Genomic DNA, 173,404 nt, shown 5'->3' with positions numbered 1-173,404 from the left:
CTGAAAGGTGGTCGGGTAATGCGGCAGTCTTCGTACCAGACAACGAAGTTCACTTGAACCCTGATCGAAAAGTAGCAACTGATTAAAATTTAAGCGTGAAAACTATGTTGACAGATTCCGACATGCTGCCCGTACGCTTTTACAAGATGTTCGCCAAGCGGTAGTTGGGTATCAGGCCAGTGGCTTGCAGCATGAGTACAACATGGCCAAAGCAACTCTGCAATCGGCAGGCATTGCCGTACAGGCAAGCGCCGAGCCAGTCACACTCAGCGGTGAAGTTGAAAACACGCTTTGTCTGATACTGCGTGAAGCGGTCACTAATGTGATTCGCCACTCGCAGGCTACACAGGTTGACCTGAAAGGTGAGTATCAAGGCAATGCTTATCATATTAGTGTTTGCGACAATGGAGTAGGCATTGCTAATGCGCGACCGGGCAATGGAATGAACAATATTGAGCTGCGCGCCAAGCACATTTTTGCAACGGCCATCTACCAGAATCGCCAGCAAGGTTGCTGCTTGCACATAGAGGTAAACCTCAATGATTGATATCTTAATTGCCGAAGACCAGTCACTAATTGCCGGTGCGCTTGCCGCACTGCTCAACATGCACCCAAAATGTAATGTTGTTGCAACCTGCCACAATGGCATCGAAGCATTAGCCTTTGTTGAATCGCAACCAGTCGATATTGTGCTCACCGATATTGAAATGCCAGAGATGACTGGCATTGAACTTGCCGCACACCTGCACAAACATCACCCTAATGTACCGGTTGCGATACTAACGACCTTTGCGCGCAAGGGGTACTTACGCCGCGCCCTAGATGCTGGCGTAAAAGGCTACTTACTAAAAGATGCCAAGAGCGATGACCTCGCTGATGCAATTATTAAAATAATTGCCGGCGAGCTAGTTATTGATCCCGGCATGGCCTTGCAAGCTTGGCAGGTTGAAGACCCGCTTACCAACCGTGAACGACAAGTGCTTCGCCTCGCCGGCGAGGGGTTAAGCAATCAACAAATTAGTGAAAAAATTCACTTAAGTGAGGGCACGGTGCGCAATTACCTATCTGAAAGCATACAAAAACTCGGTGCACAGAACCGCGTCGATGCCGCGCGCATTGCCCGTGATCAAGGGTGGTTGTAACAAGTTTAAAGAGCTTCAAGAGCCTGTGTTTCAAACTGATCATCCACCTGAACCAAATGATAAGTCGCTACCGGAGTTGCCCCTAAGCGGCGCTTCTCAAAACTTGCACCAAAGCCCATATCAATTTGCTGTGCGTTTAATGCCTTGGCGTGGCTGTATATATGGTGCATGGCAACACGATAAACGCCAAATGGCTGAAGCTGATAGTCCATACCAATCACAATTGGTTGAATACCTTTTTTAATGCGCAACACCAATACTGCATAGGCTAGTTGGTCTTGATGATAACCAACCAGCCACTCGGCATTGGGCAGTTGATTCATCTGCGCAAACAGGGCTAAAGGCAAAGCAAAACAGGTGATCTCGCGAGCGCGACCTTGCACCTCTAAGTACTGTTGATAAAACTGGGTAAGTTGCAGTGATGATAGCTCGGTCAGCTCGTGCTGCTGAAATGCTGGTAAATTACTTCCGATACTTTTTTGCCAGTGCTGCCGATTTTTCTTCCCAAGTCGAGCAAAGTATTGCTCCGTCATATAGCTTTCTGGTTGCTCGAATACATGTCTATCATGCACCTGTACTGGCAAATAGCCTAACTGCGATAGCTTGCTAAATAATGTGTCTTGTTTTGAAAAATCACGTAGAACAATTGCCTCGCATCCAAGTGTTTCTTTAAGCGAAACCATGGTCTGACAAAACAGCTCTAAAACCGATTCGAATAAGCGATGATGGTCGTTGACCCAGATTGCTTCGCCTTCACTAATTGGCGTTCCAAGCATTAGCACGTTCTGGCTAAATGCATAAGGCGCCGACTGGCGTAGACGCTCAGCTTTTTCAGATATGTGCTTAGGCATAAACATATCTGTTTTGTTAAGCGACTTTGTTACCACAGCTTGTAGCAGCAACTGTTGACCAAAGTAGATACGAATATATCTCAGCTGCCAGAGGTTTTCTGGCTCTGGGCCTTTCATTGCAGCATGAATAGCGCCAAGCTTGCCGCTCTTGGTCATTTCATCACTGCAGTAGTCATCCCAATCATAGGGCATCTGAGCCAACACCTGTAGGCGCAGCTCGCTGTCGCTCTGCTGGGCTAACAACGGCGATTGCAGAGATTGCTTAAACGCTTGGCTTAATACCGACTCGGTGATCTTAAATTCATTGCTGGCTCGTTGATAACATTCCGCTAAGCAGGCCATCATATCTTTGATGTCATCTGGCGCTAGGTGGTTGTTAATGGTAATTCTGATGCCGGTGTGGTGAATAGACACCGCTGGAAACAACCCTAAGTTGAGATAAAAACCCGATGCCATCATGTTTTTGACAATAGCATAACCAGCTTCTAGGGAACTGATGGCGATAAAGAAAATTGGCGTATTGGCATGCGACAGATCAGGTAGCTGGTGATGCTCAATGAGCTTTTCGGTCAGCGCGATCTTATCAGCAAGCTCTGACTGCAACGCGGCAAACTCTGTTGTAAAGTGCAGCTCTGCACTAGCAATCGCCGCTCCTAACATGGGCGGTTGAATTGGCCCGGAAAACACCAAAGCATTGCCAACAGTGCGTACTCGCTGGTATTGCGCTTGATTGGCAAACACAAGCGCTCCGCCAGCACAGCCAAACGCTTTGTTCAACGATACCGCCAGAACCATCTGCTTATGGCGTTCAACTCGCCCACGAACTGTGCCCAACCCACGCTCACCATACCAACTAAAACCATGCGCATCATCGGCGTACAACATCAAGTGTGGGTACTGATCGGCGAGTTTATAAAGTGCTTCAATTGGTGCCCAATCACCATACATCGAATAAACACCGTCTAAGCAGTACCAAACGGTTTGTTGGCGATGCTTTACTAACAAACGCTCGAGCTGTTGCAAGTTATTGTGTCGAATCAGCTGGGTTTGCACACCAGCGCCCTTCATATATTGCGCCGCTGCATGCAAGGACGCATGCGCCTGTTGGTCTAATACAATCAGATCATGAGGCTCAATTAATGATTGGAATGCCGCAAGGTGGCCAAGTGACGTTGTAGGTGTGACTAACACAGGCTTAGCAAACAAATCAGATAATAAAGTTTCTAGGCGCCGGTACTGGCCAGAAGACATGTAAGCACGCGATGACGACAATTGCGTGCCATAGGCTTTAGCCGCTCGACAGCAAGCATCTACTAGTGTGGGGTGCTTCTCTAACCCTAAATAAGAACAGGAACCAAAGTTGAGCAACATAGCGCCATCTACGTCCACATGGCGGCCATTAAACTCATCGCCATCATGATAAAGATGTAAAACCCCTCTTTTTGCTCCATTCGAGAGGCTCTTTTCCGCTAAATCTAAAAACGATTCTTGTGGCATAGCTCAACTCCTTTCTGTTTCAAAGCTACTTTACACTAACGCATTGACGGCAGGTTACAGCATACTTGTAGTCTGTAAGCGAAAATTGCTGCAATAAGTCAGCGTTCCATTGGTAATTAACTGGTAGCATATAAACCTAGTGATCTTATACTTGCACCGGAGCCCATAAATGCTGCAAGCATTAGCCTTCTCGCTGTCTGTTACTAGCCCTATTTTGTTTATGTTGTTGCTCGGCTACTGGTTTCGCCAGCGTGCCATGCTTAGCGAGGATTTTATTCAGTCGGGCTCGAAACTGGTTTTTAACGTTACCCTGCCTTGTTTATTGTTCCTAAATGTTGCTACGTCCGACGTAATGGCGTTGGTGCAACCCAGCCTAATTATTAGCGCCACCTTGATTATTGGCGCGGCGGTTGCTTTGTTGTGGGGCTTTAGCCGGTCGCTAAAAGGCGCTCAGCGCGGCGTATTTGTGCAAGGTGCGTTTCGCTCAAATATGGGCATTGTTGGCTTGGCTTCGGTAGTGAATGCTTTTGGTGATGGCATTCTGGCCCCGGCTGGGGTTTACCTAGCGCTGATGACCATTGTTTACAATATACTTGCCGTAATCGTTCTAAGCGCCGCCCAGCGCCAGCCGAATCAAAACTTGTTGCTGCAAATGCTGAAGTCGATGGCAACTAATCCATTAATAATTGCCATTGCCATTGGTTTGCTACTGGCATTATTGGAACTAAGACTGCCACAATGGATGATGACCAGTGGCCGCTACCTAGCCGATATGACGCTACCGTTAGCACTGCTTTGCATTGGTGGCTCGCTAAACCTAGGCCGGCTCAAAGGCAATCGCAAGCTTCTCATCTGGGCGACAGTGAGCAAACTTGTGCTGGTACCCGCTTTTGCAGTGATTACCGGAATTTTGCTGGGTTTTCGCGGCGAGAGCCTAGGCATTATGTACCTAATGATTGCAGCGCCAACGGCTGCCGCTAGTTTTGTCATGGCGCATCAGATGCAGGGCGATGCCGACCTAGCAGCCGACATCATTGCCATGACCACCATCTTTACGGCCTTCTCAACCACCCTAGGTTTGCTCACCCTAAGAACATTAGGGTTTATATAGGCAGAGTAGGACGTGGCATTAGCTTTAAATCCAAGGGCCATAATACCAAGGTAGCTCTGGCCCTTTTGGTACGATTCCCGTAGCGTTGATCATGCGGTGACTAAAGTAATAGTGGCGCTTTATGTGGGCTAAGTCGGTGGTGCGAGCGATCGCCGGATTGGCATACATGCGCTCCACGAGGGCTTGCAGGTTTGGATAATCTGCAATGCGCTTTTTATTGCATTTAAAATGCCCTACATAGACCGCATCAAAACGAACCAAGGTGGTAAATAAGCGAATATCCGCTTCGGTCATTTGCTCACCAACCAACCACTGTTTGCCCTGCAAGCGCTGCTCAATTTTGTCGAGTGCTGCAAAGAGCGAATCAAATGCTTCATGATACGCCTCGGTTGTTGTGGCAAATCCGGTTTTGTACACGCCATTATTGATGTTGTGGTAAACAAACTCGTTGATCTCATCAATGTCGCCACGCAACACTTGCGGGTAATAGTCATCCGTATTGCCGGTTAGGTCGTTGAAGGCACAGTTAAACATGCGGATAATCTCGGCCGACTCATTTGATACTATGGTGTTTTTTTGTTTATCCCACACCACAGGTACGGTGACGCGACCGCTGTAATCAGGTTTTGCTCTGGTATACACCTCATGCATAAACTGGCTGCCATGAAGCTGGTCCCCAACCAATGCTGGCGAACCAATATCTGGGCCATGAAACTCCCAACCATTCTCGAGCATATCCGGGTGCACAACCGAAACATCGATATAGTCCGCTAACCCCTTCAGTTCGCGCATTATTAGGGTTCTGTGCGCCCAGGGGCAAGCTAGGCTGACATATAAATGATACCGCCCAGACTGAGCAGGGAACTCACTATCAGGATCAGCTTGCAACCAATGTCGAAACTGAGCGTCTTCGCGCACAAAGCGGCCATCCGACTTTTTCGTGTCGTACCATTTATCTTGCCACTGACCGTCCACTAAAAGTCCCATGCAAATCTGCCTTTTTTGGAGAATTTGCTTTAATGTAGCAATAACGTCGCGCGTTCACCGCGAAACAATTTGACTAACCCATTCAAATTAACTCAACAAGGACTGCTATGCGGGCATTGTTTCCAGATATCCAACCCAACCAAAGTGGCTACCTAGCGGTAGGCGATGGGCATGAAGTGTATTATGAAGAATCTGGCAATCCGCAGGGCATACCGGTATTGGTCGTGCATGGCGGCCCTGGTGGTGGTACTAGCCCACTTATGCGACGATTTTTTGATCCAAAATTGTATCGCATAGTATTGTTTGACCAGCGTGGCTGCGGTCAATCACGCCCGCACGCAGAAATTCAATGCAATACAACGCCACATTTAATTTCTGACATGGAACAGTTGCGTGATCATTTAAACATTGATCAGTGGCTGCTATTTGGTGGTTCTTGGGGGGTAACGCTGTCGTTGGCCTACGCGATTGCTCACCCCGAACATGTACTGGGCATGGTGTTGCGCGGTGTATTTTTAGCGCGCCCAGAAGATCTAGCTTGGCTGTACTCGGGTGGCATGGCGGCGATGAATCCAGATGGCTGGCAACGTTTTAGTGAGTTTGCCGATGGCAAAGCTGGACAACCCTTGTTACAGCATTATCTGAATGCTATGACCGGCAACGACGAACTTCTTGAAGCGCGTGCTGCGAAAGAATGGATGCGCTACGAAACCGCTGCTGCAACACTCCTACCTAACCCTAAGCTGTCTGAAACACTAAAAGAGCACAGCGAAAATTTACCGATGGCAAAGATATCGGCGCACTACATGGTCAATGGCTGTTTTCTTGATTCGCCTCTGCTAGAGCACCTTAGTGTTCTGCAAGATGTGCCTTGTATCATAGTGCAAGGCCGATACGACCTGGTCACGCCACCAGCACAAGCACAGTTGTTAGCCAACGCCTGGCCAGCGGCAGAACTTCGCTGGGTACCCGCAGCCGGGCATTCTAGCAGTGATGACAACATGCGCGACGCATTGCTGCATGCCACAGAAGATATTTTTAGATTCATCAACTAAACTTTCAGTGAGCATTAGCAAACGGTGTTTTTTATGAAGTCATTAGCCTTACTGGCACTGCTGCCACTGGGCGTTGCGGCACAAACGCTGACAGTAGCAACGGATGTATGGCCACCGTTTCGCATGGAAGTGGATGGAGAAATTGTTGGCTACGATATTGATGTGTTAGCAGAAGTTGCACAGCGAACCGGTATTGAATTCAGCGTTGAGCGTATGCCATGGGCACGTGCATTAAGGTCGATTGAATATGGCGAATCCGATCTGATGGTTGGCTTAGCTTATACACGCGAGCGTGACGAGTATACCGACTACCTTTACTATGTGTACAAAAGCTGCCGCCCAGGGTTTTATGGTGATGCAAGCATCACAGACACCATAAATACCTATGAAGACCTTTACCAGCACCGCATCGGTTATGTTCGCGACAGTGCTTACTTCCCACGATTTGACAACGATGAGCAGCTTTTTAAAGTAAGCACGGCCCGCGAAGAGCAGCTACTACAGATGGTCTCGCGCGGTAATATTGAGCTACTCATTGGCACCGATTGCCAAGTCGATTACGAGCTCATGCAGCGTCCGGACTTGGGGCTAGCCAAGGCACCTTGGCAGCCAGCAGAGCGCATCGACCTTTATTATGGTTTCACCGAACAGCGTCAACTAGTAGCAGAAAAAGACAAAATTGAAGCGGCACTACAAGCCATGACAAATGATGGTTTTTTTGATGCTTTGTACAAGGAGTATTTCGGCGACCCAAACTAGCAAACAGGTGCTAGCCATCAGGTCTCAATCAAAAACGTGACCGGCCCATCGTTAACTAATGCAACAGCCATATTGGCCCCAAACTCGCCGGTTTCAACTTTACAAGGGTGGCGGCAACAAGTTTCAACAAATAAGTTAAATAAACGCTCCCCTTCTGCTGGGGGAGCGGCCGTGCTGAAGCTAGGCCGGCGACCTTTGCGCGTATCACCGGCCAAGGTAAACTGCGACACCACGAGTAGCTCGCCTTGCACATCTAGCAGCGAGCAGTTCATTTTGTCATCAGCGTCGGCGAACACCCGATAGTTCAACACTTTCTCTACTGCCTTATTAACCTTGGCCTCGTCATCACCTTTTTCCACCCCAACCAGCAATAACAATCCTTGGTTAATACTACCCACTATACGCTCATCCACCGTGACACTAGCGCTGCTAACTCGCTGCAATAAAACTTTCATAACCAAATTTATCCTAAACTGTGCAATGCTTACTTATTGCTGATTAGTTTACGGGTTTTGCTAGCCTAGCCAAAGCAGTGCAAAATCTGTTTCTTCTGGGCCTTGCTTTGCTGCTTCCCATTTTCAAGATGAGTTATTAGATGTTTTTATTAAGCGATCTGTTTCATAGCCAGCCAAATAAAGTTGCCGCCTTGGATTTGGGCTCCAACAGCTTCCATATGATTATTGCTGAACGCGAGCACGATACCTGGAAAGTCATCGATCGGCTAAAAGAGCCTGTTCGCCTAGGCTTCGGTTTGCAAGATGATGGTTCACTGAGTGATGACGCCCAGCAGCGTGCTTTAGAATGCTTGGCCCGTTTTGGTGAGCGACTCACCGACTTTCGCCGTGGCTCAGTCAAGGCCGTTGGCACTAAAACCTTGCGTGAAGTAGTAGATAGCGAGCAATTCCTAGCTAGCGCCGAACAAGCACTTGGACACCCTATTGAAATCATTTCTGGTGGCGAAGAAGCGCGCTTGATTTATTTAGGGGTGGTACATGGGTTGGCAAGTGTAGAGGGCAAACGACTTGTTTGTGATATTGGCGGAGGCTCAACTGAACTAATTGTTGGCAACGAGCGTTCGGTTCGCTACAAAGAGTCGTTATCAATGGGATGCGTGATGCTAACAAGGCGCTACTTTGATGATGGCAAAATTGACAAAAAGCGCGTTAAGCGAGCACTAACTTACTGCGCTCAACAGATTGAACCTGTACTAAAGCCTTTGCAACGTCATGATTGGGAGTCTGCCCTAGGGGCTTCTGGCACCATTAAAGCCGTCGCCAAAGTATGTGCTGCAATGGGCTTTTCGGAAGAAGGGGTCATCAGCAAAGCGGGGCTCGATCAAATTGTGCAAGCTGGGATCGATTCAGGTGATATCCACAATCTTGGTTTAAAGGGCCTAAATAGCGACCGAGAGCCTGTTTTTTACGGTGGCGCCTTGGTGCTCAAATCGGTCTTTGATGCGTTGAATATTGAGCAAATGCAGCCGTCTCCTATGGCTTTACGTGAAGGGCTGCTTTATGAGTTTTTGGGCCGCTTTGACAATTTTGATGTGCGCGATAGCGCCGTCATGAGCTTAAGCAAGCGCTTTCATGTCGACCAAGACCATGCCCAGCGTGTCGGTGACAGTGCCATTGCTTTATGGCAGCAGGTAAAAGAAGATTGGCAGATAGACGACCCAAGTGCTAAAAAATGGCTACACTGGGCAGCACAGTTATTTGAGATTGGCTTGGATATTAATCATTCAGGGTTTCATAAGCATAGCGCCTACATCATCGCCAACTCTGACATCGCAGGCTTTAGCCAACAGGAGCAGCAAGTACTAGCTGCTATGGTCAATGCGGCGCGCAAGAAATTCTCGCTTAAGTCACTTCCAATCACACAACAAGCACCAGAAGGGCTTTGGCAGCTGACGCTATTATTTCGCCTAGCGCTCACCCTTAACCGAGCGCGCAAATCCGATGAGCTGCATTTGCCAGGAATTACTGGCGAAGCAAAGGCGTTCACGCTGAGCTTTAACCCAGGCGAGCTTGAACAGTATCCTCTGCTTGCGGCCGATTTAATAAGCGAAGCAGAGATATTAGCTAGCGCCGGGATCGACCTGACGCTGGCATAAAAAAGGCGAGTCGTTATGACTCGCCTAGTTTTTTTGTTAGTTCTTCTACTAGCCGCGCATCAGCGCTTCAATATCGTCGGCTTCTTTTGGCACCTGTGCAGTAAGGTTTTCAGGCTCGGCTTCGGTCAATACCAAATCATCTTCAATGCGAATACCAATGCCACGGAACCCTTCTGGGGCGCGCTCGTCATTGGCCTGGATATAGATACCTGGCTCTACTGTGGTAACCATGCCAGGCTGCCACATACGCCATTCGCCATCAAGCTTGTAGCGGCCAACGTCATGAACGTCTAGACCAATGTGGTGACCCGTGCCGTGCATAAAGTAACGCGTATGGGCGCCCGACTCGATCAAACCATCCACATCACCTTGCAGTAGACCAAGATCCACCATGCCTTGAGTAAGGATACGAGTGGACTTTTCATGGAAAGTTTTGCAGTGGTTACCAATTTTTAGCTCGTCAATCGACGCCTTCATGGCTTCGAGCACAATGTCGTACACAGCGCGCTGCTCGCCCGTAAAGCGACCATTAACCGGGAACGTACGGGTGATATCGCCAGCATAGCCATGCACTTCAGCGCCAGCATCAATCAGCACTAAGTCACCATCGTTGATCGCTTTATTGTTTTCGATGTAGTGCAGAATGCAAGCATTAGCACCACCACCAACAATACTATTGTAGGCTGGGAAGCGCGCGCCTTGGCGTACAAACGTATGTAAAATTTCCGCTTCTAGCTGATATTCATAACAGCCAGGTTTAGCGGCCATCATGGCAGCAATATGGCCTTCGGCAGAAATACGCCCCGCCTCGCGCATAATCGCCAGCTCTTCAGGTGTTTTAACCAAGCGCATCTCATGGATGTAATCAGCCAAATCCAGCGTTGCTTCTGGCGCCGCGCTGCCACGGCGAATGCCTTTTGCTAGGGTTTCCATCCAATCGAACACACGATTGGCGAATGCTTTATTTTCATTTAGCGGGTAAGCAACGAACTCGGCGCCATCCATTAACTTAGGCAGCTCAGCATCTATTTGATCAATAGTGAAAGCTCGGTCGAAGCCATAAGCTTGTGTGGCACCTTCAGTACCAGCACGAAAACCTGTCCAAATTTCTGCTGCTGGGTCTTTTGGGCGAACAAACAGAATGCTCTCGCTGCTGTTGCCTTGCTTGCGCAATACCATCAAGGCATCTGGTTCGTTAAAGCCCGTTAAATACAAAAAATTACTGTGCTGGCGAAATGGGTACTCAGCATCATTATTGCGAATCAACTCTGGATTAGCCGGTAATACTGCAATCGTGTTATCTGGTAATTGCTCTAGTAACTCGGCGCGGCGCTCGGCGTGCCAACGGGCTGTTAACATTCTGCTCTCCTAGTGTTTATGTGTAGGGCTAGCTTTAGCTGATTCGTTTGATGATTGACGAGTCTCCATTGATAGCTGCAGTGCGATCATTTTTAAATGCTCAGCAACAATCAACAGGTCCTCTTCGTCTTCACCAGTTTCCTCTAGCTCAGCAACATCAATGCTGGCGATACGTTCTAAATCTTGTAAGAACTCACGTGTTTCACTGGTTAATGACTGCTCGGTCACACTGATGCCAAAACCACTAATAAAATGGCTCGACCATAGGCTCAGTGCACGCATGCGCTTGACCATAGTCTCGTCATCACTTGGCAACAGCGGTTCGTAAGACAAATCTGCTTCAACTAACCCTTTTGTAATCGCGCTCAAAAAATGCTCAACATCATGAGGGCGAACATTTGCTAGTTCTTCTTTACCAAGAATCTGGGCCAAAATGCGATAGGCAAGTGGACCTTCGAGCACTGCGCCACCGGCAACTAATCCGGACAGATACCCCTGCACTGCGCTTGGGTGCTCATTTGTTTGCAGTTCAACAAAGAGGTGTGAAACGTCGTCAAAGCTTGCTGCGGAGAATGCTTGCGCCATGCTGTTACCCTGTCAGATTAATAAAAGGCGAGAATAGCAAAAAAGGCCACGAGGCGACATTGACCACTGAAGATAGACGCCTTACATTAGCGTAAAGGGAAGAATAATAAACTTGCTGAGCGTGGCGCTTATAAGCAAGCCCTCGTCCTCATTGATAATTGGGTAACCACTAATGTCTGATCGAGACCTAAGCAGTCTGCCGTCGCGTCTAGAATCGTTGATTCAGCAGTATCACCAGATTGAGCTTGAGAACAAACGGCTGCGAGCGGAACGGGCGACTTGGGAAGCTGAGCGAACGCGTTTGCTCGAACAACACAATCGTTTAAGCCAAAAGTTAGAGCGCTACGGTAAGGATCATTCATAATGTCACAGCAATCGATCACCATTCGTCTACTTGGGCGTGAATATCGAGTCAGCTGCCCACCTGGTCAGGAGTCGTCGCTGCGCCGAGCGGCAGAAGAAGTGGAGCGCCGGATGAAAGCCCTGCGCAACTCTACTAATATGCCCGGCAGTGAACGCTTAGCAGTATTGGTGGCACTAAATCTTGCCCACGAGTTACAGACTGTTTCTAATCAGCCAAGTGGCGAACTTGGCCAGCGCGTTGTTCAACAGTTACACGAGCGCCTCGACGAAGTGCTTGGTGACGGCGAATTAGATTTATAAACACTCTGCTCCTACACTGAAAAATCAGCGTATATGACACTTATGTAACATTACTGTTACATACTTAACATTTAATGGGGTTCATATTCGGCAAGGAGCAGACGCATGTCAGAAGTAGAGAATCCTGAATTGTATTTCAACCGCGAGCTATCGCTTCTAGAGTTTCACGATCGTGTGTTAAGCCAAGCATTTGATGAGTCGGTACCATTGCTTGAGCGCTTACGCTTCTTGTGTATTTCGTCCACTAACCTTGATGAATTTTTTGAGGTTCGGGTAGGCGGGTTAAAAGAGCGCTATGAAGCAGGCGTTAACACGGCTGGCCCTGATGGCTTAACGCCTCACACAGCACTTGAGCGGATTGCCGTACGGGCGCATGAAATTGTTGATCGCCAGTATCAATGCTTAAACGAAGTACTACTCCCTGAGCTGCTTGAGCGTGGCGTGCATATTATTAAACGCGGGGACTGGTCGAAAGAGCAGTTTGCATGGCTTAAAGAGTACTTCAACTCTGAAGTATTGCCATTATTAAGCCCTATTGGTTTGGATCCTGCGCATCCTTTTCCACGCATCCTTAACAAGTCTCTCAACTTTATTGTGCAGTTATCGGGAAAAGATGCCTTTGGGCGCAATAGTGGCTTAGCCATTGTTCAATGCCCAAGAGCCCTGCCAGATGTAGTGGCCATTCCAAGCGAGATTAGCAATCGCGACGGGCATCAATTTGTGTTTATGTCATCGATCATCCACCAGTTTATGGATGAGTTATTCTTTGGCATGAAAGTAGATTCTTGCTATCAATTCCGCGTGACTCGCAATTCAGACTTGTTTGTTGATGAAGAAGAGACTGGCGATTTGCGACGAGCCATTGAAGGCGAACTGGTGTATCGCCAATATGGCGATGAAGTGAGGCTTGAGTTAGCCCAAAACTGCCCTGACGAAATGGTCGAGTTTTTAAGCAATAAGTTTGAGGTAACCGAGCAAGATCTTTACCGTGTAGACGGCCCAGTTAATCTTAATCGTCTCACTCAAGTCATTGACTTGGTCAATGACGAATCAATGCTCTACCCACCATTTTCATTAAATGTACCAAAGCAGCTAAAGCGCTATCGCAATATTTTCCAAGCCATCAGCAAGCAAGATATTTTGCTACACCACCCTTACGACAGCTTTAAAGTGGTGGTTGAACTGATTCGACAAGCAGCAAAAGACTCCGATGTGGTGGCAATCAAACAAACGCTATATCGCACCGGGCCAGACTCAGTCATTGTTGATGCGCTTGTCGCTGCCGCAAAGGCTGGTAAAGAAGTTACGGTCGTTATTGAGTTACGTGCTCGCTTTGACGAAGAGGCTAACGTTGCCTTAGCTGAGAAGCTACAGGAAGTAGGGATTCACGTGGTATACGGTGTGGTTGGCTATAAAACACATGCAAAAATGCTGCTGGTTGCGCGCCGTGAAAAGAATAAGTTAAAGCACTATGTGCACCTTGGCACTGGCAACTATCACCCAAAAACAGCCAAGATTTACACCGACTATGGTTTGCTAACAGCAAACCGCGCCATGGGTGAAGATGTTTATCGAGTATTCCTGCAACTTACTAGCCTTGGCAAGGTGAGTAAGCTAGAAGCCTTGTACCAATCGCCGTTCACCTTGCACAAAAGCATGATGAACCTGATTGACCGAGAGATTCACAATGCCAAAGCGGGCAAACCAGCGTTTATTTTGGCCAAGATGAACTCGTTGTACGAAAAAGCGCTAGTCGATAAGCTTTATGAAGCGAGCCAAGCAGGCGTGCAGATCGATTTAATTGTACGCGGGGTGTGTCAAATTCGCCCTGGTATTGAAGGCTTGTCAGATAACATTCGTGTACGTTCTATTGTGGGCAGATTATTAGAGCACACCCGTGCATTTTGCTTTGGTAATGACAACAGTCCAGAAGTGATTTGCGCTAGCGCTGATTGGATGACGCGCAATATGTTCGATCGTGTGGAAACAGGGTTCCCAATATTGCTGAAAAAACACCGCGACCGAATCATCAACGAACTGCGCCTTTACATGGCTGACAACGTTAATGCCTATACGCTAAACAGTGACGGCACCTACAGCAAAGTAAGTGAACCGGACTTGGATCCAATCTGTGCCCAAGAGCTGTTGCTTGAAGGCAACAACCCGATTGTTAATTCGTAGATTCAATAGCGTATTGCTCGAGCACAGACAAGCTTATGTGCTCGAGCACTGTCGCATTAGTGGCCGCTAGTTTTACTGGCGGCGCCACCCCTGCATCATGCGCTTGCAACCAACGAAGCGCGCATAAACACCAATAGTCACCTGGCCTTAAGCCGGCAAACCCCATCTCTGGCCGAGGGGTAACCAAATCATTTCCGTTAGCAAAGCTGTAGGTTAAAAATGCCTCAGTCACCTGCGCACAAACTGTGTGCTGACCAATATCCGGCTGGCCAGTATTACAGCAGCCATCGCGAAAAAAACCTGTTAACGGTGAAAAGCTACAAACCGCAAGCGGCTCGCCTAATACATTAAGCGCCATCGTTCACTCCTCTGATGGAAACAAACCCATGAATGGTAAGAGTACTAACACGCATGTGATTTAGATCGCAAGATTACTTTTCATACAGGTTGCAAAAGTGGCCAAGTGTTAACGACTGCACATTACCAATCGGTTATCTAGCGGTAAGGTAGCAGCATCGAAAGAATAATAATTGGAGAACACTATGCGCAAACTAGGATTCGGCCTGCTGCCCATTGCTGCTGCCATGGCATTAACAACCGGCTGCCAAGTAAACTACGATGGCCAAAACATCATTGTGACCACGCCAACCACTACGCCAACTTCGTTGCCAACGGAAGTACCGACTGCTACGCCAACACAAGTGCCAACAGCGACGCCTACTGCTACCCCAACACAAGCACCAACGGCAACACCTACTGCTATCCCAACACAAGCACCAACGGCAACACCTACTGCTACGCCAACACAAGCACCAACGGCAACACCTACTGCTACGCCAACACAAGCACCAACGGCAACACCTACTGCTACCCCAACACAAGCACCAACGGCAACACCTACTGCGACACCAACACAAGCACCAACGGCAACGCCGACTGCTACCCCAACACAAGCACCAACGGCAACACCGACTGCCACACCAGTGCCGGATTGTGACTACCCAGAGTGGAAGCAAGCGGACTTCCGTAACTATTCTGTTGGCAGCATAGTGACCCACAATGGTCAGCAATATCGCCTAACTGATATCAGCAATGCCCACGTTGCACCAGACCACCCGTCTGCTAACGGCTGGGAAGTAGTAAGCGTTTGTGATGCACCTACAAATCCAGGTGTCACACCAGGTGTAACAAGCACGCCTACGGTAACGCCAACTGCACCAATTAGCACAGGCATTCCGAACGCTAAGCTGCCTAAACGCACGCTAGTCGGCTACTGGCACAACTTCGAAAACGGCTCGGGTTACATTCCATTGGCAGATGTTAGCCGTGACTGGGACATCATTAATATCTCGTTTGCTATCGACAAACGTGGCGGCGCCTTAGGCGAAGTGGATTTTGAGCTGTGTCCAAAACTTGAGTGTGCGAACGTTGAATCGGATGCTGAGTTCCGCGCCGCAGTAAAACAGCTGCAGAGTGAAGGCAAAATTGTATTGCTATCGCTTGGTGGCGCCAATGTGCACTTGTCATTGGATACACCTGAAGCGCGAGACCACTTCATTCGCACCATGGGCGACATTATCGCTGATTATGGCTTTAATGGTATGGACATCGACCTTGAAGGTGGCTCACTTAATATGACCGCCGGCGACACCATTGCCGAAGCCAAAACACCAAACATTGTTCACTTAATTGAAGCAACCAAAGCACTAGAAACACGCTTTGGTTCTGACAACTTTATCCTAACCATGGCGCCAGAAACGGCCTACGTGCAGGGTGGTTATGCTAACTTTGGTGGTATTTGGGGCGCTTATTTACCGTTGATTCACGGCCTACGTGAAGAGCTCGATTTATTGCATGTTCAGCACTACAACACTGGCACCCTAACCGGTACAGATGGCAATATTTACTCGCCTGGTTCAGTTGATTTCCACGTTGCACTAACCGATATGATGATTACCGGTTTTGATGCGGGGATGAATGCCAATAACCACTTCCCTGGCTTGCGCCCTGACCAAATGGCCTTTGGCTTGCCATCAGGCAACCGCTCAGCGTCAAGTGGCTTTACCTCAACACAGGTGGCTCAAGATGCGGTTAGCTGCTTGGTGAATGGCACTAAATGTGGCAATTATAAACCAGCGCAAACCTACCCTGAGTTTAGAGGCTTGATGACTTGGTCAATTAACTGGGATCGTCATGATGGTTATAACTTTAGTAAACCACACCGCCAGTTCCTAGACTCATTAAACTAATCTAGTGAGCCAATCTAGAACCATTAAAAAGCCCTCAATTTTGAGGGCTTTCTTGTTCCGACATACCGATCGCAAACCTTATGGTTCGTACCAGCCATCTAACCCTTCTTGCAAGCGAGCTGCGCCAGCTTCGGGTGAAATCTCACCATTAATCACACCAGCACTAACCGCCCAAAGTTCACGCTCTAGGTTTGGCTCGCCACGCGATAAAATTTGATAGCTGTTACGAATGGTTGAGCCACACTCCACGCGCCAGTTAATCATAGTATTCGCTACTGGGTCGTCGACTTTGATGACATGGCTAGATAATGAGAAAAAGCCTGGCAATGCGTTTGAATATAACTCGGCAAATTCTTTGCCAGACATCCAGTTCAGGAAGGTTTGTGCTTCTTCACTATTCGCCGAATTAGCATTGATCCCCATACCAATATCAGTGTGATCACTGATATAACAGCGGTCACCATCGTTCTCTACCGGGGGCGCAAAAGCTGAAAAATTCACCTTGCCATTAAACGTAGCAATATCCCATGAACCCGCTGGATAGATTGCCGCTTCACCGTTGGCGAACATTGCTTGGGCATCGCCATAACCACGGCTAGCAAAACCTTCACCAAGATAATCACCCCACCCTGCTAATCTTTGTAGCGTTTTGACGTATGCTTCATCGGTGAACTTGTCGTCACCATCTAGCAGTGCAAACCGGCCGTCTTCACCCTTCCAATAATTCGGACCGATATTTTGGAAGCCCATTGTAGCGGCCTCCCATTGATCAGCAGTCCCCATCGCCATTGGCGTAATGCCAGCATCTTTTACCGCTGCCAACACAGCATCAAACTCAGCCTGCGTAGTAGGTGGCGTTAACCCTAACTGATTAAAAATATCTTGGTTGTAAAAGAAGCCGTGCACAACCGACGCCATTGGCAGGCAAAACGTGGTAAAACCATCATCTGTTTGCCAAGCGCTGCGAGCAAAACCTTGGAAGTTTACAATGCCATTGAGCGCGGTTAAATCTTGCAGGTGACCATCGTTGTATAAACCCAACGACACATCAAATGGGCGGCAAGTGATTAGGTCACCGGCGCTGCCATTTTCAAGCCTCGTGCGCAACTCAGAATCATAATCTGCTGGCGCGACCGGATCGAAGGTGACTTCTATATCAGGATACTGGGCGTTGAACGCCGGAATCAGAACATCTTGCCAAATAGCGGCATCGTCCGTGCGCCAGCTTTCAATCTTAAGCTGGCCGGCGATAACTGGTGACGCTGCGAGTAAAATGCTAGCAGCAAGTGTGAGTTGTTTCATACGAACCTCGAATTTGGTTGGCGTGCTAAATAAGACTAGACGCCACCCCTTATTAGAGGTCGGTTAGATCATCACATGAAACAAAATGACACTCGCCGACAAAAAAATATAGCTCGATACTAAGAAATCAGTGCCAGTGTACCGAACACAGCAAACAGCAGTGCTGCGACGATATTAATTAAACGCAAGGGTATCTTTTTGATTAGCCATTCACCCGCCCAAATCACCGGCAGGTTGGCAGCCAACATGCCCAATGTCGTGCCAATAGATACCAGCACAATACTGTTGTATTCAGCTGCTAGTAACACCGTGGCAACCTGGGTTTTATCGCCAATTTCAGCAAAGAAGAATAACAAGGTCGTGGCGATAAAAGCGCCATACTGATCATATTTGCCTGAGGCGTCTTCATCCTTATCTGGAATCAGCATCCATAGCGCTACGGCAAAAAAACTAGCCGCAAGTACCCAGCGTAACCAGTCCTCTGGCAAGGCCGAACCCGCAAACGCACCAATGGCAGCGGAAGCAAAATGATTTAACACTGTTGCAACAAGAATGCCGCTTACAATCGCGAGTTTATTGCGGAATTTTGCCGCTAAAACCAGGGCTAATAGCTGGGTTTTATCGCCCATCTCGGCGATGGTGACGGCAATCGTTGAAGTGATTAAGGGTTCCATTGTCTATACTCGTGGCGGGATTCTTAAACCATAAGGTAACGCTCCTGCCCGCCTGTTCAGAAGTCATTACCTTAGGTCTCGTCAATCGCCTGCCTTAAGCAAACAACGGGTAAACCATGAGCATGAGGCTCAACTATGTTGACTTACCCACAAGAGGGACTTGTAGACTACTCCCCTAAAGCGATGTCGATAATACCTCTGCCATACCAAGTTTGCAAATATCTTGCATAACTTTGCGACTGAATCAGCTACAATAAGGCTGAACGCCGCAATGGCATCATTTAGAAAATTTGGAAAGCAATAGTGAAGCAATTTAACTTACATGAACGCCTGCAAAAAGCCTGTGACCAACTAGGTTATGAAGCACCAACCAAGGTTCAACAAGCTGCCATTCCAGAGGCATTAACAGGTAATGATCTGTATGTAATTGCACAGACCGGTAGTGGTAAAACGGCCGCGTTCATCATTCCACTATTGCAGCAATGGCTAAACCGCGAAGAGAAAGACGGCGAAGTTCGCGCGCTGATTTTACTTCCCACTCGTGAGCTAGCTCGCCAAACATTAGAGCAGTTTGAAGCACTAGCACAATTTACCTTTGCCAAAGCCATGTTGCTGACCGGTGGCGAACCACTGAAGCGCCAGCAAGCTGAGTTACGCCGCCGTTACGATGTCATCATAGCCACACCAGGGCGCTTAGTTGAACACATCGAAAAAGGCAGCGTTTGGTTAGACAAAGTGGAAACGCTAGTTTATGACGAAGCTGATCGCATGATGGACTTCGGCTTTGCTGAAGACCTCGACATGATTTCAAAAGCCTGCAAAGGTAAACCACAAACGCTGATGTTCTCCGCAACAACCGGTGGCAAAGCGCTAAGCGACACGGTTAAAAACGTGTTGGACAACCCTAAACGTTTGTTTATCAATAATCGCGACGAACTTAGCGCAACCACAGTACAGCAAATTATGACGTCTGATCACGAAGCGCATAAAACAGAACAAACCATTTGGCTTTGCAAAAACAAAGAATACCGCCGCGGCATTATCTTCACCAATACCCGAGATGGCGCCGAGCGTTTGTATGGCAAGCTGTCGCAAGAAGAAGGTATTAAGGTCTACATCATTCACGGCGAAAAAGACCACAAAGCGCGCAAAGAGACCATCAACCGTTTCAGCAGTGCTAACAATGTTGTACTGATTGCCACAGATGTTGCTGCGCGAGGCTTAGATGTTGAAGGCCTCGACATGGTGATCAACTATGATATGCCACGCAAAGGCGATGATTACGTTCACCGCATTGGCCGCACCGGCCGTAACGGTGAAGAAGGCTTGGCAATCACACTGATTACTCACCTAGATTGGAACCTAATGATCAGCATCGAGCGCTACTTAAAGCAGAAGTTTGAGCGCTCACACATCGATGGTTTAAAAGCACGCTACCAAGGCCCGAAAAACATGAAAGCATCGGGCCGTGCTGCAGGTAAAAAGAAAAAAGTCGACAAGAAGGGCGCAGGTAAAAAGGTGGTTGCTGGCAAGTCGAACAAAAAAGTGGGTGGTGGCAAGCGCCCAAGTGGCAAGCACCCAGAGAAGAAACCAAAACGCCAAATTGAAGAAGGCATTGCTAAGGTAAGTAACGATGGCTCAATGCCATTACGCCGCCGTAAAAAGCCAGAGTAAGCAACCGAAAGTCTTAACAGGTGTAGCGCCGCTGGCTTAACTGCGGCGCCACAGCCTCACTAACATAAAATTTATATTTTTAAATTAACCATAAATATAAAATTATATTTATAGAATGCCAAAAAAATCTATTTTTTATAAATAAGCTTTCTGGGCTTCACCGACAATTTATAAGTAACATCCATATTGAAGTCATCTCCTGCACCGGCTGTTATCCTGATTGTATGCTGCCCTTGCGGGAGGGGCGGCAATAACTTCCACATGCCTTTAACGGTCATATTCACCTCACTGGCCGTTTCGGTAACAGGATTTCCACTAACGCCTGCAACGGGAAAGGCCTGATCTATGATGATTTCCTCGCCGGCTACTTCTTCATCGTTTACCAATAAACGGCCATGGTAGGTGTCATAACCTTCTACTTCATACCCCTCATACAGCCAGATGTTAAAAATAGGGACAAACAACTTGGTTTTTGATGCCACGGCACATTTGCGCGTCACGGTCTCGCCGAACGATCCAGCAAGAAACCAAACATCGTTGGGCTGATTTAAGTGTGCCCAAGCGCCAGAGGTGTCAACAATTGCACTTTTAGCATAACGAGTAGAAGCCGCCCACTGCAGCCAGCGGGCTGCATACCAATGTGCAGATCCACTTGGGAAGGGCTGCGCAACAGTTTCTGGTTTGCCTAACAGGCGACTGAGATAGCTCATTAAGGCTCCTAGCTTAATGCATAAAGCGGATACGCTACTACATTGCCCTGTGCCAAACAATTATATGCCTGTTGCGCCGCTTAACCACTTGGCAGTCGGGGTGGCGCGTTTTGGCTGTTTTTCTCGATCGTGTTAATTTATCGCAACCCAATCACCGAGGATCAGAAAATGAACGATCAAACCGGCAGTACCTTTGAGGAAGTATTCTCTAACCATGAGCATGGCCCTGGCTGTGGCTGCAGCAGCCACCAACAGGCTGGCACTTTTCAGCGCGAGACACCTAAAGTTGGTCGCAACGACCCATGCCCGTGCAATAGCGGCAAGAAGTTTAAGAAGTGTTGTGCTTAATATGAAAGAAATGCCGAGTGCATAACACCCGGCATTAGAGGGTAGTGTAGCGCTAGTAAAGCGACTGCTCAGGCCACACCAGCCACAAGCCAGTGACTAATGCTGCACCAACTAGTACAGCAAAAACTGCTGCCTGAGCGACCAGCGGCCTATTACGCAGCAACAGTGTTGCCCATACTATTGCTGGCAGCGCGACAGCAATCGCGGCAGTGCCCGATAAGTGGTAAGCACTGAGTGCTAGCCAAGCAGCTGGCAGCTGAGCAGCAAGCAATGTGGCTTGACTTAGGTTACGAAGCGTTGGCTGCAACATACCAGCAAGCCAAATGAACGCCGCCCCAGTGGCCAGCGCACCAAGCATTTGCGCCATTTTAATGCTGCCACCTAGGCCAACAATTGGCGCTAGCAGTGCAATACTAGCGACCAGTACAGTAAATACCCAATGCTTGTCAGCTTTGGTACTTGTTGGCACGAGCAACAAGCTACTTGGCACAACCAACATCAGCACATGTACTATCCAAGCTAGCGGCTCAATGCTGTCGGCGAAGCGTCTAACCAAAAACAATGCCACGGCCTGTGAGGTGGCAATTAGGGCGATCACTGCCCACTTTTTTGCTTGTATTTGGCTGAGCGCAACCGATGCGCATGCCAGCAACGCCATTAACCAAAAACCATCTAACATGGCTAAGTTAGTGATTGTGACACCTTCTAACCAAACGGTGGCCAACAACGCAACCGCAATCGGTAGCAGCGCAAGCAACCAAGTAAAGCGCTGACTCACTAGCAACAGCGCAATACTCAACACACCTGGTGCAATGATGGTTGGCAGCAACAACTGCATGTTCATTACTGACGAATACCTTCGATGAACACCTTGATGTAGGTTTCATCTGAAACACCAGGAATAAAGTAGTCCATGCCAAATTCACTGCGGTTGATCGTTGTTTCCGCCACTAGTCCGTGGCGGTAACCACCCCAAGGGTCCTCGCCTTCACCGATTTTGGTCACCTCAAACTCGACTGGTAACGTTTCACCAAGCATGGTCATTTCGCCCATCAGCGTGCCTCGCTCGGCATCCCCTTCAAAGCCAGTGCTAGTAAAGGTGATTTCTGGGTACTGGCGCGCGTCGAAGAAGTCGGGACTGCGCAAATGCTTGTCACGATCCTCATGATTAGTATCTATGCTGCTTGTTTCGATGGTGAGCGACACTTCAATGTCAGACATGTCGTCTTCGTTAAAGGAATAGCTGCCGCTGAACTCGTTAAAACGACCTGGTGTTAGCGACACACCTAGGTGGCCAATCTCAAACGTTACTGCCGAGTGGCTATGATCGATTTGGTAATCAACGGCGAAAGCAGATGTTGTCACGGCGCTGATAGCTGCAATAAGAGCTAGTTTTTTCATAATTTTTTCCTCAATTCGATAATGTTTATCTACAACGGATGCAGCTTAGCCAGAGTTAAATTAGAAATAATCAGCTAGAATGAAAAAGAACTTTCTTCATATTAGAAAAAATGGATCATTTAGAATCGATTAATGCCTTTTGCAAGGTGGTAGAAACTGGTGGGTTTAGCAGCGCTGCTAACAAGCTTGATACTAGTGTTGCTAGAGTGAGCAAGCTGGTAACAGAGTTAGAATCGCGCTTGGGTGCAAGGCTGTTACACCGCACAACACGATCAGTCAGTACCACAGAAATTGGCGAGCATTATTATCATAGCATTCAGCCTGTGGTCAGGGAGATCGCCGACGTTGAGTCGAACTTAAGCCACTTAACCGAGCAAGTCTCGGGCAAGCTCAAAGTAGCACTGCCCCTAGATTATGGCCGCATAGTGGTTGCACCTCTGATGGCAGAGTTCTGCAAGCTCTATCCGCATATAAAGCTAGAACTAGCATTCAATGATGCTCATACCGATCTAGTGAATGGTGGCTTCGACTTAGCCATTAGAATCAGCAAGCTAAAAGACTCGTCGCTGATCGCTAGGCCTATCAGCCAAATGAAGTTAATTGCCGCAGCCAGCCCAAGTTATCTTGCCCAGCGTGGTGCCATTGAGCACCCCGAAGCTTTACGCCAGCACGACTGCATTTGCTACACCGTGCCAACCACCGTCAACAATTGGCACTTCTACCTTGGCAAGCAAGAGTTCGATGTGACGGTACAAGCTAAAATTGGCGTAAACAATGGTGATGCGGCAGCTCAACTAGCAACAAAAAGCTGTGGAGTCATTTTACAGCCAGACTTTATCGTGCAACCTTATTTAGACAGTGGCGAGCTAGTACCCGTGTTATCAAACTACAGCAGCCGCAGCTTTGATGTTTATGCAGCCTACCCAGCACGCCAATTCGTGCCGTTTAAAGTGCAAAAGCTGATTGAGTTCTTGCGAGCTGGGCTGAGAAGAGATTATTGAGGTGCAGTGTTGCTACTTTTCCGAAAGGCCACAGGTGTCACACCAACCTCTTTTCTAAAAGCATTGTAAAACGCCGAGCGAGAATTAAAGCCCACTCGCAGCGCGATATCCAGAACAGTGTTCTCACTGTCTTTCAACTGCTGCTTCGCCGCAGCAATTCTGCACGTATTAACAAACCCATAAAAACTTGTGTTTAGCTGCTTAGAAAACGCCTGCGACAAGTAGTGTGCGGAAATGCCTAGATGACTAGCAAGATCAGCAGCAGAAAAATCTGGGTTTAGGTACAACTGTTGCCCCCTGACCGCGGCAGTAATTTTTTGGGCGATTTGCGCAAGCCTTTCGTCGCTCAACGCTGAGTTGGCATAAAGCGTTTGGTCACTGCCACCGACAACTATTTCTGCTTTCGCTTCCACTCCACCTTTTTCAGGCAAGGACGCTCCAGGGAAAACAGGCTTTTGCTGAATCGAGTTTAAGCTAAAGAACCAAACGATGATTAGTACCAAAAACTCCACACCCCAGCTATGAACGTAAAACCTAGAGAGGGCATCTTCAGCTAAAAGCGCAGTCAAGCTATACAGCCAAGTAAAACATATCAGCGCAACAAACCACGCGAACCAATTGAGTGTTTTACCACTAAAGTTAGAAAAGCTTTCGATTAGTTTCTGTTGGTAAACCCTGCTTACAGAGATTATATTAATGATGTATAAAATACTAATGAGGATCCATACAATAAATAACACACCAAAGAACAACGCATTGATAATCAACCATATTGAACTATTTGCGTCGCCAAAGAACATGGCTTCAAAGTCTCCTTGCGGCATAAATAAAATAGAAAGCGATAGCACCATTGCTATTGCAGTTGGCACAACATGTAAAATCACCGACTTACGTTGCAGAACTATCTTATTATTAACAATTTGATTGCCCACCAAGAACTGCTGATAAAAGAAAACCAGTGGTAGCATCAAATAAAACACCGTCGGGATCGACGCAATGAACAGTTTGGCAAAGACACTACCCTCCACCATCAGGTTGTTGCCCAAGCTCAACCAGGTGAACAACAATACAATGACAGCAATGATCATCGACAATTGCCCACGCTCGCCCTGCAATAGCAACCGTGACAAACACAACAAGCACATACCTAATGTAACGCCCGAAAGCATGTCTCCCCTCCCCAAACACTAACCCGTCAAAACGCTGTCCTTCTCACTTGGACAGGACGAAAACCCCAGTACTAGAGGCTAAGTTAACTGTCATCGAATGAGCGCCGCTTGTTTTGAAAAAGACAACAAGGTACTTGCAAACCAGAACATAACGACAGTGAGCAACCAGATGAAAAACCATACTAACATGATCACCCAAAACAAACTTGCGGCCGCTTCGCTTTTGCTAATGGCATTAAGCTACATGACCCTTATGGTTATATATGGCGCTATCTTAGTGATGCCTGAGGGGCTGAGTGATGTTGAAAAATTAGCCTTTTCTGCTGAACATGCAGGTTTAATCAACTTTACCTATATCGCCGGCTATATACTATTTTCAGTTTTTTTGGTGCTAGTAAACATTGCCACAAAGAGCATTATGGAAGTTGAATCTGAGTTATTAGCCAAAGCTACGCATGCATTTGGCTTAATATGGGCAGTGCTATTGGTTTCAGCAGGCTTAATTGCTATCAGCAGCACTAACCTAATTGCCAACAATGTCTTAGCCATCGATACGGCTTTGGCTTATTACCATACCTCTAACCTGTTAACTGAAGCTCTAGGTGGCGGCATTGAGTTCATCGGTGGTGCTTGGATATTATTGATTGGCGCTTTCGGATTTTATACTCGCGCATTTGGTCGTCTATTTTCAGGATTTAGTTTTCTGAAAGGGGCGATTGGCATCGCTACGCTCTTCTCAACCGAAATGGTGTTGAGAGTTGCCTTTGGACTAACAGGTGTTATTTGGTTTATCTGGTTTGCGATTGCGTTGTTGCAGTACAACAAACAAGTCAAAGCAGTTTAAGCTTGCACTCCTGCCCAACTACGCGTTGGGCAATCTTAAGCCGCTGAAGCCTAGCCTTACTTGTTTAACTTTAAACGTTAACGATTTGGTGGCTTAGGTAACTGTTTTCCATTTAACAGGTTATGGCAAATTACCCAGAAACTAACCTTCTTCTTTCTGCCTGAAGATTGATCGAGAGGGTACGCACTTTCTATATGGAATCTTAGCTTTCCTCTTTCCTTCCATGTTCTATAAACAACCTGGTACTCAACACTATTACCTTCATCGTCGGTCAATTTGCAACTGCAATACCGACTGTAACCACCGTGATAACAAAATTGATCTGGCAAAGTTCTGATAATTTCGGGTAAGAAATGAGAGAGCCTATATCGCCTTTCATCAAACACCCGTCTATCAGGAGGATAATTGTATATTTGTTCAGCAGGAACAACTTCACCTGTCTTTATCGACCGAGTAAAAACATGGTGGGAATACGTAAAATAAATTAGGTAGCGTTCTTCACGCGTAGGATGTGCAAATGTGTGTGCAACAGAGTCTAAGTGATCAAGAGGGTAGTCTTCATGCTTTGAAGAAAAAGCTTTCCAGTGTTGCACTGGTCTATCTGGTAGATTAAACGATTTTCGAGCGACCAAACTAGAAACACTATCCCTTAAAAGTAACAAAGGCTCCATCGTGGGAGCCTTCGCCAAGGAAACCTTGGATTCAGAACGCCTTCACCGGACACAGCCTCGACCTGTCAAACAGGTAGCGCGATGTCATGCCGAAACATGTCTGCTACATCGATAACGTAAATATAGCGAACATAGCGGACCTCGAATATTCAATAATTCTTAACGAACAAAGCACAGTGTTTATCGGAAGATTACGGGTAAAATGGAACTATCGAGAAAAATTTTAGCACATTAAAGCTCATTGAATTAGCAAACACTTGTAACTAGAAAACCACTATTACTGACAACCCATTGGACGTTATAGTCGAACAACTTCACGCCATACTCTCGCCCTTCTTCTCTTTGATAAGCAGGGCGAGGGTCTTGGCTTAGCACTTCACGAATGACGGTACTTATATAGGCACCGTCTTTTGCCTTTTTCAGCGTCTGCGCTACTTCTTCACTAAAGCTGACCTCTACCGATTTTGGCGCTTCGCTGGCAAAACCACTGTCAGCTTCTTTTACGGCATCAACATAGGCAATGTAGGGTTTAATATCAACAATTGGCGTCCCATCCAGTAGATCAGCCCCAGCAACGTCGATTATGACTTGGCCTTTCGCTTGTTTGATATCCAGCAGCTCAACAACCGATAAACCAAGTGGGTTAGGCCTAAAGGTGCTGCGACTGGCAAACACACCCACCTTCTTATTGCCGCCCAAGCGCGGTGGGCGAATCATTTCCTTCATTGGTGTATCAAGGTGCTGATGGAAGATAAAGCTCAGCCAAATATGACTAAACTCGTGTAAGCCTTGCACAGAGTTCAGCGAAAATCGTTTATCTAAAACCACCTGCGAGCGCACCGACGGTGCCAAACTAGGTTGGCGTGGAATAGCGAACTTCTCTTTATAAGGGCTAGAAATACGCCCAACAGTTTCGAAGCTGAATGTCATATGAGGTTACTCAACAACTAGCATTGTTATCAATTATGCACACCTACTCATCACAAGGAACTAATCAAGTGACGCTTTGCCTTACACATCCTGATTAAAAAGCGCACGTAGTGTCAGCTTTTCTTACAGTTTAGTGACCACAAAAAGCAGAGATACGAGAAACAGTGGCCGTTGAAACTGGCACACCAATTGCTGCAAACCTAGACCAGACCAAATTAAGAATAAGTCATAATGAAAACCAAGTTATTCACATTACTAGCATTGGCGTCAACCACTCTCCTAGGCCAAGCCGCCGTCATTGAGGGCGTATTTACCGGTACGATTACTTCCTCTTACGACCATTACAATACCCTAGGGTTTGGCACCAACAATGGTGCTCTTGTAGGTGAGACTGTTTTGGGGTCTTTCTCAATCGATTTGGAGACAATTCCTAGTGACAGTAGCCCTTCTGATCTGTATGGCAATTATGACGAACCGACTAGTGCTGATTGGCTAAAAATTTCTGTAGCGACTAGCTTTGGCCATGATTTTCAAAGCAGTAACTTCGATAAGAGCCCAGGGCGCCCTGCTTACGAGAGCCTTTATGCTTCAGACCTAAGCCATTTAGATTTTGGGTACGATAGCCTTATGTTTCGAGACGAGGCTTGGTCTTCTAGTGGGATAAGCTCACTAGCCCTCAATCTACGAGCAGAGCGTTCCGAGGGTAGCTTTTTAAGCTCTGACGAAATGCCTCTCTCAGCGAAACTAGATTTATCGAAAATCTCGCAGAGTTTCGGTACAGCTAGTAGAAGTAATCATGGCGTGGAAAAATGGGGTTACCAATTTGAACTGGCATCAATGGAGTGGGATACCGTTGGACTGCCAAGCGCAGCTGTTACAGAGCCAGCCTCAGTAGCCATTGCAGGCATAGGTTTACTGGGCTTAGTCGCGGCGCGACGACGCCGAAAAGACTAATGCCGTTGTGAGGCGATAATGTCAGAGCATCGCCTCACAACATTGACACTTATCTGTTGACGTCAATCATCACCTCTAAAAACCACATAAAAGCTGTGGAAATGTAAGTCTTACAAACACCGTTCAAACATTGCTGTTTAGACAGAAAATCCGACGTAAAAAAACCAAGTTTGTAAGGCTTCTATAACAATCCTCCTGCTAGGATGTAGTTAACTATTTACAAAATCGCTTGATTTGCGCTTTTTTTGTGCATTTTACCGGCAAAAAAACCGGATTTTTACAAAAATGTCGTAAGTGAAATTTCTTGACTATTTGTTTAGATCACGTCATATAAACGCCACTTTTGTACGAAGGAGTCTCAGAAATGACTGCCCAAAACGAAGCATTGCGTAACAATATCAGCATGCTAGGCGAGTTACTTGGCCAAACAATCGCAACCCACCAGGGCCAGGATGTATTGGACCGAGTTGAGTCCATTCGTCAACTTGCCAAATCTTCGCGCAATGGCGACGAAGCGGCTCGTGAAGAGCTAATGAACACGCTCAAAGATCTGCCCGACGAACAACTGCTGCCGGTCACCCGTGCATTTTCGCAGTTTTTGAACTTGGCAAACATTGCCGAGCAGCACCACGATATCTCACGTTTTTGTGCTGATGGCGCTTGCACACCAGACCCAATTAGCAGCCTAATTGCCAAGCTGCGCAATGAGCGCATCGACCTTAACGATATTGATGCAGCGGTACAAGCGTTACAGATGGAGCTTGTGTTAACAGCGCACCCAACTGAAGTGACCCGCCGCACGGTTATTAACAAGCACGTTCAAATGGCAGACTGCCTGATGAACCTTGAGCTTGGTGATATTACCGAGCGTGAGCGCGCATATTGGACCGACAAGTTAGATCGCTTAATTGCGCAAACTTGGAACACTAATGAGTTCCGCTCAAAGCGCCCAACACCTGTAGACGAAGCCAAGTGGGGCTTCGCGGTGATCGAAAATACCTTGTGGTATGCCGTCCCTGAGTTTATTCGTGAACTAGACGAGCGCTTAAACAGTGAGCTTGGCATTAAACTGCCCGTTGATGCTGCACCAGTAAAAATTGGTAGCTGGATGGGTGGCGACCGCGATGGCAACCCATTTGTGACTCATAAGGTAACCAAAGAAGTGCTGCTAACCGCCCGCTGGATGGCAGTCGATATGTATATCCGCGACTTTAAAACGCTTCGTGATGAGCTATCGGTTAGCGCTTGTAATGATGCCGTGAAAGAAGCGGTTGGCGATGCGGCTGAGCCATACTGGACCATTCTTAACGAGTTGAGCCGCAAGTTGCGCAGCACTCGCGAATGGTTAACCGGCGAGCTGACTGGCAACCCATCGCATGGTGAAGACATAATCAACCGCGATGCGCAGCTGATGGAGCCTTTACGCCTTTGCTATGACTCGCTAGTAGAAGTAGGCCTCGAAAAAATAGCTAACGGCGGTTTGCTAGACATGATTCGCCGCGTGGCCGCCTTTGGTGTGAACCTAGTGAAGCTAGATATTCGCCAAGACAGTGAGCGCCACCTTGATGCCATTGCTGAGATTACTCGCACACTTGGCTTGGGCGATTACTCACAATGGAGCGAAGAAGACAAACAAGCCTTCTTGATCAACGAATTGAATTCGCGCCGCCCATTGCTACCAAACGATTGGGAGCCAAGCGAAGATACACAAGAAGTGCTAGACACCTGCGAAGTGATCGCTAACACTGACCCGAACGCACTAGGTATCTACATTATCTCGATGGCACGCCAGCCGTCAGACGTACTAGCAGTACAACTATTACTGAAAGAAGCAGGCTGCAAGTTTAAGATTCCAGTCGCGCCATTGTTCGAGACGCTAGACGACTTAAACCGCTCTGAAGAGGTGATCTCGAAGCTACTATCAATTGACTGGTACCGTGGCTACATTGACGGCGAACAGCACGTGATGATTGGCTACTCAGACTCAGCCAAAGACGCCGGTATGTTTGCCGCCACTTGGGCTCAGTACAAGGCGCAAGAAGCATTAGTTGCTATTGGCGAAGAGAACAACATCGACGTGGTTCTGTTCCACGGTCGTGGTGGCAGTATTGGTCGTGGTGGTGCACCAGCGCACGCGGCTTTATTATCGCAGCCTCCAGGTTCACTAAAAGCTGGCCTGCGGGTAACAGAGCAAGGCGAGATGATCCGCTTTAAGTTCGGCCTACCAGCCGTTGCGCAGAACAGCTTGAAGCTATACGCCTCGGCCATCCTAGAAGCGAACCTCATCCCACCACCAGCACCAGAGCAAGAGTGGCGCGATGTAATGGAAGTTCTGTCGGACGTGTCGTGCGAGGAGTACCGCGGCGTTGTGCGTGGCCATCCAGACTTCGTGCCGTACTTCCGTGCGGCAACACCAGAGCTAGAGCTTGGCAAATTACCACTAGGCTCACGCCCAAGTAAGCGTAAACCAAATGGTGGTGTAGAAAGCCTACGTGCCATTCCTTGGATCTTCTCGTGGATGCAAAACCGTACCATGCTGCCAGTATGGTTAGGGGCAACATCGGCATTGAAGGCCATAAAAGAGCAAGGCAAAACCGAAACCGTTGAAGCCATGTGCGAGCAGTGGCCGTACTTCCGCAACCGTATTGGTTTGTTGGAGATGGTATTCCTTAAGGCTGATACTTGGTTGGCGGAATACTACGACCAGACACTGGTGCCAAAAGAGCTATGGAGCCTAGGTGAAGATATTCGCCAGCGACTGCAAGAAACCATTGATTTGGTGGTAGAGGTGAACCCAGAGCACGGCTTGTTATTAGACCAGCCAGGTATTCTGGAAAGCATCCGCATTCGTAACCCATACACAGATCCATTGAACTTGCTGCAGGCCGAGCTGCTAAAACGCTCACGCGCAGCCGACGACAACCCACCAGAAGTTGTTGAAAAAGCCTTGATGGTCACCATTGCAGGCATCGCAGCCGGTATGCGAAATACTGGGTAAAAACCGCCTGAAAGGAAATCTTTGCCTTAACGGCAAAGATTTAGGTTTTTACGACGGGCCAGCGGACGGCCCGGCCGGATAGCCCCAGCATGGAGGCTAACCCCGTAAACTTGCGCAGCAAGTGCTCTAACTGCCCGCAGGCAAATTAACCTATGTCTGTAGGTTTTACGAAGTCATGTGTTTTTGTGACTTCGGGAAACATGTCTCCCGAATCTCCGATTCGTAAGACCTACAAACCACTACTTTATCCACGCTTCATAAAGCGACTTTAGTGCATCGGCGAGCTAGTTGAGCGGTACAAACTGCTCAGCTAAACGTATCTAAGGTGAACTTATCGTAGAAAAAGAGTGCATGATGTCGGCTCAGTATTGGATAAATAAATTAAACCTTGAACGCCACCCCGAGGGCGGCTGGTATAAGCGTGTGCATACCAGTGAAAAAATTCAGCCAACAGACCGTGGCGACCGTAATCAGTTCACTTCCATTTACTACTTACTCGAACAAGGTGACTACTCGGCATGGCATCGTATTCAGAGTGAGGAACTCTGGGCTTGGCATGCAGGTGATACGCTAGCGGTGCACACATTAGTTGGCGACTCGGTGGCAACCATAGAACTGGGCGCAGACTGCCTACAGCATACTGTGCCAGCCAAACACTGGTTTGCCAGCCAACTAGCTAGCAAAGAGCACGGGTTTTGTTTGGTAAGCTGTGTCGTAAGCCCTGGTTTTGACTTCGCCGATTTTGAAATGGCGCAAGACTCAGATATCCCTGCAGCGTGGCAGCATTTGGTGCGCGCTTAGTCAGGGAACTCGCTGCGAATCGCTAAAAACTCATCAAGGTGCTCTAGCATTAAATCCACCAAGTTTGGGTCGAAGTGGCGGCCGCGCTCTGCTTTTAGTAGCGCAACAATCTTAGCTGTTGGCCATGCGGGTTTATAAGCACGCTCACTGGCTAGCGCATCAAACACATCAACAATCGCCGTAATTCGGCCAAACAGTGGAATTTCTTCACCTACCAAGCCACGCGGATAGCCTTTACCGTCCCAGCGCTCGTGGTGGGTATAGGCCACCTCGGCACCGGCATCTAAAAGTGGTAAGCCAGTACCGGCAAGCATTTGATAGCCCATTTCAGAGTGCCCTTGCATTAGCGCCCATTCTTCGCGGTCTAAGCGATCGGGTTTGTGCAGTACCGAATCAGGAATACCCAGTTTGCCCAAATCATGTAGAGGACTCGCGAGTTTAAGGGTGTCACACTCGAGGTCGTCTAAGCCAATTAATGTACCCAAGTGTGCCGCACAGGCCGATACTCGTTTAACATGAGAGCCGGTTTCGCCAGAGCGCCATTCAATGAGCTCACTTAAGCGTAAAATGATCTCACGCTGACCTTCGTTAATCATGGCATTGTGGCGCACGGTATCTAAAGCCGATGCTACGTTTTCGGCAAATAAGCGCACCATTTGCCTATCGGCATACATAGCTGGCAGCTTGTGCTCAAAATACATCCAGCATTGCCAGCGCTTGCCATTGATGCAGGCAACGTACTCGGTTTCACTTAGGCAATCTTTGCCATGCTTAACTTTTTCCTGCAGTGGTTGGGGCAACATAGCCAGATTAACCAAGCTACCCTCCCACTCAGCGAACTCACCGTAACCACAAATCACTTCTGGCTTTGAACCTGGCTTTTCCGGCTCGTTCACAACAATAATGGCGCGCTCAAAGTTAAATAAACTACCTAGCTGAGTCAGAGCACCGCCAATTAATTCTTGAATGCCATCATTGCTTAATAAATTGCGAGAGGCCATGACGATATGAGCCATGCCTTGGCGCGAACGCTCAATTTGCACCAAATCACGATAACTGCGCAGCGCACTCAACACAGCTGTTTGCAAGCGAGGCATCGACAGCTCGGTTTTATGGTAATAATCGTTAATTTCGTATTGATGCAGCACTTTCTGAACAGGCGCACTGCCAGGCTGACCCGTGCGCAAGATAATGCGCAACGAAGATAGCTGCAGTTCATCGCGAATTTGCGATACCAGCTGCAACCCCGCATCCTCGGTTTCCATCACTACATCAAGTAGAACGACGGCAAAGTCTGAATCGGTCGCGAGTAAACGCAGCGCCTCAGACGCACTACTAGCACACACCAACTCAACGTCGCGCCCTTCGAACTCGAAACTGGTCAGTGCTAAGCGAGTGGTAGCGATCACATGCGAATCATCATCCACTACCAAAATGCGCCAAGGGCATTTTTGCGCGTGCTCGACTGGCGTTTCCGCAGCAAATTCAAATAGATCAGACATGAGGTAATGCACCTGAGATTGTAATGATAAATTCCAAGCCACCACTGGTGCTGCGCCGCGCTTGCAGCTGACCACCTAATCGGCCGGTTACAATGTTGTAAACAATATTCAGCCCTAAACCTGAACCACCTTGCCCACGGCGAGTGGTATAGAAAGGGTCAAAAATCTTTGTTAGTTGGTCAGTGTGCACGCCTTTGCCGTTATCCGCAAAAAATAAATGTATACGGCCGTCACCCGCGGGTTTTGAGCTTATATCTATCCTAGGTTCACTGCAGTCGGCAAATGCGTGGGTGATAGCATTTTGTAAAAGATTGGTAGCAATTTGGCCAATCAAACCTGGGCTTGTGCGCAGCCGCACTCTGGGGTCGATGCCATTATTTACTTGCACGCGATGCTTTTTTAGAAGGTGCCCAAATGAAAAGATGACTTGGTCAAACCAACTGCGCAAATTAATTACCGACTCTCTTTCATCTAATTGCTCCACCGCCAGCGACCGAAAGCCATGCAATAGCTCTGCCGAGCGATCAATGTTGGCCGCCAGAATACTACTGCTTTCGTTTGCCCCTTTTAAAAAGCTCTGTAAGGCAGACTTGGTTAGCGAGCCATCATTTACTCGTTCGTCTAGCACTTCAATTTGCTCAGATATCCAGCTGCAAGCCATTTTAGCATTGCCAAGTGGCGTGCTAATCTCATGTGCCACACCTGTGACCATGCTGCCCAACGACGCCAATTTTTCCGACTCGATTAATTCATCGCGGGTTTTTTCTAACTCATCTATTTTACTGCGCAACGTTTGTGTACGTTGCGCAACTTTGTGTTCCAAGCTTTCGTTCATTTGTCGCAAGTTTAACTCGGTGCGTTTTCGGCGAATCACTTGTGATAACGCTGCACCAAAAAAGGCAAACAGTTGGCGTTGCCAGCTTGCCAGCGGCTGTTGGCTAATTAGGTTGTCACAGCTTATCCAGCCAATTGCTTGGTCATTGTCCCAAAGCGCAACCATTGCACTCCAGCCATGCCCCACTACTTTGCTGTTGTAGCGCAGCTCAATACTCGGCCAGTACGCAACATAATCGCGTTTTTGCAAAACTTGTTGCACTTCGGCTAAATCTGGCACATCGCCAACAAAGTAACGCTCATCCACCACGTTGCCATCTGGATCGGTACCATAGGTGCCATTCAGTTGCCGTGTTTGAGGGTCGATTAACATGATGGCGATGCGGTCGATTTGAAACACCTCGCGCCCACCCTGCACGGCGCAACGCAACAACTCATCCAAATCTGGTTGCTCGGCAAGTGACAGGGTTAAATCTTGTAATCTGCTTAACGTACCACGCACCCGTTCACTATTGGTCGCATCCTGCATGGGTCGCAATGACAAAATACTGTGATCATCAGCGTGAACAAGATTGCCAATATAGGTTTCGCCATCAAACTCAAACATCTGGCGACCGGCACGTTGCCAATCAACTTGTGTAAGGAATGCTTTGAACTCAGCATTTTCAGGATCAGTAAATAAAGCAGCCGCACTTAGGTTCCAGCGCAGCCATTGCTGCTGAAGAAACAAAATATAGGGACGATCACTTTGATCAAAGTTGGCGATCAGTACATCAAGCATGGGCGCTTAACTGTCCTTCTTTATTATTGTTGTGAATTGGCGTCTTCGGCTAGTTAGAAGTACCACGTTTTACAAGCAATCTAAAAAGATAACCAACAGCAAGTATGTGTCGATTTATTTACGCTTTATCCATCTAATAATGTAGACTATCGCGCGTTAGATTTCTGCCCATCTTTTTGGGCAGCCACTCACAAGACGAGGAAAGAGTTATGCCAAAGTATCGCTCTCATACGACAACTCAGGGTCGTAATATGGCAGGCGCACGCGCTCTGTGGCGCGCAACGGGAATGAAGGACGAAGATTTTCAAAAGCCAATTATTGCCGTGGTCAACTCTTTCACTCAGTTTGTGCCAGGCCACGTTCACCTAAAAGACCTTGGCCAACTTGTAGCACGCGAAATTGAAGCCGCTGGTGGCGTGGCAAAAGAATTTAATACCATTGCCGTGGATGACGGCATCGCCATGGGTCACGACGGCATGCTGTACTCATTGCCAAGCCGCGACATTATTGCTGATTCAGTTGAGTACATGGTGAATGCCCACTGTGCCGATGCCATGGTTTGCATTTCTAACTGTGACAAAATTACACCAGGAATGTTAAACGCTGCCATGCGTTTGAATATTCCATGTGTGTTCGTTTCGGGCGGCCCTATGGAAGCCGGCAAAACCAAATTAATTGACCATGGCTTAGACCTAGTCGATGCCATGGTAATTGCTGCCGACGATAGCGTCGACGACGAGACCGTTGCCGAAGTGGAACGCAGTGCCTGCCCTACTTGTGGTTCGTGCTCGGGCATGTTCACCGCTAACTCGATGAACTGCTTAACCGAGGCTATTGGCTTAAGCTTGCCAGGTAATGGCTCAACCCTTGCTACACACGCCGACCGCGAAAAACTATTTAAACGCGCCGGCCGACTCATCGTTGAAAACGCTAAGCGCTATTATGAGCAAGACGATGATCGTGTATTGCCGCGCACCATTGCTAGCTACAAAGCGTTCGAAAATGCCATGTCACTTGATATCGCCATGGGTGGCTCAACCAACACCATTCTGCACTTGCTCGCCGCCGCGCAAGAAGCAGGTGTAGACTACACCATGAAGGATATGGACGAGCTGTCTCGCCGTGTACCTCAGCTGTGTAAAGTGGCACCAAATTCGCCAAAATATCATATGGAAGATGTGCACCGCGCTGGTGGCATTATGGCTATTTTGGGTGAGCTTGACCGTGCAGGCTTGCTACATACCGACCTGCCAACCGTGCACAGCCCAACAATGAAAGATGCCCTAGCCCAATGGGACATCATGCAAACCGACGATCCAGCAGTAAAAGAATTCTATCGCGCTGGCCCTGGTGGCGTACCAACTCAAGTTGCATTTAGTCAAGATTCGCGCTGGCCAACACTTGATGGCGACCGCGCGAATGGCTGTATTCGCTCATTGGAGAACGCCTACTCGCAAGAAGGTGGTTTAGCAGTATTACATGGCAACCTAGCGCCAAACGGCTGTGTAGTAAAAACTGCTGGCGTTGACGAAAGCATTTTGAAATTCACTGGCCGTGCCCGCATTTTTGAATCACAGGATTCAGCCGTTAAAGCCATTTTGGACGACCAAATTGTTGCCGGCGACGTGGTGGTCATTCGCTATGAAGGCCCGAAAGGCGGCCCAGGCATGCAAGAAATGTTGTACCCAACGAGTTACCTGAAGTCGAAAGGTTTAGGCAAAGACTGCGCCCTAATCACCGATGGTCGCTTCTCGGGTGGCACCTCTGGCCTATCTATTGGCCACGCTTCACCAGAAGCCGCTTCAGGTGGCCCTATTGCTTTGGTTGAAGAAGGCGATACGATCATCATCGACATTCCAAACCGCAGCATTGACATTGATATCTCTGATGATGAAATTGCTCGCCGCCGCGAAGCAATGGAAGCGAAAGGCGCAGACGCTTGGAAGCCAGTCATCACTCGTGACCGTAAGGTGAGTGCGGCTCTAAAAGCTTATGCCATGCTAGCCACCAGTGCCGATAAAGGCGCAGTACGCGACCTAAGCAAGTTAGAAGATCGCTAGTCATATTACGACGCGTAGGTTTTACGAGCTAAAGGCTCGGGAAACATTGCCCTTGTTGCACACGTTGCCCGGCCACAAAAGAACGTGGCCGTACAACCTACTTGAGTCCCCCGAGTGCATTTATCGGGGGTCTTGCTTCTAAAACATGGCTAATTTGCCAACTTTTACCGTACCAACCCCTTTTCAACAACACCTGAGTTCCATGTCTTCATTTTCGCAACGCATCATCGATTGGCACCTTGCACACGGCCGCCACAACCTGCCATGGCAGCACGATAAATCCCCGTATCGCGTTTGGGTTTCGGAAATCATGTTGCAGCAAACTCAGGTCGCCACGGTTATTCCGTATTACGAGCGTTTTATGCAACGCTTTCCCAACGTGCATAGCCTAGCGGAAGCAGAGCAAGACGAAGTACTAGCGCTGTGGACAGGCCTAGGTTATTACGCACGTGGCCGCAACCTACACAAGTGTGCGCAAATATTAGTTACCGAGCATGGTGGAGAGTTTCCGCCAACGCTTGACGAAGTAATTGCTCTGCCAGGCATTGGCCGCTCGACGGCTGCCGCTATTTTAAGCATTTCGCGCAACTACCCTGCGGTAATTATGGATGGCAACGTTAAACGCGTGCTTGCTCGCCATATTGGCGAAACACGCTACCCAGGTGAGCGCCAAGCCGAAAAGGATTTATGGCAAGCTGCCGAAGAGCGCATCCCGCAAGAGCCTGAGGCGAGTGCTAACAACCTTTATGGCATTTATACCCAAGCCATGATGGATATGGGTGCGATGATTTGCACTCGCAATAAACCACTATGCAATGACTGCCCAGTGGCAAGCGATTGCACAGCTCTAGCTAAGGGGCTTACAGCGGAGCTGCCAACACGCAAGCCGAAAAAAGAAAAGCCAGTTCGCCAATGCGTAATGCTCATTTTGCGCGATGAACAAGGCAAGCTTTACTTGCAGCAGCAGCCATCTTCTGGCTTGTGGGGCGGGCTATATATCTTCCCGCGCTTCGATGACATTAACAGCGCTTGGCATTGGCTCGACAAACAACCATTGCAAGCCAGCGGCGAGCCAGAAACCTGGAGCGACTTTCGCCATACTTTTACGCATTTCCATCTCGACATCACGCCCGTTTTACAGCCTGTGGTAAACTCGGGCATTGCCGAGCAAGGTGGTGCGTGGGTAAAAGCCCATGAACGCAGCATTGGCTTAGCTCGCCCCACTGAAAAGTTATTGAACAAACTCACGCTATTGTAGGAGCCATCATGCGCACCGTATTTTGCCAGCGTTTACAGCAAGAACTGCCCGGCCTTGAGCAACCACCCTTTCCAGGGCCAAAAGGCCAACACATTTTTGAACATGTAAGTGCCCAGGCTTGGCAAGAATGGCTTGAGTTCCAGCGCCAGCTGATTAACGAAAAGCACCTTGAACTCACTAATCCAGATACACGCAAGTACCTCATGGCACAGATGGATAAGTATCTCGCCGGCGAAACATTTGAAAAAGCCGAGGGCTTTAAGCCTAGCGCCGAGTAATTCGGTTAGTAAATAAACACCAGTTCATCTTTCGGTCAGTCTTGTAATTGAGAAACTGGCCTAGCATGGTATAGTGCCCCCGCATTTTTTGTTTAAAACTGTTACTCTCACTGGCAGCACTACAAATTTGTGCTACGCACCTGTAGGAATAAATGGTGCTGCCAACATTAGAAAGGACTTACCATGCTTAAGAAGCTTCCTTTGGCCATTTTGGCCGCTTCAACTGTTACTGCTACCATGGCAGCTGACAACTTTTCTAAAGACAACGCTGTTGATGCAGTGGTGATCCAAGACAATGTCTGGAGCAACCCCGCTGCATTAAATAACACGCCGAACCAAGTTTCTGCTGCCTCAACTAACGGTACCTATGCCACTGGTGGTGTGGTTTTTGAATATGCAGGCCAGAAAATGGGGCTACATGTGGGCAACCAAGTTGATTTTGCCTCTCCTCTGTACGACCTTGATGCCGAAGACGCAGTTGGTGGCGATATAGACGGTTTCAATTTTGATGCTGAAGGTATTTCTGTAGCCAAAGGTCTTCTTGCAGACAACGATAATGAAGCACCGCCGCAAAATGGTTCAATTGATTACTTTATCGCAAGTTCTTGGGGCGGTATTCGACTTGGATATACTACTTACTCAATTAGTGGCCTAAGCGCGATTGAACTGGGCTTCCTAGGTGACACGATTCCTTACACTGAGACTGAGCATAACTTCGCAGCGTCCCCGAACAACTTTAGTGCAGTTGTTGCTCAGAACGAAGCCGCTTTTTCTGCGTCTGAAGTTAATGCTACATTTGGTTCAATCAATAATCGTGGTGGCTATAGCTTTACATTCAGTCTTCCATCATTCAACGGCTCAGACAACCTTGAATACCAAGGCAAAACCACGAATGGTTCAACCTCAACAACATACGACTACGATAAAGAAGTATACGCTAAGAGTAACTTTAGCTTTGCAGTAGATGGTGGGTTCAAGCAATTCCTGAGCCGCTCATTTTTCCTATCGGGTTCTGCTTCATATGCAAGGTTAAACAGCAGCTCTCGTAGCTTTGAGCGCAGCGTTACAACTTCAGGCTCAAACCCAGGCTTTGTAGAAGAAACTATCGAAAATAAGCTTGATCTGGTTAGCTCAACAATTCGTGCTGCTGGTGGCATTGGTGGCGTTGTTCGCAAAGGTCCATCCACTTTCCGCTACACTCAAGATGCAGAGTGGATTCTGGCTGGCGTTACTGGAACAGTGTATGACGATCAGACCACCACTGGTGCAGGTTCGACTACAGTAACTGGCAAAGAGACAGATGTTTTGGCAACTGTAAACTCTAGCGTTCACATTGTTAACCTTCCTTTTGCTGCAAGTGCAGAAGTTGCTGCTGGCGAAAAGTGGACTTGGCGTGCAGGCATTGAAGCGAACCTTGCTTCAATAACTTTTGGCAAAGTAACAGCTACACCTACTAAACCCGAAGGCGGCAGCCGCGTAGATGACTTTACTTCTACAGTTGCTAAACCATCTGGGATTAAAGTTTTGCCGGAATCACTAGCCTCATTTGGCATTGGTTACAAGCCAGTTTCTGATTTCGAAATTAATGCCCAGCTAGAATCAAGCTGGTCAGACATTTTTGGCCGCGTAAGCGCTAGCTACAGCTTCTAAACTGGTCAAAATCTGTCACTAGCTGACAATGAAAGCCGCTCAATCGAGCGGCTTTTTTGTTTATCGCTGTCGCTATGCTGGCATTTTGTAGCACTTAAGATTTTATGCTGCACTTGCATGACTTTTGCTCTATCTTCTGTTCTATTTTGGGCACTAGGGCAAATTTACTGAAGCAGGGCTATGAAACAAATCACTATCGCAAGCATTGCTGTTGCACTGGGTGCATCAGCTTGGGCTACAGACAACCTAAGTTTTCAGAATTCTTTAAGCCAAGTCGTTGTGCAAGACAACCTCTGGTACAACCCAGCGTTAATCGCCGATGTTAAACAACAGGTGGCCGCTACAACGGGTGGTAATGGTGGCGTGGCGTTTAATGCATTCGATCAAACCATCGCCATTCATGCTGGCAAGGTGAGCACCCCACAATTTGATGGCATGGATTATTTGGGCTCAGGGCGTTTGCCAACGGCCGCTGATGCTGTCGATATCTTTGTTGGTGGCAAGCTTTTTGGGCAGTCCGGCCTCCGACTAAGCTTGGTGCAAAACACTGAAAGCGAGCCGGCCGTTTACCAAATCGCCGCACCGGGTGGTGGTACCATCCATTTAACCGAAGAGCCTCATACGTTTGATGCCAACGGCGACCAACTAAGTGCTGAATTTAGGGGCAACACCGAAACCACCGCCTACAGCAAATACGGCATTTCATTTGGCCAAGTGCAACCCAAGTTTGCTTATAGTGCTGGCATTAGCGTGCCATTGTTTAATAACCAACGCCTAATTGATTACACCGCTACCAATGCTCAGCAAGGCAGCGCTACATTAACCACTGAGTATAAAGAAAACGAGCAGGCGAAAAGTGGCTTGAGCTTTGAGCTGCACAGTAATAATCGCTATTACTTTCAGCCAACGCTATATCTGGGGGCCGATTTTCAGCTTAATCGTTATGTCACGGAAGGTATCGTCTCACAGCTCGAGATTACAACAGGTGCCGAAGACAATGAGTCGCAAACTCAGCGTAATTTTAGCAAGTTGCAACTTGTTGGCGACTTGACCCTTGGCCTTATTCGCCAATCTGGCGCCAGCACACTTCGCATTGAGCAAGGCATCGGTTATGAGCGAGTATCGGGTAAAGATGAGCAATATGCCACCGAGGTGCGCGGTGCAAACGACCCAACAGGGGTAGAATCGTCGAGCAATGCAGTAGAACAAACCATTCGTTTGCCATTGCATGCATCTATTGAAGCCAAAACGGGCGACAAATGGTCATGGCGCGCTGGTGTCAAAGCCGATTTATTAAACTGGGTGATCAATAAAACCCTCACCGATAAAAACGAACCGGGGCCAAACGGGTTTGAGCTTGAGTACACCAAACTCGATAGCAAAGGTAGTCGCCGAGTAACCGATGGCGCCGAGTTGTTATTGGGCTTAGGTTGGCAGCCAGTTGAGAAGTTGTCGATTAATGCCGTGCTTAACCAAGCATTCATTACCGAAGGCTTATTCGACAACGGCCTAGCTAGCCAAGTGAGTGTGAGCTACGAGTTTTAATAGGCCTCACCACTAAACCCAAAATTGACGTCGGCGTCTGTGTTTTAGTGATTGTGTGCCCAGTATTTGCCATACTAGGCGCATACACTTAGCATTCGAACCTCTGGTATAACCAGCTTGCCATAAGCAAGCTAGCGTTAAGGACGCCCATGCAATTTCCTAATATTGATCCTATTGCTTTTCAGCTAGGGCCACTTGCCATTCATTGGTACGGCCTCATGTATGCCATCGGCTTTTTTGGTGGCTTGTGGCTTGGCAAATTAAGAGCACGCACGCAGCCATGGCGTGGCTGGTCAACTGAACAGGTAGATGACTTACTGTTTTATGTGGTGGCAGGCATTATTATTGGTGGCCGCCTAGGTTCTACCTTCTTTTATAACTTCGATAGTTTTATTGCCGACCCAATTTCGATATTCCGCGTTTGGGAAGGGGGTATGTCCTTCCATGGTGGTTTCTTAGGGGTAGTAGCTGCTGTGATTATTTTTGCCAAGCGCAAAGGCAAAAGTTGGTTTGAAGTGGGTGACTTCGTCGCTCCACTGGTACCACTGGGCATCGCGCTTGGCCGCTTGGGTAACTTTATTAACGGCGAACTCTGGGGCCACCCAACCGACGTACCATGGGGCATGATTTTCCCCGGTGCCGATGATCAACCACGCCACCCGTCTCAGCTGTATCAAATGCTAGGTGAAGGTTTTACCCTCATGATTGCCTTATGGTGGTACTCGAATAAACCTCGTCCTCGTATGGCAGTGTCAGGCTTCTTCTTGGTTGGTTACGGTATTTTACGCACCGCGGCAGAGTTTTTCCGAGTGCCTGATGCCCACATTGGTTACTTGGCGTTAGACTGGCTAACCATGGGCATGATGCTCAGCATTCCAATGATTGTTGTTGGCGCTGTGCTAATGGCCCTTGCCTATAAACAAGGCAAAATGGACGTTTACGACGAATCAGGTAAAAAAGCATGAACCAGTATTTAGCACTTTGTCAGCGCATTATCGATGAAGGCGTATGGGTTGAAAACGAGCGCACTGGTAAGCGCTGCCTAACCGTTATTAATGCTGATCAAACCTATGATGTAGCGGGTAATCAGTTCCCGCTCATTACAACGCGCAAAAGCTTCTGGAAAGCGGCCATTGCCGAACTGTTGGGCTATTTGCGCGGGTATGATAGCGCCGCCCAGTTTCGTGCTATTGGCTGTAAAACCTGGGATGCCAATGCCAATGACAATGCAGCCTGGCTCAACAACCCAGTTCGCAAAGGCGAAGACGATATGGGCCGCGTGTATGGCGTGCAAGGCCGTCGCTGGCAAAAGCCTAATGGCGACACCATCGACCAGCTAAAGAAGATCATTGATAACCTCACCAAGGGCATTGATGATCGTGGTGAAATTCTAACGTTTTATAATCCAGGCGAATTCGACCTAGGGTGTTTGCGACCTTGCATGCACACGCATACCTTTTCGCTACTGGGTGACACCCTATATTTAACCTCTTATCAGCGCTCATGCGATGTGCCATTAGGGCTTAACTTCAACCAGGTGCAAGTATTCACCTTGTTGGCGCTTGTCGCCCAAATTACCGGCCACAAGCCGGGGCAGGCATACCACAAAATCGTCAATGCTCATATTTATGAAGATCAGCTTGAGCTGATGCGTGATGTGCAACTAAAACGAAAACCCTTCCCTTCGCCGCAGCTTAATATCAATCCAGATATTAAGTCGCTTGAAGACTTGGAAACCTGGGTCACCTTGGATGACTTTGAAGTGGTGAACTACCAACACCATGAACCGATTGCTTATCCATTTTCGGTTTAGTTAATAAAGTCACCGAAGGCGCAGGCAGTGAAGTTTTGTGCTTAACTAAGAGCATTGTAAAACCAGCTGGGTGATCAAGTTGAAACAGTTTTTGTCTCTGATGCTAAGCTTGCTGTCTGTTGCCATATTAAGCGCCTGTGGTGGTGGCGATGAGGATGCCGACCCGAACGCATCGCCAACCCCAGAGCCCAAGCCACCAGAAGAGCTGGTGCAGGACCTCATTGATAAGCGTTTGCCACTAGGTTGGAGTGTTAAAACGTTCACCATGAAAAGCCCAACGGGCTCGGTAGAAATCGACATCGCCTCGCCGTACGATTTTGAGTTCGAGAAGAAGCCTGACTACTCCAAAGAAACCACCATCTTGGGTTTGTGCCCACGCGCGTTTGAGCTAGCTGCGATAGAACAAAGTGGCCTGAAACTCACATTGATCATTAACGGTGCCAACCGTCAGAGCTTCCCGTCTATTACTTGCCCTTAAGGGTTTACTTCTTCCATTGCCAGAACTAGCGCTTAGCGCTAGGCTGGTGGGCTGTATTAAGAAGGAATACCGCTTTGCAACTATCTGCCGATCAGCTAAAACATCAAGTTTCCCTAGCCCACCTTGAAATCGAAGATACACGTGAATTAACGGGTAGCGCAGACTTTCTTGGCCAACCGCGCGCCAAAGAAGCGCTCGAATTTGGTGTGCGCATGCATGGCGGCGGCTACAACCTATATGTTATGGGTGAAAACGGCACTGGCCGCCAGTCTTTGGTTTCTCACTATGTAAAGCAAGTGGCTGCCAAAAACAGTGCCACCAATGACTGGGTCTATGTGCATAACTTCGACCAACAGCGCGACCCCATTGCCATTGAACTTGTCGCAGGGCAAGGCAAAAAGTTACTGGCCGATATGGAAGGCTTTATCAATGACCTGCTCGACACCTTCCCAGCTACGTTTGAGAACCCAAGTTACCAGCGCAAGCGAGGCTTAATTGAAAAGAGCTTTGGCAAACGTTACGACCAAGCCATTGCCGAAGTGGAAAAAGAAGCCAACAAGCACAATATTGCGGTATTTACCGAAGAAAACACCTTGGTTTTTACGCCCGTTTTAGAAGGCAAACCATTAGACGAAAATGAAGTTGCTCAGCTGCCAGACGAAGTTCGCTCGCAAGTAATCGAAATCATTGGTGAGCTGGAGGACCTACTATCAGAAGCATTATTAGAGCTACCACAATGGAAGCGCGAGACCAACGAGGCATTACGTCAGCTTAATATCGACACCATAGAGTCAGCAGTTAAGCCATTATTAAAAGATTTAGAGCACCAATGGCACTCAAACATTCAGCTGCAAAAGTTTTTCCGCCAAATTAAGCAGCATATTGCCCGTATTATTCTGGAGATGTTTGCCGATGACGTGCTTGGCGAAGTACGCCCCGACAACGAGCGCCGCCAGCAGCTGAATGCGGTTTTTCTGCCTAACTTACTGGTTAGCCGCGAGCCCGAAGATGGTCAAGCCGTGGTGTACGAGCTACTACCCACTTGGCAAAACCTATTTGGCCGCATTGAGTATTCTATCCAGCAAGGGGCGCCAACTACGTCTTACCAGTACATTCGCCCCGGCGCATTGCATAAAGCCAATGGTGGTTATTTAATTCTGGATGCCGAAAAGCTATTGGTTGAGCCGTTTGCATATGAAAGCCTAAAGCTTGCTCTGCAAACCAAAGAGATCAACATGGAATCGCCTTTCCATGAGTCTTCGATCTATAACCCAGTTACTTTAAGCCCAGCACCCATGCCGATGCGGGTAAAGATTATTTTAATTGGCTCGCGTGAGGTGTATTACCAGCTGCTAGACATGGATCCAGAGTTCAATGAGCTGTTTCGGGTATTAGTCGATTTCGACAGCACCCTGCCCCGCACCGAAGACACCAAGCATCAGCTAGTGCTGCGGGTAAAACATTACGCTGAAGAACGGGGTTATTTGCCAGTCGCCCGGCAAGCGTTAGAGCGGTTAATTGAGTTTGGCCTGCGCCAAGCTGAGCATCAGGACAAGATCACCGCGCGAGTCATTTCGATGTTTAAGGTGCTAGGCGAAGCAGAGTTTATTGCCCGCCAGAAAAACAGTGACCGCATTGAGCGCACACACGTCGTCAAAGCCCTAGTATCCGCAGAGCGTCGCAACGGGCGCATTGCCGAGCAAATGCATGAAGAAATTAGCGATGGCACCATTCTAATTGACTGCGACGGTGAGCGTACTGGGCGGGTGAATGGCTTAACCGTGATTGAAATTGGCGAAAGCCTATTTGGCTCACCGGCACGTATCACCGCCACTTGTTATGCCGGCAGCAAAGGCATTGTTGATATTGAACGTGAGGCAGAGTTAGGCCAAGCCATTCACACCAAAGGGGTAATGATTCTTACCGGTTATTTTGGTCATACCTTTGGTCGCGACTTCCCATTGCACTTCAGCGCCAGCATCGCCATGGAGCAGTCTTATGGTTATGTTGATGGTGACTCAGCGACCGTTGCCGAAACCTGCGCATTGTTGTCGGCCATTGCTGAGGTGCCGGTAAAACAAAGCATTGCCGTCACCGGCTCAATGAACCAGCACGGCGATATTCAAGCAGTGGGGGGCGTGAACGAAAAAATTGAAGGATTTTATCGTTTGTGCAAAAGCCGTGGCCTAAACGGCAAACAAGGGGTGATTATCCCGCGCGACAACGTGAAGCATCTAATGCTCAACGATGAAGTGGTCAAAGCGGTCAAAGATGGCGAATTTAAAGTATGGGCAGTCAGCCATTTGTTTGAAGCCGCCGAACTGCTTACTGGCATGCCAGCCGGTAAAATCAATGACCAAGGTGAGTTCCCTGAAGGCACGCTCAACCACAAGGTTTACCAGCGCTTAAAAGCCCTGCATGATGCCGACTTGGAAGGAGAAGAAGAGGAATAGCCGCTTTTTGCGGCTAGATTCCGAACAAGCTTAGATGGCCAGCATTATTGATGCAGTAACTGTCTGCCCAGTGCACGCCGTACTGCCCACCAACAATGCCGATGTGTAGATTTAGGCTAAAGAACAAGCAGTCGGCCAAGGTAATCTCTGGCTCTGCTTTCACTATGGTGTGCGAGCCTAACTGGCGATACCCTTCGATGAGTGGGCGTTTTGCCAAATACTCGAACCCAGCTGTGGCAATATTCTGCTGAAAAGTTGTATTGAGGGCGGCGACCGATAGCTCAGGCTTTGCTTGGGCGAGAAACTTTTGCCGCAGCTGTTCGGTAAAATTATGCGTAAAATTGAGCTCTACAAGGCGCGAGCTTCTGCTTGGCAAGCCGTCTTGCAAAGAGATGGTGCGCGCAAGCTTGGTATTGGTCAGTGAGCATTGGATGTTAATTGATACCACAGGAATGTCTTTCAGCATGCTCGACAAGGAATTGCTATCACCCGTGCGAGTATCCGTTCCCGCCAGTACAGCCTGGCGTTGATGATCCTGGCTCCAATCTAGTTCCGCCCCTTTACTTATTCGATGCAAATGCAAAGCTTCCCCTAACTTGATGGCACTAATGTTGGGTTCTATCAATGTAGAAACCGCCTCTAATGAAGTGCGCATCTCGCGGTGAACTTTTTGCGAGCTAACTAGTTTGTGGGCGGTTGCGTCCAGCATCCACTCCTCCTCGATAAATCCATTTACGTCTACTAATCTGAATGCTAGCGCAATTGTTAGCAAACATCACGACGCAAATGTTTTTTATTTTTAAATTATTGGCGCAAGATTATCTCGAAGCGCCAAATTTTAGGAGAGTTATCATGAATACTGTTAGATTATTGTTCTGCTTTGTGGTGTCTATCACGCTAGCCGGTTGTGCGGCAATGAACGAAAACGAATGCAGAACCGCAAACTGGTACAACATTGGCCTTGAAGACGGTAGCCAGGGTAGAGAAATGAGCAACTTGAGTAGCTACCGCCAAGCATGCGCTGAGTATGGCATTACTGCCAATGCTACTGAATACAGTCAGGGCTATAACGAAGGTGTAGTGAACTTTTGCACACCACAAAAAGGCTATAATCTTGGCCGCAACGGTGGATCATACACAGGCATCTGCCCGTCGCCGTTAGAAAAACCTTTTGTAAATGCCTACCAACAAGGTCAAAAAATCTATCAACAAGTGCAGCTCGTTGAACAAAATAAAACTCGAATTTCAGCGCTGGAAGAGGAAATTGCCGCTCTAAGCATTGCTGTGAACGAAACGGAACAACGCTTACTCGCTCCTGAGCTAACACCTGAAGCGCGAAAAGCCGAGTTAGACTTATTGCTCAACCAACAGCGACAGCAAGCAAACGCTGAGGCTGAACTAAAAGCAGCCATACAACAGCGGGTAGCAAGCGAAGTAGAACTTGAGCGCTTACGCGCTGCCGCACCTTACTAGAACGCTCTCCTTTTGGTTAGGCGGCAAACCTTGCTGCCTAACCATCATCAAATCGAAATTGCTTTGAGCTGCATCATTGTCTTGCAAGACTGCGATAATTATCGGAAGCTAATCACTGACTGGATCCTGGCAATTCGAGAAAACCGACTATTCTCGTAGCCACAAGAACAAAAAAACACAGGAGACCGAGATGTCAGAAAAAACCTATGCAGTACCGAAGTGGGCAGCGGAACGAGCACTAATTAATAACGAACAGTACGAGGCGATGTATCGCCAATCTGTTGAAGACAACGAAGGCTTCTGGCGCGAACACGGTCAACGTGTTGACTGGATCAAACCCTACTCAGCGGTTAAAGATGTTAGCTTTAACAAAGATGACCTACATATTCGTTGGTTCCATGACGGCACTTTAAACGTTGCCGCCAACTGTATTGACCGCCACTTAGAAAAACGCGCTTCACAGCCTGCAATCATTTGGGAAGGCGATGATCCTAGCGAAGATCGTGTTATCAGCTACCAAGAGTTATCAGAAGAAGTGAACCGTTTGGGCAACGCACTTCGCGCTCAAGGGGTTAAAAAAGGTGATCGTGTAACCATTTATATGCCAATGATCCCTGAAGCATCATTCGCCATGCTAGCTTGTGCTCGCATTGGTGCGGTGCACTCAGTGGTATTTGGTGGTTTCTCACCTGAAGCGCTTGCTGGTCGTATCATCGACTGTGAATCAACGTTTATCATCACGGCTGATGAGGGCCTACGCGGTGGTCGTCAGGTGCCATTGAAGAAAAACGTTGATAAAGCACTAGAGCACCCAGCTGTGGGCACGGTTGAAAAAGTACTAGTAGTTAAGCGCACCGGTGGCGATGTCGCATGGGATGACAGCCGTGACGTTTGGTACCACGATGCGGTAGAAGGCCAGTCAACGGATTGTCCAGCCGAAGAAATGAACGCTGAAGATCCATTGTTCATTCTGTATACGTCTGGCTCAACTGGTAAACCAAAAGGTGTACTACACACGACTGGCGGCTACCTAGTCTACGCGTCTATGACGCACCAATATGTATTCGATTACCAAGACGGCGACATCTACTGGTGTACTGCTGACGTTGGTTGGGTTACAGGCCACTCGTACATCGTTTATGGCCCACTTGCCAACGGCGCCACAACGCTAATGTTCGAAGGTGTGCCAAGCTACCCTGGCATCGACCGTATGGCACGCGTTTGTGAGAAGTGGAAAGTGAATACACTTTACACTGCTCCAACGGCGATTCGCGCACTAATGGGCGAAGGCATGAAAGCGGTTGAAGGTGTTGACCTATCTAACCTGCGCCTACTTGGTTCAGTTGGTGAGCCAATTAACCCAGAAGCTTGGGAGTGGTATCACAAGGCATTTGGCCGCGAAGAAGCACCAATTGTTGATACTTGGTGGCAGACTGAAACGGGCGGCATCTTGATCACACCACTACCTGGTGCAACCGCATTGAAGCCAGGTTCGGCAACTCGCCCATTCTTCGGTGTAATGCCTGAATTACTGGACGCCGAAGGTGCGGTACTTGAAGGCGCCGTAGACGGTAACCTAGTGATTGCCGACAGCTGGCCGGGTCAGATGCGCAGCGTATATGGTGACCACCAGCGCTTCATCGATACCTACTTCTCAGCTTATGATGGCAAATACTTCACTGGTGACGGTGCTCGTCGTGACGAAGATGGTTACTACTGGATCACTGGCCGTGTGGATGACGTTCTAAACGTTTCTGGTCACCGCCTAGGTACAGCAGAAATCGAATCTGCACTGGTAGCGCATGAGTCAGTCGCCGAAGCAGCTGTTGTTGGCTTCCCACATGACATCAAAGGCCAAGGCATCTACGTTTATGTGACGCCAATGCAGGGCATCTTGCCAAGCGACGAGCTGAAGAAAGAGTTAGTTGCGCATGTACGCAAAGAGATCGGCCCAATTGCTTCACCGGATCAAATCCAGTGGGCGCCGGGCCTGCCTAAAACTCGTTCAGGCAAGATCATGCGTCGTATTCTGCGCAAGATTGCTGCCAATGAGTTTGAAGCTCTAGGTGATACGTCTACGCTCGCAGACCCTAGCGTTGTAGATGAGCTAATCGAAACGCGTCAGAACCTGTAAGAGATATTTACAGTAAAAAAGCCGGGCTCGCCCCGGCTTTTTTATGCTAGCGGTTCGCCTTCAGTCACTAATGATAAACACACCGCTTCAGGGCCAAGATTTAAGCCACCGGTTAAATTCATGACACAGCTTAACAGCGTGACATTCGCTGTCTTGCAGGCTTCCTCTAGGGTTTGAAATGCCGCCATGGCTCGCAACTCATCCAACTCGCCAGCATATGATACGTTCACATATGGAAATGTTAGATTGCCCTGCACTACCTGGTCGGTGGCGTAGTCCAATAGCTGGTCAATGGCGTTTTGGCGGCCTCGAACTTTTGCAGCAACCTGGTTGGCGTTGTTTTGCAACAGGATAATCGGATTGATATCCAGCGCCTTACCCATCATGGCACCTAGGGCACTAACGCCAGATACGCCTTTTCTGCGTGCACGCTCTCGCACATAGCCAACACTCTTTGGCACGGCATAAGTGCTAACCGTTGCTTTAAAATCGTCTGCCAGCTTGCGTAAATCTTGGCGTTTGGCACCGGCTTTGAGCGCTTCACTGGTGTATAGAGCAATCAGTCCCTGTCCGGTAAACACACTAGTCGTATCGATCACTCGAATGCCGAACATACCCGTTCTGCCCGCTTGCTGGCGAACAGTTTGGTATTTTTTAAGAATACTTTGGCTTGCTTTGCTGGCGTTATCAAATATAGGGCTATTGCCACTGGCAACGGTTTGCACAAAAACGAAATCGTGGTGGGAAACAAGGTCCGAGAGAATAAATTGTTCAATTTCTTCGGTTGTGTACGGAACCGAATCAGCGTCGTTGTCGTTCGTTAACAAGCCCTTGTTATAAAAGTCCAACAGGTGACTGTCACTTTTTTTGTCTTTGTATAGTTCACCATTCACTTTGATATTGATTGGCAAAACCTTGATGTTAGATTGCTCGATCAGTTGTGCTGGCAAGTCACATGCAGAATCAACGACTAATACAACGCTCATTAAGAGACCCCTCTGGAACTAAATTAACCCAAGTTACATTCCACGACTGACGCTTAGCCCTATTTACAGCAAGGAACGGCAAACCCGGAAGTATAGCAACCCTTATGGGTAGCTTTTTAGAACATGCTCAATTAATGCCATCTCATCAACAACCACTCTGCTTTAGGCCTTATTCTGTTTAAAATGATAGCATTCCATTAAGTCTAGTCGGCATAATAGCCAATCAAGTTCAGTTTAGGGGTAAGTAAGCATGTTATTGTCGGGAGTCCTTGCTATGTCTTTGTTTCATTACTCTGGCGACACGTTTCGCGTACTTGATGAAGGATTAAACTGCACTGTTTACGAGCCTACTGCTGAACTCGTATCGCATGCTGAGTCGGGTGACAATGAACAAGCAATCATAATCGCCATGGGGGAAAGAAGCTCTGGGGGGTACTATTTTCAGGTTCAAACCAATAATGCCGAACTTGCTGGCACAACGATTAAGCTCGACATAACACAAGTAGCGCCTGAACCAGGAATGATCACGACCTCTGCATTAACCTCACCCTGTATTACGGTTGCGGTACCAAAAGCTTGGCAAACGGCAGAATCTGTGGCGATCAACAATGCAGAGTTTTCTATAGCGAGGTAGTTTATGGCGTGGCAGCCAATGTCATCATTATACATTGAATACAAAAAGCATTTTTTACATCAGCAACCGTTATCGATTTGCATTGATGGCACCACCATTGCAACCGTATACCCTGGCGAGAACAAGCGCATGAGCTGGGGTAAAAGTTCCAGTACCCTGTTGGTACGTTCAAACAAACAACAGTCAGGTCCTGCAGCCCTTCCCGAAACGGGCGCTGATTGTTTTTTTGTCATTACTCGCACGTTAACAGGAAAGATTAAATTAACCACTGCAACTTCAGCTTAACTTTTTACAGTGAGTGCCGAATCAACAAGGTATAGATGGCAAAAAGTGCCTATGCTTGAACTACCACGTTGAATGGAGTTGTTATGGACCTAACGATCGCACGTAAACTTATTATCTCCTTTGCCATCGTTTTAGCGCTGTTCGCCGGCACGTCTACCTTCATAGTAATACAAGAGGCACAAATCACGGACATCACGACTGAAGTGGCGGAAGATGACGTGCCAGGTGCGTTCCTGTATATGCAGTTATTGGACGAACTAGGTGACATCAACTCAGCTGTGTTTTTGCATATCGCTGGTCAAGATAGTGCCATCGACGCCTACAGAGAAGATCGCGCCGAGCTGCTACAATTTCTCGATGAGCTAAAAGCAATAGAAAACCCAGACCAAACAGCAGAACTAGAAGAATTAATCGATGAGTTGTTAACGGCCATTGACCAGCAAGTATTTGGCAGCAATGAGCACCAAGGTAACTTTGCCTTAGTCGGTGAAATTGCACAGCGTTTTAGCGTTCAATTAGAAAATTTGCTTGAAGCGGGCTCTAGTGAGGAACGAGAAGATGCCGCCCAGGCGATGATTGAAATCAAAGCCAAGCTTGGTTTGCTAAGCCAAACTACCATTATCATTACTCTAATTTCTTTTGCCTTTTCGGTGTTGGTTATCTGGTTATTAACCACCTCTATACGCGGAGGGCTTAACGAAGTAATGGTTCAAGCAACAGCCATTGCTAAAGGCGATTTAAGCCTGCCGCCTCTTGCCCGAAAGAACAAGGACGAGATATTCGCCGTCTCCAATGCGGTCAACCAAATGCAAAGCTCGCTTGTGTCCTTGATCAGCCAAATAAAGTCTGTTTCGCGACAAGTAAAAGACAATAGCGACACGCTCTCGGAAGTTAACAGTCGAGTGACCAGCGGCTCACAAGAGCAAGCACAGCGTGCTAGCCAAATTGCAACCGCCGCAGAAGAAATGAGCCACACCATTAGCGAAGTAGCTCAACAAAGCACCAATGCATCCGCGATTGCTTCGCAAGCCGGCGACAGCGCCAAAGGTGGTGGCCAAACCGTTAACCAAATGGTGGATAGCATCCGTGAAGTCTCTAGCACCATCACCGACCTCTCGGCATCGATTGGCAACCTTGGAAAGCGCAGCGAGCAAATTGGCCAAGTCATCAAAGTGATTACCGACATTGCCGAGCAAACTAACCTACTCGCTTTGAATGCCGCGATTGAAGCAGCTCGAGCAGGCGAGCAAGGCCGAGGTTTCGCAGTGGTCGCCGACGAGGTGCGCGGCCTAGCAGAGCGCACAGCTCAAGCGACTAAGGAAGTCTCGGAATCTATTAGCGCCATTCAAAATGAAACCAACGTGGCTGTGAGCAAAATGGAAAACAGCACCAAGGTAGTTGAACAAGGCGTGTCGTTGAGTGACGAGGCGATCAATGCTTTGTCTGCTATTGTTGAGCAAGCCCAACAAGTAAATGATGTGATTAATTCTGTTGCTGCAGCTGCGGAGCAACAAACTACAGTAACCAAAGAAATTAACAGCGATATCTCACACATTGCCGACATCGCCTCGCAGTCGGTATCGGCAACGCAAGAAGCCGACGAAACCAGCCGCAGCTTAGCACAACGAGTAAACGAGCTTGATTCAATGGTGGCGCAGTTTAAGGTTTAACCGCAATACACTGCACAACAGCGGCGAGGCCATTGTGACCTCGCCCTTCAACCACTACTCGCTCTAGCTCAGTTAAAAACTGAAAGTCCAGCCCATCGAACTCCTCTTCGATAGAATGGGTCGTCATCATCATTTCGGCCTTTGGCGGCCCACCTGTTTTATGCTTCAACTGCTGCGGCGTATAGGCTTCGAGTATCAGTACACCATCACTTTTTAGTGTGGTAACAATGCTCTGATGAATTTGCTTACGCGTAGCGACAGGGAAGTGCGCAAAAATCGCGACGACAGCATCAAAGTGGCTACACGGCCACTGCCAATCAGCCAAGTCGGCTTGAATGGCTTCGACCTGCACACCTTCGGCTTTCGCTAGGTTGGTAATTTTATCTACGCCTGCTGGCGCAATCTCAACAGCCGTAACATGACAACCAAGCTTCGCCAGAAAAACTGCATTACGCCCCTCACCTTCAGCAACACACAGCACCTTTTTTCCGGCTAACCCTTCGGCTTGCTGCAGCAAAAAGTCGTTTGGGTGGGTACCATAAATGTACTCGTCTTGGTCATAGCGTTGCTGCCAAATATCTTTAATGTCCTGCACTGGCGTATCCACCTAATATGATAAAAAAAACCATCGCCGCAGCGATGGTTTTTAAGGCTAGGTTGTTATGTGCTCTGAAGCAACACTTAGCAACCGTTCAGGTAGGTGTATTAGTTACAGGCACCTACTTTAGTCCACGCATAGCTGCCAGCCCAACCGGTTGGGGCATATGCACCACCTAGTGAGCACCAGCCACCAACCGTGCACTGGTAAACATCGCCACCTAGGCTAACTTCATCGCCCGTTGCATAGGCGGCGCCATCAACATAGGCTGCAGCACAGCTAGGTGCTGGTGTGACTGTTGGTGTCGCTGTCGGCACTGACGTTGGCGTAGCCGTTGGAGTCGGTACTTCAGTCGGCGTAGCCGTTGGTACTGCGGTTGGTGTTGCGGTAACAACTGGTGTCGCCGTTACCACAGGAGTCGCCGTCGGTGAGGCGGTAGGAACAGTGGTTGGTGTCGCAGTTGGTGAAGTACCAGCGTCGATTAGCTTCCAAGGGCCGCCAGCCGTTGGCTCGTCACCCTGTGTCCACCATTTCGCTTCATATACACCACCAGCAAAGCTTACCTGATCACCGCCTGTGTACACCTTAGAAGCCTGCCATGCTGGCACGCCTGGCGTTACCGCATCACTTGGCACTGGCGTTGGCGTAGTAATTTGGTCGTCAGCCACTATACGAATTTCTGGCCAGTTTTTATGCGTACCCCAAAGGTTGGTCACACATGCCTCGTAGTCACCTGGTACTAGTGCTGAAAACGCTGTTTGATAGCCAACCAACTGACACTCAAATGAGTAACCTCCAGGGCGATCTGAGTAGTATGTCCAATCTTGGTCATAGTTAATATACAGCGTGTCTTCTGGTGCCGGTTTTACTTGGGTGTAAGGCTTTTGCTGCCAGCAGGTGTTCTTCTCATCGGCTTCTACTGGAATGTTGTAGTAGGCCGCTAGGTCTTCCCAGTAGCTAATGCGGTTAACCGGCTGGCCTTTCGTTTTGTTTTGCTCGCCACACTCTAGACCACCATTAATAATGTTAATTGTGGTACCAAAGCCATAACCAATACCGGCGTCAATTTCTGCCTGTGACGGCGACCAAGTGCGGTCGATCACGTGTAGCATTGATGGTTTAGGCGGTTGCGGGTAAACAAAGAAGAAGATGGCTGACGCAAGGTTTAACCAAGAGTCTGCTACACGACCAGGATCATTCAACAACACCGTTGCATCACCAAACATGGCTTCAGAGAATGCACCATAGTTGTAGTGGTAGCTTAGCTGCTTAGCACCACGGCCGAAGTAGCTTACGTATGAACCGTCTGGGTTTTTACCACACGGCCATTTGCGAGTTTGCCAGTTGTCTTCGGCACATTCGCTGTTATAGCCGCCAGCATCACCTTCGTTCCAACCCATTTCACGCACATGCACCAATGCTTGGCGCCACTTTGGAATACCGGCGTTGGCATCATGACCGCCAGTTTCTTGGGCAAAATGAGCAAATGCTGTGACAACAGACTTTTTACAAATTGCATCGGCATCGCGGCCATCGGCGTAATCACCACAGAATGCTGGGAACTTACCCACGGCTCGTAAAAAGCGAGTGTAAGTGTACTCTGGCGCCGCCATTTGAGTTAAGAAGTTCCATTCAGATTCTGGGAACACTCGCTCTAAGCGCTTAACGTTATCTGGATTCGCTGCACGCCCTGGCACAATTTGCTCTACTTCAGCATTAGGCAGAGTGCGAATGGTTTCAGACCAAAGCGCATATGCTGGGTTGGCCGTTTTATTTGCCTCAGCCGCAGCCACATCGCTTTGCGAAACGATATATCCGTTTGGGTTATCTGGGTCGACCTGAGGGTTCATTGCAAAGCTAGATGCAGCGAGCGTACAACCTGCTATTGCAGTTGCGAGAAGACGTTTCATTTAAATCACCTGTCGTGCCATTGTTATTTTTGTAGGCATTGCTGTTGGATTGGCACCGATTTCAGCACCTATCCAATAGTGCAAGCTAATTGGCAGTATCGTCAACTAGTGAGCATGCTTTTGTGTAGTAGGACACATTTCATCAATAACATACATTGAAAAATTTTTGTTCTTGCTGTGGATCAGTTCGCGCCTGAACACCCTATCAAATCAATTGATCCGAGTGCGGCAATGGGAAAATGGTTGCAAATAGCGATTTACTAAAAAGATATAGAAAAAGGACATCCAATGAAGCGACTCTTTCTTGCCACCACTGTAAGCATTGCAGTGGCCGCGCAAGCCGATCTGTTGATTGTTGAATCACACCTGCTACCAGCCATTGAGTTGAGCTGCACCGAAACTGCCCACCCAACTGAGGTATCACCAGCGCTGCACTTGTCGGCCGCAATTGAAACACCGCACTACCTTAGGTTTGGCTTGGGCGCTAGCAACACTTACCTGATATGCGAAGACAATAATGCAGCCCACTCTAATTTGGCCTACTTCGCATTTATCGGCGCTCACAAAACATGGCTATCAAGCAAGCACTTCATGCTTTCATCGAGTGCCGAATTAGACGTTATATTGCCTGGCTATCTGGAGCCCAACGTAAGTACCGGCCTTGCATATTACCCACAAGTAGACCCAGTGCGGATTGCTTTCGATAGCAATAATTGGCAGCTGCGCTTGTCACTAGTGAAGATCCCTGAGTTTACCCCAGGCATTCATATCGGTTTTAATTTCTAAGGAGCACCACCATGGATGCACTACCAATTGATACACAATTATGGGATCAGCAAGTTCGCGTTGTGATACAAACCTTTGCGCCAGCACTAGATTCAACAGCCGACCAGATTGACACCCGCAGCGCCGTGAATGGTTTACCTCAGGCGGGGTTAGCTCTGGAATATGTACTAGATAGCAATCGGCCTAAGCAGGTGCACTTTTTTGGCATTGAACTGAGCCAGCAGATCGATTGTAAATACGGTCTAGTCGACGACATGAAGACTTCGTCGCCGGACGTAAATACAACAACCGACACGGCTGATGTTGTTCAGCCAGGAAAGGTATGGCGAGATTATGATTGCGCGCTAGCGCCTGAACTCGCGGCTTATTATGGACGCCAATTTAACTGGCAACAATCATCTCGCTGGACAGTTAGCACGCAGGTAGCAGCTGGATTAGCAGTGGAGGCTTTTAACTCTAATGACGAGTTAGACGTGCACCTAAATATAGTGCCAATCAACGCTCAGTATCAAACTAGTGGTGGCTTCACAATTGCTGCAGGGCTAGACATTGCACCACTGGCATACCAAAACGAGGGGCTTGTTCGGTTATCGATGGGGAGGCGGTTTTAAAAGGAATTGAGCACTTAGTTAGTGCTCCACGCACTACCATAAAAAAGCCGAGGCTCTCACCTCGGCTTTACACTAGCATTTAGGGGGCGATGCTAATTTTATGATTGCTTGCGGCGACGCGCTGCCACTAAGCCACCCAATACCAGAAGCATTGGCCAGCCTGCAGAACCCACCACTACTGGGTTGCCGTTTACAGCGTTGTTAACTTGATCGTTGATATCGTCGATCAGCTTTGGATCTGGCTTGATCGTTGCTTTCAACGTCACTGTTTTGCTGTTACCTGCGCAATCGAAGTAACCCAGCTTGATTTCAACGTTCGTTAGCTCTGTCACACTGCTTAGGTCTAGCAGTAGGATTTTGCTAACTGGGCTGTAGTTAACGGTTTGCTCGTAAGACGTGCCATTGTGCGACACTTTAACGCTATGCGGCGTTAGGTCTTGCAATGCTTGGTCGTCGAAGTTAAACGCACTCAAGTCAACCGGCACTTGACCTAGGCCCTCAATCACACGAATTGGCTGCGATGCTTCATACACAGCGTCCAAACCATCAACGCATACGTCGCCAGGTAATGTTGGTACAGCTGTTGGCGCCGTAGTTGGTACGGTTGTCGGTACGCTAGTTACTACCGGTGAGGCTGTTACTACCGGTGAGGCTGTTACTACCGGTGAGGCTGTTACTACCGGTGTAGCCGTTACAACTGGTGTAGCCGTTACTACTGGGGTAGCCGTTACTACCGGTGTAGCCGTTACAATTGGTGTAGCCGTTACAATTGGTGTAGCTGTTACTACTGGTGTAGCTGTTACAACTGGTGTAGCTGTTACAACTGGTGTAGCTGTTACAACTGGTGTAGCTGTTACTACCGGTGTAGCCGTTACAACTGGTGTAGCCGTTACTACTGGTGTAGCCGTTGGCTGAACAACCAAGCCATCTACTTTCTGCCAAGGTCCGCCAGCACTAGGGCTATCACCTTGAGTCCACCACTGAGCTTCGTATACAGCACCTTCGAAGCTTACTTTGTCACCCTTGTTGTATACCGAATTAGCATTCCAAGCAGGAGCACCCGGTGTTACTGAACCAGATGGCACTGGTGTTGGCGTAACAATCTGATCTGCTGAAACGATACGGATCTCAGGCCAACTCTGGTGAGCACCGTAAGCGTCGGTGATACATTTTTCGTAGCCATCTTCTTCCAAAGCAGAGTAAGCCGTTTGGTAACCAACTAGCTTACACTCGAAAGACATACCACCTGGACGGTCTGCAAAGTATTGAAACTCAGCTTCCCAGTTGGTATTTAGGATATCGTCATATTTCTGAAGCTCGTCCGCGTTAACGCTTCCGTACGGACGCTGTTGCCAGCATGTATCAACTTCGTCTTGTTCTACCGGAATATTGTAGTGTTCTGCCAATCCACGCCAGTAGCTGATACGGTTAACTGGCTGACCTTTATCTTTGTTTTGTTCACCACACTCGATACCACCGTTAATTACATTAATGGTAGTACCAAATCCGTAACCAATACCAAGATCTTTATCCAGTGTTGAAGGCACCCAAGTGCGATCAATTACGTGCAACATTGCTGGTTTTGGCGCTTGCGGAGTCAAGAAGAACCAAACCGCAGAAGCCATGTTTAACCAAGTATCAGCCACCAATGCAGGGTTGTTTAATAGCACAGAAGCGTCGCCATCAAACATTACCTCAGAAAAAGCGCCGTAGTTAAAGTGATAGCTCAACTGCTTGGCACCACGACCAAAGTAGCTTGGCGTATCGGAGCAAGGCCAGCGACGCGTACGCCAGTCGTTTTCGCCACATCCAGTTGAGTAGCCAGCTTGACCTTCCGACCAATTCATCTCACGTACGTGAACTAGCGCTTGCTGCCACTCCTCCAAACCTTGTGGATTGTCCGAAGTATTGCTCAGTTTAATATGACCACCTGTTTCTTGCGCAAAGTGAGCAAAAGCGGTGATTACAGATTTTTTACAAATCGCGTCAGAGTCGCGGCCATCGGTATATTCACCACAGAACGCAGGGAACTTACCTACAGCTTTTAGAAACTTCTCATAGGTATATGACTCATGTGCCATCCCGGTTAAGAAATCCCATTCAGTCTCAGGGAACACACGCTCAAGTCGCTGGACGTTTTCTGGATTATTCGGGTTACCTACAGTGATCGCTTCAACGACTGAGTTTGGTCGCGTAGCCAATGCTTTGGCCCACTCAGCGTAAATAGGATCTGCTGTTTTGGCATCTTCAGCTGCTTGCAGATCTGCAGCGCTCATAATAAAGCCACCCGGATTTTGTGGGTCTGGCTGAGGGTTAACAGAGTAACCCATTGCTACCGTGCTTGCTAAAACACCGGCCGCTAAAATACTTAGCTTGCGCATATTGTTGTTCTCCTATCATTCTTATCCGCTAATGATGGATCACCATGCACTGAGGCTGCCGGAATGGGTTCACAGTTTATTACCAACAGTTAAGCCTTTATTCGCTAAGCATGATCGTGGTCACGCTTTTACACTGATCCAAACGAAATTAAGCCTTTACCTCTGGTGTGCGCTCGTATTCATCGAGCGCGCGACGGGCCAAACGCTCACCCAGTTCAATCATTGGCTCGGCGCGGTGGAAGTCGAAAGTAGAGATGGTTTGTTTGCCGATATCAATCTGAATATCTGGTGGTGAGCCAGCCAGTTTGTAGCGCGCCAATGAGGCTTGAGTAACGTCAAATGATTGCATCACCATATCTAGCTTGCCCCAGTTGCGGGTTCTTGCCATGGCACGCTGCTGCTCGCTAGATTCGGCCTCGTCCCACCATGATATGCGTTCGATAAATCCAGACGCTCGGTTACGAATATCGTCAACCAAACGCTGTGCTGGCCGATCTTGTTTTTCGTTTTTGTCTTTTTTGGCGAAATAGTCGGGCAACAACTGTTCAATGGAGACATTGTTGATATCCGAGGTGACATTGACCGCCATCACTAGATCGGCATCGTGTGCTGCTTGCAGGGGACTAACAGGCACCGGGTTAAGAATGCCGCCATCAACGAGATATGCGTTTTTATTCGAGACAGGGGTGAACACACCAGGCATAGAGATAGATGCCCGTATTGCCATATCGAGTGAGCCATTTTGAAACCAAACTTCTTTCTGGCGATTCAGGTCTGCGGCAACGGCTGCATAGGGAATATCAAGGTCTTGAATATTCACGTCACCCATTAGCTCGCGCATGGCTTGCATAACGCGCTCGCCACGTATGGCACCAGCTTTATCCCAGGTAACGTCTAATAGTTTTAGCACCCCTAAATAATCAAGGGAACATACCCATTCGGCATACTCTTCCATGGCCCCTGTGCAATACAAACCACCAACTAAAGCGCCCATTGAAGTACCAGAGATGGCGACGATTTCATAATCTCTAGCTTCAAGTTCACGAATTACGCCAATATGAGCATAACCGCGCGCCCCACCTGACCCTAATGCTAATGCAATCTTTTTCATCCCTGCCTCCAAAATGTGGCTAATGATGTGATCAATATGGCGCTTGCGGTGCTGTTTTACAACTAGCCGATTACAACATTCACACCATGGCTAGCGATCACATTCTTCAGCTTGACCATAATATCTTGCGTTGGCGACTTCACGTCGATCAACTCATAGTCATCGCCAAAGTGCTCCCACTTGTGTGCACCCATGGTGTGGTATGGCAGCAACTCAACTTTTTCGACTTTGTTGCCAAGCTCAGTGGCGATAAATCGCCCCATTTTATCGGCATTTTCAACCGAATCAGTGTGGCCTGGTACAACCACTAAGCGAATCCACATTGGCTTGTCGTGGAACGCCAAATAGCGGGCAAAATCTAGTGAATAGCGGTTAGGTGTTTTGGTTAGCTCAATATGGGCTTTGTCATCCATCTGCTTCAAATCGAGCATGACCAAATCGGTGTACGACAGCAGGTCATTTAATGCTTCGTCGTATTGCTTTACAAAGCCGTTGGTATCCAGCGTTGTATGGATCCCCTCTTCTTTGCATGCCTTAAATAACTCAGCGACAAACTCACGCTGCAGCACAGCCTCGCCACCAGAAGCGGTCACACCACCACCGGATGATTTCATGAAGTGTCGATACGACAGAATTTCAGGCATCAACTGATCAACGGTAACTTCTTCACCACCAGACAAATCCCAAGTGTCGCGGTTGTGGCAATACTTGCAGCGCATCAAACAGCCCTGCATAAACACAATATATCGAATACCAGGGCCATCCACCGTGCCACAAGATTCGGTTGAATGAATACGTCCGCGTAACGCCATAAAACTCTCCTCGGGGTTGAGTACGCAGGCTGGTTGCTGTATTAAACCTCGCTAGATTTCAGGTGAAGCGGAGTACATCACACGTCGACACGGTCGGGCGCGACCCCGGCTTAACTCATCCCTGAGGGCTCGCATTTTGCATCCATGCAAAATGACGGTCGACTTAGCGATGCACCCCGCCTCACCTTTTGTTCTATAGAGGTATGTGCAGCAACCTATTTTGGGTACTCAACCCATTAAATACTTTGCTCTTAGCAGTGATAGCGAATGGCTCGATTTAACAAACCATTGGCTATCACTACGGATTATTTGTTTTTGGATTGATCGTAACTGACTATCTGGCGAGTGGTAGCATTGCCTGATAAGTCGACCATCATTTGCCATGGATGGCAAATGGTGAGCCCCCATGGATGGGTTAAGCCGGGGTCGCGCCCGACCGTGTCGACGTTTAGGTAATGCCATCGCTCGCTCGTACCAGCACGATCCCAAAAACAAAAAGCCCGCAGCGTGCTGCGGGCTTTCGGTGAGCTGGCGCAGCGCCAGCTATACCAAGTTGCTTATAGCGATTCAGTAAAGGTACGCGTTACAACGTCTTTTTGCTGCTCTGGTGTCAGAGAGTTAAAGCGTACTGCGTAGCCAGATACACGGATCGTTAGCTGTGGGTACTTTTCTGGGTTTTCCATCGCATCCAACAGCATGTCGCGGTTAAGTACGTTAACGTTTAGGTGCTGACCACCTTCACATGTACCACCTGTGCCACAGCATGTGTCGTTATGGAAGTAACCATCCATCAAGCCAACCAAGTTGCTCTTCTGACCTGCATCGTCTTTACCTAGTGCCTTTGGCACGATAGAGAAGGTGTAAGAGATACCATCTTTGGCGTGTTCAAATGGAATCTTGGCAACAGAGCTTAGCGACGCTACCGCACCCTTCGTATCACGACCGTGCATTGGGTTTGCACCTGGTGCAAACGGCTCGCCAGCACGACGGCCATCCGGTGTGTTACCAGTCTTCTTACCGTATACAACGTTAGAAGTAATGGTTAGTACAGACTGAGTCGGGATCGCGTTGCGGTAAGTTTTACGTGCACGGATCTTGCCCATGAAACGCTCTACTAGGTCAACGGCAATGCTGTCTACGCGGTCATCGTTGTTACCGAATTTCGGATAGTCGCCTTCCACTTCGAAGTCGATCGCGATGCCTTGCTCGTTACGCACTGGCTTCACTTTTGCGTATTTAATCGCCGCCAAAGAGTCAGCCGTTACAGACAGACCAGCAATACCACATGCCATCGTGCGAGTTACGTCACGGTCGTGTAGCGCCATCTGAATGGCTTCGTACGCGTACTTGTCGTGCATGTAGTGGATAGAGTTCAGTGCTGTCACGTACTGAGTTGCCAACCAGTCCATGAACTCGTCAAGCTTATTGTAAACCTTGTCGAAATCTAGCACTTCGTCATCCATTGGCGCTTCTTTAGGGCCAACTTGGATGCCTAGCTTCTCATCAACACCACCGTTGATCACGTACAACAATGTTTTCGCAAGGTTGGCACGCGCACCGAAGAACTGCATTTGTTTACCAACGATCATTGGCGATACACAGCAAGCAATCGCGTAGTCATCGCTTTGCATGTCTGGGCGCATTAGGTCGTCGTTTTCGTACTGAATTGAGCTAGTATCGATAGATACTTTTGCACAGTACTCTTTAAAGCCACGTGGAAGCTGCTCAGACCACAGAACCGTGATGTTTGGCTCTGGGCTAGCACCCATGGTGTATAGCGTGTTCAAGAAACGGAAGCTGGTTTTTGTTACCAGAGTACGGCCGTCTAGACCTTGACCACCAATAGACTCAGTTGCCCAGATTGGGTCGCCAGAGAATAGATCATCATATTCAGGTGTACGTAGGAAGCGAACCATACGTAGCTTCATCACTAAGTGGTCAATCATCTCCTGCGCATCAACTTCTGTGATGATGCCAGCTTCGATGTCACGCTGGATGTAGATATCCATGAACGTAGATGTACGACCTAGAGACATCGCCGCACCGTTCTGAGATTTTACTGCACCTAGGTAACCAAAGTACAACCACTGAACGGCTTCTTGGGCATTCTTCGCCGGACCGCTGATGTCTAGACCATAGCTTTCAGCCATTTTCTTCAGGTCGTTTAGCGCGCGGTACTGCTCAGAGATTTCTTCACGAAGCTGGATGGTTGCTTCTAGGTCTTCACCGTTTTCGAACTTCTCGATCAAGCTGTTGTGTTGCGCTAGCTTGTCTTTCATTAAGAAGTCTACGCCGTATAGGGCTACGCGGCGGTAGTCACCAATGATACGACCACGACCGTAGGCATCAGGTAGACCTGTGATAACGCCAGACTTACGGCAAGCACGAATTGCTGGCGTATAAACGTCGAAAACACCCTGGTTATGCGTTTTGCGGTAGTCGCTATAGATCTTGCTAACCATAGGGTCTAGTTTACGACCGTATGCTTCGGCTGAACCTTCAACCATGCGTACACCGCCATTAGGCATGATGGCACGTTTTAGTGGTGCGTCTGTTTGTAGACCAACGATTTTTTCTTGTGCACGGTCAATGTAACCAGCTGGGTGGCTAGTGATGGTTGACGGGTTGTCAATGTCAAAATCAACCGGTGCGTGTGTTTCATTCTCTTGCTTGATGCCTTCCATGACCAAGCCCCACAAAGATGTGGTCGCGGCAGTAGCACCGGCTAGGAAAGATTCATCGCCTTCATACGGCGTGTAGTTCTTTTGGATAAAGTCGCGAACGTCAACTTTTAGCTGCCAGTCGCCTGGTGCAAAACCAGCCCATGCCTTATCAAAACCTTGTGTTAAATCGGTCATTGCTAACCCCTCTAGTTTGAAAACTTGGCTGATTGCATTCCGCTAGTATCCGCAGCCTGAACTGCTAATCAGCAATAATTTAAATTCGGTGCGAGATGAGAGGCGCTTGCGCTGGGACAAAAACTGGCGAGTCGAAAACGATATGATGGGACCCAATGACGCGATACATAAGCGCTGCCGTTCTACCAGTCATTGCACCTCTCAGTGCATGCTGACTAGAGTAGAGCAGCAGGCTTTAGCGCAACATGACATGAGTCAATAGCGTTAACTAATTACAAAAAATGATGATTTTTTAATCTGACAAGTTAACGTTACAACAATAAATTTAAGCCTTGTCAAACCCGCGTCGATCCTGCATTTCAGCAAGGCAAGAAACGGCTAACCAAGCCTCCAAACAACTTGTAATTTAATTACACATTGGACTATAAAAAAAAGGCCAATACCGAGTTCTAGGCCATTGCGAGGCGATCGAGACCTTATAAAGATAAGACCATTACTCAGATTGGTATTTTTCTAGTTCCGATTGAGAGGCCGCAACCTCACTTTTTAACTCTTCCACACTCTCTTGCAACACACCAATGAGCTCACTCGTTTGAGCTCTCATTGCGCGTTGCTGGTCCGCTAGGCGACTTAGCCTAGCTTCATTAGCGGTTAATTTTTCTCTTAACTGGTCGTTCGAAGCGATCAAGTCTGCCTTGTCAGCTAGGGCCGACTCTAGTTGTGATTGCAATACCAGTGCCCGATTTCGTTGGTTAACGTTATTGATTGCTAAACCCACAACGATAATAACGAGTACCACGATTGCACCATACTTAGCTAAATGATTAGACATAAGGCCTCTCCTAAACCCCACCGTAGAGGGCCTACTATAAGCTAGGGAACCTTTTCGCGCATTACTTCGTACACAATAGGTGTTTGACTATAAAATAAGCTCAGGCAGTATAAATTAACGCTAACTTGCAGCATTTTGAACAAAAGCTAAGCTTGTTTTGGGTTAGTGTACTTTTTGAGCTCTAATGTTTAGTACTGTAAGATTACTGTAAACAACGACGAAGGTGTCGACTTTTACGTCGAAAACAATATGAAAGTTAAACTGTCCGTACAGAATGTTTTTAAGGTCTTTGGCAAGTCGCCAAAGAAGGCCTTACCGCTCATCGAGCAGGGCAAAAGCAAAGATGAAATCTTTGCCGAAACTGGCATGACAGTAGGGGTAAAAGACGCCTCTTTTGATATTCATGAAGGCGAGATTTTTGTCATCATGGGCCTGTCAGGTTCGGGGAAATCAACCATGGTGCGCATGCTTAACCGGCTGATTGAACCAACGGCTGGTAAAGTATTGCTTGACGATGTCGACATTGCACAAATGTCGGAGGAAGATTTACGCCAGGTGCGCCTGCACAAAATGAGCATGGTCTTTCAGTCATTTGCGCTTATGCCCCATTTAACAGTGCGCCAGAACGTTTGTTTTGGCTTAGATCTAGCTGGTGACACACCAGTTGAAGAGCGCAACAAACGCGCCGAGAGTGCGCTCGATCGAGTTGGCTTGCTGGCAAACGTTGACAGCTATCCCGATGAGCTATCAGGTGGTATGCAGCAACGCGTAGGTCTTGCACGCGCACTGTGTACCAACCCAGATGTACTATTAATGGATGAAGCGTTTAGCGCGCTAGACCCATTGATTAGGACCGAAATGCAAGACGAGTTATTGCGCTTGCAAGCTGAAGATAAACGCACCATTGTTTTCATTTCACATGACCTAGACGAAGCGGTACGCATTGGCGATCGAATTGCCATTATGCAAGACGGCGTGGTTGTGCAAGTTGGCACACCAGACGACATCATTAACAACCCTGTTAACGACTATGTGCGTTCTTTCTTTAGAGGCGTAGACGTTAGTTCAGTACTCAGCGCCAAGGATATTGCGCAGCGCAAACAATCAACCCTCATTCGTAAAGACAGCGACCTTGGCATTGGTTCTAGCCTGCAGTTGTTAAGAGACAATGACCGTGAGTTTGGCTATGTGGTAAATGCCTCCAATAAGTTCTTGGGTGTTGTGTCAGTGGATTCTCTTCGCGCATCAAAAGCCAATGGTACTGGCTTAGATGCTGCATTGTTGGAAGACGACATGCGCATTAATGCCGACACGCCAATTGGCGACCTGATCGGACAAGTCGCACAAGCGCCATTCTCGCCACCAGTAGTAGCAGAAGACGGCAAATACCTAGGCATTGTTAGTAAATCAATCGTACTTGAAGCACTCGATCGTCAAACAGGGGAAGAATCATGAGCGCGAATCCATGGGGCGACACCAGCCAAACAGATACCGCAAGTGACCCATGGGGCGGAGGCTCCGAGGATGGTCTGGACTACCTAGCGGACCGATCTAACGAAGTGGAACAGAGCTTCGACATCATCCGACCGTTTGATGTGGACGGGGGTATCATCCCGCTAGACAACATGGTCGACAGCGCTATCGATGCAGCGGTACCTGTATTGCGGCCGTTTTTCCAAGTAGTCGCCAAGCCAATTGACTGGGTGCTTAACCTGTTCGAGACCGCATTGGTCAGTACGCCGGCGATTTTAGTCATTCTTATTCTTAGTGGCTTAGCTTGGTGGTTATCAACTCGTAAAATCGGTATCGGCACCCTGATTGGGTTAGTGATTGTTGGCTTAATAGGTGCTTGGGATCAGGCGATGACCACAATTGCCTTGGTGATCACCTCCCTATTTTTCTGCGTCATCATTGGTTTGCCAATCGGTATATGGCTATCGCGCAGTGACCGAGCAGTCTCAGTAGTGAGGCCGATTTTGGATGCGATGCAAACGACACCTGCATTCGTCTACTTGATCCCAATCGTTATGCTATTCAGCCCAGGCAAGGTTGCTGGCGTAGTGGTCACCATTATATTTGCTGTACCGCCAGTTATCCGCTTAACCAACCTAGGTATTCGCCAGGTTCCGGAGGATTTAATCGAAGCCGCGCGCGCCTTCGGTACTAGCCCGCGCCAATTACTACTCAAGGTTCAACTACCCCTTGCACTCCCTACCATTATGGCAGGGGTTAACCAAACTCTGATGCTTGGTTTATCAATGGTAGTAATTGCGTCGATGATCGCCGTACCAGGCTTAGGACTAATGGTTCTACAGGGCATTGGCCGTAATGATATTGGTATCGCTACGGTAGGTGGTTTGGGGATTGTTGTACTGGCAATCGTACTAGACCGCATCACACAACACATCGGCAGTAACGGCCGATAATAAAAACAGAGCATTGGCAACTAAAACGCCAGAGGAGCAATCATAATGGCTATAAAGCATTTTACTAAGACAGCCTTAGTATCGCTGACCGCAGTTGCAGCAGTGGCTGTAGCAGATCACCACAAACCAGGCATGGGTGTAGAGGTTACCGGCTTCCACAGCCCGATCGCAGAAGAAGCATTCCAGACTGTGATCATTCAAAAAGCCCTAGAAGAGCTTGGCTATGATGTGCAGCCAATTCAGCAAGTTGACTATGCAGCTGGCTACACAGCCATTGCCCAAAACGATATCCAATGGACATCAGTTAACTGGGACCCACTACACGATACCATGTATGACAATGCTGGTGGCAACGATGTTTTCTTTAAGCGTGGTAACTATGTCGCTGGTGCGGCACAAGGTTACTTGATGGATAAGAAAACAGCTGAAGAATATGGCATCGACACAATCGATGATCTTAAAGACCCAGAAATCGCTAAAATCTTCGACAAGACTGGCGACGGCAAAGCAGACCTAACAGGTTGCCAAGCTGGCTGGGGCTGCGAAGCAGTAATCAACCACCAACTAGAAGCATTTGGACTTGAAGACACGGTCAACCATGTGCAAGGTGCTTACGCTGCTATCATTGGCGATACCATTCAGCGTTACAACGATGGTGAGCCAATTGTTTATTACACTTGGACGCCATATTGGGTGTCTGGCATCCTAGTACCAGGTCAGGATGTTGTTTGGCTGGAAGTGCCATACTCAGATCACCCACGTGGCATTGATACTGAACTGCCAAATGGCAAAAACTACGGTTTCGCTGTAAACAGCCTACGAATTGTTGCAAACCGAGAGTTTACTGAAGCAAACCCTGCTGCAGCCAAACTATTTGAAGTGGCAAAACTAGATATCAACGCAGTATCGGCACAAAACCGTTTGGTGTCTGATGGTGAGAACACTGACAGCGATATTGAGCGCCATGCCAACAACTGGATTGCTGCCAACCAAGATGAGTTCAACTCATGGTTAGAAGCAGCGCGTGATGCAGCCAAGGGCATGTAATCACCGATAAAAAAAAGGGGCGCATGCCCCTTTTTTTTATGATTGTTATGCACTCAATGAGTCACCTTTATCAATTTCCTCACGCCATAACGCTTCAATCCAGCCATCTCTGCCTCGGTAAGTAGCAACCAAGCCAGACAAGTTAGCTAAATCACCATGTTGCCAAAACTGACAAAGCGGTTGTTTTTCAAAGTGACAGGCAATTGAAGCAATCACCGCCGCATGGCTAACAATTAAAATGTTGCTGCCCTGATACTGGCGAGCTAACTGGTTCACCGCATTAACCGCCCGATATTGCACCGCTTCAAACGACTCGCCATTGGGCGCGGTAAACGACTCAGGATTTTCCAAGTAGTCATGTAAAGCTTCTGGATATAGGGTTTGTGCATTGCGCTCGCTCATACCCTCTAATTCGCCTAAATGGATATCGATCAGTCCGGGATGCGTCACGCGTGGTAAATCACGATTGCCCACCAACAAGTTCCGAGTGGATAGCGCACGCCCAGCCGAGCTCGAGACCGCTACAGAAAAAGACTTATCGCGTAGTTGTGCACAACGTCGACGAGCATTTTTTTCTGCCATTTCAGTTAATGGCGAATCCAGACGGCCTTCAAAAACACCCTGCTTTTCCCACTCTGTTTCACCATGGCGAACAAGATAAACTCGGGTAATTTCTTGATGTTGGCCTTTGCGATAGCTTTCAGGCAGCAACCATATCCCCATTTTATGCTCTACAGGCTCAACCGATGAAACCGCTTGCATAGGCATGCGAGAAATCGCGAAGGGTTGAATACCAAGCTTGCCATTGCGCACTTCCACCATTGGAGAAATAGCATCTGCATCCAGCTGCACTAGCATATAGCGCTGCTCTGGAATTAAGGTTTTGCAGTAAGCCATCAACTGATGACCATACATTAGGGGTAAACCACGGCTATCGACATATTGTTCGCCAACGAAGCGGTCGCCGCGTTGCTCAACCCAAACATGTTCTGGTACTAACCAATATATGTACTTTGCCATGGACCGAAACCACTCCTGCACAGCATGAAAATTATGTATAAAACTCTAACTTGATGCCCTACGAAGTACCCTGCAACATAGAAATTGTTGCACTGTGTTTTATTGGAGTTATTAATTAGGGGTATTGCCTTACGCGTCACACCACCAGCGTAGAAACTACTGTAACAAAACTTAGCGCTCAAACTAGATACGGGCTCAATTAGTTACATTTCGTGCACCAAAGCATGTAACACTACCGCAATACCTGCCATTAATTGTCAAAAATTCGCCTACTTGCCTATTTTCATGCTTGAGTAGCTCATTTAGCTATCCGAACGGTTAGTCAAGGTCAAAAAAACTCACCATCAACATACTGCCAATGCCCACCTTTGCGCACAAAACGTGAGTGCTCAGCTAGCGCCTTTTCAATACCATCCTCAAGATAATACGCCTTAAATGACACCCAAGCTTGTGAACCTTTTTCTTGTGATTCTAGAACTTGTAGGCGCAACCACTTTGGGTTGCTACGAGCTAAATTAGCGTATAGGTCAGCAGTAAATGTTGATCTATGATGGGTAAACTGCAAGTACTGCTCATCCGCCACAACAAAAGCAGAGTATCTAGAGCGCATGAGCTGCTCGGCCGTTTTGGCCTTTTTTTGGTAGCGATGCAGTGGCTGGCAACACGAATCGTAGGGTATGTCGGTTCCGCAATAGCACATAGTTATCCCTCCAGCTGGGCGATGTAATGTTTAACCAGTGCGAACATATCATCGGCACTTTTTTTAGTGACCATTTCCGTGTCGGGCGCCTGCTCTGCTTGCGCACGAGTTACCCAAAAACGAGTTGCAGCGAGCACTTTGATCGCTGGCCAGCAGCGTTTTTCTGCAGCACTCAGTGGGCGTACCGATTGGTAGGCCGCTAACAAGCATTGCTCCAAATCTACATCTGCTTGCGCCCAGGCAACACACGCGACCGCCAGGTCCCACACCAGCCGATCGACACAAGCAAAATACCAATCGATAACCCCAGTTAGTTGATTGTCGGAGAACAATGCGTTATCGGGAAATAGATCACCGTGCACAACACCCGTTGGCAACGGCTGGCTGGCTATTTGCGCACTGCAGCGGTTGATCACACCTTGCACTGATACATCTGGGACATGGTTCACCACCCATGCAATAGGAAAATGAATGCGTGGCAACTGGCCGAGTAGTTGTTGATCTGCCAACCCTTGATCTGGCGCAGATAGGATATGCAACCGAGCCAGAAAGCGACCCACTTCTTCAACATGGGCTTGGCAACGAATGCCGTGCTCACCTGCCAACTTAACAACCACTGCCAGTGGTTTACCATGTAAATAATGAATTGGGGTATGATGATTCGCTGCAATGCGCGGTACCGGAATTAGGTGCTCGTACATTCTTTGCTGCAACGCTAACACTGGCGCTACCTCTGCTTCGCTATTACCCTCAAAAATAGTGAGCACCCAAGATTCATTGGTCGTCAGAAAGTAGTTCGTATTGGTCACGCCGGCTTTGATGGGCTGTAAGTTTTCTACATCCCCTAATCCATAGTGGTCAGCAATTTGCTGGGCTTCTTGTTTACTGACATGGGTATAAACCGACATGTTAACTCCAAAAACAACTTAAAAACCGCCAACGCAAACAATGCGCCGCAGTGAGAAATTTATTAGCTGCTCAGCATTATGCCTGATCGATTGCGCATAAAAACTGTCACAATTAATACCTTTAAAACAATTGGTATCACGTTTTCTTGACAATTGATGGGGACACGGCCAAAATGTAGTAAACTTTCAACAAGTCGTTTTCAGGAGCTTTTTGCAGTTTGCAACCCTAATCTCCGTCGACCATTCAGAATGCCAACAACCAGTTGCGCACCAATATTGGCTTCCGCGGAGCTTTGCTCGTAGCTATCGTGCTTTGCACTATACCCGTTGCATACCAAAGGCCCCTTTTGAAAGTATTTTTTAGGCAGATTTCCATGCTTCCGTCTAGCATAATGTGACTGGGAGCATTAACTATCGATGTAACTTTGATACGAATCAACATTACCAATCGATAGCTAACGTAGAATTCTGATCAGTTAACCTAGGCAACCCCAAAGGATAATAGCAATGACTATTAAAGTTGGTATCAACGGTTTTGGCCGCATCGGCCGTTTCGTATTCCGCGCTTCTGTTGAGCGTGACGACATTGAAGTAGTAGCAATCAACGACCTAATCGACGTTGATTACATGGCTTACATGCTGAAGTACGACTCAACTCACGGTCGTTTCAACGGCACTGTTGAAGTAGTAGACGGCAACCTAGTAGTAAACGGCAAAACTGTTCGTGTAACTGCTGAACGCAACCCAGAAGCTCTAGCTTGGGGCGACGCTGGTGTTGATGTAGTTGCTGAAGCAACTGGCATCTTCCTAACTGACGAAACTGCTCGTCAGCACATCACTGCTGGTGCGAAGAAGGTTGTTCTTACTGGTCCTTCTAAAGACGCTACGCCAATGTTCGTTATGGGAGTTAACCACAACACTTACGCTGGCCAAGACATCGTTTCTAACGCTTCTTGTACTACTAACTGCTTGGCACCAATCGCTAAAGTATTGAACGACAAGTTCGGTATCGAGTCTGGTCTAATGACGACTGTACACGCTACTACTGCTACTCAGAAAACTGTTGACGGTCCTTCTGCGAAAGACTGGCGCGGTGGTCGTGGTGCTTCTCAGAACATCATCCCATCTTCAACTGGTGCTGCTAAAGCAGTAGGCGTTGTTCTTCCTGAACTAAACGGCAAGCTAACTGGTATGGCTTTCCGCGTTCCTACCGCCAACGTTTCTGTTGTTGACCTAACAGTTAACCTAGAAAAAGCTGCTTCATATGAGCAAATCTGCGCGGCAATGAAAGAAGCTTCTGAAGGCGAATTGAAAGGCGTTCTTGGTTACACTGAAGACCAAGTTGTTTCTCAAGACTTCATCGGTGAAGTACAGACTTCTGTATTTGACGCGAAAGCTGGTATCGCGCTAACTGACAACTTCGTAAAAGTTGTTTCTTGGTACGACAACGAAATCGGCTACTCAAACAAAGTTCTAGACCTAATTGCTCACATCTCTAAGTAATTAGTTCGCTTTGTTAAAAAGCTGAATAAAAAGGCGCTCATTGAGCGCCTTTTTTGGTTTTACTCTTGCGTAATTGTGAGCTCGACCGAGCCTGTATTCTTGCTAAAGACACTGCACCCTTCACCCGTATGAAGTTCATAAGTACCAACCATACGTACGCGTCCCTCGCCGGTAAATCTAAGGTCATCGTCAGGAGTGTCGACCAGACTTATCTCTCCGTCATAGGTCATCACAGCACCATTGACAATAAACTCAGGCGTGAGGGGGCTTGCACCAGGTGTGTGGTATGCCCGCATTAGCTGCTGTTTTAGGCTCACGGACTCACCTGCTGCCAACACCACTTCGTCGACAACCTGCCTAGGCTTTGCCGGGGCAAGCGGGATACACGCCTGAGTAGGTGTTGGTATCAGTGAGACAACCGGCGTAGGTGTTGGCTCGGTAATAATTGTTAAGTCTAGTGAGCCACCCGTTACGTGATAACTACCACATTGTGGCCCACCTAGGTCGAGGTCATACTCCCCCGTCACGCGAACTTTGCCAGAGCCTGAGATTTGATAGTCAGCACCGGTACCAGTCACTGTTATATCCCCGGCAATAGTTTTGACTTGTAGGTTATAGAGCAGCTCAGGTTCAAATACCACAGGCGCGCCATAAGACATCAATAGTAATTCACGCGCATCTAGGGTGTCGCCTTGTGCAATAGTGATGGTATCAACGCGCTTGTATGGTTTTGGCTTATCCACGTCTAAACAGACAGGCGCAACCAAATCGACGGCACCAGCAATGGCATAATTAGTGCCAGGGCAACCCATATCAGGGTGAGGGTAAAACAGCTTGGCACTCAGCTGTGCGCGACCATGACCTACTAAATAAGTTCGACCATCACGCTTCACAACTTGCTGATGCTCATTCGCCGGCTGCACTATAACCTTTGCTACTGAGGTGCCAGCATACGCCGCCAAAGATTCAACATAACTAGTGATATCATATTCACCACCTCGGTAGTCGTTCACCAAAAGCGTTGGTAGATCTGGCTTTGGCGTTGGAATTGGCATTGGTTTGCAAATTGGTTCAATCACCCGGCATTCCACTGGTTGCCAGAACCATCCTGCTAGCACCGGCTCCCAAGCTGTAGGGCTATTCTGCGCCTGCCAGCAAGCGTCATTATATTGGTAGGTTAGGCCATTGACCGGCTGCGTAACACCCAGCAAAAACTCGGGCTCAGGGTAAGAATCACTTGTTAGCGTGATGTGTTGGATTTCTTTTTTGACTACCGGCCAAGTGCTGCAACCAACCGGTGGAGAGCGTGTGTAGATGGCTTCTGCAGTAAAGCTTGTTGTGCCATATTCAACCATCAAATAGTTGCCTGAAGCATACACGGCACCATCCGCATCGATGATTTGAACATCTAAATATTCACCTGCCATGGGTGGCATAAACATAAGCTGCAAATCTGCAAAGTAGCCATTAAAGCTAACATCATGCGAGATACGCTTTACCGTTGGCTCAGGATCGCTATAGCTGCAATCTGGTGTGTAGATGGGTGGCGTGGGAACCATGGTCAGCATAGGCTGAACGTTATCGACTGTGGCAGCCAATGTGGTTGCCGATATTGCCATACTGGTTAATACGGCAAGCGATGTGAGTGCCTTCATCTGGGTTTTCCTTTTATTGTTATTGGGCACTTACATTTAAGGACTATTTTGGGATCGTTACCAATTAGTAATTGTGAGCGAATTTGCAAGTTTTTGTTTCTAACATGCATAAAAAAGCCCGCTTGCGCGGGCTGTCTTATTGGCTTAGTACCAATTAAGGATTCAACACAGAATCAATCACAGTTAGCAATGAACGGTCGTCTTCAACGTCTTGCGACAACTCCCAGAACATCACACCAGCGGCACGTTGCTTCGCCAGCTCTGCTTTTTGCTTCATGGTTACCCGGCCATTGTAATAACAACCCTGGTGCGCATCGGCATCTGGGTCGGCGCCGTTAGCCAGAAGCTGCTCATACGAGATGGCCTGGTTGTTACCACGGCAGTAGAACGGCACACCTAGAATCACTTTATCTGCCGGTGCTCCGCGCTGGTTGATCCAATAATCCAACGACGCCTGCGCTACGCCCATATCTGAGTGTTTATTATCGCCACTCCACGGCCAGTTATCGTCGTAAGCCATTAAGTTGAAGTAATCAACAAGCTCAAATACACGCGCGTCAACATACTGACCATTAAAACCACGTGAAATCACAGCGGTCGACAAACCTTTGCCTTGCGGCTCTAGCATGGCATCCAGTTCTTGCATCAACTGCAAGTACAGGGCTTTTTCGGTGTTATTGTTTGGCCATTCCCAATCGATATCGATACCGTCAAGGTTGTAGGTATCAATTGCCGTTTGAATTTCACCCTTGAAGCGTTCTAGCAATTGAGGATTTTGGGTAATTGTTGACCAGTCGGCGTCGTTACCACCGCCATCACCAATGGTCCAGCCGCCAATGGCTAGCCAGATTTCTACATCTTTACCCACTGCTGCATTCGAAAGCGCTTGTAGGTTTTGCGGCTGCTCAATTGTCAAAGAGCCGTCTGCGTCTGGTAATGCGAAGCTGTAGTTAATGTGCGTTAGCTTATCCCACTGAATGGCATTTAGGTTAAACGCCCAGCTTGGCTGGTAGGCGATCACAGGTGTGCGCGCTCCAGTAACTGGTGTGACTGTTGGTTCACTTGTTGGTGATACAACCGTTGTTGGTGTGGCTGTAGGAGTTTGCGTTGGCACCTGAGTTGGCTGTGCCGTTGGCGTTGCCACTACTTCACAGGCAACCTCTGTCCAGAACCAACCTTCGCGTGGCGTCTCCCATACACCAGGATTGTTTTTCGCTTCCCAACAGCTACCACCATAGGCAAAAACTTGGCCATTTTGTGCTTTGGTCACACCTGGGACAAACTCGGGCACGTCAGTCGGCACAGTTGTTGGTACTGCGGTCGGTGTGGCAGTAGGCGCGATTGTTGGAGTCGCACTTGGGACGACAGTAGGTGTCGCCGTAGGGGTTGCAGTGGGCGTTACAACCGGAGTTGTGTCGCCCAAGGCTACCCAGGCATCCGTCCAAGCAAAACCAACACCTGGTTCATAGGCAGATAAACCACACCAACCGTTGTATGGAAACGCCTTACACTCGTAGGACTGATTGCCATTGTTGACTACCTCACCGCCTTGATAAGCGTAGCCTTGTTGCCACGCATTGGCGGCGGCGAATGTTGAGCTAACTGCTAAGGCAGCTGCCAACATGGTTTTTTGTAATTTCATGGAGAGACCTCAGTTATTATTTTTGTACTGAATGTTTGCAATTACAAACTGCCCATTTAGAGAGCTTTTTGTTGTGATTTTGGTCACAGCTGAGGTTTTCTAACGGTAATAAAGCTTCAATAAAAAAGCCCACCTGATTTCGGTGGGCTTTCAACATAGCTCTGCTTATGGGTTTAACACAGAATCAATCACAGTTAACAATGAACGGTCGTCTTCAACGTCTTGCGACAACTCCCAGAACATCACACCAGCGGCACGTTGCTTCGCCAGCTCTGCTTTTTGCTTCATGGTTACCCGGCCATTGTAATAACAACCTTGGTGCGCATCGGCATCTGGGTCGGCACCGTTAGCCAGTAGCTGCTCATACGAAATGGCTTGGTTGTTACCACGGCAGTAGAACGGCACACCTAGAATCACTTTATCTGCCGGTGCTCCGCGCTGGTTGATCCAATAATCCAACGACGCCTGCGCTACGCCCATATCTGAGTGCTTATTATCGCCACTCCACGGCCAGTTATCGTCGTAAGCCATTAAGTTGAAGTAATCAACAAGCTCAAATACACGCGCGTCAACATACTGGCCATTAAAACCGCGTGAAATCACAGCGGTAGATAAGCCTTTGCCTTGCGGCTCTAGCATGGCATCCAACTCTTGCATCAACTGCAAGTACAGGGCTTTTTCGGTGTTATTGTTTGGCCACTCCCAATCGATGTCGATACCGTCTAGGTTGTAGGTATCAATTGCCGTTTGAATTTCCCCCTTGAAGCGTTCTAGCAATTGAGGATTTTGGGTAATTGTTGACCAGTCGGCGTCGTTACCACCGCCATCACCAATGGTCCAGCCGCCAATGGCTAACCAGATTTCGGTGTCTTTCCCAACTGCTGCATCACTAAGAGCTTGCAAGTTTTGCGGCGCTTCAATTTTCAACGAGCCATCGGCATCTGGCAATGCGAAGCTGTAGTTGATGTGCGTTAGCTTATCCCACTGAATGGCATTTAAGTTAAACGCCCAGCTTGGCTGGTAAGCAATGACAGGTGTTTTTGCTGTTTGCGCTGGTTGCACTTCTACAGTTAAACGATCAGTTACCGTATACCCTGGGCAGCCCTTTTCAGGATGTCCAATATACTTTGATATATAAATATCGGCAGCGCCAACACCATCTACATAATAGGTTTCACCCACTCGTGATACGGTTGTATCACCATATGTTTCAACTCTAATTGTCGATATATCACGACCCTGATTGTAGATAAAGTCATTGACTGAGTACCCTGGCGCGACCGGATCGGTTATTTTGATATATTCCTCAATTGGCGCAGCGATTGGAATTGGCAAACAAGTTGGCGTTGTTGTAATCACAGGCTCAACTGAGACATTAATAAATACTCTCTGCACTGAGTATGAATCCGAATACTCACCACCACGGCACGCATCAAACTTGAATCGCTGAGTTACCGTTACGGTGCCATTCGTTGAGTTGAGTACGACCTCATCACCGTCTAGGAAGGCGTCACCCTGCACTTTCACACTTGCCAAGTCGACATTGCCTAACAGCTCAGTTACTTTAATCCGCTTCACGGCACCACTTGTGAGTGTTTCGTTGCGATATGTATCCAGAGGCGTAGGCACAGCAAGCGGCGGGCATGATACAACCGGTGTAGTACTGCAGCTAACCTGGGTCCAGAACCATCCTTCTCGTGGCGTTTCCCAAGCACCTGGGTTGTTTTTCGCTTCCCAGCACTGTCCTTGGTACGCATACACATCGCCTGTTTCAGGATCGGTACTACCTAAAATGAACTCCGGCATACTCGGCATTGTTGGTAGCTGTGTTATGGCCAGCGTTACCACAGCCTCAGTAACCGGGCATTGGGTACCTGGGTAGATGTAGCTATAGGTGAACTTCGCGCCATTCATATCTGTGGTTAAACGCATGGTTCCAGTACCAGAGGCAATCACTTCACTGCTGCCATCTGGGTAGGTTACCGATACGCCAGCAGAAGGGTTACTGCCAGTACCAAAAAACTCCTGTACTGGGAGCTCTAGGTAAGGCGCAAACATATCCGCTGCAATCGTTTTAGTGTCGTACCTGGTATCTGGAACATTGACGCCGCCACATAATGAAGTTGGCGTAGGTGTAACCACTGGAGTAGCGGTAACCGTGCTACCAACTAGCGTCCAAGCGTCCGTCCAAGCAAAGCCAACGCCAGGTTCATAAGCCGATAAGCCGCACCAACCATTGTATGGAAAAGGTTTGCATTCATAGCGAGCGTCTTGGTTTTCAACCACTTCGCCGCCTTGGTAGTTGTAATCTTGCTGCCAGGGCTGCGCCAAGGTTGCACTAATGGAAGCAACCCCGGTGAGCAGTATGACTGAAAGTTTATTAAGTGCCTTCATATTTACCCTATTTGTTTTTATTAATGGGAAATATCAGTGAACTACAAAAAAGGGAACGTTTCCAACAATGAACAGAGTTAGAGTTGTTAGAAAAATTGACTCACATAAAAAAAGCCCCAGTAACGGCTGAGGCTTTCTAACACTCTAAGAGTTACTTGGCTCAGCAGCTGCCTAGGCGCTGCCAAGCTTGACCGGTTGGATCACCCGTATTGGTCCACCACTTGGCTTGATACAGGCCACCGTTAAAGCTTACTTGATCACCATTGTTGTACACCTTGCCTGCTTCGAAAGCTGGTGCACCACACTCACCAGGCGCCGGCGTTGGGGCAGGCGTTGGGGCTGCAACGCCACTTACCACGTTGTGGATAGCCGTTAGCAGTGAGCGATCATCTTCAACGTCTTGAGATAGCTCCCAGAACATGATGCCACCCGTGCGCTCAACCGCAAGCTGAGCTTTGGCCTTCATGGTTTCAGTACCGTTGAAGTAACAGCCTTGGAAGGCGTCAGACTTTGGATCGGCGCCAGCCGCCAATAACTGCTCATAAGAGATTGATTTATCATTACCACGACAGTAGAACGGCACACCCAGCACAGCTTTCTCAGCTGGCACACCACGCTGATCTACCCAGTAAGAAATCGACGCTTGCGCAACGCCCATATCTGAGTGCTTGTTGTCACCACTCCATGGCCAGTTGTCGTCATAGGCCATTAGGTTGAAGTAATCCACCAACTCAAATACTTGCGCATCCACGTACTGGCCATTGGCACCACGCGATACCACAGCAGTAGATAAGCCTTTGCCTTGCGGCTCAAGCATGGCATCTAGCTCTTGCATCAACTGTAGGTACAAGGCTTTTTCGGTGTTGTTGTTTGGCCACTCCCAGTCGATGTCGATACCGTCTAGGTTGTAGGTATCAATCGCTGCTTGGATTTCACCTTTAAAGCGTTCTAGCAATTGCGGGTTGCTAGTAATGGTTGACCAGTCGGCGTCGTTACCACCGCCGTCACCAATGGTCCAGCCGCCAATAGCTAGCCAAATTTCAACGTCTTTGCCTACTGCTGCATCAACTAGTGCTTGCAGGTTTTGTGGCTGTTCAATTTTCATTGAGCCATCTGCATCTGGCAGAGCAAAGCTGTAGTTAATGTGTGTCAGCTTATCCCACTGAATGGCATTTAGATCAAACGCCCAGCTTGGCTGATATGCAATCACCGGGAAGCGGTTCGCCGCTGGTGGCTCAGTTGGTGTTGCAGTTGGCGTCGCCGTTGGTGTCGCCGTTGGTGTCGCCGTTGGTGTTGCAGTTGGTGTTGCGGTTGGCGTCGCCGTTGGTGTCGCCGTTGGTGTTGCAGTTGGTGTTGCGGTTGGAGTTTCGACCGGCGTTGGTTCCGGCGTAATCATGACAACTTTTGATTCAATCGTTACACGCTCTACAACGTGTTGACCAACTACTTTACCGTCACAGTCTAGTACTGGCTTCACCAACTCTATGACTGAATTGCCACTACCAATCACAGCAGTTGGACCATCATCAGGATAAAGCTGTGCTTCTGGATCTAGCGTCGCACTGCCTGTAGCTTGGTAATATTCGAGCGCTGCAAGGGGCGACTGGAAAATATCGGCCAGTAGTACCTGCTGGAACGAAGGCATTGAGTTGCTATAACTCACGCTCGTTTCAATTGTTGGTACTAGCGTTGGCAAAGCACAAATCGGAGGTACTGCGGTAGGCGTGACCGTATTAGTGACAGTTGGAGTAACCGTATTGGTTACTGTTGGGGTAATAGTAGAAGATGGCTGAGGTGTCGTGATCACGACTTGATTACCATCTACCTGAACATTACATCCAGCTGCGACTGCAGCAACAGCTGTAACAATCGAGAGTTTACGAAGCATGTTGTCCTCTTTATTCTTTTTTACTTGTGAGTACAGCATGCATTAGTGTTTGCAATGAGTCTGCGACAGGGTCGGCAGGTTTATTGTGAGGCTAAAATTGCCCTGCCTACCCGGTCACAACTTGAAGTTTCTAACGAAGATCAGCTCGAACTTGCTCGGTTTCAGGGCGAACACCACGCCATAACTGAAACGCCTCGGCAGCTTGTTCAACCAGCATACCAAGGCCGTCAATCGTTTTAGCACCCTGCTCAGCCGCCCATGCATTAAAGACAGTTGGTTTATCGCCATACATCATGTCGTAGCAGGTCGCACCTGCAGCCAAAATGTTCGGATCTTCGACTGGGCAAAAACCAGATAAACTGGCTGACGTGCCATTGATCACAACATCAAACGCTTCGTTTAATTCGCTAATCGCCGAGGCAGCTACACTACCCAAATCAGCAAAATCATTGGCTAAATCTTCTGCTTTGCTTACCGTGCGGTTAGCAATGACTACCTTAGCTGGGTTCTCGGCCAATAATGGCTGCAATACGCCACGCACCGCACCACCTGCACCAATCACCAAAATCTTTTTATCTGCCAGCTCAACTTTATGAAACTTCAAATCAGCAACCAAGCCCAGGCCATCTGTGTTATCACCACGCAAGCGACCATCTGCAAGCTTGATTAAGGTATTCACCGCACCACAGCGCTCGGCGCGAGGGCTCAGTTCATCAACCAAAGCAAATGCCTGTTCTTTAAATGGCACGGTGACGTTAGCGCCCTTAAAGTTTAAGTCTTCAAAACAAGCCCGCGCACTCTCCATAAAGCCTTCTAGTGGTAGCTCCATAGCGACATAACTTAGATCCTGATCGGTTTGTTTAGCAAACTGCGCATGGATTTTTGGCGACTTTGAATGTTTAACTGGATGACCAAATACTGCATAGCGATCCACAACTTACTCCTTCACCCACTCGCGTACGGTTAAATAATGTTCCATCAATTTTGCTTCTTCTGAGCCCGGCTCTGGCTCACGGCCATATTGCCATTGCACCAGTGGCGGCAAGCTCATCAGAATCGATTCGGTACGGCCACCAGACTGCAAACCAAAAATAGTGCCGCGGTCTTGTACCAAGTTAAATTCAACATAGCGGCCACGTCGATATAACTGCCAGTCACGCTGTGCTTCGGTATATTGCATAGCACGGCGTTTTTGCACAATCGGCAAATAAGCAGCCAAATAGCTATCACCTACCGAGCGCATCATGGCAAAAGAGTCATCAAACCCTAGGCGGTGAAAATCATCGAAGAACAAACCACCTACACCGCGTGGTTCCTGGCGATGATTCAAATAAAAGTATTTATCGCACCACTCTTTTAGCTCTTTGTATAAGCCTGTACCAAAAGGCTCAACCGCCGCTTTCGCCGTTTGATGCCAGTGTTCACAGTCTTCATCAAAACCATAATAAGGCGTTAGGTCATAACCACCACCAAACCACCATACCGGCTCTTCACCTTCTTTCTCGGCAACAAACATACGTACATTGGCGTGGCTCGTTGGCACGAGTGGATTCTTCGGATGAATCACCAGCGACACACCCACCGCCTGCCAGGTTCGACCGGCTAACTCAGGCCGATTAGCACTAGCGCTAGGCGGCAGTTTGTCGCCCATCACATGCGAAAAGCCAACGCCACCTTTTTCAAACACCGCACCATTTTCAATGATACGGGTACGACCACCACCGCCAGCTGGGCGCTGCCACTCGTCGGTAATAAATTTTGCCTGGCCATCTTCGTTCTCTAGCCCTTGGCAAATATTGTCTTGCAGACCCATTAGGTACTGCTTTACCGCAGCAAAATCAAAGCTCACAGCAACTCCCGCATCAAAAAATCATCTAGCGCAAGTGTACCCGAATCAATGATTGGCGGCGACTGACCAGAAGAAAATGAAGCGAAACTGAATAAAACTTAATCATTTATCTGGCGTTCTACATAACTAGTGTTACAGTTCACCAACACACCAAGTCACCCAATAGAGGAAAAGACGATGGAAGCCAATCAATCTATTAACCAATCAGAGTTGTTAACCAATGTTGCACTGCCATTGATTCCAGCGGTGGCGATTTTGTTAATGGGTAAATTGGTCGGCGTCGACTTTGGCATTGGGGCTTGGTTTAGCACCCTAATTTAAGGAGGCGCTATGCAACCAAATTGGCAAGAAGGCACGCCCATCTATCTGCAGATTCGTGATGACGTGATTCGCAGAATTTTAGATGGCGACCTCAAAGAAGGTGATGCGCTGCCCTCGGTTCGGCAAGTAGCCAGCGCATGGCAATTAAACCCATTAACCATTTCCAAGGCTTATCAACTTTTGGTTGAAGCACAGTTGGTAGAAAAACAGCGAGGCAAAGGCATGTTCGTGATTCCAGGTGCACAAGATCAACTATTAAACGAAGAGCGCCAGCGCTTTTTAACTCAAGAATGGCCGGCGATTGTTAAGCAGATAAAACGCCTTGGTCTAGACACCAATGAGCTCTTGGCAAAAGTTAAGGAGGACTGAAATGTATATTCAAGCCACCAATGTGGTCAAAGCCTACGACCAACAGCAAGTATTGCACAACGTTGATTTAACGCTTGATGCTGGCCAGGTATTGGGACTTGTTGGCCCAAACGGAGCAGGCAAATCAACCCTGTTACAGGCCATTTTAGGTTTGACCAATTACCAAGGCGACATTCAGGTACTAGGCAAAAATCCAAGCCGAGAGCGTGAAAAAATGCTCGAACACGTGGCATACATTGCAGATATCGCGGTGTTGCCACGTTGGATGCGCGTCGCTGATTCCCTAGTATTGATGCAACAGCTACACCCTAGGTTTGATGTCAGCGTTGCCACAGAACTCCTAAGCCGTACAGATATAAAACACAAGGCAAAGGTCAAAGCGCTATCTAAGGGCATGAAGGCCCAGCTGCACCTCGCGCTAATTATGGCCATTGATGCCAAAGTATTAATATTAGATGAGCCAACGCTTGGTTTAGATATTACTACGCGAAAGCGCTTCTTAAGTGACCTAATGGCACATTGTTACGGCGAAGACAAAGCCATCATCATCACCACCCATCAAATAGATGAAGTGGAGCAAGTGCTCACCCATGTAGCCTTCATTAAGCAAGGCAAAATCATCAACCATAACCCAATGGATGAGATCGCTGATCGCTATCAACAGCTAACGGTAAGTGATTCAGTGGCTGGTGAGCTTGAACAATTTAATCCCATCGCACGCGAGAGTTTTATGGGCCGCACAACACTGATGTTCGATGGTGTCAGTCGCACAGAACTGTCTGCTTTTGGTCACCCTCAGCAAGCCAAACTAAGCGATATTTTTGTTGCGCTAATGGAGGATGCCGCATGAAAACGCTAATCACCTTAATGAAACGCGAGTACATGGAGCATAAGGTCAGCACCTTTTGGTTTCCGGTCGTTTTTTCGGTCATCGCATTTGTAAGCTTTGCCATTCTAGCGATCTATGGCGTGGCCTCTGGCAGCGGTGAAATAAGCTTTGGCGAAGAGCTTGCAGACGGCACATTTATTGGCGCCAACGCTGTCATATCCGTGGTCTGCCATGTTATGGCAGCCTTAGCGTTTATGACGGTTATCCTGGTACAGAGCGCTTACTTTTTGGGCTCTCTATACGACGACCGTAAAGATCAATCGATCATCTTTTGGCGTTCATTACCGGTGGCAGAGTGGCAAACCATTACCAGTAAGTTCTTATATGGCAGCCTCGTCTTACCGCTATTCTATTTTGCCAGCGCAGTAGTGGTAGCCATCGCTTCGCTGATTTTAGGCGCCATTTTGATGGGCGACAAAGTAGATGGCTTATTAACCTTTGCCTGGATCATTGAACCAATCAAGGTGCTCGTGGCAATTGTGCCAATTGCCATCTGGTTGATGCCGGTTTGGATCTATCTGATGTGTGCCTCCGCTTTGGCAAAACGCCTACCAATCATTTATGCGGCAGCCCCCTTCGTTGTGCTAAGCATTATTTGGGGCATCAGCCACGCGATGAACATTAACCTTGGCATTGCAACATTTTTCGACAGCGTCATTAGCTATCTTGGCCGGTTCTTTCTTGAGCAGTTTGAAATGGGTAGTGGCGATGATTTAGAAGTAGTCGCCTTTCCTGCACTGCATTGGCAATTTTTGCTGAACTGGCAACAGCTGGTTGGCTCACTTGTGGCTACTGGCCTAGCATTTTCAGCTTTGAAATTACGCCAGCGCAGCGAAACCGTTTAGTTTAAATGCAGCGTTCAACTTAGGAGTCCAACACCCTAGCTTCGCAGCAGTTTACACCCGCCACGTGCGGGTGCTTTTTTTCTAGAAGCCCCTATGGTTACCTACTGGTAATCTTCCGAAAAATATACGCAACAAGCCGATTACAAGAAACATTACCTACTCATAAGAAAAAATAATTCAACCCATTTTGATCCAACCAAATACATCGGCGTATGTACTGTGGCTAGCAAGACGGCTTTATCGCCATCAACACGTGTTAACTATACAGGGAGCAATAGCTCCTATTTAAAAGCAAGAATTAGAGTACACACTCACAAGAGCTATATAGAGGAACACATCATGAAAGCATTATTTGGCAAGCTGGCTGCTATGCTAGCATTAACCCTAGCGGCAACTTTTTCTATGGCACACGACCATGGAATGAAAGGTAAAAATATTGTTGAAACAGCAGTTGAAGCAGGCAGTTTTTCAACGCTTGTAGCAGCCGTTCAAGCTGCAGGGTTGGTAGACACGCTAGCCAACACCAAGGGCTTAACCGTTTTTGCCCCAACAGATGAAGCCTTCGCTAAACTCCCTGCAGGCACTGTAGAGTCTCTGTTAGAGCCGGAAAATCGTGACCAATTAGTTGCAATCCTGACTTACCATGTTGTACCAAGCAAAATCACTTCAGACATGCTTGAGCGTGGCGCGAATACAGCACCAACCGTGCAAGGCGATTCAGTAGTTGTAACGCTAGATGATAGTGGCGCGACTATTAATGGTGCCAATATTACAGCGACAGATATTATGGCCTCAAACGGCGTTATCCACGTGATCGACACTGTAATTCTTCCAGAATAATATCATCTAATATGATAACCACCGGGCGCATGAACAATGCGCCCGGATAATTCTAGAGATAATAAAATATTAGACAGTTCATTTAGCGGAATATTTAAACAAATAGCTAATTTATTTTCCGTCATTGGCATCGCCGCAATAGCATTCACAACCCGAGCTTCTATTTCGTTTAATGACGTCACTGCGTCAACTCTCATTTTCGCTGGAATATCCAAATCTTCTACTGTTGTCACCATTTCTGCACCTTGCTTTAGCAGTGCTAAACAGCCAGCACTAGCCGGCGCATAAACCCCGCCTGGCACCGCATAGACTTCGCGTCCTAAATCTAAAGCAATTTCGGCTGTAATTAATGAGCCAGACTTAACCGCGGCTTCCACCACCAAGAGTTTTTTGCTCAGAGCAGCTATGATTCGGTTGCGAGCAGGAAAATGCCAAGGTTGCGGTGATTCGCCCAACAAAGCCTCAGATACAACTAAGCCACCGTTTTCAACTATTTGCTGATACAACCCCTTATTGCGAGCCGGGTAGGGTTTATCAATGCCATTACCAAGCACGGCAATTGTGTTTGACACTTCGCCCTGATGTGCCGCGGCGTCGATGCCAAGCGCTAATCCGCTGGTTACCACCCAGTCTGTTTCAGCCACACTTTTTGCTAATGATTCGGTAAACCTAAGGCCAGCCGGGGTAGCTCGGCGACTGCCAACAATGGCTAGCTGATCCGACTGCAGCAGGTCAACATTACCGCGGCACAACAGCCAAGCTGGTGGATCATAGAGATGACCAAGTCGTTCGGGCCAAGCCTTATGACCAGGGAAAATCACGGTAATGGCGAGCGCTTTTAGTTTCTGTTGCAGCGCCGAGACATCTTGGTGAAGCTGATGAACCTGCAGGCGTTCACTTGCTTGCGGAAAAAACGGCTGCAATGCATCGACGGGGTGAGCGAGCAAGTTACTAATAGAGCCAAAGTGTTTGATTGCACGCCCTAACAGGCGGCGACTAATTCCCTGTTGCATCCATTGCAGTACAACCAATTGCTCATCCATGAGACCTCCTAAACTAGCAAAAAAAAACCCACTGCGTTGGCAGTGGGTTTAGTTTAGTCAACAATCTCAAATGTGCTTAACGCGGGTCGCTTACAGCATCACCCAGTTTGATTGGAGATTCTGCTTCCATGATGATCATGTAGCTTAGCTTTTCAAAGGTTCGGAAAATCATGCCGGTGCCAGCCGCTTCACCTGGCAAGCGCATTTTGTCGCCAGTGCGTGGATCGCGTACTTCTGCCCCTCGTCGCCAAAGTTGCATAACGTTACCTGGCTCAAGGCCATCGGCTTCGCCTCGGTTAATCATAATGACATCAAATTGACCGGCGTACTCAACGCCATTTGGCACATGCACCACGCGACCTTCAATACGACTAACCGGTGCTGAAGGGAAAAATACTGGCTGCAAGCGCTCTGGCGGTAAGGCCAACAAACGATCATCTGGACCAATATTTTCAAACGAACGCTGAATATCAAAGGTACCAATAGGGCCTTGCACGCGCTCTAGTGAAGCTTCGCCTAGTGCAACGGCTTCAAAGCCGAGCACTTCACCAGTTTCAACATCCACAATTACCCTACCAGGACGGAACACTTCGTAGGTCGGGTTATCGTTGTCCCACAGACCTCGGGCGTACATGCGATCGCCCTCACCGAGCAAAGATCGACCTTCATCACCTGAGATCACATAACCAGCGCGCGCCATAATGCCGGGATCGATAATGCGGTTGCCCTTCAAAAACGCCTGGATCTTTTGGCGCTCAATAGAAGGAATAGCGTTTTCAATCGGCTCAACACGAACCGATGGCTGCAATTGCACCGTACCATCATCACTACCTTGCCCTGGGCGCAGGCGTATTGTATTGCCTGCTTCACCACGGCGAATGGTGGTAATGCGTTGTTGGCCTTCAATCCACACGAGCGCTAGCTCATCACCTGGGTAGATCAGGTGCGGATTTTCAATTTGTTGGTTAAGCGCCCATATTTCTGGCCACTGCCAAGGATTTTCGAGAAACATTCCCGAGATATCCCACAGTGTATCGCCTTTCACTACCACGTAGCGTTCTGGCGCATCTGGACTAAGGCGAACAGTGTCCGCCATGGCAACTGAGGCAACAAATACTGCTGCCAGCAACATTTTTATACGTATAAACATGCTGAGCATCCTCGTCACGCATGAATGTCTGGTCAAGGTTCCGTATAATTGCAGCCTAGACACAGTTAACGCAACCCCGCTAGTAAAAAGCGGTAGGAGAATTAAAAGTGGCCAAACTCGAGATACTAGAATTTCCTGATCCCCGTTTACGAACTGTCGCAAAGCCTGTCGAAAAAGTCGATGACCGAATTCGCAAGCTGACCGAAGACATGTTGGAAACCATGTACGAGTCGGATGGCGTAGGTCTGGCAGCGACACAGGTTAATGTACACGAAAGAGTGATCGTCATCGACGTTTCTGAGACACGCGATCAGCCTTTAGTGTTAATTAACCCAGAGTTTGAAGAAATTGGCGAGAAAATTAAATGGCAAGAGGGTTGCCTTTCTGTTCCTACATTCTATGAAGAAGTCGATCGAGTCGACCGGATTAAGCTAAAAGCGTTAAACGCTGATGGCGAAGAATACGAGATGGAATGCGACGGTTTGCTAGCCGTTTGTGTGCAGCACGAGTGTGATCACCTAGCGGGCAAGCTATTTGTTGATTATTTGTCGGGTTTGAAGCGCAATCGCATTAAGAGCAAGATGGAAAAAATGCACCGAGCACAGAAACGCCAAGCATGAGTTCACCATTAAATGTTATATTCGCCGGTGCACCTGAGTTCGCAGCCGGCCACCTACAAGCCTTGTTGGATGCCAATATCAATGTGGTAGCTGTGTATACCCAACCCGACCGACCAGCTGGGCGAGGCAAAAAGCTCACCCCAACACCGGTAAAGGCGTTAGCGGCAGCGCATGATATTCCTGTACATCAGCCAACATCGCTAAAGGGTGAAGATGAGCTAGCAACCCTCAAGCAATACCAAGCCGATATAATGGTTGTTGTGGCCTACGGATTACTGTTGCCGCAAAGCGTGCTCGATGCATTCCCCAAGGGATGCATTAATGTACACGCCTCGCTACTGCCTCGTTGGCGTGGTGCCGCACCAATTCAGCGCTGTATTGAAGCAGGTGATACCGAAACAGGCGTGGGCATCATGCAAATGGAGGCAGGGCTAGACACCGGCCCTGTGCTACGAGAGGTGCGCTTCGAAATTGGTGAGCAAGAAACCGGTGGTGAACTACACGACCGTTTGCTAGCCAGCGGCAAAACCGCACTTATTGCTGCCTTAAGCGATATCGCCGATGGCAAAGCGGTCGCCACGGCGCAGTCTAGCGAGGGTGTAACCTATGCGCATAAGCTAGATAAAGCCGCCGCCAAGTTAGATTTCACCCGCCCCGCGACAGCACTGAGCAACCAAGTAAGAGCTTTCAACCCTTGGCCAGTCTGCCATACTAACCTAGGTGACAAAGTACTAAGGGTTTGGCAAGCCAGCGTGGTGACCTGTGAGCAGGTGGGTGAGCCTGGTGATATCGTACAACTCAACAAAACACAGGCAATTGTGCAATGCGGCGAGGGCCATCTAGCGCTTGAAGTTGTTCAGCTGCCAGGCAAAAAAGCTATGCCCGTTCGTGACCTACTCAACAGCAATAATGCACCGCTAGCACTAGGAATGAAGTTTTCATGACCAACGTAAGGGCCGCTGCGGCCAAAAGTATCGCGCAAGTAATTGGTGAAGGCCGTTCGCTTTCAGATATCGCCGGACAAGCAAATTATTTGGGTGATCAAAAACCGTTTTGGCAGGCCCTGACCTATGGTGCGCTACGTCAATACTGGCAATCCGAGATGTTATTGCGCAAGCTTTGCACTCGCCCCATTCACCGTGATGATGTGCTACTAAAAGCGGTGTTAATGGTAGGTTTGTACCAGATGCGCGACGAGCAAACAGCGTCGCACGCTGCCATCCATGAAACCGTTGAAGCAGCGCACGAGCTCAACCTGAAAAAGGGTGCAGGCTTAGTAAACGCTGTGCTGCGCCGCTTTCAGCGCGAAGGCGAAGCAATAATGAAAAAGCTTGGCGGCCACCCACAATGGCAAGCGAGCTGCCCAGATTGGTTAGGCAATGCCATTCGCCAAGCCTGGGGTAAAGAGGCGCGCTTTGTTTTTGCCGCACAGCAAGCACAAGCGCCTATGACCATCCGCGTTGATTTAAGCCGTGTCAGCCGCGATGACTATTTGGCGATGCTTGACGATAACGGCATCGGTGCGCAAGCCAGCGACATAGCAGAAAGCGCTATTACGCTTGACCATCCAGTGCCAGTAACCGCCTTACCAAACTTTGAACAAGGCTGGGCTTCGGTACAAGACGCTGCTGCGCAACGCTGTGCTGCAGCACTGCAAGTTGACGGAAAGCGCACATTAGATGCTTGTGCAGCCCCCGGTGGCAAAACACTGCACCTATTAGAAAGTGGTGCTAGTGAAGTACTTGCGCTCGATATCGATGATCAGCGCCTAGAGCGCGTGCAACAAAACTTGGATCGTTGCCAACGCACAGCAGAGCTGGTTGCTGCGCCGGCAGAAAAGCTAAATATCTGGTGGGACAACAAGCCATTCGACCGAATCTTACTCGACGCACCTTGCTCAGGTACTGGGGTCATCCGCCGCCATCCTGATATTACGGTATTGCGCCGTGAAGAAGACATTGAGCAACTGGTGGCAACGCAAGCAAAGTTATTACAGCAGTTGTGGCAGACACTCGCCCCCGGCGGTATGATGCTTTATGCCACCTGTTCCATACTACCAGCTGAAAACAGCGAACAAGTGGGCAAGTTCATCGCCGAACACCCTGATGCCAAGTTAGTGCCTCTGGACTTTGCAATGCCTGTCGAGTTTGGTTATCAACAGCTACCAAGCATTGATGGGCCAGATGGCTTCTATTACGCGCTGATTCAAAAAAGCAGTTAACCAACTACAAGGAAGGCGACATGAAGATCGTCATTTTAGGGGCCGGCCAAGTCGGCAGTAACCTTGCCGCCGAGCTCGCGGGTGAGGCGAATGACATTACCCTTGTTGATACTGATGAGCACAGGTTACGCGAACTGCAAGATCGCATTGATATCAGCACGACCGCTGGTCGTGCTTCGCTACCCTCTGTATTGCAACAGGCAGGTGTAGATGAAGCAGATATGATCATTGCGGTAACCAACTCTGACGAAGTGAACATGGTCGCCTGCCAAATTGCCTACACGCTGTACCGCACGCCAACTAAAATCGCCCGCATTCGCACACCCAACTTGCAGCGCTACCAAAACGAGCTCTTTGTTGGTGACAACCGCGCTTTTCCAATTGATGTGGTGATTAGCCCTGAAGCGCTCGTTACCGATTATATCAATCGACTCATTATGACCCCTGGCGCGTTGCAAGTACTCGACTTCGCCGAAGGGCAGGTGCAAATGGTTGGTGTGCGCGTATCTGCCGGTTCCATGCTTGTTGGCACTGAAATTCGCTATCTGCGCTCTTTCATCCCTAACATTGATACGCGTGTGGTTGCTGTATACCGTAAAAACCGCGCCATTACACCGCATGCTGATACGGTAATCGAAGAAGATGACGAAGTCTTCCTTATTGCTGATCGCAAAGATCTACGCGTTATTCTCAACGAATTGCGCAGGCAAGAACCGCCATACAAGCGTATTCTGATCGCAGGTGGCGGCAATATTGGCTATCGCCTAGCCTCTACGCTAGAGCGGCGTCACTCAGTGAAAGTGATTGAGCACAATGAAGACCGGGCAAACTTGTTGGCCGAGTCATTGTCGCGGGTACTGGTACTACAAGGCGACTCTTCTGACCAAGAGCTCCTGATTGCCGAAAACGTTGAAGATATCGATGTGTTCATTGCCGTCACCAACGATGACGAAGCCAACATTATGTCATCATTGCTCGCCAAACGCCTTGGCGCGCGCAAAGTGATGACCCTGATCAACAACCCAGCTTACGTTGATTTGGTGCAGGGTGGGGAAATTGATATTGCCATTTCGCCTAGCCAAGCAACGCTAGGTAGCCTGCTGACCCACGTTCGCCGTGGCGATATCGTTAACGTGCACTCGCTGCGCCGCGGGGCGGCCGAGGCCATTGAAGCCATTGCCCATGGCGACAAGCGCTCATCGAAAGTTGTGGGTCGCCGCTTAGACGAAATTGATTTACCTAGTGGCACAACCATTGGCGCCATTGTCCGGGACAATCAGGTACTCATTGCCCATGACGACTTAGTGGTCGAAACTGATGACCATGTCATTCTATTCGTAATTAACAAACGTCGCCTGCGCGATGTAGAACGCCTTTTCCAAGTTGGCCTAACATTCTTCTGAGGTAATCATGCACGGGCGTTCCATCCTTCGCATCTTTGGCATTCTGCTGATGGTTTTTTCCATTAGCAACCTACCACCGTTGGCTGTGTCGATCATTTTGGTTGATGGCCAAGAGGCGGTCTGGGTGGAAGCATTAGCGATAACACTATTCCTAGGCTTTGTGCTCTGGATGCCTGTGCGCACCTATCGTGGCGAGCTGCGAACCCGAGATGGTTTTGTGATTACAACCCTATTCTGGCTGGTTCTGGGCGCTGCTGGGGCATTGCCTTTTTACTTATCCAATGCCGTTGAGTTAGGCATTACCGATTCGTTTTTTGAAAGTTTCTCTGGATTAACGACCACTGGGGCAACAGTAATTTCTGGTCTCGATTCGCTGCCTGCTTCAATTCTTTGGTATCGCCAGCAGCTACAGTGGTTAGGCGGACTCGGGATCGTTGTTCTGGCTGTGGCAATTTTACCAATGCTTGGCATTGGTGGCATGCAGTTATACCGAACCGAAACGCCTGGACCAGTAAAAGATTCCAAAATCACCCCTCGTATTGCGGGTACAGCAAAAGCCCTCTGGCTGATCTATGTGGTCTTTACCGCTGCCTGTGCGCTCGCGTACTGGCTGGCTGGTATGACCCCATTCAATGCCATTTTGCACGCTTTTTCTACGGTTGCCATTGGCGGCTTTTCCCCACACGACGCCTCACTTGGTCATTACGATAGTGTCGCAATTGAGCTGATTGCCGTCGTGTTTATGCTGCTGGCCGCAGCCAACTTCGCCCTGCACTTTTCATTGTGGCGCAATCGCTCGGTAAAACACTATTTTCGAGATCCAGAATATCGCTTTTTTCTCGGCTCCATCGTCTTCGTAGTGTCGATTACGGTTTTGTTTTTATTATTAGAAAGCACCTACGAATCACCATGGCAGGCGCTTCGCTATGGGTTGTTTACCGCCGTGGCTAACCATACCACCACAGGTTTTGGAGTAACCGACTTTACTGCTTGGCCACATATGCTGCCTTACTTGCTAATACTGGCTGCGTTTATTGGCGGCTGTGCAGGCTCAACCGCTGGCGGCATGAAGGCCATGCGCATCTTGTTGTTATGGAAACAAGGCACGCGGGAGATTAAAAAGCTTATTCACCCAAATGGTATTTTTCGCATCAAAGTAGGCGGCAGGCCACTAAACGAAAACGTGGTGAACTCTGTGTGGGGCTTTTTTGCCGTTTATGTGGTGGTATTTGCTTCGGTGTTTTTTGTTCTACTAACACTTGGCATCGACTTTGAAACGACGTGGTCGGTTACCTCGTCGGCATTAAACAACCTAGGCCCAGCCTTAGGCGATGCCAGCAGCAACTGGGCCAGCCTTAACTCTGCGGCAAAATGGTTACTTTGTTTAGCCATGCTACTGGGGCGTTTAGAGATTTTCACCCTGCTGGTATTGTTCTCACCCTATTTTTGGCGCAGCTAGCTTACTGCGCTTCAATAAACAACAACCCAAGCGCCGGCAAAAAGTTATTGACCATGTGAATGTATATTGGCGCTCGTAAACTACCCGTTAGCTCACGCGCATAGCTAAGCAACATCGATAGGGTAAAGATAAAGCCCAACTGTACCCAGCCATACTGGGCACCATGCAACAACGCAAAAATAATCGAAATAATCACAGCAGAGCCCACAAACCTAAGCTTGGTATAGCGCCACGCTTGATGTAGATAGCCGCGAAAGAACAACTCCTCATAAATAGGCGCCAGCACGGCTAAGCCAATTAGCAGGAAGTAGCTGCGAGAGCCTGCCGCACCGTGTAGGAATGCATCATTATCTAGTGCTAACCAGTTAACAATGATCAACTGGCCGATTAAGTAGGCCACATAAAGCCCAGCCAACCAAAACCCGTTTTTGGCACTAACCGGAGCAAATGCCAAAAAGTAGTTCATCGACATATTAGGCAAACGATACATGGCCACGAGCGTAAAGCTGATAAACACAATGGCTTGCAATAAAATCAACCATGCTAGGCCAGTTGCCGAGTTAAGCATTGCATTCGTAGCCTGCTGGGCGAGTTCCGCTGACAAGCCCCCCACCCACATTTGCCAAAGGGTGTAGAGTGATGAGTAAACCAACCCAACCAGTAAAAATAACAGTATAAAACCCGCTAACCAGCCGAGCGTGCGTTTATAAAACGGATACAAAGAACTACCTCATTGTTTGTAGAGCTCAACACAATGCACTTCACTTACCAGTGTTGGCATTCTCGGAACTCGTTATGCTACTCACCCATTATTGACCCAGCAGGTGAGTGGCGCCTGAATCTTCCGTATACTTTACGCAGGAACGCACAATAAGGGTATGCATCTATGCAGATTGCAATGATATGGGCAATGGCAAACAACGGCGTTATCGGCAAAGGTAATCAGTTGCCATGGCACCTACCGGAAGACTTACAGCATTTTAAAGCTAAAACAACGGGTAAGCCGGTAATCATGGGGCGCAAAACATTTGAATCGATTGGCCGACCTCTGCCAAATCGGGAAAACATCGTCATCACCCGCGACCCACATTGGCACCATGAGGGTGTGGAAGTCTTTCATGACACGCAATCAGCCGTCAGTTACGCCAACTCGTTATTAACTGGCGCTGGCGAAATTATTGTCATGGGGGGTGGGCAAATCTATCAGGCCCTATTACCACTAGCAAACCGGCTTTACATTACCAAAGTTGATGTCGACATTGACGGCGATGCTTATGCGCCCGAAGTCGACTGGGCGCAATGGACAGAGATAGAGAACGAAACGCACACCAGTAAAAACGGCATGCGCTATCGTATTTGTGAATATAAACGGAGCTAGATCTGGATGGCACTGGTCATCACCAGTGCCATTAGTGTAATGCTTACAACCGCCACAACAAACGACCACCAAAACGCTAACTGGTCATACCAGCGTCGGCGAATGGCTAACCATATACATACAACAAGACAATTGGCTAACCAAGCCTGCCAGCCGTGGTTTAATAGCTGCTGTACAAGATTCAACTGTTCAGCACTTTGCAGCAGTTGATAGATACCAACAAAAATAGAGCCACTAAGTAGCTGCATTAGTACGATGGCTGCTAAGCCAACACGCTTAAGTAGGGTTGCTTGAGAGGATTGTACATCCATGTCGTTGCTCTGCCGTAACTTGCTCATGGTTAGAGTAGTTTTTTTACTTTTCGATGGCGTACAAATATGCCAAAGGGGCAAAATGTGCGATAGGATGCATATCTGGCGGCTAAACGTAACAAGGCAGCGTTGATTGTGAGTGTGGATATTTGCCAAAAAGGTAGTGGAACCGAGGAACTGATTATCGATTGCGATGACTTGCCTCCACTCATTGAACAAGGCATCTTGCAAGTTGGCAAAGCACGCGCCCAGGTCGGATACCGTATGTATCGCCGCCAGCCAAAGTTCCACATGATATTATTCACCAACTCGGGTGAAGGTCGGTTAACCTGTACTCAGGGTGAGATTTGCTTACAAACCGACAGCATGGTGTTTATTCCTGCAGGGTTAGAAAACGAGTTTATTGTCAGCCAGGCGCCTTGGCACTTTAGTTGGTTAATGCTTACTCCAGAAGCACACTGGAAGAGCATTCATCGTACAACAGCTTGGCACCAGCCTACCCGCTACACGAATCTAGTCGACCACGCCGTTGAAGGCATATATCAAACGGCAAAACATGTTGATGATCGCAAACTATTACGCCTAATTGCGAAACAACTCACTCATATTTGCGACCTATCACTGCAAACTGAGCATGCTATTCCAGCGGCGCAACTAAGGCTTCAACGTTTATTCGACTATGTTGATCAACGCCTAGAGCAAAACTGGAACCTTGAGCGCATGGCCGAACAGGTTCACTATTCTGTGCCACACTTAGTTAGGCAATGCAGGCAATGGCTACAAATTAGCCCTAATAAAAAGTTGATTCAGCTGCGAATGGGTCGGGCTTGTAGTTTACTCACCACGACCAACACACCCATTTCGCAAATTGCCTTAGCGGTGGGATATGATGAGCCGGCAAATTTTTCGGCTGCATTTAAGCTTCACACAGGGTTAACGCCAAGTAGCTATCGTAGTCGTCACCATCAGTCGTTACCAAACTAATTAGGAGTTATTGTGCGTTGGTTTCCCGTTTTGTTATTGCTCACTGCTCACCTGCAAGCGGCCGATTTAATTGGTGGCTGGACCTGCTACGGCGTATATCCACTAGAAGACGGCTCAGAGATGACGCTCATTACCAATGAAAACTTTTTACCCGATCAACACCATAGCTTTGGCGAAGTGCAATTTAACCTGGCTCGTTATGAAGTAGCGCTAGAAAACAATATATTGCTGACCAACAGCTGGCAGAAAGAAGGCGACACCCTTGAGGTAACGATAGAGCGTAGCTTCATACTTGGCGATGCCGAGCCTAGATTTGAGCAACTCGCCAATCTTGAAGGCAGATTCCAACCAGGAACAACATTTCGCTACACCATTACACGCCTAGATCGTAAGCACCTAGATTTATCGCTGAACGGTAGCGAGGCTACCGTTGCTTGTGATCGTAAACGCCAAATTATTCTAGATTAACTGCTGCTCAATCCAATCAAGGTCTGGAATCACCACAGCACCATACTCGCTATCAGCCCATTGTGCATCGCCTGCCTCAACAGCCCTATCTAGCGTCTGTAGAGACTCTGGATTAACCTTTAGTTGGCGAGGAATACCTTGAATCACCATCGCCCAAAAACCCGACTCGAACGACTCGTTAACGCGGTTAAAAACGGCGATTCGAGTATTGATGTTGGCACTTGGAAGGCCTCGCCCTTGCAGTTTTTCATAACTAATCAATGGGATGTTAATGCCACGCCACGGGATACTACCCAAACGCCAGGCTTGACCGGATTCATCACGCAACAATGGGGACTGATAGGGAATAATCTCCGCAATGGTCGTGTTGGGTACCATAACAATGCGCCCAGCGACCGGCATTAGAAGTGTTGATAGCGCTTCTTCTTGCGTTTTTTTCTGCAGGGTCATGTTCGACCTCTCCTCGCGATAATAGTTTGCACCAAGTGGTTAGCAAGCTGGCTAGGTGTGCCGCGAAAGTCGACCACACCAGCATCGGAAACCGCATCAGGCATAGACGGCTGCTCAGCACTTTCTGAGCTCTGCGCCCATACCTTACCACCCACTTGTTGAATAAATTTAGCGCCTTCAACGCCATCGTTGTCCATGCCAGAAAAAATAATCGCAACAGACTTGGCACCGAACTGCTGAGCAAACAGCTGTAAAAATTGATTAAAATTTGGCGAATAAGGGCCCGACCACGGCACGTCCATCGTTTTCATGCGCCAGTCCGGTTCAAACATCAACATGCCTTCAACCGGCAGTACGTGCACTCTTGAAGCATGTAATTCAGTATCCGCCTCAATTAACACGCCTTCTAGCTTGCTGTTGCTAACGGCAGCAGGCAGGCTTTGCCAGCAAGGCGCATCAATATGCTGGCCATATAAGAATGCCACCGGCAAATTGGCTGGCAAAGCGTTGAAGAATTCCGCCACCGCTCGCGGTCCGCCTGCCGAGGCGGCAACAGCAACAACAAGCTCAATATCGTCTGGCGCCTTGGCCTGCATGGCAGCAGGAATTGCCAGTGTCACCGCCGTATGACTGCGACTAGCCGAAACAGTTAGGCCCATCGCCGCAAAGCGCTCTTTCAACCTCCGGGTTAATCGCAACGCTTCGACAGAATCTGGACTAGGCACCTGCTCATCACAAAACAGCACATCTGGCAGTTCGAACAATGCATCGGGTAGATTATCCGAGTCATTGGCGTCCACTAACCACAACGTAACGGCCTCATTGCTCAGCACTTCGTGCTGCAGAAATGCAAGATCGTAAACTTCCACCTGCCAGCCGAACCCAGCCAATAAGTTGCGATAAAAATGTCGCTTTAATGGCGTATCAGCAATCACTGCAGCGCGAGTGCCCATAGTGGCTAAACCAAGGTTTCAGCAATCGCTAGCTGTTTTTTAATGTTCTCAAGCAAGGCAGCCTCTTGGAACGGTTTGCCCATGTATTCATTGACCCCAATCGCTAGTGCACGGTCGCGGTGCTTACTGCCCGTACGAGACGTAATCATGATAATTGGCACATGCGACAAACGTTCGTCGTGGCGCATGCGTGTTGCCAATTCAAAGCCGTCCATGCGAGGCATCTCAATATCGAGTAGCATCAAGTCAGGGATCGTATCCTGTAGGGTTAATAGTGCATCAGCACCATCTTTCGCTACTACAGCTTTATAACCGTTACGTTCAAGTAAGCGAGTCGTTACCTTGCGTACCGTCACCGAGTCATCGACAACCATGACCGTATATTGTTCGTCTTCTACCAAAGAACGCGCCTTGGTCTGGTTTTGATCGGTGAGCGCGTTTCTCTCTGGCTCCTGCTGCAACAGGGCCTGCTCTGTACGAGCAAGCGTTGCCAAATCAATAATCACAACCACTCGGCCATCACCGAGGATAGTGGCACCTGACAGACCCGCCACTTGCGCGAACTGAGGGCCAATTGATTTCACCACAATTTCGCGAGAGCCAAGTAGCTCGTCAACGTGCACGGCAATGTGATCGCCAGCGTGACGGCCTTTAATGAGCACCACAGGCAATGGCAATCCATTGTTATCAAGGCGTGGATTGTGGCCTGTGCCCAATACATCACCCAAATAACGAATGCGATAATCCTGACCACCATAATGGTAGGTCGCGTTGCTCGCCTTCATATGTGCCATCAGTTCTTCTTCTGGTACTCGTACAATACCCTCAATGGTATTCAGCGGTAATGCATAAAGCTCTTCACCAATGCCTACCATCAAGGCGCGGTTGACCGATACAGTGAACGGAATACGTAATAAGAAGTTGGTACCAATTTGTGGTTCGCTGTATAGCTCAACCGAACCACCGAGTTGGCGAATTTCACTTGCCACAACATCAAGACCTACACCACGTCCTGAAATCTGCGTTACTGACTCAGCCGTTGAGAAACCTGCGGTCATCAACAGTTGCAGTAATTCTTCTTGGGTAAGCTCTGCATCGGCTTCAATCATGCCGCGCTCAATGCCTTTGCGGCGAATCGCGTCGGTATTAATACCTTGGCCATCATCGGAAATATTCAACACCACATCTCCACCTTCGCGGGCGATTTCAATGGTGATGGTACCCATCTCTGGTTTACCTTGAGCCGCTCGATTACTCGGCAGCTCAATACCATGGTCAATGGCGTTGCGCAGCATGTGTTCAAGTGGCGCAACAAGGCGCTCCAGCACTTGGCGGTCAAGCTCACCGTCGGCGTTGCGCGTTTGCAGCTCTACTTGTTTACCCAGTTCGGCTGCAATTTGGCGAACAACACGGCGCAAACGTGGCAGCATGCGAGAGAAAGGCACCATGCGTGTTTGCATGAGGCCTTCTTGCAGTTCAGTATTAATTCGGCTTTGTTGCACGAGCACAGTTTCGGCATCACGCGACTTGTCTACCAGGGAGGCTTTTAAGTCGAAAATATCCGATGCGGATTCCAGCAAAGCACGCGATAGCTGCTGAATGGTTGAGTAACGGTCCATTTCTAATGGGTCGAACTCTTCTTGACCCATTTCGGCAACCTGCTCTTGGCGGAAGCTAACCTGTGCTTCTGTTTCGGCGTCTAACCGGCGCACCTGCTCACGTAAGCGCGAGATCGTCGCTTCCATCTCTTCGAGTGTGAAACCAAACTCACTGACTTGCTCTTCCAAACGAGCACGTGAAATAGACGTCTCACCGGCAAGGTTAACTAGGTTCTCCAGCAGGTCGGCTTGTACACGAACAGTCTCTTGAGGCTGTGCACGCTTTTCAGCTTGTTTAGGCTGTTGCAAATCTGGACCGGTGCGCTTGCTTGCAGGCTTAGCCTTCGGTACTTCCGGCACTTGTGGCTCTACTGGCACGTCTGCAGTAACCTGCTGGCGAACTTGGTCAATTGCGGCAGCTGACAGGTCATGCTCGCTAATCAAGGCTGCTACAAAGTCAGCGCTGATATCGCGATTACCACTGGTTCGAGCGACCAGCTCAGATTCTAAATCGTGGTAGAACTGACCGAGTTTGTCTAAATTCGCAACACGAGCGCCACCTTTCAGCGTATGCAAAATGCGTTTGCATTCATCAACACTATTTAGGTTGCCATGATCTTGTTGCAATGATTGCAATGCAGCCGTCAGCTGTTTGTTAAGTTCTTGCGCTTCATCGATAAAGATCGCCAGCAACTCGTTACTTAAATCAAGTTTGGCAACAAAGTCATTATCGAATGCTGGCAACACAGTGACGTCATCTGTGTCATCACTCGCTTCTGATTGCGCTAACGGTTCACCGTAGATTTCTAAATGCAGAGCATTCAATAAATCTGGTGCCGGCTGACAACCTTGGCGTTCTACAATGTCGTGCACCATGTCTTGCAAACGGTCTTGGCAGCTTGCTGCCAGCTTCATTTTGTCGGCAGACACCGTCAATCGACCATCAGCTAGGCGCTCATAAAGTGATTCTAGCTCGTGGGCTAAATCACCAATAGGTCGCAACTCGGCCATGCGCGCGCCACCTTTAAAGGTGTGCAAATCGCGCTGAAGCGCTGTGAGAATATTGATGTTCTCTGGCGCATCGCGCCAATCATTTAGGTGCGCCTGAATCGTTTCCGCCAGCTCTTCGGCTTCTTCCAAGAAGATCTCGAGCGTGTNGGCTCTGGCTCTGGCTCTGGCTCTGGCTCTGGCTCTGGCTCTGGCTCTGGCTCTGGCTCTGGCTCTGGCTCTGGCTCTTCAGTTTGCGGCGCTTCTATTTCTGGTGCAACCGTCGCTTGCGCCAAAATATCAGCGAGTTTTTGATCGACTTCACGCAGCGAAGCTAAATTATCTTCGTCAGAAATGATGCTAAGCCCAGCTGCTAAGCGATCAAGAATGTTCATCAAGCTTGCAAGCGATAAGGTAACCGCAGAGCTATGAACAGGGTCAACCGGTTCGGCGATTTGCACCGCCTTGTTCATCACCTTGCCCATCTGTTCACATAGCTGTTGCACGGGTGCAATATCAATTGCTAGCGCCACATCAGCCAGAGTATCCAACTCTTGTGCGAAGAGTTGTAGCTGTTCTAAGTCTGGCTCGGCACACCAATGCGACAAATGCTCTTCTGCAGCAATCAACTGCGCCATCGCATCACTACTAAACAATGCCATCAAGCCAATGCTTGGGCTTGACTCACGACTAAGCGCATAGGCCGCCAATCGATCCTCAAGAGTTGACTCAATGCGCTCAATGCATAGATCAACATCTGCTTGGGCGACTTCAGTGCCAGCTTTATACGCTTCATCTAAGCGGCGAATAACACTCGTCGCATCAGCGATCACTTCAAAGATTAGCCAATCGCCTTCAGCTTGCTGGTCACGCAACTCTTTGACTAATCTCTCACCCGCACCGGCAATATTACGCTCGGCTTCGCGACCAGCCATACCGGCTGCACCCTTGATGGTGTGTAAGCTGCGCAACAGCGTATCATCTAAATCGGTTCGGCCACTGTCTCTTGCCTCGACTAAGAAAGCTTCCAAGGCCGCAAGGTGTGTTTCTAGTTCCTGCTCGAATGTGCGACTTAATTCATCTTCGGTGAGTGTGTCACTCGCGGCTGCGTCTTGCGCATCGCTTTGATCATCATCCTGTCGTTCTACAGACTCTGGCAGATCTAGCTCAACCTCAAAGCCAGCATCGTCATCATCAACGGTAAATGATTCACTTAGGTCTAGTTCAATACTACCGTCGTCTGATGACGGCTCGTCGAACTCAAACACTGGCACGTCTGCATCAAACTCTGCAGACTCGCCTAAGTCGACTGTTAAGTCGAGATCAGCCGATTCAGTGTCATCGTCCGCACCTCGCTCCATGGCAAGGTCAACAGGCTCAACCTCGTTGTCGCTGACTTCCAATTCTTGCAGCGCAGCGGCCTCATCCAGCTGCTCGTCCGCGGCCAGCGACATTTCGTCTGTAGCCGGTGATTCGACAACCTCTGCAACCGAGCTTTCTTCGCCAGACCCTGCGTTTAACTCACTGACGTCAATTTGTTCGCGGTCTGCTTTTGCGAAAGCCAAGGCTTTAATTTGTTGAACAGAAGGTGTTTCAAACTGCTGGCCACCACGGTAGTCATCAACTAACCTTGGCAGCTCTGCAAGGGTGGCGTCGATGAGTGCAAATACATCGTCATCCAAATCGATCGTGCCATCAATCGCACGATTCAACATGTTTTCAATCGACCAAGCTAACTCGCCAACCACTACTGCGTGCACCATACGGCCAGAACCTTTGAGCGTGTGGAAGGCACGGCGGACGGTAGTAAGGTCATCGTTATGCTGACGATCTTGTTTAACTTGTGGATAGAACTCTGCCAAGGTCGCCTGAACATCTTCAAGCTCTTCTAGGAAGACTTCGATGATTTCTTCATCGATTAAATCATCATCTACTTCAACCGCTATGGCTTTGGCTTGCTCAGTCGCAACTGCTTGTGGCTCAGCTTCTTCAACCGCAGCCTCTTCGCTAGGCGTCTCTTTTTCGCTCGCCTGTGCATCATAACCCAGCGTTTGAAGCTTAGCTTTCGCCGTGGCTAGCATATTGTGCAAAGAGGAATCTTGCTGCTCAAATCGCTCGCAGAAGTATTCAAGACTGACTAGGACATCAGCGGTTGAATTAAGAATATCTTCATTACTTGGCTCGCCAGTAAAGTGGTGTTCTACCACCCAAGCTAATCCGGCAGCCAGCTCAGAAGGTGCTTCGAGCGCAGCCAAGGTAAAAGTACGAGATAAACTGCGCAAACGCATTGAAGCGCCATCTAGCTCGTTGATGTTCCACGACGAAAAATAGAAGGTAAGCTGTTCTTTAACCGTATCAAGCTCTTGCGATGCTTGCTCAATTAACGCAACTTGGGCTTTATCAATCGCGGCAGTTTGTCGGTCTGCTTGATCAATCGACAAATCTTCCAAGGCATATTCAGCATCTACAACGGCGTCTGCTATTTGCTGGAATGCCGACTCATCTGCTACCAAAATAAGCTCAGCAGCTTCGCGCAAGCGACGGCCGAGTCGCCCTTGCCCAATCATCGACAACGTATCAGCAAAACGGGCAAGCCGTTCTTCTAGCTCTCCAGAAGTGCCATCACTAGCACTACCAGCACGAAGCTCATCAACAATAGCTTTTATTTGGGTAAGTTCATCTGCTAGGGCTGAGCCAACCGAAGACAGCGCCTCTTTATCCGGGCCTGCTAGTTTGCGCCGAGCGTGATCAATTTTTTCGGCATGAGGAATACTACTATCTAGCTGGAATCGTTGCTGAACTTGCGTGATGCTAGCGATATCTGTATCCAAACTCGCTAAGTGGTAAAGCAAACCCTTGATGACATCATCTTCTACAAATGAAGCAATCGTTGCAACCGGGTCAGCAATAACAGATTTTAACGACTTATCTACTTGTTGCAGTTGCTTTTTAATGGCTGAAGATAACGGCAATAACTCGGCCTGAACCCCATCAACAAACGCATCAGCAACAACAAAATATTGACCACGAGGCGTTTTGGCAGTGAGACCCGCAAGACGTTGCGTTACTTTTTTAATGTAATCTAGGTTCTCTGGGCTGTCTTGGCCTCGCAACAAGCCAAGCAAAGCAATCTGATAAACATGACGCAGTTTTTTTGCCAGCTCTAAAAACTTATCACTGGCAAAAACTTTTTCTGATACATCAGGCAAATCGCTCGGGCGTGCCGCTGCCATATTTGGGGTAAATAACGACAGCTCAGATAATAGCTGACCACCGTAAGCTGAACGCAACTCATTGATTAGTGGCAACAGTACTACCGGTGAATCTGGTTCGCCAGACTGCACCGCTTCTAGGTAGCTTGGTAGTTGCAACACGCCTTGAAGCAGGGTAGCAAGGTTTGCTTCCGACGCTGGTGCAGTTTCGTTGTATAGCGCACTGGCTAGGTTTTCAAGTTCTCGAGCGAGGGTTGCCGCCCCGTCAAATTCAACCATTTCTAGTGTGCCGCGCACTTGATGTAGCCAAGCCAAGCAAAACTGCAACCGGCTTGAATCCTCAGGTTGCTCGATAAACGCTTCAATCGCTTGGCGAGCATCTCTAAGGGTGGCATCAATCTCTTTGCGTACCCACTCTAGGGCAACATAATCCTGCTGTTCGCTCATAGCCACTCCAGCCTTAAATCATGCGTCGACGATAAGCGAGTACACGCTTGTCGTCTACACGTTCGGCTCGATAAACCGGGGTTTCTATCACCTCTCCTGCACCTAGAATAAGCAGTCCACCTGGTCGCAGTCGGTCTATCAAATTGTTTACAATCTCGATTCTTCGGTTTTTTCTAAAGTAAATCAGCACATTTTGGCAAAAAATAATATCCATGCCAGACAGGGGCGAATCCCCCATATCCAACAAGTTGCCGCGGGTAAAGCAGCACCTTGCTTGCACTTCGCTTAAAACTTGCCAATGCCCTTCTTGCTCAGCGGGCAACATAAACTGTTCGCGATAGTTTGCAGGCATCTCGAGCAACTTGCGCTCTGGATACGTTGCCTCACGTGCTTTTAATAACGCTGGCGTACTGATGTCAGTAGCTGTTACACCAAACGCGAGGCGCTTGCCAAACTGTTCGGCAACATCTGCTGCGACCATGGCTAACGAATAGGGTTCTTCACCAGTCGAACACCCTACACTCCAAATTGCTAAGGGCCGCGTTGCGCTGCGAATTCGCCGTTCAATGTGCTCACGCATAAGTTGTATTGCGTCAGCATCACGAAAAAATCGAGTTTCTTGTACTGTGATTCGATCGATTAACGCCATCCACTCAACCACGCCACTAACCCCCTTGGTTAGTCGCTGTCGGTATTCATGGTAATGATCGATGCCAAGCTCACGCATTCTGAGCGTCAGACTGGTTTCGAGAAAATGCCGGCGATGCGCCGGCACTTCTATACCAAGTCGCTCATCAAGCAGTCGCTGCCAGGCAACAAACTCGTCATCTGGCAGTGGCGCGATCGGTTTCGGACGCCACGACGATGAATGCACAGTCACCTCTAGGCCCTATTGGACCGCTTGCTTATTGGTTTGCTGCATCTAATTCAGGCAGTTTAAAGCCTGCTACCGATGCACGCATCTCAGATGCCAAGCCTGCTAGATCACCAATCGATCGAGCGGTTGCCATGGTACCGGCAGAGGTTTGTGACGTAATGTCTTGAATAACGTTCATCGTATTTGAAATGTGACCCGCAGACGACGCCTGCTGACGTGCCGCGTTGGAAATGTTCTGAATCAATTCCGCCAAAGACTTAGATACGTTTTCAATTTCTTCCAGAGCAACACCCGCATCTTGCGCTAGGCGTGCACCACGTACTACCTCAGAGGTTGTCGATTCCATCGAGATTACCGCTTCGTTGGTATCCGACTGAATCGTTTTAACCAGTGCTTCAATCTGCTTGGTTGCCGCAGAAGAACGTTCCGCTAGGCGCTGTACTTCGTCGGCAACTACCGCGAAGCCTCGACCCGCGTCACCGGCCATGGATGCCTGAATCGCTGCGTTAAGTGCCAGAATGTTCGTTTGGTCAGCAATATCGTTAATCAGGGATACGATATCACCAATTTCCTGTGACGATTCACCAAGGCGCTTAATACGCTTCGACGTGTCTTGAATCTGTTCGCGAATCGTGTCCATGCCGTTGATTGTATTTTGTACAACGTCAGCACCCTTCTTCGCGATTCCTACCGCACGTTCGGCAACCATCGCCGATTCGTTGGCGTTGGCAGATACCTGGTCAATCGACACCGCCATTTCGTTAATCGCTGCCGACGCACCAGCAATCTCTTGCGCCTGGTTCTCCGCAGATTCGGCTAGGGAAACGGCCGTAGACTGAGTTTCTTGTGCAGCCGATGATACCTGTACGGCAGTTGCGTTAATCGCACCTACCAGTTGGCGCATCTGGTCAATCGCGTAGTTAATAGAGTCGGCGATCGCACCCGTGAAGTCCTCGGTTACCGTTGCCTGTGCGGTCAAGTCACCGTCAGCTAGGTCAGCAAGTTCGTCAAGAAGACGTAGAATCGCGTTCTGGTTTCGCTCGTTTTCGTCGGCTAGTTGCTTCTGCTCTTGTGTTGAGCCGCGAATAATAACCGCAGCAATTGCTGCCATCAGAAGCACTGCTACCGCAATCGCAATCGTCAAGAGCAAGCCAAATGGGCGTGAGTCAGACATTGCTTGAATATCATCTTCAAGCGTTTGTAGGGCGCCAAGTAGCTGCTCAGAATCTTCATAGATTAACTGTGCTGCTTCACGCACCTGGAACAACTCTGGCGAACGGTCAAGAATACGTGTTACAGCAGTACGAATACCGTTAAAGTCCTCTTGAATGATCTCAAGTACTTCACGCGCTTCAGGATCGATTACGGCTTCGATGTCTAGCGAAGGGTCGCCATTGATCTGGGCATTTAGGTTCGACGTAAATCCTTGTACATAGCGAGTAAAGTCGTCCGCCGCAGTGATCGCACCGTCATCGTCATCTAGCATTTGCGCAACCGTACCCAGCATTTGCTGAATCACAAGAATTTGGTCTTGCGCTATAGAAATGTGGCGAGGGTTATCGATGCCGTTTTGCTGAATGATCGCCACGACGTCATTATATGACAGACGAATTAGCGGCAGCTCTTCTTCAACCGTTAGAACGTAGTCATTCACCTCGGTGATGTAAGATTCCGACGCCACAATCTGGTCGGCAGCCAAACGCACACCTACCCACAAACGGTCAACCGCTCGCATATCGATGCTGCTATCAAGCGCTGGAGAGTAGTCGCCGTCAACCGTCGATTCCTCTTTCAATTCTTGTAAATCGCCAGCGAAGTGATTCCTTTCTTCCAATAGGAAGTCGAAAGCGTTGGCGCGGCCGTCTGCTGCCTCGGTGGCGTTCTTAGCAAGCTGCTGTGACAGTACTTGCAAGTCCGCTACGTTAGACAAATGCACGCGGTCTTCAGAGGAGGTTTTATTATCGAAGTAAAACAACGCGATAAGCACGACAAGAGCCGCCAATAGGGCAGCCACTAAAGAAATAATTGTCGAGCTTTGCTTATTGCGGAGTAGCGACGATAGGCTAGTTGAAAGGTTCATTTATGACTCCAGTCCTATGGCCTTATTTGCCGATTGTCCAATCGCAACGGCGGAAAACCGCTCTGATTGAATTAGACGATTAAACTGTAACAAGTTCCATTGTTTAGATTGAAATACGTAGCTACCGTCGGTTAATGCACTCAGTGCATCAGGTAGTAACTCCGTTGTTTCCTGCCATGCGGCATGAGGTAGCTGTTGCATACCCAATACTGCATCGACAATCAGCCCGGTTGGGTGATCATCATGTTCGACCACCAACATTCGCCGCTGGCGAAGAGGGACCGAGGATTCGACGCCAAGTAAATCAGCGACGTCGATAACTGGGACTAGGCGACCACGTACGTTAGCCAAACCTAGCACCCAAGATTCAACTCGTGGGATACGGGTTAACACTGGCACATCTAGGATTTCAGTGACCTGCCCCATTTGCGCGACAAATGCGTGCCCTGCTAAAGCAAAACCAATACCTTGCAGCGTTTCTTGCGCCACGGTTTGCTCGGGCAAGCCCAAAGCAAGTGCCACGCTTCGCTGGGCAAGGTTTTGCAGTTTTTCAAAGGGTGTCATCTGAACAGACATCTATTTCCCACTTGCTCTCTAGCGTTAATTCAGAACAGCGTTAATCTCGCTGAGCAAGGTGTCTTCGTCTACCGGTTTAACCAAATAGCCGACGGCTCCTTGTCGCTTGCCCCATACTTTGTCAGTTTCTTGGTCTTTTGTGGTCACAATAATTACTGGAATGTGCGCCGTATCACTTCCTCGCGTCAATTGACGTGTCGCTTGAAAGCCGTTCAGACCAGGCATTACGATATCCATCAATACAACGTCAGGCAACTCTTGTCGCGCCAACGCCACACCATCTGCGCCACTTTCGGCGGTCAGCACCTCGTGACCATTGCGTTCTAGCATTTGTTTGAACGCCAAAGTCTCGGTTGGCGAATCATCGACAATCAGTATTCGTGCCATTTTTACCTCAAAACAATAAAAAGCAGTGGATAGGGTGATTAGCTAATATGCGCGCGAATCGCGCCGAGCAACTCTTCCTTGCCAAATGGCTTGGTTAGGTACTCATCAGAACCGACAATACGGCCTTTTGCTTTATCAAATAAACCATCCTTGCTCGACAGCATGATAACCGGCGTGTCGCTGAAGTTGCTATTGTTTTTGATCAAGGCACAGGTTTGATAGCCATCTAAACGAGGCATCATAATGTCAACAAAAATAATATCAGGCCTTGTATCGGCAATTTTTGCGAGTGCATCAAATCCATCAGTTGCCGTCACTACCTCGCAACCAACTTTCTTTAGCAATGTTTCAGCTGTACGGCGAATGGTCTTACTGTCATCGATGACCATTACCTTTAAGCCTTCAAAGTTGTTCTCCATGGGACACCTTGCACCAAGTGCGCTACCCATAAGGGTAGCAACTATAGTTATTCGTCGAGCGCGTAGACATTAAGGGGGATTTTGTACCACAGTTGCAAAGCTTGCGCCACAACCCCATATCGTTCTACACGTACCTTTATGCAATATAGTTAAACTTAGCAACCATACACTATTCCAGCAGGTAAAGCTTATGACTACACGTATCGGCATTGTTATGGATCCGATCGCCAAGATTAGTTACCACAAAGACAGCACCCTTGCCATGATGTGGGCCGCCCAAGAGCGTGGCTGGCAGGTTTTTTATATCGAGATGCAAGACCTGTTCGCAGAACAAGGGCAAGCGATGGCCGCAGTAAAGCCGATCGTAGCGCATAAAGATGACAAGCATTGGTATGATTTGGGCGAGGAAATGATCATGCCACTTGCCGATCTTGATGTAATATTTATGCGTAAGGATCCACCTTTTGATAACGAGTACATATATGCAACATATATTCTAGAGGTGGCCGAAAAACAGGGTACGCTCATCGTTAATAAGCCAAGCAGCCTGCGAGATTGCAACGAGAAATTTTTTGCCACGCAATTCCCACAGCTTACACCACCACATATGGTTGCCCGTGATAAGCGGCATTTGGTGAGATTCTACCATGAACATAAAGATGTCATATTTAAGCCGCTTGACGGCATGGGCGGCAGCCAAATCTTCCGGGTTAAAGAGGATGATCCAAACCTTAGTGTTATCCTTGAAACCCTGACCAATCATGGCCAGTGGCAAATCATGGCACAAAAGTACCTGCCAGAAATCAAACAAGGCGATAAACGCATACTGGTCATCGACGGCAAACCGGTTGACTACTGCTTAGCGCGCATTCCGGCGGACGGAGAAACCCGCGGCAACCTAGCAGCCGGAGGGCGCGGTGTCACGCAACCACTCTCAGACCGTGATCGCGAGATCGCCGAAACCGTCGCACCAGAACTTGTGAAACGCGGGTTAATTTTCGTCGGCTTAGACGTAATCGGCGACTCGCTAACTGAAATAAACGTGACCAGCCCAACCTGCATCCGCGAAATTACTCGTGACAGCGGCATAGACGTCGCCGCACTACTGATGGAAGCAGTTGCTAGCAAGCTAACAAAGTAAATAGCGCTATCGTCTTCAGGGGCGTAGCCCCTGACATTACGTTATTGCGACATACTGGGGCTGACACTGACAAGCGTATGGGTATACTAGCGTCATTAATGGATTGAATAGATATCGCCCGAATGCAAGCTTTGGCCAATGACCGTCTAGTTTTTTCGCTTTTTTTAGCCGCAGTAGCACACGCTGTTATCCTGTTTGGCATACGCTTTGTGGCACCGCAATTTGAAAGCGTGGCGCAAGCGCAAGATGTTACCCTGGTGATGATGCGCAGTGAGCGCCAGCCAGACGATGCTGACTTCATTGCGCAAAGCAATAGTGAAGGTAGTGGCAATTTAGATGAGAAGCGTGAGCTCACCACACTTGCCGAATCTGAGTTTGCCGGTGAACAATTCGACCGCCAACAGGTACAATCGGGCGCCCGCGAAGCCGTGCAACGTAGTGTACTGACCGTTGCCAGCATTGACGGCATTGAACAGCAAGCTGAAACCAGGGAAAGCGAAGTCGAAGGCCAACAGTCACCCGACGACCGCACCGTTTCAGCGAATACATTACGAGCGCTAGTGGCCGAGCAAGTCAATCGCTACGCCAACCGGCCCAACATTAAAACCATTTCTAGCATTTCTGCGGTGTCCGACGACGAAGCCGCTTATCTTTATGACTGGCAGCAACAAGTTGAACGAGTCGGTAATGCCAATTACCCAGAAGCAGCCCGTTCGCAACGCTTATCCGGTAGTGTTCGAGTCTTAGCTGGCATTCGCAAAGATGGCTCACTGGCCTATGTTGAGATTCGCAAGTCCTCAGGCTATGACATTTTAGACAATGCCGCCGAGCGCATCGTCATGCTTGCCGCACCATTTGAGCAGTTGCCCGACACCAGTGGCGCGGATGTGCTTGAAATCATTCGAACCTTCCGCTTTGAGGTCGACCTAGATGTCGGAAATCAGTAACTACCAGCGCATTCTCGCCTTCGACTTTGGCAGCAAGCGCGTAGGTATAGCCATAGGGCAAATGATCACCGGGCAAGCAAGGCCGCTTGAGCCAATTAAAGTGGATAATGGCAAACCGAATTGGCAGTTATTGGACCCTATTATAAAAGAATGGCAGCCTAGCGCCCTCATTGTTGGCATACCCGTCAATATGGACGGCAGCATGAGTGAGCTTGGCTTGCGCGCCGATAAGTTTCGCCGCCGCCTCGCTGCTCAATATGACCTACCAACCCATCGCGTTGACGAGCGCCTAACGAGCTTCGAAGCTAAAGGCATTCAGCTTCAGCAAGATCGCCGCAAGTCAGACTTTGGCAAACACTCGGTAGATGGTTTGGCCGCAGCGCTAATTTTTGAAACCTGGGTCGAACATTATTACGAGACAGGCGAAACTGACTTTTATCATCCAGAGCTAAAGCCATTGGATTGATTTCTGTACAGTTCTCTTTAGCGCATAAACTTTTATTTACTCGCAATCAAGATTCGCGTCGCTATACTGCCGGCTCGATCATGGAGTTTTCAATGCACGCACACATCTTTATTCAACAACCACTAGTAGCTGCCTGGATGAAGGTCGGCTGCGGTGTGCTTTGTAGAATCAGGGGATAATAAGCGTACTTTGAATCTTTTTTTACCCCTGCTGCCAATTGGCATCAGGGGTTTTTTAGTTTTAGGGAGATGGAAATGAGTTCCCCAAGTGGTAGAAGCGTTCGTCTGAACTTTAAAATATTGAACAGCATCGCATTCACTCAGCTGTTTTTGATATTTATGCCAATCATGGTGCCGCTTTTTGGTAGCTACGGCCTAGACATGCAGCAGATTTTTCTACTGCAATCCGTTTTCGGCGCAACCCTGCTGCTATGCGAAGTGCCATCTGGCTATATCGCTGACCTATTTGGCCGTAAACGAGCGATGAATATTGGTTATTTTGCCGTTGGCGTGGGCTTTACCGTACTGATGTTCGCAACCGATTTTTGGACACTCGTCGTGTTTGAAGTCTTTCTTGGTATTGGCTTTAGCATGATTTCAGGCTCCGACGTCGCCATACTTTACGACAGTGAAGAAGAGCTTGGCGACCATGGTAAAAACCGCATCGGCAACCTAGCCTTTTGTCGAAACATTGGCGAAACCGTTGCGGCATTGCTGGGCGGGCTTTTAGCCTTGCATTCTTGGGAGCTCGTATTGCAAGCGCAAGCGGTAGTTGGCTGGGCAGGCTTTGCATGCACCCTGTTTTTGGTTGAACCGGTGCGCAAAATTAGCCAAAGCAGCCATACAGACAACTTTGCCAGCGTAATGCAGCAAACACTAAAACAACCGTTTTTGCGCTGGATGCTAGCCATATGGATATTAGCGTCGATGGGCTCTTGGTCCGCTGCTTGGATGTACCAAAAATACTGGACAGAACTAGAGGTAAACGTCGCGCTATTCGGTGTTATGTGGGCAGCGGCAAACGGCATCGTGGCCATCGGAGCCAAGCTCTCATTGCCACTGGCCAATCGAATCGGCAAAGCAAGCATGCTGATTGTTTTGGCCTGCCTACCCGTTGCCGGCTACCTAAGCATGGCTTTATTTAGCAGCGTGGCAGGCATTGCACTTGGTTTATTGATTAATCTCAGCCGAGGTTTTCACGTGACGTTTTTCACCGACTGGTTTAATCAACAAGTCACTGGTGAGTTTCGTGCAACAGCCAACTCAATCAAAGGCATGTTATTTCGCATTGCCACAGTGCTGATCGGCCCCATGATAGGCATGCTAGCCGACAATTCAGGTACCTCAGTCACCTTTATTGTTATCGCAACGACTTACGCCACCGGCTTCGCGCTTTTAATTACGTATCAACGTAAAAACCAAGCACAGCTACCAGCTTAGGCTGGTAGCGTTTGAACTGCGAATAATACGACAAACCTTGCGCTAGCCCCTAGCAATGTGGGCTTAGGTTCGTGATAATGCCACGTTCAGAATTTTCTGTTGAAATTTTGGTTATTTCATCAAGAGATCTCGACTTTTGATGGTCAACTTCCCCTATTTCAGCGGTCGAGTTATTTGGCTATTGCGAGACAGTCACCTGCAGGGATGCAGGTGTCGAGCCCCCATGGATGGGTTGCGCCGGGGTCGCGTGCGACCGTGTCGTGGCAATAGCTAATCAACTCGGCCAGCGAAAATCGGCGAGGTTTATCTGCATCACGATCGAGACCTGCTGATGAAATAGCCCTAAAAACTAAGTGAAAACTATGACTGCTGATGTAAAAACCTTTCAGGGCCTGATTCTTACGCTTCAGGAATATTGGGCCAAACAAGGCTGTGTAATTCTGCAACCACTAGATATGGAAGTGGGCGCGGGTACCTTCCACCCAGCTACGTTCCTGCGCTCAATCGGCCCAGAAACGTGGAACACAGCTTACGTGCAACCATCACGCCGCCCAACTGACGGTCGTTATGGTGAAAACCCGAACCGCCTGCAGCACTACTACCAGTTCCAGGTCATCATGAAGCCAAACCCTGACAACATTCAGGAACTTTACCTTGGCTCCTTAAAAGAAATGGGGATCGACCCAGAAGTACACGATATTCGTTTCGTAGAAGATAACTGGGAGTCACCAACACTGGGTGCTTGGGGTCTTGGTTGGGAAGTTTGGCTTAATGGCATGGAAGTCACCCAGTTTACCTACTTCCAGCAAGTGGGTGGCCTTGAGTGCTTCCCTGTTGCTGGCGAGATTACTTATGGTCTTGAGCGTATCGCCATGTACCTACAAGAAGTCGACAGTGTTTATGATCTTGTTTGGACCATCGGCCCAGACGGCACACCGGTGACTTACGGCGACGTTTTCCACCAAAACGAAGTGGAACAAAGTACTTATAACTTTGAACACGCCGACACAGACTTCTTGTTCAGCGCGTTTGATCAGTACGAAAAAGACTGTGCACGTTTGATCGAAGAAAAGCTGCCGCTTCCTGCCTACGAGCAAGTATTAAAAGCCAGCCACACGTTCAACTTGTTAGATGCGCGCCAAGCGATCTCGGTTACTGAGCGTCAGCGTTTTATTTTGCGCGTTCGTACGTTGGCTCGCCAAGTAGCAGAAACTTATTTTGAAGCTCGTAAAGCATTGGGCTTCCCGCAGGCGCCTGAAGCGCTGCGCAAATTGTATTTAGAAGACGAGGTGAAATAATGTCGGCTGCAGATTTTTTAGTTGAACTAGGTACCGAAGAACTGCCGCCAACTGCCTTGTTAGGTCTAAGCGAAGCCTTTGAAGCTGGCATTGTCTCGCAGCTTAAAGACGCCAACATTGAGTTTGGCGCAGTAAAAGCCTTTGCTTCACCACGTCGCTTGGCAGTGCAAATCTCTGACCTTGCCCTAGCACAGCCAGATGAAGCATTTGAGCGCAAAGGCCCAGCGAAAAAAGCCGCCTTTGACGACGACGGCAATCCAACCAAAGCTCTGCAAGGCTTCTTGCGCGGTTGTGGTGGCAGCGTTGAAGACTTGTCTGAAATGGAAACGCCAAAGGGTACTTGGTTAGTTTATAAAGGCGTGCAAAAAGGCAAACCGACAGCTGAGTTGTTACCTGAGTTTGTAAGTGAAGCGCTCAACAAACTACCTATCCCTAAGCGCATGCGCTCTGGTGCGTCACGCTCAGAGTTTGTTCGCCCAGTGAAATGGTTAGTCATGCTACTTGGTAGCGAAGTGGTAGACGCAGAAGTGCTGAACCTAAAAGCTGGCAATGTAACACGCGGCCACCGTATCCATGGGGTTGGCGACATTACCCTAAACAGCCCAGCTGAATACGCCGAGCGTTTGAAAACCGAAGGTTATGTATTGGCTGACTTCGCCGAGCGTCGTGAACTGATTCGCCAAGGTGTTGAAAAAATCGCTGGCGAAGTAAACGGCACAGCGGTCATCGACCCTGACCTACTAGACGAAGTGACAGCTCTAAATGAATGGCCAATGCCATTGATCGGTAACTTCGGTGAAGAGTTCTTGGACGTACCAGCCGAAGCCTTAGTTAGCTCAATGAAAGAGCACCAGAAGTACTTCCACGTTGTTGATGGCAACGGCAAACTACTACCGAACTTCATCACGGTTGCCAACATTGAGTCAAAAGATCCGGCACAAGTTGTATCGGGCAACGAGAAGGTAATTCGCCCTCGTCTGGCCGATGCTAAATTCTTCTGGGACACCGACCGCAAGCAAAAACTAGAAAGCCGTTTCGAAAAACTAGAAACCGTGACGTTCCAAAAAGACTTGGGTTCGGTTGCTGACAAAGCTCGTCGCATCTCAGCACTGGCAAGCAATATCGCGGGCCAAATTGGCGGTGATGAAACCATGGTGGCGCGTGCTGCACACCTAGCTAAGTGCGACCTTGTGACGAACATGGTATTTGAGTTCACTGATCTGCAAGGTCTAGCTGGTCGCTATTACGCTGAGAACGATGGCGAAGCGGCAGAAGTTGCAACAGCGATTGAAGAGCAGTACCTACCTAAGTTTGCTGGTGACGTACTGCCACAAACCAAAACTGGTCAGGCCATTGCCCTAGCCGATCGTATCGACACCTTGGTTGGTATTTTTGGTATTGGTCAGCCACCAAGCGGTACTAAAGATCCATTCGCACTGCGCCGTTCGTCGGTTGGTGTATTGCGCATCATCCAAGAAGGTGGCCTAGATTTAGATTTGCGCCAACTGCTAACCGTTGCTGCCGAGCAGCACCCAGCACTTAAAGTTGATGACGTAGTTGAGCAAGTATTGAGCTACATGCTAGATCGTCTAAGCGCGGTTTATGGCGAGCAAGACATCAAGCCTGAGATCTTCCAAGCCGTACGTGCTCGTGGCGTAAGCAAGCCACTAGACATCGACCGTCGCGTTAAAGCGGTCGCTGAGTTTGCTAAGTTAGACGCCGCTGCAGCATTGGCAGCAGCGAACAAGCGTGTTAGCAACATTTTGGCTAAACAAGGCATTAGCGAAACGGGTGCTGTTGCCGAGGCTAAGTTTGTGCAAGACGAAGAGCGTACCTTGTGGACTGCGGTACAGGCACAACAAGCCAAGGTTGCACCTCTGGTTGCGGCAGGCGACTACCAAGGCTCGCTAGCGAGCCTAGCTGACCTGCGTGAGCCTGTAGATGCTTTCTTCGACAACGTCATGGTAATGGCCGACGACGAAGCAGTACGCGCCAACCGCCTAGCTTTGCTTGGCAACCTACGCGACTTGTTCTTGCAAACTGCCGACTTGGCTGTGCTAGGTTAAACCGCACTTAAAGTGTAAACAGTTAAAGGGAGCTTGCGCTCCCTTTTTTATTGCACTTTTTACGTAGTGAAACAAAATCACTGCTAGACTTTTCAGGCAATTCCTGAAGAGGTCAAGGCATGCAGCGCACAGCGCAACTGGCACTTAGAATTACGCTTATCTACACGGTATTCGGTTTGCTCTGGATTACCCTGTCTGATCGAGTGCTTAATAGCCTGATCAATGATCCAGACTTATTGGCTTCCGCCCAACTGATAAAAGGCTGGGGATTTATCGGCCTAACCGCGTTGTTGCTCTACTTTCTATCCGTCCGCGCGTTAACAACATACCAGCAAGCCTTTGAGTCAGATCCATTAACTAAACTGCTTAGGCATGACAGATTTAAGCTACTGCTGTCGCAGCAACTTCAGCACCTCTCGCCTGATCAATCATACGTGTTAGTGTATTTCGACATCGACCACTTTAGCGAAATTAATAAAACGGTTGGCCATGATAAAGCAGATATCATCATTCAACGCCTCGCCAAGCACTTGCGCAGCCGTTTTGCCATAGAGGCATTACTCGCTAGGCTTGCAGTGGATCAGTTTGCTGTCGCGTCTGTTGCTGATCACGGCGAACAAAAGGTTGAGCAAGTTTACGAGCGCATTATGTCGATACTACAGCAGCTATCAATAGAATCTGGCTGCGAGTTGAAAGCAACCTATGGTGTCGCGCTAGCACCGCAAGATGCCAAACATGCAAAAGGGTTAATGTGGTCGGCATCCGAAGCATTACGCCTAGGCAAACAGAGGAATCGCACTCAGATAAACTTCTTCAATCCGGATTTGTCTGCCCAGCAAATGCAGGCGATTAAACTATCTCGCGATCTGCGTTTTGCGCTAGAAAATGAACAGCTCACACTCGCTTATCAGCCTCAATTTAATATGCACAAACAAGTGACTGGCGTTGAAGTGCTTGTACGCTGGCACCACCCCGAGGAAGGGCCAATATCGCCTGCATTATTTGTGCCGTTGGCCGAGCACTACGGACTCATTGATAAACTTACCAGCTTTGTTATCCGCCAAAGCTATAGCGAGTTAACCCCCTTTCTTGGTCGCCAGCTAAGCCGCGTATCGGTGAACACATCAGCAGCAGAAATAAACAATGCCGCCTTGATCGACAAGCTTGAACACGTAGTGAGCTCTTTGCCCGACTATAGTCAGTATTTACAGCTGGAGGTAACCGAAACTGCCGCGCTAGAGAATCTTGAGTTTGCTCGCAGTCAAATGGTGCGCTTGGGGCGCTTGGGGCTGCGCTTTTCACTGGACGACTTTGGAACCGGTTACTCGTCACTGTCGATGATCAAGGAACTGCCTTTGCATGAGCTGAAAATAGATCGCTCATTTATTAGTAGCATGCTCAACGAACATGGCGCGCGTACCATAGTTGAGTCGGTTATTAATATAGCTAAGGGCTACAAGCTTGTTGTAGTGGCGGAAGGGGTAGAGCATGAAGAGGAGTTCGCGCTATTGGCATCACTAGGCTGTAGCGAGGTACAAGGCTATTTACTTGCCAAGCCAATGCCTATTGATGCACTACAACAACTACTAACCTGAACGCCTGCGATCACCTGTTTTGCGTTGCTCCGCCTGAGCCAACCAATCTAGCTCCTGCAAAGCTTGCAGCAACTTCATCAACTCCTGGGTATCGGCTGCTTGAGTTCGTGGTTCAAACAAACTCAGTGAATGACGTCCAAGCCAAGCTAAATAAACGGTTGAATCTTGGCTTTGTTGCACAACAAATTTGCGCAACGCTTGCGCGACAGAGCGCCAACGCTCCTCATCGAAAGGGGATGCCACCAAACTTTGATGGTATTCATCAATTAGTTCTGAGATAGACAATGGAGACATGTCTTTTCCTTTATGCAAACGCCATGGAAGCAGGGTCATTGAGCGCTCCTTATCATCAGATACCCTGTTAGCATACTGCAAGAGCGCGCATTAATGGTTAGGCTTCAGGTTCATGCTTTGTAATGGCTTAACCAAGTTCTGCTTGCACATGCCACTGGTTTACTTCTGGCGCGCAAGCCGACAGCTGCCAATCATTATGCCAAGTCTGACTGTACAGATCATGACTGTCGCGCCAGCTATGCCAATTAATATCACATCGAGCAAGTTCTCTAGCGAGTGTACTACCCTTTTGTTTCACTATCGCTTCTTTCAGCGTCCATAGTTCACTAAGTGATACCAAGCCTTGCCGAAACGCTTGCTGCTCTGCTTGCGAAAACCAGCGCAAATGCTTTGTTTTCATTCGATCAATACGCTCAATATCAATACCAATCTCATGATTAGACACTGCTAATACTACCCACTCTTTTGTGTGGCTAAGTGAGATGAATAGCGGGCTGGCTAATAGAAAAGGCTTACCGTGGTCGTTGCGAGTCATGCGAACATCTTCAAGCTGCCAATGCTGAATCAGCCAGTGATACATCCAATAGCGACTTATTAAGAACTGCTGCTTAACCGATTCACGAGACAACGAACAATAGCGTTTTGCATCATAGTCAGGCCAAACGCTAAGCAGCCATTGCTGCTGCGCAGCGGTAATTTGCTGCGCGCGTGCAATGTGTATATATGCGTGGTTAAACGCCACCATCTACGCGAATGACCTCGCGAGTTACATAAGACGATTTATCAGACATTAAGAAGTTTACCACACCAGCCACTTCCTCTGGCTGCCCCATGCGTGCCATAGGGATTTCGTTTAGCAACTGCTGTGGAATATCGCCAGCGGCAGTCATTGCTGTTTCAATAAGGCCAGGCGCAACAACGTTAGCGGTAATTTTGCGCTTCGCAACTTCTTGCGCCAGTGCCTTGGTTGCACCAATTAAACCAGCTTTGGCAGCGCTATAGTTCACCTGCCCTGCATTGCCTTCAATACCTGCCAATGAAGAGATGGTTACGATGCGGCCACCCTTGCGTGAGCGAATCATTGGCATCAGTACCGGGTAAACTACGTTATAAAAGCTGTCTAAGTTAGTGCGCAGCACTTTATCCCAATCGGTGGCTTCCATACCGGCAAATAGACCATCTTCGCGGATACCGGCATTGGCTACCACACCATAGAATGGGCCATTTTCTTCAATGTCGCGGGCAATCACTTCAGCACATTGCGCCCGATCAGAAACATCGAACTGAAGAATTTGGCCGTCGACGCCAGCGGCGTCCAGCGCTGCCTGTGCGCCAGCTTGGTCGCTATGATAATGCGCCGTCACTGCGTAACCATCGCGCGCTAAATCTGTTGCAATCGCAGCACCAATCCCCTTGCTGGCGCCAGTCACTAATACACGTTTTTTCATCTTATTCTGCCGTTTGAATTACGCTTAACATGGCCGAGGCAGTAAATGATGGGCCCTCTACCTGGCACTTAAATAATTTCATTGCACCCTCATCCGAGAGTGCCTCACTGGTGACATTCAGCGTTTCGCCAAACTTCATATAACTATGATTTGCTTTAAATCGCTTAACCGCCAACAGCATGCCCCCCTTAACACCACCCGCACCTGTCTGCTTGTCGAGATAACTAGTCTGTGCAGCAATAGCTTGCGCCATAATTTCGCTGGCCACCCAAGCTGGTACACCACTATCATCGGCAAAAATATGGTCGGGCTCGATCTTGGCGATCACAGTGATTTGGTCGTCTAGCACAGCGATATCATGCACCAGTTGCATCGGCGCACGATGGGGCAGTAGGTCATCCATATCCCAGTTTTGCTGCATGGTTTAGCTCACCTTACCAATAACGATTGACGCATTTGAACCACCAAAAGCAAACGAGTTGCTCATCATATACGGCGAGCGAATCGGCGTTGGTTCTGCCACTAGGTTGATATCATGCAACTCTGGGTCTTTCTCACCATCATACAAATGTGGTGGGATCAATTGCTTGCTAATATCCGCTTGCAACATCAATACACACAAGCCGAGTTCCTGTGCCGATGCAGCACCCAGAGTGTGACCAATGAGCCCCTTAGTTGAGCTTGCCGGAGTCTCCGGCCCAAGAACCTCATACACCGCTTTTGCTTCCATAATGTCGTTCTTTGGCGTACCCGTACCGTGCAAGTTGATATAGGCGATATCAGACCCTTTTAGGCCTGCCATATCCAATGCTTGTTGCATGGCGATTTTCGCACCAACAGCTTCTGGGTCTGGCGATGAAATATGGTACGCATCAGATGATTCGCCCACACCCATTAACTGAATGTCAGCAGGCTCGCGGCTTAGCAACATCAGGCTTGCACCTTCGCCTAGGTTGATGCCAACGCGGTTCTTACTAAACGGCACCGAAATATTTGGGTCAACCGACTCTAGCGCGTCAAAACCATTAATGGTCATCTTACACAGCGAATCTGCACCACCAACAATCACTGCATCGTACATCTCGTGGTCGAGATAGCGCTTAGCAGCAATCATCGCCTTACCAGAAGACGTGCAGGCGGTAGAAACGGTATAACAAATGCCTTTCACGCCGGTGACTTGTTGCAGAAACTCAGCACCACCATTGGTTTCTTCTTTGACAAAGTCATATTCGGGAGGCAGACCAGTTGTACTGTTAATCTGCTCTCGCATTTCTTCGCCGTCGCCCGTACCGGATGTCGTAGTGCCTAATACAATGGCGACACGCTCGGCACCGTACTTAGCGATTGCTGCGTCAACAAGGTCTTTGATTTCTAGGTAGGCGGTATACAACATTTGGTTGTTGCGGCAGCGATAGCGCGATAGGTGCTCAGGCACATCCGCTAGTTCACCCACCACTTCGCACACTGTGGCTGCGCGCTGAGAAATCAAAGGCTCAATGCGCTTATGCCCAAGACCCTGATTGCGATTAAACTGAGCAAAGACCGCTTCTCGGTTATTGCCCAAAGCATTATTAATGCCGATACCTTGAATATATACAGCCATAGCCTTTACACCTCAAACTAGGCGAGGGACCCCCTCGCCTTTTGTGACACACTGATTAAGCAGTTTGCGCTTCTGCTTGCGTTGCACGCTCTGTGTACAAATCGAACTCTTGCGTTTGAATGCGGCGAATCATAGCGCGCAGTTCATGCTCAAGAGGGCGGTCTTCAGTGAGTAGCTCAAAGTGTTCGCTGATGGTCTCAACAAACTTTTTAACGCCTGGCGTCAGGTTGTCCCAAGACAACTCACCCTGCTCAATACGCAGACGAATACCTTGGTTTGTGGCGAACAATAGCGCTGCCTGCACTTGCTCTGTTAGCTGAAGAATACGCATGCAGTCACGTGCCGCGATGGTACCCATAGATACTTTATCTTGGTTGTGACATTCAGTTGAACGAGAGAACACAGACGCCGGCATAGTATGCTTAAGCGCTTCTGCAGTCCAAGCAGACACACCAATCTGAGTCGCTTTAAAGCCGTGGTTGATTTGCTTACGGCCATCTTTAGCACCAGACAAGTTTGGCGGCAGACCATTGTTGAACTTCACATCCATCAACAATGCCATCTGACGGTCTAGTAGGTCAGCAACGTTAGCAATCAATGTTTTCATTGAATCCATCACGAACGCAATGTGACCACCGTAGAAGTGACCGCCGTGCAGAACGCGCTCACCATCAACGTCGATAAGCGGGTTGTCGTTTGCCGAGTTCAATTCGTTTTCGATTGTTTGGCGGAACAATGGCATCGCATCAGCCAACACACCAATGATGTGTGGTGCACAACGAACTGAGTAACGGTCTTGTAGACGGTCAGAGTTCTTCTGCTTCAATTCATGCTCTAGGTCGCCACGGATCCATTCAGCAATCTGCTGCTGGCCGGCGTGCGGCTTAGCTTTGAACAGGTGCTCATCAAAGTGGAAGCTATTACCTTTCAGCGCGATAGACGCCAAAGAAGTTGTACGCGTTGCCAGTTCAATTAAATACTCAGCACGCTTGTATGCTAGACACGCTACACCAGTCATCGCTGCTGTACCGTTCATCATTGCTAGGCCTTCTTTCGGGCGTAGTTTGATTGGTGCGCGGTTGTGTAATTCTAGTGCTTGCGCAGCGCTGATCTTTTCACCTTTGTGGTAAACATCACGCTCACCAATTAGGTTCGCTGCAACGTAAGAAAGCGGCGTTAGGTCACCTGATGCACCCACTGAACCTTCTTCAGGAATCACTGAAGTGATGTCGTTATTTAGGTAGAACTCAAGCTGCTCTAAAAGCGCTGGGCTCACACCAGAGAAACCTTTGCAAAGCGATACTAAACGCGTTGCCATGATGGCACGGCCAGCTTCACGGTCGAAGTAGGCACCTAAACCACAGCCGTGGAAACGCGTTAGGTGAACCGGTAGTTCCGGTACAAGCTCACGCGGCACGCCGCGGGTTACCGAGTCGCCGTAACCTGTCGTCACGCCATAGATAACGCCGTCTTCTTCAAGCAAGCTGTCCAAGAATTCCATGCCCTTTTTGATTCGGCCTTGGAATGCAGGATCCTTGCTTAGTTCAATTTTCTCGTTGTTCAACGCAACATTGGTTACGTCTTCAATCGTGATGTGATTTGATCCAATGGTGATCGCCATTAGAAGTTCCTTCTATGTTAATGATTAACAGACAGTTACCGTACCGGCGCTATACGTGTTAGCGTCGTCAAAGTATTCAAATTGCAGTTTTTTACCCAGATGTTTGATTCGCAAACTGATCTCGGCTTCTGGAAGAATTGGCTGCATAAACTTCACTTGTGGCAGACCAGTAAACTCGCCTACCTGTAGCTCACTTGCAAAAGCAACCGCCCAATGCACCTGGGTTACGCCAGGTAAAATTGGATTGCCGTCGAAATGGCCATTAAAAAACTTACAGTCGCTTGGCACCCTTAAGCGCCACTGCGCGGTATCTTCTGCAAGCTGCTCACGAGCAATAACAATAGGCGTATCACTCATGCTGTCACCTCCTCGAATAGCGCACGCAACTGGTCATAAGCCACCTTGCCTTGCGCATTGATTGGTAATTCGTCGACAAATCGCCAGCGCCTTGGCACCGCTATTCGCTCTACATGGTCTGCTAGCAAGGCTCGAATAGCGCTAGTCTTCATCGGCAAAGTCGATTCATTGCCGGCAATGACTACCCCTAGCTGCTTGCGGCCAGACACATCAATATCTATCACCTTTAGTGGCAATCCATTAACTGCTTCACCAATTAATCGTTCCACTTGCGTGATCGAAATGCGCTTTTCTTCAAGCTTGATAATGCGGTCCACTCTGCCCTTGAGCATGAATTGGCCAATTTGGTTAAGCTCAATTAAGTCATCCCCTTGCTGCCAGGTATCGGCGCCACAATAAGGTGACATTAACAGGATCCGCTGGTCGGCATCGGCTTGCACCCTAACTTGTGGCAAGGGTGTCCACCATTGATTACCATTGCGTTGTTGGCGCAGGGCAATCCCACCGGTTTCAGTACTTCCAAACACTTCGAATGGATAGTGACTTAAAATATTGTGACTACTGACAGCTGCGTCATAACTTAGCGGCCCACCAGATGAAAACACTGCACTCACGTTCACATTTGGCAAGTCGACATCATCCATACGACTAAGCAATGCTGGGCTCGTTATAAATATGAGGCGCTTACCATCTGGCAATGCCTCAGGGAATCGGATTTGTTGGCGAAGGAATGGGCGCTGATCATAGAGCGACCAAAATACCTTAAACAGCAAACCATAAAGATGCTGATGGGATACCGACGCCGCAGCAACCGTATCCTGAGCAACCTCGGCAAACACTTCCGTCAAGTCACTTACTTCTGCATGGATGTGCGCTAAAGGCTTGATGATACATTTTGGCAAACCAGTAGAGCCGGAAGTAAACAACACTAATGTTTGCTCCGGTGTTAGCTCTGGCATCTGCCAAGTACTGTCACCGGCGCTAGGTTGCAACAATGCACCACCGCATGCCGAAACAAGACCTGCATCATCTGTAAGCACTTGCTGATATTCAGCAGACAAGTCACGCAAAGTGCCTAACAAGTTGTTTGGCAACAGCACAGGCGTTTTACCCACGGCCAATGTCGCCAATAGCGCTACCAAAAATTCATAGGTGTCATCAAAGCACAAGGCGATTCGATCACCTTCCACTTCCTGCAACCAAGAAATCTGTGCAGCAATATAACTTTGCGTTTCAGGCCAAAACGTTGGTGTGCCGTCCAATAGCGACTCGCACACCTGATATTGGCTGGAGAATTTAAACATCCTAGTTCCCAGCTTAAGTTTCCTTGGGGCGCAATTAAGCGCGACGTGATTCGATGAACTGAGCCAAGGCTGTAACAGACGCGAAGTGCGTATCTGTGTCTTCACCTTTCAACTCAACGCCATATGATTTTTTGATCGCCACACCAATTTCTAGTGCGTCAATTGAATCTAGGCCCAAACCCTCGTCAAAAAGCGGGTCTTCGTTGCCGATTTCATCTGCACTAACATCTTCAAGATTCAGTGTTTCGATGATTAGGTCTTTAACTTCTGCGATTAGCTTTTCCATTTTAATGTCCCTACAAGGATGTTTTGATGTTAAACGGCTTGCCATGCGACAAGAGAATTTTGCCCTGGCGTTACCAAAGAATCTGTTGGTGAAGCTAGCCACCAACGTAGAAACTGTAGCGTCTCCGGCAACTCGAAATCATTCGCTTCGCCTTCGGCGTTAAGCTGCACCGATAAGTTAGGGTTATCTCGACTTACCATCATTGCCAACGCATAGGTCGCACTGGTTTCACCGCAATCCTTATCGATGTTCAGTGCTGGTTGCAGCATTTCGTCAAACGCGACCACCATTACTTTGGCATTTGGGTGATCGGCTAGGTATGCATGCGACTCAAGCAGCGCGGTTGACAGGGTTTGTTTCCCAGCAGCAATAGACGTTGTTGGCTTGCGGCACTTGCGGAAAATACTGAACAATCCCGCCGACGTATTGTGCACTGACTGTGAAAAGATGGTTGGCGAAATAGGCTCGCGGTACAGTACATTTTCGGCCAGCGTTGCTTTTTGCGTGGCCTCGCCATGGCGTGAACTAAACACACCGTAGTCCATTTCATCAACGGGAAATTCATCATTTAGCGCCGCATCAATCACCATTTTCGACACAGGTGTCATGCGTCGGCGCGTTCCCATAGGTGCAGCCTTGCCTTTCGGCTTACTTAAAGATGCCTTTAAATCCGGTTTGGTAAATAGATCAGCCGTTAGGTCAGCGTCTTCATCGACCCAAGGGGCTCGGAATGTTAGATGGTCGATCCTAAGATCCAATTTCATATGGCTTCCTTTTACTCTGTCACTACTAAGTTGTCAGCATCAACCTTCGAGCATCCCTTGCGAGAGTTGATTCAAATACGTGCCCACTAAATACCTGAGCGCAATAGCTAGTCGCTAAGGTACCTATAAAATGTTTCAGAAAATTGCACGTAGACTAAAAAAACCATCGGCGCAAGTCACTAGGATTTTTAGCGCAGTCATAGTACCAAAGGAAAAAGAAAAGTAAATTATATTTACGATACCTTTAAAATACCAATACTAATATAAAAGGCAATAAGAGTAGAACAAAAAGCACTATCGAAGTTCATTGACCTGTAAATTAGGCGAGCCAAGTGACCGAAAACGTTCCCAATACCAATCTAAAACCCAACAGTTTCATTAAGCATCAAGTTTCAGAAAAATATCTCTCTCGACATAACAGCGTTAGACGAACTATCAAAAAAAACCCGCTCATATTACGGGCTTTAAAATACCTAAAAAATTATCGTGCCGAAGCCGCCAATAGCTGGCGTATTTGACGCTCATTTATTGCCATACAGGCAATTTCTTTAACGCCTTCTTGGTTAGTCGTCATCGTTGCCTGAGGAAAGTGCATTAACACGGCGTTGATCGCGACCATATTGATACGAGAGTCAGTTACTGTGAAAGATATACTTTCACTCGCCTGCGGCGTGATATCAATGGCGACAGCATTGCGGTAGTAGTTAGACAAACTTTGCACTCGACCAGCAACATCACCCGACGACTCGGCCAAGGCTTCCAACTCCTCGATATCACTGCGAAACTGCCCTAACAACTCTGGGCTAGCGGTAACAATTACCTTATTGGTGCCAAACACTTCAGATACAATACAGCATTGCTGAGTCAACAAAGACTTCCATTGCGAAGGTATCAATGCGTCCGTTTCAAGCATGTAGGTGTGAACGGACCCCCGGCTCTGCTCCAACGACTCATCAATTAGAAAACGCACATCGGCACGCACTGCAGATGTGGCAAACAAAAAAGCTAGAGTAATAACTGAGGTTACCCGCTTCATAGACTACTCCCTGAGATCATTACGGCAAAATTACCAACCAATTGCTCAATTGCCTACTCACTCAAAGGGTAGTTTTTTTACTTTTGGTCACTTCTAACACTGGTAGATTCAATTTTACACAACTTATAGTCAAATATATGACAATAATATGTCGCTCATACCCTTGTATCGCTTGTCATTAAATGTTCATAGGCTTTTGCTAGCGACCACTGCAAAAGCGACTAACTTTAAGACTACACCTAGAAAGCAATTTGGGAGTGAATGTATGGGCCGATCACTCGCTCGCTTAACACTGTTAATCCTCGTTCTGGCAACCTCTTCAGGCAGCTTTGCCATGTTGTGCCAAGGGCCATTCAACACTTCCCAGCGCAACGACCTCTATATTTGCACCTTCACTGAACCCTTGGCCCGTTCAACGAGCGCCATGCTGAAACCCTACTTAGCAAAAGATAGATACTTAACGGTTAGCTTCGACGGTCACTGGCTCATTGTACAAGCGACCGCAACAGAGTTTAGCGACATCAGCCTAGTGCTTAATCAGTTAGAGGGTGCGCATGAAGAGCATTACCAGTCAATCATCGAAACCTTTTTGCGCCAGCCCGATCCAGTACAAAGAACCTACTACATAGATCCAAGGTATGGCGTAGCCATATTCACCGCCATCAGGCCACTCATCAGCCAACATGGCTACCTCACTTATGGGGAAGGCGTACTTACCGTAACAGACCTTATGGATACGCATGTCACACTTGAGATACTTATCGCGCAACTAGAACTTGTTTACCAGTTTGCCGAGCCGAACTAGCAGATAACAAATCGCCATATTGAAACTACCTAGCATTGCGGCATGATAGCGTTGAAGTGAAACAGGAAAGCCGGATTGCAGCAGTCTCTACTTTTAAACGCCAAACAGAGCAAGGTCGTGCTCATCGCTATTATTGCCGGTGAGCTGCTTGCACTTGTGCTGACTTTAATCATAAGCGGCCTGCATTGGGACATGTTTGCCGTGCTGTCATTTGTCATTCAATGGCACATCTTGCTAACGCTAGCAGGTGTGGCACCACTGCAACCATTGCTAAAGACCTTAGCATTGCCTGTGCAAGCCATTTTAGTATGGCTAATAAGCATACTGAGCGCATTGGCAATCCAGCTATTTAGTATTGCCATTGAGTTCCAGCCTTTTTCTAGTGCAACCTTTGGTGCGGCAATTATTATCAGCGCCGCAACAAGCTACTCGCTGTATCAACATAAGCACGCGACAAGGCTGACTCAGCTCGCAGCAAAAGCGCAGGCACAGGCACTCAGCGCCAGAATCAACCCACATTTTCTGTTTAATACCCTCAACTCTATAGCGAGCCTAGCTGCAACGAAAAGTACAAAAACCGAAGAAGCAGTATTAGCACTGGCCGAGATGTTTCGGGCTAGCCTTAAACAAGACAATGCAACGCATTCATTTAATGATGAGCTAGCACTCATCGAAGACTATATATTTCTTGAACAACTGCGTTTAGGTGAACGACTAACCTTTACCTGCGACGTCCAGCAGCAACCTAAATTGGATGTTCCCGTGATGCTGCTGCAACCTCTGGTTGAAAATGCCGTTAAACATGGCATTGCCCCCCTAACAAATGGGGGCGAGGTTCGACTTACCATTAAATCGGAAGCTGACTACTGGCGCATTAGCGTTCAAAACCCAGTTCATGATGGCAGTAAAACAGGCGGGCTAGGCATTGCGCTGCCGATCACCGAAGCACGCTTGAAGCTGGCTTTTGGCGAAGAAAGCCGCGTAATAAGAAGTGTCCACAACAATGCTTACCTAGTTAGTTTAATCATAAGGAAAAACAATGCAGATCGTGATTCTTGATGATGAGCCACTTGCTAGTAGCCGCTTAGCCGAGATGGTGACAACCATGGGCCACCAAGCAATCGTTGCTGCCAACGCAGAGGACGCCAAATCACATTGCGAAACAGCAGACGTAGCGCTGATTGATATAGAGATGCCTGGCATTAACGGCTTGCAGCTTTCTAACCAGTTAGCCTGCCCGGTGATCTTTTGCACGGCCCATGAGCAATATGCCCTCGACGCATTTAACCAAGGGGCACTGCATTATTTAACCAAACCAATAAGGCAACACCGCCTGCAAGAAGCACTAGCGCGTGTGCCCGTAACGCAAGACGTACTGCGATTACCTAGTATTGGTGGCATCTGGCAGCTTGCTTGGCAAAACGTGCTCTATGCCTACGCCCAAAATAAGCAAACATTTGTGGTCAGCAAAAGTGGTGAAAAGCCGATGAACTGCTCGCTACAAGAATTAGAAGCGCTACACGCCAACAAATGGTTAAGAATCAGCCGATCCACTTTAATCAACCCGCAACAAGTGCTCGAGTTTAGTGGTGATCGCATCATACTGGCACACCAGAACATCCAGTTAAGCGTCAGTCGCAGACAGCGGGCAGTGGTCACTGCTAGCCTTAGACCCTGATACGCCCCGACATTTCTTACAGTCAACGACATTTGCAAATAATTGTCGTAAAATGCGCGGCATTCTTAGCTTACAACAATAGGTTCACATCATGGCAGAACAGACCAATGTCCAGTGGGGCGGCCGGTTTAGCGAAGCGACCGACGAATTCGTGCAAGCATTTACCGCGTCAATCCAGTTCGATCAACGTTTGTACGCCCACGACATTCAAGGTTCGATTGCACACGCGACCATGCTTAACAAAGTTGGTGTCTTAACCGACGATGAAGCCAAACAAATTGTGGATGGTTTAAATGCAGTAAAAGCTGACATCGAAGCTGGCAACATGCAGTGGTCGATCGCGCTAGAAGACGTGCACATGAACGTTGAAAAAGCGCTCACCGATAAAATTGGCGTCGTAGGCAAAAAACTGCACACTGGCCGTTCGCGTAACGACCAAATCGCTACCGACATTCGTTTGTACCTACGTGATGAAATCGACGCCATTTGCGCTGAGATCACTCGCCTGCAGCAAGGTACAATTGGCCTTGCGAAAGCTGAATACGACACCATTATGCCAGGTTTCACCCACTTGCAAACCGCACAGCCGGTAACTTTTGGCCATCATTTACTGGCATGGAATGAAATGCTCGAGCGTGACTTCCAACGCCTTCAAGATTGCCGCAAGCGAGTAAACCAAATGCCACTGGGTGCTGCTGCACTAGCGGGTACAACCTTCCCTATTGATCGTGCAATAACTGCCGAGCTATTGGGCTTCGAAGCGCCAACAGAAAACTCGCTAGATTCGGTGTCTGACCGTGACTTTGCCATCGAATTCACCAGTGCGGCTAGCTTGATCATGATGCACCTGTCGCGCATGAGTGAAGAGCTTGTGCTTTGGACATCGGCACAGTTCGACTTTATCGAACTACCTGATCGTTTCTGCACCGGTTCAAGCATTATGCCGCAGAAGAAAAATCCAGACGTCCCTGAGCTAGTACGTGGCAAAACCGGCCGCGTTTATGGGCACCTAACTAGCTTACTAACTTTGATGAAGAGCCAGCCACTGGCCTACAACAAAGACAACCAAGAAGACAAAGAACCATTGTTCGACACCATCGACACCTTGCGTGGCAGCTTGCGTGCGTTTGCTGACATGGTGCCGGCCATCATCGCCAAAAAAGGCCCAATGCGCGATGCCGCCCTAAAAGGCTACGCCACGGCGACCGACCTTGCTGACTACCTAGTGGTAAAAGGTCTGCCGTTCCGTGACGCGCACGAAGTGGTTGGTAAGTCAGTGGCTTATGCGATCGACAAAGGCGTTGATCTAAGTGAACTAGACTTGGCTGAGCTGCAGCAATTTGATGACCGCATCGCAGAAGATGTCTTCGAAGTGTTAACGCTAGAAGGTTCTGTCGCAGCCCGTGATCACTTTGGTGGCACAGCACCAAAGCAGGTACTTGCCGCAGTTGCCCGCGCTGAGGCACGCATTGCTGCCAGACACTAAGATGAAAAGAATATTAATCATACTAGCAGCCACTTTGCTGCTAGGCGCCTGCGGGCAAAAAGGGCCACTAGAAATGCCAGTGGCTGAGCCTGAGGTTGTAGAGGTTTCACAATGACAGTTTTTACTCAACAAAATGGCCAGCTCTTTTGTGAGCAGGTTGCCCTAGCCGATGTCCAGCAACAGTATGGCTCACCAACCTATGTGTATTCACGTAAAGCCATTACTGAAGCGTTCGAAGCCTACAAAGCAGGCCTAGGCAACCACCCTGGGCTAATTTGTTATGCCGTTAAAGCAAACTCTAATATAGCGGTACTACAAGTACTGGCTGAGTTAGGCGCTGGCTTCGATATCGTTTCACAAGGTGAACTTGAACGTGTACTAGCCGCCGGTGGCGACGCCAGCAAAGTCGTATTCTCTGGTGTGGCAAAACGACCACAAGAGATGCGCCGTGCGCTTGAGGTTGGCATTCACTGCTTTAACGTTGAATCACGGGCTGAGCTTGAAGTATTAGCAGCCGTGGCCGCTGAAGAAGGCAAGGTTGCACCTGTTTCACTGCGGGTGAACCCAGATGTTGATGCCAAAACCCACCCTTATATCTCGACTGGTTTAAAAGAGAACAAGTTTGGTGTGGATATCGACGAAGCCATTGAGCACTACAAGTGGGCAGCAGCACAAGCAAGCCTAAAAGTAGTGGGGGTTGATTGCCACATTGGCTCGCAGCTAACCGAAGCCCAGCCATTCTTCGACGCGCAAGCGCGCGTATTGAACTTGGTTGATACCTTGGCAGAAAACGGCATTGAACTGGAACACGTCGACATGGGCGGCGGTATTGGTGTGCGCTATGAAAATGACGACACCCCACCGAACATCACTGAGTCGGTTCAACAAATGATTGCCAACCTTGGCGAGCGCAAGCTTGGCTTATTGCTTGAGCCGGGTCGTTCAATTGTTGCTAATGCCGGTGCATTATTGACCGAAGTGATTTACTTAAAATCAACAGAAGCCCATAACTTTGCCATTGTAGATGCGGCGATGAACGACATGATTCGCCCGGCGCTCTATCAAGCTTGGATGGAAATTTTGCCAGTCCAAGCAGCAAAAGTTGCAGCCAAAGAGTACGACGTGGTTGGGCCAGTGTGCGAGACTGGCGACTTCTTAGGTAAAAAACGCACACTCGCCATTGAACAAGGTTCTGTACTAGCCATGTTAAGCGCTGGCGCCTACGGCTTTGTTATGGCTTCTAACTACAATACTCGTGGCCGTGCTGCCGAAGTAATGGTAGACGGAGCGCAAGTGCACTTAATTCGCGAGCGTGAAACAGTTGAGTCACTATTCGCCGGTGAACATAGGTTAGGTTAATGCCACTTTATTTCAGCAAAATGCATGGCTTGGGTAACGACTTCATGGTCATAGATGCCGTGCGTCAAGAAGTTACCCTAACTAAGCAAGAAATTAAGCGCTGGGGAGATCGCAATTTTGGCATCGGTTTTGACCAACTGCTAATAGTTGAACCGCCATCGCGCCCCGATGTTGATTTTCGCTATCGTATCTTTAACCAAGACGGTGGCGAGGTAGAGCAATGCGGCAATGGCGCTCGCTGTTTTGCTCGTTTTGTATTCGACAAAGGCCTAACTGGCAAACAAGTCATTACCGTTGAAACAGCCGGTGGCGTGATTGAACTACGCCTACGCGATGATGGCCAAGTAACCGTAGATATGGGGCGCCCACGCTTAACCCCTGGCGACGTGCCCTTTATTGCCGACGAGCAAGAAACAATCTACCACATTGACCCCGGTGAAGGCTGGGGCCCAGTTGAAATTGGCGCAGTGTCGATGGGCAATCCTCATGCGGTCATGAAAGTTGAAGACGTAGTTGCCGCACCCGTGCATGAACTTGGCGCGGTACTAGAAAAGCATGACCAGTTCCCTGCCCGTGTTAACGTTGGCTTTTTACAAGTTATGAATCGCCGTCAAGCCAGACTGCGAGTATTTGAACGCGGCGTTGGTGAAACACTCGCTTGTGGCACTGGTGCTTGCGCAGCAATGGTAGTCGCCCATCTAAACGACTGGGTCGATGAAGAGCTAGAAATAGAGTTGCCAGGCGGCAAACTTCATTTAAGCTGGAACGGCCATGGCTCAGTAATGATGACGGGCCCGGCTGAGTTTGTTTTCGACGGCATATTATCGCAAGAAGGAAAATAATGGACGCGCAACAAGTAGTAGAGTTCTTAACTGCTCACCCTGAATTCTTTAACGAGCAGACAGAGCTGCTAGAATCATTGCGGCTTCGCCACCCTACTACGGGAGAGGCGATCTCACTACTTGAGCGTCAGAACTTGCTGCTACGCGATCAACTCAACCAATCTCAGGATGTCCTGGAAGAGCTGATTCGTAATGCCAAGCGCAACGACAGACTATTTAAACAAGTGCGCAACCTGACACTGGCGATCATTCCAACCCAGTCGATGACCGACATGGCCTATCACGTGACGAACCGCCTAGTGAGCGACTTTGAAGTACACTATGCTTGTATACTCTGGCTGGCTGATGATAGTGAGTCATTAGCAATCAGACCAGTAGATCGACTTCCAGACCTGCCGGGGTGGGACCACAAACAAGCCCTCTGTGGACCGGTCGCTACGCCGTCACTCGCCAACCTTTGCCAAGTCGCCTTTGGCACTCAAGCAGACATTGGCAGTGTTGCAGCTGCACCTATCTGGCAGCAAAGCAACTTGCTTGGCATGCTAGTGCTCGCCAATCAATCTGCCGACCACTTCGTCAATAGCATGGACACCCTATTTTTAAACCATGTTGCTAATCTAATCGCGAGCAAATACCAAGCATTAAACAACCATACCCGCTAGGTTTTTAGTGCAACTGAAATTAACCTGCTAGGCTTTCAGCATGGGCAAAATAATCGCCCACACTAGAGAGTAAGGGCAGCAATGAGCACGCTAAAAACCTACACCGCTGATTCTTTCGATAAGGTGAACTCACACGACGCGCCAAGGTCGTTTTATGAGCAACTGTTTGGCCTGCAAGAAATCTCGATCCGGCTTTCGCGAGCAACTACATTGGAAGACTTGTATCGTATAGCCGTTGAGGAGGCGGTTAATACACTCAAGATCGATCGTTTAGGCATTTTATTGATCGACGGTGACTACATGCAGGGCACCTGGGGAACTGACGAAGTAGGCAAGGTTCGCAGTGAAACAGAATACCGCTCGCCAATGGATCAAGAAGTGCGAGATGTGATTACTGAACTCTCGACCCGGGGTAAGGTGTGCGTTTGGTTCGACACCACACTGCATGAATTTTCCCGTGAAGATACCAGTACTAATGAGCCAATTGGCAAAGGCTGGAATGCAGCCATTGGTTTTTGGGAAGAAGACACCTTGCTAGGCTGGATAGCCTGCGACAACTTCCTTAGCAAAACCCCCTTCGAGCTATATTTCACATATATCCTTCGTTTGTTCGGCCAGTTAGTCGGCGAATTAGTGCTAAAGAAAAAAGCCGAAGATGCCGTGCAGGCGCTCAATAAAGACCTACAAGCAAAAAACTCCATTTTAGAGAACACAATCAACGAACTGAATTCAGCCCAACAGCAACTCGTTACCGCAAAAATTCAAGCATCGTTAAAAGACATTGTAGTGGGTGTTGCCCATGAACTAAACACACCGATCGGCGTTGCTACGACAGCATTAACCAGTGCGCAAGAAAAAGTCGTTGAGGTCAATACAAAAATTGCAGACCGATCACTAAAGAAAAGCGAACTTGATGCGGCGTTTGTCTATCTAGATCAAGCTTCTGAGCTTGCATTAAAAAACCTTAGATCTGCCAGTTCACTGATTCGCGAATTTAAACGCTTGTCGGTATTTGAGCATCAGCACAGCAGTGCGCGTAAAGACTACGAGCTGAGAGAAATCATTCGCCAAGCCATAGAAGTATGCAAACTAGCAAACCCAGATTTTGCCAATGTCAAAGTTACGGTAGAAATAAGCAAGAGCATTGAGCGGGCTCATACCGCCCTAGAGCCCGTGGTGCAAATACTGCAAGACTTATTGCTCAACGCATTTCAACATGGCGAACTGTCTATTTTGAATCAATTATTGATTCAAACGAGCGCTGACACTAATACGGTGTATATTGACGTGATCAACACCGGTAAAACCATTGATCCATCGTTACACGAAAAGATTTTTGACCCGTTCGTCACCACGGCACGCTCGCAAGGGCGAGTAGGCTTAGGGCTAAATGTCGCTCGCAACATTGCCAGCCAAGTACTTGGCGGAGACTTACAGCTAGTGCCTCACCAGACGGATACAATCTTCCGCTTATCGTTGCCACGCTAATCGAGATTTATACACAAACGATTGCGGCCACTTGTTTTAGCTCGATACAAAGCTTTATCCGCGCGTATAAATATCCGCTCAATAGAGTCGTCATATTGTACCAGCGCCAAGCCAACACTGACTGTTACCCTTAACTGCTTGTCACTATTGCTAAAAGAGAACTTTTCTACCTTACGTCGTAACCGCTCACTTACGGCAGCGGCTTGTTCACTGCTCACATCTGTCATTAATACAGCAAATTCTTCGCCACCTAGCCGACAAGCAAAGTCTGTCTCCCTAATCGCGCTGCGCAAACAACCTGCAATCTCCATTAGCACAATATCGCCAACATCATGCCCATAGCCATCGTTCACTTTTTTGAAGTGGTCAGCATCGACTAGAGCAATGGCAAAGGCTGAATGATTGCGACGATATCTGGCTAATGCATGGGCAATATACTCATCAAACGCACGCCTATTCGGCAAACCGGTAAGCTTGTCGGTGCGCGCGATGGTTTGCAGTTCTTCATTGGCTTGTTTTAACTCTTCGGTGCGCCGGTTTACTTGTTTCTCTAAAGATTGATTAAGAGATTTAAGCTGAGTCGCTAACTTCGCCTCTCGCAATAGTGAATCACTATAGCTTTTACTCAGCACGTAACTTTGGCTTAGCACGAATAGAGTTACACCTACGGTAGACCCATCAACTGCCACGGCTACGCCCATTAAATACAAAACAATATCCGACAGCACCCCAAGAATAATAAACACTAGTGCCGCAAACTTAATCGTCAGTAGCTCACGCTCTTTAAAAATCCGATAGAGCAACAGCCACAAATAAACGGCAACGATCACCAATAACATCCAACTGAACAGTTGACCCAATGGCACAAAAACGAGCGGTGATGAGAGCAAAGTTAACGCCAGTACCGCCGCAATCATTAGCTGTATGGTTAATAAGACTGGCCTTGGGTAGAGCTTGACATAAACCAAGTTGAAGTAGATCGGCCAAATTAAAAAGTTAGCGTAGGCAGTACCCCAGTTTAATCGCCATAAGTTAGCAACCGAGATGTCTGGTAAAAAGGCTGCAATCACGCCGCCCATCGAAGCAATTCGTAGGGCAAACACCAAACTGCCAGCGGCCAAGAGCAATGGCGCTATGGCACTTCGCCTAGGCAACCAAATACCCAGATTGTAGCCAACGGTAGCGAGCAATATCCCAATCAATAGTATATGGAGCGTGATAATGCTAAATTGCTGTGTAATCAGGCTCACCGATGGGCCAATTTCAACATTCTTAGCCCAACCAAATGGATAAGCGCCATTACTCACTTCCAGCACCAGTTTGTCGCCAGCGTAGATGCGAGGCAGTGCAATAACCGGCGGTGCCGGCCTACCCGCCCCCTTGAACAGCGGACCACCGTTAAAAGCAACAACCTGCTCTCCAGAGCTTCGCGCTATCAAGACCTTAATCGCTGAATAGGGTTGCCCTACAGATAACACCAAACCATCAACAAAACCGTCGCCAACAAACAATTTCTGATAGCGCACCTTGCCATGATTAGGTACTTGTTCATCATCGCGCCATAAGTGAGGAAGGTTTCGCAAACCTATTGGCTGCCAGCGATCGGTATCGGGAAAATAAATACTGGTTTGCCAATCTTGCTGAAGCAGTTGTGGTTCGTTTAAACAGGAAAGCTCTAAATTATAGTCCGTGCAGGCAGCTGCCTGGTAACTGAAAAGCATCACTAATAATGCTAGCCACCATTTCATTTTATGCCTGAACCGACTGGCAAACGTTCAAACCAATCCAAAAAGGCAGTGACCTGTTCGCCAACAAACACTCTGCCGTGCTGTGGGCACATCATTTGCACATCTAATTGGCGTACCCGTTTTATCCAATCTAACTTAGCGCGATTAGATGGCATCCAGCGTTGATGAAACCCTTCCATATATTGACAGTGCGCACTAAAGTCTTCGACAAACAGGTCAGGATTACCAGGTTCTAACGAGGCGCCGACGTCACCACTCATTAAGACTTTGCTGGCTGGATCGTAGACATGAAAGTTTCCCGAGCTGTGTAAATAATGTGCTGGTACAAACTGAACATCACGACCACCTAGTTTGATCGTTTCGCCCTCATCAGGTAAGCCGTTATAGCGCATTTGTTCCATACCAAAATGGCGTAAAAACCCTTCCCATAACCAAGGAGCGTGCAACACAGCTCGTGGCAAGCAGCCATCCCAAAGCCCAAGCGAGCTAATGATGTCTGGGTCCTGATGCGACGCGAAGACATTGTTTACCGATGTTAGCTCAACAATGTTCACTACCGCCGCCAACATGGCAGGAAACAACTCCAAACCACCGGGGTCCATTAATAGCGCTTCACCATTACTCACCATCAAATACTGGTTGGTATCAATGATCTTTTCTGGTTTTTGTGGGTCGCGACCAAACATATACCATTGAATATCAGAGGTATCAGACAGCTTGTGTGTAATCATAAGTTCCCCTGCATCGACCGCAGTAATTTAAGTGCCGTCGTATTGTGTTGGCGAATTTGCGCCACGCTAGCAACAATCATTTCGCCCACGCTATTTAAGTCACCACGTTGCTCGAGTGGCATCAGCGCCGCCTCCACAAACGATAATGTAGCGATCACATTGCCTGAACGCAGTTGCCTCTGCAGTGCTTCCAAGGCTTCTACCATTTGGGCTAACTTTTTCTCTTGAGCTTGCTTGGATTCAAACAGCGCCTTGGCTGCCTGCTCTTGCGCCAATTGCAGCTGTTTTGACCGTTTACCAGCAAGCAACAGCTCGGCTTTTTGATAAGCATTATTAGCGCCAAGCACCTGCTGATAGCGGCTTGCGAGTTGGCTAAACTCCCGCGCCCAAGCCACAACCTCTGCGACCCTAGAAACAGATATAGCGGCCAGCTCGTCAACAAACGGCGTGATGGCTTTAAAACTTTTGCCTTGCTCACCGGCTCGCGCGGCAACAGCGCGTGCATTACTAGCGGTTAAACGCATCTGCTGACTAACTGCCGTGGTTTTGGCAAGCTCCGACGCAGCGGTAGCGGCAATGACATGAGTTGGCTGCATAGTTGGCTGTATAGTTTCCTCTCTGCTTAGGTAAGTATTAGCAGTAAAATCAACTTTCTGCCGTCGCCATGCCAGCGCTTTTTTTTGATTCAAAGCAGGATGGCCACAACAAACCTTTCCTTTTGGTAATGCATGCATAATAATGCCGCCACCAATAATGAGGTGTCGCCGTGAACTATCGAAGCGTCATGAGAGTGCTGGGTTTAATGATGCAATTATTTAGCGTCAGCATGTTGGTGCCTATGCTTATCTCGATTGTTTATCATGACGACACAACCCTGGTGTTTTTCGACGCCTTTGTTGCAACGCTCGCACTCGGCTTATTAATTTGGTTTCCCAACCGCAATCAAACAGCTTCCTTACGCGCTCGCGAAGGGTTTTTAATCACCGCCCTATTTTGGCTTACCCTTGCCGCTGTGGGGGCACTGCCGTTTTATTTACTGCCAGATGAGTTGGCCTTGTCGTTAGTAGATGCCTACTTCGAGGCGATGTCTGCTATGACCACAACCGGGGCAACGGTGATGAGCAACTTAGAGGCCTATCCAGAGTCGCTTTTGTGGTACCGCCAGCAACTCCAGTTTATGGGCGGTGGTGGCATCATCATTTTGGCCGTTGCCGTATTACCGTTATTAGGCGTGGGTGGCATGCAGCTCTATCGCAGCGAGGCGCCGGGGCCCATTAAAGATCAAAAACTATCACCTCGCATCGCACAAACAGCCAAGCTATTGTGGGGCGTTTATTTTTTCCTAACCCTTGCTTGCATTGTTGCTTATCTAATTGCTGGAATGTCGCTCTTTGATGCGGTAACCCATGCCTTCTCTACTATTTCGACCGGTGGTTTTTCAGTTCATAGTGCCTCCATAGGCCACTTTGATAGTGTGGCGATTGAAGTGATCACCATCGTATTTATGCTGTTAGGGGCATGTAACTTTGGCCTGCACTTTATTGTTTGGCAAAAGCGGTCTTTAAAACGCTATTGGCGCGACGCTGAATTTAGAACAGTGCTAATTGTGGCAGTCGCAATCAGTTTATTGTTTACCGCCGTTTTGGTCATTCACCACACGCAAACCTTTGCAACGGCGCTGCGCCAGTCGGCGTTTCAAGTGGTGTCGATGATGACCTCTACTGGCTACGCCACGGCTTCCTTTTCTGACTGGCCTGCTGGTTTGCCAATGTTAGTGCTTTTGGTGGGGGTATTAGGTGGTTGCGCAGGCTCAACGAGCGGCGGCTTTAAAATGATTCGCATTATGGTGATGAGCAAACAATCACTGCGCGAGATGAAAAAAATGCTGCACCCGCGCGCTATTGTGCCCTTACGAATAGGTAAGCGCCCACTACCACGCGGTGCAGCGGAAGCAGTTTGGGGCTTTTTAGCTATTTATACGCTTTGTTTTGCTGCCATTCTCACTGCCATATTGCTCACTGGTGTTGATTTTATTACCGCCTGGTCGGTTGTCGCTTCCGCGTTAAATAACACCGGCCCTGGGCTTGGTGAAGCGAGTGCATCCTGGGCTACCTTACCAAGCTTAGCGAAGTGGATACTGTCGATAGCCATGCTACTGGGTCGCCTTGAGCTGTTTACGCTGTTAATTCTCTTTACCCCATTCTTCTGGCTGCAAAGATAACCATCTTTGATCACACGACGAGCTAGGCTAGTATATCGGCCAACCTTCATGATGCTCATTGCAGCAAGGACTGAATATGAAACTCTTACGTGTCATCGCAGTATTGACTGTGGTCGCTTTCTTCACCGGCTGTGCCACCAACTCGTTAACCGGTCGCCGACAGCTAACGCTTGTTTCCGAAACCCAAGCCATCTCGGCCTCGGCACAAGCCTATAGCGAAATGATGAGCAGCTTTGCGGTCGATAACCAGCTCAATAACGACATGGCAACAGTAAAACGTGTACGCGACATTACCAGCCGCTTGGTTGCACAAGCCGTGCAACTAGAACCACGCTCGGCAGATTGGGACTGGGCCGTACAAGTACTAGATGTGCCAGACCAAGCCAACGCGTTCTGCATGGCCGGCGGCAAAATGGCTATTTACACCGGGTTAATTGACCAACTCAATGCCACCGACGACGAAATTGCCGCGGTAATGGGCCACGAGATCGCTCACGCACTGTTAGCCCACAGTGTTGAAAAAATGTCGATGAGCATGGTCACCAATTTGGGTGTGCAAGCCTTGGGTACTGCCTTTGAAGATAAACCACTGGTACTCAGTGGCACCGAAATGGCCGCCGCGGTGGCGATCACCCTACCCAACTCACGCACGGCTGAAGCCGAAGCCGACATTGTCGGGTTAGAAATTGCTGCGCGTGCCGGTTACAACCCAAGTGCAGCCATTACGCTTTGGCAAAAAATGAATGCACTTAATGGCAATGGGCCACTGGAATTTTTAAGCACCCACCCAGCGCCTGCTACCCGTATACAAGGAATAGAAGCAAACCTGCCAACCATGATGCCGCTCTATCAAGCGAGCCGTGGTCAGCGTTTGCCAACCTGGCCGGTTAACTAATAAAAGGAATCAGCATGCCAGTTGACGAGCAACTAGCACCCTATATTGGCTTGTCGGACGCGCCAGAAATCACTCGGCTCGACCCAAAAGCCATGCGCAAAACGGATAAAAAATATAATCGTTTAAGTGGCCCCGCGGCCGACAACGTGGTCATTAAAGACTTTGCCATCACCAGTGGCGGCCATGAGCTCAGCGGTAAGCACTTTATTCCCGATACCATTGTTGGCAGCAAAGTACTGGTTTTCTTTCATGGTGGCTCGTTTGTTGTAGGGCTTGGTGGCTACCATAATTTGCTCAGCCAACTAGCAGAACAGGCTCAACTGCCAATTTTAGCGCTAGATTATTCGCTATCACCTGAGCATGTAGCGCCGCTTGCGCTTAACGAGTGCATGGCATTCATGCGCTGGCTCAGTGAACGAATAAGCGACTGGCACCCACATTGCACCGAGCTTGCGCTCGCGGGCGATAGTGCTGGGGGCAACATCTGCGCTCATATTGCCCAGCGCAGCAACCAGGTAGTCCAGCCCATTAGCGACTGCCTGCTGGTATATCCGTACCTCGACCTAACGCTTAGTGGCGATAGTCATAAAACCTATGCCAAAGGTTATGGCATTACGCTAAATAGTATGAAGCTAGCGAAAGCCATGTATATGGAAGGGAGCGAGCTGATGGAAAGTGATAGCCGAATTTCACCGCTGTTTGGCGAAATCACGCCATTCCACCCTCGCACTTACATTGCCCTAGCCGAGTACGACCCGATGCGAAGTGACGGCGAGCGTTATCATCGTGAGCTACTCAGCCAGGGCGTCAACACCCAGTTAGAGCTGTATCCGGGTATGATTCACAGCTTCTGGCAAATGGGGCTATTTTTACCCCAAGCCCAACAGCTTACCCGCACATTGGCAGAGCAGCTGAAGGCGAAATAAGGCAAGAAGCACCCAGGCAACTGGGTGCTTTAGACTTTAGAAGTGGTAGTGCAAACCTAGCGAGTAATGCAGACCGAAAGGCGCATCATTGTTGTAGAAAATGGCGCCGCCACCCACATCAAACGACACAGCAACCGGTGGCAATTCAACTGCTAAACCACGAATGTCATACTGCAAACCTAAGCCAGCACCAATGCCAATACCCAAGGTGTCAGCGCCTGCGGTGCCATCGTTTTCACCAAGGTGCACGCCACCATCGGCATAACCATAGCCTTTCCAATATGTACCTTGTTCAATATCAAGAATACCGCGGGCAATCACTCGGTTATATGAGCCGAACGGATCAACAATCAGCTGCGCCGCCAAGTCTGGGCTCATTTGCGCTTTAAAACTTAGGCCATCAGCGCCTTGAATGCCCACAGCATAGGGAAAGCTGTCTATATTTGATGCCGATACAGATGCTGCACCGGCGCATAATGCCATACCAATCAACGTGCGTTTTAACATGTCGAAATCCTGCTGTTGGTGAAAAGTTAGGCGAATTCTAACCAAAATAGATGAACTTAGTTAGTCATTCCTATCATTTGATACAGTACAAATTCACATTACGACAGAATCATCAACACACAAGAGGCCGTTAAAATCCCCATGATCACATTAAAATAACGCCAATGCTGAGCAGTTTTTAATATTTTGCCAATGGCCACGCCAAAACCTGCCCACAATGAAATTGATGGTAAGTTCACCAAAGAGATCACCACGCAAGCGAGAATCGCCGACTCAACAAAATAGTCACCTGCTAGCGTAAAGGACGCAATGCCAGAAATCGCCATCAACCATGCTTTTGGGTTAGCAAACTGAAACAGCACAGCTGGCATAAACCCCATAGGCTTTTGTTCTATTTCATTCGTATTCATTGTTGGCGGCAATGCCGTGGCAATTTTATAGGCTAACCATAATAAGTAGAGACTGCCGGTCACTTTCAACATGGTTTGCAACACCGGAAAGGTTGTAAATAGTGCGCCCAAGCCTAGTGCCATCAATACCATTAGCAGCAAACAACCAATGCAAATTCCCAGCATATGTGGAATAGAACGGCGAAAGCCAAAGTTTGCACCCGAGGCAGTCAGCATTAAGTTGTTTGGCCCAGGTGTAATCGACATGGCGATACCAAACAAAGCAAGCGGGCCTACTAATGACAGTAATTGATTTTCCATCTATCACCTCCGAACGGAGCGAACTGAGAAATTGGGGAAAAAAAAGGCGCAATGCCAATACGGGTGTCGTTCCACTACATCGAAGCAGTGCCCTTATTAACAACTTGCGCCACAGAAGTTCACATCAAAGCATGGCACCTAGCGGGCCAATGCGTGTATTATGTATGGGTACATTTAATTCACAAAGTACTATTGTGTCATCGATACAATTGATTGTATGGGTGACAATTGGAGGGCAACGATGTCTGTACAAAGTCGCGCACAAACGCGTTGCAACTGGCTACCTGAAATTACTCGCCACAGCGGCCCAGTTTACCTTGCCCTTGTCGAAGAGATAGCGCGCTCGGTCGCTAACGGCACCTTATCTGTCGGCGAGCGATTACCACCGCAGCGCTTGCTTGCCGATGCACTCGGCGTGACTGTTGGTACTGTGACTCGCTCGTATCGTGAAGCAGAACGGCGTGGACTAGTAGAAGCCAAAGTGGGCAGCGGCACCCGGGTTAAGGGGAATCAAGCAGACATTCCAAGTTTCTCGCACTTATCGCGCGCTAGTGCCGATAGCATTGACTTATCGCTCAGCATCCCGATTCCACACCTAAATCGCCAACAACAGTTCTCAGCCGTACTTCAGCGCCTAGCCAACCAGCCTAGTTCGCTCGACGCTGCTCTGTTATATCAAGCAGAGCAAGGCCATCCCGAGCACCGTCAACGCCTAGCGTTATGGTTAGCAAGCCAAGGGGTTGAAGTAGATTGGCAGGAGCTAGTGTTTACCGAGGGTGGCCAGCACGCCGATTACCTAGCCATGCAGGCTTTGGTAAAACCGGGCGAAGCCGTTGCATCCGCGGCGCTCACCTACCCTGGCATGATTGCCGTCGCACGACAACTAAGCTTAAAGCATGTGCCCATTAGCACCGATGCGCAAGGCATCCGCCCCGATGCGCTCGACCGTGCTTGCCAGCGCCAGCGCATTCGCATGCTGTATGTGATGCCTGAATTTAACAACCCTACCGGCGAGCGCATGTCGGATGATCGTCGTCGTGCCATTGTTGAGGTGGCTCGCCGTCACGACATTTTAATTATTGAAGACGCCGTACAATGGGTACCAGCGAGTGAGCGCGGGCAGCCGTTCTTTCACTTAGCGCCTGAACGTAGTTTGTTTATTTTCAGTGTGTCTAAGTTGCTAGCAGGCGGTTTGCGTTTTGGCGTGTTGCGCGTGCCACCGGCACTGATGGGTAAGGTAATGACTGGCTTGCGCGCCCAATGCTGGGCCACCGCAGGCCTAGTTAGCGATGCAGCCATCGAGTGGCTCACCAGCGGCATCGGCGATCCACTCATTGAGTGGCAAAACGAAGAAGTGACGATCCGCCACGAAATCCTGACACAACACCTGTCTGGTCACCAGCTGACTTACCACCCGCATGGTTTTCATTCATGGCTAGCATTGCCGGAGCCTTGGCGAGCGAAAGAATTTGTTGAGGCGGCAGCAAATGTAGGGGTAACAATTATTGATTCTGAACCCTTCTGTGTAGGTAGCCAACCGGCCCCCCAAGCGGTGCGTATTTGTGTCACACCACCAACCGATCGAGAGCATATTCGCATTGCCGCACAGCGTTTAGCAAAGCTGCTGGATGAAGGCCCAAGCCATAACGCCGTACCCATTTAGCGAGTTAAGGTGGCCGTTATGGCCACCGCATCCTAACAGACGTGCACAGCAATTTGCTCGAACAAAGCGACATGAAATTGAAAGTCTTGCTGCTGTTTTGGCGCGTAGGCACCATCACTGCTGAGCTTGGCAATACTTAGTCGCTTACTTTCACCATTATCGCAAGTGATGCGATTGCTATAAATAAACTGGTTATACACACCAATTCCAAGCACACCGCCTGATTCGGGTAGCCACCAATGCAAACCATAGCGCCAGCCAGGCAATAGCTCATTGTTTGGGTCTTTGGCGACAAGTGTAGAGATATCCTCTATGTATTGTGCGGGTACAATTTGCTTGCCATGCCATCGCCCTTGATTGCCAACTAGGTCAACCAAACGAGCGTAATCGGCGAGCGTGGCATTAAAACCACCAAAGCCGAGCTCATAACCATACCTATCCACTAACCAATATCCGGATGACTGCATGCCAAGTGGCTGCCAAAGCCAATCTTGTGTCAGCTCGGTGAGCGTGCGCCCAGTTGCTTGCACAATGGCCATGGCTAATACCTGAGTATCAGCCGATACATACTGATACTCACCACGACTACGCTCACGAGAGCGCTCAAATGCTTGCAAAAACTCAATGATAGACCCTTCCAGCACAATGGTTTTACCCAACCGATTAATGTCTGAATTTGGGTCGCTGTAGTCTTCACTAAAATGTATGCCTGAACTCATTTGCAGCAGCTCAAGCATGGTCACATCACTGTAGGCAGAATCAGCTAGCTCGGGTAACCACTGACTCACGGTATCTTGGCGTTGAATAAAACCTTGCTGCTCAGCTTGCCCAAACAGTAACGACACAATGGATTTTGATAGCGACCAGGAAATATGCTGGCTGGTGGGCGTAAAGGAACCAAAGTAAGCTTGATGTACCACTTCACCATCCAGCAAGACCATGATGCCATCGGTATGGGTAGCCGTTAGATATTGCGCAGTATTAAGTTGTTGATCAGCCCAAGTAAACGATTCAGGCAATTCAATTTGGCGATCGGCCAACTTGTTATCGATTGTTTTCCCCACTTGCACTGGTCGGCTAGCGAATATCAAATGAAACTCAGATAAGCGCTGCTGTAGCTTAGCTTGGTTGTCGATGGTCAAAAAAACGTAAGCGCGGTTTAGCGTATCGGAGAAAAATAGCGATGCCGCCAGAATAGCGGTCGTCACTAAAAGCAGAAGTCGTATCACGAGCGTCCTTTAATCATTCATCCATAAACCGAGCAAGCTTACCAGAGCCTGCTCGGTTTGCTGAGTGATAGATCAATTTCTAAACATTTTTCTGCTGTAAGCGTCGATTAGGCAGCAAACTTAAAATGGTTGGCACCACAATTAAAATCAATAGGGTTGCTAGTGCCAAACCAAACACAATGCCAGCTGCGACAGGTTTAAGTAACGCCACATCAAAGCTAGTTTCAAACAGCAGCGGTGTTAACCCTGCCATGGTGGTGATGGACGTTAGAATCACTGGCCGCAAGCGGCTAAGTGCTGCCTCGTGCAGTGCTTGCTGATGCGCCATGCCTTCGCTTAACAAGCGCCGAAATACGGTCAGCAAGATAATGGAGTCGTTGACCACAATGCCACTTAAGCCAATAAAGCCAAAAATCGACACCACAGTCACTTCCAAACCGGTAAACCAATGCCCATAAATAGCGCCGGTTAGGCCAAACGGTACGGCAATCATGACAGCAAACGGCCACAGCCAGCTCTCGAAAATCAGCGCCAGAATTAAATAGACCAACAACATTGACACCAGCAAGGCGATCACAGCGTCGTTGATAAACTGCTGAATCTCCTCATTTTGGCCGCTAATTTCGCTATCAACGTCAAACCGAACTTTTAACAGCGGCAATAAACTGGCTTCTAGCTCTGGGTAAAAGTCACTAATATTCTCACCGCTATAACTTGCATCAATCGACACCGATAACCGGCCATCACGTGAGAAGTAGCGTTCAGCTTGCTCACTCAGGTCTAGCTTCGCCAGTGCTGATAATGGGAAGTACTGACCATCGATATTAATCGGTAAAGCTTGCAGCAGTTGTGGTGATACTTCGCCGATGCTTAATTCAAAACGATCGCCCTCTGCAGCCTCGTGCAGATTAATGGTATTCAGCCAGGTGCGAAGCTGGCTAGCCACATTCGCGCGGTCGATACCAGGCTGAATAATATCTAGCCCAAAGCCGGTACTAGAATCATCAAGACTGCTGCTAATATCACTAAAGCGGCTATCGTTCTCTAACCAGCTCACCGCATACTCAGCCGCTTCAATGAGCTCGTCAATGTTGTCGCCAGCCAAACGGAATGACAGTTCACCGCTACTGCCAAATCCCCTGCCTCTGCCACGCCCAGCACTGGCTTGTTCAACATACTCGGGCAGCTCTGTAGCATTGAGCCGGTCGCTGATCTCACTATTGCTCAGAGCGCGGTCGGTATCTGAGGTGAGGTTAAAAAACAACGTTGCTTGCGATGGTACCTGTTGGTCATCCAAGCGCTGGTAGCGGTGAATAATTAGCTCACCGCCTGGGTCGAGGCTATCTGCTGTCGCTTCCACATCGGCAATGGCAGCCAGCGCTTGCTGCATAGTCGTGCCCGGCACAAACCTTAGGTTCATGGTAATTTCCGCCGTTTCAATCGATGGTGCGGGATCAACAGCAACACGGCCACTGGCAATACCAAACACCGCACCACCGGTGACTAAAAGCGTGAGCACCAGTGTAACGGCACGATTCGCTAACGCTTTGCCTAATAGCCAATCGAAGGGGCCATCGCGAAACTGGTTAAAGGCAGTCTCAATTCGTTTACGCGTAGGTGAAGCCGGGCGCATGCGACCGTGGTGAGCTAAATGACCCGGCAAAATAAGGAAGCACTCAATAAGCGAAGCGGCAATGGCGATGCTGACGATTATTGGGATATCAATCAGCAGATTGCCAAACTGGCCACCTATCAATACCAAGGGCAAAAAGGCAGCAATGGTGGTGAGGCTAGATGCCAGCACAGGTGGAAACATGCGCCTAGCCGCAACGGTGGCCGCATCTTTTGCTGCCATGCCCTGCTGCTCTAGGCTCGCGGCATCCTCGGCCACCACAATGGCGTCGTCGACAATAATGCCCAACGCAATAATAAAACCAAATAGGCTCATGGTATTCAGCGAGATATCCCACCAGCCCATCGCCGCAACCACCATCGCCAAGGTAACGGGGATACCCGCCGCAACCCATACGGCAATGCGAATGCGCAATAATAAAAACAGCGCCAATAATACCAAGCCAATACCGAGCAGGCCGTTTTGCACCAGCAACTCAAGCTGGGCTTTTACCACTAACCACAATTCGTTGTAGCGCTTAAGCGACAGTTGCAAGCCTTCTTGATTGTCGGCCTGCCATTGGTTAATTAACTCAGCTAATGCCAGCGTGTCTTCGCCGGGTAAGCGAGAGATGGCAATTTCAACAGCAGGCAAACCTTGATGAATCAGCACGCTATCCATATCGAGACGGTCGTCAATGCTTGCTACATCACGCAGCCATAGTTGTGTGCCATTGCTGGTTCGAATACTTAACTGGCGCAACGCATTAAGCGACCAATCAGCAACCGACAAGCTAATCGACGATGTTTGCTCGTTTATGGTCACCGCCCCAGCCGGGTTGGCACTAAACCCTGCGGCAATTTGATTGCCCAGCTGCTCAAGCGTTAGGCCATAATCGAGCAAAGCCGCCAGATCAACTTGGATATCAACAAAGTAGTTCGCCCCACCCGTTAACTCGACTTCTTTGATGCCAAGGTTCTCTAGTTGCGTCACCACTTCGTTAGCTTGCTGGGTTAGGGCATAACGGTCGATGTCGCCGTATAACATCAAATACGCCACCGCCTCTGGAAACCGCCAAGCATTGAGCTCACCGCCTTCCACATCAGCCGGCAGATTCAACTGATTGATGGCCTCCTCGGCAGCGAGAATTGCATCGTTAATTTCGACCCCTTCGGCAACCGAAATATTAAGTCGAACACTTTGGTCCAAACTCGCTGACGATACGGTTTCTACTTCATCTAAGCCTATTAACGCCGCTTCAATTGGGGATACCAGATCATTGCGAACAGTGCGAGCATCCGCTCCTTGCCATTGGTAATTGGCACGGATAACGGGAAATTCTAAGTCGGGAAACAACTGCGAGCGCAGTTGCTGAATACCCCAGGCGCCAGCCAATACAATTAAGAACAACAGCACATTCGCCGTTAGGCGATGCTTTACATATTGCTGATACATTTATGGCTGCTCCCGTAACTGAACCTGGGTACCTTCGCTCGCATTACTCAACGCTGTGGTAAGAATCGGTGTATCGGTTTGCCAATCGGGAATGTTCATTAGTGCCCATAACGCATCACCACGTTGCTGATACCCCAACACCTCGGCAGGTAATTGATTCAACCGCCCTTGGCGAACTTGAAACACGTGGTCGAGTTGATACAACGAGGAGATCGGCAGTGCCACACTCTCGATGGCAGGCAATGCTATATAGGCCACTTGCTGCGTACCAACGCTGCTAGGCGTCGCATCACTCGCGAAGGTGACAGCAAGCGTGCCGGCTTCAGCCTTAGTGGCCATTTCGGTTAGTTGTGCACCCAGCGTCAGTGTGCTTTGCCCAACAGTTAACTGCGCACCATATTGCTGAGCAACCGCCCCGGTGTAGGCATTCCCTTGTGACACTGTGATCAAGGCAGAATTGCTTGCTACCTCATCACCGGCATCCACGGCGAGCTCACTAACAATACCGCTGTATGGGGCACGGACTGTTAGCGCATCTATTTGCTCTTGCACATCGGCCAATTGCAAACGGGCTTGGGCTAACTGTGCCTCGCGTTGGCGCGCTTCACTGGTGTAGCGGTCTACCGCTAACTGTGCATTACGCACCGCGCTTTCGGCGTTATTGAGTGCCGCATCTGTGCCAAGATTGCGCTCGGCCAAGGACTGTTCTCGCGCTAAGGTTTTTTGTGCATCGGCCAAGGCCGCTAAATTGCTTTGATGATTGAGGGCAGCTAGTTCTTGGGTGGCCAATAACTGTTCAATAGCCAATTGTTGATTTTGCTTTTGTCGTTGCAGCGCATCACTGGTCAGCTCAATCAGAACTTCGCCTTCTTCAACGCGCTGGCCAAGTGCTGCCAGCACATTGCTCACATCGGCCGAGCTTTTGGCGACCAAGGTGCGCTCGCGCAGGTACTGCGAGGTAACCACCACGGCTATTTCTGGGGCGTGCATAGTAAGCTGCGGTACGATGGCCTCAACTGTTAAGCCGTCATTGGCGGCGACCGACGTTTCACCACGAGGCGGTCGCATCATGCCACCGCGCGGTGGTCGGCTACTCTGTTGCTCAGCAGCGGCCACGTCATCGGCAACTGGCTTGGTTTGGGCAACCATTGGCTGGGCAATCCAGCCAATCGCGCCACCCATAATTAACAACAACACAGCGAACAGCAGTTTTTTCATTTTTACTCTCAATTAGCAACAAACTGCCGCATAGCTTGGCAAGCAAATGTGCAGGAAATATGGAAAGTGGGCCTAATGCCGTTAACTTAAAAGTATCGGCGTCCACGGAACTCACCATTCGACACAGCGCAAGTACGTCCCTGTAGCCTCGGCACCCGCTCCCTGCGGGTGACGGTCTCATGGTAAGCACCGTGAACACCAAGCTTGTTTTTCAAGTTAATGGCATTTAGTTAGGCCCTGGCTAAAAATTAAACCAGTTCAGCGCACACACTCGCTTGCCTAGTACATCGCCATCAAAAATCACTTCCGCCTCTTCTTCACCATGCTCAGCGGCGCCGACACACACATGTAGGGGCATTAGGTGCTCTGGGGTTGGGTGGCATACTTGGGCGTAGGGCGCGTCTAGCCAGTTGATGAGCTTGGTTTTTCGCTCTTTAGCGGAGTACTTGGGATTGGTGCAAACATCAATCAGCCACTTGGTGAAATGGTAGTCGGCTTCGTTTAACTGGTCGTTATCAACAAAAAACGAATCTAGATTGTGGAAGGACATACCCGAACCAATCACCATAATATTGCGATGGCGTAAATCCTGTAGTGCGCGCCCGAGTGCTAGGTGCGCAGCTGGGTCCATGTTTTCCATCAGCGACAACTGCAGTACAGGAATATCGGCTTCGGGATACATCAACATCAAGGGTACGAACACCCCATGATCAAATCCTCGCTGTTCATCCAACTTGGCTGAAAAACCTTGCTGCGATAAATGCGTGGCAATTTCCGTTGCGAGTGTTGGGGCGCCAGGTGCAGGGTACTGAATTTGGTAGGCCGACTCGGGAAATCCATGATAGTCATAAATCATTGGCGGCTTGGCCATCATTTGCAAAGTAGGCTGGGTGGTTTGCCAGTGTGCACTAATGACCACAATGGCATCGGGCTTGCCATACAAGCTTGGCAAGCCAGTCAGAAAATGACGCAAAGCTTCGTGACGGACGTCGTCAGTTAGGGGTAGCGGGCCACCGCCGTGGGGAATAAAAATGACCGGTGCTTGCATTAACGTCTCCATGTTTTTGGCTCATTAATGCAAGCATAGAAGAAAAATATGAAAGCTCGCCAACCTGCGACCAGCGGCAACTTGCCTGTCACATTATGGCGACTGTACCCATTTGCGATACAACTGATTCAGCCCGTAGCGGTCCCAGCGCAAGTCAGTGATGTTCACGTTGCGCGCGGCGTCTTCAATAAATGCATCCAGCTCTTCAATACTAGTAAAACGCTGTTTGGTTACATCTACCTGCCAGCTCAATGTGCCCTGACCAACCAAAGATGTACCAGCCGCCGAGGCCGCTTCATACTCGTCGACCGACGGCGTTTGCAGGCGTAATAATGCGCCCTCTTCTGGTTCGTAATTGAGGCTGATGGATTTAGGCCAGCTAACATCTTCTTTAATCGCCATCACCACATTGTATTCGGTTGAGATTAGCGCAATATGATCGCCACGCCCTTCAATGGTAAAGGGGAAATCCGGCAGGGTGTATAGACTTGGCTGATTCACACTAAAGCGCCGGCCGAGGTCTACCTCTAATGTTTGATTGGCTTGCCCGGCGATCCAATCGGTTAACCGAATGGCACTAGGTTCCGCCCAGGCAGTACTAGCGAGCATTACTAAAATCGTTGCAATCAGTCGATGCATGTTTCCCTCACTCTGGCGTGGCGGCCAGCTCTGGTTCGTTATGGTCATCCACAGGCGATGCGCCTGAACGTTCCATCATGGCAAAGCGCAAGCTCTGCAATAGGGCCTTACAGTAGCCTAAATCGTTTTGTAGCGAGCTGGCGTTTAAACCATCCAACTTACCATCGGCTATGCCCTGTTGCCATAATGCCTCAAATCTCGACAAAATGGCGCGTTCATCGGCAATAATTTGTTGTTCGGCTTGTTCCAAACTTGTATCACCACGCTGATATCGCCCGGCATGCAACAAGGCCAAGTTGACGACCAAGCGCAATAAATCATAACAATGGCGCACCGTTTGGTTACCACTGCGCCCCAGCTTCCACACATTTTTTTGCATGTGTTTGGCATGTTTTACCATTTCCACCAAAGAGCGACTAGCCTGCAAAATGGCTTGTTGTTCGTGTTTTATCTCACTAGGCATGTCGGCAGGCATTTGCCAGGCGAACTCAATCATCTCACTATGAATGGGTTTTACTTCATCGCGATACATTTTTTTCAAGCGTGGCTTTTTGGCATCTTCTTCTAGTGAATCTGATAACCACTCCAGCAAACTATCGGCATCGCGCTCAGTTTTTGATTTAAGCGCCAAGCTTTCAACAATGGCAGCGTGACTCAGGCTAAAGAGTTTGCGATAACTTTGTTGTAAGGCTCGCAAGCTGGTGTCGCTGGTTAACAAGGCCGACTTGACCACCTGGGGCTGAGGCGTTTGAAAGCGCTTATGCAGCGCCGTAGCAAGTTGGCGTAAAAATGGCAGCCAAATCACAATGCCCAGCAAGTTAAACAGGGTATGGAAAATGGCCAAGCGCAACGTGTAGTTATCACCGGCCAAGCCAATAAGAACGGCTACTTCTTCAACTAACCACTTCATTGGCCACAACAGCATTAACGCCAACACGCCGGTCACCACATTGAACAATACATGAGCGGTGGCTAGGCGCTTGCCAGCAGCATTACTTGCTGAAGCGCCAATAATGGCGGTAATCGTGGTGCCTATGTTGGCGCCAATCGCCAATGCTAGGGCAGCGTCGTAGCTAATTTTGCCAAACGACAGCGCCGTGAGCGTAATTAACAAGCTAGCGTGGCTCGACTGCATAACCACGGTTAGCACCGCCCCCAACAAGGTAAAGGTGACCAAACCAAACCAACCCTCGCGGTACAAGCTGGCTAGGTCGATACCTTGCTCTAGGCCATCAAAGCCCTGTTTTAAGAAGTCGATGCCTAAAAAAATAAAAGCAACGCCCATCAATAAGCCGCCTACACCGCGCCAAGCTTTTACCTGCTGCAGGCCATAACCTAGCGCGATAAACGGCATGGCCAGCAGCCCTAGCGATACTTTTAAGCCCAAGGTGGCAATTAACCAAGCCCCGGTTGTGGTGCCCAAATTGGCGCCAAAAATCACGCCAATGCCACCCACAAGGCTAATCATGCCGGTGCTGACAAAGGCAATAGATAACAAGGTAATCAGGCTGCTCGACTGCACAATTGAGGTAACCAAGGCGCCAAACCCTAAGGCTCGAAAGGTGGAAGCAGTGCTGGCTTTCAACATGTTTTCTAGCCAGCTACCAGAAAACGCCCGCAATGCTTCGTCGATATGCTTCATGCCCAGCAAAAACACGGCTAGGCCCGCGGCAAGCATGGCGAAACTTGTCGAATACAGCAGCAGTGCTAGTAGCATCAGCACCAAAACCACTTGCCCAATATGATAATACTTTTGCCACACCTGCTTCATAAGTCACCTACTACACGAAGCTGAATTTCTACCTATAAATTTCAGTATAGCGGGTTGGCAGCGTTCACTAAGGCACCTGTTTGGCTAGTGTCTAAATTTACCATTCAGCAAGCATCAGCTATCTTTGCAGGCACAGTTCACGATTGAGACGGATGCAATGTCACTATTCAAACACGCCCTAACATGGCTAGTAGGCATACTGTTTACCACTAGCGCCCTGGCCAGCCAGTTTGCCGTGACTTCTATCAATGAAGAAGCTTGGCAAAATACACGCGCTATTAGCATCCGCCTAACTGATAACGTCGACCCCAACAGCAACTGGCGGCGCCAGTTATCTGTGTATCAAGCCGGCGACAAACTAGATAACGACCTTTGGGTGCTCGATGAGCGCCGCATATTGTTGCCTTTTGTTGAGCCCGACACGCTATACGCGGTGGAAGTGGATAAAAACCTGCAAAGCGAAAGTGGCGACACCCTAGCTGACGACAGCTACCAAGAACTCACAACACTCGCGCTATCCCCCTACGCCCGTTTTCGCAGTTCAGGCAGTGTGCTGACACCAGAGCTAAAAATGGCCTTGCCAGTGGATAGCCTAAATACCGAGGAAGTCGATATTGAGGTGTTTCATCTAGGTGTTGAAGAAGCGGCCAAGTGGCAAAACCTGCTAGGCCAAGACAAGCTTTATTACGGAAGCCTCAACCAAATTAGCCAGCAGCACGATATGGTATTTAGTGGCCGTTTTGCCCTAAAACACAGCCAAAACGCCAGTCAAACGACCAATCTCGATTTCTCTGATATCGACGACCTGCAACAGCCAGGCGTTTACCTAGCTACTTTGCGTGTACCGGGCAACTACCAGTACAGCTATGATGCAATGATCTTTAGTGTTAGTGACATTGGCTTACAGCTGCGTCGCAATGGTGAGCACTGGCGCATTTATAGCCACAGCATTAGTACTGGCGAGCCACTGAACCAAGTACGCATTCGCTTTTTTGAGCAAGAAAAAGTAGTGGGCAATACCCGCAGTGATCGCTGGGGAGAAGCAGAACTGCGCATCAATAATAACGACTACCCAGGCCTAGTGATGGCCGAGCTAGACGATCAGCTGACACTATTGCCAATCTACCAAAGCATGCTCGACCTGTCACAGTTTGCCAATGCCCAAAACAACCACACACCACAGCAGTTATTTGCTTGGGCCGAACGTGACCTATTCCGCCCAGGTGAGCGCCTGCAAGTACACGCTTTATTGCGCGACTACGACAGCCGCTACGTGGGTGATGTACCCATTAAAGCAGTACTAACCGATGCCATGGGCAGCGAAGTCAGCACGCAAGTATTAAACGAGCAAACCAGCGGCCAATATACCTTTGATTATGCCATTGGCAGCAATGCCGCCACCGGCGACTGGCGCTTAACCTTCTATCATTCGGCGACCAACGAGTTTTTGCAGCAGCACATTGTACAAGTAGAGGAATTCTTACCCGAGCGCATAGCGCTAACGCTGCTAAACGGCCAAACCAGTCAACTTAGCCACAACACCGACAGTGTTGACTTACCGGTGCAAGCCGACTTTTTGTATGGCGCACCCGCTGCTGGCAACCGTATTGATGGCAACCTGCAAGCCGAGCTAGATCATCGTCCATTTAGCCAATGGCAAGATTTTTATTTTGGTGATGTAGACGAAGTTGTGCCTGCTAGCCGCCAACAGCTACCAAGCGCCCAGCTCGATAGCAACGGCCAACACAGCTACAACGTTAGCCTAGCGCCGTGGCAGCAAGTTAAGTCGCCACTCGCGATTATTGCCAACGTGAGTGTTTATGAATCGGGTGGGCGCTCCGTCGATCGCCGTGGTGTGCTTAGCAATATCAAACCCGGCACCTATGTGGGGCTTAACCCGCAGTTTGACGACGCGCCGAAAAACGACAGCAATACCAACTGGCAAGCCATAGTAACCGACGAAACCGGCGCACTGATCAGTGCCGAAGGCGTTGAGTTGCGCTTAATTAAAGAAGAGCGCGACTACTTTTGGCGTCAAACCGACAGTGAAGGCTGGGTGTGGGATTATCGGGAAAACGAAATTGTTACCGACATACAAGTGCTAGATTTTTCTGGCGACGCGCCGGTTAACCTAACCCTGCCGGTTGAATATGGTGATTATCGAGTAGAACTCTATGTGGCAGGCGAGCTCAACAATCGCTTCCGCTTCCGCACCAACTGGGGCGGCTGGTGGCGACAAAACGACGCCATGCAACCCGACCAAATTCAAGTTACCTGGCAACAGGGAACTGTTGCCCCGGGTGACACCATGCTGGCAACACTAACGCCGGCATCAAGTGGCATGGCGCGCGTAACGGTAGAGTCGAGCGAGGCCGTACTGTGGCAGCAAGACATCGAGCTTTCAGCCAATGGCACCAGCATTGAAATTCCAATTAATCGCCGCTGGGACCGCCACGACCTTTACCTAACAGCGCTGCAAATAATTCCTGGTGATATGCAACACAGCGTGGCACCTAAACGTGCCATTGGCATTGCCCACCTACCCGTTGAACGCGACGACGCCCGCATTGCACTATCGCTTGAGGTACCAGAGCGCGTAGAGCCAAACCAAACCGTCACCGCCAAGGTGCAAGGCAATATTAGCGAAGGCTATGTATGGGTAGCAGCTGTTGATGTCGGCGTATTGAATATCACCCGTTTTGCAACGCCACAACCAGATGACTTTTTATTAGCGCCAAAACGCTACAACTGGCTGTATTACGATATTTATGACCAAATCATCGACAACGCCGGCTTTGATTATAGCCAGCAGCGCTGGGGTGGTGGTTTTGCTCGGGCCATGATGGCCGAAGCCGATTTTGTTCGTGGCGGCGACAAGCCCAACTCGGATGTGCAAATTGTTGCGCTGCAAAAAGCGCCCGTGGCCTTTGATGAAAACGGCCAAGCGCAAGTTGAGTTAGACATTCCACAGTTTAACGGCAAACTACGCTGGATGGCCGTAGCCTGGAATAACCAAGCCACCGGCAGCACAGATGCCGAAACCACCGTAGCAGAAAAAGTGGTTACCCAGCTGTCGAAACCAAGGTTCTTAGCTGTGGGCGATGAAACCAAGCTAGCCCTGGATTTACACAACCTAAGTGGTGCAAGCCAAGCGTTAACCGTGCGCTTCAACATTGGCTCAGCGGCGCCTGTGAATACCAGCCAAACCATCACGCTAGCCGATAAAGAAAAACGCACCCTGGTATTCCCACTAACCGCCGAGCGCCTTGCTGATATTCCACTTAGCTTGCAGGTGAGCAATGGCGATGACATCAATATTGACCGCACATGGCAGATTGGCGTGCGCGCACCCGCACCACAAGCCACACGCCAAGTTCGCCAAATTATTGAAGCCAATAGCAGCTGGCAGGTTGATTTTCAGTACGATGACTGGCTCGACGACAGCATTCGTGCCCAGCTAACACTATCGAGCCAGCCACCAGTGGATGTGCTCGGCCATTTCGACTACTTACTGCGCTACCCATATGGCTGCACCGAGCAAACCATTAGTGGTGCTTGGCCGTGGCTAATGCTAGACCAAACAACGGTTGAACGGTTTGACTTGCGCGCGCGCATTGAAGAGCAGTTTGACCAACCCTACACCAACGCCCTGCGCCGAGAGCAGTTAGAGCATGCCATTGAGCGCGTGCTCGGCCGCCAGCTTGCTAGTGGTGGGTTTAGTTTGTGGTCTGGCAGCAGCATGGAAGACTACTGGGTAAGTGTGTACACCACCGACTTCCTCGTGAGCGCCCAACAAGCGGGTGTGCCAGTCAACCAAGCCAAACTAGAGCAAGCTTTGAACCGCTTGCAACAGTACTTGTCTGGCCAGGTGGCCATTAATCGCCCATGGAGCGATGACAGCTACAGCTACCAGTTTGCCACCCAAGCTTACAGCGCTTATGTACTGGCCAACAGTGGCGCCAACCCTCTCGCGCAACTGCGCCGCATGCTGAAAGCCAGCGACTTTGAACAAGTACAATCGCCATTGGCCTGGATGCACGCCGGCTCTGCCGCCATGCAAGCCGGTGATAGCCGCCTAGCCAGCGAACTGCAGCAGCAAGCACTAAGCACACAACGCAACGAGCGTGACTACATTGGTGATTATGGCAGCCCAGTGCGCGACCTAGCGCTGGTAAACCGCTTTGCCGCCAATAACGACCAGCTAGACAACACTAGTTTGTTGGCGCTCTTTGAAGCCCTGCAAAACAAGCAGTGGCTAAGCACACAAGAGCGCATTGCACTGCTGCAACTGGCCGTAGCGCTGGACCTAGATAACCAAGGCTTTACCGCTACCATTAACAGCACCCTAGGTGATATGACGCTCAACGAAGACAGCCGCTGGCAGCGTGGTTTAACCAGCGAAGGCTTGCAGTCGTTAACCGCCATCAGCGCCGGTGATCAACGCTTGTTCGTTACGCTAACTGCAGCTGGGCAAAGCAAAGCACCGCTTGCGGCAGTGCAAAATGGCTTCGCCATTCGCCGCGACTACTTCGACCTAATCGGCCAACCGCTAGAACTGAGCAGCCTGGCATCGGGTGAACTCATTATTACCCGCCTGCAAGTGCATGCCGATCAAGATAGTGGTGATGCCCTAGTGGTTGATTTGCTACCAGCGGGCTTAGAAATTGAAAACCCAAATATTTCTGCCATTAGCTACGACACCCTAACCGTAGATGGCAATTCAATTGCAAGCTGGCAAGGCAATGTGGCGCACTCGGAATATCGTGATGACAGATTTGTTGCGGCACTGAGTTTACGCGCCGGTGAAAGCCAATATTTATACTATGTTGCGCGAGCGGTATCACCTGGTGAATACCAAGTGCCCGCACCCTATGTAGAGGACATGTACCGCCCTAATCTGCATGCAAACGGTACCAGCATTGGCACATTAACAATAACGGAACAATAGCGCCGCTTAACTGCTAACAAAGCCGCATATCGCAGGCGATGTAAAGGCACTACAACTTAATATAGGATGGTTAGCGACTTAGTTGACGAACTCGTTGGTAAGTCACCTCCTCTTGAAACCCAAATTTTGGATTTCATTGAGTGCCTCATAGCGGTATTTCAATATCGCATTTTTGGGCGGCGTCCATGTTATTTTGGACGCCGTTTTTTTATGCCTAACGAACAACAGTAGCCAATGGGCAGTTCATTAAGTAGTTGCTGGGTGTATCCGGTGTTCGATTTGAGACCGTCACCTGCAGGGAGCAGGTGTCGAGGCTACAGGGATGTACTCGCGCCGTGTCGAAAATCGAATGCCGGATGCGCCCAAGGGCACCAAGAATGAACTGCCCATTGGTCATCACCATGGCAGTTGAGACACCAATGAAGTGGATAAAAATATTCTTTGTGGCGATGTTGACCAGCATAGTTGTGCTGAACACCATCGATCAGCTGGCACCAGTTGACCTAACGCCCCGTACAACAACCCTGGTAGTGACCGACCGCCAAGGCGAGCCACTGCGCGCATTTGCCGACGAACAAGGTATTTGGCGCTATCCGGTGACACCTGAGCAGGTATCGCCAAACTATTTAACCGCCCTGTTTACCTTTGAAGATCAGTACTTTTATCAACATCCTGGCATTAACCCTGGTGCACTCGTGCGTGCGACCTGGCAATGGCTGAGCAGTGGCGAAGTGGTATCCGGTGGCTCCACCCTTACCATGCAGGTAGCACGTTTACGTTATGGGCAAGCGCCGGGGGTGAGCGGCAAACTGGTGCAAATGTGGCGAGCGCTGCAACTAGAATGGCACTACAGCAAAGCAGATATTCTGACTTACTACCTAAACCATGCCCCTTTTGGTGGCGCGATTGAAGGCGTAGAAGCTGCAAGCCGCAGTTACTTTGGCCACTCGGCAGATATTTTGACCGACGCACAAGCTGCTTTGCTCGCCGGTTTGCCGCAAGCACCGAGTTATTATCGCCCCGACCGCCACCCAGGGCGGGCCGCGTATCAGCGCGATAAAGTATTAGCGCGCCTGCTCGCTAGTGGTGAACTGCTTGCAGAAGGTTATCAAGCCGCCAAACTAGAGCCAGTGATTGCCAACTTACCTAGGCGCCCTTTACAAGCGCCTTTGCTAGCGCGACAGCTACGCAACGAAACGCCAAACGCTGGGCTAATTACCACCACCATAGACCGACAAGTACAGCAACCGCTGCGCCAACTTACGAGCAACTACACCCAGCAGCTACCACCCAATGCGTCGCTTGCCGCAGTAGTGATGCGCCACGGCGATGGCCAGGTATTGGGTTATGTTGGCTCGGCTGACTTTACTGATAACCAGCGCTTTGCCCACATAGATATGACCCGCGCTCAACGCTCACCTGGCTCAACACTTAAACCGTTTATCTATGGCATGGCCCTTGATGATGGCAGCATTCATAGCGCTAGCTTGTTAATGGATGTGCCACTGGTGTTTGCCGACTATCAACCATCTAACTTTGACCGTGGTTTTTCTGGGCCGGTGTCGGTGCAAGAAGCGCTCAAACAATCACTCAACCTGCCCTCGGTACAAGTATTAGAGCAAGTGGGGCCAGAGCGTTTTTATAGCCAGCTAGCCAACGCGGGCGTGGTACTTCAGCTACCACCACAGGCTAAACCCTCGCTGGCAATTGCCTTGGGTGGCACATCGAGTAACTTATTAGACTTGGTCAAAGCCTATAGTGCACTGGCCAATGGCGGCCAAACGCTTAGCCCTGTACTTCGCAAGAACCAACCCACACAAACACGCCAGCTACTAAGCCCCGAAGCTGCTTGGATAACCCGCACCATGTTGCTCGAAGCAAATGGCCAAATAGCCCTCAAAACCGGCACCAGTGCTGGCTATCGCGATACCTGGGCCATCGCCGTCACCACGCACTACACCATAGGCGTGTGGATAGGCATGCCAGATAACCAAGCCATGGCTGGCTACTATGGTGCAGTAGCCGCCAAACCGCTAGCGCAGGCTATTGCCCGCCAACTACCACGGCAAGCCGTGAGCTGGCATCGCCAACCCGAAGCCGTTAGCCAGCAAGACATATGCTGGCCAAGCCCAGTCAGTTGCGACCAGCGCCTAAAAGCTTGGACCATCAACGAGCTAGTACCACCAACACTGATGCAAACTAGGGCCCAGCAACTTGGCAGGCAGCAAACCAGCACCACCAGCTACTGGCGCGCCACCGACACCGGCCTGCGTGTAGAACTTGGCTGTGTAGAAAACGCCGAACAAGTCACCACCGCCCTGTGGCCAGCCCCCCTACAAGGCTATTTACCACCGGCGTGGCGCAGTGAAAACCGCTTACCGGCAATCGACCCAAGATGCAGCCAAAGTACGGCTAGCCTACACAGCTCGGCAATCAAAATAACCGGCATCGACAACAACGCTCGCCTGCGCCGCCATGCCACCACCAACGCCCTACCCGACATCACCGTGCACGCCCGCGGCGGCCAAGCCGACTGGTATTGGTTCTTAAACGGCGAACTACTCCCCCAACGTAGCAACCGCCTAACGCTCAGTATCACCGAACCCGGCCAATACCAACTAGCCGTTACCGACCCAACCGGCGCCAGCGACCAAGTAGTGTTCTACATCGAATAGCGAAACGTTAACCCGCCATACAGGGCTGAACTTACAAAAAATGGTGGGCCCGTAAATCATTCGCGTCGCGAATGTGTGCGGACATGGATGTCCGTACTGAGCGGCTCGCAGGAGCTAGGCCGCGGTGCGCACATGGGTTACGCTAACCCAATATATCTCGCCAAAGGCCAAAAAATGCGCAGGAGCAAACAAGCGATGGAACCCTTCAAGAATGTGTATAGCCCAGACAGTATCCACGCGGCGGCTGTGCATATTCAGCGAGTGTATCCGCAGTTCAACCTCGTTAGCTTCGAAGCGCAGTGCCTGCAAAACCTAGACGCCCTAGAACTCAAACAGCGCAGCCGCCAAATTCAACAAGCCTTGGCCGACCATCTGCCCAAAGATATTGCACAAAGCGCCAACATCCTCTGTGCCGCCCTAGCCGATGACAACACCACAGAGAACCTAACCTGGACGACCGACGACACCGGCATTGCCGGCTGGTTCATTATGCCCATGGCCGACTACCTAGCCGAGTATGGCATTGAGCAGCCAGAAATTTGCCTACCCGCCTTGCAAGCCATGACCAGCCGCTCGTCTTCAGAGTTTGCCATTCGCCCGTTTATTCACCGTTATCCAGAACTATTACAACAAGAGATTCTTACTTGGGCATCGCATAACAACCTGCACGTTCGCCGCCTAGCCAGCGAAGGCAGCCGCCCACGCCTGCCTTGGGGCATGCGCTTACCACACCTAGTGAACAACCCAGAACCCCTGCGCCCAATACTCGAAACGCTAATCGATGACCCCAGCGAATACGTGCGCCGCTCGGTGGCTAACAACCTAAACGACATAGTGAAAGACCACCCACAATGGGTCATCGACTTCGCCAAAAAGTGGTGGGCACCAAACAACAAACCAAGGCACAAACTGCTGCGCCATGCTTGCCGCACGCTATTTAAACAAGGCAATCCACAGGTGCTTGAACTATTCGGCTACCCACCTGCTAAATGGCAAAACGCCCGCCTGAAAGTGGCCGACTCACGAATCAAAATGGGCAACGCCAGCGAGCTAACCCTGCAAATTAGTGCAGCCGCAACGCAGCGCTGGATGATCGACTTTGTACTGCACCTAAAAAAAGCCAACGGCAGCTCAACCGGCAAAGTATTCAAATGGCGAGATATGCAAGTAAGCAAAGGCGAACCAATAAATATCAGCCGCAAACTCGACTTTAAACCCGTCACCACGCGCAAATACTACCCCGGCGAACACAGGGTAGAGGTTATGATTAATGGCAAGGTAGTGGGTGAAGCTACTTTTGAGTTGGAGTCATAGGCGCTGCTTTGATGATTTTGGCAATAAGACGTGATGAAGCTAATTAGCACTAGATTGTTCACTCGGGTGTAAGCCTTACACCCTGCTAGCATGGTGCCTTTGTGTACTTAGGTGAACAAATGTTTCTGCATGTGATTATAGTCATTGAATTTTAGTCTTTGCGAACTATAGTGTCGCGCTGCATCTAAGCCAACATCTCAAGGATTTTATATGAAGGACCTCTGCCGAGCTGGCACGCTAGCAATCGCCTGTGCGATGGCCATACCGAGTCTAGCATCTGTTCCTCAGCCTGAACCAAGCGGCACACCGAGTGTCAAATTTGAAAGCTTCGCCGGAAGATCTTTTAATAGCTTTTCCACGCAAACAGCAACGTTTGAATCGCTAGCACCCATAAACGATGTTGACCTTTACGCAGGCACTCACGACGTAGGTAACGACGGCTCCTTCGGCTATAGCTACCAATTTAAGTTTCCAAAATCACCGGGTATGGTGCCTCAGCTTGGCATTGCTTATAACTCAAATAACAAATACGGCGAAGTTGGCTACGGCTGGAACCTAACGGGTTTAGAGCATATTTCGCGCTGCCGCCAATATGATGTCGGCTCGGTGCCAATTGACGACACCGGTGGTTCTTGGTACTGCATGGGCGATAAACGCCTAGTGTTGGTAAGCGGTACAGCTAACAGCGCAGGGGCTATTTACCGTTTGTCGCTCGACCAAGTTGGCCGCTACTTCAAAATTGATTCTGTTTCCGCCGGTGTGCCACAGCAATGGTCGGCTCATGCCATCGACGGTTCGGTTCGCACATTTGGCGGCACGGCGAATGCACGCATCGCAGGCTACGACGGTGGCATTCGTTCGTGGCATCTAAGCACAGTTGAAGACGCACTAGGTTTTGCTAACACCTATGACTATATCAAGGTTGATAGCAGGGCTTACCTGAGCAGCATTAACTATGGTTCCGGCACTAGCGCAACCAATGTAACGCTAAATTGGTCAGATATTCGTGACCAACAACTGGCCTATCATGACGGTCTATTAATCTGGCACCGAAAAATACTCGATAGCGTAGTGGTGACTGGTACAGGCGTAAATACCCAATACGACCTGCAACAAAAAGTCATCAACGAACTTGGCCTAAACCTTCCTAATGAACCTCATATGCTGACCGGTATTCGCGTTAAGTACGATACCGATGCATGGCAGCCGGTTGCAGATTTTGGGTATGAGAGTGGGTATGGGGACATTAAGACCTATAGCCACTCGATAGATACGTATTTTGAGGAGTATTACTGGAGCGGAAGTTCAGTCCGCGGTTGGTTAAAAGCGGAGAGGAAAACTCCATCAACTCGCCCTAAAGTGGTCGTCGCTGACTATGATGACGATGGAAGGGATGAAATTTTATTTTTTGACCCCGATGATGGGAATAATGGGTTTAGTTCAGCACCTTTGCGAGCTGCCGGTGTATCTGAAGCTGGGGCATGGGAAATAGTAACGGTCTTAGGGTCTGTTTCAGGATATATAAGGAAGAAAATTAACCTAAAAGACTTAGACGGGGATGGAAGGACAGAACTTATCTTATCAAGTCAAGGGGTGTCACAAGATTCAAGATATACTTTAAAATATGATTCGGATATAGATATTTATGAAATTGTAGGTGGTAGAGGGCATTCAAAGGACTATAATGTTGAATCTGCTGGACCATTTGGAAGTGTTTGGTTTAACCCAATTGCCGGAAGTAACACCTTTTCTGTAGAAGGCGAATGTGTTTATTGTATCAAACGAAATTACCAGTCGTATGGAACCCATGACGATGTAGATGTGAAGGATGAATTTAAGTCGTTTAATGATTTTAATAAAGATGGTCAAGGCAGGTCTAAGGGGGTTGGTTTTGGGCATTATGCACAAAGTTGTTATCTCCAGCCTTATTATGACGGGCTATCCGTGTCTGACTACTGTAAATCTGGATCAACTACTGAAAACGAATCTCAAGTTGTAGATTTAAACTCGGACGGATTTCCTGATTTATATACAGCTGATTTAACACCTGGTGGCCAAGCTGCTTTACGAATAAATGATGGTACAGGTATTACTTATGTTAGTGTTTCTAGTAATGATCAATATATAAATGAATATAAATCTGGTTATGATCTCGATGGAGACGGGTGGTTGGATTATGGCTCATATTTGACTGACTATAATTACGACACTAAAAGTTTAAGTGAGAGTTATGTGAGGGGCACTCCTGGATATGATTTCAATGGGATTTTCGATTATAACAGGGAGCCAAATTTATATGGTTCTATCGCCAATTTTTCTATAGCTGAAAATGGTAGTCGGGTTTCAGTTTCAATATCAAAAGTACTTGGCGATTTTAATGGGAATGGCCTTACTGAAATATTCAATCAGCGGGCTAACGAAAACATCGAATTCTTCGCCCCACCAAAACTAAACCGTATCACTTCAAACGGTCAAGAACTCGCTAGTGTTACCTACAGTCATACCGGTGACCGTTCTGTTTATACGCCTGCCGCGAACGATGGTGAAGGCACAATTTTAGAAAATATCAGCCCGCGTTCGTTGGTTCATATTGTTGATACGCCTGTTGGTCGTGTTGGTTATGAATATGCGGGTGGTCGTAATCACCGTGGTACGGGGCAAGGCGTTGCACATGGATTTGTTGGTTTTGAAAATGTTACGACTTTTACAGAATTTGTAAGCGAGAATAAAGCGCAAACCGTTGTTCGATCGACGCATTTTGATCACCGCTTCATTAATAGCGGTATTGAAAATATAGCGCAGAATGAACTTGCATCAGTTGAGATAGCATATGATGGCGACTTAGCTGCCGCAATGGCGGGAATCCGACAGATACAGCGGCCACAAACAGTAAACTGGTATGGAAATAATTCATTAGATAGCTATTTCGTTAGTGAGAAGGCGAGGAAAGAGGGTATTGTTACTTGGTTTGATCCTATGGTTGGCGGAAAACACTGGTTTGAAGACTATGACTTCAACCGTAGTTCGATCCAACCAGTCTATCAAGGTGAGCGGCCGAGTGTCGCGCGAAGCGCAAGCGCGGCTGGAGACTTAGATCCCGGTATTAATTTAACCTATTGGACCTATTTTAAGTATGGGTCACTTAACGATTCGGCTTTGGGCAATGTTACAGTGCCAATGGCGAGTAGAATTGTAGACAGCAAGTACAAGTCATTCGCCCCAGGATCAGCCCCGTACTTAACAACTGAGACTAAACGGCAATACCGACATATCCCTTTGGGATATGAACTTTCTAATAAGGCTCTCGGCTACTTTCCTGCTGTAAGCTTTGAAAGTACTGAATCTAAAAATGCTAGCGAAGCACTGACTCGTATTGGCTCTAGTTTTCTTCATCGTGGGCGTGAGACATGTGCGCTAGGAATAAGCCAGTGCTTCAGTTTAATTGAAAGTGAAGTTAGCAGTTGGTCTAATTCGCAAGAAATCTATTCAACAAAAGTAACAAACTCAAACTGGCAAACAATTGGCCGGGTAAGCTTGCCTCGCACGGTGGTATCTAACGTGAGTGCCACGCACCCAACTAACCACCCACTCTACAACATGGTGAATCCATCTCCGAGCCATACCACAACGGATACGATCAGTTATTACAGTACTACTGGTACTGCTGGTTATGGGCAAGTGAAGTCGCGCACTTCAACTCCAACCACTGGTGATCCTGTTACTGTTATAACCGAGCCACGTACAGTTCAGTACACCTATGATGCCTTTGGAAATGTTGCAACCGAAACAGATAGTTACGGCGCAAAAACTACTTATAAATTGCCAAACAATGCAGCCCGTAAACCAGCTGTGATTGAGCACCCAGACGGTCTGGTTGAAACCTTTAGGTATTCTAACCGGGGACGATTGGTTCAGCGCTCGAATAACCGCGACTTGGTTGAATCAATCGATCGCTACTTGTGTACCGATTTGAGCATGCTAACAGAAATCAGCAGTTGCTCTGCAAACGGCCTTTATATTGAAGCCAAGCGCTCTAACCAAAATGGCACCAGCTTTAAAGAGTTCGATGTGGCAGGCAATGAGATTACCAACATTGCGTACACCCACGGTAATAGTGCCGAGCTAACTAAGCGAGAGTATGATCAGCACAGTACGCTTGTAGCAATTTCACAACCCCAAACGTTAAACTCTTTAAGCAATCTAGCACTGGCGTTGGTTAACATTGACCACATGCCGGGGTTAGCCCAAAGAACGCAAGTTGGCGCCTACGGCTTAGTTAAGGGCATACACTCGCATAGCGGTGGCTATACAAGTTTCAATTACAACCTGTACAGTGCGGGTAGCAACTCAGACAGTATCATTGACACCAATGCAGTATGGCAAAAAACAACAACTGTTTGGCAAACTAGCGCAAAAGCTCACAAGCTTGAGGAACGCATCACCTACTTCGACGCACTTAACCGTGAAATAGGCGAAACACAGATCACTGTAAATCGTGCAAATGGCGAAAATCACACGGTTTCGCACAAGCTGGATGCACTCGGTAATAGCCTAGAGAGCAAAAACGGGAGCACCGTTTTGTCTCAAACTTTATACAATGGTTTTGGCAAAGAGTCGGCAAGCGTCGACAACTACGGCGTGCTAAGAACCACTCGTTACAATTCGTTTGCTGAGCCAGTTGAGCTAAAAACTAACGGCGTGCTTAGTAGCATCATGCACTATGACCAACTAGGGCGTTTAACAAGCAAAGGGGCACTGGATGGCTCGGCAGAGTTGTATAACTACGACTCGAGAACCACAAGGCTAACAAGTGAGCTACAACAGAGTGCGAATGGCACAATCACCAAAACGCCTGGCTACCACCCTACCAATGGCCGGCTAGAGTACGAAGATTACGTATACGATATTTCTGGGCTCGACCAACAAAAGGTTCGATTCAAATATAACTATAACGACAATGGTCAGTACCAATGGTTAGTGCCTAACGTTAATGGTTCTGATATCGGCCACTTGTTTCACCGATATCACGATAAAAGCGGGAAGCTGAGCTTTCACCAACTTGGGCTTGGAAGTCGAGTTAATTACACAACGCTAGATGAATACAATGCATATGGGTTACAACGGCAAACCGTTTACAACCACGGAGCACCGGCCGGTCATTGGAAAAAGTACGGCATTCGCACCGACTACTCAGAACTTGGCTTACCAAAATACTACGACGTGTCAGGCGACCACACGCATGGCTTTACCTATGGTTACGACAGTCGTGGCTACTTAATCAGCGAGAGCTATTACACGGTAAACCGAACATTTGAGTACAACGGGCCGCTAGGTACACGTTTGTCTGCCATTGTGGATGGCAGTAAAACCAACCTTTTTTACGACCGCTTTGGTCACATTAAAACTAGCCCAGAGAGTGTGACGCACAGCCGAGCACCAAATGGGCAACTTCAGGGTGTAGGTGGTGGCCGTTACTCGCCGCCAGATGTTGCCAGAACGGACGACCGTGGGCGTATATGGCAATTAGATAATCGCTCATTTACCTACGACGATTTTGATCGGTTAACCGAAGTGGTTAATTTCAATAGCGGGCGCCGAGCGAACTATGTTTATATGGGCGGCAAGCTTGCGGTATCGGTTGACGCGCCAAGTGGTCAGGGTGGCGAAAAGGTTTATACCTTCTTCTTACCGCACGGGTTTAAATATTCAGTTGTTGAAACCTTTGCCAACCGACAACGCACAACCAAGGTAACGCATAGCTTGAGTGCCTCTGGCATTAATATGCACTACGACCCAAGCGAAGGCACTACAACGCAAGCAGTACTGCGCAATCACCTTGGCAATATGGTGGCCGTGTTGGCATCGAATGACACCAACCGCATAGACCCATACAAAATCTCGCCATATGGCTTAACGCAGAATGGTGGCAACGCCAAAACCAATCAACTGGTGCAAGACAAGCCGCAATACGATAACTTCCAAATCGTGCACTTTGGTGGCCGTGTCTACGATCTATACAGCCGCCAGTTCCTAACACCGGACCCTATAGTGCCAAACCACAGCAACATCACCCACTGGGGCCGCTACAGCTATGGCTACGGCAACCCATACGGGCATGTTGATCCGACTGGGTATTATCAAATTGCTTCATATGATGACGCGAGGCGGGAGAATCGTTCAAAGCTGTCCGATGGCGATGTGCCTCATGGGGATACCACCAATGAAGTATTATTAACTAATGACAGGAATACACGAAAAGCAATAATTATTGCTGACACATTTGATGAGTTGTCCGAAACGATTATTGATAGCTTGGAGCTGCAAGGCCTCATTGGGAGGCAAGTTGTTGATGAAATCAAAGCTGAGGTATACGAAAACCTAATGCCAATGATTGTTTCAGGTAAGAGTCACGCTTTGTTTTTCGAAGTCGGTGGTTCATTTTTAATAATAGGGGGTGGCGGTGGTGGAATTATCGCTTTTGATGAAGAAGGTTTTAGTACTTACCGCTATGGGTATTTTGGCTCCGGCATTGAAATTGGACTAAGTGCTTTAGGTGGCTACGCTTTTTTTGACGGAGGGAAAGAGAACTTCGGTGGTTGGGGAGGGTCACTTAACATTACCGCAGTTGCAGGACATTATGGAGGACAAGTTTCCATGATGGTGGCAGAAGGTTCAAGAGAAGAGTCGAAGCCGGGCAGTGCTGGTTTTGGAATTGCTCTTGGGCGTGGCTTAGATTTAGGGTTTTCTGGCGAGCTGAGTCACTCAACAAAGGTAGAAAAACTTAGTATGGAGTGGTGGTTTTGACACAAGTAGCTTCTGATCAAATTGTTGTTAAGCTTAGAAAAAAAGTACCAGCTTGGTTTCCAACATATAGTCAAATAACTGTATTTATAATTATGGTTAATGCAATTTACTTTACGATTATTTTAGAGGAGGGTAATGGTGGTTTAGAGGGATTGCTAATGGCAACTTGGTGGGTTTTTATGTATGCTATATTTTATTTTTACTCTGGATATAAAAGTAGTCGCTTATCTAATTTGGCTGAAGAAATAACACTTCATAATGAATGTATTTCTTTTTATTATCAAGAAAAAGAAAACAGTCTTGATTATAAAAGGTATACAGTTAAAGTATTTTCATTTGGAAGGTTAGGTGGGATGGTTGTTCTTCAATCATCATTTTCTGAATGGCTAGGGCACTACGGAAGCCCACTGTTGTATGCTCATATAAGGATTGGGTTTATTGCTAATTTCAAAGAGGTAAAAGGGTTTCTGTTAGAAAACAAGGTGATATAAAAAGTTCTTTTGAACTGCCCTAGGGGGCACTTAAAAAAGCAGCCAACCTTGGCTGCTTTTTTTGAGAAGACTACTACATACTTTTTTCCTCACGGATTCAAGTAATCTGTAGTTAAAGCTATCGCAAGTAGAAGTCGCACAAATAAAGTAACGCATAGCTTGAGTGCCTCTGGCATTAATATGCACTACGACCCAAGCGAAGGCACTACAACGCAAGCTGTGCTGCGCAATCACCTTGGCAATATGGTTGCCGTGTTGGCATCGAATGAAACCAACTTTATTGATCCATACAAAATCTCGCCGTATGGCTTAACGCAGAATGGTGGCAATGCCAAAACCAATCAACTGGTGCAAGACAAACCGCAGTACGATAACTTCCAAATCGTGCACTTTGGTGGCCGTGTTTACGACCTATACAGCCGCCAGTTCCTAACACCAGACCCAATCGTGCCAAACCACAGCAACATCAGCCATTGGGGCCGCTACAGCTATGGCTACGGTAACCCGTACGGGCATGTTGATCCGACTGGGTATCGCCAGTTAGAGACTGCTGGTTATGTCGAGGGAGGTAGTATTCCTACTCAGAGCTCGGGAGATGTGCCTGAGGGAGCTCAAACTAGCCCTATTCGAACCGACTCTGATGGTGATGTCGGTATTATACAAAGCGAAACTCCTGTTGGAGGAAGCAGGCCACTGACAATCGGTGAAATTGAAATCGCAAAAAAAATATTTGGAGAAGATTTTGATATAGATTCAGTAAGGATTTATAGAAAAAAATATGTGATCTTTCAAAACAAAGATACGCTGATAGCTCCAAATGGGAATATTTATGTTCATCCTGATTCAGTAAAATTCTCTGAGGATTATTCGAGTTCGAACTACATTGGTCTTTTTGTTCATGAAATGACTCATGTATGGCAGCACCAAAATGGTGTTGATTTGCGGAGTCCGATTAGGTTTGTTCGAAGTAGGAATTACGATTACTTGCCATTGGATGATAGTAAGAAGTTTAGCGATTATAATATTGAACAGCAGGGTGATATTGTAAGAGATTACTATTGGATGAAGTATTTAAAAATAAAGACGCCAGGAAACAATACGGAGTTGAATCAATATGAAGATATTATTCCATTTTAGTTTTAGGGGTAATGAATTTTTCTTAATCCTTTGGATGGTTGCTCTTTTAGCTAGCCCATGGGTAAGCTCAAAGGATTTAGACGAAGAAATTGAAGTTCTATATTCTGATGGGGAATTCTTTGATGTTTATAAATATTTGTTGGAACGCTCTATTGGTGGAGACTGCTCATCTCAACATGATTTGGCATTTCTGATTTCGTTGAATAGTGTTGAACTAGGTATTGACGTTGAGAAAGCTAATATAGAAGTCCTCTATTGGTTGCAAAAATCTGCTAGTCAAGGGCACTCTGAAGCTATAGAGTGGATATCGGACGTTTATAGAAACGGCTGGCTAGGGATTAGAAAGAATGAAGAAGTTTATAATTACTGGATCTCCAAGCTAGATATTTATCCTGAGTGTAGTAATAATTAGTAATTCGTTATATTTTTAATTAAAAGAGCAGCCAATTTCGGCTGCTTTTCTTTTTTTGAAGTGCCCGTGGCCGAACCTTGAAATCAAATAATCGCTCATTTACCTATGACGACTTCGATCGGTTAACCGAAGTGGTGAATCTCAATAGCGGGCGTCGAGCGAACTATGTTTATATGGGTGGCAAGCTTGCGGTATCGATTGACGCGCCAAGTGGTCAGGGTGGCGAACAGGTTTATACCTTCTTCTTACCGCACGGGTTTAAATATTCAGTTGTTGAAACCTTTGCCAACCGACAACGCACAACCAAGGTAACGCATAGCTTGAGTGCCTCTGGCATTAACATGCTCTACGACCCAAGCGAAGGCACTACAACGCAAGCTGTGCTGCGCAATCACCTTGGCAATATGGTTGCCGTGTTGGCGTCGAATGAAACCAACCGCATAGACCCATACAAAATCTCGCCATATGGCTTAACGCAGAATGGTGGCAACGCCAAAACCAATCAACTGGTGCAAGACAAGCCGCAATACGATAACTTCCAAATCGTGCACTTTAGTGGCCGTGTTTACGATCTATACAGCCGCCAGTTCCTAACGCCAGACCCAATAGTGCCAAACCACAGCAACATCAGCCACTGGGGCCGCTACAGCTATGGCTACGGTAACCCGTACGGGCATGTGGATCCGACTGGTTATCGCCAGTTGGAGACAGGTGGTTATATTGAGGGAGGCAGTATTCCTTCTCAGAGCTCGGGAGATGTACCGGAAGGAGATAAAACAGCACCTGTATCACACACTTCAGACGGAACAATTGAATTAGATTACTTCGCAAATGTACCTGATCGTTACAAGCCAATTTTGAAGGACCTAAACATATCTCTGCATGAGAATGTTGAGCTTGCAAGGAAAATGGGCTTGAAAAGGTTAGGAGTCTCGAAGGAATGGGCAATCGCAGGTTTACTTGAGTTTGTCGAGTATGTGGAAACTGGGAGTGAGTGGGATTATAAGACAATCATCGATGATAGTTTCAGTGAAAAAGACAGGGATGATTTTGGAAATTGGCATTTTGGAATAGTAGCTGGAGCCTATGGCTTTAATTTGGAACAGTCTATGTATGGGGGTGGTGTGTATCAAGTACTCAAGCAAGGTGGTGGTAGCCCAATTGAGTTAGGTATCGCAACAGAAATTATGAGCAGTACACTTGCGGGCATTACGCTCCCTGATAGGGTGACTATAAATATAACAAGCAACGGATTTGGCTGGGGCGACAATTCTGGTGATGCTTTTAACGTTATGGAAGGATGGCTTTTTTATGAAAGTAATTTTTAGCCGAGCTCTGTTTTTTGTATCAATAATTCTTTGTGGCTGTAATGAAAAGACTGAGACTGGTATCTCTGAATATCGTGAAGAAATGCAACGTAATTTTGAATTGAAGTATGAAGTATTTGAAAGTCTTGTGAACTTTTGCGAGGAAACTTATGGCATTCGACGAATCGGGCAAGGGCGAATCAGTTTTGTAAGTGGCTATGAAAAAGATGATGATTATAGGTATGTTGAATATATTTCCCCTAAGCTTAAAAATATTGGTGCGGAAAGTATTTTCTGTCTTCGTAGTTGGAGTCAAACACCTGCTGAATTAAGAACTGTGAAGATTATTTTGTCATCGTCAGGATTTGTATTCTCGGGGAGCTCCTTTGAGTATGTATATACTTTCGATCGAGAGGTATCTCCTAATTCGTACGACTTGCCACTCGATATAGAAGGCTGGTGGATTAACTATAGAGAACGATAGACTTCTTAAGTTATGTTGTGTTGGTTTTAATTAGTGATTGTTTTATTAAAAAGCAGCCAAATTTGGCTGCTTTTCTATTTTTTAATATGCCCGCTTCTGCATTTTGAACTCGGATGACCGCTCGTTTGTATATGACGATTTCGACCGCTTGACGCAAGTTGTAAACGGCAACGCGGGTCGGAGTGCTAATTACCTGTACACCGGTGGGCAATTGGCCGTTTCAATTGACTCGCCAAGTGGGCAGGGTGGTGAAAAAACAACAACCTTCTTTTTACGGCTCTTCGCATTTAAGGGTGTAGCTGAAAATCTGAACGGCTAGAAAAGGAGCCGAGGTTCTTAGAAAATGTAAGTTACCACACAAACAAAATTTAAGTCCCTCAGCATGGTCAATCATAC

Annotated in this window: 146 protein-coding genes; 78 read left to right on the top strand and 68 right to left on the bottom strand. The window is 48.6% G+C overall.

All coding sequences use genetic code 11. The features are described 5' to 3' along the window. Window positions 1–202 precede the first annotated feature (202 nt). On the top strand, window positions 203–547 hold the full coding sequence (locus DUW71_RS14440) for a sensor histidine kinase (protein ID WP_119395974.1): 345 nt from the start codon (window positions 203–205) through the stop codon (window positions 545–547). After that, window positions 540–1,142: a response regulator transcription factor gene (locus DUW71_RS14435; protein ID WP_119395973.1), complete on the top strand. Its 603-nt coding sequence runs from the start codon at window positions 540–542 to the stop codon at window positions 1,140–1,142. The genes DUW71_RS14440 and DUW71_RS14435 overlap by 8 nt, the downstream gene beginning before the upstream one ends. 5 nt (window positions 1,143–1,147) lie before the next feature. Here DUW71_RS14435 and DUW71_RS14430 read toward each other — a convergent pair whose 3' ends face one another. Further along, a complete protein-coding gene (locus tag DUW71_RS14430) occupies window positions 1,148–3,490 on the bottom strand; it encodes an aminotransferase class I/II-fold pyridoxal phosphate-dependent enzyme (RefSeq protein ID WP_119395972.1) in 2,343 nt (780 codons plus the stop codon). 169 nt (window positions 3,491–3,659) lie between these two features. On the opposite strand from DUW71_RS14430, the gene DUW71_RS14425 reads away from it, so the two are divergent. Continuing rightward, the gene (locus DUW71_RS14425; protein WP_119395971.1) at window positions 3,660–4,601 is read left to right on the top strand and encodes an AEC family transporter; all 942 of its coding nucleotides are present in this window, start codon (window positions 3,660–3,662) and stop codon (window positions 4,599–4,601) included. Between the two features lie 24 nt (window positions 4,602–4,625). On the opposite strand, the gene DUW71_RS14420 is transcribed toward DUW71_RS14425, so the two are convergent. Further along, on the bottom strand, window positions 4,626–5,588 hold the full coding sequence (locus tag DUW71_RS14420) for a glutathione S-transferase family protein (protein WP_119395970.1): 963 nt from the start codon (window positions 5,586–5,588) through the stop codon (window positions 4,626–4,628). A gap of 107 nt (window positions 5,589–5,695) precedes the next feature. Here DUW71_RS14420 and pip point away from each other — a divergent pair, with 107 nt between their 5' ends. Both pip and DUW71_RS14410 read left to right on the top strand, forming a co-directional pair. Continuing rightward, window positions 5,696–6,643 carry a prolyl aminopeptidase gene (gene pip, locus DUW71_RS14415; protein ID WP_119395969.1) on the top strand — a complete coding sequence of 316 codons (948 nt, stop codon included), beginning with the start codon at window positions 5,696–5,698 and terminating at the stop codon, window positions 6,641–6,643. Window positions 6,644–6,676: 33 nt separating this feature from the next. Beyond that, window positions 6,677–7,402: a substrate-binding periplasmic protein gene (locus tag DUW71_RS14410; RefSeq protein ID WP_119395968.1), complete on the top strand. Its 726-nt coding sequence runs from the start codon at window positions 6,677–6,679 to the stop codon at window positions 7,400–7,402. Between the two features lie 17 nt (window positions 7,403–7,419). On the opposite strand, the gene dtd is transcribed toward DUW71_RS14410, so the two are convergent. Further along, a complete protein-coding gene (gene dtd, locus DUW71_RS14405; protein WP_119395967.1) occupies window positions 7,420–7,857 on the bottom strand; it encodes a D-aminoacyl-tRNA deacylase in 438 nt (145 codons plus the stop codon). Between the two features lie 140 nt (window positions 7,858–7,997). Here dtd and ppx point away from each other — a divergent pair, with 140 nt between their 5' ends. Next, window positions 7,998–9,512: an exopolyphosphatase gene (ppx, locus tag DUW71_RS14400; RefSeq protein ID WP_119395966.1), complete on the top strand. Its 1,515-nt coding sequence runs from the start codon at window positions 7,998–8,000 to the stop codon at window positions 9,510–9,512. 48 nt (window positions 9,513–9,560) lie between these two features. Here ppx and pepP read toward each other — a convergent pair whose 3' ends face one another. Both pepP and DUW71_RS14390 read right to left on the bottom strand, forming a co-directional pair. Then, window positions 9,561–10,871 carry a Xaa-Pro aminopeptidase gene (pepP, locus tag DUW71_RS14395; protein WP_119395965.1) on the bottom strand — a complete coding sequence of 437 codons (1,311 nt, stop codon included), beginning with the start codon at window positions 10,869–10,871 and terminating at the stop codon, window positions 9,561–9,563. A 9-nt stretch (window positions 10,872–10,880) separates the two neighbouring features. Continuing rightward, window positions 10,881–11,456 carry a UPF0149 family protein gene (locus tag DUW71_RS14390; RefSeq protein ID WP_119395964.1) on the bottom strand — a complete coding sequence of 192 codons (576 nt, stop codon included), beginning with the start codon at window positions 11,454–11,456 and terminating at the stop codon, window positions 10,881–10,883. Between the two features lie 172 nt (window positions 11,457–11,628). On the opposite strand from DUW71_RS14390, the gene DUW71_RS14385 reads away from it, so the two are divergent. From DUW71_RS14385 to ppk1, 3 genes are all read left to right on the top strand, one after another. Next, window positions 11,629–11,820, top strand: coding sequence for a hypothetical protein (locus DUW71_RS14385; protein WP_119395963.1), 192 nt, complete (start codon window positions 11,629–11,631; stop codon window positions 11,818–11,820). Further along, window positions 11,820–12,119, top strand: a complete 300-nt coding sequence (locus DUW71_RS14380) for a cell division protein ZapA (RefSeq protein WP_119395962.1) — start codon at window positions 11,820–11,822, stop codon at window positions 12,117–12,119. Before DUW71_RS14385 ends, DUW71_RS14380 begins: the two co-directional genes overlap by 1 nt. A 105-nt stretch (window positions 12,120–12,224) precedes the next feature. After that, window positions 12,225–14,300: a polyphosphate kinase 1 gene (gene ppk1 / locus DUW71_RS14375; RefSeq protein WP_119395961.1), complete on the top strand. Its 2,076-nt coding sequence runs from the start codon at window positions 12,225–12,227 to the stop codon at window positions 14,298–14,300. On the opposite strand, the gene DUW71_RS14370 is transcribed toward ppk1, so the two are convergent. After that, window positions 14,290–14,658: a DUF2237 family protein gene (locus DUW71_RS14370; RefSeq protein WP_119395960.1), complete on the bottom strand. Its 369-nt coding sequence runs from the start codon at window positions 14,656–14,658 to the stop codon at window positions 14,290–14,292. The two genes, ppk1 and DUW71_RS14370, sit on opposite strands and share 11 nt — an antisense overlap. A gap of 184 nt (window positions 14,659–14,842) precedes the next feature. On the opposite strand from DUW71_RS14370, the gene DUW71_RS17740 reads away from it, so the two are divergent. Next, a complete protein-coding gene (locus DUW71_RS17740; protein ID WP_199671232.1) occupies window positions 14,843–16,549 on the top strand; it encodes a chitinase in 1,707 nt (568 codons plus the stop codon). Between the two features lie 78 nt (window positions 16,550–16,627). Here the strand turns inward: DUW71_RS17740 and DUW71_RS14360 are convergent, their stop codons facing one another. Further along, window positions 16,628–17,851 (bottom strand): ABC transporter substrate-binding protein, encoded by a 1,224-nt coding sequence (locus tag DUW71_RS14360; RefSeq protein WP_119395959.1) that lies wholly within the window; start codon window positions 17,849–17,851, stop codon window positions 16,628–16,630. Window positions 17,852–17,970: 119 nt separating this feature from the next. Then, window positions 17,971–18,525, bottom strand: a complete 555-nt coding sequence (locus tag DUW71_RS14355) for a TMEM165/GDT1 family protein (RefSeq protein WP_119395958.1) — start codon at window positions 18,523–18,525, stop codon at window positions 17,971–17,973. A 303-nt stretch (window positions 18,526–18,828) separates the two neighbouring features. Here DUW71_RS14355 and DUW71_RS14350 point away from each other — a divergent pair, with 303 nt between their 5' ends. Further along, the gene (locus tag DUW71_RS14350) at window positions 18,829–20,199 is read left to right on the top strand and encodes a DEAD/DEAH box helicase (protein WP_233546155.1); all 1,371 of its coding nucleotides are present in this window, start codon (window positions 18,829–18,831) and stop codon (window positions 20,197–20,199) included. Between the two features lie 128 nt (window positions 20,200–20,327). Here the strand turns inward: DUW71_RS14350 and DUW71_RS14345 are convergent, their stop codons facing one another. Beyond that, a complete protein-coding gene (locus DUW71_RS14345; protein WP_119395956.1) occupies window positions 20,328–20,909 on the bottom strand; it encodes a hypothetical protein in 582 nt (193 codons plus the stop codon). A gap of 168 nt (window positions 20,910–21,077) precedes the next feature. Between DUW71_RS14345 and DUW71_RS14340 the strand changes: the two genes are divergently transcribed. Continuing rightward, entirely contained in the window at window positions 21,078–21,257 is a 180-nt protein-coding gene (locus DUW71_RS14340; protein ID WP_119395955.1) for an SEC-C metal-binding domain-containing protein, read from the top strand. A gap of 52 nt (window positions 21,258–21,309) precedes the next feature. Here the strand turns inward: DUW71_RS14340 and DUW71_RS14335 are convergent, their stop codons facing one another. Together DUW71_RS14335 and DUW71_RS14330 are read right to left on the bottom strand one after the other, a co-directional pair. Next, window positions 21,310–22,101, bottom strand: a complete 792-nt coding sequence (locus tag DUW71_RS14335) for a hypothetical protein (protein ID WP_119395954.1) — start codon at window positions 22,099–22,101, stop codon at window positions 21,310–21,312. Further along, window positions 22,101–22,658: a YceI family protein gene (locus DUW71_RS14330; protein ID WP_119395953.1), complete on the bottom strand. Its 558-nt coding sequence runs from the start codon at window positions 22,656–22,658 to the stop codon at window positions 22,101–22,103. Before DUW71_RS14330 ends, DUW71_RS14335 begins: the two co-directional genes overlap by 1 nt. A 110-nt stretch (window positions 22,659–22,768) precedes the next feature. Between DUW71_RS14330 and DUW71_RS14325 the strand changes: the two genes are divergently transcribed. Beyond that, window positions 22,769–23,659: a LysR family transcriptional regulator gene (locus tag DUW71_RS14325; RefSeq protein WP_119395952.1), complete on the top strand. Its 891-nt coding sequence runs from the start codon at window positions 22,769–22,771 to the stop codon at window positions 23,657–23,659. On the opposite strand, the gene DUW71_RS14320 is transcribed toward DUW71_RS14325, so the two are convergent. Then, entirely contained in the window at window positions 23,653–24,828 is a 1,176-nt protein-coding gene (locus tag DUW71_RS14320; RefSeq protein WP_119395951.1) for a helix-turn-helix domain-containing protein, read from the bottom strand. The two genes, DUW71_RS14325 and DUW71_RS14320, sit on opposite strands and share 7 nt — an antisense overlap. Window positions 24,829–24,997: 169 nt before the next feature. On the opposite strand from DUW71_RS14320, the gene DUW71_RS14315 reads away from it, so the two are divergent. Continuing rightward, window positions 24,998–25,672 carry a hypothetical protein gene (locus DUW71_RS14315; RefSeq protein WP_158584137.1) on the top strand — a complete coding sequence of 225 codons (675 nt, stop codon included), beginning with the start codon at window positions 24,998–25,000 and terminating at the stop codon, window positions 25,670–25,672. Window positions 25,673–26,589: 917 nt separating this feature from the next. On the opposite strand, the gene tsaA is transcribed toward DUW71_RS14315, so the two are convergent. Next, entirely contained in the window at window positions 26,590–27,273 is a 684-nt protein-coding gene (gene tsaA, locus DUW71_RS14305; protein ID WP_119395949.1) for a tRNA (N6-threonylcarbamoyladenosine(37)-N6)-methyltransferase TrmO, read from the bottom strand. Between the two features lie 231 nt (window positions 27,274–27,504). On the opposite strand from tsaA, the gene DUW71_RS14300 reads away from it, so the two are divergent. The 3 genes from DUW71_RS14300 (at window position 27,505) to DUW71_RS14290 (ending at window position 32,026) form a co-directional block, all read left to right on the top strand. Beyond that, window positions 27,505–28,227, top strand: a complete 723-nt coding sequence (locus DUW71_RS14300; RefSeq protein WP_119395948.1) for a PEP-CTERM sorting domain-containing protein — start codon at window positions 27,505–27,507, stop codon at window positions 28,225–28,227. 364 nt (window positions 28,228–28,591) lie between these two features. Then, complete coding sequence (ppc, locus tag DUW71_RS14295) at window positions 28,592–31,225, top strand: phosphoenolpyruvate carboxylase (RefSeq protein WP_119395947.1); 2,634 nt, start codon at window positions 28,592–28,594, stop codon at window positions 31,223–31,225. Between the two features lie 354 nt (window positions 31,226–31,579). Next, complete coding sequence (locus DUW71_RS14290; protein ID WP_199671231.1) at window positions 31,580–32,026, top strand: cupin domain-containing protein; 447 nt, start codon at window positions 31,580–31,582, stop codon at window positions 32,024–32,026. Here DUW71_RS14290 and DUW71_RS14285 read toward each other — a convergent pair. Both DUW71_RS14285 and DUW71_RS14280 read right to left on the bottom strand, forming a co-directional pair. Next, window positions 32,023–33,528 (bottom strand): HD domain-containing phosphohydrolase, encoded by a 1,506-nt coding sequence (locus DUW71_RS14285; RefSeq protein ID WP_119395945.1) that lies wholly within the window; start codon window positions 33,526–33,528, stop codon window positions 32,023–32,025. The two genes, DUW71_RS14290 and DUW71_RS14285, sit on opposite strands and share 4 nt — an antisense overlap. After that, a complete protein-coding gene (locus DUW71_RS14280; RefSeq protein ID WP_119395944.1) occupies window positions 33,521–35,143 on the bottom strand; it encodes a GAF domain-containing sensor histidine kinase in 1,623 nt (540 codons plus the stop codon). The genes DUW71_RS14285 and DUW71_RS14280 overlap by 8 nt, the downstream gene beginning before the upstream one ends. A gap of 209 nt (window positions 35,144–35,352) precedes the next feature. On the opposite strand from DUW71_RS14280, the gene ilvD reads away from it, so the two are divergent. From ilvD to DUW71_RS14235, 9 genes are all read left to right on the top strand, one after another. Then, the gene (gene ilvD, locus DUW71_RS14275; RefSeq protein WP_119395943.1) at window positions 35,353–37,203 is read left to right on the top strand and encodes a dihydroxy-acid dehydratase; all 1,851 of its coding nucleotides are present in this window, start codon (window positions 35,353–35,355) and stop codon (window positions 37,201–37,203) included. Window positions 37,204–37,405: 202 nt separating this feature from the next. After that, a complete protein-coding gene (gene mutY, locus DUW71_RS14270) occupies window positions 37,406–38,461 on the top strand; it encodes an A/G-specific adenine glycosylase (RefSeq protein WP_233546151.1) in 1,056 nt (351 codons plus the stop codon). A gap of 8 nt (window positions 38,462–38,469) precedes the next feature. Then, the gene (locus DUW71_RS14265; protein ID WP_325048588.1) at window positions 38,470–38,739 is read left to right on the top strand and encodes an oxidative damage protection protein; all 270 of its coding nucleotides are present in this window, start codon (window positions 38,470–38,472) and stop codon (window positions 38,737–38,739) included. Window positions 38,740–38,922: 183 nt separating this feature from the next. Next, window positions 38,923–40,389, top strand: coding sequence for a hypothetical protein (locus tag DUW71_RS14260; RefSeq protein WP_119395940.1), 1,467 nt, complete (start codon window positions 38,923–38,925; stop codon window positions 40,387–40,389). A 180-nt stretch (window positions 40,390–40,569) separates the two neighbouring features. Further along, window positions 40,570–41,934 carry a hypothetical protein gene (locus DUW71_RS14255; protein WP_119395939.1) on the top strand — a complete coding sequence of 455 codons (1,365 nt, stop codon included), beginning with the start codon at window positions 40,570–40,572 and terminating at the stop codon, window positions 41,932–41,934. A 149-nt stretch (window positions 41,935–42,083) separates the two neighbouring features. Next, the gene (gene lgt / locus DUW71_RS14250; protein ID WP_119395938.1) at window positions 42,084–42,899 is read left to right on the top strand and encodes a prolipoprotein diacylglyceryl transferase; all 816 of its coding nucleotides are present in this window, start codon (window positions 42,084–42,086) and stop codon (window positions 42,897–42,899) included. Then, window positions 42,896–43,747 carry a thymidylate synthase gene (locus DUW71_RS14245; protein ID WP_119395937.1) on the top strand — a complete coding sequence of 284 codons (852 nt, stop codon included), beginning with the start codon at window positions 42,896–42,898 and terminating at the stop codon, window positions 43,745–43,747. The genes lgt and DUW71_RS14245 overlap by 4 nt, the downstream gene beginning before the upstream one ends. A 79-nt stretch (window positions 43,748–43,826) precedes the next feature. Beyond that, complete coding sequence (locus DUW71_RS14240) at window positions 43,827–44,225, top strand: hypothetical protein (protein ID WP_158584135.1); 399 nt, start codon at window positions 43,827–43,829, stop codon at window positions 44,223–44,225. A gap of 74 nt (window positions 44,226–44,299) precedes the next feature. Continuing rightward, complete coding sequence (locus DUW71_RS14235) at window positions 44,300–46,678, top strand: Lon protease family protein (protein ID WP_119395935.1); 2,379 nt, start codon at window positions 44,300–44,302, stop codon at window positions 46,676–46,678. A gap of 13 nt (window positions 46,679–46,691) precedes the next feature. Here the strand turns inward: DUW71_RS14235 and DUW71_RS14230 are convergent, their stop codons facing one another. Continuing rightward, window positions 46,692–47,387, bottom strand: coding sequence for a hypothetical protein (locus DUW71_RS14230; protein ID WP_119395934.1), 696 nt, complete (start codon window positions 47,385–47,387; stop codon window positions 46,692–46,694). A 143-nt stretch (window positions 47,388–47,530) separates the two neighbouring features. Here DUW71_RS14230 and DUW71_RS14225 point away from each other — a divergent pair, with 143 nt between their 5' ends. Next, the gene (locus DUW71_RS14225) at window positions 47,531–48,151 is read left to right on the top strand and encodes a DUF2799 domain-containing protein (protein ID WP_158584133.1); all 621 of its coding nucleotides are present in this window, start codon (window positions 47,531–47,533) and stop codon (window positions 48,149–48,151) included. Window positions 48,152–48,341: 190 nt separating this feature from the next. Beyond that, window positions 48,342–50,285, top strand: coding sequence for an acetate--CoA ligase (gene acs / locus DUW71_RS14220; protein ID WP_119395932.1), 1,944 nt, complete (start codon window positions 48,342–48,344; stop codon window positions 50,283–50,285). 41 nt (window positions 50,286–50,326) lie between these two features. On the opposite strand, the gene DUW71_RS14215 is transcribed toward acs, so the two are convergent. Further along, window positions 50,327–51,271 (bottom strand): DegV family protein, encoded by a 945-nt coding sequence (locus DUW71_RS14215; protein ID WP_119395931.1) that lies wholly within the window; start codon window positions 51,269–51,271, stop codon window positions 50,327–50,329. A 274-nt stretch (window positions 51,272–51,545) separates the two neighbouring features. Between DUW71_RS14215 and DUW71_RS14210 the strand changes: the two genes are divergently transcribed. Together DUW71_RS14210 and DUW71_RS14200 are read left to right on the top strand one after the other, a co-directional pair. Beyond that, on the top strand, window positions 51,546–51,905 hold the full coding sequence (locus DUW71_RS14210; RefSeq protein ID WP_158584131.1) for a protease complex subunit PrcB family protein: 360 nt from the start codon (window positions 51,546–51,548) through the stop codon (window positions 51,903–51,905). Window positions 51,906–52,273: 368 nt separating this feature from the next. Next, window positions 52,274–53,860 carry a methyl-accepting chemotaxis protein gene (locus DUW71_RS14200; protein ID WP_119395928.1) on the top strand — a complete coding sequence of 529 codons (1,587 nt, stop codon included), beginning with the start codon at window positions 52,274–52,276 and terminating at the stop codon, window positions 53,858–53,860. Here DUW71_RS14200 and DUW71_RS14195 read toward each other — a convergent pair. Together DUW71_RS14195 and DUW71_RS18015 are read right to left on the bottom strand one after the other, a co-directional pair. Then, window positions 53,850–54,455 carry an SAM-dependent methyltransferase gene (locus DUW71_RS14195; RefSeq protein WP_199671230.1) on the bottom strand — a complete coding sequence of 202 codons (606 nt, stop codon included), beginning with the start codon at window positions 54,453–54,455 and terminating at the stop codon, window positions 53,850–53,852. The two genes, DUW71_RS14200 and DUW71_RS14195, sit on opposite strands and share 11 nt — an antisense overlap. Before the next feature lie 110 nt (window positions 54,456–54,565). Then, complete coding sequence (locus DUW71_RS18015) at window positions 54,566–56,368, bottom strand: glycoside hydrolase family 19 protein (protein WP_119395927.1); 1,803 nt, start codon at window positions 56,366–56,368, stop codon at window positions 54,566–54,568. 288 nt (window positions 56,369–56,656) lie between these two features. On the opposite strand from DUW71_RS18015, the gene DUW71_RS14185 reads away from it, so the two are divergent. Together DUW71_RS14185 and DUW71_RS14180 are read left to right on the top strand one after the other, a co-directional pair. Beyond that, on the top strand, window positions 56,657–57,154 hold the full coding sequence (locus tag DUW71_RS14185) for a hypothetical protein (protein ID WP_119395926.1): 498 nt from the start codon (window positions 56,657–56,659) through the stop codon (window positions 57,152–57,154). 11 nt (window positions 57,155–57,165) lie between these two features. Continuing rightward, complete coding sequence (locus tag DUW71_RS14180) at window positions 57,166–57,765, top strand: hypothetical protein (RefSeq protein ID WP_119395925.1); 600 nt, start codon at window positions 57,166–57,168, stop codon at window positions 57,763–57,765. Window positions 57,766–57,863: 98 nt separating this feature from the next. On the opposite strand, the gene DUW71_RS18010 is transcribed toward DUW71_RS14180, so the two are convergent. The 5 genes from DUW71_RS18010 to DUW71_RS14155 form a co-directional block, all read right to left on the bottom strand. Next, window positions 57,864–60,146, bottom strand: coding sequence for a chitinase (locus DUW71_RS18010; protein ID WP_119395924.1), 2,283 nt, complete (start codon window positions 60,144–60,146; stop codon window positions 57,864–57,866). Window positions 60,147–60,294: 148 nt separating this feature from the next. Next, the gene (locus tag DUW71_RS14170; RefSeq protein ID WP_119395923.1) at window positions 60,295–61,257 is read right to left on the bottom strand and encodes a patatin-like phospholipase family protein; all 963 of its coding nucleotides are present in this window, start codon (window positions 61,255–61,257) and stop codon (window positions 60,295–60,297) included. Between the two features lie 62 nt (window positions 61,258–61,319). Further along, entirely contained in the window at window positions 61,320–62,069 is a 750-nt protein-coding gene (pflA, locus tag DUW71_RS14165) for a pyruvate formate lyase 1-activating protein (protein WP_119395922.1), read from the bottom strand. Window positions 62,070–62,626: 557 nt separating this feature from the next. Further along, window positions 62,627–64,927, bottom strand: a complete 2,301-nt coding sequence (pflB, locus tag DUW71_RS14160; RefSeq protein WP_119395921.1) for a formate C-acetyltransferase — start codon at window positions 64,925–64,927, stop codon at window positions 62,627–62,629. 493 nt (window positions 64,928–65,420) lie between these two features. Next, complete coding sequence (locus DUW71_RS14155; RefSeq protein ID WP_119395920.1) at window positions 65,421–65,759, bottom strand: hypothetical protein; 339 nt, start codon at window positions 65,757–65,759, stop codon at window positions 65,421–65,423. A gap of 249 nt (window positions 65,760–66,008) precedes the next feature. Here DUW71_RS14155 and proV point away from each other — a divergent pair, with 249 nt between their 5' ends. From proV to proX, 3 genes are read left to right on the top strand one after another with little or no spacing between them, the layout of a single operon-like run. Further along, entirely contained in the window at window positions 66,009–67,214 is a 1,206-nt protein-coding gene (proV, locus tag DUW71_RS14150; RefSeq protein WP_119395919.1) for a glycine betaine/L-proline ABC transporter ATP-binding protein ProV, read from the top strand. Next, window positions 67,211–68,185 carry a glycine betaine/L-proline ABC transporter permease ProW gene (proW, locus tag DUW71_RS14145; RefSeq protein WP_119395918.1) on the top strand — a complete coding sequence of 325 codons (975 nt, stop codon included), beginning with the start codon at window positions 67,211–67,213 and terminating at the stop codon, window positions 68,183–68,185. The genes proV and proW overlap by 4 nt, the downstream gene beginning before the upstream one ends. Before the next feature lie 45 nt (window positions 68,186–68,230). Next, complete coding sequence (gene proX / locus DUW71_RS14140) at window positions 68,231–69,232, top strand: glycine betaine/L-proline ABC transporter substrate-binding protein ProX (RefSeq protein WP_119395917.1); 1,002 nt, start codon at window positions 68,231–68,233, stop codon at window positions 69,230–69,232. A 45-nt stretch (window positions 69,233–69,277) separates the two neighbouring features. Here proX and DUW71_RS14135 read toward each other — a convergent pair whose 3' ends face one another. From DUW71_RS14135 to DUW71_RS14125, 3 genes are all read right to left on the bottom strand, one after another. Continuing rightward, window positions 69,278–70,252: a histidine phosphatase family protein gene (locus DUW71_RS14135; protein WP_119395916.1), complete on the bottom strand. Its 975-nt coding sequence runs from the start codon at window positions 70,250–70,252 to the stop codon at window positions 69,278–69,280. 328 nt (window positions 70,253–70,580) lie between these two features. Further along, window positions 70,581–70,952: a YchJ family protein gene (locus DUW71_RS14130; RefSeq protein ID WP_119395915.1), complete on the bottom strand. Its 372-nt coding sequence runs from the start codon at window positions 70,950–70,952 to the stop codon at window positions 70,581–70,583. A 2-nt stretch (window positions 70,953–70,954) separates the two neighbouring features. Continuing rightward, window positions 70,955–71,860 (bottom strand): phosphotransferase, encoded by a 906-nt coding sequence (locus tag DUW71_RS14125; RefSeq protein ID WP_119395914.1) that lies wholly within the window; start codon window positions 71,858–71,860, stop codon window positions 70,955–70,957. 507 nt (window positions 71,861–72,367) lie between these two features. Between DUW71_RS14125 and gap the strand changes: the two genes are divergently transcribed. Beyond that, window positions 72,368–73,363, top strand: coding sequence for a type I glyceraldehyde-3-phosphate dehydrogenase (gene gap, locus DUW71_RS14120; protein ID WP_119395913.1), 996 nt, complete (start codon window positions 72,368–72,370; stop codon window positions 73,361–73,363). Between the two features lie 59 nt (window positions 73,364–73,422). Here gap and DUW71_RS14115 read toward each other — a convergent pair whose 3' ends face one another. From DUW71_RS14115 to hemF, 6 genes are all read right to left on the bottom strand, one after another. Next, window positions 73,423–75,018, bottom strand: a complete 1,596-nt coding sequence (locus DUW71_RS14115) for a hypothetical protein (RefSeq protein ID WP_119395912.1) — start codon at window positions 75,016–75,018, stop codon at window positions 73,423–73,425. Window positions 75,019–75,172: 154 nt separating this feature from the next. Then, window positions 75,173–76,660 (bottom strand): glycosyl hydrolase family 18 protein, encoded by a 1,488-nt coding sequence (locus DUW71_RS14110; protein WP_119395911.1) that lies wholly within the window; start codon window positions 76,658–76,660, stop codon window positions 75,173–75,175. A 165-nt stretch (window positions 76,661–76,825) separates the two neighbouring features. Then, a complete protein-coding gene (locus DUW71_RS14105) occupies window positions 76,826–79,054 on the bottom strand; it encodes a glycosyl hydrolase family 18 protein (RefSeq protein ID WP_119395910.1) in 2,229 nt (742 codons plus the stop codon). A 160-nt stretch (window positions 79,055–79,214) separates the two neighbouring features. Beyond that, window positions 79,215–80,942 (bottom strand): glycosyl hydrolase family 18 protein, encoded by a 1,728-nt coding sequence (locus DUW71_RS14100; RefSeq protein ID WP_119395909.1) that lies wholly within the window; start codon window positions 80,940–80,942, stop codon window positions 79,215–79,217. 130 nt (window positions 80,943–81,072) lie between these two features. Further along, on the bottom strand, window positions 81,073–81,876 hold the full coding sequence (aroE, locus tag DUW71_RS14095; RefSeq protein ID WP_119395908.1) for a shikimate dehydrogenase: 804 nt from the start codon (window positions 81,874–81,876) through the stop codon (window positions 81,073–81,075). 3 nt (window positions 81,877–81,879) lie between these two features. Further along, a complete protein-coding gene (hemF, locus tag DUW71_RS14090; RefSeq protein ID WP_267896671.1) occupies window positions 81,880–82,791 on the bottom strand; it encodes an oxygen-dependent coproporphyrinogen oxidase in 912 nt (303 codons plus the stop codon). Window positions 82,792–82,968: 177 nt separating this feature from the next. Here hemF and DUW71_RS17600 point away from each other — a divergent pair, with 177 nt between their 5' ends. The 5 genes from DUW71_RS17600 to DUW71_RS14070 all read left to right on the top strand — a co-directional run bounded on the left by DUW71_RS17600 (window position 82,969) and on the right by DUW71_RS14070 (window position 86,055). Next, window positions 82,969–83,112: a hypothetical protein gene (locus DUW71_RS17600; RefSeq protein ID WP_158584127.1), complete on the top strand. Its 144-nt coding sequence runs from the start codon at window positions 82,969–82,971 to the stop codon at window positions 83,110–83,112. Between the two features lie 9 nt (window positions 83,113–83,121). After that, window positions 83,122–83,481, top strand: a complete 360-nt coding sequence (locus tag DUW71_RS14085; protein ID WP_119395907.1) for a GntR family transcriptional regulator — start codon at window positions 83,122–83,124, stop codon at window positions 83,479–83,481. A gap of 1 nt (window position 83,482) precedes the next feature. Continuing rightward, window positions 83,483–84,331 carry an ABC transporter ATP-binding protein gene (locus DUW71_RS14080; RefSeq protein ID WP_158584125.1) on the top strand — a complete coding sequence of 283 codons (849 nt, stop codon included), beginning with the start codon at window positions 83,483–83,485 and terminating at the stop codon, window positions 84,329–84,331. Further along, window positions 84,328–85,215, top strand: a complete 888-nt coding sequence (locus tag DUW71_RS14075) for a hypothetical protein (protein ID WP_119395905.1) — start codon at window positions 84,328–84,330, stop codon at window positions 85,213–85,215. The genes DUW71_RS14080 and DUW71_RS14075 overlap by 4 nt, the downstream gene beginning before the upstream one ends. A gap of 339 nt (window positions 85,216–85,554) precedes the next feature. Continuing rightward, window positions 85,555–86,055, top strand: a complete 501-nt coding sequence (locus DUW71_RS14070) for a fasciclin domain-containing protein (protein WP_119395904.1) — start codon at window positions 85,555–85,557, stop codon at window positions 86,053–86,055. A 2-nt stretch (window positions 86,056–86,057) separates the two neighbouring features. Here the strand turns inward: DUW71_RS14070 and dprA are convergent, their stop codons facing one another. Both dprA and DUW71_RS14060 read right to left on the bottom strand, forming a co-directional pair. Then, window positions 86,058–87,098, bottom strand: coding sequence for a DNA-processing protein DprA (gene dprA, locus DUW71_RS14065; protein WP_119395903.1), 1,041 nt, complete (start codon window positions 87,096–87,098; stop codon window positions 86,058–86,060). A gap of 76 nt (window positions 87,099–87,174) precedes the next feature. Next, on the bottom strand, window positions 87,175–88,248 hold the full coding sequence (locus DUW71_RS14060; RefSeq protein ID WP_158584123.1) for a LysM peptidoglycan-binding domain-containing protein: 1,074 nt from the start codon (window positions 88,246–88,248) through the stop codon (window positions 87,175–87,177). A 107-nt stretch (window positions 88,249–88,355) separates the two neighbouring features. Between DUW71_RS14060 and def the strand changes: the two genes are divergently transcribed. The 5 genes from def to DUW71_RS14035 are packed head-to-tail and all read left to right on the top strand — an operon-like array spanning window position 88,356 to window position 93,951. Next, window positions 88,356–88,868, top strand: a complete 513-nt coding sequence (gene def / locus DUW71_RS14055) for a peptide deformylase (RefSeq protein ID WP_119395901.1) — start codon at window positions 88,356–88,358, stop codon at window positions 88,866–88,868. Continuing rightward, on the top strand, window positions 88,865–89,812 hold the full coding sequence (gene fmt, locus DUW71_RS14050; protein WP_119395900.1) for a methionyl-tRNA formyltransferase: 948 nt from the start codon (window positions 88,865–88,867) through the stop codon (window positions 89,810–89,812). Before def ends, fmt begins: the two co-directional genes overlap by 4 nt. Further along, window positions 89,809–91,089, top strand: a complete 1,281-nt coding sequence (gene rsmB / locus DUW71_RS14045) for a 16S rRNA (cytosine(967)-C(5))-methyltransferase RsmB (RefSeq protein WP_119395899.1) — start codon at window positions 89,809–89,811, stop codon at window positions 91,087–91,089. The genes fmt and rsmB overlap by 4 nt, the downstream gene beginning before the upstream one ends. Window positions 91,090–91,109: 20 nt before the next feature. Beyond that, a complete protein-coding gene (gene trkA / locus DUW71_RS14040; protein ID WP_119395898.1) occupies window positions 91,110–92,492 on the top strand; it encodes a Trk system potassium transporter TrkA in 1,383 nt (460 codons plus the stop codon). Between the two features lie 7 nt (window positions 92,493–92,499). Beyond that, window positions 92,500–93,951, top strand: a complete 1,452-nt coding sequence (locus tag DUW71_RS14035) for a TrkH family potassium uptake protein (RefSeq protein ID WP_119395897.1) — start codon at window positions 92,500–92,502, stop codon at window positions 93,949–93,951. A 1-nt stretch (window position 93,952) separates the two neighbouring features. Here the strand turns inward: DUW71_RS14035 and DUW71_RS14030 are convergent, their stop codons facing one another. Beyond that, window positions 93,953–94,672, bottom strand: coding sequence for a CPBP family intramembrane glutamic endopeptidase (locus DUW71_RS14030; protein ID WP_119395896.1), 720 nt, complete (start codon window positions 94,670–94,672; stop codon window positions 93,953–93,955). A 165-nt stretch (window positions 94,673–94,837) separates the two neighbouring features. On the opposite strand from DUW71_RS14030, the gene DUW71_RS14025 reads away from it, so the two are divergent. Further along, complete coding sequence (locus tag DUW71_RS14025; RefSeq protein WP_119395895.1) at window positions 94,838–95,329, top strand: dihydrofolate reductase; 492 nt, start codon at window positions 94,838–94,840, stop codon at window positions 95,327–95,329. Here DUW71_RS14025 and DUW71_RS14020 read toward each other — a convergent pair. Further along, window positions 95,326–95,667, bottom strand: a complete 342-nt coding sequence (locus tag DUW71_RS14020) for a hypothetical protein (RefSeq protein WP_158584121.1) — start codon at window positions 95,665–95,667, stop codon at window positions 95,326–95,328. The genes DUW71_RS14025 and DUW71_RS14020 overlap by 4 nt on opposite strands. Before the next feature lie 108 nt (window positions 95,668–95,775). Between DUW71_RS14020 and DUW71_RS14015 the strand changes: the two genes are divergently transcribed. Together DUW71_RS14015 and DUW71_RS14010 are read left to right on the top strand one after the other, a co-directional pair. Beyond that, window positions 95,776–96,624, top strand: coding sequence for a helix-turn-helix transcriptional regulator (locus DUW71_RS14015; protein ID WP_119395893.1), 849 nt, complete (start codon window positions 95,776–95,778; stop codon window positions 96,622–96,624). A 12-nt stretch (window positions 96,625–96,636) separates the two neighbouring features. Beyond that, complete coding sequence (locus DUW71_RS14010) at window positions 96,637–97,092, top strand: hypothetical protein (RefSeq protein ID WP_119395892.1); 456 nt, start codon at window positions 96,637–96,639, stop codon at window positions 97,090–97,092. Here DUW71_RS14010 and DUW71_RS14005 read toward each other — a convergent pair. From DUW71_RS14005 to pilG, 9 genes are all read right to left on the bottom strand, one after another. Next, window positions 97,084–97,542: a chemotaxis protein CheW gene (locus DUW71_RS14005; RefSeq protein WP_119395891.1), complete on the bottom strand. Its 459-nt coding sequence runs from the start codon at window positions 97,540–97,542 to the stop codon at window positions 97,084–97,086. The genes DUW71_RS14010 and DUW71_RS14005 overlap by 9 nt on opposite strands. Then, complete coding sequence (locus DUW71_RS14000; protein WP_119395890.1) at window positions 97,539–98,495, bottom strand: chemotaxis protein CheB; 957 nt, start codon at window positions 98,493–98,495, stop codon at window positions 97,539–97,541. The genes DUW71_RS14005 and DUW71_RS14000 overlap by 4 nt, the downstream gene beginning before the upstream one ends. Before the next feature lie 5 nt (window positions 98,496–98,500). Next, window positions 98,501–101,233: a response regulator gene (locus DUW71_RS13995; protein WP_119395889.1), complete on the bottom strand. Its 2,733-nt coding sequence runs from the start codon at window positions 101,231–101,233 to the stop codon at window positions 98,501–98,503. Continuing rightward, a complete protein-coding gene (locus DUW71_RS13990; protein ID WP_119395888.1) occupies window positions 101,188–104,739 on the bottom strand; it encodes an Hpt domain-containing protein in 3,552 nt (1,183 codons plus the stop codon). The genes DUW71_RS13995 and DUW71_RS13990 overlap by 46 nt, the downstream gene beginning before the upstream one ends. Before the next feature lie 13 nt (window positions 104,740–104,752). Beyond that, window positions 104,753–105,619, bottom strand: coding sequence for a CheR family methyltransferase (locus DUW71_RS13985; protein ID WP_233546149.1), 867 nt, complete (start codon window positions 105,617–105,619; stop codon window positions 104,753–104,755). 25 nt (window positions 105,620–105,644) lie between these two features. Next, complete coding sequence (locus tag DUW71_RS13980) at window positions 105,645–107,696, bottom strand: methyl-accepting chemotaxis protein (RefSeq protein WP_119395887.1); 2,052 nt, start codon at window positions 107,694–107,696, stop codon at window positions 105,645–105,647. Further along, on the bottom strand, window positions 107,697–108,272 hold the full coding sequence (locus DUW71_RS13975) for a chemotaxis protein CheW (protein WP_119395886.1): 576 nt from the start codon (window positions 108,270–108,272) through the stop codon (window positions 107,697–107,699). It lies immediately after the preceding gene. Window positions 108,273–108,296: 24 nt separating this feature from the next. Then, window positions 108,297–108,659 (bottom strand): twitching motility response regulator PilH, encoded by a 363-nt coding sequence (pilH, locus tag DUW71_RS13970; protein WP_119395885.1) that lies wholly within the window; start codon window positions 108,657–108,659, stop codon window positions 108,297–108,299. Between the two features lie 38 nt (window positions 108,660–108,697). Continuing rightward, window positions 108,698–109,078 (bottom strand): twitching motility response regulator PilG, encoded by a 381-nt coding sequence (gene pilG / locus DUW71_RS13965; protein WP_119395884.1) that lies wholly within the window; start codon window positions 109,076–109,078, stop codon window positions 108,698–108,700. Between the two features lie 190 nt (window positions 109,079–109,268). Between pilG and gshB the strand changes: the two genes are divergently transcribed. From gshB to DUW71_RS13930, 7 genes are all read left to right on the top strand, one after another. After that, on the top strand, window positions 109,269–110,219 hold the full coding sequence (gene gshB, locus DUW71_RS13960) for a glutathione synthase (RefSeq protein ID WP_119395883.1): 951 nt from the start codon (window positions 109,269–109,271) through the stop codon (window positions 110,217–110,219). 209 nt (window positions 110,220–110,428) lie between these two features. Then, on the top strand, window positions 110,429–111,166 hold the full coding sequence (locus DUW71_RS13955) for an energy transducer TonB (RefSeq protein WP_158584119.1): 738 nt from the start codon (window positions 110,429–110,431) through the stop codon (window positions 111,164–111,166). Beyond that, complete coding sequence (gene ruvX / locus DUW71_RS13950; RefSeq protein ID WP_199671229.1) at window positions 111,150–111,632, top strand: Holliday junction resolvase RuvX; 483 nt, start codon at window positions 111,150–111,152, stop codon at window positions 111,630–111,632. Before DUW71_RS13955 ends, ruvX begins: the two co-directional genes overlap by 17 nt. Window positions 111,633–111,886: 254 nt before the next feature. Further along, a complete protein-coding gene (locus tag DUW71_RS13945) occupies window positions 111,887–113,071 on the top strand; it encodes an MFS transporter (RefSeq protein ID WP_158584117.1) in 1,185 nt (394 codons plus the stop codon). Between the two features lie 362 nt (window positions 113,072–113,433). Then, a complete protein-coding gene (gene glyQ / locus DUW71_RS13940; protein ID WP_119395880.1) occupies window positions 113,434–114,369 on the top strand; it encodes a glycine--tRNA ligase subunit alpha in 936 nt (311 codons plus the stop codon). Next, window positions 114,369–116,435 carry a glycine--tRNA ligase subunit beta gene (gene glyS / locus DUW71_RS13935; RefSeq protein WP_119395879.1) on the top strand — a complete coding sequence of 689 codons (2,067 nt, stop codon included), beginning with the start codon at window positions 114,369–114,371 and terminating at the stop codon, window positions 116,433–116,435. Before glyQ ends, glyS begins: the two co-directional genes overlap by 1 nt. Before the next feature lie 119 nt (window positions 116,436–116,554). Further along, a complete protein-coding gene (locus DUW71_RS13930) occupies window positions 116,555–118,030 on the top strand; it encodes a putative bifunctional diguanylate cyclase/phosphodiesterase (protein ID WP_119395878.1) in 1,476 nt (491 codons plus the stop codon). On the opposite strand, the gene DUW71_RS13925 is transcribed toward DUW71_RS13930, so the two are convergent. The 11 genes from DUW71_RS13925 to DUW71_RS13875 form a co-directional block, all read right to left on the bottom strand. Further along, window positions 118,022–118,363, bottom strand: coding sequence for a hypothetical protein (locus DUW71_RS13925; RefSeq protein ID WP_119395877.1), 342 nt, complete (start codon window positions 118,361–118,363; stop codon window positions 118,022–118,024). The two genes, DUW71_RS13930 and DUW71_RS13925, sit on opposite strands and share 9 nt — an antisense overlap. An 88-nt stretch (window positions 118,364–118,451) precedes the next feature. Then, on the bottom strand, window positions 118,452–119,069 hold the full coding sequence (locus DUW71_RS13920) for a 4'-phosphopantetheinyl transferase family protein (RefSeq protein WP_119395876.1): 618 nt from the start codon (window positions 119,067–119,069) through the stop codon (window positions 118,452–118,454). After that, window positions 119,056–119,772, bottom strand: a complete 717-nt coding sequence (fabG, locus tag DUW71_RS13915) for a 3-oxoacyl-ACP reductase FabG (RefSeq protein WP_119395875.1) — start codon at window positions 119,770–119,772, stop codon at window positions 119,056–119,058. The genes DUW71_RS13920 and fabG overlap by 14 nt, the downstream gene beginning before the upstream one ends. Window position 119,773: 1 nt before the next feature. Continuing rightward, window positions 119,774–120,193 (bottom strand): ApeP family dehydratase, encoded by a 420-nt coding sequence (locus DUW71_RS13910; protein ID WP_119395874.1) that lies wholly within the window; start codon window positions 120,191–120,193, stop codon window positions 119,774–119,776. Window positions 120,194–120,196: 3 nt separating this feature from the next. Then, entirely contained in the window at window positions 120,197–121,375 is a 1,179-nt protein-coding gene (locus tag DUW71_RS13905) for a beta-ketoacyl-ACP synthase (protein ID WP_119395873.1), read from the bottom strand. A gap of 55 nt (window positions 121,376–121,430) precedes the next feature. Further along, window positions 121,431–122,996, bottom strand: a complete 1,566-nt coding sequence (locus tag DUW71_RS13900; protein ID WP_119395872.1) for an HAL/PAL/TAL family ammonia-lyase — start codon at window positions 122,994–122,996, stop codon at window positions 121,431–121,433. Between the two features lie 24 nt (window positions 122,997–123,020). Beyond that, window positions 123,021–123,353: an ApeI family dehydratase gene (locus tag DUW71_RS13895; RefSeq protein ID WP_119395871.1), complete on the bottom strand. Its 333-nt coding sequence runs from the start codon at window positions 123,351–123,353 to the stop codon at window positions 123,021–123,023. After that, window positions 123,350–124,657 carry an AMP-binding protein gene (locus DUW71_RS13890; RefSeq protein ID WP_119395870.1) on the bottom strand — a complete coding sequence of 436 codons (1,308 nt, stop codon included), beginning with the start codon at window positions 124,655–124,657 and terminating at the stop codon, window positions 123,350–123,352. The genes DUW71_RS13895 and DUW71_RS13890 overlap by 4 nt, the downstream gene beginning before the upstream one ends. A 34-nt stretch (window positions 124,658–124,691) precedes the next feature. Then, window positions 124,692–124,943, bottom strand: a complete 252-nt coding sequence (locus DUW71_RS13885; protein ID WP_119395869.1) for a phosphopantetheine-binding protein — start codon at window positions 124,941–124,943, stop codon at window positions 124,692–124,694. Between the two features lie 29 nt (window positions 124,944–124,972). Next, entirely contained in the window at window positions 124,973–125,707 is a 735-nt protein-coding gene (locus DUW71_RS13880; protein ID WP_119395868.1) for a beta-ketoacyl synthase chain length factor, read from the bottom strand. Between the two features lie 481 nt (window positions 125,708–126,188). Next, entirely contained in the window at window positions 126,189–126,743 is a 555-nt protein-coding gene (locus DUW71_RS13875; RefSeq protein WP_119395867.1) for a hypothetical protein, read from the bottom strand. Between the two features lie 265 nt (window positions 126,744–127,008). Between DUW71_RS13875 and DUW71_RS13870 the strand changes: the two genes are divergently transcribed. The 9 genes from DUW71_RS13870 to DUW71_RS13830 all read left to right on the top strand — a co-directional run bounded on the left by DUW71_RS13870 (window position 127,009) and on the right by DUW71_RS13830 (window position 135,063). Further along, on the top strand, window positions 127,009–127,548 hold the full coding sequence (locus DUW71_RS13870; RefSeq protein ID WP_119395866.1) for a hypothetical protein: 540 nt from the start codon (window positions 127,009–127,011) through the stop codon (window positions 127,546–127,548). 75 nt (window positions 127,549–127,623) lie between these two features. Next, window positions 127,624–128,607, top strand: coding sequence for a sensor histidine kinase (locus DUW71_RS13865; protein ID WP_119395865.1), 984 nt, complete (start codon window positions 127,624–127,626; stop codon window positions 128,605–128,607). Beyond that, a complete protein-coding gene (locus DUW71_RS13860) occupies window positions 128,588–129,226 on the top strand; it encodes a LytR/AlgR family response regulator transcription factor (protein ID WP_119395864.1) in 639 nt (212 codons plus the stop codon). Before DUW71_RS13865 ends, DUW71_RS13860 begins: the two co-directional genes overlap by 20 nt. Window positions 129,227–129,317: 91 nt before the next feature. Further along, the gene (gene argH, locus DUW71_RS13855) at window positions 129,318–130,712 is read left to right on the top strand and encodes an argininosuccinate lyase (protein ID WP_119395863.1); all 1,395 of its coding nucleotides are present in this window, start codon (window positions 129,318–129,320) and stop codon (window positions 130,710–130,712) included. A 1-nt stretch (window position 130,713) separates the two neighbouring features. Next, window positions 130,714–130,827, top strand: coding sequence for an LPS translocon maturation chaperone LptM (lptM, locus tag DUW71_RS18105; protein WP_119395862.1), 114 nt, complete (start codon window positions 130,714–130,716; stop codon window positions 130,825–130,827). Next, window positions 130,824–132,071: a diaminopimelate decarboxylase gene (gene lysA, locus DUW71_RS13845; RefSeq protein WP_119395861.1), complete on the top strand. Its 1,248-nt coding sequence runs from the start codon at window positions 130,824–130,826 to the stop codon at window positions 132,069–132,071. The genes lptM and lysA overlap by 4 nt, the downstream gene beginning before the upstream one ends. Continuing rightward, on the top strand, window positions 132,071–132,913 hold the full coding sequence (gene dapF, locus DUW71_RS13840) for a diaminopimelate epimerase (RefSeq protein ID WP_119395860.1): 843 nt from the start codon (window positions 132,071–132,073) through the stop codon (window positions 132,911–132,913). Before lysA ends, dapF begins: the two co-directional genes overlap by 1 nt. Continuing rightward, a complete protein-coding gene (locus DUW71_RS13835) occupies window positions 132,913–133,575 on the top strand; it encodes a DUF484 family protein (protein WP_119395859.1) in 663 nt (220 codons plus the stop codon). Before dapF ends, DUW71_RS13835 begins: the two co-directional genes overlap by 1 nt. A gap of 81 nt (window positions 133,576–133,656) precedes the next feature. After that, entirely contained in the window at window positions 133,657–135,063 is a 1,407-nt protein-coding gene (locus tag DUW71_RS13830; RefSeq protein WP_119395858.1) for a sensor histidine kinase, read from the top strand. On the opposite strand, the gene DUW71_RS13825 is transcribed toward DUW71_RS13830, so the two are convergent. Genes DUW71_RS13825 through DUW71_RS13815 form a run of 3 tightly spaced genes read right to left on the bottom strand, consistent with a single transcriptional unit; the run spans window position 135,060 to window position 138,138 of the window. Continuing rightward, complete coding sequence (locus DUW71_RS13825) at window positions 135,060–136,811, bottom strand: sensor domain-containing diguanylate cyclase (protein WP_119395857.1); 1,752 nt, start codon at window positions 136,809–136,811, stop codon at window positions 135,060–135,062. The genes DUW71_RS13830 and DUW71_RS13825 overlap by 4 nt on opposite strands. After that, window positions 136,808–137,542 carry an oxygen-binding di-iron domain-containing protein gene (locus tag DUW71_RS13820; protein ID WP_119395856.1) on the bottom strand — a complete coding sequence of 245 codons (735 nt, stop codon included), beginning with the start codon at window positions 137,540–137,542 and terminating at the stop codon, window positions 136,808–136,810. The genes DUW71_RS13825 and DUW71_RS13820 overlap by 4 nt, the downstream gene beginning before the upstream one ends. Beyond that, complete coding sequence (locus DUW71_RS13815) at window positions 137,539–138,138, bottom strand: hypothetical protein (RefSeq protein ID WP_158584115.1); 600 nt, start codon at window positions 138,136–138,138, stop codon at window positions 137,539–137,541. Before DUW71_RS13815 ends, DUW71_RS13820 begins: the two co-directional genes overlap by 4 nt. 170 nt (window positions 138,139–138,308) lie before the next feature. Here DUW71_RS13815 and DUW71_RS13810 point away from each other — a divergent pair, with 170 nt between their 5' ends. From DUW71_RS13810 to DUW71_RS13800, 3 genes are all read left to right on the top strand, one after another. After that, complete coding sequence (locus DUW71_RS13810; RefSeq protein WP_119395854.1) at window positions 138,309–139,763, top strand: TrkH family potassium uptake protein; 1,455 nt, start codon at window positions 138,309–138,311, stop codon at window positions 139,761–139,763. A 76-nt stretch (window positions 139,764–139,839) separates the two neighbouring features. After that, window positions 139,840–140,658 carry a M48 family metallopeptidase gene (locus tag DUW71_RS13805; protein ID WP_119395853.1) on the top strand — a complete coding sequence of 273 codons (819 nt, stop codon included), beginning with the start codon at window positions 139,840–139,842 and terminating at the stop codon, window positions 140,656–140,658. 14 nt (window positions 140,659–140,672) lie between these two features. Then, window positions 140,673–141,584 carry an alpha/beta hydrolase gene (locus DUW71_RS13800; protein WP_119395852.1) on the top strand — a complete coding sequence of 304 codons (912 nt, stop codon included), beginning with the start codon at window positions 140,673–140,675 and terminating at the stop codon, window positions 141,582–141,584. Between the two features lie 36 nt (window positions 141,585–141,620). Here the strand turns inward: DUW71_RS13800 and DUW71_RS13795 are convergent, their stop codons facing one another. Both DUW71_RS13795 and DUW71_RS13790 read right to left on the bottom strand, forming a co-directional pair. Then, on the bottom strand, window positions 141,621–142,091 hold the full coding sequence (locus DUW71_RS13795; protein WP_119395851.1) for a hypothetical protein: 471 nt from the start codon (window positions 142,089–142,091) through the stop codon (window positions 141,621–141,623). A 98-nt stretch (window positions 142,092–142,189) separates the two neighbouring features. Next, window positions 142,190–142,801, bottom strand: coding sequence for a LysE family translocator (locus tag DUW71_RS13790; protein WP_119395850.1), 612 nt, complete (start codon window positions 142,799–142,801; stop codon window positions 142,190–142,192). A gap of 241 nt (window positions 142,802–143,042) precedes the next feature. Here DUW71_RS13790 and DUW71_RS13785 point away from each other — a divergent pair, with 241 nt between their 5' ends. Further along, complete coding sequence (locus DUW71_RS13785; RefSeq protein WP_158584114.1) at window positions 143,043–144,464, top strand: aminotransferase-like domain-containing protein; 1,422 nt, start codon at window positions 143,043–143,045, stop codon at window positions 144,462–144,464. A 32-nt stretch (window positions 144,465–144,496) separates the two neighbouring features. On the opposite strand, the gene DUW71_RS13780 is transcribed toward DUW71_RS13785, so the two are convergent. The 6 genes from DUW71_RS13780 to DUW71_RS13755 all read right to left on the bottom strand — a co-directional run bounded on the left by DUW71_RS13780 (window position 144,497) and on the right by DUW71_RS13755 (window position 153,436). Then, window positions 144,497–145,693 (bottom strand): serine hydrolase domain-containing protein, encoded by a 1,197-nt coding sequence (locus DUW71_RS13780; protein ID WP_158584112.1) that lies wholly within the window; start codon window positions 145,691–145,693, stop codon window positions 144,497–144,499. Between the two features lie 79 nt (window positions 145,694–145,772). Further along, window positions 145,773–148,760: an efflux RND transporter permease subunit gene (locus tag DUW71_RS13775; protein ID WP_119395847.1), complete on the bottom strand. Its 2,988-nt coding sequence runs from the start codon at window positions 148,758–148,760 to the stop codon at window positions 145,773–145,775. Continuing rightward, window positions 148,761–149,978, bottom strand: coding sequence for an efflux RND transporter periplasmic adaptor subunit (locus DUW71_RS13770; protein ID WP_119395846.1), 1,218 nt, complete (start codon window positions 149,976–149,978; stop codon window positions 148,761–148,763). Window positions 149,979–150,219: 241 nt separating this feature from the next. Beyond that, window positions 150,220–151,026 (bottom strand): DODA-type extradiol aromatic ring-opening family dioxygenase, encoded by an 807-nt coding sequence (locus tag DUW71_RS13765; protein ID WP_119395845.1) that lies wholly within the window; start codon window positions 151,024–151,026, stop codon window positions 150,220–150,222. Between the two features lie 93 nt (window positions 151,027–151,119). Next, window positions 151,120–151,665 (bottom strand): hypothetical protein, encoded by a 546-nt coding sequence (locus DUW71_RS13760; RefSeq protein ID WP_119395844.1) that lies wholly within the window; start codon window positions 151,663–151,665, stop codon window positions 151,120–151,122. Window positions 151,666–151,672: 7 nt separating this feature from the next. Continuing rightward, complete coding sequence (locus DUW71_RS13755) at window positions 151,673–153,436, bottom strand: Na/Pi cotransporter family protein (protein WP_119395843.1); 1,764 nt, start codon at window positions 153,434–153,436, stop codon at window positions 151,673–151,675. Window positions 153,437–153,593: 157 nt separating this feature from the next. On the opposite strand from DUW71_RS13755, the gene DUW71_RS13750 reads away from it, so the two are divergent. From DUW71_RS13750 to DUW71_RS13710, 9 genes are all read left to right on the top strand, one after another. Then, complete coding sequence (locus tag DUW71_RS13750) at window positions 153,594–158,384, top strand: alpha-2-macroglobulin family protein (RefSeq protein ID WP_119395842.1); 4,791 nt, start codon at window positions 153,594–153,596, stop codon at window positions 158,382–158,384. Between the two features lie 377 nt (window positions 158,385–158,761). Further along, window positions 158,762–161,059: a penicillin-binding protein 1C gene (gene pbpC / locus DUW71_RS13745; RefSeq protein ID WP_158584110.1), complete on the top strand. Its 2,298-nt coding sequence runs from the start codon at window positions 158,762–158,764 to the stop codon at window positions 161,057–161,059. Between the two features lie 195 nt (window positions 161,060–161,254). Continuing rightward, complete coding sequence (locus tag DUW71_RS13740) at window positions 161,255–162,373, top strand: DNA alkylation repair protein (protein ID WP_158584108.1); 1,119 nt, start codon at window positions 161,255–161,257, stop codon at window positions 162,371–162,373. Window positions 162,374–162,583: 210 nt separating this feature from the next. Further along, window positions 162,584–169,177: a hypothetical protein gene (locus DUW71_RS13735; RefSeq protein WP_119395839.1), complete on the top strand. Its 6,594-nt coding sequence runs from the start codon at window positions 162,584–162,586 to the stop codon at window positions 169,175–169,177. Then, window positions 169,174–169,668 carry a hypothetical protein gene (locus DUW71_RS13730; RefSeq protein WP_119395838.1) on the top strand — a complete coding sequence of 165 codons (495 nt, stop codon included), beginning with the start codon at window positions 169,174–169,176 and terminating at the stop codon, window positions 169,666–169,668. The genes DUW71_RS13735 and DUW71_RS13730 overlap by 4 nt, the downstream gene beginning before the upstream one ends. Window positions 169,669–169,848: 180 nt before the next feature. Further along, window positions 169,849–170,805 (top strand): hypothetical protein, encoded by a 957-nt coding sequence (locus tag DUW71_RS13725; protein ID WP_119395837.1) that lies wholly within the window; start codon window positions 169,849–169,851, stop codon window positions 170,803–170,805. Continuing rightward, window positions 170,783–171,217, top strand: a complete 435-nt coding sequence (locus tag DUW71_RS13720) for an SEL1-like repeat protein (RefSeq protein WP_119395836.1) — start codon at window positions 170,783–170,785, stop codon at window positions 171,215–171,217. The genes DUW71_RS13725 and DUW71_RS13720 overlap by 23 nt, the downstream gene beginning before the upstream one ends. 77 nt (window positions 171,218–171,294) lie before the next feature. Continuing rightward, window positions 171,295–172,545, top strand: coding sequence for a polymorphic toxin type 44 domain-containing protein (locus DUW71_RS13715; RefSeq protein WP_119395835.1), 1,251 nt, complete (start codon window positions 171,295–171,297; stop codon window positions 172,543–172,545). Further along, a complete protein-coding gene (locus tag DUW71_RS13710; RefSeq protein ID WP_119395834.1) occupies window positions 172,529–173,008 on the top strand; it encodes a hypothetical protein in 480 nt (159 codons plus the stop codon). The genes DUW71_RS13715 and DUW71_RS13710 overlap by 17 nt, the downstream gene beginning before the upstream one ends. Window positions 173,009–173,404: the final 396 nt, after the last annotated feature.

The organism is Salinibius halmophilus, from assembly GCF_003577475.1.
Classification (GTDB): Bacteria; Pseudomonadota; Gammaproteobacteria; order Pseudomonadales; family Natronospirillaceae; genus Salinibius; species Salinibius halmophilus.
This window is presented reverse-complemented; position numbering and strand designations above follow the sequence as displayed.

Excerpts from the sequence above, each read along its gene's own strand:
- trkA (WP_119395898.1), top strand. The coding sequence starts at position 91,110 with ATGAAGATCGTCATTTTAGGGGCCGGCCAAGTCGGCAGTAACCTTGCC.
- DUW71_RS13890 (WP_119395870.1), bottom strand. The coding sequence starts at position 124,657 with ATGTTTAAATTCTCCAGCCAATATCAGGTGTGCGAGTCGCTATTGGAC.
- DUW71_RS14155 (WP_119395920.1), bottom strand. The coding sequence starts at position 65,759 with ATGTCTAATCATTTAGCTAAGTATGGTGCAATCGTGGTACTCGTTATT.
- DUW71_RS13800 (WP_119395852.1), top strand. The coding sequence starts at position 140,673 with ATGCCAGTTGACGAGCAACTAGCACCCTATATTGGCTTGTCGGACGCG.
- gap (WP_119395913.1), top strand. The coding sequence starts at position 72,368 with ATGACTATTAAAGTTGGTATCAACGGTTTTGGCCGCATCGGCCGTTTC.
- DUW71_RS13770 (WP_119395846.1), bottom strand. The coding sequence starts at position 149,978 with ATGAAAAAACTGCTGTTCGCTGTGTTGTTGTTAATTATGGGTGGCGCG.
- DUW71_RS13765 (WP_119395845.1), bottom strand. The coding sequence starts at position 151,026 with ATGCAAGCACCGGTCATTTTTATTCCCCACGGCGGTGGCCCGCTACCC.
- DUW71_RS14215 (WP_119395931.1), bottom strand. The coding sequence starts at position 51,271 with ATGAGCGTTGTATTAGTCGTTGATTCTGCATGTGACTTGCCAGCACAA.
- DUW71_RS13975 (WP_119395886.1), bottom strand. The coding sequence starts at position 108,272 with ATGTCTGTTCAGATGACACCCTTTGAAAAACTGCAAAACCTTGCCCAG.
- DUW71_RS13835 (WP_119395859.1), top strand. The coding sequence starts at position 132,913 with ATGGACGCGCAACAAGTAGTAGAGTTCTTAACTGCTCACCCTGAATTC.
- argH (WP_119395863.1), top strand. The coding sequence starts at position 129,318 with ATGGCAGAACAGACCAATGTCCAGTGGGGCGGCCGGTTTAGCGAAGCG.
- DUW71_RS13805 (WP_119395853.1), top strand. The coding sequence starts at position 139,840 with ATGAAACTCTTACGTGTCATCGCAGTATTGACTGTGGTCGCTTTCTTC.
- DUW71_RS13930 (WP_119395878.1), top strand. The coding sequence starts at position 116,555 with ATGCAGCGCACAGCGCAACTGGCACTTAGAATTACGCTTATCTACACG.
- DUW71_RS13920 (WP_119395876.1), bottom strand. The coding sequence starts at position 119,069 with ATGGTGGCGTTTAACCACGCATATATACACATTGCACGCGCGCAGCAA.
- dapF (WP_119395860.1), top strand. The coding sequence starts at position 132,071 with ATGCCACTTTATTTCAGCAAAATGCATGGCTTGGGTAACGACTTCATG.
- fabG (WP_119395875.1), bottom strand. The coding sequence starts at position 119,772 with ATGAAAAAACGTGTATTAGTGACTGGCGCCAGCAAGGGGATTGGTGCT.
- DUW71_RS14060 (WP_158584123.1), bottom strand. The coding sequence starts at position 88,248 with ATGTTTATACGTATAAAAATGTTGCTGGCAGCAGTATTTGTTGCCTCA.
- DUW71_RS13980 (WP_119395887.1), bottom strand. The coding sequence starts at position 107,696 with ATGAACCTTTCAACTAGCCTATCGTCGCTACTCCGCAATAAGCAAAGC.
- DUW71_RS13870 (WP_119395866.1), top strand. The coding sequence starts at position 127,009 with ATGGGCCGATCACTCGCTCGCTTAACACTGTTAATCCTCGTTCTGGCA.
- pflA (WP_119395922.1), bottom strand. The coding sequence starts at position 62,069 with ATGGCGTTACGCGGACGTATTCATTCAACCGAATCTTGTGGCACGGTG.
- fmt (WP_119395900.1), top strand. The coding sequence starts at position 88,865 with ATGAGTTCACCATTAAATGTTATATTCGCCGGTGCACCTGAGTTCGCA.
- DUW71_RS14085 (WP_119395907.1), top strand. The coding sequence starts at position 83,122 with ATGCAACCAAATTGGCAAGAAGGCACGCCCATCTATCTGCAGATTCGT.
- ruvX (WP_199671229.1), top strand. The coding sequence starts at position 111,150 with ATGTCGGAAATCAGTAACTACCAGCGCATTCTCGCCTTCGACTTTGGC.
- DUW71_RS13785 (WP_158584114.1), top strand. The coding sequence starts at position 143,043 with ATGTCTGTACAAAGTCGCGCACAAACGCGTTGCAACTGGCTACCTGAA.
- DUW71_RS13790 (WP_119395850.1), bottom strand. The coding sequence starts at position 142,801 with ATGGAAAATCAATTACTGTCATTAGTAGGCCCGCTTGCTTTGTTTGGT.
- gshB (WP_119395883.1), top strand. The coding sequence starts at position 109,269 with ATGACTACACGTATCGGCATTGTTATGGATCCGATCGCCAAGATTAGT.
- DUW71_RS14345 (WP_119395956.1), bottom strand. The coding sequence starts at position 20,909 with ATGAGCTATCTCAGTCGCCTGTTAGGCAAACCAGAAACTGTTGCGCAG.
- DUW71_RS14025 (WP_119395895.1), top strand. The coding sequence starts at position 94,838 with ATGCAGATTGCAATGATATGGGCAATGGCAAACAACGGCGTTATCGGC.
- DUW71_RS14290 (WP_199671231.1), top strand. The coding sequence starts at position 31,580 with ATGTCGGCTCAGTATTGGATAAATAAATTAAACCTTGAACGCCACCCC.
- DUW71_RS14170 (WP_119395923.1), bottom strand. The coding sequence starts at position 61,257 with ATGAAAAAGATTGCATTAGCATTAGGGTCAGGTGGGGCGCGCGGTTAT.
- dtd (WP_119395967.1), bottom strand. The coding sequence starts at position 7,857 with ATGAAAGTTTTATTGCAGCGAGTTAGCAGCGCTAGTGTCACGGTGGAT.
- DUW71_RS14125 (WP_119395914.1), bottom strand. The coding sequence starts at position 71,860 with ATGTCGGTTTATACCCATGTCAGTAAACAAGAAGCCCAGCAAATTGCT.
- DUW71_RS13830 (WP_119395858.1), top strand. The coding sequence starts at position 133,657 with ATGAGCACGCTAAAAACCTACACCGCTGATTCTTTCGATAAGGTGAAC.
- pepP (WP_119395965.1), bottom strand. The coding sequence starts at position 10,871 with ATGTTAACAGCCCGTTGGCACGCCGAGCGCCGCGCCGAGTTACTAGAG.
- DUW71_RS13725 (WP_119395837.1), top strand. The coding sequence starts at position 169,849 with ATGCACTACGACCCAAGCGAAGGCACTACAACGCAAGCTGTGCTGCGC.
- DUW71_RS14335 (WP_119395954.1), bottom strand. The coding sequence starts at position 22,101 with ATGAACATGCAGTTGTTGCTGCCAACCATCATTGCACCAGGTGTGTTG.
- mutY (WP_233546151.1), top strand. The coding sequence starts at position 37,406 with ATGTCTTCATTTTCGCAACGCATCATCGATTGGCACCTTGCACACGGC.
- DUW71_RS14260 (WP_119395940.1), top strand. The coding sequence starts at position 38,923 with ATGCTTAAGAAGCTTCCTTTGGCCATTTTGGCCGCTTCAACTGTTACT.
- DUW71_RS14225 (WP_158584133.1), top strand. The coding sequence starts at position 47,531 with ATGAATACTGTTAGATTATTGTTCTGCTTTGTGGTGTCTATCACGCTA.
- DUW71_RS13775 (WP_119395847.1), bottom strand. The coding sequence starts at position 148,760 with ATGTATCAGCAATATGTAAAGCATCGCCTAACGGCGAATGTGCTGTTG.
- DUW71_RS13820 (WP_119395856.1), bottom strand. The coding sequence starts at position 137,542 with ATGATTACACACAAGCTGTCTGATACCTCTGATATTCAATGGTATATG.
- DUW71_RS14325 (WP_119395952.1), top strand. The coding sequence starts at position 22,769 with ATGGATCATTTAGAATCGATTAATGCCTTTTGCAAGGTGGTAGAAACT.
- DUW71_RS14265 (WP_325048588.1), top strand. The coding sequence starts at position 38,470 with ATGCGCACCGTATTTTGCCAGCGTTTACAGCAAGAACTGCCCGGCCTT.
- DUW71_RS18010 (WP_119395924.1), bottom strand. The coding sequence starts at position 60,146 with ATGCGCAAGCTAAGTATTTTAGCGGCCGGTGTTTTAGCAAGCACGGTA.
- DUW71_RS14340 (WP_119395955.1), top strand. The coding sequence starts at position 21,078 with ATGAACGATCAAACCGGCAGTACCTTTGAGGAAGTATTCTCTAACCAT.
- DUW71_RS14355 (WP_119395958.1), bottom strand. The coding sequence starts at position 18,525 with ATGGAACCCTTAATCACTTCAACGATTGCCGTCACCATCGCCGAGATG.
- rsmB (WP_119395899.1), top strand. The coding sequence starts at position 89,809 with ATGACCAACGTAAGGGCCGCTGCGGCCAAAAGTATCGCGCAAGTAATT.
- DUW71_RS14410 (WP_119395968.1), top strand. The coding sequence starts at position 6,677 with ATGAAGTCATTAGCCTTACTGGCACTGCTGCCACTGGGCGTTGCGGCA.
- DUW71_RS14280 (WP_119395944.1), bottom strand. The coding sequence starts at position 35,143 with ATGCTTGATGTACTGATCGCCAACTTTGATCAAAGTGATCGTCCCTAT.
- ppc (WP_119395947.1), top strand. The coding sequence starts at position 28,592 with ATGACTGCCCAAAACGAAGCATTGCGTAACAATATCAGCATGCTAGGC.
- DUW71_RS14005 (WP_119395891.1), bottom strand. The coding sequence starts at position 97,542 with ATGACCCTGCAGAAAAAAACGCAAGAAGAAGCGCTATCAACACTTCTA.
- proV (WP_119395919.1), top strand. The coding sequence starts at position 66,009 with ATGAAAGTTAAACTGTCCGTACAGAATGTTTTTAAGGTCTTTGGCAAG.
- DUW71_RS13925 (WP_119395877.1), bottom strand. The coding sequence starts at position 118,363 with ATGACCCTGCTTCCATGGCGTTTGCATAAAGGAAAAGACATGTCTCCA.
- DUW71_RS14075 (WP_119395905.1), top strand. The coding sequence starts at position 84,328 with ATGAAAACGCTAATCACCTTAATGAAACGCGAGTACATGGAGCATAAG.
- pilG (WP_119395884.1), bottom strand. The coding sequence starts at position 109,078 with ATGGAGAACAACTTTGAAGGCTTAAAGGTAATGGTCATCGATGACAGT.
- DUW71_RS14330 (WP_119395953.1), bottom strand. The coding sequence starts at position 22,658 with ATGAAAAAACTAGCTCTTATTGCAGCTATCAGCGCCGTGACAACATCT.
- DUW71_RS14390 (WP_119395964.1), bottom strand. The coding sequence starts at position 11,456 with ATGGCGCAAGCATTCTCCGCAGCAAGCTTTGACGACGTTTCACACCTC.
- DUW71_RS14200 (WP_119395928.1), top strand. The coding sequence starts at position 52,274 with ATGGACCTAACGATCGCACGTAAACTTATTATCTCCTTTGCCATCGTT.
- DUW71_RS14110 (WP_119395911.1), bottom strand. The coding sequence starts at position 76,660 with ATGAAATTACAAAAAACCATGTTGGCAGCTGCCTTAGCAGTTAGCTCA.
- DUW71_RS14370 (WP_119395960.1), bottom strand. The coding sequence starts at position 14,658 with ATGGCGCTTAATGTATTAGGCGAGCCGCTTGCGGTTTGTAGCTTTTCA.
- DUW71_RS14245 (WP_119395937.1), top strand. The coding sequence starts at position 42,896 with ATGAACCAGTATTTAGCACTTTGTCAGCGCATTATCGATGAAGGCGTA.
- DUW71_RS13755 (WP_119395843.1), bottom strand. The coding sequence starts at position 153,436 with ATGAAGCAGGTGTGGCAAAAGTATTATCATATTGGGCAAGTGGTTTTG.
- DUW71_RS14315 (WP_158584137.1), top strand. The coding sequence starts at position 24,998 with ATGAAAAACCATACTAACATGATCACCCAAAACAAACTTGCGGCCGCT.
- DUW71_RS13760 (WP_119395844.1), bottom strand. The coding sequence starts at position 151,665 with ATGCATCGACTGATTGCAACGATTTTAGTAATGCTCGCTAGTACTGCC.
- DUW71_RS13740 (WP_158584108.1), top strand. The coding sequence starts at position 161,255 with ATGGAACCCTTCAAGAATGTGTATAGCCCAGACAGTATCCACGCGGCG.
- DUW71_RS14420 (WP_119395970.1), bottom strand. The coding sequence starts at position 5,588 with ATGGGACTTTTAGTGGACGGTCAGTGGCAAGATAAATGGTACGACACG.
- DUW71_RS14100 (WP_119395909.1), bottom strand. The coding sequence starts at position 80,942 with ATGCTTCGTAAACTCTCGATTGTTACAGCTGTTGCTGCAGTCGCAGCT.
- pflB (WP_119395921.1), bottom strand. The coding sequence starts at position 64,927 with ATGACCGATTTAACACAAGGTTTTGATAAGGCATGGGCTGGTTTTGCA.
- DUW71_RS14425 (WP_119395971.1), top strand. The coding sequence starts at position 3,660 with ATGCTGCAAGCATTAGCCTTCTCGCTGTCTGTTACTAGCCCTATTTTG.
- tsaA (WP_119395949.1), bottom strand. The coding sequence starts at position 27,273 with ATGACATTCAGCTTCGAAACTGTTGGGCGTATTTCTAGCCCTTATAAA.
- DUW71_RS13900 (WP_119395872.1), bottom strand. The coding sequence starts at position 122,996 with ATGGCGATCACCATTGGATCAAATCACATCACGATTGAAGACGTAACC.
- DUW71_RS13795 (WP_119395851.1), bottom strand. The coding sequence starts at position 142,091 with ATGTTAAAACGCACGTTGATTGGTATGGCATTATGCGCCGGTGCAGCA.
- DUW71_RS13735 (WP_119395839.1), top strand. The coding sequence starts at position 162,584 with ATGAAGGACCTCTGCCGAGCTGGCACGCTAGCAATCGCCTGTGCGATG.
- DUW71_RS13945 (WP_158584117.1), top strand. The coding sequence starts at position 111,887 with ATGAGTTCCCCAAGTGGTAGAAGCGTTCGTCTGAACTTTAAAATATTG.
- DUW71_RS14180 (WP_119395925.1), top strand. The coding sequence starts at position 57,166 with ATGGATGCACTACCAATTGATACACAATTATGGGATCAGCAAGTTCGC.
- DUW71_RS14430 (WP_119395972.1), bottom strand. The coding sequence starts at position 3,490 with ATGCCACAAGAATCGTTTTTAGATTTAGCGGAAAAGAGCCTCTCGAAT.
- ilvD (WP_119395943.1), top strand. The coding sequence starts at position 35,353 with ATGCCAAAGTATCGCTCTCATACGACAACTCAGGGTCGTAATATGGCA.
- acs (WP_119395932.1), top strand. The coding sequence starts at position 48,342 with ATGTCAGAAAAAACCTATGCAGTACCGAAGTGGGCAGCGGAACGAGCA.
- DUW71_RS14035 (WP_119395897.1), top strand. The coding sequence starts at position 92,500 with ATGCACGGGCGTTCCATCCTTCGCATCTTTGGCATTCTGCTGATGGTT.
- DUW71_RS14435 (WP_119395973.1), top strand. The coding sequence starts at position 540 with ATGATTGATATCTTAATTGCCGAAGACCAGTCACTAATTGCCGGTGCG.
- proW (WP_119395918.1), top strand. The coding sequence starts at position 67,211 with ATGAGCGCGAATCCATGGGGCGACACCAGCCAAACAGATACCGCAAGT.
- DUW71_RS14115 (WP_119395912.1), bottom strand. The coding sequence starts at position 75,018 with ATGAAGGCACTCACATCGCTTGCCGTATTAACCAGTATGGCAATATCG.
- DUW71_RS14360 (WP_119395959.1), bottom strand. The coding sequence starts at position 17,851 with ATGAAACAACTCACACTTGCTGCTAGCATTTTACTCGCAGCGTCACCA.
- DUW71_RS13720 (WP_119395836.1), top strand. The coding sequence starts at position 170,783 with ATGAAGATATTATTCCATTTTAGTTTTAGGGGTAATGAATTTTTCTTA.
- DUW71_RS13905 (WP_119395873.1), bottom strand. The coding sequence starts at position 121,375 with ATGGCTGTATATATTCAAGGTATCGGCATTAATAATGCTTTGGGCAAT.
- DUW71_RS18015 (WP_119395927.1), bottom strand. The coding sequence starts at position 56,368 with ATGAAACGTCTTCTCGCAACTGCAATAGCAGGTTGTACGCTCGCTGCA.
- ppk1 (WP_119395961.1), top strand. The coding sequence starts at position 12,225 with ATGTCAGAAGTAGAGAATCCTGAATTGTATTTCAACCGCGAGCTATCG.
- DUW71_RS17740 (WP_199671232.1), top strand. The coding sequence starts at position 14,843 with ATGCGCAAACTAGGATTCGGCCTGCTGCCCATTGCTGCTGCCATGGCA.
- lgt (WP_119395938.1), top strand. The coding sequence starts at position 42,084 with ATGCAATTTCCTAATATTGATCCTATTGCTTTTCAGCTAGGGCCACTT.
- DUW71_RS14300 (WP_119395948.1), top strand. The coding sequence starts at position 27,505 with ATGAAAACCAAGTTATTCACATTACTAGCATTGGCGTCAACCACTCTC.
- DUW71_RS14070 (WP_119395904.1), top strand. The coding sequence starts at position 85,555 with ATGAAAGCATTATTTGGCAAGCTGGCTGCTATGCTAGCATTAACCCTA.
- pilH (WP_119395885.1), bottom strand. The coding sequence starts at position 108,659 with ATGGCACGAATACTGATTGTCGATGATTCGCCAACCGAGACTTTGGCG.
- DUW71_RS13880 (WP_119395868.1), bottom strand. The coding sequence starts at position 125,707 with ATGAAATTGGATCTTAGGATCGACCATCTAACATTCCGAGCCCCTTGG.
- DUW71_RS14185 (WP_119395926.1), top strand. The coding sequence starts at position 56,657 with ATGAAGCGACTCTTTCTTGCCACCACTGTAAGCATTGCAGTGGCCGCG.
- DUW71_RS14105 (WP_119395910.1), bottom strand. The coding sequence starts at position 79,054 with ATGAAGGCACTTAATAAACTTTCAGTCATACTGCTCACCGGGGTTGCT.
- dprA (WP_119395903.1), bottom strand. The coding sequence starts at position 87,098 with ATGGATGAGCAATTGGTTGTACTGCAATGGATGCAACAGGGAATTAGT.
- DUW71_RS14255 (WP_119395939.1), top strand. The coding sequence starts at position 40,570 with ATGAAACAAATCACTATCGCAAGCATTGCTGTTGCACTGGGTGCATCA.
- DUW71_RS14320 (WP_119395951.1), bottom strand. The coding sequence starts at position 24,828 with ATGCTTTCGGGCGTTACATTAGGTATGTGCTTGTTGTGTTTGTCACGG.
- pip (WP_119395969.1), top strand. The coding sequence starts at position 5,696 with ATGCGGGCATTGTTTCCAGATATCCAACCCAACCAAAGTGGCTACCTA.
- DUW71_RS17600 (WP_158584127.1), top strand. The coding sequence starts at position 82,969 with ATGGAAGCCAATCAATCTATTAACCAATCAGAGTTGTTAACCAATGTT.
- DUW71_RS14135 (WP_119395916.1), bottom strand. The coding sequence starts at position 70,252 with ATGGCAAAGTACATATATTGGTTAGTACCAGAACATGTTTGGGTTGAG.
- DUW71_RS13895 (WP_119395871.1), bottom strand. The coding sequence starts at position 123,353 with ATGAGTGATACGCCTATTGTTATTGCTCGTGAGCAGCTTGCAGAAGAT.
- DUW71_RS14385 (WP_119395963.1), top strand. The coding sequence starts at position 11,629 with ATGTCTGATCGAGACCTAAGCAGTCTGCCGTCGCGTCTAGAATCGTTG.
- lptM (WP_119395862.1), top strand. The coding sequence starts at position 130,714 with ATGAAAAGAATATTAATCATACTAGCAGCCACTTTGCTGCTAGGCGCC.
- lysA (WP_119395861.1), top strand. The coding sequence starts at position 130,824 with ATGACAGTTTTTACTCAACAAAATGGCCAGCTCTTTTGTGAGCAGGTT.
- DUW71_RS13825 (WP_119395857.1), bottom strand. The coding sequence starts at position 136,811 with ATGAAATGGTGGCTAGCATTATTAGTGATGCTTTTCAGTTACCAGGCA.
- DUW71_RS14285 (WP_119395945.1), bottom strand. The coding sequence starts at position 33,528 with ATGTCTGATCTATTTGAATTTGCTGCGGAAACGCCAGTCGAGCACGCG.
- DUW71_RS13910 (WP_119395874.1), bottom strand. The coding sequence starts at position 120,193 with ATGCAGCAAAACTGGGATATGGATGACCTACTGCCCCATCGTGCGCCG.
- DUW71_RS13750 (WP_119395842.1), top strand. The coding sequence starts at position 153,594 with ATGTCACTATTCAAACACGCCCTAACATGGCTAGTAGGCATACTGTTT.
- DUW71_RS13875 (WP_119395867.1), bottom strand. The coding sequence starts at position 126,743 with ATGAAGCGGGTAACCTCAGTTATTACTCTAGCTTTTTTGTTTGCCACA.
- DUW71_RS14210 (WP_158584131.1), top strand. The coding sequence starts at position 51,546 with ATGTCTTTGTTTCATTACTCTGGCGACACGTTTCGCGTACTTGATGAA.
- DUW71_RS14440 (WP_119395974.1), top strand. The coding sequence starts at position 203 with ATGGCCAAAGCAACTCTGCAATCGGCAGGCATTGCCGTACAGGCAAGC.
- proX (WP_119395917.1), top strand. The coding sequence starts at position 68,231 with ATGGCTATAAAGCATTTTACTAAGACAGCCTTAGTATCGCTGACCGCA.
- DUW71_RS13815 (WP_158584115.1), bottom strand. The coding sequence starts at position 138,138 with ATGCAGCCAACTCATGTCATTGCCGCTACCGCTGCGTCGGAGCTTGCC.
- DUW71_RS14020 (WP_158584121.1), bottom strand. The coding sequence starts at position 95,667 with ATGAGCAAGTTACGGCAGAGCAACGACATGGATGTACAATCCTCTCAA.
- glyQ (WP_119395880.1), top strand. The coding sequence starts at position 113,434 with ATGACTGCTGATGTAAAAACCTTTCAGGGCCTGATTCTTACGCTTCAG.
- pbpC (WP_158584110.1), top strand. The coding sequence starts at position 158,762 with ATGAACTGCCCATTGGTCATCACCATGGCAGTTGAGACACCAATGAAG.
- DUW71_RS13885 (WP_119395869.1), bottom strand. The coding sequence starts at position 124,943 with ATGGAAAAGCTAATCGCAGAAGTTAAAGACCTAATCATCGAAACACTG.
- DUW71_RS14130 (WP_119395915.1), bottom strand. The coding sequence starts at position 70,952 with ATGTGCTATTGCGGAACCGACATACCCTACGATTCGTGTTGCCAGCCA.
- DUW71_RS13860 (WP_119395864.1), top strand. The coding sequence starts at position 128,588 with ATGCAGATCGTGATTCTTGATGATGAGCCACTTGCTAGTAGCCGCTTA.
- ppx (WP_119395966.1), top strand. The coding sequence starts at position 7,998 with ATGTTTTTATTAAGCGATCTGTTTCATAGCCAGCCAAATAAAGTTGCC.
- DUW71_RS14380 (WP_119395962.1), top strand. The coding sequence starts at position 11,820 with ATGTCACAGCAATCGATCACCATTCGTCTACTTGGGCGTGAATATCGA.
- glyS (WP_119395879.1), top strand. The coding sequence starts at position 114,369 with ATGTCGGCTGCAGATTTTTTAGTTGAACTAGGTACCGAAGAACTGCCG.
- DUW71_RS14000 (WP_119395890.1), bottom strand. The coding sequence starts at position 98,495 with ATGGGCACTCGCGCTGCAGTGATTGCTGATACGCCATTAAAGCGACAT.
- DUW71_RS13710 (WP_119395834.1), top strand. The coding sequence starts at position 172,529 with ATGAAAGTAATTTTTAGCCGAGCTCTGTTTTTTGTATCAATAATTCTT.
- DUW71_RS14230 (WP_119395934.1), bottom strand. The coding sequence starts at position 47,387 with ATGCTGGACGCAACCGCCCACAAACTAGTTAGCTCGCAAAAAGTTCAC.
- DUW71_RS14080 (WP_158584125.1), top strand. The coding sequence starts at position 83,483 with ATGTATATTCAAGCCACCAATGTGGTCAAAGCCTACGACCAACAGCAA.